Below are 224,301 nucleotides of genomic sequence, written 5' to 3'. Positions count from 1 at the left end.
GGTGACCTACCCCGGTCAGGCCAGCCCGGCGCTGCAGCACGTGTCGCTGCAGCTGGGCGAAGGCGATCTGGTGGTGGCGCTGGGGCCGTCCGGCTGCGGCAAGTCCACACTGCTGGGCGTGCTGGCAGGCTTTATCGCCCCCAGCGAAGGCAGCGTCAGCTTTGACGGCCAACCGGTGCACGCGCCAGGCGTAGAGCGCGCCGTGGTATTCCAGCACGACGCGCTACTGCCGTGGCTGAACGTGGCCGACAACGTGGCCTTCGGCCTGAAGCTGCAAGGCGTGGACAAGGCCCGGCGCGAGCGCGTGGTCGCCGACACACTGCAGCTGGTGGGCCTGGCCGAGGTTGGCCGCAAGCACACCTGGCAGCTGTCCGGCGGCATGCGCCAGCGCGTGGGCATTGCCCGCGCCATCGCCAGCCAGAGCAAGATCTTGCTGATGGACGAGCCATTCGGCGCGCTGGACGCCTTTACCCGCGAGCAGATGCAGCAACTGCTGCTGTCGGTATGGCAGCACGCCGGGCGCGGCATCTTCCTGATTACCCACGACATCGAGGAAGCGCTGTTTCTGGCTACCGAGCTGGTGCTGATGTCGCCCGGCCCCGGCCGCATCGTGCAGCGCTTGCGCCCCGGCTTCAGCCAGCGCTACCGCGACGGCGAGGACGTGCGCGCCATCAAGTCCGACCCGGCCTTTATTGCCCTGCGCGAGCAACTGCTGCGCAGCCTGTTTGCCCAACGCCAAGCGGAGGCCGCCTGATGTCTGCCAACGACCCTGCCCTGATCCGTATCCCCGATACGCTGCCGGCCGCCCAGCGCCCGCGCCGCCCGCTTTCCCCCACGCAATGGAGCCTGATCAGCATCGGCAGCCTCACCTTGCTGTGGTGGGCCATCACCGCCAGTGGCCTGGTGCCGGCGCTATTCCTGCCGCCCCCCGGCGATGTGCTGGCCAAATTCGGCACCCTGGTCAGCAGCGGCTACATGGACGCGACACTGCAGCAACACCTGTGGGCCAGCTTGCAACGCATCGTGCTGGCGCTGTTGGCCGCCGTCGCCGTCGGCATTCCGCTGGGCATTGCCATTGGCACCTACCCGCGCGTACGCCACCTGCTGGACCCGCTGATCGAGTTCTACCGCCCGCTACCGCCCTTGGCCTACCTGCCGCTGATCGTGATCTGGTTCGGTATTGGCGAGCTGTCGAAGGTATTGCTGATTTTCCTGGCCATTCTGGCGCCGGTGCTGATTGCCACCGCCCACGGTGTGGGCAGCGTCAGCACTGTACGCCAGCAGGCGGCGCTGTCGCTGGGTGCCAGCCGCGGCCAACTGCTGCGCTACGTGATTCTGCCCGGTGCCCTGCCCGATATCCTCACCGGCATCCGCATCGGCCTGGGCGCCGGCTGGAGCACGCTGGTGGCCGCCGAACTGATCGCCGCTACCCGTGGCCTGGGTTTCATGATCCAGTCCGCCGCCCAGTTTCTGGTTACCGACGTGGTGGTGCTGGGCATCATCGTCATCGCCCTGGTGGCCTTTGCGCTGGAGCTGGGCCTGCGCCGCCTGCAGCGTCGCCTTACCCCCTGGCACGGCCAGACCCATTAAGGAGTAGTCATGAGCTTGCGCTTTACCCGCCTCAGCCCGGCGCTGGGGGCCATTGTGGAAGGTTTTGACCTTTCGACGCCGTTGAACGATGAGCTACGCCAGCGCATCAGCGATGCCCTGCTGCAGCACCAGGTGCTGTTCTTCCGTGGCCAGGAGGTCAGCCCGCAGCAGCAGCGCGACTTTGCCGCCTGGTTTGGCGACCTGCACATTCACCCGCTGTACCCGAAGATCGACGACACACCGCAGATCATGGTGCTGGACACCGCGCTGAACGACCTGCGCGACAACGCGATCTGGCATACCGACGTTACCTTTATCGACACCCCGCCGCTGGGCTCGGTACTGGTGGCGCGCAAGCTGCCCGAGTACGGCGGCGATACGCTGTGGGCCAGCGGCACCGCCGCCTGGCGCGGGCTGTCGCCCTACTTCCAGCAGCTGCTGGACGGCCTGACCGCCACGCACGATTTCACCAAATCGTTCCCGCTGTCGCGCTTTGGCAATACGCCGGAAGCGCTGGCCAACTACGAGGAAACGCGCCGCAAGACACCGCCGGTGGTGCACCCGGTGATCCGTACCCACCCGGTAACTGGTGAAAAGGCGTTGTTTGTCAGCGACGGCTTTACCACCCACATCAACGAGCTGGAGCCGGCGGAAAGCCAGGCCGTGCTGCAGTTCCTGTTTGCCCACTTTGCCAAGCCGGAATACAGCGTGCGCTGGCGCTGGCAGCCGGGCGACGTGGCGTTCTGGGACAACCGCGTCACCCAGCATTACGCAGTGGACGACTACCGCCCAGCGCACCGCATCATGCACCGCGCCACCATCCTGGGCGACAAACCCTACTGACCCGCTTGGCCTGTCACACCGCTGGCGAGGTTTTGGCCGGCCACGCCAGCCACAAGGCGGCGCCGGCGATCATCAGCCCGCCCAGCCAGCCGCTGGCGGCCAGCGGCTCGCCCAGCCAGCTCACCGCAAATAGCGCGCCCCACAGCGGTTCGCTACCCAGCAGCAGCGCCACCTTGCTGGGGCTGGTGGCTGCCAGCGCGCGGTTCATCGCCCAGAACGCAAACAGCGTGCAGCACAGCGTCAGGAACAGCATCGGCAGCCAGAAGTCCGCCTGCAGCGGCAAAGCCGGCAGCCCGCCCGGCTGCAGCAGGCCCAGCGCCAGCGCGGCGGCGCCCACCAGCAGGCCTTGCACCGCGGTCAGCCCCAGCATGTCGATGCCTTTGCCGGCGGTCAGCCGCGTCGCCAAACAGCTCTGGAAGGCGCGGATCAGCGCCGCCAGCAGCATCAGCGCGTCGCCTTGGTTCAGGCCGCCGCCGGCCATGCCGGTAAGCAACCAGGTGCCCAACAGCGACACGATGGCGGCCAGCCACAGCTTGCCGGCCGGACGCTTGCCCAGCCACAGCCATTCCACCGGCGGTGTCAGCAGCAGGCACAGGCTGACCAGAAACGCCGCCTTGCCGGCGCTGGTATGCGCCACGCCGGCGGTCTCGGCCAGAAAAATGGCCAGCAGGCCGACGCTGGTCGGCAGCGCCACCCGTACCGTGGCGGCGCGTTGTGGCGCCGGCAGCCGCAGCCAGTACGGCAGCAGCAGCGCGGCGGTCAGCAGAAAGCGGATGGCGATGACGCCGGCCACCGGGTAGTAGGCCAGCGCGGTCTTTACCATGCTGTAGCTGCTGCCCCAGATCACGGCAGTCAGCAGCAATAGCAACTCGGGTGGCAGTGGGCGGCGGGTGGGCATGATTTCTCCTTGTCTTGGGTGTGGCCCAGTATGAAACTGCTCATGCAGGCTGATAATCGGCCATTCAGGCAAAGGATTTGTGCGCGATGAGAACAAATGAACTGCTGCCGCTGCTGCCGGACCTGGCCGTGCTGGTGGACGTGGTGGAGGCCGGCTCGTTCAGCGCGGCGGCACGGCTGCAGGGCAGCACGCCGTCGGCGGTCAGCCGGCAGATGGCGCGGCTGGAGGCGGCACTGGGGCTGACGCTGCTGGAGCGCAGCACACGCCGGCTACGGCTGACCAGTGGCGGGCAGGAAGTGGTACGCCACGCGCGCAGCATGCTGGACGCCGCCCGTGCCGCGTGCGACGGCGCCGCCCGGCACGCCAGTACCGTGGCAGGGCGGGTGAGGTTGGCCGCGCCGAAAGCCGCCTTGCGCCAGATCATTCATCCACAGCTACCGGCCTTGTTGCAGACTTATCCACAGTTGGCGCTGGAATTGCAGGTAAGCGACCAGCCGGCCGACCTGATCGCCGACGGCGTGGACATCGCGCTGCGGCTGGGCGACCCGCCCGCCGGCTACGTGGCGCGGCCGTTCATGGTGGTGCGTACCAAGCTGTACGCCGCACCGGCCTATCTTGCGCAGCACGGCACGCCGCAGCACCCGTCCGAGCTGGTGCGCCACAGCTGCCTGCACCTGGCCGAGCAGGCCGGCGACGACGAGTGGTGTGCGGTGCGCGACAACGAACGGGTAGTGGTGAACGTGCGCGGCCGCTACGCCAGCAACCACAGCGAGATGCGGCGCGAGGCCGCCGAGTGGGGCATGGGTATCGCCAGCCTGCCCGACTTTACCGCCCGCCAGGCGCTGGACGACGGCAGCTTGGTGGCGGTGCTGCCGGACTGGCAGCTGCTGGGCCGCTACCAGGGCACCAGCTGGCTGGTGTACCACGCCGATCGTTACCGTTCGGCGCGGGTGCGCGCAGTGGTGGATTTCCTGCTGGGCGTGGCCACGCGGCTGGGCTATGGCACGGCCAGCCTGCCGCCGGGCTGATAAGCCGGTAGCAGCACCAAGCAAAACACCCCGCCGTGGCGGGGTGTGGCAGGGTTGGCCGCAGACCGGCGCTTACTTCTCGACGAAGGCGCGCTCGATGGCGAAGTGGCCCGGTTCGCCCATGCGCGGCGATTCCTTGAAGCCCAGGTCTTCCAGAATGTGGCAGGTGTCTTCCAGCATGGCCGGGCTGCCGCACAGCAGGGCGCGGTCGGTTTCCGGGTTCAGCTGCGGAATGCCCAGGCGCTGTGCCAGTTCGCCGCTCTTGATCAGGTCGGTCAGACGGCCCTGGTTGGCGAACGGTTCGCGGGTAACGGTGGGGTAGTACACCAGCTTCTCGCTGATGATCTCGCCCAGGAACTCGTGTGCCGGCAGCTCTTTGGTGATGTAGTCGTGGTAGCCCAGTTCGCTGACCCAGCGTACGCCGTGGATCAGGAAGATCTTGTCGTACAGGTCGTAGACTTCCGGGTCCTTGATGATGGACATGAACGGGGCCAGGCCGGTACCGGTTGCCAGCAGGAACAGGTGCTTGGCGTTCGGCAGCAGGTTGTCCTGCACCAGGGTGCCGGTGGGCTTGCCGGAGATCACCACCTTGTCACCCGGTTGCAGGTGCTGCAGGCGCGAGGTCAGCGGGCCGTTCTGTACCTTGATGGAGTAGAACTCCAGGTGTTCTTCCCAGTTGGCGCTGGCCACCGAGTAAGCACGGATCAGCGGTTTGCCGTTCACTTCCAGACCGATCATCACGAACTGGCCGTTGATGAAACGCAGACCCGGGTCGCGGGTGCAGGTGAAGCTGAACAGGGTGTCGTTCCAGTGATGGACGGACAGGACGGTTTCGGTCGAAAGAGTAGCCATGTGGATTGTCTTTGGATACAGGCAAAAATCATCAAGTCGCCATTCTACCGCAGCTTGCAAATAACTGCTTGGACGGAAAGGTTCTGTCTTTATTGCGTTTTTTGATGTTGGTCAATTTATATAATGATATAAGTTCTCGATACGCAGTACGTACGCGGCTGTCAGGGTGTCGGACAGCCTGTAGTTGCACGCCTACACGCGGCGCGCTATGTTGCCCTGCAACAACAACACGGAGAGCAGTGATGAAACTGTGCGTGATCGCCGGTGACGGCATTGGCGCCGAGGTGGTGCCGCAGGCAGTACGGGTGCTGCAGCACCTGCTGCCCGCCTTGCAAACGGTCAGCGCCGACGCCGGCTGGGCCACCTTTCAGCAGCAGGGCACGGCGCTGCCGGACGCCACGCTGACGGCGGCACGTGCGTGCGGCGCGGTGCTGTTTGGCGCGGTCAGCTCGCCGGCGCGGGCGGTGGCCGGCTACCGCTCGCCCATTGTGCAGTTGCGGCGCTTGCTGGGCTGCCACGCCAACCTGCGGCCAACCCTCAGCTTGCCTGGCTGCGGCCTGCCGGGGGTGGATTTGTGGGTGGTACGCGAAAACACCGAAGACCTGTACGTGGGCGCGGAGCAAAGCGACGGCGACACCGCCACCGCCATCAAGCGCATTACCCGCGCTGCGTCGCTGCGGGTGGCCGAGAGCGCGTTTGCGCTGGCTGCCGCCGCCGGGCGCCGCCGCGTCACTATCGTGCACAAGGCCAATATCATGCCGCTGAGCGACGGCCTGTTCCGCGACTGTGCACGCGAGGTGGCGGTGCGTTACCCGCAGCTGCAGGTAGACGAAATGCTGGTGGATACCGCCGCGCTGAAACTGGCGCAGGCGCCGCAGGCGTTCGACGTGCTGCTGGCACCCAACCTGTACGGCGACATCCTGTCCGATCTGGCGGCGGCATTTGGCGGCGGCCTGGGTGTGGCGGCGTCGCTGAACCTGGGGCAGGGCGTGGCGATTGCCGAGCCGGTACACGGCAGCGCGCCCGACATTGCCGGCCAGGGCGTGGCCAACCCGGTGGCCAGCCTGCTGTCGCTGGCCATGCTGTTGCGCCACCATTGGCAGCAGCCGCAGGCGGCCCACCGGCTGGAACAGGCCGTCCAGCAGGTGCTGGCCGGTGGCGAGCGCACGCCGGACCTGGGGGGCAGCGCCGGCACAGCGCAGTTCTGCGATGCGGTGATCGCCGCCTTGTAGCCCCCCTGCGGCAAGGTGTCGCATTCCGCCGCCGCCGGCCATGCGCTACATTGCTGCTCAGCAGGGGGGCGCCCCTGCATGCGAACTAGAACAGTTGAGGCCACCCACTGCGAACGGGTGGCTTTCTTTTTTGTGGTCGCGACAAAATGCCGCAGCGCTGCGCCACTATCGATGGCGATGGTAAAGTGCCGCCATGATGCCTACCGTGTTTCCGGCCCTGTTTGCGGCCAACCTCGAACTGGTGCAGCAGCGCCTGCTGCAACTGCGCTGGGCCATGCTGCTGGCCGCGCTATTGCTGATCGTGCTGGGCCAGCTGGTTGGCCTGGTGCTGCCGCTGGTCTTGCTGGGGCAGGCGTGGCTGACGCTGGCGTTGCTGAATCTGCTGACGCCATGGCTGGCGCGGCGCGGCTTGCCGCCGCGCGAGCTGATTTCCATCGGCCTGCTGGCCGATATCGCGGTGCTGACCGAAATGCTGGCGCTGACCGGCGGTGCGGCCAACCCGCTGGCCTCGCTGTATTTGCCGCCGGTGCTGTTTGGCGCCTTGCTGCTGCCGCCGGCGCGGGCCTGGGGGCTGGCCATCGTCAGCCTGATGGCCTACGGCCTGCTGTTTGTCTGGCACCTGCCGTGGCCGCTGGCCGGTGACGATGCCGCCTACGCCTTCCAGCTACACCTGGTGGGGATGTGGATCACCTTTGCGGTGTCGGTGACGCTGCTGACCGGCTTTGTGTCCTACCTCGCCTGGCAACTGGCGCAGCGCGAAGCGGCGCTGGCCGCCGCGCGCGAGGCGCAGCTGCGCGACGAGCAGCTGGTGGCGCTGGGGGTGCAGGCGGCAGGGGCGGCGCACACGTTGTCCACCCCGCTCAATACGCTGACCCTGCTGTGCGAAGACATGCAGGCCAGCTACGCCACGCCACCCGAGCTGGTGCAGGACCTGCAGCTGATGCACGGCCAGCTGGCGGTGTGCCGCGAAGCGCTGGCGCGGCTGAAAGCCGGGGCCGAAAGCCGGCCGGCGCCGCAGCCCTTGTGCGAGGCGCTGGACGAGCGGCTGCAGGGCTGGCATTCCAGCCGCCCGGACGTGAAGCTGCTGCGCCATGGTTTACACCACGGTGGCCCGGCGGTGGCGTTCGACCCGCGCTTCTGGCCGGCCTTTTTCAACCTGCTGAACAACGCGGCCGAAGCCGGCGGCGGCGAAGTGGAGCTGAGCGTGGCCAGCGACGATGGCTGGCTGACGCTGCAGATCCGCAACCGGCGCGGCAGCCTCAGCCCCGCGCAGCTGGCGCGTGCCGGCCTGGCGCCGCTGGACAGCAGCAAACCGGCCGGCCTGGGCCTGGGGGTGATGCTGTCGCACGTGACGCTGTCGCACCTGGGCGGCGAACTGAACCTGGATAACGACCCGCAGGGCGGCGTCTGCGCCACCTTGCGTTTGCCACTGGAAACCCCATGAACGACTTGCTGATCATCGACGACGACGTCGCCTTTGCCACGGTGCTGGCGCGCAGCCTGACGCGACGCGGCTACACCGTGCGCCATGCGGCCAACCCCGAGGCGGCGCTGGTCGAAGTTGCGGCAGCGGTGCCGCCGCACATCATCCTCGACCTCAACCTGGCCGGCGAAAGCGGCCTGCGCCTGCTACCGCTGCTGCTGGAAAAGGCCCCGGCGGCGCGGATTCTGGTCTTGACCGGCTACGCCAGCATCGCCACCGCCGTGGAGGCGGTGAAGCTGGGCGCGGTCAACTACCTGGCCAAACCGGCCGGTGTCGACGACATCCTGAACGCATTGGGTCAGGTGGCGGCCAACCCCGAGCAGGACGTCACCGCGCAGCCGATGTCGCTCAAGCGCGTCAGCTGGGAGCACCTGCAGCGCGTGCTGGCCGAGCACGACGGCAATGTGTCGGCCACCGCCCGGGCGCTGAACATGCACCGTCGCACGCTGCAGCGCATGCTGGCCAAGCGGCCGGTGAAGAACTGAGACAGCCACCGGCCCGGCAGGCTGCTGGCGTGGAGAACACAAGGGCTGCTTGCCATGCAAGCAGCCCTTGTGCTGTTTGACGGATTGCCACTTGCTTGTAATGCAGCAAGGGTCAATGTTGATGGCATTAAAGCAATTTGCTTGGCCTGCTCGCGGACAAAATCACCACGTTCAAGCGGAACTTATTGCCAAGGCCCTGATAAAACAATGGACAATCTAGAGTAATTGCCTTAAATTGTGCAGCGCACTCAAGCCGAAAGGTTTTTGTGGTGTTAGCCCCTCGAAGCATCGTGTCGGCCCTGCCGGCGAGATGTTTCTTCCTCGTGTTGGCCCCTGCGGAGTTTCCCAGGGGATTTTTTTTGTCTGCCGTTTTCTTGCAGTGTCTCCCCCGCCTTCACTCGCGTTATTGCTACGCCTCGCCAGCCTCCTGATCATTGACTGCTGTCTTGTTCGCAGCCTGTAGTGCAGTGATGGTCGCCAGCACGTGTGGCTTGCCGCCTACCTGCAATGGCGACAGGCCGATTTCGCAGGGGAACAGGCTGCCGTCGCGGCGCCGGGCTTGCAGTACTTGGCTACTGACGATGTCGCGGCTTACCGGTGCCTGCATGTAGTGCTGTACGTTTGCACGGTGGTTGTCGCGCACGCTATCGGGCAGCAAAGCCTCAAAGTGCTGACCTAGCAAGGTGGCACGCGGGTAGCCGAACAAGCTTTCCATGCGCTGGTTCACCAGCCGGATGACGCCGTGACTGTCTATCATCAGCAAGCCATCGGGTATGGCTTCCACTACCTGGCGCAACAAGGTCTCGTTCTGCCGCAGCGCGTCTTCGCTGTGTTTACGGGCGCTGATATCGATAGCCGAGGCGATCAGGTGGGTAATCTGTCCGTGCTCGTCGCGTAGTGGTGCCAGCATGAAGTCGATTGGCAGCCGGCTGTCGCCGGCCATGCGGACCACCACGTCGAAGCGTGACACTTCACCGCAGGCGGCTTGCAGCACGGCGTGCTCCAGCCGGGCTTGGACGTGCGGCGCGTAGTTCCACCAGTAGCAATCCCAGAATTTCAGGCCACACACGTCTTCCATGCGGATGCCGGCGGCGTCCAGCGGCGCACGGTTGGCACTTTGCAGCGTACCGTCGGGGCTGAGTACGCCAACAAAGGTAAACAGGTTATCCAGTACGCGGCGGACATGGGCTTCGGTTTCGCGTTGCAGACGTTCGGCTTCGTGTCGCACGGTCACGTCTTCCACCATGGCAATAATGCCGTCAGGCTGACCGTTGCGACCCGGCAGCGGGTGATAGCTGGCTTCCCAATGCCGTAACTGGCCAGAACCCGGGGGCACCTCGGCGCAGGCGGCAAAGCGGGTACGCGCTTGGTTACTGGCGAGTACCGCGTGCATGATGGCCTCCAGGCCAGGGCCGGCGTCGGGCAGTATGTCGCGCGGGCGGCGGCCGATGTGTGCTGCCACCGGCAGCCCGTTGGAGGCAGCCAGCATGGCATTGATGTGAAGGTAACGGCACTCGCTATCGAGTACCGCAATGCCGATCGGGGCCGTCTCCAGCAGGCTGGCAATCAGCAGCTGTGGGTCAGGTTCGGTGGCCATGCGCTTACCTGTCAGTGATGTGTCTACTCCTCAGGATAGCTATTTGTCCTGAAAGCGCAACGCTATTTCAATGGTTAATTATCAGAAGTATGCATCCAAACAATGCTTTATGGCAGACAATGCTAGAGCCAGCGCCCCGGGTTCATCAGGCCTTGCGGGTCGAGTTGCTGCTTGATGCCGCGCATGATGGCGAGGGCTACCGGGTCCTTGTAGCGCTGTAACCAGTGCGCCTTCAGCTGGCCGACGCCGTGTTCGGCGGCCAAGGTGCCGCGGTAGCGGTAGACGTGCTCGTAGACGATGGCGTTCACCGCGTCTTCGTCGGCAAACAGCTCGGCGTTACCGGGGCGGGTATAGCTGATGTTGTAGTGCAGGTTGCCGTCGCCAGCGTGGCCGAAGGCGACGATGCGCACGCCGGGGAAGGCCGCCTCCAGCGCCGCACCGCAGCTGGCCAGAAAAGCCGGGATGGCGGAGCTGGGTACGCCGATATCGTGCTTGATGCTGGGGCCTTCGCGCTTTTGCATGTCGGAGATGTCTTCGCGCAGCTGCCACAGGCTGGCGCGTTCGGCCTCGCTTTGCGCCAGTACGCCATCGCGGAAGTCTTGCTGACCCAGCCACTGTTCGAAGCTGGCTTGCAGCGCGGCCGGCTCGCCGCCATCGGACAGCTCCACCAGCAGCGCCCATGGCGCAAAGAACGGCATGCAGCCGGGCTTGTGGCGCTCGGAGATGCGCTGGCAGGGTTCGGAGATCATCTCGAAGGTGGTAAGGCGGTCGCCAAAGCGTGCCTGCAGCGCGTTCAGCGTGGCAATGGCGGCCTCGGCGCTGTCTACCGCCAGCAGCGCGGTGCTGTAGGCGGTAGGTAGCGCAAACAGTTTCAGCGTGGCGCCGGTAATCAGCCCCAGCTGGCCTTCTGCGCCGATGAACAGCTGCTTCACGTCCAGCCCGGTGGTGTCCTTGCGCAGCGCGGACAGCGCGTCCAGCAGCGTGCCGTCCGGCAGTACCACTTCCAGCCCCAGCGTTAGCTCGCGCATGGTGCCGTAGCGCAGCACCGCCAGGCCGCCGGCGTTGGTGGACAGGTTGCCGCCGATCTGGCAGCTGCCCTCGCTGGCCAACGACAGCGGAAACAGCCGCCCCACGCCGGCAGCCGCTTGCTGTACCTGGGCCAGCGTGCAGCCGGCGTCCACGGTGATCGACAGGTTGGCCGCATCGATATGGCGCACGCGCTGCATGCGGCGCAGGCCGATGATCAGCTGGCGGCCGCTGCCATCCGGCGTGGCGGCGCCGCAGGTAGAGGTGTTGCCGCCTTGCGGCACGATGGCGATGCCTTCGGCCGCGCACAGGCGTACCAAGGCCGAGACCTCATCGCGGCTGGCCGGCAGCGCCATCGCCAGTGGCCGGCCGGTATAGCGGCCGCGCATGTCGGTGACCGCCGGGGCCAGGTCGTGCGGGTCGGTCAGCAGGTTGGCCGCACCCACGATGGCGGCCAGGCGGGCGTGCAGATCAGTCATCTTCGGTTTCCGGTTCGGGGTAGGCCTCGACATAGGCATCGCAGCCGTGGCCAATGGCCAGGTAGCGGCGCGCCAGGCGCAGGAACAGCGGCTGGGCCATCGGCGGCAGCCAGCGCAGGTAGCGGCGCGGCGCTAGCAGCAGGCCGCAGCCGTAGTGGCTATCGGCGGTTTGCCATTGCAGCGCCGGGCACGGGCCGTGGCGATGCGCCAGCAGCAGCCGTGACAGCGGGCAGGGCGCGGCGGCACAGCATACGCCACAGCCGTTGCACGGCGCCCCCGGCGCCGGCTTGGCCGGGGCCTCGCGCTGAAGCCAGATGCGCTGCGGCGGCGCCACGGCAGGGTTTACTCGTGGAAGTCCGGCGCCATCAGCGTGGCGATCGGCTCCCAGCCCGGTTGCGCGGCAATGCGCGCCAGCCAGGCGGCGACATGCGGCCAGGCGTCCAGCGTCAGGCCGGCGTCTTCGATCAGCCACAGGTAGCCGCTGCAGGACAGGTCGGCGATGGTCAGGCCGCTGGGCAGCAGGTAGTCCTGCTTGGCCAGATGGGCGTCCAGCACGTCCAGGTCGCGGCGGGTACGGGCTTCCATCCACGCTTCGGCGCCCGGGTCCAGCGGCGAAAACAGGCGCGAGTAGCGCAGGTTGGGCAGCGAAAACCCGATGCGGTTGGCTTCCCAGCTCAGCCACTCGCGAATGCCCTGGCGCTCGCCGGGCTGGCCGGCCAGCACGCCTTCGCTTTCGGCCAGCCATTGCAGGATGGCGTTGGATTGCACCATCGGCACGCCGTCCACCACCAGGGCCGGAACTTCGTCCCAGCGGCTGGCGGCGCGGAATTCAGGTTCGCGCTCTTCGCGCGGCAAGTGCAGCGACACGTGGCGGTATTCGTGCGACACATCGCCCAGTACCAGGGCCAGGCGGACTTTATAGCTGTGGCCGGACAGACGGTTACCGAACAGGGTGATAGTGCTCATGAGGGGTCCTGTGCCAGAGGCGGATGCGTAAAAGCACGATCATACGCCCAAGGCCTCGGCTTGGCAGCTTTGCCACGCCCTTACAGCCAGCCGGCGGGCAGCCACTGCGCCAACCACAGTACGATCTCGGCCCCCGCCCACCACAGCAGGCCCACGTACAGCCAGGCCAGCACCGTGGTGACGTAGCCGGCTAGCAGCAGGCCGCCGTCGCGCACGCGCAGGCCCCAGGCCAGCAGCGCGATGGCGGCGGCAGGCACCACGTTATCGAACGACACCAGCGGCATCGGTGTCATCATCGATGCGCCGGCCAGCGCCAGCATGCTGCCGTTCAGCCAGCGCCAGCGCGGGCCGCTCAGGGCCAACAGACGGGGCTGGCTGATGCGGCCCAGCACGCCGGCCAGGCGGTGCAGGATGCGGTGTAGCGGACCGTGCAGTGCATCCGGTACCTGGCGGCGGCCCAGCCAGCCTGGTAGGGGGAGCGGTTTGGCTAGCGCCACTGACAGCGCCACCAGCAGGCAGAAGGCACCGACGGTGGTGGCCATGCCCGGAATGGCCACCGGCAGCAGCAAGGGTGCGGCCAACAGGCCCAGCCAGGTCAGCTGCTGGCGCGGGTGGCGGCCGATGACGTCCGCCAGCGTGCCGTGCTGCAATTGCTGCGCGGCCAGCGCGATGCGCAGCCAACTGCTGCGTGGCGAATTTTTAAGAGAGCGGGGGCGGGAAGACAGCATGGTGGCGGCAAGGTGAGGGCAACAGTGCGGTGCGACCACACGCTTGCGCGCCGGTTCATTTCTGCCAGTAGGTTTTGACGTTGACGAACTCGTACAGGCCGAACTCGGACAGCTCGCGGCCGTAGCCGGAAGCCTTCACGCCGCCAAACGGCAGCCGCAGGTCGGAGCTGGTGTAACGGTTGATGAACACGGCGCCGGCTTCGATGTCGCGGCCCAGCTGCCAGGCGCGTTCCACATCGGCACTGAAAATGCTGGCGCCCAGGCCGAACGGCGTGTCGTTGGCCAGCCGCAGCGCGTCGGCCTCGTCGCGGGCGCGCAGGATGGTGGCCACCGGGCCGAACACTTCTTCCTGGTAGACGCGGCAAGCCGGCGTGACGTGGTCCAGCACCGTGGCCGGGTAGAAGAAGCCGGCACCGTGCGGCATCACGCCGCCGGCCAGCAGGCTGGCACCGTGGCTGACCGCGTCCAGCACCTGGGCGTGCAGCGCCTCGCGCAAATCGGCGCGTGCCAGCGGTGCCAGCGTGGTGTGGTCGTCCGCCGGGTGGCCGGGGCGCAGCGCGGCCACGTGTTGCAGAAAGCGCGCCACGAAGGCGTCGGCAATTTCGGGTACCACGATCATGCGCTTGGCGGCGTTGCAGCTCTGGCCGGCGTCGCGGTAGCGCGAGTGGGCGGCTTCTTGCGCCGCGGCGTCGATGTCGGCGTCGGCCAGCACGATGAACGGGTTGCTGCCGCCCAGCTCCAGCACGGTTTTCTTCAGGTGGCGGCCAGCCATGGCCGCTACCTGGCGGCCGGCGCTGGTGGAGCCGGTAAATGCCACCGCGTCGCAGCCCTTGATGGCGTCTTCGGCCAGGTCGTGGTTGATCCAGGCCACGTCCAGTACGTCCAGCCCGGCTTCGCGCACGATATCCAGCAGCAGCGCCGTGCATTGCGGCACCGACGGCGCCGGTTTCACCAGACAGCCGTTGCCGGCCATCAGCGCCGGCACGGCAAAGCGCAGCACCTGCCACACCGGGTAGTTCCACGGCATGATGGCCAGCACCAGGCCCAGCGGCTCGAAGGCCACGCCGCTACGGCTGGCCTGGGTGGGAATGTCTTTGGGCGCCAGCAGCGCCGGCGCCAGCTCGGCGTAGTAGCGGATCAGCTGTGCCGACTTGTCGATCTCGGCCAGACATTCGCGCTCCAGCTTGCCCACTTCCAGCGATACCAGCGCGGCCAGCGCGTGGCGATGGGCGCTGAGAATGTCGGCCAGCCGCAGCAGGCGCGCCGCACGGGTGGCGGTATCGAGGTGGGCCCAGCGGTGTTGGGCGTGGCGCAGGCTGGCCAACTGGCGGGTCAGCTGTTCGCTGCTGCTGACAGGGCGGGTGAACACGACTTCGCCGGAGGCGGGGTTACAGCTGGTAAACGCGGTCATGGCAGGGCGTAGTAAGAGGGTTACATGACGGGTAGTACCGCACTGTAACAAATGCGGCCAACCCTGACCACGCTGCAGCAGCAGGGGCAAGGTTGGCCGCAGGGTGCGCAGCGCTTGCCGTTCAGGCCGGCTGCAAGTCCAGCGGTTTTTCGCCGGTGAGGAAGTAGTGGATGGTTTCGCTGGCGCTGCGGATGGCGTCGCCAAACGGCAGCGGGTCGGCGCCGCGGAAGAACAGCCCCTTGCTGACTTCGCCACGGAAGGCGGCCGCCAGTTTGAGGTCGATGCAGAACTGGCCCACCTTGGCCAGGCCATCACGCAGGCCGCACACGGTCAGGCAGTTCAGCGCCTGCGTGCAGCGTGCCGGGTCGGCCTTGGCGTTGGCCTGCAGCTTGTCCTCGCGCTTGAGGTAGCTTTTCAGGAACGGCGTCAGTACGCCGCGCGCCGGCAGACCGGCTACCGACATGAATTCGGCAATGTCGTCGCGGCTGGCACCGGCCAGTGTGCGCTTGAAGTTGATGTGGGCGTCGCCGTCGCTGGTGACGGCAAACGCGGTGCCGATCTGCACGCCGCTGGCGCCGTAGCCGTTGAGGTAGGTTTGTACTTTTTCGTGGCTATTGACGCCGCCAGCCACGATCAGCGGAATGCGCTCGCGCTCCAAACCTAGCCCTTTGAACAGCTCGAAGGTTTCTTCCAGCACGCGGGCAAAGTCGAACTTGGCATCGCCGACGTCGCCAATACGGGCGGCACCCAGGTGGCCACCGGCGTGGTTGGGGTGCTCGATGACGATAGCGTCCGGCAGACGGCCCTTTTTCATCCAGCGCTTCAGCACAATGCCGATGCCGCGCGACTCGGACAAGATAGGGATCAGCGCCACGTCGGGGTGGTTGGCGGTCATTTCCGGCAGGTCCAGCGGCAGGCCGGCGCCCATCACCACGGCGTGGGCACCCGACTCGCACGCCTGGCGTACCAGCGCGGCGTGGTTGTCCACGGCTTTCATCACGTTGACGGCCACCATGCCGTGGCCTTCGGCACGCGTCAGGGCACCTTTGATTTCGCGGTCCAGCGCGATCAGGTTCAGGCGGTTGATGCCGTCCTGCCCCTGCTGGTTGGCCGCATCGGCCATCAGGTCGTCGTGCAGGTGGCGCAGGTCCACGCTGGCCACGGTACCGACGCCACCGGCGCGGGCCACGGCACCGGCCAGCTGCTTGGCAGAAATGCCGACGCCCATGCCCCCCTGCACGATGGGCAGGAGTTCACGGCCACGGATGACAAGCGGAGAAAAGAGGGAGCGGGACATGCGTGCTTTCGGGGTGGTTAGAGCAGGAGCACGATTCTGACCAGCGCAAAAAAGCCGTGCGTTGACGAACGTCAAGCACGGCCGGATAGGGCAATGTTCTGTCTAGGGACTGTTAACGCTATTTTTGCGGCAGCGGCGCTTGTCAGGCGGTGGCAATGCGCGAAAAACCGGGCGCGGCAGGGCCATCCCTGCCAGCACGGTTTGACAAAGCAGTGCCCCGCATGGCGTGCGCCCTGACGGGCAGGCCCGATAAGCTTCCCACTGCGGCGTTGTCAGGTTTGCGCTGGGCACCACACAGCGCGTCGCCCTCTGCCTGGCATTGGAAAACTTCTCAGGCCTGCGCCGCAGCAAGAAATAGTGTTAACTGGCCCTAATCAGGCCGCCAGGCCTTTCTGGATGCCCAGCACGATGGCGTGGGTGCGGTTGTTGGCTTCCAGTTTGCGGATGATGTTGGCCGCGTGAAATTTCACCGTGCGCTCGCTGATATCGAGGATGGTGGCGATTTCCCAGTTGGTTTTGCCGCGCATCATCCAGTGAAAAATGTCTTTTTCGCGATGGGACAGCGGATTTACCCCGCTTGGGGCTGGCACCAGGCGTTGCAGTGTGGCGTGCAGGTGTGGCAGCAGGCTGCCCAGCATGCGTAGCGTAGCAGCCGCTTCTGCATCGTACGGCTGTACGTACAGCAAGGTGGCAAAGCCATCGCGTTGCAGTGCAAAGCAGGCGGTTGCCGGGCTGGTGTGGGTCAACCAGAAACATGTTGTTGATTGACCGATGTCGTCCGGCAGCCGTTGCCAGTCGTGGCTGTGGCAGGCTGCAGGCAGGCCATAGTTGCGCGGTACGGCCTGCCAGCCTTGCGGTGTCGCCTGGCCATGAGTAATCCATAAGGCAGCTACAGCTGCTTCCCTGCCCAGCATCGGCAGGAACGTGTGCATTTCCTTGTCGTCTGCCATCGAGGGCAGGCCGTGGATCCATTCCAGCAACTGGCTGAGTTGAGCGTGTGTCAGACCCGCGGAGATTGAGCCACAAGCAAAAGGAATACCTTTCGACATGCTGTTCTCCCTGTATGTTTTTGGTATTGAACCAATATCTTAACCAAGGGTCCCATCCAGCCCAAGCTTTATTGTGTTTGCCATGAGTAAAGCTCATGGTAGCTATCTGTCTGTTTATTGCAAGCACGTCAGATATTGCTATGCGGACTACGAGTCATGTTGCAAATACGCATCATCCTGCAAGTTGTCTGAGCACCACGTTACCCACTACCAAACCGCAGGAGTCGCTGTTGGGCGTGGCAGTGACAGGTACTGATTTGACAGGAAAGTGGAAAATATCTTTAAGTGATTCTGATTTTGGCCTATTATTTGTCAGTGAAATTGTCAATTTTGGTGAGCTTTACCGCCGCGCTATTTTCAAATAGCGTATCAGCAGCCCCTTTCATTATGTCATTTGCGAGATAGCCCGATGGATACATTAAAAGCGCTAATGGTCTTCATGACCACTGCCGAGAACGGCAGTTTTTCCGACGCCGCTCGCAAGCTGGGCGTCTCGCCAGCCGCTGTCAGTCAGAGCATTGCCCGTCTGGAGCAGGAACTGGAAGTACGCTTGTTCAACCGCACTACCCGCCAGCTGACGCTGACCGAAGACGGCCGCCGCTTCTACGCGCAGTGCCGCGGCCCGGTCAACAACCTGGACTCGGCCATCAATCAGCTGAAGGCCAGTCGTGACGAGCCTGCCGGCCATCTGCGCATCAGTTTGCCTAATGCTTTCGGTCGACGCTTCATCCTGCCGCTGATGGAAGAATTCTGCCAGCGTTATCCAAAGATCCGAGTGTTCTTTGGTATGGACGATCATTTCAGCGACCTGATCGAAGACGGTTACGACGTCGGCGTGCGCGTCGGCATGATGCCGGACAGCCGCATGGTGGCGCGTCACCTGGCGCACATTCCGCAGTACGTGGTGGCGTCGCCGGCCTACTGGGCCGAACACGGCAAGCCGCGTAGCCCGGAAGAACTGTCGGCGCACGACTGTATCAACTTCCAGTTCCCCACCTCCGGCCGGCTGTACAAGTGGGAATTCGAACGTAACGGCGAGCGCATTCCGCTGGAAGTGACCGGTACCTACACCGTCAATGACGTGGATTCGGTAGTGGAAATGGCCCGCCTGGGCCTGGGCGTGGCGCAATTGCCGGGCCACGAAGTGCTGGCCGACGTTCGCGCCGGCCGCCTGCAGGCAGTGCTGACCGACTACGTGTCGATGGAGCGTTCCATCTACATCTGCTTCCCGCACCGTGACCACATTGCCCCGCGTACCCGCGTGTTCGTGGACTTCGCCGTCGAGAAGCTGCTGGATCACCCGGATATCATTGCCGACCTGCCGGGGGTGGACCTGTCCGCCAAGCGCGAGGCGCTGCGCATGCACCTCACCATGTAAACCTGCTTGGCCCGGCACAGCCGGCAAGCCCAACGTTGGCCGCAAGACTGGCCTGGGGCTTGCCGGCTTTTTTCTTGTGGTGCGCCGGCATCACGCCGGCGATGGCATTTGCGTCATTGGCGTTTAACATATTAGACAAATGGCAAAGGCTTGCGCATAATCAGCCCATAAACCGGCGTCACCTGCACGCCAGTGTTTAAAAAATGGATGACATACATCATGAGCCAGCGCATCGAACACACCCATTCCTATTACGCCCATTCTGCCAACCCCAGCCCGGCACGCCCGGCACTGGCGGGCAGTGTGCGCGCAGACGTCTGCGTCATCGGCGCCGGCTACACCGGCATCTCTACCGCCCTGCACCTGGCTGAAGCCGGTTTCAGCGTGGTGGTGCTGGAAAGCGCCCGCGTTGGCTGGGGCGCGTCCGGTCGCAATGGCGGCCAGATCGTTAACAGCTACAGCCGCGATATGGACGTGATCGAGGCGCGCCACGGCAAGGAGGCGGCCAAACGCCTGGGCGCCATGGCCTTCGAGGGCGGCAAGATCATCCGCGAGCGCATCGCCAAGTACAACATCCAGTGCGACCTGAAAGATGGCAACGTGTTTGCTGCCTTTACCCACAAGCAGCTGGACGAGCTGGACGCCAAGCGCCGGCTGTGGGAAAGCTTCGGCCATACCGGCATCGAGATGGTGGACAAGGCCGGCATGGGCCGCATCGTGCAGTCCGAGCAGTACGTCGGCGCGCTGCTGGACCACTGGGGTGGCCACATCCACCCGCTGAACCTGGCGCTGGGCGAAGCGGCCGCGATCGAATCGCTGGGCGGCCGCATTTACGAACAATCGGCAGTGACCGAGGTGGTACGCGGCGAGCCGGCGGTGGTGAAAACCGCGCAAGGCCAGGTGACGGCCAACTTCGTGGTGGTGGCTGGTAACGCCTACCTGGGTAACCTCATTCCGGTACTGGCCGAGAAGACCCTGCCGTGCGGCACCCAGGTAATTACTACCGAGCCGCTGCCAGCCGACCTGGCGCGCAGCCTGCTGCCGGGCGACAACTGCGTGGAAGATTGCAACTTCCTGCTGGACTACTACCGCCTCACCGGCGACAACCGTCTGCTGTACGGTGGCGGTACTGTGTACGGTGCGCGCGACCCGGGCCAGATCGAAAGCCTGATCCGCCCCAAAATGCTGAAGACTTTCCCGCAACTGAAAGACGTGAAGATCGAATTCGGCTGGACCGGTAACTTCTCGCTAACGCTGACCCGCCTGCCGCAGGCTGGCCGCATTGGCAACAACATTTACTATTCGCAAGGCTGCAGCGGCCACGGCGTCACCTACACCCACCTGGCCGGCCGCATCATGGCCGAAGCCATCCGTGGCCAGAGTGAGCGCTTTGATGCCTTTGCCAGCCTGCCGCACTACCCGTTCCCGGGCGGGCGCCTGTTCCGGGTGCCTATGCTGACGCTGGGTGCCTGGTGGTACGGCATGCGTGACCGTTTGGGTGTGTAAGGCAGGACGTGCTTTTCTCCCATGGCCCCGACATGGTCGGGGCGGATTGTTGTCCATCCTGGGCTGGCCTTGTGCCAGCCGTTTTTTTGTAGCTTAACGTTTGGCGCGCGGGCTGGCCCAGTTGGGGGTGGCTGTTTGTATGCCGGGTAGCTGTTGCAGCTGTGTACTTAGCTCAAGTGCGGCAGTACCCGCGGCTGATGACAGCAGCCAGTAACCCCGTACCGCCGTTGCTTGCAGGCTATGTCCATGTTGTCTGACCCAGTTTTGCAGTGCGGCTTCATCCTGTGTACGCACGACGACGCCACCGACTGGTACCAGCCACGGGCCATTTTTGCCTCGGCGCAGTACTGGCAACATGGCTGGCTGGGCTGCTGCCAGTTCGCGCCGCTGCGCGGTGTCGGTACGATAAAGGCGTAATGCATGTGAGTTAGCGACTAGTGGCAGCGGCAGCTGACGGTTGTCCAGGCTGGCGCGGGTATTGCCATCCACTATCGCCGTGATGGTTTTGCCGTCTTCTTTCCAGCTGAACACGCTGTCAGCAGCCAGTACCATGCCGGATGACAGCAGACCTTGCAGCATCAGCAGCAGCCAGCTGCGGCGCAGTGCAGGCAATATCATGTCAGACTCCTCTCAGGATCAGCTGGGTATTGCTCAGGCGGTCACTGCCGTGCATGCCACTGATCAGCAGCGACCAAGTGCCGGTCGGGTTTTCACCCATGTGGCGAACACTCTGGAAACGCCAACCGCTGTAAGTCACATTACACGCTGTGGCGATGTGGTAGCCAAGCACGTTGCGGCTAAAGCAGTTATGCGGCGTGGCCAGCACACTGCTACGCGACAAGGGGCTGGTAAGGGTAATGGCGGTATTACCGACGTTGCTGGTGGAGGTCAGTACCAGCTCGGCAGTTTCCAGCTGTGTAATGTCGCAGCTGCCGGTATTCACGTTGGCCTGCAGCTCGCCGTTACTGTCGGGCGCCAGCTGCGCGCTGCCGGCAACGATGTCCAGTGTGCAGGTTTTCATTGTTGGCAAGAGCGTATGGCTCTGCGCCATGCTGACTGCGGCCTGTGCGTCGACCAGCCCAAAACCGGTTTTATGGCTGTAACTGCCATGCCCCAGTGCGGCGGTGTCGCTTTCCGGGCTATTGCTGACCGCTTTGGCGGTACTGGCCAGAATCCAGCGCACGTCACGCCAGCTCAGCTGAGGGTTGGCCGCCAGCATCAGTGCTACTACGCCGGCGGCAATGGGCGTGGCACCGGAGGTACCGCCAAAGTCCGGGCGATAATTGGCATAGGCCCAAGCTTGGCCCAGGTAGGCATAGCCCTGGTAACTGCCGCTCAGCGCTGTGGTATAGAGACCGGGCAGGGTGAGGCTGTAGCTATTGGACGGGGCGGATACCAGAATATTGGCGCCTGGCTCGCTGTATTCGGATGGCGTGCCGTCAGCCCTGACGGCACCGATATTGAGCACGAACGGGTGATTATTGTAGGCATCGTAGACCGAGCGCTGCCCGGTCTGCAGCATCGAATAATCCGGTTGTTGCCGTACAGCGCCATTACCGGCAGCAAACAGATAGACAATACCACGACCGCTTCGCCCGCTATTGGCGCCCTGGTCAATGGCGGCGCGTGCGAGCGGGCCGTTGTAACTCAGCTCGTTATCATCGTCACTGCTGCCCCAGCTGTTATTGCTGATGGCCACCACATTTTCTGCGTGCAGCAGGGCAGAGGCTTCCATACTGTCTGACGATGGGGCTGTCAGCAGGTTGGCCGCCAGCAGGCTGGAACGCGGTGCCACGCCACGGCCGCCAGTGCTGTTGCGTGCTGCGGCGATCAAGCCTGCTACAGCGGTACCGTGATCATCGCTGGCATCAACCGGGCTGGGGTCATTGGCCGCCCGACCATTGCTGGCCAGGTTCAGTGACTGGCCGGCCAGTACCCGGTCGGCCAGGTCTTCGTGAACCAGTTCCAGACCATCGTCGATGACGGCAACGGTAATACCCTGGCCTTCATTGCCTTGCTGCCACACGGTCTCGACGTTGATATCGATGCCTGGTAGCGCACTTTCCTGCCCCGTGTTTTTGAGGTGCCATTGTCGGCCATAAAGGGGGTCAAGCCCTGATGACACCGGTGGCACAACCGTATTGCTGCCGGGCGTTGCCAGATTACTGGTGCCGCCCCCACCCCCGCCCCCACCACCGCAGGCACTCAGTACACAACAAAGAAGCAGGGCAGTGCAGACAGCGTGATTCATGGCGAGCAAACCTGTTTGCATAAACAGGCAGGATTGTACCTGATGCAGCAGGCTTTGCCATGGCATGCCTGCCTGACTACGCGGAGGTGAGAGCAAGAAACCGCATCCCCGCGCGTGCCTAGGTTGCCGTTACTGTGAGGGCGTGCTTTAGCGTTTGCCGCGCGCCGTAGCCCAGTTAGGGCTGGCCGTCTCGATACCAGGCAGTTGCTGCACCCGGTTGCTGACTTGCAAGGCTGCTTGCCCAGGCGCCGTTTCCAGTATCCAGTAGCCAGCTACCGGGCTGTTTTTCAGCGCTACACCCTGTTGTGAAGCCCATTGCTTTAATGCAGCTTCATCCTGTGTGCGCACAATCACGCCTCCAGCGGGCAACATCCATGGGCCACGGTTATCTTTGCCTTGGCGCAGTACCGGCAGCAGCGCGGGCTGACTATCGGCAATTTGCCGGCTACGAATCGTGTCCGTGCGGTAGAAACGTACGTTGCGATCCTGGCCATGCAATGCTAGGTGGTTTACCTTGTCCTTACCCATGGCAGCTCGGGTATCCGGGTCGACAACAGCGATGCGTGTTTTACCCGCCTCCTTCCATGTAAACACTTCTGCTGTGGCCCAGGTGTGGGAGGCAGTAGCCAGCAGCAGTAAAATCAGTAGGCTTTTTTTCATGATGTCGGCTTTCTGTTTAGGTTAATGGCCACGTAAAACCAACTGGCTGCCAAGTAGCCGATTGCCGGCTTGCAGGCCGCTGATGCGGAGTTGCCAGTTACCGGCAGGGCTTTCTCCCATATGGCGTACGGAGTGGAAGGTCCAGTCGTCATAGCGGTTGCCGCAGCTGGTCGGACGGTAGATGCGATCTGTAAAAGAGCGGGTGTAGCAACTATGCGGGGTGGCCAGCGTACTAACCCGTCCTAGCGGGCTCGTCAGGGCGATGTCGAGGGGGGCTGCGTCGGTGTCGCTGCTGAGCTGTATCGACAAATCAGCGCTTTCGAGTCGGCTGATGTTGCAGTTAGCTGCGCCTTGGCTAAGGTTGATTGCACCGCCCGCAGGACTGACTGCACTGCTTATTAGGTTGATGGTGCAGCTTTGCATGGCCGGCAGCAGGCTGTGCGTTTTGGCCATGGCAACGGCCGCACTGGCATCAACTAGGCCAAAGCCTGTTCTATGGCTGTAGCTGCCGTGCCCGACTGCGGCAGTACCGTTCTCTGTGCTGTCGTTCACCCTGCGCGCGGTCTGGGCCAGAATCCAGCGTACATCGCGCCAGCCAAGAGAAGGATTGGCGCTCAGCATTAAGGCAACCACGCCTGCTGCGACGGGTGTGGCACCAGACGTACCACCGAAGTCGTTTTTGTAATTAGCGAACAGCCAAGGCTGGCCCATATAGGTAGTGCCGGCGTAGCTGCCGGTGATGGCTGTGGTGTACAGCCACGGCAAGTTGATATCGAAGGTATCGGATGGTGCGCTGACAAGTACATTGGCGCCGGGTTCGCTGTACTCTGATGGCGTGCCATCGGCACGTACGGCAGCGATATTGAGGGCGTAGGCCGTGTTGTTGAAGCCATCGTAGCTGGAGCGCTGTGCGGTAGCCAGCAGGCTGCCGTCAGGCTGTCTGAGTTGGTAACCGTTACCGGCAGCAAACAGAAACACAATGCCCTTGCCCGCACGCTCCGTCAGTGCTCCCTGTTGCACTGCGGCTCTGAACAATGGTCCTGCCGGCCCAAGTTCATTATCGCCATCCGTATTGCCCCAGCTATTGTTGCTGACGGCAACAATGCTTTTGCCGTGTAGTAGCGCTGTAGCGTCGTTAATGTCAGACGTTGCCGCGACTAGGACATTGACCCCTAGCAGTTTGGATTGTGGTGCAACGCCGCGCCCCCCAACCGTATTGCGGGCTGCAGCAATCAGGCCGGCCACGGCGGTGCCGTGGTCGTCGTAGTCGCTGGTGGGGCTGGGGTTGTTGGCCGCAAGACCGTTAGCCGCCATGTTCAATGACTGCCCGGTTAACACATTGGCAGCAAGGTCTTCATGGCCGATCTCCAGGCCATCGTCCACGACGGCTACGGTCACGCCGGCCCCTTCGTTGCCGGCTTGCCAAACCGGCTCGACATTGATGTCGATACCCGGTGTGCCACCTTCCTGTCCGGTATTCTTCAAGTGCCATTGCCGGCTATAGAGCGGGTCGCTACTGCCGGACGGCGTTACCAGCTGGCTGGCACCCCCACCGCCGCCGCCACCGCAGGCGCTGAGCAAAACCGTGCCAAGCAAGGCAATCGAGAGTGTTGTCTTCATATTCAGTCGCTCTGGTCTACTTATCACTCGAGCATTCTATGACATTCAGGATTGGGGTGTGGCGGGCTGCGCTGGCGGCGACGGCTTTACATGGATGACTGCACTATTTTGTTAAATGAAAGGCCACACCAGCTTGGTCTTGGCCACTGCAATCATGTAGAGCGGCATCGCCAGCGCTGCCAGCAGCACCACGGCGCGCCACGGCGAGCCGTGGAGCCGTTTCAGGCCGATGCTGGCCAGCGCGATGTACGCCAGCAGGGCAACCAGCTTGGCCGCCAGCCACGGCTGGTTGTGCGGCGACAGCCCGGCCATCACCGCCAGCGTGATGGCGGCGGCCAGCAGCGCGGTGTCGATCAGGTGCGGGGTGATGCGCAGTGCACGGGTGTGCAGCGCGGCCGGGCGCAGGTAGGACAGCGCGGCGCGCACGGCAAACAGGCTGACCGACAGGTAGGCCAGGCCGGCGTGGGCGTGTTTCAAAGTCTGGTAATCCATCTTGTGTTTCCGGGGTAAAGGTTGGCCGCCATGATAGCGGTTTGAACGGGCAGCGGAATGCTACACTGCCGGCATCGATGCCTTCGCCATAGCTGTGCCATGCCGCTGAACCTGTATCAATCCAACCGCCTGGAAGCCCTGGGCATCCTGTACAGCCACCTCACAGACAGCCCGCTGGACGATCCGTTCGCGCCCGAGCGCATCATCGTGCAAAGCCGGGGCATGGGGCGCTGGCTCACGCTTAGCCTGGCGCGCCAGCGCGGGCTGGCGGCCAACCTCGATTACGTACTGCCGGCCGGTTTTGCCTGGCGGCTGATGAAAACCGTGCTGCCCGAGCTGCCGCCCAAGTCGGCATTTGCGCCGGAGGTGCTGGCCTGGCGGCTGGTAGACGTGCTGCCCACGCTGTCAGGCGAGCCGTTCACCCCGCTGCAGCGCTATCTGGAAGGCGGCCCGCTGGCCTGTTTCGAGCTGGCCGGCAAAGTGGCCGACATCTACGACCAATACTTGGTGTTCCGCCCGGACTGGATTCGCGCCTGGGAAGCCGGCCGCCTGCTGGGGCTGGGTGACGACGAAGCGTGGCAGGCCGCGCTGTGGCAGCAGTTGGCCGCCGACGTGCCCGGCCGCCACCGCGTGATGATGCTGGACGACTTCTTTGCCGGCCTGCGCCGCGAGCACCTGCCGCAGCGAGTGTCGGTATTCGGCATTGCCACGCTGGCGCCGATGTACCTGGCCTTGTTGCAACGCATGGCGCAACTTACCGAGGTCAACGTGTTCCTGCTCAACCCCAGTGAGGCCTACTGGGGCGACCTGCGCGCCCGCGCGCCGCAGGGCGACCTGTTCGGCGACGCCGCTGCGGCCAGCGGCCACCCGCTGCTGGCGTCGCTGGGCCAGCAAGGGCGCGACTTTTTCGACGAGATTGCCGGCGGTGTCGGCGAGCCGGTGTCCGCCTTCATGGCGCCCGACAGCGACAGCCTGCTGGCGCGGCTGCAGCACGACATCCTCACCCTGACGCCGCCGTCGCAGCAGCCGGCACCGTACCAGCCCGGTGACGCCTCCATCGTCTGCCACATCGCGCACAGCCCGATGCGCGAGCTGGAAATCCTGAAGGACCAGCTGCTGGCGATGCTGGCCGCCGACCCGTCGCTGACGCCGGCCGACATCGCCGTGCTCACCCCCGACATCAACGCCTACGCGCCGTATATCGACGCCGTGTTCGGCTACCGCGACGACGCGCCGTCCATCCCGTACAGCATTGCCGACCGCCGCCTGGCGCGCGAAGTGCCGCTGCTGGCTACCTTCGGCAAGGTGCTGCAGCTGGTGGACGGTCGCTTCGAAGCCAGTGAGGTGCTGGCGCTGCTCGATTGCGCCCCGTTGCTGGCGCGCTTCGGCCTGGGCGACGACGACGTCAGCCTGCTCACCGCCTGGGTGCGCCGCGCCGGCATCCGCTGGGGCCGCGACGCCGCGCACAAGGCAGCGCTGGGGCTGCCGGCCGACGCCACCCACACCTGGCGCTGGGGGCTGGACCGCCTGCTGCTGGGCACCATGCTGCCGGCCAGCCTGGCCGGTGACGGTGCGCCGCTGTTTGCCGGCCTGCTGCCGGACAGCGCCGCCCAGGGGCAATTGGCCGACAAGCTGGCCAGCCTGGCCGCGCTGTACGACACGCTGGCAGGGTTGGCCGCCAGCTGGGCGCAGCCGGCCAGCGTGGCCGACTGGGCCGAGCGCCTGCGGTTGGCGGCGCAAGCGCTGTTCAGCGTGGCAGAAGACGACGAAGCCGCGCTGCAGCAGCTGTACGCCATCGCCGACGCGCTGGCCGCCGACGCCGCGCTGGCGCAGTTCCACCGCCCGGTGCCGCTCACCGTCATCCGCGACGCGGTGCTGCGCCAGCTGGAAATGTCGTCCAGCGGCGGCTTCCTCACCGGCGGCCTCACCTTCTGCGCCATGGTGCCGATGCGCTCCATCCCGTTCCGCGTGCTGTGCCTGGTGGGCATGAACGACGGCGCCTACCCGCGCGACGAGCGCCCGGTCAGCTTCGACCTGGTGGCGCGCCACCCGCGCCGTGGCGACCGCTCGCGCCGTTTCGACGACCGCTACCTGTTCCTGGAAGCCATCCTGTCGGCGCGCGACACCCTGTACCTGAGCTGGGTTGGCCGCAGCGTGCGCAGCGACGAACCGCTGCCGCCGTCGCCGCTGGTGGCCGAGCTGCTGGATACGCTAGGCCAGATGTGCGGCGAAGACGTCGCCCCGGCGCTAACCACCCGCCACCCGCTGCAGCCGTTCAGCCGCCATTACTACGACGGCACGCTGCCCAGTTACGAACCGCTGTGGGCGGCCGCGCTGGCGGCGCCCGCCGGCGACGCGCCGCCGTTTGCCACCGCCTTGCCGTACGCCACGCCGCCGGTGGTACTGCTGGCCGACTTCCTGCGCTTCTGGCGCAACCCGGTGCGCGCCTGGCTGGCCGACCGCCTGGGCCTGAAGCTGGCGCGCCACGCCGACGAGCTGCCGGTACGCGAGCCGTTTGCCATCGACCGCGACAGCCGCAGCACGCTGCGCGACACGCTGGTGGGTGCCATGCTGGCCGGCCAGCCGCTGCGCCATGCCGAAGCGCGGCTGGCAGGGCAGGGCTTGCTGCCCGACGCTGCGCTGGGCGAGGCCTGGCTGGGGCTGGAGCGCGCCGCCAGCGCCCGCTTTGCCGCCCGCCTGCCGGACGCGCTGCTGGCCGACACCCTGCCGCCGCAGCCGGTACGGCTGCAACTGGGCGAGGTGATGCTTAGCGGCGAGCTGGCCGGCTTGCGGCCGGAAGGCCTGCTACGGGTAGTGCCGCGCAAGGCCAACGCGCCGGAGCTGATCACCTTGTGGCTGGAGCACCTGGTACGCTTGGCCGCCGGCCTGCCCGGCGTGGCGCCGGACAGCGTGCTGTACGCCGACGACGGCGTGCATCGCTTTGGCGCCTTCGACGCCGACGGCGTGGCGTTGGCCGCCGGCGAGCTGCTGCAGGCGTGGCTGGCGCGTTACCTGCAAGGCCAAAGCCAGCCGCTGCCGTTCTTTGCCCGCACCTCGCTGGCCTACGCCCGCGCCGACAGCGGCAAGGAAATGGGCGCCGCGCAAAACGAATGGGCGCCCGACTTCACCGGCCTCGGCCGCAGCCCGCAGCGCGACGACGCGGCCAACCTGCTGGCCTTCCGCCATCAGGAGCCGTTGTCCGACCCGCTGTTCGTGCAGCTGGCCGAAACCCTGCTGCGGCCGCTGGTGGGCGCGTTGCAGCAGGTGAAGCATTGACGGTTTTTAGCCATGAACCCCACGAAAAGCACGAAAAAAAGCCAGCCTATGGGTGTTTTGGGGCCGTTTTTCGTTTTTGTTCTTGGTTTTGTGGCGGAAGAATGCTTGGTCACGAGCCCTGCGAAAAGTACGAAAGCAGCCAGTGAAAAGCTTGCTATCAGGCAGTTTTTTCGTGTTGGTTCGCGGTTTTCGTGGCAAAAGAATGCTTAGCCACGAACGCCATGAAAAGCACGAAAAAAGTCAGTGCGATGCGTGTTGTCAGGCTGTTTTTCGTGTTGGTTCGTGGTTTTCGTGGCAAAAACAGCCTTTGATTTTCTGACGCTAGCAGTAAACGTTTATTGAACCTCTTTGACGGTCGTACCGCATGCACCCCCTCGACGCCCTGAACTGCCCGCTGTCGGGCATCAATCTGATCGAAGCTTCGGCCGGTACCGGCAAGACCTGGACCATCGCCGCGCTGTACACGCGCCTGCTGCTGGAGGACGCGCCGGACGGCACGCCGCCGCCCACGCTGGACCGCCTGCTGGTGGTGACCTACACCAAGGCCGCCACCGCCGAGCTGCGCGAGCGGCTGCGGCGCCGGCTGGTGGAACTGTGGCAGCTGCTGGACGGCCAGGGCCCGGATCAGGGTCTGGGCGGCGACCCCTTCCTGCAGGCGCTGGCCGAGCGCTTGGCCGCCAGTAACCTGGACCTGGCGCGGCAACGGCTGCGCGACGCCATCACCGGCTTTGACGCCGCCGCCATCTACACCATCCACGGCTTCTGCCAGCGCGTGCTCACCGACGCCGCTTTCGACAGCGGCCAGACCTTTGCCGCCGAGCTGGCCACCGACAACCTGGCCGAGCTGCAGCAGCTGGCCGACGACTTCTGGCGCACCCGCATCGTTGCGCAGCCGGCGCTGGCGCAGATACTGGCCGAAAACGGCGACACGCCGGAAGGCTGGCTGGCCGAGGTGCGACCGTGGCTGTCCAAGCCCTACCTGCGCATGCCCGCCATCGCCAGCGACGCGCTGCTGGCCGCCCGCGAGGCCGCGGCCAAGGCCTGGGCGCAGCTGCAGGCCGACGCGGCCAGCCTGCCGCAGGCGGCCGACCTGCTGTTGGCCGCGCCTGGCCTGAAGCAAACCAGCTACAAGCCGGCGCAGTGCCAGCGTTACCTGCGCCTGCTGCAATTGCTGCTGGCCGACGCCAGCCTGCCGCAGCTGTCGGCGCAGCAGGCGAAAGACCTGGCGCGGCTGGCGCAAAGCCAGCTCGACAAAGGCGTCAATAAAGGCCACAGCGCGCCACAGCACCCGCTGTTTGTGCGGGTGGAAGCCTGGCTGGCGGCGTGGGATGGCTACAGCGCCTTGCTGGCGCAACAGCTGGCCGGCCTGAAGCTGGCGATGATCGTGTGGATCAACGAACAGGCGGTGGCGCAGCGCCGCGCCACGCGCCGTCGCGGCTTTGACGACCTGCTTACCGACCTGGCCGCCGCGCTGAACGACCCGCAGCACGGCGACAGGTTGGCCGCACGCATCGCGGCCGACTTCTCCATTGCGCTGATCGACGAATTCCAGGACACCGACCCGCTGCAATACCGCATCTTCCGCCGCGCCTTCGTGCTGCAGCAGCGGCCGGTGTTCATGGTGGGCGACCCCAAACAGGCGATTTACAGCTTTCGCGGCGCCGACATCTTTGCCTACCTCAGCGCCCGCCGCGACGCGCCGGCCGAACGCCAGTACACGCTGCTGACCAACCGCCGCAGCCAGCCGCCGCTGGTACAGGCGGTGAGCGGCCTGTTTGCGCGGCCGCAGCCGTTCCTGCTGGACGGTATCGATTACCCGCCGGTGGACGCCGCGCCCAGCGGCGGCAGCCGTTTGCAGGTCGACGACGGCGACGCCGCCTTCAACGTGTTGCGCTTTCCGGCCAGCGACAGCGCCAAGGGCGTCAGCAAGGGCGAGGCCACGCAGTACGCCGCCGAAGCCACCGCGCACGAGATTGCCCGCCTGCTGGGCGACGCCCGTGCCGGCCGCGCCGCGCTGGCCAAAGGCGAGCAGACGCGGCCGCTGTGCGGCGGCGACATCGCGGTGCTGGTGGCCACCCACCGCCAGGGCGACGCCGTGCGCGAGGCGCTGGCGGTACGCGGCGTGAAGGCGGTGGCGCTGACGCAGGAAAGCGTGTTCGCCAGCCACGAGGCCGGCGAGCTGCTGGCGCTGCTGCGCGCCTGGGCCGAACCGGCGTCGGAAACGCGGCTGAAAGTGCTGTGCGCCACCACGCTACTGGGGCTGGACGCGGCGCAGCTGCTGGCGTTGAGCGAAGACGAAACGGCGTGGGAAGCACGGCTGGCGGCCAACCAGGACGACCACCGCCGCTGGCTGCAGCGCGGCTTCATGGCGGCCTGGCGCAGCTTCATGGCGCGCGAGGGCGTGGCGGCGCGCCTGCTGCCGTTGCCGGACGGCGAGCGGCGGCTGACCAACCTCGGCCATCTGGCCGAACTGCTGCAGCAGGAGGCCGAACGCATAGCCGGCATGGCGCCGCTGCTGGCCTGGTTCGAGGCGGCGGTGGCCAACCCGCCGGCCGGCGAGGAAGCGCTGCTGCGGCTGGAAAGCGACGCCGAGCTGGTGAAGATCGTCACCATCCACACATCGAAGGGGCTGCAGTACCCGCTGGTGTTCTGCCCCTTCCTGTGGGACGGCGCGCTGGAGCGGCGCGACACCACCTTCTGGCGCTACCGCGACGGCGACGAGGCCTGGCTGGCGCCGGGCGAGCTAGTGGACGCCGCCGCCCGCGACGCGGCGCGCGGCGAGATCCTGGCCGAAAAGCTGCGCCTGCTGTACGTGGCGCTGACCCGCGCCGAGCACCGCCAGTACATCGTATGGGGCCACGTGAAAGACATGCAGACCGCGGCGCTGTCGTGGCTGCTGCACGGCCGCCATGCGGCCAACCTGGCGGCGCTGGAAGACACCGAGCTGTCCGACGCGCTGATCGGTGCCGACCTTGCCGCCTACGCCGCCGGGCAGGGCGGGGCGGTGTGCAGCCGCGAGGTGAACGTGGCGGTGAACACCTTGCCGCCGCCGCCGGCCAGCGTGTTCCAGCCGCAGGTGCAGGCGGTGCACCGCCGCCTGCGCACGCCGTGGTTCATCAGCAGTTTCAGCAGCCTGACGCGCACGCTGCACGGCAGTGCGCCGCAGGCCAGCGAGGCGCCCGACCACGACCATGGCGTGCTGCAGCCGGTGGACCCTACCGAGTTGCGGCCGGACCGTTTTGCCTTCCCGCGTGGTGCGCGTGCCGGTACCTGCCTGCACGATATGTTCGAGCGGGTGGATTTCACCCAGCCGCAGGGTTGGCCGCAGGTGGTGGCCGAGGCCTTGCAGCGTCATGGCTTTGACGCGCTGTGGCAGGACGCGGCGCTGGACATGCTGCACGCCACCATCAACGCCGAACTGGCCCCCGGCGTGCGGCTGGCCACGGTGCCCGCGACGCAGCGGCTGGTGGAAATGGAGTTCACGCTGCCGGCCGACGGCCTGAGCCTGCCGGCGCTGCAAGCGGTGCTGACCGACCCCGGCAACGGCCTGGCGGCACCGCTGCGTGCCGCGGCGGCGCAGCTGGATTTCGACCGCGTGCGCGGCTACCTGAAAGGCTTCATGGACCTGGTGTTCGTGGCCGACGGCGCGCTGTGGCTGGTGGATTACAAGTCCAACCACCTGGGCGACAGCGTGGCTGACTACGGCCACGACGCGCTGGCGGCGTCGATCGCGCGCGAACACTATTACCTGCAGTACCTGATCTACTGCGTAGCGCTGCGCCGCTACCTGGCACAACGCGCGCCGCAGCTGCGGCTGGGCGGCGTGCGTTACCTGTACCTGCGCGGCATCGACGGCAGCGGTGCCGGCGTGTGGTGCGACACGCCCGGCGAGGCGCTGCTGGCGCAGCTGGACGCGCTGTTCGTAGCTGCGTGAAATGGCATTGCCAGTGGGGTCAGCCTGTCTACACTGAACTATCGAAACAGGGACAGAGCGGAGGCAGAGCATGGCAAACCGCTTGCGTGGCCTGCTTGCCGTGCTGGCATTGTGGTCCGGGCTGCTACAGGCCGCCCAGCCCGGCGTGGTGTTTATTCCAAAGGGCGCTAGCCACGTGTTCTGGAAGGAAATGGCGCGTGGTGCCCAGAATGCTGCACTCGGTCTGGACATCAACCTGGTCTGGCGTGGCCCGGCGCTAGAGAAGGATGCCGTATCGCAAGCCAAGTTGATGACTTACTACAACGGCAAAGGCATGGCGGGCATGATCGTGGCGCCCAATGCCGCTGCGCCCTTGCTGCAGCCGTTGCAGAGCGCGCAGAAGGCCGGCAGCAAGCTGGTGATTGTCGACTCGCCGCTGCAGCCGTCGCTGGGTCTGCCTTATGTGGGCACCAATAATCGTACTGCCGGCGAGATGGCGGCCGACTATGCTGCCACGCTGAAACCCCCACCGCGCAAGGTACTACTGCTGCGTTTTTCGTCGCTGCACGACTCCACCCGCGAGCGCGAAAACGCCTTTCGCGACCGCATGCGTCAGCTACTGCCGGCAGTGCAGATCGACGACATTGCCGATACCGGCATCACCGTGGCCGATAGCCGTGACAAGGCTGTAGCAGTACTGGCGCATGCGGGCGATGCCGATCTGATTTTCACGCCTAACGAGTCCACCACCGAAGGTGCTATACAGGCGTTGCAGCAAAGCGGGTTGGCCGGCAAGCTGCGCCATATCGGCTTTGACTATTCGCCGCTGATCGACAAGTCGCTGCGCGCCGGCACCTTGCAGGCAGCCATCACCCAAGACCCGTATCAGATCGGCGTGCGGGCGGTGACCGTGATCAGCGACCTGTTGCAAAAGAAACCGGTAGCGGCCACGTATTACATTCCGGCCACGCTGGTGACGCTGCCCAGCCTGTCGCAACCGGTGATCGACGCCCGCCTGCGGCCCTTCCTCGAATACATGGCGCGTTGAGCAGGCACCGGCATTGCCTGAACAGCGTGCTCTGGCTTTACAATCCTGTCATGCCCGCCGCCGCCGTGCGGCCAACCAGACAGGAAGGACCACCATGTTCGAATCCGCCGAGATCGGCCACGCCATCGACAAGGCCAGCTACAAAGCCGAAGAAGCCCGTCTGCGCGAGGCGCTGCTGGAGGTGCAATACGAGCTGAAGCAGCGCAGCGAGTTTCCGGTGCTGCTGCTGATCCACGGCATGGACGGCGCCGGGCGCGGCGAAATGCTGAACCAGCTGAACGAATGGCTGGACCCGCGCCTGATTCACACCGCCGCCTTCGACACTCCCAACGACGACGCCCGCGAGCGGCCATGGATGTGGCGCTACTGGCGCGAGCTGCCGGCCAAGGGCCGGCTGGGCATGTTCTTCGGGTCGTACTATTCCGACGCGCTGTTCGACCGCGTGGACAGCAAGACCAATCGCGACACCTTCGACAAGCAGCTGTTCGACATCCTGCGCTTCGAGCGCATGCTGGCCAACGACGGCGTGCTGATCATGAAGTTCTGGCTGCATCTCACCGAGGAAAAGCAGAAAAAGCGGCTGAAAGCGCTGGAAAAAGACCCGGCCACCGCCTGGCGCGTGACACCGGCCGACTGGCAGCATCACCAGCAATACAAGCGCATCCGCGACAACGCCGAGCACATGATGCGCCTCACCAATACCGCCTACGCGCCGTGGCTGGTGGTGGACGGCGAAGACGCCAACTACCGCAGCCTGGCGGTGGGTCGCGCCTTGCTGCAGGCGCTGCAGCAGCGGCTGGCGCTAGAGCACGGCTGGCACGCGCGCTCCGACGACGGCGCCATCACCCCGCCGGCCGACAACAAGTTGCTGCTGGATTCGCTGCAGCTGGACCATGCGCTGAGCAAGGACGACTACAAGGTCCAGCTGGAGGCGCTGCAAGGCCGCCTCAACGGCCTGACCCGTCACCCCGGCTTTGCCGAGCATTCGCTGGTGCTGGCGTTTGAAGGCAACGACGCCGCCGGCAAGGGCGGTGCCATCCGCCGCATTACCCAGGCGCTGGATGCCCGCCGCTACCGCGTGGTGCCGGTGGCGGCGCCCAGCGAGGAAGAGCGCGCCATGCCGTGGCTGTGGCGCTTCTGGCGCCACGTGCCGGGCAAGGGCAAGGTCACCATTTTCGACCGCACCTGGTACGGCCGCGTGCTGGTGGAGCGGGTAGAAGGCTTTGCCAGCGCCACCGACTGGATGCGCGGCTACTACGAGATCAACGACTTCGAGCACCAGCTCACCGACAACAAGGCCATCGTGCTGAAGTTCTGGCTGGCCATCAGCGCCGACGAGCAGCTGGCGCGCTTCAAGTCGCGCGAGGAAACCGGTTTCAAGCGCTTCAAGATCACCGAAGAAGACTGGCGTAACCGCGACAAGTGGGACGACTACAAGGTGGCGGTGTGCGACATGATCGACCGCACCAGCACCAGCGCCGTGCCGTGGACGCTGGTGCCGGCCAACAACAAGTACTACGCCCGCATCAAGGTGCTCACCACCATTTGCGAGGCGCTGGAAGCCAGGCTGGGCAAGGCATGAGCATGACAGATACCGCCGACAGCCTGCTGCCGGCGCAGCTGGGCAGTTTGCTGGCGCGGCTGGACCCGCAGCACGGCGCGGCGCTGGCGCCGCTGCTGCAACGCCTGCTGGCGGCGTTGGCCGCCGGCCACGTGTGCCTGGCCGGTGTTGGCCGCGACGAGCTGGCGCTGCTGCGGCGCAGCCCGCTGGCCGGGCGCCCCGGCGACTACGCGCCGCTGATCGTGGACGACGCCGGCCGCCTGTACCTGGCGCGGCAATGGCAGGACGAAACGCGGCTGCTGCACGCGCTGCAGGCACTGGCGGCCGACCCGCAACCGCTGGCCGGCGACGTGGACGGCGTGCTGGGCGGCTTGTTTCCCACCGCCGTGGCTGGCGACTGGCAACGCTTGGCCGCCTGGCTGGCCACCCGCCGCCGCTTCATGGTGATCTCCGGTGGCCCCGGCACCGGCAAAACCACCACCGTGGTGCGCTTGCTGGCGGCACTGGCGGCGCTGTCCGACCGCCCGCTGGTGATGGCGATGGCCGCGCCCACCGGCAAGGCGGCGGCGCGGCTGACCGAGTCGGTACGCAGCGCCCGCGACGCGCTGCCGGTAGCCGACGCCGTGCGCCGCCAGCTACCCGACAAGGCGCAGACGCTGCACCGCCTGCTGGGCCTGGTGCCCGGTACCGCGCAGCCGCGCCACCATGCGGCCAACCCCTTGCCGCTGGACGTGCTGGTGGTGGATGAGGCGTCGATGGTGGACCTCACGCTGATGGCGCAGACGGTGGCAGCGCTACCGCGCCACGCCCGGCTGATTCTGCTGGGCGACCGCTATCAGCTGGCGTCGGTGGAGGCCGGGGCCGTGCTGGGCGATATCTGCAGCCAGCAAGCGTGGACCCCGGCGACCGCGGCCAGCCTGCAAGCCTGCGGCGTGACGCCGCCGGGTGCGGTGGACGGCGACGCGGTGCTGGCTGACAGCGTGGTGGTGCTGGAAAAAAGTCACCGCTTTGGCGAGCACTCCGGCATCGGCCAGCTGGCCCGTGCCGTCAACGCCGGCGACGCTGGCGTGGCGCAAGCGCTGCTGCAGGACGGGCGCGACGATCTGGCCTGGCTGGCGCACAGCCCCGACGCCGCGCATTTGCTGGCGCTGCGCCAGCCGTACTGGCAAGCACTGGACGCGTTAGGCGACAGCGACGACTGGGCCGGCCTGTTTGCCGCCTTCAACCAGTGCATGCTGTTGGCCGCCGAACGCCACACGGTGGACGAGGTCAACGCCGCCATCACCGCCGCCTTGCAACAGTGTGGCCGCAAAGCGGCCGACAGCGACTGGTACCCCGGCCGCCCGGTGATGGTGACGCGCAACGATTACAGTGTGGGCCTGTTCAACGGCGACATCGGCCTCACCGTGCAGCGCGGCGAGCGGCTGCGGGTGATCTTCCCCACTACCGACGGCGGCTGGCGCGAGGTGTCGCCGGCGCGGCTGCCCGAGCACGACACCGTGTACGCGATGACGGTGCACAAATCGCAAGGCTCCGAATTTGGCGAGGTGTGGCTGCTGCTGCCGGCGCAGCCCACCGCCACGCTGACGCGGGCGCTGGTGTACACCGCCATCACCCGTGCGCGGCAGCGCTTTGTGCTGGCCGGCAGCCTGGCCGTGTTGCAAGTCGGCGTGCAGCTGGCGCCGCTGCGGCAATCGGGCCTGGCCGAGCGGCTGTGGCAAGTGGCAAGCGCGGGCTGAGCGGCAGCGCGTGCGGCCAACTGTTGCATTCCTGCCAGCAGGGCTGCGTTATCGATAGGGCAGCAGCGGTCAAAGCTGCACAGCGCGGCGGCATTCTCCGTAAGATGGCGCCTTCTCGAAAGCAGCAGGGAGTGCTCATGCAGGTGCAAGCCGTTGCCGACTGGCTGGAAGACGCCATCCGCTACGATGATTCGGATTTTCTGCCGTTGATGCTGGGTAATCATGCCATCGGTTACGTCAATACCGCCTGGCGCCAGCGCCTGCAGCAAGCGCACAGCGAGTTGTTTGCCGTGCAGGCTGACCGCGTGGCCCTGCTGGCCGAGGGCCTGGATTACGCCGCCTGTTCCGCCAGGCTGCAACAGGCCGCCGAAGCCTGGCGCGACGCCGGCTGGCTGAACGGCTGGCGCAACGAGCGCTTTATTGCCTACCTGCCCGACGGTACGCCCTGTTTCGAGCTGGAACGTGCCGCGTTCCGCCCGCTGGGCCTGACCAGCCGCGCGGTACACCTGAATGGCCTTAGCCGCTTGCCGGATGGCGAAATCCGCATGTGGATCGGCCGCCGCAGCCCGTTCAAGGACGTGGCCCCCAACCGTCTGGACAATCTGATGGGCGGCGGCGTGGCCGCCGGCGAAAGCATTACCGATGCGCTGCTGCGTGAAGGCTGGGAAGAGGCTGGCATGCAGCCGGCGCAACTGCAGCCGTTGCAGCAGCAGGCCTTGTTGCTGGCTACCCGCCCGGTGGCGCGTGGTCTGCATCGTGAGTGGCTGTTCGTGTACGACATCTGGCTGGACCCGGCCACGGCGCCGCAAAACCAGGACGGCGAGGTGGCCGAACACGTGCTGATGCCGCTGGCCGAGGTGGAGCAGCACATCCTCAACGGCCAGTTCATGAGCGACGCCGCGCTGGTGGCGGCCGACTGTCTGGCGCGGCTGGGTTATTGGGGGGGGCAGGCCACTCCCTTGTTGACCTTGCTGGATGGCGTACGTGCTACCGTGGGGCAAAACGTACTAGGCCGATAAGCGTGTTCCTGCCTGCCGCCGGCAGGAGCAAGCCGGTTTTCCCTTTAAAGCTGCTATTTCATGCTACCGTCTACACCTGCCAACGAAGCACCATCCCGCGTCAGTTTCTGGCGGGCTTTCCTGTTCTGGTTGAAGCTTGGCTTCATCAGCTTTGGTGGCCCCGCAGGCCAGATCGCCATCATGTACCAGGAGCTGGTAGAGCGGCGGCGCTGGATCTCCGAGCGCCGCTTTCTGCACGCGCTTAATTACTGCATGGTGTTGCCTGGCCCGGAGGCGCAGCAACTGGCCACATACATTGGCTGGCTGATGCATCGCACCTGGGGCGGCATTGCCGCCGGTGCTTTGTTCATTCTGCCGTCCCTGTTCATGCTGATTGGCCTGTCCTGGATCTATATCGCGTTTGGTGATGTGCCGTGGGTAGCCGGTCTGTTTTTCGGCATCAAGCCTGCGGTGACAGCCATCGTGCTGCAAGCCGCGCACCGTATCGGTTCGCGCACGCTGAAGAATCGCCCCTTATGGGCTATTGCGGCGGCCGCATTCGTAGCGATCTTCGCGCTGGGGCTGCCATTCCCGGTGATTATCCTTGCCGCTGCCCTTATCGGTTATGTGGGCGGGCGTGTGGCGCCGGCGATGTTTCAGCCTGGTGGCGGGCATGGCGCTGGTGGCCAGCAGGTGGCGAGTGCCATGATCGACGATCACACCCCCACGCCACCGCATGCGCTGTTTAGCTGGCCACGCCTGAGCCGCGTGCTGCTGGCGGGGGCGTTGTTGTGGCTGCTGCCGATGGGGCTGCTGACTGCTTGGTATGGTTGGCCGCATACGCTGACTCAGATGGGCTGGTTCTTTACCAAGGCCGCCTTGCTGACGTTTGGTGGCGCCTACGCGGTATTGCCGTATGTATATCAGGGCGCGGTGGGAAGCTATGGCTGGCTCAGCCCCACGCAAATGATGGACGGGCTGGCACTGGGTGAAACCACGCCGGGGCCGCTGATCATGGTGGTGACCTTTGTTGGTTTTGTCGGTGGCTACGTCAAAGCCGTGTTCGGGCCGGATAGCCTGTTCCTGGCCGGCGCGGTAGCGGCCACGCTGGTGACCTGGTTCACTTTTTTGCCATCTTTCATCTTCATCCTGGCGGGCGGGCCGTTCATCGAAACCACCCATGGCCAGCTGAAATTTACCGCACCGCTTACCGCCATTACCGCCGCCGTGGTCGGCGTCATCCTCAACCTGGCGCTGTTCTTTGCATACCATGTTTGGTGGCCAAGCGGGCTGGGTGGGGCATTCGAGTGGCCTGCTGCATTGATGACCTTGCTGGCGGCGCTTGCTTTGTTTCGTTTCAAGGCCAATGTGATCCACGTGATTGCAGCTTGTGCGGTGATCGGCCTGCTAATCAAGACTGTTACGATCTAAACGGAGTGCCCTGCTGACGTTGGGCCAGCTGCTTGCCGATTTTGCCGACCATGCTGTGTGCGATCAGTTTGATGTGATTGTCATGCTGTAACTGCCTGTACCTGGTAGTGACCAAGCAGGCACGGGCGAGGAGGATGGTAAGGGATTGCCTACATGTGTCGCCGCCAGAGCACGGCGGTACCATGCAAGTTTCTTGCAGGAGTACGATTGGAAGGTGCCGTGCGTCAAGACAGCAATGGGGTAACTAAGGAGGTGGGCTGAATTCTGCCTGGCACAGCCAGCTGTGCCCCCTGGCGGGTACCCTGAACAGGCTAGGGGATGGTCTTGCGAGTGGCATCACTGGCAAACTTTTGAATTTGTTGGCGTACCCGACTGGAATCGAACCAGCGACCTTCAGCTTCGGAGGCTGACACTCTATCCAACTGAGCTACGGGTACACTTCAGGCTGCGCAATATAGCCTATGCGCGGCATTTTCGTCCAGCGCCATTGCGTTGGCGCAAACATTATCGAAGCGACATTTTGCCGCGGCAAGGCTTTGCCGTATAATTTCCCTATTCTTCGGATTGTCATTATTAATTCAGGTGAGGCAGGAATGAGCAACGAAACCAAAGCCCCAGGCAAGATCCTGACGGTTCTGCTGGGTGTAGTCGTGCTGTTGGTAATAGCAGTTTATCTGCTGGCCAAGTTGGCCACCGGCGGCTTTGATGTCAATGCGGAAGTAATGACCAAGGAAGCCGTTGCCGCCCGCCTGAAGCCGGTTGGCGAAGCCAAGGCCAGCGACGCGCCTCCGGGCATGAAAACCGGTCAGCAGGTTTATGAAGGCATCTGTATCACCTGTCACGGTGCGGGTCTGGCTGGCGCACCCAAGTTCGGTGATGCCGGTGCCTGGACTGCCCGTATTGGCCAAGGTTGGGATACGCTGGTTAAACACGCCATCGAAGGCTTTAATGCGATGCCGGCCAAGGGTGGCGCTGCCGACCTGACCGACGACGAAGTGAAGCGTGCCGTTGCCTACATGGGTAATGCCGTTGGTGGCAAGTTTACCGAGCCGCCGGTAGGTGGTGCTGCTGCCGCTGCTGGCGGTGACCTTGATCCGGCTACTGTCGGCAAGAAAGTGTACGACAGCGTGTGTGTGGCCTGTCATGCTACCGGCGCCGCCGGTGCGCCGAAGTTCGGCGACAAGACAGCCTGGGCGCCGCGCCTGAGCAAGGGCGATGACGCGCTGCTGGCCTCGGCAACCAAAGGCCTGAACGCCATGCCGGCCAAAGGCGGTTACACCGGTTCGGACGCTGAGTTCAAAGCATCGGTACAGTACCTGCTGAACGCTGCCAAATAAGTTGCGGCGCCCCGCTTGGCGGGCCCGTGATGAAAGCCCCTGCTATAACGGCAGGGGCTTTTTTGTGCGGCAATATTTTTCAACCGCGATGGATACTGCTTGGCGGCATGGGCTGGTACGGTGGCCGCAGCAGGGTGTCAGCCGCCTTTGTCGTCGGTTTTCTGCACCTTGCTGCCCAGCATGGCGCTCAGGTTGGCCAGCCGGCTCTTGCCTTCGGTTTTGCTGACGATGGGTTCGCCGCCCTTGCGGCCGAAGTGGCGCACGTCGTCGCCGCTGATCTCGCTGATGAAGCGCGACGGCTCCACGAACAGCCATTCGCCGGCACGGCGCCGTTTCACGCAGTAGGTGAGGGTGAGGCTGCGCTGGGCGCGGGTAATGCCCACGTACATCAGGCGGCGTTCCTCTTCCACCATGCCGTTATCCACCGATTCGCTGTGCGGCAAGATGCCTTCCTCGCAGCCCACCAGGAACACGTGCGGGTACTCCAGGCCCTTGGACGCATGCAGCGTGGACATGTGTACCGCGTCCACCTCGCCTTCGTCGCGGCCTTCCAGCATGGTGATCAGCGCGATGGTCTGGGTCAGTTCGATCAGGTTCTTGCTGTCGGCCTCGCCCTTGCGCTGCAGCCAGGCCACCAGTTCGAACACGTTCTTCCATTTGCTTTCCGCCGCCTTGGGGCTGTCCTCGCTGTCGTATAGCCAGGCTTCGAAGCCGATCACCTTCAGCATGTCCATCACCAGCTCGCCGGCGGGTTCACGCGTGGCGCGGTATTGCAGGCTGGTGATGAAGCGGCAGAAGTCTTCCAGCGGCTTGAGTTGGGCGTCTTGCACCTGCACGCGGAAGCCCGGCTCGCTGGCGCTGGCAAACAGGCTCTTGTCGAACAGTGCGGCGCTGGCGCCCAGTTTTTCCAGCGTGGTAGCGCCGACGCCGCGTTTGGGCGTGGTGAGCGCACGGATGAAGGCCGGGTCATCGTCGGGGTTGGCGATCAGGCGCAGGTAGGCCAGCACGTCCTTGATTTCCGGTTTGTCGAAAAAGCTTTGCCCGCCGGCCATCTGGTACGGAATGCGCTGATTGCGCAGCGCGGTTTCGAATACGCGCGACTGATAATTGCCGCGGTACAGGATGGCGTAATCCTTGAAGCTGGTGTGGTACTCGAATTTGTGCGCCTGCAGGCGCTGCACCACGATTTCGGCCTCGTGGTCTTCGTCCTTGCACATCACGGCGTGGATGGGTTCACCCAGGCCCAGCTCGCTCCACAGCTGCTTTTCAAACAGCTTGGGGTTGTTGGAGATCACCGAGTTGGCCGCACGCAGGATACGCGCGGTGGAGCGGTAGTTCTGCTCCAGCTTCACGATTTTCAGCGCCGGAAAGTCGTGTTGCAGCAGGCGCAGGTTTTCCATATTGGCGCCGCGCCAGGCGTAGATGCTCTGGTCGTCGTCGCCCACTGCGGTAAACAGGCCGCGTACGCCGGCCAGCAGTTTCACCAGCCGGTACTGGCAGGTGTTGGTGTCCTGGTATTCGTCGATCAGCAGGTAGCGCAGGCGGCCCTGCCACTTGATCAGCACCTCGGGGTGAGTCTGGAACAGCCCCACCGGCAGGCGGATCAGGTCGTCGAAGTCCAGCGCCTGGTAGGCCATCAGCGTGGCCTGGTAGGCGCTGTAGGTGGTGGCGCAGATGCGGTCGAACTCGTTATCGGCGGCCACCAGCGCGGCGTCGGCGTCCACCAGCTCGTTCTTCCACAGCGAGATGCGGCTTTGCACCTTGCGCACCTCGTCCTTGTGCGTGCTTTTCAGGATGTCGGCGATGATCTTGGCGGCGTCGTAGCTGTCGAGGATGGAAAACTGCGTCTTGTAGCCCAGGTGCGGTGCCTCCTGGCGCAGGATGTGCATGCCCAGCGAGTGGAAGGTGGACACGGTAATGCCCTTCAGTTCGCGGCTGTCCATCAGCTTGCCCACCCGCTCCAGCATTTCGCGCGCCGCCTTGTTGGTAAAGGTGATGGCGGCGATGTGCCGGGCCTCGTAGCCGCACTCGCGGATCAGGTGGCAGATCTTCTGGGTAATCACGCGCGTTTTGCCGGAGCCGGCGCCGGCCAGCACCAGCAGCGGGCCGTCCACGTATTTGATGGCGTCGCGTTGCGGGGGGTTCAGTTGCAGCAGGGACATGGGCTGTCGTCAATCCTTCATCGATAGCGGGCATTGTAGCGCAGGGCAGGGCCCGCGCAGCGGCCACGGCTGGCGGCACATCCATTATCATCGGGGCTGCGGCATGCGCTATGGCCAACCCGGCCGCAATCAGCAAGGAAAATACATGGCCACTTACGCGATTGGCGATTTGCAGGGCTGCTTTACGCCCTTTATGGCGCTGTTGCGCCAGATTGATTTCAACCCGGGCCGCGACACGCTGTGGCTCACCGGCGACCTGGTCAACCGCGGCCCCGAGTCGCTGCAGGTGCTGCGCTGGGTGTTCGAGCACCAGGACAGCGTGCAGACGGTGCTGGGCAACCACGACCTGCACCTGCTGGCGGTGTCCGAGGGCTACGGCAAGGTGCACAGCGACGACACCATCCAGCCCATTCTGGACGCCGCCGACAGTAAGGTGCTGCTGGACTGGCTGCGCTGCCAGCCACTGATGATCTACGAGCAAGGCTACGCCATGGTGCACGCTGGCCTGTTGCCGGAGTGGAGCATCAAGAAGGCGCTGCGCCTGGCCGAGGAGGTGGAGGACGAGCTGTCCGGCAAGCACCACCGCCAGTTTCTGGGCAAGCTGTACGGCAACAAGCCGCTGCGCTGGCAAGACGACCTGAAGGGCATGGACCGCCTGCGGCTGATCGTGAACGCCATGACGCGCATGCGTTTCATCAACCAGGACGGCGAGCTGGACCTGTCGTACAAGGGCGAGCTGGACGGTGCACCGCCGCACTTGCTGCCGTGGTTCGAGGCCGCTGCCCGCCGCAGCGTGGATACGCCGATTGTGTGCGGCCACTGGTCGGCGCTGGGCCTGCATCTGGAGGACGACGTGCTGGCCATCGACAGCGGTTGCTTGTGGGGTGGCAGCCTTACGGCGGTGCGGCTGGAAGACCGCGCCGTGTTTTCGCTGCCGTGCCAGGCCTACCGCGAGATCAGCCGCTAGGGTTGGCCGCAGGCTGCGGCCAAGCTTTGGTACAGCACAAGCGGCCAACTTTTGGCGCAGCGCAAGACGCAAAAAAGCCCCGGTGTCCGCACCGGGGCTTTTGCTGACAGCGTGACGTCCTAGCTCAGCTCTTTGGACACTTCGCGTGCCAGGTGCGGGGCTTCAACCGGGGCGCCATGGTTGATCGGCGTCGGGTTGGCCAGCTCGCGCGCCATCTGTTCGGTGTCCAGCGAGTCTTCCCACTTGGCTACCACCACGGTGGCCACGGCGTTGCCGATCAGGTTGGTGATGGCACGGGCTTCGGACATGAAGCGGTCGATACCCAGGATCAGCGCCAGGCCGGCTACCGGGATTTCCGGTACTACTGCCAGCGTGGCGGCCAGGGTGATGAAGCCGGAACCGGTCACGCCAGCCGCACCTTTGGAGGTGAGCAGCAGCACGCCCAGGATAGTCAGCTCTTGCGTCAGCGTCAGGTCGATATTGCAGGCCTGGGCGATGAAGATGGCCGCCATGGTCAGGTAGATCGAGGTGCCGTCCAGGTTGAACGAGTAACCGGTCGGAACCACCAGGCCGACTACCGGCTTGGCGCAACCCAGCTGCTCCAGCTTGGTCATCAGGCGCGGCAGGGCAGATTCGGACGACGAGGTGCCCAGCACGATCAGCAGTTCTTCCTTGATGTACTTGATCAGCTTCCACACGCTAAAGCCGTAGAAGCGGGCGATGCTGCCCAGTACCAGGCCCACGAACAGCACGCAGGTCAGGTAGAAAGTACCCATCAGCGATGCCAGCTGTACCAGGCTGCCGACACCGTATTTGCCGATGGTGAACGCCATGGCGCCAAAGGCACCGATCGGCGCCAGCTTCATGATGAAGCCGATCATGGCGAACAGCACGTGCGACACTTTTTCGAAGAAGCCCAGTACCGGTTTGCCTTGCTCGCCCATCAGCGACAGGCCGGCACCGAACAGGACCGAGAACAGCAGTACTTGCAGGATCTCGCCTTCAGCAAAGGCACCCACCGCGCTTTGCGGGATGATGTGCAGGATGAAGTCTACCGTGCTCTGGCCGGCAGCCTTTTCGGTGTACTTGGCAATGGCGCCGGTATCCAGCGTGGCGGGGTCGACGTTCATGCCGGCACCCGGTTGAACGAAGTTCACCACCAGCAGGCCGATGGCCAGGGCGACGGTGGTTACCACTTCAAAGTACAGCAGGGCCTTGCCGCCGACGCGGCCAACCTTTTTCATGTCTTCCATGCCGGCAATGCCGACCACGATGGTGCAGAAGATGATCGGCGCGATCATCATTTTCACCAGCTTGATGAAACCATCACCCAGCGGCTTGAGCTTGGCGCCCAGCTCCGGCATGAAGTGGCCCAGCATGACGCCCAGGATGATGGCGACGATCACCTGGAAGTACAGCGATTTGTAGAACGGCTTACCCGACATATCGACCTCTCTGATGTGTTTTGGCGGCACGCTGTGCGTACCGTACTATCAGGGACGATCATGCCAGTGCTGTACCAAAGGCAAAATTGGGTATTTCCGCATTGCGGCAATCCCCAATGGCAACCCTTATGGCATGTCTTGGCTGCTCAGTCTGTTATGGGTACTTGCAGGGCGTCGGCAATGCGGCGGCGCGAGATGTCGGATAGCGTAAAGCGGGTCAGGCTGGCGCACTCGGCTTGGGTGATGGCGGCGGTGTAATGCAGTTCTACCACCATGGCGCGGGTACGCAGGATCTGGCAGATACTCTGCCAGAAAGTGGTGTCGCCGGCGTAGGCCGCCGCCTCGCAGAACTGGCCGCCGGGGGTGGTAAAGCGGATGGCCACCGGCTGTACGTTGGCCTCCGCCAGCCGTGCCGCTTCGAACAGCGACGCCTTGAACGGCAGCAGGCCGCGGCCATCCGAGGTGGTGGCTTCGGGGAACACCGCCATGCAGCCGCCGTCGTGCAGCGCCTGCGCCAGCTGCTGGTTGACACGGCTGGCGTCGCGGCGGTTGGCGCGGTCGATAAACAGCGTGCCGGCGTTTTTTACCAGAAAGCCGGCCACCGGCCAGTCGCGCAGCTCTTTCTTGGCCACGAAGCGCGACACGGTAACGCTGTTCAGCGCAAAGATGTCCAGCCACGACACATGGTTGGCCACCACCAGCGTGTTGGGCGGGTACACGCCGGGCGGGTTGCCGCACACCTTTACCTTGATCGCCAGGATGTGCAGCAGCTGGCGCGACCAGCGCTGGGTGATGACGGCGCGCTCGGCCTGGGCTAGGCGCGGGTAAACGGTGGCAACGGTCAGTACGCCGCGCAGCAGGTGCAGGCCAAGGCGTGCCAGGCGCAGCGCGCGAACGGGTAGGGCGGTAGTGTGGTGCACGGAACGTGGGGTCTCACAGGGGTTGGCAATGCGGGCAGAAGCAGCTGCTGCGCTGGCCCTGGCGAAGTTCGCCGATCAGCGCGCCGCAATCATGACAGGTCAGGCCGGCGCGGCCATACACTTTATAGCTTTGCTGGAAGTAACCGGGCTTGCCCTTGGCGTCGGTAAAGTCGCGCAGGCTGCTGCCGCCGGCCTCGATGGCACGTGCCAGCACGCGCTTGATCTCGGTGGCCAGCCGGTCGCAGTCCGCTCGGCCAAGCTGGCGCGACTCGCGCGCCGGGTGGATGCCGGCGTAGAACAGCGATTCGTTGGCGTAGATGTTGCCGACACCCACCACCACATGGTTGTCCATGATGCTGAGCTTGATGGCGCTGCCGCGGCGGCGGGTAGCCTCGAACAGCACGCTGCCGTCGAAGGCGTCCGACAGCGGCTCTGGCCCCAGGTTCGCCAGCAGCGGGTGCGCTTCGGCCGGCCCCTGCTGCCACAGCATGGCGCCGAAACGGCGCGGGTCGCGATAGCGCAGAACCGTTTCGCCCAGTTCGATGTCTATGTGGTCGTGCTTGTCGGGCAGGGTGCCCGGCGGCACAAAGCGCAGGCTGCCGGACATGCCCAGGTGCACGATCAGCGTGCCGTGGTCGAAATCTACCAGCAGGTATTTGGCGCGGCGGCTAACGCCGCGTACCGTGCGTCCGGCCAGCAGGGAGGGCAGCTCGGGCGGCACCGGCCAGCGCAGGCTGGGCTGACGCAGCAGCACACCGCACACGGTGGCGCCTTCTAGCTGCGGGCTGACGCCGCGACGAGTGGTTTCGACTTCTGGCAATTCCGGCATGGGACTGTCCTTGCGCGCTGCATGAATTCATTGAATGGCGTGGTATTCTACCTGCCTGTAAAGAAGTCTGGGCCTAGCATGAACGCACTTTTCAGATTTGCCGTAATACTCGCCCCGCTGGCACTGGCTGCCTGCGCCTCGCCCATGCCACCTGCTTCTGCTGACGCTAGTGCATCTAGCCCTGCTACTGCGGCTACCGCACAGCAAGAGGACGATATCAAGGAAGTGGCCGACGCAGATAACCCGGCGATACCCAAGCAGCAGCTGAAACCGGAATGGCTGTACGGCGTGCTGGCTTCCGAGTTGGCCGCACAGCGTGGCAGTGTGGCCCCGGCTGCCGAAAGCTACCTCGCCTTGGCGCGTACCACCCGCGACCCGCGCATGGCGCGGCGCGCGTCAGAATTTGCGCTGTTTGCCGGCCAGATCAATGTGGCCAGTGCCGCGCTGGGCCTGTGGCTGGAGCTGGACCCGGCTGACGAAATGGCGCGTGAACAGTTTTTTGTCACCCTGCTGCGTAGTGGCAAGCTGGCGGAAAGCCGTGCCCTGCTGGAAACCCTGCTGGAGCGCCAGCCCAAGCGGGCTGCGGCCATCTTTGTGCAGCTGGCGCGGCTGGCGGCTCGCCAAGCCGACAAGGTTGGTGCCGAGCAGTTGGTCAGCGAGTTGGCCGCACGCTACCCAGACCTGCCCGAAGCCCGTTTCGCTCATCTTGCGGTGGCAGCCGAAGCTGGCAAGCAGGATGCAGTAGAGGCCGAATTGGCCCGGCTGGCACAGATCGCCCCGCAGTGGGAGCTGCCGGTAATGTGGCAGCTGGACCGCCTGCGCCGGCAAAATCCGGCGCTGGCTGTAGATTTTCTTACCGTTGAACTGGCACGACGCCCGCAAGCCAGCCTGGAGCTGGGCATGAACTACATTCGCCTGCTAGCGGGCGAAAAACGCTATGCCGAGGCCGACAGCTACGCCCAGCGCCTGCTACAGCGCTACCCGAAGCAGCCGGCCTTGTTGCACCTGGCCGGTTTGCTGGCGTTCCAGAACGGCAAGCTGGAGCCGGCACAGCAGTATTTGCAGGCCGCGCTGGCCAATGGTTTTAATGATCCCAACGAGCTGCGCTTCGTGCTGGGGCAGTTGGCCGAAGAACGCAAACAGCCGCAAGAAGCCCAAGCCTGGTACGCCCAGGTCGACGCGGGTGAAAACCGGCTGCCTGCCCGGGTGCGTGCTGCCCAGTTGCAGGCCGCTGCTGGCCAGTGGCAGCAGGCTATCGACAGTCTGGCTGATCTGGCAGCCGACCCGCAGCACGCTGCACGCATCAGCCAGGTGCAATCGCGTATTGCCAAAGACGCCGGCCAGCCAGAACGCGCAGTGGCGCTGCTGACCCAGGCCTTGCAGTCGCTGCCCGAACAAGCCGATCTGCTGTATGAACGTGCACTATTGCTGGACGGGCTCAAGCGCCCTGACGAAGCAGAGCGCGATCTGCGTACCCTGCTGAAAAATCGCCCTGGCGATACGCAAGCGCTGAATGCACTGGGCTACGTGATGACCAACCAAGGCCGCAATCTGAAAGAAGCGCAAGGTTATATCGAGCAGGCGCTGAAAGCGGAACCTGATAGCGCCATGATTCTGGATAGCATGGGCTGGGTACTCTACCGCCAGGGCTACGCTCAGCAGGCGCTGAAGTATTTGCAGGAGGCTTTTGCCCGCATGCCAGACCCGGAAGTGGCCGCCCACCTTGGCGAAGTGTTGTGGAGCTTGGGCCGTAAAGATGAGGCGCGCAGTGTATGGCAACAGGCTCGCCAGTTGGACCCGAACCACCCGGTACTGACCGAAACCCTTGACCGACTGAAACCATGAAGCCTTACTTTGGCTGGCTAGTGGCCGGCCTGCTGCTGGCCGGTTGTGCCAGTACCCCCGAACTGAATGCCACGCTGGCAACGCCGGCAGCCAGCGTAAAGGACCAAGCGTTTGAAACCGGCGGCCGCCTGGCCGTCAACTATCAGGGCAAGGGCGAAGTGGCCAGCTTTGCGTGGCAGCACACGCCCGAGCGCGACCAGCTGGACGTAAAGACGCCGATCGGCAATACCGTGGCCAGCCTTAGCCGTGATCGCCACGGCGTGACGCTGAAGGCCAACGGCAAAGAGCAGTACGCCGCCGACGTGGAAACGCTGACCGAGGCCACGCTGGGTTGGCCGCTGCCGCTGTCCAATCTGGCCTGGTGGGCACGCGGGCACGCCGCCCCCGGCTGGCCCGCCAGCTACGCCGACGATGGCCGCCTGCAACAGCAAGGCTGGCTGATCCGCAATACCCAGGACGCCGATACCCGCCTGCCGCGCCGGCTGGAGCTGGAGCGTGAAGGCATGAGCATCCGCCTGGTGTTCTCGCGCTGGCAGTGGCAAACCGAACCGCAACCCTGAACATCATGCAAGCACCGATCTTCCATACCTTCCCGGCTCCGGCCAAACTGAACCTGACCCTGCTGATCACCGGCAAGCGTGACGACGGCTACCATTTATTGGATACCGACTTCCGCTTTATCGATCTGTGCGACAGCATCGATATCGCCGTACGCGACGATGGCATCATCGAACTGCTGAACCCGATGCCGGACGTGCCGGCCGACAGCGACCTCACCGTGCGCGCCGCCCGCCTGCTACAGCAGGCGACCGGTAGTCAGCAAGGCGCCACCCTGCGTGTGCACAAGCGCATTCCAATGGGCGGGGGCCTGGGTGGCGGCTCGTCCGACGCGGCCACCGTGCTGTTGGCGCTGAACCAGCTATGGGGTTGCGGGCTGGACCGCCAGGCGCTGATGCAGCTGGGGGTAAAGCTGGGTGCCGACGTGCCGGTGTTCATCTTCGGCCAGAACGCACGTGCTACCGGCATCGGAGAGGAGCTGACACCACTGACCCTGCCGGAAGCGTGGTATGTGGTATGCAAGCCACCTGTTCACGTGCCGACCGGGCCGGTATTCCAAGAATTTTCACAAAAGTTGTTGACAGGGGAGGTTCGCTTCTCCATAATGCGAAGCCTGTCTGGCGCGACGCAGAAACAAAACGATCTGCAAGCGGTAGTCACAGAAAAATATCCAGCGGTAAAACAGGTTCTGAATCGTTTGAGTGAATACGGTTCGCCGCTGATGACAGGTTCGGGAGCATGCGTGTTCCTGGAGCTGGCAAATGAAGATCAAGCAAAACAGGTATTCCAGTCTTTGTCTGACGATATGACCGTTTATGTTGCCAAGGGGTTGGCCGCACATCCGGTTTCAGGCAAGGAATAGCAAGGATACTGGGGAGTCGCCAAGCTGGTTAAGGCACCGGATTTTGATTCCGGCATGCGAAGGTTCGAATCCTTCCTCCTCAGCCACCATCCTGCATAACTAAAGAATACTGGGGAGTCGCCAAGTTGGTTAAGGCACCGGATTTTGATTCCGGCATGCGAAGGTTCGAATCCTTCCTCCTCAGCCAAGCTTCCAGAGTGAAGTGAGAAAAAGAGCGTGTAAGATGACTTACACGCTTTTTCTTTATCTACCGATCCTAAGGCATTCCAGTTATGGCGGCATACGATAGTTTGATGGTCTTCACCGGGACAGCGAACCCGGAACTTGCACAAAACGTGGTGAAACACCTCGACATTTCCCTCGGTCGCGCCGATGTGGGCAAGTTCAGTGATGGTGAAGTGGCAGTGGAATTGCTGGAAAACGTACGCGGTCGCGATGTTTTCATCCTGCAACCCACCTGTGCCCCAACCAACGACAACCTGATGGAAATCCTGACCATGGCCGACGCGCTCAAGCGTGCTTCTGCCGGTCGCATCACCGCGGCGATTCCGTACTTCGGCTATGCCCGTCAGGACCGTCGTCCGCGCTCTGCCCGTGTGCCCATCACCGCCAAGCTGGTGGCCAATATGCTGACCAGTTCCGGTATCGACCGTGTGCTCACCGTCGACCTGCACGCCGACCAGATCCAGGGTTTCTTCGATATGCCGGTGGATAACGTGTACGCCACCCCGGTACTGCTGAAGGACATCCGTGCCCAGCGCATCGACGACCTGATCGTGGTCAGCCCGGACGTGGGCGGTGTAGTGCGTGCCCGTGCCGTGGCCAAGGCGCTGAATACCGATCTGGCCATCATCGACAAGCGTCGTCCGAAGGCCAACGTCGCTGAAGTGATGAACATCATCGGTGAAGTACAAGGCCGTACCTGCCTGATCGTCGACGACATGATCGACACCGCCAATACCCTGTGCAAGGCTGCTTCTGCGCTGAAAGAGCGTGGCGCCGAGCGCGTACTGGCTTACGCTTCCCACGCCGTGTTCTCCGGACAGGCCGTGGATCGCATCAACAATTCGGACATCGACGAAGTGGTGATTACCGACACCATTCCGCTGTCGGCCCAGGCCAAGCAATGCCCGCGCATCCGCGTGGTATCGATTGGCGGCCTGATCGCGGAAACGCTGCGTCGCATCAACAACGAAGAATCGGTGTCCTACCTCTTCAACGAGGATCTGGTTTCGTCGGGCGCCTGCCTGCCGTAACGTTCAGCCCGCTGGTCGCGGCGGGCTGACAATTTAACTTAAGCTGAAAAGCTCACTGGAGTATCAAACATGGCAATCGAAGTTATCGCCTCCAAGCGTGTACAAGAAGGTACTGGTGCGAGCCGCCGCCTGCGTAACGCTGGTCAAACCCCGGCTGTGGTATACGGCGCTGGTAAAGAAGCCGTATCCATCACCCTGGATCACAACACCATGTACTACGCGCTGAAGAACGAAGCGTTCCACAACGAAGTACTGGATCTGGTTATCGACGGCCAGAAAGAGCAAGTAAAAATCGCTGACTTCCAGATGCACCCGTTCAAGCAACTGGTTCTGCACATCGACTTCGCTCGCGTGTAAAAGATTGCGCCGTGCCGCCTGACGGTAACGGTACTGGGCTCGTTGCAGTTAAACCTGCAGCGGGCCTTTTTCATGGAATGCAGCAGATGACCGCCATCCGTCTGGTAGTCGGCCTGGGCAACCCCGGTGCCGAATACGAAAAAACCCGTCACAACGCCGGCTTCTGGCTGGTGGACGAGCTGGCCTGGCAGCACAAGGCCCCATTACGCGCCGAAGGCAAATACAGCGGCGACGTGTCGCGCGCGGTACTGCCCGGTGGCGACCTGTGGCTGCTCAAGCCGATGACCTACATGAACCTGTCCGGCCAGGCCGTGGGGGCGCTGGCGCGCTTCTACAAGATTGCGCCGGAAGAAATCCTGGTGGTGCACGACGAGCTGGACCTGCCCCCCGGCGCGGCCCGCTTCAAGCAGGGCGGTGGCCATGGCGGCCATAACGGTCTGAAAGACATCATCGCCAAGCTGGGCTCGCCCAATTTCTGGCGCCTGCGCATCGGTATCGGCCATCCCGGCGACCGCAACGAAGTGGCCAACTTCGTGCTGAAAAAAGCGCGCGCCGAAGAGCAGCAAGCCATCGACGACGCCATTGCCAAAGCCATGCAGGTGATGCCGCAAGCCATCGCAGGCGACATGGCCGTGGCCATGAAAACGCTGCACACCGCCGCCAAATAAGCAGCAGGGTTGGCCGCAAGCGCCTGATAAGCAAAGAACACGGCACCGGGTGGTACAATCACGCGGTGTATGCCTGCCCAGCGTGGCAGGCCGGATATTTCGAGGAATCACCATGAGTCTGAAATGCGGTATTGTCGGCCTGCCCAACGTTGGCAAGTCCACCCTGTTCAACGCCCTGACCAAGGCCGGCATTGAAGCGGCCAACTACCCGTTCTGCACCATCGAGCCGAACGTGGGCATCGTGGAAGTGCCGGACCCGCGCCTGCAGCAGCTGGCCGCCATCATCAACCCGCAGAAAATCCAGCCCGCCATCGTCGAGTTCGTCGACATCGCCGGCCTGGTAGCGGGCGCCTCCAAGGGCGAAGGCCTGGGTAACAAGTTCCTGGCCAACATCCGCGAAACCGACGCCATCGTGAACGTGGTGCGCTGCTTCGACGACGACAACATCGTGCACGTTGCTGGCAAGGTAGACCCGATTTCCGATATCGAAACCATCGGTACCGAACTGGCGCTGGCCGACCTGGCCTCGGTGGAAAAAGCTATCGCCCGTGACGGCAAGAAAGCCAAGTCCGGCGATAAGGACGCGCAAAAGCTGGTAGCGGTGCTGGAAAAACTGCTGCCGCACCTGAACGAAGGTAAGCCGCTGCGCAGCTTCAAGCTGGACGACGAAGAAAAAGCCCTGCTGAAGCCGCTGTGCCTGCTGACCATCAAGCCGGCGATGTACGTGGCCAACGTGGCCGAAGACGGCTTCCAGAACAATCCGCACCTGGACAAGCTCACCGCGCTGGCAGCCGCTGAAGGCGCGCCGGTAGTGGCCCTGTGTGCCGCCATCGAAAGCGAAATCGCCGACCTGGACGACGCCGACAAAGCCGAGTTCCTGGCCGAAATGGGCCTGGAAGAGCCGGGTCTGGACCGCCTGATCCGCACCGGCTACAAGCTGCTGGGCCTGCAAACCTACTTCACCGCTGGCGTGAAGGAAGTGCGTGCCTGGACTATCCGCGTTGGCGACACCGCCCCGCAAGCGGCCGGCGTGATCCACACCGACTTCGAGCGCGGTTTCATCCGTGCCCAGACCATCGCCTTTGACGACTTCATCAGCCTGGGCGGCGAAGCCAAGGCCAAGGAAGCCGGCAAGATGCGCGCCGAGGGCAAGGAATACGTCGTGCAGGATGGTGACGTACTGAACTTCCTGTTCAACGTCTGAGTCGCCAAGCCGTTTTCCTGATGTTTCATGAAACACCAGGAAAGCATGAAAATCCCAATAAAACCGCGCAGTTGCGCGGTTTTATTGTTTCATAGCGCTGCTTCAAGTTTCCCGAGCAGTCAATGCATGCCTGAGTACGCTAGCGAGTACAGCTCTTGGAGTATGTGCGAATAAGTGAGTATAGTGCCGCTGTCGCCATGACAAGGAGTCAGCCACATGCTTACCGACACGCACTGCCGCAACGCCAAGCCCAGGGAAAAGCTCTACCGCTTGAATGACCAGCGCGGGCTCTACCTCGAAGTCAAGCCCAACGGAGTCAAGGCTTGGCGATACCGCTTCACACTGGATGGCAAGGCCAGCATGTTTGCGCTTGGCGAATACCCTGCTGTTACGCTCTCTGAAGCCAGGGAACGCAGCGAGGCCGCACGCAAACTGGTCAAGCAAGGCATCAATCCCGCCCAGCAAAGGCAGCTCGACCGCATCCGGAAAGCCAGCGAAGCAAAGAACACCTTCGAGATCGTCGCCAAGGAGTGGCTGCAGACAAAGGACTGGGAAGACGTCACCAAGAACCGGCGTCTGGACATGCTGGAGCGCGTGGTGTTCCCCAGTATCGGCAATATGCCGGTTCGCGAAATAACGCCAGCCCATGTTCTGGACATCCTGCAGAAAACAGCAAAGCGTGGCGCACCCACGGTTGCCGCCGAGGCGCGACGCACCATGTCCGCCGTATTCGAGTTCGCCGTCGCCACCTTGCGAGCCGACAGCGACCCGGTTTGGCCGGTGCGCAAGGCGCTACCAGCAAACAAGACCCAGCACAAGCCGGCGCTCAGCAAAGAACAGATCGGCAAACTGCTGAGCGACTTCGCAAACCACCGCTGCAGCTTTCAGGTAAGTCATTGCATGCAACTGATGTGGTGGACCCTGGCGCGACCGACTGAAGTGGCCGAGGCGGCCTGGGATGAGTTTGACCTTGAGAAGGCTGTTTGGCGTATCCCGGCGCAGCGCATGAAAGCACGCAAGGAGCACGTCGTGCCTCTGCCACGACAGGCAGTGGACATGCTCAAAGGACTGCATGCCATTACCGGCAATCGCAAGCACTTGTTTCCTGGCCGGGATGATCGCAACGCCCCTATGTCCGCCGCATCGCTTCGCCAGGCGCTCAAGGTTTTGGGGTGGAGCGGCGCCTATAGCCCACACGCCACGCGGACCAGCGGTAGTACCCGTCTTAACGAGATGGGCTACCGTCCCGATGCCATCGAGGCGCAGCTTGCCCATGCCGACCAGAACAATGTGCGTCGCACCTACAATCACGCCACCTATTTCGATGAGCGTCGCGCCATGATGCAGGAATGGGCGGACAGATTGGACGAATGGAAAGAGCAAGCACAGGCATGACCACAAAGATCATGGCTCCAGATATTCCCAACTCCGATGCCGTCGCCGAGCTGCGCACCAGAGCAGAGGCAACCTGCGACCGATATGGCGTTCAGCGCCGCGAGCAATGTGTAAATGCTTTCCTGCGGCTGGCAGAAAGTTTTCGTTGGCGTACGATGCCGCCCCCTGAAATTGAAGAAGGCACACTTGAGCAACTAAAAAGACTCCGAGATGCGGCGTCCCGGTTAAGCAAGGCGCTTCGAAGCCTGGATGAAGAGTCGGCGGCGCTATTGCCCGAATTTCTGAGGAAGGACCTGCCTACCCATAAGCTGTTCTGCGAGTCGCTACACTCCGTGAGCAGGCAACTGTCAGCGCCCGGAGCAAGCAGAGAACATGAGGCCAAGGAACTGATCGCCAAGCAGTTTATCGTCACCTGCCAGCAATTCAGAATTCCGATCAAGTGGAGCAAGGAGTTCGAGTACCACTCGGTGAACAGCAAGAACGAGCCATCCGCCTATCTCCTCGGCGCCATCTATGCTGCAGGCGGCATGAAGACCGATGCTGAAACCACGCCTGCTCATCGCGCTAATCACTATCTGGGGCGTTTCAGCAAAGGATTTACCGTCGATATCGATGGAGTTGTAGTCCGGGTGCTGCTGAAGAAAACGGTGATAGAGCCCAATCTTTACATGTCTCAGATAATGAAAGCCGTCTCCGAGGGGCGTGAGCTAACCCTGTCCACAAGCAGCATCCTTACGGCATCTTGCCGAGGATACGAGCTCGGATTGTCTCGGCCATTTTTTGAAACATTCGACTGGCACAGCTGAGGCTACTGCTCGACACCGGTTTGCATGCTGGGTGATTTCAGGCCCGGAAATAGGGAGCGCAGGTGACAACCGCACTCCCTGACTTCATGACCAGATCTTTTGCATGATCCGTTCGTGTTTCAACACGTTACGGGGAACAGCATGCAAATCATCAAGACGCAGGATGTCTGCACGAAGATATCAGTCAGCCGGACAACCCTCTGGCGACTTTGCCAGACTGAAGATTTTCCAAAGCCAGTTCGGCTAGGCCCTGGCGGCCGTTCGATTGGCTTTTTTGCCCACGAGATCGACGCATGGCTTGAGACTCAGGCGGCGGAGCGCGAGCACGCCGGTTGTCCGGCTCGCCAGAGGGCGAAGTCATGAGCCGCATCCGCATTGACGACTCCGCCGAATACTGGTGGTCTCTGCCTTGCAGCCTGCTGCGCGATGCGCGGCTGAGCTATGAAGCGCGAGGCGTGGCTTGCCACTTGCTCTCGCTGGGCCGCAACTGGCAGTTGCGCGCTGTCGCACTGCCGCGCGTGTTGCACGATCAGTCACGAGCGAAAGGCCATCTTGGCCGAGACCTTTGCCGCCGCATCCTGCGCGAACTTGAAGATGCCGGCTACCTGGCGCGGAGGAAGTTCCAGGACGAGGAAGGGCTTTGGCGATGGGAGTCCGTGTTGACACCCATTTCGCAAAAGGTGCCACAGACATCCATCGCCGGCTTGGCCGGCGACGGAGAAACCGTGGACGGCACATCCGTCGCCGGTCGGGCCGGCGATATAGGTGTAAGTGAATACAAGGAAGAAGTAGTAGTGAAAAATATAAAACCACTACTACAGACCGGGGCTGTGGATAACTCGCAGAAAATTGGCGAGGCTTCCGCGCCCTTGGACTTGTCGCACCCTTCCCTTCTACCCTACCTGCGCGTCATAGGCGACGTAACCCGCCGCTTCGGGCCCTCGCTCACGGCAGAACAGATACAGCTTGCCGCTGACGAATTGGCTGGCGTGCTATCGGCGGCCGGCAGTGGCAAGCATGCGGGTATCCGCTCCGTCCGCTCATGGTTGCTGGCCGTAATGAATAGCGCTGTCGAGGGGGAATTCATAGCTGAATTCGCGCCGAATATCGCCCGCTGGCGAAAGAACCGACAGGAGGCGATGGAGGCAGCGCAATCGCGCGCCCCTGTGCAACAGTCAGAAGCCGAGCGTCAAAAAACAAAAGCGGAACGCGCAAAGGCCATCGCCGATTTGAAAGCGATGTTTCATGGCCGGAAGCCATGATCGACGCGGATGAGATGCTTGCACTCATCGAATCGTGCCGATGCGAGATGCAAGCCATGCTTCCGGCCGATGAATTTGCCAGCTTGAGCAGCAAGACCAGGCAGGACTATCGCCGGCTTGGCCGAACGCTGTTGCAGCGTGCCCGCTATGCCGAAGGTGGGGTGGCCGAAGTCATGACGGCCACCCAGCGACCGACAACCTTCTACAAACGCGTCGCAGCGCTTCGCTACTGCCTCTACGCCGATCTTGTCGAACACCTGAAAAGCCTGCATTCCGCGCTCTCTGCCCGACCTGTGGACAGGTTGCAAGTCATGGCCATCCAGGCCCAATTGCAACAACAGCGTGCATTTCTGCGCGAGTTCGATATGGCCCGGCAAAGCGGCCATCCCGGCGAGCGCCGCAAGCGTGCCAGCAAGCGGCAAGCCTTGCGCGGCCTCCCCGGCGACTGGCGCGAGCAACTGTATCAGCGCGCTGCGAAAGGCAAGTATGCCGATGCGATTCTGGTCGCCGCGCTGACCGGCTGCCGCCCGGAAGAGCTCCGGCAAGGCGTGCACATTCGCCGGGTGAACAATCCGCGCAGCGGCATGGGCGAGATCAGATTCGAGATCGATGGCGCCAAGGTCAAGGCGCATCAAGGCCAGCCGCACCGCTTGATCGCCTATGGCGCACACGATCCCCATCCATTGCTGGAGGCTCTGCGCATCCGGCTAGCGGGGCGGCGGGAATTGCTCGTTTGCATTGACAGCCCAGTCAACTTCACCGTCGAAGTCCGTCGGCTGGCACACAGCCTCTGGCCGAAGCACAAGCACACCGTCACGGCTTACTGCCTGCGCCACCAATGGGCGGCCGACCTGAAACGGCATGCGGCAGCGGATTCAGTCAGCCAGGGGCTGGGACATGCCAGCGCCAAAACACGGCGTCACTACGGCCAAGCCAATCAGGCCAGCAGCCGGCATGCACTGCAACCCATCGTCATCGAGGCTGAGCGCCCTGTAAAGCCGACCGCCGCTAAGGTGCCGTGTTATCGAGCCGCCTCAAGCACGGAATCTACGCCCTGACGAGAATCGTGGCGAGGTGGAGCAAAATGCAGTACATTTGCGTGACATTACTGACGAGACGCTGCCATGTCACGCCTGAAGGACGAAACCCTATCCATCCGCACCTCCGCTGAGATCAAGCAGCTTTTGCGCTTGGCGGCTGAGCGCGAGCGCCGCTCGGTGGCTTCGATGATCGAAATCCTGGTGCTGGAGTACGCCCGCGCGCACGATCTGCACGCCGATGGCCTCGCGAAAACGCCAGTCAGGAGCACGCCATCCAAATGACGCAAGCAGCTTCGACAATCACACTCAGCCAGCTTGAAAGCCACCTCTGGGAATCCGCCAACATCCTGCGCGGCCCGGTGGATGCGGCTGACTTCAAGACCTACATTTTTCCGCTGTTGTTCTTCAAGCGCATCTGCGACGTCTGGGATGAGGAGTACCAGGAGATTGTTGATGAGACCGGCGACGAGCAACTGGCCTGGTTTCCGGAGTCGCACCGCTTCCAGATCCCGGAAGACTGTCACTGGAACGACGTTCGCACCAAGGCAAGCAATGTCGGGACGGCCCTTCAGCGCGCGATGCGCGAGATTGAGAAAGCCAACCCCGACACCCTGTACGGCGTGTTCGGCGATGCCCAGTGGTCGAACAAGGACCGGCTGTCTGATGCCTTGCTCAAGGACCTGATCGAGCACTTCTCCAAACTGCCGTTCGGCAACAAGAACGTCAATTCGGACCTGCTCGGCGACGCCTACGAATACCTGATCAAGAAGTTCGCCGACGCCACCAACAAGAAGGCCGGCGAGTTCTACACCCCGCGCAGCGTCGTGCGGCTGATGATCGACATGCTCGACCCCAAAGAAGCCGAGACCATCTACGACCCGGCCTGCGGTACCGGCGGCATGTTGCTGGCCGCCGTGCAGCACGTGAAGGATCAGCATGGCGACGTGAAGCGGCTGTGGGGCAAGCTGTACGGACAAGAGAAAAACCTCACCACCTCATCCATCGCGCGGATGAACCTGTTCCTTCACGGCATTGAAGATTTCCAGGTGGTGCGTGGCGACACCCTACGTAACCCGGCCTTCTTTGAGGTTGATCGGCTGGCCACCTTCGACTGCGTGATCGCCAACCCCCCGTTCTCGCTGGAAAAGTGGGGCGAGGACCTGTGGCTGAACGATCCCTTCGGCCGCAACTTTGCCGGCCTGCCGCCCTCATCCAGCGGTGACTTCGCCTGGGTGCAGCACATGGTCAAGTCGATGGCCGATGTCAGCGGCCGCATGGCCGTGGTGCTGCCCCAGGGCGCCCTGTTCCGCAAAGGTGTGGAAGGCAACATCCGCCAGAAACTGCTGGAAATGGATCTGGTCGAGGCCGTGATCGGGCTGGCGCCCAACCTCTTCTACGGCACCGGCCTGGCCGCGTGCATCCTGGTCTTGCGCAAGCGCAAGCCGGCCAAACACAAGAACAAGGTGCTGATCGCCGATGCGTCACGCCTGTTCCGCCGGGGGCGCGCGCAGAACTATCTGGAGCCCGAGCACGCCGCCGAGATCCTCGGCTGGTATCGCGGCTTTGCCGATGTGCAGGACGCGGTCCGCGTGGTCAGTCTCGACGAGATCAAAGCCGAGGATTGGACGCTGAACATCTCGCGCTATGTCCTGCCGCCATTGCAGGAGGACATCCCACCGCTGCCCGATGCCATCGCGGCATTCAAGGACGCGCTCACCCGCTGCCGTGAAGCCGAAGAGCGGCTCGCGCAGGTCATGACGGAAGGGGGATGGCTGAAATGAGTCACCCAAGCAAACGGATCAGCCAACAAGAACTCGAAAGCTACCTGTGGGGCGCCGCCGTGCTGCTGCGCGGCCTCATCGACGCGGGTGACTACAAGCAGTTCATCTTCCCGTTGCTGTTTTACAAGCGGGTGTCGGATGTGTGGGAAGAGGAATACCAAGCGGCCCTGGCCAACTCTAACGGCGACCTCTCCTATGCACAGTTCGCTGAAAACCATCGTTTCCAGATTCCCGCTGGCGCACACTGGAACGATATACGCCAGACCCCGAAGAACGTCGGTGCAGCCATCCAGAAAGCCATGCGCGCCATTGAGACCGCCAACCCGGATCTGCTCGACGGCATCTTCGGCGACGCCCCCTGGACCAACCGCGAGCGCCTGCCCGACGAAACGCTGAAGAACCTGATCGAGCACTTTTCGACCCGGACGCTGTCGGTGGCGAACGTGCCCGAAGACGAATTGGGCAACGCCTATGAATACCTGATCAAGAAGTTCGCGGACGACTCAGGCCACACGGCGGCCGAGTTCTACACCAACCGCACCGTCGTGCACTTGATGACGCAACTTCTTGCACCTCAGGCGGGCGAGTCGATTTACGACCCCACGTGCGGAACCGGCGGCATGCTGATCTCGGCACTGGACGAAGTGAAGCGCTCCGGCGGTGAATACCGCACGCTCAAGCTCTACGGGCAGGAGCGCAACCTCATTACCTCATCCATCGCCCGCATGAACCTGTTCCTGCACGGCGTGGAGGATTTCGAGATCATCCGGGGCGACACGCTGGCCGAGCCGAAGCACATCGAGGGCGACCGCCTTCGCCAGTTCGACGTGATCCTGGCCAACCCGCCGTACTCCATCAAGCAGTGGAACCGCGAGGCCTGGAGCAGCGACAAGTGGGGCCGCAACTCCCTGGGTACGCCGCCGCAGGGGCGCGCCGATTACGCCTTCCAACAGCACATCCTGACCAGCCTCACCGCCAAGGGCCGCTGCGCTGTGCTCTGGCCCCACGGTGTGCTGTTTCGCAACGAAGAACAGGCCATGCGCGCCAAGATGGTCGAGCAGGACTGGGTCGAGGCCGTCATCGGCTTGGGCCCCAACCTGTTCTACAACTCCCCGATGGAGTCGTGCATCGTCATCTGCAACCGCAAGAAGGTCGCCGCTCGTAAGGGCAAGGTGATCTTCATCGACGCGGTGAACGAGGTCACCCGGGAACGGGCGCAGAGCTTTCTGAAGCCCGAGCACCAGCAGCGCATCCTGACCGCTTACAAGACCTTTGCGGATGTGCCCGGTTTCGCCAAGGTCGCCACCCTGGCCGAAATCGGCGCCAATGCGGGCAACCTCTCGATCCCGCTGTACGTGAAGCGCATTGCCGCCGGCATCGCCACCGACAGCAATGGCGACGCGGTATCGCTGCGCTCTACCTGGGACCAATGGCAAACCGATGGCCGTGCCTTCTGGCAACAGATGGACGCGCTGGTGGAAACGCTGGATGGACTGATTACGGAGGACATCGAGCGTGTCTGACAAGAACAATAAAGCCCTGAAGCCCGGCTGGCGTCGGGTGAAATTCGGCGACGTGGTGCGCCTCTCGAAAGCACGCAGCCAAGATCCGCTGGCGGATGGCTTTGATCGCTACGTTGGCCTTGAGCATCTGGAACCGGGCGATTTGCGCATTCGTAGTTGGGGCAATGTAGCTGACGGCGTGACCTTCACCAGCGTGTTTCAACCGGGGCAGGTGCTGTTCGGCAAGCGACGCGCTTACCAGCGCAAGGTGGCTGTGGCGGATTTCTCCGGCGTGTGTTCCGGGGACATCTATGTGTTGGAAACCAAGGACGCGCAGGTTTTGCTGCCGGAGTTGCTGCCCTTCATTTGCCAGACCGACGCCTTCTTCGATCACGCGGTGGGTACGTCGGCAGGCTCCTTGAGCCCCCGCACGAATTGGACGAGTTTGGCGGACTTTGAGTTTGCGCTGCCACCAATCGAAGAGCAGGCAGAACTTGTCGAAGTCTTGCGCGCGACGGAATCAACTATTGAGGCAGAAACAAACGCAGTGGAGATTAGTCGCGTAACAAGATCTGCTCTTGTAGAAGATGCCTTGGCGGCAAACTTTTCTCCTGAAGTTGCAAAACCGTTGGGAACGTACCTGACAGACCTGAGCTACGGTTCCTCATCGCGTTCATCCTACGAGGAAAAGGGCTATCCAATCCTCCGGATTCCGAATGTCTTGAGAGGACGCGTTGACTACTCAGATCTCCAGCACATTGAACTGAACGATACGGAGTACGAGCGCTTGGCTCTCCGCAAGGGCGATGTCCTGCTTGTACGAACCAACGGAAATCCTCAATACGTTGGGCGTTCGGTGGTCATTCATCACCTACATGAAAAGACGGTGTACGCCAGCTACCTGATCCGAATTCGCTGTGACGACAGTACGTTGCGACCCGCTTTCCTCGCTGAGTTCCTGAACGCGCCGACGACAAGACAGCGCCTTCGAGGAGAAGTGAAGTCCAGTGCAGGCAACTACAACATCAATATTGCCGGGATCAGAAAGCAGCCAATTTGTGCACCCAATGTGGTTGATCAGGATGCATTGCTGCTGAAATTGAAAGATCTTGATGGTGCCATTGAGGTGCTGGAGGCGAGAGCCTCTGCGGCCAAAGCAATAAAGAAGCAGCTATTCGCTGAAATGTGGGGGGCATGATGTTTACCGAATCAAATACCGTCGAAGCCTACGTCCGCGATCTGCTCGCCGGCCCAGTCAAGGCTGTCCCGGCCAACACCGCCCAGGAACCTCAAGCCAGCTACGGTCCCAGCCCCAAAGGCATCGGCTGGCGCTACGCTGCTCCGTCTGAGGTGCCGCGCCAGATTCAGGAAGTGCTGGTCGAGCCGTGGCTGCGCGATGCGCTTATTCGCCTTAACCCGGAGATTGCCGCCCAGCCCGACCGGGCCGACGAGGTGCTCTACAAGCTGCGCGCCATTGTGCTGTCGGTGCGATCGGATGGCCTGATCCGCGCCAACGAGGAAATGACCGCCTGGATGCGCGGTGAGCGCTCGATGCCCTTCGGCCCCAACAACGAGCATGTGCCGGTGCAGCTGATCGACCTGGATGATCTGGCGCAGAACCAGTACATCGTCACCCAGCAGTTCATCTACCGCGCAGGCCCCACCGAGCGCCGCGCCGATCTGGTGTTGTTGGTCAACGGGCTGCCGCTGGTACTGATCGAGGCCAAGACGCCAGTCAAGAAGTGCATCAGCTGGGTGGACGGCGCAGTACAGGTGCACGACGACTACGAGGAGTTCGTACCGGAGCTGTTCGTCTGCAACGTGTTCTCGGTGGCCACCGAGGGCAAAGCCTACCGCTACGGCTCTATCGGCCTGCCGGTTAAGGACTGGGGCCCTTGGCATCTGGATGGTGATGGCGACGATGGGCAGCACCACCCGCTCAAATCTCTCAAGCTCTCGGCCGAGAGCATGCTGCGCCCGCATGTGGTGCTGGACATCCTCGGCAGCTTCACGCTGTTTGCCACCAACAAGAAAAAGCAGCGCATCAAGATCATTTGCCGCTACCAGCAGTTTGAAGCGGCCAACAAGATCGTCGAGCGCGTGCTGGCGGGTTACCCCAGGAAAGGGCTGATCTGGCACTTCCAGGGTTCGGGCAAGTCACTGCTGATGGTGTTTGCCGCGCAGAAGCTGCGCATGCATGCCGGCCTGAAAAATCCCACCGTGCTGATCGTGGTGGATCGGATCGATCTCGACAGCCAGATCACGGGCACCTTCACCGGGGCAGACATTCCCAATCTGGAAAGGGCGGACAGCCGCGAGAAGCTGCAGCAGCTGCTTGCGCAGGACGTGCGCAAGATCATCATCACCACGATCTTCAAGTTCGGCGAGGCCACAGGCAGCCTCAACGACCGCAGCAACATCATCGCCCTGGTGGACGAGGCCCACCGCACGCAGGAAGGCGACCTGGGGCGCAAGATGCGCGAGGCCTTGCCCAATGCATTTCTGTTCGGCCTGACCGGTACGCCGATCAACCGTGCCGACCGCAACACCTTCTATGCCTTCGGAGCCGACGAGGATGAGAAGGGCTACATGAGCAGGTACGGCTTCGAGGAGTCGATCCGCGACGGCGCCACGCTGAAGCTGCACTTCGAGCCGCGCTTGATCGATCTGCACATCGACAAGGCCGCGCTGGACGCCGCCTACAAAGACCTGACCGGCGGCCTGTCGGATCTCGACAAGGATAACCTGGCCAAGACCGCCGCCAAGATGGCCGTGCTGGTCAAGACGCCTGAGCGCATCCGCAAGGTCTGTGAGGACATCGTCGAGCACTTCCAGACCAAGGTGGAGCCCAATGGCTTCAAGGGCCAGATCGTCACCTTCGACCGGGAGTCCTGCCTGCTGTTCAAGGCCGAGCTGGACAAGCTGCTGCCGCCCGAGGCTACGGACATCGTCATGTCGGTACAGGCGGCAGACAAGAAGGAGCATCCAGAGTACGCGGCCTATGACCGTTCACGCGATGAGGAAGAACGGCTGCTCGATCGCTTCCGTGACCCGGCCGACCCTCTGAAGCTGATCATCGTCACGGCCAAGCTGCTGACCGGCTTTGATGCGCCGATCTTGCAGGCCATGTACCTGGACAAGCCGCTGCGCGACCACACGCTGTTGCAGGCCATCTGCCGGGTGAACCGCACTTACTCCGAGCAGAAGACCCACGGCCTGATCGTCGACTACCTCGGCATCTTCGATGACGTGGCAGCAGCGCTGGAGTTCGACGACCAGAGCATCAAGCAGGTGGTCGGCAACATCCAGGAGCTGAAGGACAAGCTGCCCGAAGCCATGCAGAAATGTCTGGCCTTCTTCACTGGCTGTGATCGCACTCTGCAAGGTTATGAGGGCCTGATCGCTGCACAACAGTGCCTGCCCAACAATGAGGTGCGAGACAACTTTGCTGCTGAGTACAGCGTGCTCAACAAGATCTGGGAGGCGCTGTCACCGGACACCGTTCTGGGCCCCTTCGAAAAGGACTACAAGTGGTTGTCGCAGGTGTACCAGTCGGTGCAGCCCTCCAGTGGCCACGGCAAGCTGATCTGGCACTCGCTGGGCGCCAAGACCATCGAGCTGATCCACCAGAACGTGCATGTGGACGCCGTGCGGGATGACCTCGACACCCTGGTGCTGGACGCTGATCTGCTGGAAGCGGTGCTGTCGAACCCCGACCCGAAGAAGGCCAAGGAAATCGAGATCAAGCTCAAGCGCCGGCTGCGCGGGCATGGCGGCAACCCCAAGTTCAAGAAGCTGTCGGAGCGACTCGATGCACTGAAGGATCGCTTCGAGTCCGGTCAGATCAACAGTGTCGAATTTCTGAAGCAGCTACTGGAAATCGCCAAGGAGACGCTGCAAGCCGAGAAGGAGGTCCCGCCCGAAGAGGACGAGGATCGCGGCAAGGCGGCGCTCACCGAACTATTCAACGAGGTCAAGACGGCCGAGACGCCCATCATGGTCGAACGCGTGGTCGCGGACATCGACGAGATCGTGCGACTGGTCCGCTTCCCTGGCTGGCAAGGCACGCAGGCCGGTGAGCGTGAGGTCAAGAAGGCCCTGCGCAAGGCCCTCTTCAAATACAAGCTGCATGCGGATGAAGAGCTGTTCGAGAAGGCCTACAGCTACATCCGGCAGTATTACTGAGGGAATGAACATGAGCGTCAACGCAAGCCAACCCTGGCCTTACCCCGGCGCACGCTGGTGGAAGTTCGATTTCCATACCCACACCCCGGCTTCCAAGGATTCGAGCGCCTGGCAGGCCGCCATCGGCACGGCCGATGAGCTGACGCCGCAGACCTGGCTGCTCAAATACATGGCTGCCGAAATCGACTGCGTGGCTGTCACCGACCACAACACAGGCGAGTGGATCGACAGGCTCAAGGTGGCCTATGCGCAGATGAAGCGAGAGGCCGATGCGGGTACGCCGCCGGGCGGCTTCCGCGAGCTCTACCTGTTCCCCGGTGTGGAAATCTCGGTGCAGGGTGGCCTCCATATGCTGGCGATCTTCGACCCGTCCGCCACCAGTCAGACCATCAGCGACCTGCTGGCGCAGGTGGACTACCAAGGCACGCGCGGCGACAGCGATGGCGTCACCCGCATCGGCGCCGCCCAGGTGGTGGAGCGCATTCTGGCGGCGGGGGGCCTTGCTATCCCGGCGCACGTCGACGGCGACAAGGGGTTGTTGCGGGTCGAGCCTAGTACGCGTAAATGCATGATGGATGCCAATACGGTTAAGGCGGTCTTGCAGGAGCCCGGCATCCTGGCGCTGGAGTGGACCGCATCCTCCAGCCCCGTGCCGATGGTGCTGGATGAACTGAAACTGCGCTTTGCCAGCGTGGTGGGCAGCGATTGTCACAGCTTCCAAGGTACGGCTGTTCCCGGTTCGCGCTACACCTGGATCAAGATGGCCCGGCCCAGTCTGGAAGGCTTGCGCCTTGCCTTGCTGGATGGGCAGGAAGTCTCCGTTCGGCGCAGCGATGAGAGCAACGGCTTTGCGCCGTTCAATACGCCCGAGCATTTCATCGAATCGATTGAAATCCGCGACGCACGTTACATGGGGCGCGGCAGGACGCCTGCGAGCTTGCCGCTCAACCCCTACTTCAATGCTTTGATCGGTGGACGTGGGACCGGCAAATCGACCGTCGTGCATGCCCTGCGCCTGGCCTATCGCCGTGAGAAGGAGCTGTCGCTCAGCTCGGAAGCCGGGCAGACCTTCAAGCGTTTCAATCAGGTTGCCAGGAGCCGCAATGACGAAGGCGGCCTGCGGGCAGATACGGCCATCTGCGTGCAAGTGCAGCGCGATGGCATGCCCTATCGCCTGATCTGGCGGCAGGATGGCCAGGGCCACGCGGTGGAGGAATGGAACGCCGCCACGGGCAGTTTCAAGCCTTCGGCCAGTCAGGCCGTCACCGAGCAACGCTTTCCGGTGCGCCTGTTCAGCCAGGGGCAGATCGCCGCGCTGGCCGGAGACAGCCAACAGGCGCTGCTCAAGGTGATTGACGATGCGGCGGGCACGCAATCGCAGCAGGCCGCTTTCGAGGAAGCCAAGCGTGCCTTCCTCGCCGCACGGGCACAAATGCGCGAGCTGGACGGCAAGCTGCAAGGGCGTGAGGCGTTGACGCTGGCCCTGCAAGACATTCAGCGCAAGCTGGCCCGCTTCGAGGGCGCCGATCATGCCGCCCTGCTGAAAAACTATCAGCGCACCAACCGGCAGAGCCGTGAGTTGGAACGCCAGTTCGACGCCTCCGCCGAGCTGGCAACCCGCTTGAAAGCGCTTGCCGACGATCTGTTGGCGGAAGACTTGCCGGAAGGCTTGTTCGATACCGCCGAGGACGGCCCGGCACTGGGCATTGTCCAGGCGCTGCACGCCGCCATCGCCAAGGCGCAGCAGGACGTCGAGCGCGCGGCAAACGTGCTGCAGGAGCGAGGGCAAGTCCTGAGGGGTGAGCTGGAGGCTTCGCCCTGGTTTGCGCGGATCGGCGCGGCCAAGGCGGCTTACGAGCAGCTCAAGGCCGACTTGCAGCAACAAGGCGTCAGCGACCCCAGCGAGTACGGCCGCCTGGTGCAAGAAAAGCAGCGCCTGGAAACCGAGCTGAAGAAGCTGGAAGCCTTGCAGAAGCAGCACGCCGAGTTGCGCGAGAAGGCCCAATCGCTGCTGGAGCAGGTGCAATCGGCCCGCCGCGCCATCAGCGCCCAACGGAGCGCATTTCTGCAGGCCACGCTGCAAGGCAATCCCTTTGTGCGCATCGAGCTGATCCCGTACAGCCGGGACGCACAGAGCATCGAGCGCTCCTTGCGGGAGGTGCTTGGGGCCGCTGAAGGCAAGTACGTGGACGACCTGTATCAAGAGCAAGAGGGGGCATCCCCCAAAGGGCTCGTGGCCGATCTGCTGGGCACGGTTGATCTGGTCGAGCAGCCGGGCGTATGGGATACGGCGGCCTTCGAGCAGGCGCTATTGACGCAGAAGAAACGCATGTCGCAAGCCAGTGGCGGACAGGCGGAGTTTGGCGGCTGGTTCAATAAATTCCTGAAAGCGGAAGCCGACAAGCGCCCGGAATTCATCGATCACATTCTGTGCTGGTTCCCTGAAGACGGTTTGCAGGTGGAATACAGCCGCAAAGGTGACGGGCGGGACTTTCAGTCCATCGGCCAGGCGTCCGCCGGGCAGCGCGCGGCGGCCATGCTGGCCTTCCTGCTGGCGCACGGCAACGAGCCGCTGGTGCTCGACCAGCCAGAAGATGACCTGGATAACCACCTGATCTACGGACTGGTCGTGCAGCAGATCCGCAGCAACAAACTGCGCCGTCAGCTCATCATCGTGACCCACAACCCCAACATCGTGGTCAATGGCGATGCGGAGTTGATCCACGTACTGGACTTCAACCACCAGTGCCATGTGAAGCAAACCGGATCTTTGCAGGATCAGGCCATGCGCCGCGAAGTCTGCCAAGTGATGGAAGGCGGCGAAGAAGCGTTCGAACGGCGTTACCAACGCCTGGGAAGAGAGGTTTGACATGTTCGACCACATCGCCGACCTGATCGACAAGATTCGCTTGGGAGAGGACTCCTATCTGGAGTTGAAGGAAGTCCGCTTTGCCGGTCAAAAGGTGTCAGCCCCCCATAAAGATTCGCTGGCCGATGAGCTGGCCGCCTTCGCCAACAGCCGGGGTGGTGTGTGCGTGCTCGGCGTGGACGACACCCGTGAAGTGCTCGGTATCCCGCTGGAGCGCCTGGATCTGGTGGAGGATTTCGTCCGGCAGATTTGCCTGGACAGCATCACCCCGCCGCTCGCGCCGGTGATCGAGCGTCTGAGCCTACCCAGCACGTCAGGCGAGCCCTTTCCGGTGCTGAAGATCGATATCGCAAGCAGCCTGTTCGTGCATAAAAGCCCGGGCGGCTATCTGCACCGCGTGGGCAGTGCCAAGCGTGAAATGGCTCCGGACTATCTGGCGCGGCTGTTCCAGCAACGCAGCCAGGCGCGCATCATCCGCTTCGACGAGCAGCCGGTGCCTGGCGCCACACTCGACGACCTTGTAGATGATCTGTGGCAACGTTTTGCCAGTCCGCGCGTGCAGGATTCGCGCGAGGTGCTGCTGGACAAACTGGCCATGGCGCGCCCCGATGCCGACGGCGCACTTCGGCCTACCATCGCCGGCGTGCTGATGGCGAGCAGAGACCCTCGCCGCTGGCTGCCAAATGCCTTCATTCAGGCCGTGGCATACCGTGGCACCGAGGTGCTGCCGCAAGGTGACACAGCCTATCAGCTCGACGCCCAGGACATCACGGGGCCGCTGGATGCCCAGGTGCTGGCGGCTTGCCACTTCGTCCGCAAGAACATGCAGGTCTATGCCACCAAGAATGAGGGCCGGCACGACCTGCCGCAGTACGACATGACCGCCGTCTTCGAGGCCCTGGTCAATGCCGTTGCACACCGGGATTACTCGATCCATGGCGCCAAAATCCGCTTGCGGATGTTTGCGGACCGGCTGGAGCTGTATTCGCCAGGCGCCATCCCCAACACCATGACGGTGGAGAGCCTTCCCTACCGCCAGGCCGCGCGAAACGAAGCCGTCACCAGCCTGCTGGCCAAATGTTCCGTGCCCGAAGCGGACAAAGCGATCACGGGCCGCAGCGCCATGATGGACAAGCGTGGTGAAGGGGTTCAGATCATTCTGGATCAGAGCGAACGACTGTCCGGCAAGCGGCCGGTTTACAGGTTAGTGGATGACTCCGAGCTGTTGCTGGTCATCCCCGCTGCCGAACCGCCCGCAGCAGCTGAATGAGATTGAGAAAATAAGGAAGCACCATGGCCAAGGCTGAAGCCAGCGTTGAAGAATTGGTCTCGATGATCGAGCGCGGTGAGCTGCGCTTACCGGAGATGCAACGGCAGTATGTCTGGCGCTCCACGCGCGTGCGCGACTTGCTCGACTCTCTGTATCGGGGCTATCCCTCGGGGGCGATTCTGCTGTGGGAAACCGATGAGGCCGTGCCCCTGCAAAGCTTTGCCGTCAGCCAAAGCAATAACCCTTATCAGAGCACCCGCCTGTTGCTCGATGGACAACAGCGTCTGACCTCGTTGTCTGCCGTCATTCGTGGCGAGCCGGTGTCGGTGCGCGGTCGCCGTCGGCCCATCGATTTGCTGTTCAATCTGGAGCATCCCGACCAACTGGCCGTCGTGACCGAAGTGGATGAGAACGGCGATGACGCCGAAGTCGATGAGGAAGGCGAACTGGGCGGCGACGAGGCCGACGCCAGCGAAGACGAACTGCTGACGCGCTTCAACAAAATGACCTTCGTGGTGGCGACCCGGAAGCTGGAGCAGTTGCCGCAGTGGGTGAAGGTATCCGAAGTCTTCAAGACCGACAGCGATGCGCCTTTCCTCAAACGTGCGGGCATCAGTGGCTTTGATGATCCGCGTTACGAGAAATACAGTCAGCGCCTGGCCCGGCTACGCGGCATTCGCAAGTACGTGTATCGCATGGACGTGCTGGAGCGAACACTGTCCTACGACGAGGTCACGGAAATCTTCGTGCGGGTCAACTCGCTGGGCGCCAAGCTGCGCAGCTCCGATCTGGCTCTGGCGCAGATCACGGCCAAATGGCGGCACTCGCTGCAGACCTTCCTGGACTTCCAGAGTGCTTGCGCCCAGAACGGTTTCGAGCTTGATCTGGGTTTGCACCTGAAGAATTTGATGGCCTTTGCCACCGGGCAATCCCGTTTTCTGACCGTCGGCAGCCTGACCCTGGACATACTGCAGCAAGCGTGGAAAGAAGCCTGCGAGGGAATGGAATTTGCCCTCAATTTCGCACGCAGCAATCTGGGTATCGACAGCCCTGCCTTGCTGTCATCGCCCTTCTTACTGGTGGTACTGGCCTACTTTGGACACCGCCGCGACTATGCCCTCAGCACGGAAGAGGCGCAGCAGTTGCGCTACTGGGCCTTGGCCGCCAATGCCAAAGGCCGTTTCTCGCGGGGTTCCAGTGAGACCATTCTGGATCAGGATTTGGCGACCATCCGCAATGGCGGCGGCGTCAATGAACTGATCGACCGGTTGCGTCTGCAGTTCGGCCGCCTTGACATCACGCCGGAAGAGCTGGAGGGGCGCAACCAGCGCAGTGCGCTGTTCAAGACCATGTTCCTAGCGTTTCGTGCGGCAGGCGCCAAGGATTGGCGCAGCCACCTGGCCATTGCTCTGGACCACTCGGGCAGTCAGCACCGCTTGCAGTTTCATCACATTTTCCCCAAGGCATTGCTGCGCGGCAGCTACAACCCTCGCGAGGCCGACGACATCGCCAACCTGGCTTTCATCGGCGGCAAAACCAATCGCGCGATCAGCGACAAAGCGCCTGTGACCTACCTGTTGCCGCTGGTGGCGCAGCACGGTGCAGCACCATTCGCCGCACAGTGCATCCCGGTGGAGGAGGAACTGCTGGCACTGGATCACTACAAGGCGTTCTTGCAAGAGCGCCGTAAACGCATCGCGGCGGCACTGAATGCTTTCATCCATGCGACCGCTTGAGCTGTCAGCGCCACCTTGTTGCCACACTGTTCCCCACATGTCGCCACAATGCTGCCGACATGTTCAACACAATGTTGCCACGCTGTTCACCACATTGACGCCACCTTGTGCACACAGTGTTGCCACCATGCCTGACACATTCCGGCCGGGACGCAGCCCAAGATTCGCTTGTCCCCAGCACGATGAGCACATTCTTTGTGGTGGCTCGCGAGAGCACAAAGAATGTGGCCGCTGGGCTCGATTTCGCCAGAAATCGGGCGCGGCGGCGTGGGGACAACGAATGGTCAATGCGTCCAGCCTGCACCTTATGAAACCCCGCTGCGGCCATGCGCCGGGTTGCCGCCCTGTGCGGCTGGTGGGTGAGAGCATGCCGCAAAGGGCATGCCTGCTCGGTGGTGGGAGACTGAACTGACATGGCCAACCCTCGCTCGCTGGTCTACGCGCTTTACACCCATTGGGACACCGTAGAGCTTTTGGTGCGGCTGTCGCGCGAGTTTGCCGTGCTGACCAGCGATCAGGTGTTGAACGGTATTGCCAAGGTATTCGGGCAACGGGATGCCGAAACGCAGGGCGCGGTGCTGCGTGCCCTGGTCAATGCGGACATCCTGCAAACCTTGCCGCGCAGCAGCGATCTGCAGCTCAATGCCTATGTGTTGGAGTTCGTGCGCGGTCTCACCCGTGAACATGAGCTGGGCCTAGCTGCCGTACTGCAGGCGCGTGTTGCGGCCATCCGTGAAGCCACCGAAGCACTCAATGAAGGGATGCTCGGGGCCGACATGGATCGCGTGCGCGGAGCCGCCAACAAGCTAGCAGAACTCTTCCGCCAGGTCAGTCTGCAGCTCGATCAGGACCGGCACGCGCTCTTTGAGCTGGCGGAAAACGCCAAAAGCGCCGACAGCAGCATGCCGATCAGCCAGCGCTACCGCGCGGTGCTGGAAGCCTACGATCATTATGTGGAGCCGATGAACCAGATGATGGACAGCGGCTCGCAGGGCACCTTCTATCGCTATCTGGAAGAAGCGGAGCGTGCGCTCGACTTGAGCCTAGAGCAATTGTCGGTACAGGGCGCACTGTACTCACATCGCCTGCAGTTGCGTCAGGTGGCGCACCAGGCCAAGGAGCTGCGGCGCTTTGGCCGACTGGTGGCGCAACAGTGCGCCGATACACTGCTGCCCTTGCGCGAAGAGCTGCGTCAGCACAACGCGCTGACCAGTGCCATCAGCTTGCTGTTGGGGCAGGTGCGCAAACGCGGCCTGCGTCGCGCACTGTCGCGCCCGACGGATAAGACCGCACTCCCCGTCTGGCGCAATGAGCGCGGTTTCAAATTGCAATTGGGCGATGAGGTGCGGGCGATCATGGCTGCCGTGCGCCAATACCAGCCGCAGGCGGTGGCCTTTCCGCAGGATGAACCCGGCGATGACGTTCCGTTGCTGGAGCAGGTGGACGAAGGCGCTATTCGTGCGCATCTGGCCCTCAGCTTGCCGGTGGAAAATCTGCTCGATTGGCTGCACAGCCATTACGCCCACCTGCAGGATGCCACCCTGCTGCGCCTGTTCCATGACCTGCAACATGAGCCTGGCTGGCAGTTCGAGGGCGCCAGCCAGCCTGAAAAAACCACATTGCAGACGATTCGCGTCCTGCATCACCCTCACCGCGTGAGTATCCCGTAATGACGATCCCACAAGCTCTGGCAGCCGCGCTGTCGCAGATGCCGACATTGGCCGAGCTGTTCCGCCTGTTTCTCTCCGGCAAACACCTGAATCGAATAGCCGAGCCCGCGCTGTGGGCGGAGCTGGAACAGCATGAGGCCAGCTATGTCGGCTTGTTTGCCGCGCTGGGGTTCGAGCTGCGCCTGGATGCCAGGGGCTTTGCCTGGTTTCACAACAGCGAGGCCAACAGCAACATCGGCAAGACGAGCCGCCAGCTGGCCTTGCTGTTCATGGTGATCTTCGATGTCCAGGCCAACGCCGGCAAGGCCCTGCAGCGCTTTACCGATTGGCTGATCGACAGCGCCTGGCTGGCCGAGGTCTACAAGCAACAGCAAGACCTGCTGGATGCCGAGGGTCTCAACCTCGATGCCCTGGTGGAGCTGCTGGGCCGCGCCTGCAACCTCGGCTTTGCAGTGCCAGAGCCGGCGGGCTGGCGACTGCTGCCCGCTGTATGCCGTTACCTCGATCATTTCGAGAGCCTGGCGTTGACGGCCAAGACTGATGGCGACGAGCCGAGCGCGCCAACGGAGGAAGACTGGGCTGCGGATGCGCCAGACGACGAGGAGGACACCTGATGCAGTACGGCTTCCAACGTCTGGTCCTGCTGGGGAGTGCCGGCTACTCGCGCGCCGAGTTGCCGCTCGATGGTGCGGTCTCGCTGGTGGCGCCCAACAATACCGGCAAGACCAGCCTGATCAATGCCCTGCAGTTCCTGCTGATCATCGACCGCCGCCGCATGGATTTCGGCGCGCATGACGTAGACAAGAGCCGGCGCTTCTATTTTCCCAACAACAGCGCCTATGTGCTGTTAGAAGTATCGCTGCCGGAGTCCGGCACCGTGGTGCTGGGCTGCGTGGGCAAAGGGGTGAGCTTCGAGTACGAGTATTTCGCCTATGCCGGGCCGCTGAAGGTCGAGGAGTTCTGCCTGCCGGATGGCACCCTGGTGCCCCAACCGCAACTGGCCAGCCATCTGGCGAGCTTTGGGCGCCGGGTGTTCAGCTACAGCAGCAGCGAATTCGCCGACATGGTCTATGGCGGGCGTAGCCGCAAGCTCGCCAGTCAGCAGGATTTCTGCGTTTTCCGGCTGGAGCACGCCAGCGATGCCAGCGTTTTTCAGCGGGTGCTGACCCGCACGCTGCGCCTAGACAAACTGCGCTCCAGCGAGGTGAAAGACTATCTGCTGCAGATTTTCCGGCGCGATCTGCCGGATGCCAGCATCGACTTCAAGGCGGAATGGGACAAGGCATTCGCCGATCTCAACGCCGAACGCAGCCAGTACCTGGCCGCCGTGCGGCTGCAAGCCACCCTTGGCGAACTGGAACGGAAGCAGGAGGCCCGCCTGGTGTTGCGCGGCAAATTGCTGTGCTGGCGCCCCTTGATCGACGCGGCACTGGGGCAGTGGCAACAGCATTACGAGACCCGCCAGCAAACCTTGCAGCATGAGTTGGCGCAGTGCGATGCCGAGCTAACCCGCCTGCGCGAACAGGATATGCAGTCGGCTGGCGAGAAAAAAGAGTGCGAGTTGGAACAAAAGCAGCTCCGCCAGCAAAGCGAACAGTTGCGTGCATTGCAGCAGCGTTTTGCCTTGATCCCCGACCGCGCCCTGCTGGAGGCGCGCCGGCGCGAGCTGCAGGAACAACGGGATGCGCTGGTGGTACGGATCGGCCAGGCCCAGAGCCGCACGCCAGCGGCCATCGAGCGCGAGCTGGCCCGGATCGAACGGGAATCCGCGCAGCTGGCGCAGGAGTTGCGCACCCAGGGGCAGAACCTCTATCAGCAACTGGCCGGTGTCGTATCTACGGAACAACTCAACGCGCTGAACAAGGTGCTGGCCAAGCCGGCACTGACCCTGGGCAGCGAAGATTTCCGTCTTGATGGCAAGGCCCTGCTTGCGGCCTTGGTCGATGCGAATGCCGAGCAATTCAATTTGCCTGGCCTGCAACTGCGGCTGGAAGCCCTGCCGGCACAGTATCAGCAACGGACCCTGGCGGAACTGAGCGAATTGCAGCAGGAGTTGCAGCAACAGCAGGTTCAGCTGCAAGAACAATTGGCCACCGCCCTGGCTCTGGAAAACGTCAAACAGCAACGCCAAGCGCTGGAGCAGCAACTAGCCGAACTGGATGCCGAATTGCGGGACTACGCGCACATGCAGGACTTGCGGCAAAGCGAGGCCGAGCGCGAGGAGCGGCTGCAGACACTGGCGAAAAAGCTCGCCGACCTCGGCGCCAGTCTGGCGCAGTCGGCAGAGCGGCACCGCGCATTGGATCAGCAGCGGCAGCAGCGGCAACAGGATTTGGCGGCCTTGCAGCAGCAACACCGGCAGATCGAGCAACGCCGTCATCAGCGAGTCGACCACGAAGGCCCCTTCGCCTGGCTGGCCGACCTGCCGCACAGCCCTTGGTTGGCCCAGCCCGAGTTCGCGCTGGAGCAACTGGCCGAGCGACTGCAGACCTATCAGGTCGACTGCCGCCAGTTGCTGGAGCTGGATGAGCAGATCCGCCATCTGCTGGGTGAAATCCATAGCGGCGGATTGACCAAGTATCAGTTTGTCGGCGAACCGGAAAGCGAGATTGTTCGTCTCGTTGAGTTCGCCCATCACCTGCCGCAGGAAGCCGAAGCCCTGGAAAAGAAAGTACGCTCGGCGGTGGTGAATGTGGCAGCCTGCCTGCGCGAACTGCGCGACGGCCTGTTTGCTTTCAAGCGCCGGATGCGCGAGTTCAACCGCAAGATCAGCGGCCGGCAACTTTCCGATCTGGCAGTGTTCAAGATCGAACCCGAAGACGAAACCATTCTGGTCGAGGCCATTGAACTGCTGATCAGTACCGCCGCCACTGTGGACAGTGGCGAAACCTTCGAACTGTTCAACCAGCAGAGCGTGCTCGACGATGATCAACTCAATCGCGCCAAGACTCTGCTGATCGAAGAGGGCAACGCCCGCCATGGACTGCGTGTGGCCGACCTGTTTCGCCTCCGCTTCTGGGTCGGCAAGGCAGATCGCGAGCCGGAAGCCTTCGATGACCTCGACAGTGCCGCCTCCAATGGCACCGTGCTGATGGCCAAACTGGTGACGGGGCTGGCGATGCTGCATCTGATGCAGGATCAGCGTCGCCCCATTCAGGGCATCTGCTATCTGGACGAGGCACTGGCCCTGGACGCCCGCAATCAGCGCAGCTTGATCGACACGGCGGCGGAGTTCGGCTTCTCGTTGATTTTTGCCTCGCCCGCGCCGCTGACGACCGTGCGCTACTGCGTGCCGATTCACACGCGCAACGGCAGCAACCAGATCAGCCGCCATAGCTGGCAGGTCATCGAACCGCTGGATGCCTGAGTATGGATCGAACCCTGCGCGCAGCCTTGCTCAAACTGCATGGCCAACAAGCCCTGCCGGCCAGCTATTTCACCGCCGCTCAGCGCAGCGCTCTGGATCGCTTTGCCCGGCAGACAGGAGCGGTAATCTGCCAGCGTCAGGGGCGCGGTGATGTTTACCGTGTCAGCGATCCGCGACTATTCGATATCCATCTGAGCGCACTCTCCCCCCAAGTCGGGATGCTGGCCACGGACGACCTGCCGCTGCGGGCGCAACACATCGCCCACGCGCGCGACAGCAAAGCGCGCAATCATCAGCATGAGTGCTACTACCCCTTGCTCAAGGCCGTTGGCGAAAAGGTTCTCTGGCGGCAAGGCGAACACGGGAGCGAACTGCCACTCAGCCAGCTCACGCACCACTTCGGGGCTACCAGCCTGCGCATTGAAACTGGCGACACCTGGCAAAGCGGGCAGCCGCTCTGGCTGGTGGAGAACCAGGCGCTGTTTGACCGCACGGATTGGCTGCCAGTAGGAACGCAAGCCACCCTGCTGTACTACGGCGGACAGCTTGATGGCCGGCTTCTCGCTTGGCTGGGGCAGCGCCCGCGTGCAAGCCGTGTCGTACTGTTCCCGGACTATGACGGCGTGGGGCTGGCCAATTTCGTGCGACTCTTTGCACAGCTTGGCGACACTTGCGAATGCTGGCTGATGCCCGACTGGCAAAGCAAACTGGCACGCTATGGTAGCCAGCGGCTATGGCAGGATACGCTTCGGGAGTTCACCAGTGCTGTTCTGCAGTTGCCTGATTATCTGGGCCCGTTAACCGAACAAATGCGCCAATCCGGACTGGCGCTCGAACAAGAAGCGGTCTGGCTATCTGTTCTGTAGGTGCCCTTTGAGTAAGCTCGCAATGTCACCTGGGGCCAGGCCAGCCTCTAGGGACCGCCTCAGCGCCTGCTCCAGTTGTTGCCAGCCCTGCGCTGAAGTGACATTACTGCCTAATGTTTCGGTCAGACGGAACATCAGCCCTTCCAGCAGTTCTTCGTCACCCACGTCCGCTGCGGCCTGCTCCGCCAGCGCCAAGAGGACGTTGTGTGCTGATGCCAACGAGTCGATTGGCACCCCGGCCAATGCTGCAGGGGTGCTGATGACACGATCCACCCTGACGACTGTCGCCAAATCAAGGGCTTGATCGACGCCCGGCTCGATCTCCATGCGGATCAGCACATCGCCAGCCAACAGAAAGCGGGTCTTGATAAGCCCCGGCTGCTCATCCTGAAACAACCACACCGACTGCTTGTCGGCCAGCAGCTTGCCTAGCACGAGCTTGCTGTCATCCAGTGCCCCACGATCCTGCCACTGGTGCAACACGTCGGTACGCAGGCGCCCGCCTTCCACACCGAGGTGGTGCAACAGGCCGACTAGTCGTTTGGCGGAGATCACCTGCTCCTTGCCACGTAGCCAGACCGAGAGGTTGGCAGTGCGGATACCGGTGGCTTCAGCGATCCGCCCCAGCGTTTCCCCGCGCAGTCGTATCAAGGCGGCGGCAAAGCCTGGCAATTGTTCGTTGGCAAGGGTTGGCATGTCGAGCCCTGTGAATTCACTGTAAATCACTATAAGACTTATTGGCCGACAAGACGAGAGTGCGGAGTTTGGCGATTCGCGCAAACCGCTGTTATAGTAATTTATAGTTAGACTATTCGGGAGGCCATCATGCGTAAGCCAAAGCAAGCCCGTCCGTTGCGCCTGCGGGAATACGAAGCAGCCATTGCTGCACTCAAGGAGCAGCATCCCTGGCTTGCCCGGCAAATCGTCGAACCCGCGCCGGGGCATTTGGCCGTGGTGGCACATCTGTTTGCCCAGGTGGAATACCTGCTGCCACCCGCGGTGGTCGCACGAAAGGGCTCACTGTCAGTGAGCTGCAACCGGGATCGCTTGGCCATTCATTACCAGCCGCCGCGACGCCACAGCGAACGTGCAGCAGCAGTGTTCGATCTGATTGCCCAGACCAAGCACCTTTCGCTGCAAAAATGCCCCGTTTGCGGTGTACAGGTTGTCGGGGACGGCATCCGTCCGCAACGCTGTCCGCAACACGACGGCATCCAAGGATTGTTTGCCGAAGAAGTGCGCCGCAGCCGCCAGCTCATCGTCGAACAGAGGGTACAGCAGGTGGTGCACGATCTGGGCAAGGTGACGACTGAAGATGTACGCGCCGCCATGGCTGTTGAGGATGAGCCCGTCCCGAGTGAAGCCAAACCGGAACAGGTTCAGGAGCAGCCGACAGAAACCGCTAAATCAATACTCTTGCCGAGCATCGTCTTTCTCGATGAAGCCGGGCTGGAGACGTTCGTGGATCGCCACCGACCGAAAGGCGACGACAAGTTCAAGCGCGCACAGGCGATGGCGGAGCGGATCAAGCGGGCGGGCCATGGTAGCCGCCAACTGGGCCTGCTGCCCCCGGACTGGAAAGCCCTTCTGGATGAGTTCGCGCGGGCCTTTCCAAACTTCCATGAACTGGCCGAGCTGATGCGTGATCACTTCGCCTTGTCCAGTCTGGGCGATGGCCGGGTGTCCTGGCCTGCCGTGTTGCTGGTCGGCCCGGCGGGCATCGGCAAAACCGAGGCGGCACGCTGGCTTGCCGATCAGCTCGTGCTACCGTTCCGGGTCTTCGACATAGCGAGTACGCAATCAAGTTCGCCGCTCGCCGGTTCCGAATCATTTTGGAGCAATTCCGAGCCAGGCCAGCTCTTTGAGCTGTTGGCCTACCAGCCACTGGCCAACCCGGTGGTGGTACTCGATGAACTGGACAAGGCCAGTAACGGCAGACCGCAATACGATCCGCTGGCAGCACTCTATACCTTGCTGGAACCGCGCAGTGCGCGGGATTTCATCGACCTGTCGATCCGCGACTTTGCCATCGACGCCAGTCATGTCAATTGGATGGCGACCGCGAATGAGCTGGAGGCGATTCCGGGGCCGCTACGCTCACGGTTGACGGTGTTGCACATTCAACCGCCCAGGCCGGAGCAGGTCAGAAGCATTGCGCAGTCGATTTACAACCGACTCCGCGACGAGTCGAGCTGGGGCAACGCCTTTGCCGAGAGGCTGGATGATGATGTCCTGTCCCGTCTGCAAGCCTTGCCGCCGCGCAGTGTGCGTCTGGTTCTTCAGCGGGCCTTGGGCTCGGCAGCTCGTGATGGCAGGAGGGTTGTCCAAGTGCGAGACATCAGGCCACTAATTGAGCTCAATCGTCGAGGCGTAGGATTTACTGGGGATGGTTGGGATTGAGCTAGGTAGGATAACTTGTGCCATTAATCATGCAACGTGGCGACTCAACATTCAAATGCTGCTATTTGTGCTAGCTAAAATGCTTGCACGGTGAGATGTTGTTTTTTCACACCGTTTGAACAAAATGACAGAAAAGATGAACCAACCGTGCGCCGTCCTGGTGCGACCACGCATCTACATCGGCGATGGGATCGCCATCGGTCCCGGCAAGATCGACCTGTTGCGGGCAGTCGGCGAGACCCGCTCCATTGCAGCAGCGGCCCGTTCTCTCGGCGTTCCCTACAAGCGCGCCTGGCTGCTGATCGATTCCCTGAATCAAGGGTTTGGGCGTCCGGTTGTCGAAACCGCGACTGGCGGCAAAGGCGGTGGTGGCGCATCCCTGACAACGTTGGGGCAGCAGCTCATCGCGTGTTACGACACGCTGGAAGCCAGTCTCAACGCCAGCGCAGGCAAGGAACTGCAAGCCCTGCGCGAGCTGGCGAACTGATCCACTCTTGATTTCGGTTATGGCTTGGCATGGATGGTGCTGTATGCTTTGCGTTATATCTTTTTTGACCTAACGATGTAGCGAACCCGACAAAGGCATCTTCGACGGGTTCGGTTGCGCCACAACTTGACGAGATGGAACCGCCCATGAAACTCCTGCGCCCCTTGCTGCTCGCCTGTTCGCTGCTGTTCGCGGCGACGGCGCATGCCGAGAAAGTCACCGTCGCGGCGGCGGCCGATCTGAAGTTCGCGATGGGTGAAATCGTCGCCACCTTCAAGAAGGCCCACCCCGCCGACGAGGTGGAAGTCATCTACGGCTCATCTGGCAAGTTCCACACGCAGATTCAGCAGGGTGCGCCCTATGACTTGTATTTCTCGGCCGACATCGCCTTCCCGCGCGAGCTGGCCAAGGCGGGCTTTGCCGCCTCGGAGGTCAAACCCTATGCCTTCGGCCGCATCGTGCTGTGGAGCGCGGGCATGGATGCCAGCAAGATGACGCTGGCCAGCCTGACCGATCCCAAGATCGCCCGCATCGCCATCGCCAACCCCAAGCACGCGCCCTACGGCAAGCGCGCCGAGGAAGCCTTGCGCGCCTCCGGCCTGTGGGAAAAGGTCGAGCCGAAGCTGGTCTATGGCGAGAACATCGCCCACACGGCCCAGTTTGTGCAGACCGGCAATGCCCAGGTCGGCATCATCGCGCTGGCCCTGGCGGTCAATCCCGAGTTGGCCAACAAAGGGGGTTACTGGCTGATTCCCGACAAGCTGCACGAGCCGCTGGAGCAGGGCTTCGTCATCACTAAGCGGGCCGCAGGCAACGCCCTGGCCCGCCGCTTCGCCGACTACATGGGCAGCCAGCCGGCGCGGGCCGTGATGACCAGGTACGGCTTCGTCCTGCCGGGCGAAGCCGCCGGCAAGTAGGGCGCGGCCATGAGCGCGCCCGTCCGCAACGGCCAAGGCTTCGTCGCCGGTTCGTTGATCGGCACCCTAGGCGGCCTGATCGGCCTCGGCGGGGCCGAATTCCGCCTGCCGGTGCTGGTCGGCGTGTTCCGTCTCGGCGCCTTGGAGGCCGTCATCCTCAACAAGGCCATGAGCCTGGTCGTGGTCGCCGCCGCGCTGCTGTTCCGGGGCGGCACGATTGCGCCGGACACGCTGGCCGACCACCTCGACGTGGTGCTGAACCTGCTCGCGGGCAGTCTCGTCGGGGCCTGGTGGGCGGCAGGCCATGCCATCACCTTGGCCCGCCAGTGGCTCAATCGCATCATTCTGGTTCTATTGATCGGCTTGTCCCTGGTCATGCTCTCGGAAGCTTGGGCCGGTGTGCATGAAGGCAGTACGCCATTGTTCGAGGCCGGGCCGCTGCGCCTTATGGCCGGTCTGGTCGCTGGCCTGGGCATCGGCATGGTCGCCGCCTTGCTGGGTGTGGCCGGTGGCGAGCTGCTGATTCCGGTCATCGTGTTGCTCTACGGCCTGGACATCAAGCTCGCGGGCAGTCTGTCGCTGATGGTCAGCCTGCCGACCATGATCGTCGGCTTCGCCCGCTACACCCGCGCCGACGCCTTCCAGGTGCTGCGCGAGGAACGACCGCTGATGGGCTGGATGGTGAGTGGCTCTATCCTGGGCGCAGCCATCGGCGGCCTGCTGCTCGGCCTGGTGCCGACCGGCGCGCTGATGGGCCTGCTCGGCATCGTCCTGCTGGTCTCGGCCATCAAGACCTTCCAGCACGCGCATTGAGCGGGAGGGAACATGCTGACCGATAGCGATCTGCAAGCCCTCTGGCTGACCGTGCGCCTGGCGGGCATCGTCACCCTGATCCTGCTGCTGGTCGGCACGCCCATCGCCTGGTGGCTGGCCCGCACCAAGGCGTGGTGGAAAGGCCCCATCGGTGCGGTGGTGGCCTTGCCCTTGGTGTTGCCACCTTCGGTACTGGGCTTTTACCTCTTGCTGGCGATGGGGCCGAACGGGCCGGTAGGCCAACTCACCCAGGCGCTGGGACTCGGCCCGCTGCCCTTCACCTTCTGGGGGCTGGTCATCGCCTCGGTGTTCTACTCCCTGCCCTTCATGGTGCAACCGCTGCAAACAGCCTTCGAGGCCGTGGGCGACCGGCCGCTGGAGGTGGCCGCCACCCTGCGCGCGTCACCCGTGGATGCCTTCTTCACCGTCGCGGTGCCGCTGGCCGCACCGGGCTTCCTGACGGCCTCGGTCCTGACCTTTGCCCACACGGTGGGCGAGTTCGGCGTCGTGCTGATGATCGGCGGCAACCTGCCGGGCGTCACAAGGGTCGCCTCGGTGCAGATTTACGACCACGTAGAGGCCTTGGAATACATGCAGGCGCACCGCCTCGCGGCGGTGATGCTGATCTTCTCCTTCCTCGTGCTGCTGGCTCTGTACGCCTGGCGACCCAATCCGAAGAAGGGAGGCTGAGATGGCGGGCATCGATGCATGTTTCCGACTCGACTGGCCGGGCTTCTCCCTCGCCGTGGATCTCAGCCTGCCCGGCCGGGGTGTGACCGCCCTGTTCGGGCACTCGGGTTCCGGCAAGACCACGCTGCTGCGCTGCATCGCCGGTCTGGAACGCGCACCGCAAGGGCGGCTCACCGTCGCTGGTCAAGTGTGGCAGGACGCCGGGCACTGGGTGCCAACCCACCAGCGGCCCATCGGCTACGTGTTCCAGGAGGCCAGCCTGTTCGCCCATCTGACGGTGTTGGGTAACCTGCGCTACGGCATGAAGCGCAACGGCGAGGCGCAGCGCGTGAGCCTCGACCGCGCCATCGAGCTGCTGGGCATCGGGCATCTGCTCGACCGCAAGCCGGATCGCCTCTCCGGCGGCGAACGCCAGCGGGTGGGCATCGCCCGCGCCCTGGCGGTCAGCCCGCGTCTGCTGCTGATGGACGAGCCTTTGGCCGCGCTCGACCTGAAGCGCAAGCAGGAAATCCTGCCCTACCTGGAGCGTCTGCACGACGAGCTGGACATTCCAGTGCTTTACGTCAGCCACTCGCCGGACGAGGTGGCACGGCTGGCTGACCACCTGGTGGCGATGGAAGGCGGGAGGGTACTGGCCAGCGGGCCGCTGGCCGAGACGCTGGCCCGCCTCGATCTGCCGATCCGGCTCGGCGAGGATGCCGGGGCAATCCTCGACGGTACGGTGGGCGAAGTGGACGGCAACTGGCACCTGGCGCGTGTCGATTTCGACGGCGGCAGTCTGTGGGCGCGTGACCATGGTCTGACGGTTGGCCGCCGCGTCCGGGTGCGGGTGTTGGCGCGGGATGTGAGCCTGGCCATCGAGCCTGGACAGGGCAGCATTCAGAATGTGTTGCGCGGCGTGGTGGACGCGATGGGCGGTGATGACCATCCTGGTCTCGCGTTGGTGCGGGTCAGGGTGGGTGAGGCGGTGCTGCTGGCACGCTTGACCAAGCGGGCCGTGAGCACGCTGGGCGTGGGCGTTGGCATGCCGATCTGGGTGCAGGTCAAATCGGTGGCGCTGCTGGAATGAACGCAGGTCTTGATTCGGAAAGGTGGACGTGGATCGCCTGATACTCGAACGGCAGCAGGTCTGGATTTACCTGAGCGCCATCCTGGCCGGTCTGCTCGTGGGCAGCCTGTGGCCGAGCACGCACGCGGTGCTCGAAACATTGCTGTGGCCCACTCTGGCACTGCTGCTGTTCGCCACCTTTGTGCAGGTGCCGCTGCTGCATGTGCGCGAGGCCTTCGCGGATCGTCGTTTCGTGACGGCCGTGCTGGCCGGGAACTTCGTCATCCTGCCGTTGCTGGTCTGGGGCATGGTGCAGTTCCTGCCAAACGAGCCGGTGCTGCGGCTGGGCGTGTTGCTGGTTCTGCTGGTGCCCTGCACGGACTGGTTCATCACGTTCAGCCAGCTCGCGGGCGGCAACGTACCGCGCGCCATCGCGGTGACGCCCATCAACCTGCTGTTGCAGTTACTCCTGTTGCCGCTGTACCTGTGGGGGATGATGGGCGATGATTTCTCGAGGGTGGTGCGTCCTGAACAGGTGTGGCCGGCCTTGCTGGTTGTTCTGCTGCCGCTCCTTGCCGCGGTGTCAGCGGAGCGCTGGACCGAAGCCCGCAGCCATCGGTCCAGGGTACGAGAGCACCTCGCCTGGTGGCCCGTGCCCTTGCTGGCCACGGTGGTGTTCCTGATCGCTGCCGCGCAGGTGGGCACCGTTCGGCAGGCGCTGGGCTTGCTGCCGGTGATCGTGCCGCTGTTCGTGGTGTTTCTGGTGCTCGCTGCCATGCTCGCCAAGATCCTGGCCTGGTGGCTGAAGCTGCCCGTCAATCAGGGCCGCACCCTGGCGTTCAGCCTGGGCACGCGCAATTCCTTCGTGGTACTGCCCTTTGCCCTGTCGCTGCCCGCCGGATGGGAAGTGGCGGCGGTGGTGATCGTGGTGCAGTCGCTGGTCGAACTCTTCGGCATGGTGGCCTACCTGTGGTGGGTGCCCCGCAGCCTCTTCAAGTAAGGACCATCATGGAAAAATGGGTTTTCTACGCCTTCGTGTCGATGTTCTTCGCCGGCTTCACGTCGGTGATCGCCAAGATGGGCCTGGCAGGTATTTCGGGCGAACTGGGTCTTACCATCCGCACGCTCTTCGTGTGTGGGTTCGTGCTGATCTTTGCCTGGCTGGCAGTGCCGTTTCAGGAGCTGGCCTTGGTCGGTCAGCGCAATCTGCTGTGGCTGGGGCTGTCCGGCGTAACCACTGCCCTGTCCTGGATTTTTTACTACAAGGCGCTCAAGGTCGGCGACGTGGCCACGGTGGCGCTGATCGACAAGGGCAGCGTGGTCGTCGCCATGCTGCTGGCCTGGCTGCTGCTGCGCGAAGTCATCACCTGGCGCATGGTGGCCGGCGCTGCGCTGATCGTGGCAGGGTTGCTGGTGATCGCCCGCAGATAGCACCGGCTTCAGACATCGCCAGTCATGCCGAACTCGATAGGCGTCTTGACATAGAAAACCCGCACGTTCTCATCCCGCAGGCGCGCAAACAAGCGCTCCGCCTCATCGGCGGTCACCGCCATGGTGACTTCTAGCGGCTGGTCGGCCTGCTCGAAGAAATGTGAGGAATGGATGCGGCCTGCGTGCCCATAGCCCTCGGCGGCCGTCGTCAAGGTCGCACCGCGCAGCCCCAGCCGCCGGGCTTCTTCGAGCAGCCACTCGCCAAGCGGCGTGCATCCATGCCGCCGATCCTGCTGTGTGAAAAACGTCAGTTGGTAGCCTTGCATGCCGGTCTCCTGAATCAGAATCGTTTGAAAGCCGCGACCGTGCCAAGGCCGATTAGGGTCATCAGCAGCGAGCCGCCGACATGAACCGTGATGGCCGTCGCCGCCATGGCAAGTCGCCCCTGCTGGATCAATGTCGTGACTTCAGCAGAAAAGGTCGAGAACGTGGTCAGCCCGCCGAGAAAGCCGGTAATGATCAGCAAACGCCACTCGGGCGCCAGGTTCGGCGCAGCGGCAAAGACCGCCAACGCGACGCCGATGAGGTAGCCCCCGATCAGGTTGGCGGCCACAGTGCCCGGTGGGATCGCGGGAAACAGGGTGTTGAGCGATAAGCCCAGCAGCCACCGCGATACAGCCCCGAGCGAGGCACCGATGCTGATGGCAAGTATGGAATGGAGCATGCCTTGTCCTCATGGTTTCTTGTTGAAACCGGACTGGCGGGCAAACACCTACGCCCCCAGTCCGGGGTCTGCGTAGGCATCATCAGCCGCAGGCGCGGCGGTTGGCGGAGGAATGCCATCTCCGTGAAGCCCTGATATTTTATCCGGGCTGGTGCGATGGCACCAGAGATGGCATTCAGGGGCAACTGTCATCGCAGCAGCAGGGTAGGAATGGTCGATGAGCGAAGTAGCTCGGTTGTCTTGCTGCCGAACAGCAGGCTGCGCAGCGGTGAGTGACCGAACGCACCCATGATCAGCATATCGATGGACTGCGCTTTCACCGTCTTGGCAATGATGCTTTCCGCATCGCCGGGAATCAGCGAGGCGGTCACATCGAAGCCTGCCGCTTCCAAGGTGGTCTTGGCCCAGTCGAGCTGCTTGGGGGCATCCGGACTTTCCTTGCCAGCCATCAGCAGATAGATCGGCAGACCACGGAACAGCGGGCTGCCCGCAACCATCTCGACGCCACGCCGGGTCACGTTGCCGCCATCGAAGGCAATCATCACGCGCTGCGGCTCCTTGAAGCCTTCCGTTACGGTCAGGATCGGCTTGTGCAGGGCGCGCACGACGCGTTCGACGTTTCGGCCAAGGTCGCGTTGGGTGGTCTCTGCGGCTTCGCCACGGCGACCCAAAACCAGCAGGCGCACGCCCTCAGCCTGCTCTGCAAGCGTTTCCTCCAGTTCGCCGTGCCGCTGGCGAACATCGACCAGTGAGGTCCCATAAGCGATGGCCCGCTCACGCAGTCGGTTGAGGAAGAGGCGGCCTTGCTCGCGGGCATGCTTGGTGCGGGCCTCGTCTTCGGAGGAGAGCTTGGTCAGCAGATTTTCCTGGGCGTCGATGCCGATGGCGCCGCTGTGATCCTCGCTCGATCCCAATTCGGGGTGGCGGTCGATGACGTGCAGAAACTCCAGTGGCGCATCCATGCGCCGAGCTGCCCATGCAGCGTAGTCGGCCACGTAGTCGGCGAAGTGGGATTGATCCACGCAGGCCAGCACTTTGTTTTCGTTGTTCATGATCTTGTCTCCTATCAGTGGCCCATCAGCATGTCGTCGGCACCGTCTTTGTCATGCACGGCGAACTTGTCCACCAGTGTGGCGCTGGCTTCGTTCAAACCGATGACCTCCACCTCGGTGGCTTCACGGCGGAACTTGATGACCACCTTATCCAGGGCACTGACGGCGGTGATGTCCCAGAAATGGGCGCGGCTCACGTCGATGCGCACCTTTTCGATGACTTCTTTGTAGTCGAAGGCATTGATGAATCGATCCGCCGAAGCGAAGAACACCTGACCGGTGATGGTGTAGCTGCGCACGCGGCCTTCGTCCTCGGTGCGAGAGGTGACGCGCAGAATCTGGCCGACCTTGTGCGCGAAGAAGAAGCCTGACAGCAGCACGCCGACCAGCACGCCCTTGGCCAAGTCGTGGGTGCCGACCGTCACTACCACGGTGGCCAGCATCACCACGCTGGAGCTTTTGGGGTGCTCGCGCAAATTGCGGATCGAGGCCCAGTTGAAGGTGCCGATGGACACCATGATCATCACGGCGACCAGCGCCGCCATCGGGATGCGGGCTACCCAGTCACCGATAAACACCACCATCAGGAGCAAGAAGACACCTGCGGCCAGGGTGGAGAGTCGGCCACGGCCACCGGACTTCACGTTGATGACCGACTGGCCAATCATGGCGCAGCCTGCCATGCCACCCAAGAAGCCAGTGGCGATATTCGCCACCCCTTGGCCCACGCATTCGCGGTTCTTGTTGCTGTTGGAGTCGGTCAAGTCATCGACGATGGAGGCCGTCATCATGGATTCCAGCAGGCCGACGACCGCCAGGGTGGCCGAGACCGGGAAGATGATCGCTAGCGTTTCGAGGTTCAGTGGCACATCCGGCAGCAGGAACACCGGCAGGCTGTCGGGCAGCTGGCCCATGTCGCCCACGGTGCGAATGTCGAGGCCGAGGAAGATCGCGACGCCGGTCAGTACAACGATGGCAACCAGCGGCGACGGCACCGCCTTGGTGATGTAGGGAAAGCCGTAAATGATGCCGAGGCCCGCCGCCGTCATGGCATAGACGTGCCACGTCACATTGGTCAGCTCAGGCAACTGCGCCATGAAGATCAGGATGGCCAGCGCATTGACGAAGCCGGTGATGACCGAGCGCGAGACGAAACGCATCAAGGCGCCGAGCTTGAGCCAGCCCGCAATGATCTGGAGCACGCCAGTCAGCACCGTGGCGGCCAGCAGATATTGCAAGCCGTGCTCTTTGACGAGCGTGACCATGACCAGCGCCATCGCGCCCGTCGCAGCAGAAATCATTCCAGGGCGACCACCTGCGAAGGCGATGATCGCCGCGATGCTGAACGAGGCGTAGAGGCCGACCTTGGGATCGACGCCAGCGATGATCGAGAAGGCGATGGCTTCGGGGATCAGCGCCAGCGCGACGACGAGGCCCGCTAGCAGGTCGTTTCGGACATTGGATAGCCAGTCCTGGCGTAAGGATTTCATCATTCTTCTATTCCGTGGTGGTTGCCAGCCAGTGGTGGCGGTTGGGGCGAACACAAGCGCGTCTTCCCGACCAGCGGAATAGAGAACAAACCCCGAGTGATCCGGGGCCAGCAAGACGCAGCGAATCGGACGTGCAGCCTCGTGCGAGCGTGGTGTGCGGTTGAAGCTGGCTCGCAGCGAGAAAGAGACTTACACGGGTAGGAACTCCGATAGTGGCTTGCTGGTTCTTTGGGGAAGTATAATTTTATCGCATATGTGGCGGCGCAACAATGCAGTAAGGCTGCGTCATTGTTTGGCGCCCCAGTCGCGACAAGACATCGTAAAAGGTTTCCGAACGATTTGTATCGTGGAATGCGTGATCTCGAAGCGTTCGTGCAACGAATCCTCAATGCGCCTTAAAAACGAGTCGTCCTGCTGCCAAGTCGGCATCACCAAGTGCGCGGTCATGGCGGTTTGTGCCGTGTCAAGCGCCCAAATATGCAGATCGCGCACCGCCCGTACACCTTCCAGGTTGGCCAGATAGTCATGCACTGCCCGTGGGTCGATACCGTCTGGAACACCATCGAAGAGAAGGTGTAAGGACTGCCTGAAGAGGCTCCAGGTACCCCAGACGATGAGTGCTGCGATCAGCAGACTGACCACCGGGTCCAGCCAGATCCAGCCCATCCACAGCGTCAGGGCTCCAGCCACCACCACCCCCGCAGATACCAGCGCATCAGCAGCCATGTGCAGAAAAGCCCCCCGGATATTCAGGTCAGTATCGCGACCGCGCATGAACAGCAGTGCTGTTGCGGCATTGACGAGGATGCCCACACCTGCCACCGCCATAATCGTTGCACCTTCGTGGCCATTCGACACTTCCGGTGACGTCAAGCGTCCGACCGCTTCCCAGCCGAGCGCACCCATGGCCACAAGCAGGAGTAAGGCATTGGCAAATGCCGCGAGGATGCTGCCCTTTTTCCAGCCGTAAGTGTGACGTGGGGTTGCCCGCAGCTTGCCAGCCAGCGCGCCGCCCCACGCGAGCACCAAACCGGCCACATCGGCCAGGTTGTGCCCCGCATCGGCCAGCAAGGCCAAGGAGCCGGACGTCCAGCCATAGAAGGCTTCCACTCCGACGAAGACCAAGTTTAGCGCAATGCCGACGGCAAACGCCTTACTAAATCCGCCGGGTCCATGGCTGTGGTCGTGGCTCATTCAGGCACATCCTTGTGAGACGCGAAGCGCCTGATTGAGTTGATCGACCAGTTCCGCCCAATCGGAGTCCTGTTGCAGGGCTTCACGAAGAAATCTGGATTGCGCAGGAGTCCAATATGGCGCATCGGGCAAGGCGATTGTCCGGCCCGAGCGTCCGATGTGCGGCAATGAAGCGTCCAATGTCGTCCTGGTGATTCGGCAGACCCAACTGTGCGAACAGATCGTGAAAACGGTGGATGGCGGATTCCATTCTCAACTCCTCATAAACGGCGCATTACGCCAGAGAGATCGGTGCTCGGTGCTACCGTATTAAATACCGTGCCGTACTTCTTGATATTGTCATGTAGTAGTTCAATGCGGCGATCGGTTTCGTCGGTATCCACAATGATTTCGTAGCGGATGCTTTCCATCTTGGGTGGCACATCCTGTCGTACGCCATCCACGGTCACCTGCACGCCGCGCAACTCGAACTTGAGGATGGGCACAACACGCTCGATGCCCTTGATCATGCAGGCCGACAGCGCGGCCAGCAGCAGCTCGGCCGGGTTAAAGGCCTGGGAACTGCCAGCCATGTCGGTGTCGAGTGTGATGTGCGCCAATTTACAGCTGGCCTCGCTGCCGTGGGCATCGATTCGGCGTGCATCGACATGAAATCGCATCTTGGCCGGGGTGTCGCTCATGCCGCTACTCCTTTGCCGAAGTTGGGGCGCAGCAGCCTGTTGGCGATGCCACCGGTGCCGGGCCACCACAACACGAAGACGTCGTAGCCGCGGCAGGTGCTTCGTAACGCTTGCCAATGACCGGAAAACCCTTACGCATCCACTTGAGCAGACCACCCTCCATGTTGCTTACGTGAGTAAATCCCCGAAACTGCAGGTAGTACGTGGCCTTGAGGCTACGCTCTCCACTCTCGCAGACCAGCACGAGCTCTCGATCCTTGGGCAGTTCACTCCAGCGCTGTTCCATCTCGAACAGCGGAATGTTCACGATGGCGGGTACATCGAAGGTGATGCTTGCCACTTCGTCGCGTTCGCGAACGTCTACCAGCAAGGCACCTTCTCTCACCAAGCGCTGAGTGGTGGTTGGACAGACCTGCTTGGCATCTCCCAGCGTCTGATGGTCAATCATCTTGCGCTCCTTCAAGCTGTTAGCCATTGTTCGATTTTGTCGCGGCTGGGCACGCCACCGGCGTGCACTACCTTGCCGTCGATCACCACGCCTGGGGTGGACATGACGCCGTAGCCCATGATGTCGCGCAGCTCTTCCACCTTTTGCAAGTTGACCTCGACGTCCTTGGCCTTCGCCACCTGGTCGATTAGCGCGATGGTGCTCTTACAGTTGGCACAGCCAGTGCCGAGAACTTTGATCTCTTTCATCTCAATCTCCTCACAAAACCCAGTTGAAAACAAAACCCACGATCAGGATGCCGCTGGCAACCACACCGACGAAGGTGGCGATCAGCCGGATTTTCAGCACCTTGCGCAGGATCACCATTTCGGGCAGCGACAGCGCGATCACGCTCATCATGAACGCCAGCACCGTGCCCAGCGCTGCACCCTTGGCCAGTAGGGCCTGCACGATGGGAATGACACCCGCTGCATTGGTGTACATGGGCACACCGATCAGAACCGCCAGCGGCACCGACCACCAGGCGTCCTTGCCCATGAAGCTAGCCATGAAGTCCTCGGGCACCCAACCGTGGATGCCAGCGCCAATGGCGATACCGGCCAAAATGTAGGGCCAGACCTTGCCCACGATCTCGCGCACTGAGGCAAACCCCGCCTGCACCCGGTCGGCCAGTGTTGTCTCGGCCGCCTCGTAGCCGACCGACATCTTTGGCATGTCACGCACCCAGTCTTCCAGGTACGCTTCCATTTTCAGGCGGCCAATGATCCAACCTGCCACGATGGCCACTGTCAGGCCCAGCCCCAGGTACAGCGCGGCAATCTTCCAGCCAAACATCCCGAACAGCAGCGCCAGTGCCACTTCGTTGACCATGGGCGCAGAAATCAGGAACGAGAAGGTCACACCCAACGGCACCCCCGCTTGCACGAAGCCGATGAACAGCGGCACCGCCGAGCAGGAGCAGAACGGGGTGACGATGCCCAGCGTGGCGGCCATCACGTTGGCCATGCCTTCGGTGCGTCCAGCCAACAGCGCGCGGGTTCGCTCTGGCGTGAAGTAGCTGTTGACCATACCCATGACGAACACTACGCCGGTGAGCAGCATCAAGACTTTGGGGGTGTCATAGAAGAAGAATTGCAGCGCACTGCCCAGGTGGCTGTCGCGCGCAACCGGTAACGTTGCAACCAGCACTTCAGAGGCTGGGATCAGCGATTGGTACAGGCCCCACCACAGCAGGGCGGCCACAATCAGGAACAGGGTCGGGTTGCGCTGAGTCCAGCGCATGGCGAGGGCGGTCATCGGTCTTCTCCGTTGCGTTGTTCAGCGAGGTGTTGGCCTATGCTGAACGATCTGCAAAGAAGACGAATGATTCAACAAAAGGATTCAGGCAGGAGGACGCGGCGTGTGGCAGCACACCTGCCCGGTGTCATCGAATCTGACTTGACAGTTCACAACCAAGCTGTGCCGGAGCCGCTTTCTGGCTCGCAGCAGGCGTGACTTTGCGGCAGCCAGGGTGAGCTGGTTGGCCTCTGCGTAAGCCCGTACGGTCTGCCCTTGGAGGTCGCAGACTTCGATGATGTGACGGTCTTCGGCATCCAGTGCTGGAAGGTTGCGTTCTACACACACATCGAGTTCATCAACTGGCCCCCGCTCTGAAGCAGGGGGAGCGGCCAATGTTTCGGTCAACTCGCCCGACAGTTCGGCGTGGGGCTTGGCCAAGCGGGCTGCATCGATCAAAGCATTGCGTGCCACCTCGAACAGCCACGCCTTTTGGTTACCCAGTAAACAAAAGCCTTTGCCTTGACGCATGGCCTTGAGGAAGACCTCCTGCAGGAGATCTTCTGCCGCATGACGGTCTGGGGCGCGCAGAATCAAGAAGGCGAGCAACTCCCGTTCGTGCGCATCCCAGGCGCGCAAGACGCATTCGAATGTGTTGCCTTCTACCATTCCTATCGGGCCTCGTACCAGGGTTTTGAGGCATTCACCACGCGCACGACCAGCAGCATCACGGGCACCTCGATCAGCACGCCGACCACGGTCGCCAGAGCCGCACCTGAGTGGAACCCGAACAGGCTGATCGCTGCCGCGACCGCCAGCTCGAAGAAGTTGGATGCGCCAATCAAGGCCGAAGGGCAAGCGACGTTGTGTTTCTCGCCGACCAAGCGGTTGAGCCAGTAGGCCAATGCCGAGTTGAAGAACACCTGAATCAAGATTGGCACAGCCAGCAGTGCGATGACCAGCGGCTGTTTCAGAATGGCCTCGCCTTGAAAGGCGAAAAGCAAGACGAGGGTCGCCAACAGGGCCGTGATCGACCACGGGCCGATTTTCGCCATCGTGGCCTCGAAGGCATCCGGGCCTTTGGCCAAAAGCTGCTTGCGCAAGAGTTGGGCCAAGATGACGGGAATCACGATGTACAGTACGACGGATGTGATCAACGTGTCCCAAGGCACTGTGATGGCCGAGATGCCCAGCAGGAAGCCAACCAGAGGCGCAAAGGCTATCACCATGATGCTGTCGTTCAGCGCGACTTGCGACAACGTGAACAGTGGATCGCCATTGGTCAGCCTGCTCCACACGAACACCATTGCCGTGCATGGTGCGGCGGCAAGGAGAATCAGCCCGGCGATGTAGCTGTCGAGCTGGTCAGCGGGGAGCATGGGCGCAAACAGGTTGCGAATGAAGAACCATCCGAGGAATGCCATCGAGAACGGCTTGACCAGCCAGTTGACGAACAGCGTGACCCCGATCCCCCGGACGTGCTGGCGCACTTCGTGCAGTGCGCCGAAGTCCACCTTGACCAGCATCGGGATGATCATCACCCAGATCAGCAGGCCCACCGGGAGGTTCACCTGCGCGATCTCCATGCGGCCGATGGACTGGAACGCTGCCGGGAAAAACTGTCCGAGGGCAATGCCGATGACGATGCAGAGGAATACCCAGACGGTCAGATAGCGCTCAAAGACGCTCATCGGCAGGCTTGCCGATCCTTTCTGTATGGTTTCACATTGAGCAGACAAAGCATTTCCCCCTTTAAGCGCCACGCTGCTGCCCCAGCTCACGGAGCTTGGTTTGCAGCGACATGCGGTCGATTTTTTCGATAGGTAGGCTCATGAAAAGCCGGATGCGATTGGCGATCTGGAACTGGGCAGTGGCAAATGCCTTGAGCTGCTGTTCATGATCACCTTCGACCTTGGTGGGGTCGGCAAATCCCCAGTGCGCGGTGATAGGTTGGCCGGGCCACGCTGGGCAGGCTTCGCCTGCCGCCTGATCGCACACGGTCATGATGAAGTCCATCTGCGGAGCATCCGGCTCGGCGAACTCCGTCCAGCTCTTGCTGCGCAGCCCACCCAAGTCGTAGCACTGCTTGGACAGCACTTCCAGGGTCATCGGATGAACCTCACCGCGAGGATGGCTTCCCGCGCTGTACGCCTTGAAGCGCTCCCGCCCAAGGTGGTTCATGATGACTTCCGCCATGATGCTGCGGGCGGAGTTCCCGGTGCAGATGAACAGCACGTTGTAGATTTTGTTTTCCATGTCAGGCTTCCTCGGTGATGTGGTGTGCCAAGTCACGCAGTCGATCCACGCCGACCGGCTCGTTCTTCAAGAGGGGGACAACTGCAAAGCGCCTGGCATGGTGCGTGGCTACCGAGTCGATTTCCCTCAGTTCGTTGAAGGCGCGTTGGCGCAGCAGTAAAGAGTCGGGGCGAGCGGCTGCGACGCTGTTGTTGACGATCCATGCCCACGGTTCGATGCCCGCTCGGCGCAGGTCGGATTGCAGGTTTGCAGCTTCCAAGACAGGGGTGGTTTCGGCTAGCGTGGCGATGAGCACCTTGGTCTGTTTCGGGTCTTGCAACTGCATCATCGGCGTCGTGTAGTGCAGGCCTGTGTTGCCCATCTGCCGGGTCACTTCGCGGTGATATGCACCAGTGGCATCCAGCAGCAGCAGCGTGTGCCCGGTGGGCGCGGTATCCATCACCACGAACTTCTTGCCAGCCTCCCGAATGATGCGAGAGAAGGCCTGAAAGACCGCGATCTCCTCGGTGCAAGGGGAGCGCAAGTCCTCTTCCAGTAGTGCGCGCCCTTCGGCATCGAGCTGGGCACCCTTGGTATCCAATACGTGCTTGCGATAGCGCTCTGTTTCCTCGTGAGGGTCAATGCGGCTAACGGTCAGGTTAGACAGAGAGCCTTCCAGCGTCTCTGACAGATGAGCGGCCGGATCGGAGGTCGTTAGATGGACGGGCAATCCTCGGTGAGCCAGCTCCACAGCGACGGCGGCCGCCAAGGTGGTTTTGCCGACACCACCCTTGCCCATGAGCATGACCAAGCCATGCCCATCTGCAGCAATGTCATCAACCAAGGAGGACAGGCTGGGTGCGTCGAGCTGGGCAGGCAGTTCGATGGAGCTTGTGGCGCTCCCGTTGGTGGTAGCCACCAGCAAGTGACGCAAGGCGTCGAGTCCGACCAGGTTGAACGGTTTCAGGTCAATCTGATCCCGAGGCAGCGCCTTGAGCACGTCTGGCATGGCCGTAAGGGCAGCTTGCTCGCGTTGATGGATCGCTGCCGCCAGCTCATCGTGCGCGGCTTCGCTGGCTGGAAGAACGCCATTGACAACGAGGTACTGCTGAGACAGCCCGATGGCGGCCAGCTCTTCGTGTGTGCGTGCCACTTCTCGAAGAGTCGTGCGTTGGGCACGGGCGACCAGAATCAAGCGAGTGCGTTGAGGGTCAGCCAAGGCGTCAACGGCGGCCTTGTACTGGGTACGCTGCTTTTCCAGCCCGGCCAGAGGCCCGAGGCAGGACGCATCACCTTTGCCTTCTTCGAGGAAGCCGCTCCACGCACCGGGCAGCTGGAGCAGCCGGATCGTGTGGCCCGTGGGTGCAGTGTCGAAGATGATGTGTTCGTAGTCCGCGGTCAACGTCGAGTCGATCAGCAGGGCAGTGAACTCGTCGAAGGCCGCGATCTCGGTGGTGCAAGCGCCGGAAAGCTGTTCCTCGATCCCTTTGACAACCGTCTCAGGTAGGACGCCCCGCACTGGGCTGACGATGCGATCTCGATAGGCTTGCGCTGCTGCCTGCGGATCAATTTCGAGCGCCCAGAGGTTGGGCACGGCGGGGATCGCCGTGATGTGATTGCCGATGCTTTCCCCAAACACTTGCCCCACGTTCGATGCAGGGTCGGTGCTGACAAGCAGGACGCGCTTGCCCTCTGATGCGAGTTGTACCGCCGTAGCACAGGCGATGGAGGTCTTGCCGACCCCACCCTTGCCCGTGAAAAAAAGGTAGCGCGGAGGCTGATTGAGGAAGTGCATGGACAATTCCTCCGCTCAGCAGCAGCGGCTGCCGGAGCAGCAACCACCTTGCGGTTGTGTAGCGTTCGCAGTTGCGATGCCTGCCCAGCGAGCCAGCTCGGTGCGGTTGGGGTAGCGGCCAGCCAAGGCGACGTCGCCATCAACCAGAATCAGGGGCAGCGCTTCCTGTCCAGAGCGCTCCAAGAAGGTCTTGACAGTCGCGTTCTCGGCGAAGACGAGCGGCTGTTGAGCCAGATTGAATCGTTCAACCTGTGCGCCGTTTTGTTTGGCCCAGTCCACATCGGCCGCGAAGCTCACCAGCGCTTGGTCAACTTCAACGCCACAGACGCCAGTGCTGCAACACAGTGCAGGGTCAAAAATCTGAATGGTTGCCATCGTTATTCTTTCTTAGTCATGCGTTGGGATATAGCTGCTCAAGCGCCTCGCGCTGGTCAGACTTGATATTGACGACGGGGCGAATCGCCTTGGCATGGGCCTCGGCCTCTTCAAAGGTGCCGCACAGGCCAAGTTCCAACAGGACGCCAGCGGCCACGGTGCCTGTCCGGCCCTTACCGCCACCGCAGTGGAAAGCCACTTTTTTGCCATCGCGGTAGGCTGACACGACCGCTTGAATGGCGTCTTTGAACAATGGCGCTTGTGGCTGGTCGGCGTTGTCGCCGAGCGGGATTTGCTGCCAGATCAGGGTGGGGGTCGACGCCGCGCAACCCGTGGACTCTTCGCGCAAATCCACCACCACGTCGATGTGTTCCACATCGGCGATTTGTTGAATGTCGCCTGCTCCTCCGAAGTAGATGCGGCCTGCGATCAGCTCGTGATATTGCTTTTGCATCGGTAGCTTGCCCCTCTCTCGGTTTCAGGCCAGCAATGTGCCGATGCGATCAAGCTCTGCCTTGAGCTTGGCCTTGTCTTGCTGCAAATCAGCCAGCGGCAGCGCGAGGAAGGCCTCGATGCGCGCGCGCAGGATGCGATAGGCCGTCGTGAAGGCGGCATCGATCTCCTCGTCGGAGCCGGTGGCGTGGGCTGGGTCTTCGACGCCCCAGTGGGTGCGCAGAACTGACCCCAAGTAGGCAGGGCAGGTTTCACCAGCAGCGCTGGAGCAGACCGTGATCACGATGTCCGGGGTCGAGGGCAGGTTGTCCCACGACTTGCTGTGGTAGCCCTCGGTCGAGATGCCTTCGCGTGCCAGCAGTGCCAGCGAGCGAGGATGGACTTGGCCAGTGGGTTGACTGCCTGCGCTCATGGCTTTCCACCCTGCCGGGGCAAGGTGGTTGAAGGTGGCTTCCCCGAGGATCGAGCGGCACGAGTTGCCGGTACACAGAAACAGGATGTTCATTTTTTAAGGGCCTCTGGAGTTGAAGAAAGGGGCGGCAGCACAGTGTCGGAACACTTGGAGGCAGCGCGCATGTCTGCACACTGCTCGGGATGCCCTGAGCAGCACTCTTCGGTCAGGTAGGCGATCAAGTCCAGCATCAGCGGGATGTTGGCCCGGTAACGCTGGAAGCGCCCTTCCGCCTCGACGGTGAGCATCCCGGCCTGCGTCAGCGCCTTGAGGTGGAACGACAGGTTGGTCGGCGGTACATCGAGGGTTGAAGCGATCTCGCCCGCAACCATGCCTTCTGTACCCTTGCGCACGAGAAGCCGGTACACATCCAGCCGCAGGCCGGATGACAGCGATTCAAAGATCGTGGTGGCTGTGTTCTTTTCCATATTTTAATAATACAACGATAGTTGAAATAAAAAAATAAAGTTTTGATGGCGATCTGTCACTCAGAAAATGGGCGGTGATAGCCTATGTGGGTATCGACTGGGGGCACAAGCTGGACGGCAGACTTCAGTGCGACCAACTCCTGACATTTCGTGCGGTCGTCTTCTGAAAATGACGCTGGATCGCCTGCACACCTTCGTCATCAAGTTCATCCGGATTGCCTGCGAGCCGCACGGCATTGAGGTCAACCGCGACAAGGCGCCTGCACAGCATCTTCGGCGAGTACGTCAAGGCGCTGCGTGAAGGTGGTGTGGTACTTGAAGGAGAAGGCTGACGCCGACGACATGAAGATGGCGGTCGTGAGCCTCATTGGCCCGCTGCTGCCCGTGCTCTACAACTGCACGCCGGGCCAGCCGCCCAAGTTTTCGCCCTGATAATTCAGGGAGACTGCCGTTGTAGCGGCGTTTACCTCCCTGGTGCTCGCAATCTTTCACCGCCTCGCTCTGCGAGGCGGCTTTCTTTCTCGCCACGGTGCGCGCGCTCCGTGACCTCGGACGGCAGCATGATATAGGCCGAGGGCGCGGTGGCCACCTTGTTGACGATGATCCAGAAGTCGCCCATCACTTTGTCGAGCGACGTGCCCAGCGGCACCGGGTTGCGCTTGCTCAGGGCCTTCACCTGCACACCCACGAACCGGGAAGCGTCCCGGCTGTAGGCAATGATGTCCACCCCTCGCGCATTGCGTGCCGTAGGCAAGACGTTCCAGCCCATCAGCGAGAGCCGGTAGCAGCAGTAGTACAGACCGACGTTGCCGGTCAGTTGAGGGTCGAGGGTTGGATGCAGGCTCACGAGAATAGCTCGGAGTGCGTTCCACTGCGCACGAAAACGACCAAGCCGCTCAATGGATTGTCCCAGTCCGTTCAGGGAGTCCAGCGCCCCCTGCATGTCGGTTGTGGCGCAGCCCGTCAATACAAGAGGCAGAAGCAGCAAGCTCCGGTAGTGTTTCATCGCAGTTCCTCGCGAGGTTATCCGTTGAAGAGGGCATTGAGCCGGGCACACCAGGTTTCCGCCGCCCGACGGCTCATGGGGAAACTGAGCACTGGTCGTTGCGGATCGGCGGTTTGCAGCTCGATGGCAAAGTCCTTGGCGCGTACGGTGCGCTCGAAGGTCGGCACGCTCATGCCTGTGCGGTTGACCTGACGGCTACCGCCGTTCATCTCAATGCTCTCGACCTCGCGCCAGGTCATCTGCCAGCCGAGCAGCCAAGAGAAGTCGTGGATACGCCAGGCTTCATCCACGACTGAGCAGGCAGCCAGTTTGCGATGCTGCCGGTCAAACACCAGAAAGGCTGGCGCGGGATAACCCAAGAGATGTCCAGCATCGAATGACAGGCCCTGCTGGGCGTTGATCCTGGCGACAAGGGCCTGACAGCGGGCCTGCAAGCGCGCCAGAAAGCGGAAGGACAGCATGAAGATCGCCAGCGAAATCAGCAGATAGAGCATCAGCTCACTGGTCAACAGTCCCCAAAGCGATGTCTGTGACAGGCGCGCAGGCCCCACGCCGAACATCGCCAGTACAAGAATCAGCGTAAGAGCAGTGGCAGCAAGACCTGAAAGCCCAGCCACCGGAACTGCCAGCCCCGCAGCCGCCCCCATCCCAGCAGTCTTCCAGACGCTTGCCATACGTCATCACCTCCATGTTGTTACTCATAGAGGCCATTCTATGGCGCTTGAATTAAATTGTCACTTATAGTGCGGGTACCTATCGGGCGTAGCCCTATAGAGGGGGTACTCATAGAGTCATTTCTCTTTGAGAAGAGAGAAATATGGCCCTTGATCCCCGACTACGCTTCGGCCTGAAGCTGATAGAAATCAGAAAGAGCAGAGGGTGGTCGCAAGAACGCCTGGCACTGGAGAGTGGCTTGGCGCGCAGCTATCTGGGGGGTGTTGAGCGTGGGCAACGCAACATCGCCTTACTCAACATCTTCAAGCTGGCCGAGGCGCTGGGGGTGGAGCCTTCAGTACTGCTGGAGGCGCCGGCTGCTGGACAGGAGCCAACTCCGTAACATCGTAGCGTTACGATGGTCACCGCATGATCGCTCGCGGCAGCTATCGCAGCCATCTGCTTTCAAGAATAAGTAAAGCCCACTACAATGGCGCTTACGCAATTTTTTTCGCGTTAAGGGTCATAAAAGTGACTTTTCATCTCTCGACTCCCGCTGAGATCCTGCACGCGCTGGGTGTTCGTCTGCGCGAGCAGCGGCTTGCCCAATCGCTCACGCAGCGTGAACTGGCGCAAATGGCCGGACTGTCCTTGGGGGCGTTGCGCAAACTCGAAAGCGACGGCCAGTGCTCGCTGGAAACGCTGGTCCGTGTCGCGCAGGCACTTGGCTTGCTGGAGGCGCTGGACGATCTCTTCGTGCTCAAACGGCAATCCATCGCCCAGATGGAGCAGGTGGACCTTGTCAGCCGCCGCCAGCGTGCGCCGCGTAAGAGAACATCATGAAGCTGCTTACCGTGCATTATTGCGGCTGGGGAGAAGACTGGCCGTTGGGACGCTTGGCCGATGACGGTCAATCCCTGCTCTTCGAATATTCTCCCGAAGCCCTGTCTCAGGGCTTGGAACTGTCGCCCTTGCACCTCAAGCTGCGTGCGGATGCCTACGGAAGTTTTCCGACCCATTTGCATCGCCTTCCGGGCCTGATCGCGGACAGTCTGCCTGACGGCTGGGGTTTGCTGTTGATGGATCGCCTGTTCCGTCAACACGGCTTGCGCCATCCCGGGCCTCTGGACCGGCTGGCCTTCATTGGTGGGCGCGCGATGGGCGCGTTACGCTTCGCTCCGGCAAGCGACGCCGGCATCCGGGAGCCCGACTGGTCCTTGCTGGCGCTGGCCGAACAAAGCCGTCTCGCGCTCGCGGGCGAGGCGGGGGCAGCCCTGCGCGAGCTCGCGCTCACCGGCGGCTCGCCGCAAGGGGCACGACCCAAGGCCTTGGTGCAGTACGACGCAATGACCGGGCAGGTCAGCACCCGTCCGGATGCGCCCGGCAGCCCCTGGCTGGTCAAGTTCCCGGCGCAGAACGAACACAAGGAGGTCTGCGTCATCGAGCAGCTCTATGCCGAGTTGGCTCGGGATTGCGGACTGGAAGTGCCCGAAAGTCGCTGGTTCGACCTTGGCCCTGAACTGGCCGCCTTCGGCGTCGTGCGCTTCGACCGGGAAGGTGGGCAACGTGTCCCGGTGCATAGTCTGGCTGGATTGTTGCAGGTGGATTTTCGCCTGCCCGGTGCCACCGACTACACCGCCTTCCTGCGGGCTACCCGTTTCCTGACGCGCGACGAGCGCGAAGTGGAGAAAGCCTACGCGCGAGCCGTCTTCAATGTGCTCTTCCACAATCGTGACGACCATCCCAAGAACTTCGCGTGGCGTCTCGGGCCTGACCGGCGCTGGCGTCTGGCACCGGCATTCGACCTGACCTTCAGTGAAGGCCCGATGGGCCAGCATCACCTGGACGTTTGCGGCGAAGGTGCTGCCATCGAACGCTGGCATTTATTGCGTCTGGCGGAGGAAGGTGGCATCCCAAGGAAACGGGCGGAAGAGGTCATCGAACGGATGTTGCTGCAGGCAAGCTCATTGGGTGAGCGGTTGGAGCGTGCGCCGATCAGGCAGATGCTGGCGCAACAGATAAAATCCACCATTGATGCCTGTCGCCGGCGTCTGGAAAGCTGAATCCGAGCCGGCGCAACGGCGCCAGATCAGGGTTGAACGTACTCAATGCTGAGTTTCTTGAGTACAAACATGAGTATGTTTTTTTAATGGAGCAGCATGGTGAACTGTTCATTCAATGACTTGCAGTCACAATCGCTGTTCAACGTCTAAGCCTGCTGCCTGACGGCAAGACACCACCCCGCCTGTTGCTCAGGCGGGGTTTTTTGCGCCCATCACGCGGGCACAATGCAGGTGCCATACGGTGGCGGCCTGCGTTAGGTAGCCGCTAACGGCGCCCTGCTAACAGGGCTGGGCAAGTAGCAAAAGCGTGCATTTGCTTATCGGAATTTGTTTCAAGCGAAAGCTGGAGTGAAACAGTCGGCTTTGTTATAGTCCGCCTCATTGTATTGGCGCGCCTGCCAATAACTATCAGGAATAAATACCATGAAAAAGACCCTCATCACCCTGTCGCTGCTGGGCTTCGCGGCCAACGTTTACGCCGCTGATTTGCTGGATACCGTGCAACAGCGCGGCACGCTGAAAATCGCACTGGAAGGCACCTACCCGCCGTTCAACTTCAAGGACAAAGAGCAGAAGCTGACCGGTTTTGAAGTGGAGCTGGGCAATGCGCTGGCACAGAAGCTGAAAGTGAAACCGGAGTTCACCACCGGTGAATGGAGCGGTCTGCTGGCCGGCCTGCAGGGTGGCAAGTTCGACGTGGTGCTGAACCAGGTGTCGATCAACGACAAGCGCAAGGAAGTGTTCGACTTCTCGCAGCCGTACACCATCTCCAGCGCCCAGCTGATCGTGCGCAAGAACGAAACCCGCGCTTTCAAGGGCTTGGCTGATCTGGCTGGCAAGAAAATGGGCGTGACCCAGGGCAGCAACTACGCCGAGATGGTGAAGGCGCAGGGCGGTATCGAAGCCAAGTTCTACCCGTCTGCCGCCGAGATCTTCCAGGATCTGGCCCAGGGCCGTATCGACGCAGCCATCAACGACAGCCTGCTGATTCCGTTCGCGCTGAAAGAAGCCAAGCTGCCGCTGAAAGCCGGCGCCCCGGTAGGCGGCACTACCCAGATGGGCATTCCGTTCGCCAAAGGTAACCCCAAGTTCAAGGCGGCCATCGACAATGCGCTGAACGCCCTGCACAAAGACGGTACCTTCAAGAAAATTTCGGTGAAATGGTTCGGTATTGATGTATCGAAAGCACCGGCTGCGCGATAATCCGCCAGCTTGATTGTCACGCCCCTGCCGTGTGCAGGGGCGTTTGTGCTTTGGAGAGTGCAGATGGAATGGTTGACCCTGGCGCAAGACGCGCTGCCGGTGCTGCTGAAAGGCACCGGCCTCACCCTGTTTTTTGCCGTCAGTGCCATGGTGCTGGGCCTGACGCTGGGCTTTGCCGTGGCGTTGGTGCGCCTGGCCAAGGTGCCGCTGCTGGCACCGTTGGCCGCGTTTTACGTCAGCGCCATGCGCGGTACGCCGCTGCTGGTGCAGATTTTCGTTATCTATTACGGTTTGCCGTCGGTGGGCATCGAGTTCGAGCCAGTCACTGCCGGCGTGCTGGCGCTGACGCTGAACGTGGCGGCCTATCTGTCGGAAAGCCTGCGCGGCGCCATCGCCGGCGTCGATAAAGGGCAGTGGGACGCGGCGCAGTCGCTGGGCCTGAGCTGGTGGCAGAGCATGCGCCACATCATCGCGCCACAAGGCGTGCGGCTGGCGGTGCCCAGCCTGGCCAACAGCCTGATCTCGCTGATCAAGGACACCTCGCTGGTGTCGGTGATTACCGTGTCCGAGCTGATGATGGCCACCAAGGACATGATCGCGCAGACCTTCCAGCCGCTGCCGCTGTACCTGATGGCGGCGGCCATCTACTGGGTGCTCAGCGCCGTGTTCGAGCGCGTACAGAAACGCGTCGAGCAGCACTTTGCCAAAGCCTACCAACGCTAGCGGCCGGGTTGGCCGCAAGGGGAGCCGTACGATGAAATTCGCCACCAAAGCCGTTCACGCCGGGTTTGACTACCACCAGCACAACCGCGCGGTAATGCCGCCGATTTACCAGACCTCCGCCTTTGCCCACGACGCGGTGGGTGAGCAGCTGGACTTTGCCTACGCCCGCACCGGCACGCCGACGCGGGCCGCGCTGGAGGCCAACCTGGCGGCGCTGGAAGACGCCCGCCATGGTCTGGCTTTCGCCAGCGGCATGGCGGCCATCGACGCGGTATTGCGCGCCACGCTTCAGCCGGGCGACGAAGTGATTGCGGTGGCCGATCTGTACGGCGGCGCCTACCGTATCCTGGACAAAGTGATGCAGCCCTTGGGCATCAAGGTGACGTTTGCCGACCTCAGCGATGCGGCCAACCTCAGCGCGGCTATCGGCCCGCAAACCCGGCTGGTATGGCTGGAAACGCCAACCAACCCGCTGCTGAACCTGGTGGATGTGGCGGCGCTGTCGGCGATTGCCCACGCTCACGGTGCCAAGGTGGCGGTGGACAATACCTTTGCCACGCCGTACCTGCAGAACCCGCTGCAGCAGGGTGCCGACATCGTGGTGCACTCGGCCACCAAATACCTGGGCGGCCACTCCGATGTGCTGCTGGGCCTGGTGGCGGTGAACGACGAGGCGCTGTTCAAGGCCATCAAGTTCATCCAGAACGCTGCCGGCGCGGTACCCGGCCCGCAGGACTGTTTCCTTACCCTGCGCGGCATCAAGACGCTGGCACTGCGCATGGATCGTCATTGCGATAACGCCGAGCGGGTGGCGGCCTACCTGCTGCAGCACCCGGCGATCGAGAAAGTGTTCTTTCCCGGCCTGCCGGAGCACCCCGGCCACGCGCTGGCCCGCCGCCAGATGCGCCGCTTCGGCGGCATCGTCACCATCTACCTGAAAGATAACAGCCGCGAAGCAGCCAGCCGCGTGGCCAGCCGCCTGCAGCTGTTCATGCTGGCCGAGTCGCTGGGCGGGGTAGAGTCGCTGGTCAACCATAGCTACACCATGTCGCACGGCGGCATGCCGCCGGCACAGAAGGCGGCGCTGGGCATTCGCGAAGGTCAGCTGCGCCTGTCCATCGGTATCGAAGACATCGACGACATTCTGGCCGACCTGGCACAGGCGCTGGCCGACTGAGTTGAAATCAACTGGCAATAAAATAGGCAGTAATTCAATAATGAACTTCTGTTAGTCAGGGGTTTGTGCCGATGAAATGCCTATGGCGAGTTGTAGGGTGGCTGGCGTTGCTGGTGTTACCTGCCCGCGCCGGCAACCTGCCGGCCATGGTGGTGGTCACCGAAGACGCCCGGCCCTTGCACTACTTGTGGCAAGGCCAGCTGCAGGGCGAGGCGCCGCAGTTTATCCGGCAGCTGATGCAGCAGGCCGGTGTTGCCTACAGCCAGCAGGTCTACCCGTGGGCACGCGCCTACATGATGGCCAGTAGTCTGCCTAATGTGCTGATCTACTCGATCGCTCGCACACCAGAGCGCGAGCCCCAGTTTCACTGGATCGGTAAGCTGCTGACCGTGTAGTACGCCATGTATTCGTTACAGTCACGCACTGATATCCGCGCCCGTAACGTGGAAGAATTGCGCCATTACCGTATCGGTGTCACCGCCAATGACGTGCGGGCACACTGGCTGCGCGAGCAGGGGCTGCGCGAGGCGGCGGCAGATAGTCGTGCCGGTCTGGACACCGCCGATAACAGCTTAAGCAATTTGCGCAAGCTGATGCAGGGCAGGGTAGACATGGTACCTGTATCGCACTTGGGCCTGCGTTCGTTCTGCCTGAGTGAAGGAGTGGATTGCACCCGCTTCCGGCGCGTGATGGTGTTGCCGTTCAGTGTGGACCTCTACGTGGCTGCCAGCCTGAAAACCCGGCCAGCCGTTATCCGCGCATTACAAGGCAGTTACGATCGCTTGCAGCGCAGCGGTCGCTACCAGCAGATGCTGGCACCTTATTTGGAGAGCGCCGAACTGGCCCAACTGTCAGGAAAGCCAAGATGAAAACGCTACTGTTCGCGCTCTGCCCGGCGCTTTGCTTGCTGGCGGTGTCTGCACTGGCGGCACCGCCAACCTTTAGAGTGGTAACCGAGGATGCACCGCCCTTCATTACCACGATGGCTGGTGAGGGCGAGGGGCCAGGCAAGCAGTTTGTCAGCAAGCTGATGCAGCAGGCTGGTTTGCCTTACACCCATCATGTCTACCCTTGGGCGCGCAGCATGGCGCTGGCGCAGCGCGAGCGCCACGTGCTGATCTATGCTTTGGCACGTACCCCTGAGCGGGAGGCCAATTTTTACTGGATAGGCGAGCTGCTAGCCAGCCGTATTCACCTGTATGCGTTGAACGGTAGCCGTACGCCAGTAATCAGCTCGCTGGAGCAGGCGCGCCAGTTGCGCCTGGGGGTGGTGAACCGCGATGTCCGGCTAGACTGGCTGCGTGTTAACGGCTTTGCCGATATGCACCCGGGGGACAGCCGTGGCCTGGATCTGTCCGAGAATACCCGCGTCAACATGATGAAGCTGCGTCGTGGCCTGGTAGACGTGGTGCCGATGAGTCGCGGTGCTTTGCAGGCGTACTGTCGCCATAACCGTATCGACTGCGGTCAGTTTCGCCAGGTCTACACGCTGCCGCTTACTATCTCGATGTACCTTGCCGCCAGCCGCAGCACGCCTTACGAGTATGTCAATACCTTGCGTTACCATTACCGCAAGCTGGTACAGGATGGTAGCCATCAGCAAGTATTCGGCGACCTGAATGAGCATTAATGGGCATTGACGCGGGTTGGCCGCAGCGGCAAGTAGGCAAGAAAACGCCCTGCTTGTTACAAGCAGGGCGGGCATACAAGAGCGGTAGTGGCAGGCAGGCTTAGCCGGCCTTGACGCAATCCACGCAGTACACCTTCTGGCCGTCTACCTGGCTGGCCACCAGGCCGTGCACGTCGGTTTCAAAGCCCGGCAGCTGCCGGTTGAAGGCCTGCACGAAGCGCAGGTAGTCAACGATGGTGGTGTTGAACACTTCGCCCGGAATCAGCAGCGGGATGCCCGGCGGGTACGGTGTTAGCAGTACGGCGGTCACGCGGCCTTCCAGCTGGTCTACCGGTACGCGTTCGATCTCGCGGTGTGCCATCTTGGCAAAGGCATCGGCCGGGCGCATCGCCGGCGTCATGTCCGACAGGTAGATTTCGGTGGTGAGGCGGGCAATGTCGTGTTCGCGGTACAGGCTGTGGATCTTCAGGCACAGGTCTTTCAGGCCCACGCGCTCGTACTGCGGGTATTTGGCGACGAATTCCGGCATCACGCGCCACAGCGGCTGGTTCTTGTCGAAGTCGTCCTTGAACTGCTGCAGCAGCGAAATCAGCGTGTTCCAGCGGCCTTTGGTAATGCCGATGGTGAACATGATGAAGAAGCTGTACAGGCCGGTTTTTTCCACCACCACGCCGTGTTCGGTCAGGTACTTGGTGACGATGGCGGCCGGGATGCCCAGTTCTTCGAAGCTGCCATCCAGTGACAGGCCGGGGGTGAGCAGCGTGGCCTTGATCGGGTCCAGCATGTTGAAGCCGTCTTCGATGCCGGCAAAGCCGTGCCAGCTGTCTTCCGGCTTCAGCGTCCAGTCGATCGGGTCGCAGATGCCGTCGTCGGACAGCGCCTCCGGGCCCCACACGCGGAACCACCAGTCGTCGCCGTACTCTTCGTCCACCTTGCGCATGGCGCGGCGGAAGTCCAGTGCCTCTACCAGCGACTCTTCCACCAGTGCCTGGCCACCCGGCTGCTCCATCATGGCCGCGGCCACGTCGCAGCTGGCGATGATGGCGTATTGCGGGCTGGTGGAGGTGTGCATCAGGTAGGCTTCGTTGAAGCTCATGGTGTCCAGCTGGCGGTTCTCCGGGTCCTGCACCAGGATCTGCGAGGCTTGCGAAATGCCGGCCAGCAGCTTGTGGGTGGACTGGGTGGAGAAAATCATCGATTCCTTGCAGCGCGGGCGGCCTTCGCCGATGGCGTGGAAGTCGCCGTAGAAATCGTGGAAGCTGGCGTGCGGCAGCCAGGCTTCGTCGAAGTGCAGGGTGTCCACTTCACCATCCAGGATGCCCTTGATCTCTTCCACGTTGTACAGGATGCCGTCGTAGGTGGACTGGGTGATGGTGAGGATGCGCGGCTTGGCGTTCGGGTTTTTGGCCAGTGCTTCGCGCGCGAACGGGTTGGCCGCAATCTTGGCGCGGATGCTGTCCAGCGAGAACTCGCTTTTCGGAATCGGGCCGATGATGCCGTAGTGGTTGCGCGTAGGCATCAGGAACACCGGAATGGCACCGGTCATCATGATGGCGTGCAGGTTGGATTTGTGGCAGTTGCGGTCTACCAGCACGATGTCGCCGGCGGCCACGGTGCTGTGCCATACGATCTTGTTACTGGTGGAGGTGCCGTTGGTGACGAAGAACAGGTGGTCGCAGCTGAAAATGCGGGCGGCGTTGCGCTCGGAGGCGGCTACCGGGCCGGTATGGTCCAGCAGCTGGCCCAGTTCGTCTACCGCGTTGCACACGTCGGCGCGCAGCATGTTTTCACCGAAGAACTGGTGGAACATCTGGCCCACCGGGCTCTTCAGGAATGCCACGCCGCCGGAGTGGCCCGGGCAGTGCCAGCTGTAGGAGCCGTCGTAGGCGTAGTTCACCAGCGCGCGGAAGAACGGCGGCGCCAGGCTGTCGAGGTAGGATTTGGCCTCGCGGATGATGTGGCGTGCCACGAACTCCGGCGTGTCCTCGTGCATGTGGATGAAGCCGTGCAGCTCGCGCAGGATGTCGTTCGGGATGTGGCGTGCGGTGCGGGTTTCGCCGTACAGGTACACCGGAATGTCCGGGTTGCGGCGGCGGATTTCCGCCACAAAGCCGTACAGGCCGCCCAGCGCGGTTTCGGCCGAGTCGTCGGTGTGGAATTCCTCGTCATCGATGGACAGGATGAAGCCGGCGGCGCGGCTTTGCTGTTGCGCAAACGAGGTGAGGTCGCCGTAGCTGGTGTAGCCGATGACGCTCATGCCCTCCGCTTCGATGGCGGCGGCCAGTTCACGGATGCCGGAACCGCTGGTGTTCTCGGAACGGAAGTCCTCGTCGATGATGACGATGGGGAAGTGAAAACGCATACCTGAGTCCTTGTTGCTGTTAACTCGGACACGTCAGGCTGCCGTGGGGCCGCTTGGGCAGCGCGTGAGCCACGCCGGGTGCATCGGTGTGGTTCTGTGCACCTGTAACGCCAAAGCTGGCCTTCGCGGCAGGGCCGGAAGTGTCACTCGGTGCGCGTTGGGGCACAGTTCTGTACGTACGACGTGATGCCGCCGCCCTGGATGGCTGGCCTTGAGGCGCGATTGTTTATCCGCCATGCCAAGGCACGACGGAACAAAGGGGCGCTTTGCACCGCGGTCCGCACTGGGAGGCACGCCTCCTTCACGTCTGCCGGCTTAGGGTGTTGTCGTCCGGGTGGCCCTGATGAGGTTGGCCGCAACGGAAAACACCTTCGAATAACCCAAGAAAGCGCGCATTGTAGCGGCATTGTGGGCGTTCATGTTGCACGGCAGTATTACAGCCGGAAAAAGTTTTTGCCGCATTGCCCTGGCAGGGGGGATTTGATCAAAAAACCTGCTAAAACAGGCGTTTGTTATGGTGTGTTATCCGGTGGTGAGGCACTGTCACGGCGCCCTTTGCCTCGCCGCCAGAGTCGTGGCCAGGCACGCAGCAGCACGCTGCCTCCGGCCAGCAGCAACCCCAGTGCCAGCGGCAGCGCGACCAGGTAGGGAAACCACAGTACGACTGCTGCCAGCAGCAGAAATACCAGACCGATGCTGGCAAAGGCGCTGGCTTCGCTGTCCTCCACACTGCGCGTACCGCGAATGGCGGTATCCAGCACGTTGCCCAGCCGTGCGGCCTGGCGCGCAGCTGCCGCTGCGCTCACCGCCGCGTGCTGACGCAAGGGCAGGCGCGGGCCTTGCTGGCGTGGTTTGGCCAGCGCCGGCCGCTTGTGCACGCCGCTGAGCACCACTTCGGTGGCGTGGTCGATGTCCTGTAGAAAGCGGGTTTCCATCTCGGCCGCCAGCGCGGCGTCTTCGATGGCGAGGTCCAGTTCGCGGTTGGCCAGCCAGCTGGAGATGTTGAGGTTGGTGGAGCCGATGCGCGCCCAGCGTCCATCAGCCACGGCGGTCTTGGCGTGGATCATCGGCCCGTTCCATTCGAACACGCGCACGCCGGCTTCCAGCAACGGGCGGTACAAGGTACGCGATACGGTGGCGATCCAGCCGATGTCGCTGCTGCGTGGAACCAGCAGGCGCACGTCCACGCCGTCGCGAGCCGCGTTCTGCAGCGCGCTGAGGTAGGCGCTGGTGCCCATGAAGTAGGCGTCGGTCAGCCACAGCCGTTCGCGGGCAAAGCCGGCAATCAGCAAATCCAGCCGCATCAGCTTGGCGGTGGAGGGGGTGGTGGCAATCAGGCGGGCGCTGACGTGGCCGGCCGGCGCCGGGTTGGCCGCCAGCGGGGGCAGGGTGCCGCCACTGGCCTGCCAGCTGTCGGCAAACGCGGCCAGCGCATCGGCAAGCAAGGGGCCGCGCAGGCTGAGCCCGGTATCGCGCCAGCCCTCCCAGCGCGAGCTGACGCACAGGCCGCCGATGAAGGCGATGTCGCCATCCACCACGATCAGCTTGCGGTGATCACGCCCCGGCAGGTTAAGCCCGGTCCGCCAGCCGGGCGCTTGCCAGGCCCGCACCTGGGCGCCGGCCTGCTGTAGGGGCTTGAAGAAGCCGGTGTAGTGCTCGCGCCAGCAGCCCAGCCAGTCGTACAGCAAGTACACCTGCACCCCCTGGGCCAGCTTTTGCAGCAGCAGCGCGCGTAGCTGGCGGCCAAACGGGTCGTCGGCAAACAGGTACATCTCGATCAGGATGTAGTCGCCGGCGTCGGCCAACCGTTGCGTCCAGGCGCTGAAGTTGGCTGCCGCATCGAACAGTAGCGCGACGTCATTGCCGCCTACCAGCGGTGCGCCGGCCGAACGCGCCAGCGCCTGCTCGGCCAGTTGGCGGAACAGTTGGCTATCGGCGGACGAGGGCAGTGGCTTGCTCATTGGCTATTGTCTGACAGTATTAAAAATGCAGTATTTTGTCGGGGTGCTGGCGCAAAAAATGCTGGTCGTATTTATGAATGTTGATGTCTCTAAAATGTAAAGCCGGCTACGGGTTTTCCCCAGCACTGTAGTGTGTAAATAACAGTAAGTGCTTGTTTGTTAAGTGATAATGCGTCGCACAAAAAGCGGTTGCAGGGTCAGCATTCTTGACCTTAGAATCGAAACATTCGCATCACATTATAAGCAGGGACAAAAGATGGACAGACAGCGCTGGCTGGAGGGCACTTTATACAGCCCGGATTTCGAACAAGACAGCTGTGGCTTCGGTTTGATCGCCCAACTGGACGACAAACCTTCCCACTGGCTGGTCAATACCGCCATTTCCTCCTTGGCCAAACTGACCCACCGCGGCGCCGTGGCTGCCGACGGCAAATCGGGTGACGGCTGTGGCTTGCTGTTCCGCAAGCCGGACGGTTTTCTGCGTGAAGTTGCCGCCGAAGCCGGCTTTGCCCTGAAGGCAGTGTATGCCGCGGGCCTGGTGTTTGCCCACCCGGACGCCGCCCAGGGCGAGCGCAGCCGCAACCGCCTGAAAGAATACCTCGAAAGCCAGGGCCTGGAAGTGGCCGGCTTCCGCCAGGTGCCAATCGATATCGGCGCCTGTGGCGAGCAGGCAATGGCATCGTTGCCCAGCTTCTATCAGGTATTCGTCAACTGCCCCTTCGGCATGGACGAGCTGTCGTTCCAACGCCGTCTGTACATGGGTCGTCGCCAGGCTGAAAAAGCCAACAAGGCAGACGACCCTTATTTTTATCTGCCGACCCTGTCGCCGCACACGCTGTCGTACAAGGGCCTGGTAACGCCGGACAACCTGCACAAGTTCTACCTGGACCTGTCCGACCCGCGTTTCGAGTCCAGCTTGGCGGTGTTCCACCAGCGCTTCTCCACCAATACCTGGCCGCAGTGGAAATTGGCGCAGCCGTTCCGCTTCCTGGCACACAACGGCGAGATCAACACCGTGCAGGGCAACCGCAACTGGGCCCGCGCGCGCGAACGCATCATGACCTCGCCGCACATCGACATGGACGCCATCCGACCGATCGTGCAGACCGACGGTTCCGACTCCATGAGCCTGGACAACATGCTGGAAGGCCTGCTGATGGGCGGCATTCCGCTGTTCCGTGCGCTGCGCCTGCTGGTGCCGCCGGCCTGGCAGAACGTGGACTCCACCGATAAAGACCTGCGTGCCTTCTACGAATTCAACTCCATGCACATGGAGCCGTGGGACGGCCCGGCCGGTATCGTGCTGACCGACGGCCGCTACGCCGGCTGTATGCTGGACCGTAACGGCCTGCGCCCGGCGCGCTGGGTGCTGACCAAAGACAACATCCTCACCATCGCGTCCGAAGTAGGCGTGTGGGACTACAAGCCGGAAGACGTGGTGAAGAAGGGCCGAGTGAAGCCGGGTCAGCTGTTTGCGGCCGACCTGCAAACCGGCGAGATCCTGTACCCGGAGGACATCGACGCGCAGCTGAAGTCGGCCAAACCGTACCGTCAGTGGATCAAGGACGCCGGTTCGCGTCTAGAGCTGTCCATCGAAGATGACGCCGGCCTGGAAGCGTGGCCGAAAGACCAGCTGTTGACTTACCAGAAGCTGTACAACATCAGCTTTGAAGAGCGCGACCAGATCCTGCGCGTGCTGGCCGAAGACGGCCAGGAAGCGGTAGGTTCGATGGGTGACGACACCCCGATGGCGGTACTGAGCCAGAAAGTGCGTTCGCCGTTCGACTACCTGCGCCAGCAGTTTGCCCAGGTGACCAACCCGCCGATCGACCCGATTCGCGAAGCCATCGTGATGTCGCTGAATACCGTGTTCGGCCCCGAGCGCAATATGTTCGAGGAAACCGCCGAGCACGCCAAACGGCTGGAAGTGCGCAGCCCGGTGTTGTCGCGCGAGAAATTCATCCGCATTACCACGCGTACCGAGCCGTACCTGAAAGCCACCACCTTCGACCTGTGCTTCGACCCGTCCGAGCGCACCCTGCAGCAGGCCATCGAGCGCCTGGCGGCGCACGTGGTGGAAGCGGTACAGGAAGGCACCGTCATCGTGGTGCTGTCCGACCGCACCATTGCGGCCAACCGTCTGCCGATTCCGGCGCTGTTCGCTGTCGGCGCCGTGCACCACGCGCTGATCGACGCCGGCCTGCGCTGCAAGGCCAACATCATTGCCGAAACCGGTACCGTACGCGATCCGCACCAGATGGCCTGTCTGATCGGCTACGGCGCCACCGCGGTGTACCCGTACCTGGCATACCAGACCATCGTCGATCTGGTGCAGACCGGCGACGTGCAGCTGCGCGTCAACGAAGCGCTGCAGCACTACCGCAAGGGCATCAACAAGGGCCTGATGAAGGTGCTGTCCAAGATGGGTATCTCCACCATCGCCAGCTACCGCGGTGCCCAGCTGTTCGAAGCCATCGGCCTGCATGAAGACCTGGTAACGCTGTGCCTGAAGGGCACCGTATCGCGTATCTCCGGCGCCAGCTTCGAGGACTTCGAGGACGACCAGAAACAACTGTCGCGTCTGGCATTCAACCCGATGCGCCCGGTTACCCACGGTGGCCTGCTGAAGTACGTGCACGGCGAGGAGTACCACGCCTATAACCCGGACGTGGTGCAGACGCTGCAAAAAGCGGTACAGAACACCGACTACGACGCCTACAAGCAGTACGCCGACCTGGTGAACAACCGCCCGGTGGCGATGTTCCGCGACCTGATGCAGCTGCAGCTGGACGGCATCACCCCGATCTCCATCGACGAAGTGGAGCCGGTGGAAAGCATCCTCAAGCGTTTCGACTCCGCCGGCATGTCGCTGGGCGCCCTGTCGCCGGAAGCGCACGAGGCGATGGCTACCGCCATGAACCGCCTGGGCGGCCGCTCCAACTCCGGTGAAGGCGGCGAAGACCCGGCGCGTTACGGCACCGAGAAAATGTCCAAGATCAAGCAGGTGGCGTCCGGCCGTTTCGGCGTGACCCCGCACTACCTGGTGAACGCCGAAGTGCTGCAGATCAAGGTAGCCCAGGGCGCCAAGCCGGGCGAGGGCGGCCAACTGCCGGGCGACAAGGTATCGCCGCTGATCGCCAAGCTGCGCTGCTCCAAGCCGGGTATCAGCCTGATCTCGCCGCCGCCGCACCACGACATCTACTCCATCGAAGACCTGGCGCAGCTGATTTTCGACCTGAAACAGGTGAACCCGAAGGCGCTGGTGTCGGTAAAACTGGTGGCCGAGCCGGGCGTGGGCACCATCGCCGCCGGCGTGGCCAAGGCTTACGCCGACCTGATCACCATCTCCGGTTACGACGGCGGTACCGGTGCCAGCCCGCTGACCAGCGTCAAGTACGCCGGTAGCCCGTGGGAGCTGGGCCTGACCGAAGCGCAGCAAGTGCTGCGTGCCAACGGCTTGCGCGGTCGCGTGCGCGTGCAGACCGACGGCGGCCTGAAAACCGGCCTCGACGTGATCAAGGCCGCCATCATGGGCGCCGAGAGCTTCGGCTTCGGTACTGGCCCGATGGTGGCGCTGGGCTGCAAGTTCCTGCGTATCTGCCACCTGAACAACTGCGCCACCGGCGTGGCCACCCAGGAAGTGAAGCTGCGTTCCAAGTACTTCATCGGCCTGCCGGAAATGGTGATGAACTACTTCCTGTTCATCGCCCAGGAAACCCGCGAGTGGATGGCCAAGCTTGGCGTACGCAATATGGAAGAGCTGATCGGCCGCATGGAACTGCTGGGCCTGGCCGACGGTAACACCGCCAAGCAACAGCGCCTGAACCTGGCGCCGCTGCTGTCGCAAGGTACTGTGCCGGATAGCGTGCCGCGCTTCTGCGTCAGCGATTCCAACCCGTCCTTCGACAAGGGCGAGCTGGCCGAGCAGATCCTGGCCGATGCGCTGCCAGCCATCCACAACAAGCAGATGCTGCAGCTGAGCTACCCGATCGAGAACATCAACCGCTCCATCGGCGCTCGCCTGTCCGGCGAAATCGCCCGCGTACACGGTGCGGCCGGCCTGCCGTTCGGCTGCCTGAAGGTGAAGTTCACCGGTTCCGCCGGCCAGAGCTTCGGCGTCTGGAACGCTCCGGGCCTGCACCTGGAGCTGGAAGGCGACGCCAACGATTACGTAGGCAAGGGCATGGCCGGCGGTCGCGTCACCATCTACCCGCCGAAGGACGCGGCGTACAAGTCGGACGAGTCCATCATCATCGGTAACACCTGCCTGTACGGCGCTACCGGCGGCCAGCTGTTTGCCGCGGGCGTGGCCGGCGAGCGTTTCGCGGTGCGTAACTCCGGTGCGCTGGCCGTGATCGAAGGCGCCGGTGACCACTGCTGCGAATACATGACCGGCGGCAGCGTGATCGTGCTGGGCGAAACCGGCTACAACTTCGGCGCCGGCATGACCGGGGGCTTTGCCTTCGTCTACGACCGTGCCGAGAAGTTTGCCTACCGCTACAACAACGAGCTGGTTGACATCAACCTGATCAACGGCGAAGCGATGGGCATGTACCGTGCCTACCTGCTGGAGAAGATTGCCAAGCACGTGGAGCTTACCGGTTCCGAAACCGGCCGCGCCATGCTGGAAAACTTCGACGACTACGTGGACTACTTCTGGCTGGTGAAGCCCAAGGCGGCCAAGCTGGAAAGCCTGCTGAAAGACTGATAGGGACGGGCGGGTTTGTCCGCCCCTTGATAGCAATGAAAGCACCTTGCGGCCAACGTTGGCCGCAGGGGCAAAGGATCGATGATCATGGGTGACGTTTTCCAGTTCATGAAGCTCTCGCGCAACCCCGGCGACAAGGTAGAAGTCGCGGTGCGCAAGATCGAATTCAAAGAGATTTACACCCCGCTGCACGCGGTAGATGCGGGCGACCAGGCCGGCCGCTGCCTGTCCTGTGGCAACCCCTACTGCGAGTGGGAGTGCCCGGTACACAACTACATCCCCAACTGGCTGAAGCTGGTGAAGGAAGGCAAGCTGTTCGAAGCGGCCGAGATGTCGCACAAGACCAATAGCCTGCCGGAAATCTGCGGCCGCGTTTGCCCGCAGGATCGCCTGTGCGAAGGCGCCTGCACGCTGGAGCAGGGCGGTTTTGGCGCCGTGACCATCGGCAGCGTGGAAAAATTCATTACCGACGAGGCCTACAAGGCCGGTTGGCGCCCGGACATGTCCAAGGTGATCTGGAGCGACAAGAAAGTGGCCATCATCGGTGCCGGCCCGGCGGGCCTGGCCTGTGCCGATGTACTGGTACGCAACGGCGTGCGCCCGGTGGTGTTTGACCGCTACGAAGAAATCGGCGGCCTGCTCACCTTCGGCATCCCCGAGTTCAAGCTGGAAAAGAGCGTGGTGAAGCGTCGCCGCGAGATCATGGAAGGCATGGGCGTCGAGTTCCGCCTCAATACCGAAATCGGCCGCGATGTCGAAATCGAAGCCTTGCTGGCAGAGTACGACGCCGTGTTCATGGGCATGGGCGCTTACAAGTACATGAAAGGCGGCTTCGATGGCGAAGACCTGCCGGGCGTACTGGAAGCGCTGCCGTTCCTGATCAACAACGTGCGCCAGTGCATGGACACGCTGCCGGCAGGCGATGCGCCGGTGTCGATGGCCGGCAAGCGCGTGGTGGTACTGGGTGGTGGCGATACCGCGATGGACTGCAACCGCACCTCCATCCGCCAGGGCGCCAGCAAGGTGATTTGTGCCTACCGTCGTGACGAGGCCAATATGCCGGGTTCCAAGCGCGAAGTGGCCAACGCGCGCGAGGAGGGCGTCGAGTTCCTGTGGAACCGCCAGCCGATGGGCATTGAACAAGCCGCCGACGGCAGCCTGCGCCTGAAACTGGCAGAAACCCGCCTTGGCGCGCCGGATGCCAAGGGCCGTCGCAACGCCGAAATCGTGCCAGGTAGCGAAGAAGTGATCGAGTGCGATCACGTCATCGTGGCGTTCGGTTTCCAGGCCGAAGCCGCCAGCTGGTTCGAGCGCCAGGGCGTTACCGTGGCGGCCAACGGCCGTACGTTGGCCGCGGCCAACGGCAAGTTCAAGTACCAGACCGCCAACGCCAAGATCTTTGCCGGCGGCGACCAGGTACGCGGTGCCGACCTGGTGGTGCGTGCCGTATTCGAAGGCCGTCAGGCTGCCGAGGGCATGCTGGCCTATCTGCAAGTCTGGTAAACCGCGCAGCTGGCCCATGCGGCCAACCTTGCCCCAGCCCGCCGCCCGGCGGGCTTTGTCATTTCCGGCGGCGGCCAACGCTAAAAATCTTGCCTTGCCCCCTCTTGAAAACCGCGTATGCCGTCCCTATGATTAGCACTCGCAAGGGCAGAGTGCTAATGCACCTGTCCAACACCGCTGAATTGATAGGTAATCATCTTTCAACAGCCACTGCTATTAGGAGAGATAAATGGCAATTCGTCCTCTGCACGATCGTGTTGTTATCAAACGCCTCGAGGCTGAAGAAAAAACCGCTTCCGGCATCGTTCTGCCGGGCGCCGCTGCTGAAAAGCCGGACATGGGTGAAGTGGTTGCCGTAGGTAACGGCAAGATCCTCGAAAACGGCGAACGCCGTGCCCTGGAGCTGAAAGTCGGCGACAAGGTTATCTTCGGCAAGTATTCCGGCCAGACCGTCAAGGTTGACGGTAACGAGCTCCTCGTGATGCGCGAGGAAGACGTGATGGGCATCGTCGAGTAATCCGTCCCCATCCCGCTTGTACTAACTGATTCTGGAGAATTTCAAGAATGGCAGCTAAAGACGTACGCTTCGGCGATTCCGCCCGTGCAAAAATGGTAGTGGGTGTCAACATTCTGGCTGACGCCGTTAAAGTAACCCTGGGCCCGAAAGGCCGCAACGTGGTTCTGGACCGCTCTTTCGGCGCGCCGACCATCACCAAGGACGGTGTGTCCGTGGCCAAAGAAATCGAACTGAAAGACAAGTTCGAAAACATGGGCGCCCAGATGGTGAAAGAAGTCGCTTCCAAGACTTCCGACGTTGCCGGTGACGGCACCACCACCGCTACCGTACTGGCTCAGGCTATCGTGCACGAAGGCATGAAGTTCGTGACCGCCGGCATGAACCCGATGGACCTGAAGCGTGGTATCGACAAGGCTGTTGTGGCCCTGGTAGGCGAAATCGCCAAGATCGCCAAGCCGTGCGCCACCACCAAGGAAATCGCCCAGGTTGGCTCCATCTCCGCCAACTCCGACAGCGACATCGGTGAAATCATCGCTACCGCCATGGAAAAAGTGGGCAAGGAAGGCGTGATCACCGTTGAAGACGGCAAATCGCTGCAAAACGAACTGGACGTCGTAGAAGGCATGCAGTTCGACCGCGGCTACCTGTCCCCGTACTTCATCAACAACCAGGAAAAACAGATTGCCGCACTGGACAATCCGTTCATCCTGCTGTTCGACAAGAAAATCTCCAACATCCGCGACCTGCTGCCGGTACTGGAGCAAGTGGCCAAGTCCGGCCGTCCGCTGCTGATCATCGCTGAAGATGTGGAAGGCGAAGCGCTGGCTACCCTGGTAGTGAACACCATCCGCGGCATCCTGAAAGTGGTTGCCGTGAAGGCACCGGGCTTCGGCGACCGTCGCAAAGCCATGCTGCAAGATATCGCCATCCTGACCGGCGGTACCGTGATTGCTGAAGAAGTGGGCCTGACCCTGGACAAAGTGACCCTGGAAATGCTGGGTCAAGCCAAACGCGTTGAAGTGGGCAAGGAAAACTCCACCATCATCGACGGCGCTGGCGATGCTGCCCAGATCCAGGCTCGCGTTGGCGAAATCCGCCAGCAGATCGAAGCCGCCACTTCCGACTACGACCGTGAAAAACTGCAAGAGCGCGTGGCCAAACTGGCTGGCGGTGTTGCCGTGATCAAGGTTGGTGCTGCGACCGAAGTGGAAATGAAAGAGAAGAAAGCCCGCGTGGAAGACGCGCTGCACGCTACCCGTGCGGCAGTGGAAGAAGGCGTGGTACCTGGCGGTGGCGTAGCCCTGCTGCGTGCCCGTTCCACCCTGGCCGATCTGGAAACCGCCAACGCCGACCAGGCTGCTGGTGTGAAGATCGTACTGAAAGCCATCGAAGCTCCGCTGCGCCAGATCGTACAAAACGCCGGCGACGAGCCGTCCGTGGTGGTGAACAAGGTGCTGGAAGGCAAGGCCAACTTCGGTTACAACGCCGCTACCGGCGAGTACGGCGACATGCTGGAAATGGGCGTACTGGACCCGGCCAAAGTGACCCGCTCCGCGCTGCAGCATGCTGCTTCCGTAGCCGGCCTGATGCTGACCACCGACTGCATGGTAGCCGAGCTGCCGGAAGACAAGCCGGCTATGCCTGACATGGGCGGCATGGGCGGTATGGGTGGCATGGGCGGCATGATGTAAGCTGCCTCGCCCTTGCGAAGCCAGAACCCCGCACCCCGGTGCGGGGTTTTTTCATGTGCTGCGGCCAACCTTGCCAGGTTGGCCGCATTGTTTTGCGCGCGCAGTCTGGCACAATGCCGCTTTCTTTGCGGGAGAGTCAGCATGAACCGGAACGAACTGTTACAGGCGCTGGACGGCAAGCTGGAGCCGTGGCGTTTCAAGGACTACGCCCCGAACGGGCTGCAAGTGGAAGGCAGCGACGAGATTCGCCGCATCATTACTGGCGTGACGGCCTCGCAGGCCTTGATCGACGAAGCCATCCGCCTGCAGGCGGACACCATTCTGGTGCACCACGGTTACTTCTGGAAAAGCGAGGCGGCGCCCATCACCGGCATCAAACGCAAGCGTATTGCGGCGTTGCTGCAAAGCAACATCAACCTGATTGCCTACCATCTGCCGCTGGATGCCCATCCGGAACTGGGCAACAACGCCCAGCTGGGGCAGGTGCTGGGCTTTGTCGACGCCGCGCCCAGCCAGAGCGAGCCGCTGTTATGGTGCGGCCAACTGGCGCAGCCGATGGCTGGCGAGGCGCTGCGCCAGCACATCAGCCGCAATCTGGGGCGCGAGGCGCTATTGCTGGGTGATGCGGACAAGACACTAAAGCGTGTGGCCTGGTGTACCGGTGGCGCGCAGGGTTTTTTTGAACAGGCCATCGCTTTGGGCGTGGATGTGTTCATTACTGGCGAAGTGTCTGAGCAAAATCAGCATTTGGCGAATGAAAGCGGCGTAAGCTTCATCGCGGCGGGGCATCACGCCACGGAACGCTATGGCGCCAAGGCCTTGGGGCAGTGGCTGGCGGATGAATTTGCCCTGGATGTGCAATTTATCGATCTCTTTAACCCGGTCTAACAACGATGCCCATGCTGTCAATGAGGCGATTTGTCGCATATGCGCTTCAAGTTCCCTCATGGAATCGGGTAGAATTGTAAGGTTTCAAGTTTATAGCTCGGTTTCCACGTTTGAGGATGACTGTAATGAGTGAACAACACGTTGATGCGGGGCGCCGTCGCTTTCTGACGGTGGCCACCAGCGCGGTTGGTGGTGTGGCGGCGGCCGGTGTGGCTGTGCCGTTTTTGATGAGCTTTGCGCCTTCTGAGCGTGCCAAGGCTGCCGGTGCCCCGGTTGAGGTGGACATCAGCAAGCTGGAAGCCGGCCAGAAGATCAACGTCGAATGGCGTGGCAAACCGGTTTGGGTACTGTCGCGTACGCCGGAGCAGCTGAAGAACCTGGCCACCATCGAAGGTGAGCTGCTGGATCCGAAGTGCGAAGCGCCACAACAGCCGGAGTACTGCAAAAATGCAACCCGCTCCATCAAACCGGAGATCCTGGTTGCCGTGGGCATCTGTACCCACCTGGGCTGTTCGCCGACCCATCGCCCCGACATCGCCCCGGCTGACCTCGGGCCGAAGTGGGTTGGTGGCTTCTACTGTCCGTGCCACGGTTCCAAGTTCGACCTGTCCGCCCGCGTATACAGCGGCGTACCGGCACCGTCGAACATGGAGATCCCGCCGCACAAATATCTGTCCGATACCGTGCTGCTGATCGGCGAAGACAAATAAGCGAGGGGAGAACATATGAGCACTGGCCAAAAAATTCTCAATTGGGTGGATGAGCGTTTCCCGCTGTCCTCGATGATGAAAGAGCACGTCACCGAGTACTACGCCCCCAAAAACTTCAACTTCTGGTACTTCTTTGGTTCGCTGGCCCTGCTGGTGCTGGTCATCCAGATCGTGACCGGTATTTTCCTGACCATGAACTACAAGCCGGACGGCAGCCTGAACGCACAGGGCATTCCGGTGGCTTTTGCTTCGGTTGAGTACATCATGCGCGACGTGGCAGGCGGCTGGATCATCCGCTACATGCACTCCACTGGCGCCTCGATGTTCTTTGTCGTTGTTTACCTGCATATGTTCCGCGGTTTGATCTACGGTTCGTACAAACAGCCGCGCGAGCTGGTATGGGTGTTCGGTACGCTGATCTTCTTGGTACTGATGGCAGAAGCTTTCATGGGCTATCTGTTGCCGTGGGGCCAGATGTCGTTCTGGGGTGCACAGGTGATCGTGAACCTGTTTGCTTCCATTCCGGTGATCGGTCCGGACCTGTCCGTGTTCATCCGTGGTGACTTCGTGGTGGGCGATGCCACGTTGAACCGCTTCTTTGCACTGCACGTGATCGCGGTGCCGCTGATCCTGCTGGCGCTGGTGGTTGCTCACCTGATCGCTCTGCACGAAGTGGGCTCCAATAACCCGGATGGCGTGGAAATCAAGAAACTGAAGGGCGAAGACGGCAAGCCGCTGGACGGCATTCCGTTCCACCCGTACTACACCGTGAAAGATGTGCTCGGCGTAGCCGTGTTCCTGATCGTGTTCTCCAGCATCGTATTCTTTGCCCCGGAAATGGGTGGTTACTTCCTGGAAAAACCGAACTTTGATCAGGCTGACCCGCTGAAGACACCGGCGCATATCGCCCCGGTATGGTACTTCACCCCGTTCTACGCCATCCTGCGTGCCGTACCGTCGTTTGCCGGTACCCAAGTATGGGGCGTACTGGCCATGGGTGCTGCCGTGGTGCTGATCGCCTTCCTGCCTTGGCTGGACAAGTCGCCGGTGAAGTCTATCCGCTACCGTGGTCCGAAGTTCAAGTTCATGCTGGTACTGTTCATCGCTTCCTTTATCGGTCTGGGTATCCTGGGCGCCTTGCCGTCCACCAACCTGCGTACCGTGGTGGCTCAAGTACTGTCCATCATCTACTTCGTGTTCTTCCTGGGCATGCCGTTCTATACCAAGAACGACGTTGGCAGCACGCCGGTTCCGACCCGCGTGACCATGAGCACGCCGGCCCGTCAGGTACGCTTTGTGGTTCTGGTGGTGGTCACGCTGGTATCGGCCATCTTGTTTGCGAAATTCATCTGATAAAGGGGGCAATATGAACAAGACTATCCGTCAACTGCTTGCCGCCGTTGCCCTGATGCTGCCGGCTGCCGGCGCCATTGCCGCCTCGGAAGGCCCGGCGCTGGAAAAGGCGCCCATCAATATTCAGGACACCGAAAGCCTGCAACGTGGTGCGCAGATTTTCGTCAACTACTGTCTGTCTTGTCATTCTGCCAGCGCCATGCGCTACAACCGGCTGACCGACATCGGTCTCACCGAAGAGCAGATCAAGGCCAACCTGATGTTCACCACCGACAAGATTGGTGACCCGATGAACATCGCCATGGACAAGAAGGATGGCAAACAGTGGTTTGGTGCTACTCCGCCGGACCTGTCGCTGATCGCGCGCTCCCGTGGTGCCGATTATCTGTACGGCTACCTGCGTGGCTTCTACCGTGACGAAACCCGTCCTACCGGCTGGAATAACCTGGTATTCGACAAGGTGGGCATGCCGCACATCCTGTGGGAGTGGCAAGGTGAGCAGGTTCTGAAGACCCATAAGGGTGCTGATGGCCATGAAGAGAAGTCTTTGCAGCTGGTGAAAGCCGGTACGCTGACCAAGCTGGAAAACGGCAAGGCCAATACGGCCGAGTTCGACAAGCGTATGGCCGATCTCACCAATTTCCTGGTGTATGTCGGTGAGCCGGTGCAGGTGAAACGTCACCAGGTGGGCTACACCGTGCTGCTGTACCTGTTCCTGCTGCTGCTGCCGTTTGCCTACTTCCTGAAAAAGGAATACTGGAAAGACATCCACTAAAACGGTGTTAGGTAGTCAAGCAAAGCGGCGCTTCGGCGCCGCTTTTTCTTTTTGTATCATGCACTTATGCAACTTTTGTGGAAAGTGTTGCTCCGAAAGTGCTAGAATTGCCTGTTATTTGATCAACAAGCCTGTTCAAGGAATCTACGCCTCATGATGACCCTCTACTCCGGTACCACTTGTCCTTTCAGTCAACGCTGCCGCATCGTGTTGTTCGAAAAGGGCATGGACTTCGAGATCATTGATGTGGACATCCACAACAAGCCTGAAGATCTGGCCGTGATGAACCCGTACAACGAGGTTCCGGTACTGGTTGAGCGCGACCTGATTCTTCACGAATCCAACATCATCAACGAATACATCGATGAGCGCTTTCCACATCCGCAGCTGATGCCAGCCGACCCGGTGATGCGCGCTCGTGCCCGTTTGTTCCTGTTCCGCTTCGAGCAGGAATTGTTCGTGCATGTGAAGACGCTGGAGAACGGTGCCAGCGGCAAGGAAGCCAGCAAGGCACGCGAAGCCATCCGCGATGGCTTGGTTACCATTGCCCCGATCTTTGCCAAGCAGAAGTTCATGCTGGGTGATGACTTTTCCATGATCGACGTGGCGATTGCACCGCTGATGTGGCGTCTGGAACATTACGGTATCGACTTGGGCAAAAATGCGGCGCCTATCCTGAAGTATGCCGAGCGTTTGTTCCAGCGCCAGTCGTTCATCGATTCGCTGACCCCGGCCGAAAAGGCCATGCGCAAATAAGCGTTATCCAACCAGCGAGGAGTTGCCATGACAGTCAGTACCCGCCCTTATTTGATCCGTGCCATTCACCAATGGTGTACTGATCAGGGGCAGGCTCCCTATATGGTGGTTTGGGTCGATGAAAACGTTCAGGTGCCGATGGAGTTCGTGAAGAACAATGAAATCGTGCTCAATGTCGGCTATGGTGCTACCCAAGGCTTGAACATGGACAATGACTGGATTTCGTTTTCGGCCCGCTTTGGCGGGGTTTCGCGCGAGATCTGGATTCCGGTAGGCAATGTATTGTCCATTTTCTCGCGTGATTCTGGTGAGGGGATGGGGTTCGAGTTGGAGAAACTGGAAAAGCCAGTAGCCAAACCGGTATCGCCTGTCAGCCCGGTAGCGCAAGCACCGGCTAGCGATGATGACGCCAAGGGTGCCAAAGTCATCACTTTCCCTGGCCGCCGCAGCTAAACCCCCCGGCTAGCGCAGCTACAAGGCGGCCAAGGCAAAACAACCCCCGTTTGCGGTGCAAGCGGGGGTTGTTTTGTGTACGGCAGTATCGTGCTGTTTGCTGGGCAGCGCATCGGCAATGAAAAACCGGCCACAAGGGCCGGCTTGCCAGGTTGGCCGCACAGCAGCCACTGGTAATGTTATTCCACACGCTCACCGTGCAGAACCACGTCCAGGCCTTCGCGCTCTTCTTCTTCGCTGACGCGCAGACCCATGATCACGTCAATCAGCTTCAGCAGAATGAAGGTGACGATGCCGCAGTAGATGGCAGTGGCCACCACGCCGATGGCTTGAGTCATCAGATCGCCTTCTACACCACCGATTTCCTTCACGGCAAAGATGCCAGTCAGCAGTGCACCGATGATGCCGCCGACACCATGTACACCGAAAGCATCCAGCGAATCGTCGTACTTCAGCATGTGTTTCAGCGAGGTAGCACTCCAGTAGCACAGGGCACCCGAGATCAGGCCGATGGCCAGTGCGCCCTTCGCATCCACGAAACCAGCAGCCGGGGTAATGGCAACCAGACCTGCGATGGCACCGGAAACAATGCCAAGTACCGACGGTTTACCTTTTGCAATCCACTCTGCTGCCATCCACGACAGGGCGGCCATGCCGGTAGCAACCTGGGTGGCAACCATGGCCATGGCTGCGCGGCCGTCAGCGGCTACAGCCGAGCCGGCATTAAAACCGAACCAGCCTACCCATAGCATCGAAGCACCTACCAGCGTCAGCACCAGGTTGTGCGGGGGCATGGCTTCGCGGCCAAAACCGACACGCTTACCCAGTACCAGAGCAGCTACCAGGCCTGCGATACCGGCGTTGATGTGTACGACAGTGCCACCGGCAAAGTCCAGCACGCCATGGTCAAACATCCAGCCGCCCGGCGCCCACACCCAGTGTGCAACTGGTACGTATACGATCAGCGACCACAGCACCATGAATACCAGCATGCTGGAGAATTTCATACGTTCTGCAAAAGCGCCGGTGATCAGTGCCGGGGTAATGATGGCAAACGTCATCTGGAACATCATGAATACCGCTTCCGGGATGGTGCCAGCGAGCGGGTGTACCGTCAGCTTGCCTTCATCCTTAAGAAATACCATGCCATCCAGCAGGACGCGGTCAAGACCCCCGATCAGGCTGTTGCCCGGAGTGAAAGCCAAGCTGTAACCGATAACGGTCCATAGCACGGTGATCAGTGCACAGATGGCGAAACTTTGCATCAAGGTCGCCAGCACGTTCTTTTTACGAACCATGCCAGCGTAGAACAAAGCCAGACCAGGAATGGTCATAAACAGTACCAGCGCGGTAGAGGTCATCATCCAGGCGGTATCACCGGCACTGATGGCACTGGTTGCTACCAGCGTGGGGGCGCCATCAGCAAAAGCAGGTAGGGCGGTTGTTAGTGAGCCAAGTGCGGCCAAGGTCAGGAGTTTCTTGCTCATGTTGATCCCTTTCTTCTTATGTTCAGACCGCGTCGGCACCGGTTTCGCCGGTACGAATACGCACTACCTGTTCCAGGTCGTACACGAAGATCTTGCCGTCGCCGATCTTGCCTGTGCGCGCGGCGGTTTCGATCGCTTCTACCACCTGATCCAGCAGTTCGTTGCTGATGGCGATTTCCAGCTTCACCTTGGGCAGGAAATCCACCACGTATTCAGCTCCACGGTACAGTTCGGTATGGCCCTTTTGGCGACCAAAGCCTTTTACTTCGGTGACGGTAATACCCTGTACGCCCATGGCGGAGAGGGCTTCACGGACTTCGTCAAGCTTGAAGGGCTTGATAATGGCGCTAACCAGTTTCATGACGGCTCCTTGCTGCTCAGTTAGGTAATGAGAGTGTGACAATTTCGCCTATGCATGAACTGTGCCAGAACCATATTTTGTTTTCTTTTCAATGATTTGCCGTCTCAGTGCTGCTTTTATTCGATAAGTAATAATGGAATCTATAAGCCGTTACTGCTATTGCGCCTTCTTGGTGCAAACGCTTGCCTGCAGGTGTCGCGGCTTTTTTGCTAAACTTCCCCTGTTTCTCATGCCAATTACAAGGTTGCATCATGCTTAGCCAAAAACTGTTCGACGAAATCAGCAATAAAATTTCCGAAACCATTGCTGCCAGTCCTGCCAAGGATCTGGAAAAAAACGTGAAGGCCATGATGGCGGCGACTTTTAGCCGCATGGACCTTGTGACCCGTGAGGAGTTTGATATTCAGCAGGAAGTGCTGGCGCAGACCCGTGCCCAACTGGAGGCACTGGAAAAGCGCCTGGCCTTGCTGGAGCCGCAGCCGGCGCCGGTTGAGCCCACCGCACCAGCTACGCCGGCCAGCGGGGAATAATCGCCATGTCACTGGCGGTGTGTGTCAGCCGGGCGCTTGCCGGCGTAAGCGCACCGGAAGTGGCAGTGGAGGTACATCTCGCCAACGGTTTGCCGGCGTTTACCTTGGTGGGGCTGCCGGATACTGAGGTTAAGGAAAGTAAGGAGCGGGTGCGTGCCGCCATCGTGCAGTCCGGCTTTGATTTTCCTGCCAGGCGCATTACGGTCAATCTGGCACCTGCCGATTTACCCAAGGAGTCTGGACGTTTCGATCTGCCGATTGCTATAGCCCTATTGGCTGCAGACGGTCAGCTGCCTGTAGCGGCGCTGGATGCTTACGAATTGGCTGGCGAGTTGGGGCTGGGCGGCGAGTTGCGGCCGGTACGTGGCGCGTTGGCTATGGTTGCCGCCGCGCGTGGCAGCGGTCGCAGTTTTATCCTGCCCCGTTTGAGTGCCAGTGAGGCCGCATTGGTGCAAGGTGTTCAGGTGCTGGCGGCAGATAATTTGCAGGCAGTGTGTGCGCACTTGGCTGGCGTGGTGCGCTTGCCTGTGTTGGAGGCAGACATCCCGCCAATACTGGCCAGTGCGTACCCGGATCTGGCAGAGGTCAAAGGGCAGGGCTTGGCCAGACTGGCGTTGGAAGTAGCCGCAGCCGGGGGGCATAATCTGTTGATGCAGGGGCCGCCTGGTACCGGTAAATCGATGTTGGCCGCACGCTTGCCAGGTATTCTACCGGCGATGAACCAGGATGAAGCGCTAGAAAGTGCTGCTGTGCAGTCATTGGCGAGTAGCGGTTTTGATGCCCGCTCTTGGTGCGTAAGGCCTTTTCGCCATCCGCACCACACTGCTTCAGCCGTAGCGTTGGTTGGCGGTGGCTCTGACCCTCGTCCTGGCGAGATCACATTGGCGCATCATGGCGTGCTGTTTCTTGACGAGTTGCCCGAGTTTGACCGTAAGGTGCTGGAGGTGCTGCGGGAACCTCTGGAAACCGGCGAGATTCATATATCGCGCGCAGCGCGTCAGGTATGCTTTCCTGCCCGTTTCCAGTTGCTGGCTGCCATGAACCCTTGTCCTTGCGGTTACCTTGGGCATCCGCGCCGTGCTTGTCGTTGCACGCCCGAGCAGGTCAGCCGCTATCGCGGTAAACTGTCTGGCCCTTTGCTGGATCGTTTCGACCTGATGGTGGAGGTCGGTGCACTGACGCTAGAAGAGCTGCAAGTCTTGCCTGCTGCGGAAGACAGTGCCGCAGTACGCGCCCGTGTCGATGCCGCGCGCGAGCGGCAGTGGCTGCGGCAGCAAAAATGTAATGCCGCCCTCAGCGTTACCGAATTGACGAGTCATTGCTGTATGCCGATTGAATTGCAGCAACAAGTGCAGGCTATGCTGGAGCGGCTGGACCTGTCGGCGCGCGCGTATTTTCGCGTACTGCGGGTAGCGCGCACGCTGGCAGACTTGGCTGATAGTAGCGATGTGCAGCGGCAGCACCTGTTGCAGGCCATACAGTTTCGCCGTGGGCTGGTGGGCAGCAACAACAAATAAATAACAAGGTTAATACCTTATGAATTCAGTGGGCTTATGAGTAACAGAGATTTGAAGCATGTTTCCCGCGGCAGCAGCCGCAGCAACCCGCCTGCAAAGCGCAGTGGTGGCGGCATGATGACCGGTATCATCGTAGGTCTGATTGTCGGTGTCGGCATTGCAGTCGGCATGACGATGTACCTTAACCGTGCTAGTACTCCGTTCAGCAATCTGGAAAGGTTGCAAGGTAAGCAAGAGGCGTCGTTGCCGGCTGCCGAGTTATTGGAGCCTGGTAGCAAGCTTGCCACCATGACCCCGACGCCGCCGGTGGTTGTGCCGGTAGTGGTACAGGCTGCGCCGGCATCAGCACCGGTGCCTGCCAAGCCGAAGCCGATACCACCGGCACCGGCGGATGCCGATGGGGAACGATTCGACTTCTACAAGATCCTTCCTGGCCAGCAAGAGGCGATACCTCAAGATGCTAAAGCGGCGGATACTGCCCCGGTGGGAGCGCCGCGCTTGTTCCTGCAGGTGGGGGCTTTCCAGTCTGAAAGCGATGCTGACAATATGAAAGCCAAGCTCGCCCTGATGGGGGTAGAAGCCAAGATCCAGTCGCTGTCGCTGCCGGACAAGGGGTTGATGCACCGAGTCCGTATCGGCCCGTTTGAACGCCAAGAAGATGTCGACGCGCTTAAGGCTCGCTTGCGTCAGGACGGCGTTGACGCCTCCGTTGTCAAATTACCTCCCAAATAATACGAAAGTCGACTCATGAAGAAGTGGTTGTTCGCTTTGATGTTTGCTGTTTCCGGCCTGGCCCAAGCGGCCATCGTAGAGGGTAAGGATTATACCGTGCTGTCCAAACCACAGCCGGTAGCCACGCCCGGCAAGGTGGAAGTGATCGAGTTCTTTTCCTACCACTGCGTGCACTGCATGCATCTGGAGCCGGTACTGGCCACTTGGGCCAAAAAATTGCCTGCAGACGTAAGCTTCCGCCGCGAGCAGATCGTGTGGGGCAAGCAGATGGAGCCGCTGGCAAGGCTGTACGCCACCATCAATGCCACACGCACGCTCGACAAACTGCATGCCCCGGCATTGCACGCCATGGTGGAAAAGAAGGTTAATCTCGCCGATGAGGCTACCTTGCGTAGCTGGCTGGCCAGTCAGCCGGGTGTGAACGTGACGTCATTCATGCAGACCTATAAATCGTTTGGTATCAATGCCCAGGTTGCCCGTGCCGACAAAATGACCCGTGACTACGCCATTCAGGGCACGCCTACCATTGTGGTGGCTGGCAAGTACGCTACCATGGCTGCCGAGCCGGCACGGCTGCTGCAGGTAGTGAACGAACTGATCGTCAAGGCACGCGGCAAGTAAGCGTTGCTACTGCTTGCGGGCCGCACTCCGGTGCGGCCTGTCTGTTTGTACTTCATCAAAGGATTACCGTGGATTACCTGCTGTTGGCCAAGGCACTGTTGCTTGGCATTGTCGAGGGGATGACCGAATTCCTGCCGGTATCCAGTACCGGCCACCTGATCGTGGTTGGCGATCTGATCAATTTCCAGAACGATGGCAAGGTGTTCGAGATTGCCATCCAGTTCGGTGCCATCCTGGCGGTATTGTTTCAGTATCGCGATCGTTTCATCGCACTGGCTACCGGTATCGGCCATGACCGTAAGGCACAGCGTTTTGCGGCCAACCTGCTGATTGCCTTTTTACCGGCGGCCATCATGGGCCTGCTGTTCATCAAGCAGATCAAACTCTATCTGTTCAATCCCATCAGTGTGGCCACTGCGCTCATTATTGGTGGTCTCATCATCCTGTACGCAGAGCGTCGCCCGCGTACTGCCCGGGTGCATGATGTGGATGACATTCAGCCGCTGGATGCGCTGAAAGTTGGCTTGGCTCAGGTGGTGGCGATGATTCCCGGAACCTCGCGTTCCGGCGCTACCATTATTGGTGGCATGTTCATTGGTCTGGATCGTAAGGTGGCTGCCGAGTTCTCCTTCTTTCTGGCTGTGCCCACCATGTTTGCCGCCACGGTGTACGACTTGTACAAGCACCGTGATTTATTGTCGCTGGCAGATTTCCCGATGTTTGCTGTCGGCTTCATTGCTGCCTTTCTCAGCGCCTTGCTGGCGGTACGTACGCTGGTGAAGTTTGTGGCCAACCATACTTACGAGATCTTTGCCTGGTATCGGATTGTGTTTGGTCTGGTGATTCTTGCAACATGGTATTTTGGCTGGGTAGCGTGGCACGTATAACACGTATAAAAAGCTTGACACCAGCGGCTGGGTGATCTATTATGCGTTCTCTCTGTCGCGGGATGGAGCAGTCTGGTAGCTCGTCGGGCTCATAACCCGAAGGTCGTAGGTTCGAATCCTGCTCCCGCAACCAAGTTTCGATGAAAAAGCCTCGCTTTCAAGCGAGGCTTTTTTGTTTGCACCATTCTTGTGCACTCGTGTCCACTTTGGTGAGCCCGAAGTCTGTTCAATAAAAAAGCCACCTCGCGGTGGCTTTTTTGTTTGCTAGGGTGCAGGTTCAGATGCGGCGCGCCAGTTCTTCGGCTTTGCCCAGGTAGCTATCCGGGCTCAGGGCCAGCAGGCGTACTTTTTCGGCTTCCGGAATCTCCAGGCCCTTGATGAAGGCGGCCAGGGTCTCGCGGGTTACGCCATCCTTGCCGCGCGTCAGCTCTTTCAGCTGCTCGTACGGGTTGGGCACACCGTAACGGCGCATCACGGTCTGGATGGGCTCGGCCAGCAGTTCCCAGGTAGCGTCCAGATCGCTGGCCAGCATGGCCGGGTTGATTTCCAGCTTGTTCAGGCCTTTCATCAGCGCCTTGAAGCCCAGCAGCGAGTAACCGAAACCCACGCCCATGTTGCGTAGCACGGTGGAGTCGGTCAGGTCGCGCTGCCAGCGGGACACCGGCAGTTTTTCAGCCAGGTGCTGCAGGATGGCGTTGGCCAGGCCGAAGTTGCCTTCCGAGTTTTCGAAGTCGATCGGGTTGACCTTGTGCGGCATGGTGGAGCTGCCCACTTCGTCCTTCTTCACTTTCTGCTTGAAGTAGCCCAGCGAGATGTAACCCCAGATGTCGCGGTCCAGATCAATCAGGATGGTGTTGATGCGGGTCAGTGTCTGGTACAGCTCGGCCATGTAGTCGTGTGGCTCGATCTGGATGGTGTACGGGTTGAAAGTCAGGCCCAGGCCGCTGACAAAACGCCCTGCCAGGCTTTCCCAGTCCACGTTCGGGTAGGCCACGATGTGGGCGTTGTAGTTACCTACCGCGCCGTTGATCTTGCCCAGCAGCTCCTGCTTCACCAGCTGCTCGCGTTGGCGCTTCAGGCGGTACACCACGTTGGCCAGCTCTTTGCCCATGGTGGACGGGGTGGCAGGTTGGCCGTGGGTGCGACACATCATCGGTACGGCCGCCAGTTCGTGCGCCAGCTGGCTCAGTTTGGTGATGACTTCGTCTACCGCTGGCAACATCACGGTGTTGCGTGCGGTTTTCAGCATCAGCGCGTGGCTGAGGTTGTTGATGTCTTCCGAAGTGCAGGCAAAGTGGATGAATTCGCTGGCGGCCATCACTTCCGGGTTGCCGGACAGACGCTCTTTCAGCCAGTACTCGATGGCTTTCACGTCATGGTTGGTGCGCGCTTCGATGGCTTTCACTTCTTCGCCGTGCTGAACGGAGAAATTGGCGATCACGTCGTCGATTTCGCGGATGGTGGCGTCGGAGAACGGCTTCACTTCCTCGATGCCCGGTTCGGCGGCCAGCATTTTCAGCCATTCCAGTTCTACCTTGATACGGGCTTTCATCAGGCCGTATTCGGAGAAGGTGGCGCGCAGCGGTTCGGCCTGGCCGGAGTAGCGGCCATCGAGCGGGGAGAGGGCGGTCAGCGTGGTCAGATTCATCACTCAGTGCTTCCAGGTTGCTGGCCAGCGGGGCTGGCCGGTTGCTTCAAAAAGAAATCGGCGTATTACTCAGGCTTGCAGGCGGCGGGCGATGCCGGCGGCCAACTTGCTGGCTGCTTCCGCTTGGAAGCGGAAAAACAGCTCGGGTTCAATCATTTCCAGTTCCATGATGGCCAGTTGGCCGCGGTTGTCGCGCACCATATCCACCCGGGCATACAGCACGTCGAACGGCACCGCCGCGACGGCGGCTTCGGCAAAGCGGATTTCTTCGGCGCTGGCGTCGTAGCGATGCACGGTGCCGCCATGGTCATCCTGCACGCGGAAGTCGCCGGCTTTGGCGGTTTTGCGGATGGCGTGCGTGTACTGGCCATCAATCACCATCAGCGACAGCTCGCCCTGGCTAAGGATGTCGTGCTGGAACGGCTGCAGCATCAGTGCCTCGCGTTGTACCAGCTCGGCAAACGTGCATTCCAGCGCGGCGGCATCCTCGGCTTGCAAGCGGTAGGTGTGGCGGGCTGCGCCGGAGATCACCGGTTTCAGGATCACGTCGTGCCAGCCACTATCGGCAATGGCCTGGGCGAGGGTGCGACGATCGCCCACTTCGATATAGCAGGTGGGCACGGTATTGATACCGGCTTGTTGCAAATCGGCCAGATAGTGCTTGTCGAGGTTCCAGTGAATCAGTGCGGCTTCGTTGAACAGGCGGGTGCTGTGGCTGACGCGTGCCAGCCATGGGGCGAATTCATCAAAGCGGTGGAAGTAATCCCAGGTGGTGCGGAATACCGCGGCACGACATTGCGACCAGTCGTAACCGGGCTCGGCCCAATCCTTGCGGCCAACCTTCAGCCCGTGCTGCTCCAAGGCGCTTACCACTAGACCATCTTCCAGGTGGACTTGGCGGCTGTACCAGTCTTGCTCGTCCAGGGCGAGCAGGGCGTTGTCGGTAAGAACGACGATATCGAATTGCATCGGTTAGCTTTCTAAGGCGCATGAAAAACGGGCGTACACGACGCCCGTTGCAAGCTTACATTCCAGGCAGCATGCCTTTCATGCCCTTCATCAGTTTCATGATGCCGCCCTTGGAGGAGAACGCCTTCATCATTTTCTGCGTCTGTTCAAACTGGGCCAGCAGGCGGTTCACTTCCTGCACCGAGACGCCGGAGCCGGCAGCAATGCGACGCTTGCGGCTGGCTTTGATCAGCTCGGGCTTGCGACGCTCTTCCATGGTCATCGAGTTGATGATGCCTTCGATGCGTCGCATCGACTTTTCGGCCTCGGCACCCTGTACGCCTTTGGCCAGTTGGCCAATTTCGCCGGGCATTTTTTCCAGCAGGTTGGTCATGCCGCCCATCTTCTTCATTTGCTGCATCTGGGCCTTGAAGTCTTCCAGGTCGAAACCTTTGCCGGACTTCAGCTTCTTGGCCATCTTGGCCGCTTCTTCCTGATCAATGCCCTTCTGCACATCCTCGATCAGCGACAGCACGTCACCCATGCCCAGGATACGGCTAGCCAGACGGTCGGGGTGGAACGGCTCCAGACCGTTGATCTTTTCGCCAACACCGATGAACTTGATCGGCTTGCCGGTGATGTGACGCACCGACAGTGCCGCACCGCCGCGCGAGTCGCCATCCATCTTGGTCAGTACCACGCCGGTCAGTGGCAGCGCCTCGTTGAAGGCCTGCGCGGTGTTGACCGCGTCCTGGCCCTGCATCGCATCCACCACAAACAGGGTTTCTACCGGTTTCAGGAAGGCGTGCAGTGCCTTGATTTCGGCCATCATCGCTTCGTCGATGGCCAGGCGGCCGGCGGTATCCACCATCAGCACGTCAAAGAAATGACGCTTGGCGTAATCCAGCGCAGCTTGGGCAATCTCGAGCGGTTTCTGGTTGCCCTGCGACGGGAACCACTCTACGCCGACCTGTTCGGCCAGCATTTTCAGTTGCTCGATGGCGGCCGGGCGGTACACGTCGGCAGACACCACCAGAATCTTTTTCTTCTGCGTGTCTTTCAGCAGCTTGGACAGCTTGCCGACCGTCGTGGTTTTACCGGCACCTTGCAGGCCGGCCATCAGGATGATGGCCGGCGGCACCGCGGCCAGGTTGAGGGCGTCGTTCTTCTCGCCCATCAGTTTGACCAGCTCTTCGTTGACGACGCCGATCAGGGCCTGGCTAGGGGTAAGGCTGCCCATCACTTCCTGGCCCAGCGCACGCTCTTTGACCTGGCTGATGAAGGTCTTGACGACGGGCAGTGCCACGTCGGCTTCCAGCAAGGCCATGCGTACTTCACGCAGCGCGTCCTGGATATTCGATTCGGTGATCCGTGCCTGACCGCGCAAGGTTTTCAGCGCACTGGTGAGGCGTGAGGTAAGGTTGTCAAGCATGGGGTATCCTTATGGTCTGCCAAGCATCTGCGGCTTGGTGTAGACTTCTGTAATCGTTCATTTTACCACGACCCGGTCCCGGTTCGTTGAGCTCCCACATTCCATGAGCGGATTCCTGTTGATTTTGCTGATCCTGCTGGCCGCCGGTTATGCCGGCCTGTCCTGGCATTTTCTGGCGCATTGGCGCGGTGTGGCATCGTGGCAGCGCCAGGCCTTTCGCGAGCATTCCCTGCTCGGTGTGCTGCTCTTGCTGCACGCCGCTGTATTGACCGTGCCGGTACTGCAGGACGGGGGGGTGCGACTGGGCGTCGGGTCGGTGCTGTCGCTGCTGAGTTGGCTGATGTTGCTGATCTTCTGGACAGGTAGCTACTTTGCCCGCATGGAAGGGCTGCAGATTTTTCTGGTGCCATTGGCCGCAGCGGGTGTCCTGATGGCTGAAGTCTTGCCCATTCCGCACACGCTCTACCCAGTAGACAGCCCCGGCTTCATGCTACATCTGCTGGTGTCGCTGATGGCGTACAGCTTGTTTGCTATCGGTGCCTTGCTGGCCATTCTCATGCTGTGGCAGGAACACGCCTTGCATCAAAAGCGTTTTGCGCTGGCGCGCCGCATGCCGCCACTGCTGGTGCTGGAAAACCTGATGTTCCAGACGCTAGGTACCGGCTTCATCCTGCTAACGCTTAGCTTGATCAGTGGTGTGTTTTTTGCCGAGGAGGTATTCGGCAAGGCCATACCGCTCAGTCACAAGGTAGTCTTCGGTATCTTGTCCTGGCTGGTCTTCGGTAGCTTGCTGGTTGGCCGCAAGCTGCATGGCTGGCGTGGCCGCCTCGCCATACGCTGGACGCTGGCCGGTTTTGCACTGTTACTTTTTGGGTATATCGGTAGCAAGGTTGTACTGGAGTTTGTTTTACACCGCGCCTGAGCATTTGGCATATTGGATTGGCGGCGTGGCATCCCGTGCCGTGTTTTCCTATTTATAAGGAGCGGTTATGAAAAAATGGTTATTTGCCCTGTTCGCCATGCTGGTATCGGTTGCTGCGCTGGCCGCGGTCAACGTCAATACGGCCAGTCAGCAAGAGTTGGAAACCTTGAAAGGCATTGGCCCGGTGAAGGCCAAAGCCATCATCGATTACCGTAGCAAGAATGGCCCGTTCAAATCGCCGGCCGATCTGGTGAATGTGCCGGGCATCGGTGAAAAGACAGTCGAGAAACTGAAGCCTGATCTGGCATTTAGCGGTGCCAGTACCAAGGCGGCGGCCAAGGCTACAGCTGCCACAGCCACTACGCCGGCTGGCGCCCAGCAAGCTGCCAAGCAAGCCAAGGCCGCTGCCAAGCCGGCAACTACGCCGCCAGCAGCCCCCAAGCCCTGATTGCACATCCGTTCACGTTGTCGCCCGGTTCGCCGGGCTTTTTCTTTTCACCGCTGCCACGGCCGGCAGCAAACTGATTTGACAGCCTGCAGCATCACTGCAATCAGTCTTGTTTGCCGAACAAAGCCAGTGCCTGCTGTCGTTGAACGGCGTGGTCTACAATCGGTTCCGGGTAGTTTTGCCCCAGCACGAAACCCGGCGGCAATGTCTTGGCCTGCCAAGGGGCGTGAATGGCCTTGTTGTCCAGGCAGGCCAGCTCGGGCAGATAGCGGCGAATGAAGCGGCCTTCCGGGTCAAATTTCTCCGACTGGGTAACCGGGTTGAAGATGCGGAAGTAGGGCTGGGCATCGCAGCCGGTAGACGCCGCCCATTGCCAGCCGCCATTGTTGGCCGCCAAGTCGAAATCCATCAGCTTGGCAGCAAAGTAAGCTTCGCCACGGCGCCAGTCGATGAGCAGGTCTTTCACCAGAAAGCTGGCCACGATCATCCGCAGCCGGTTGTGCATATAACCGGTCTGGTTCAATTGCCGCATGGCCGCGTCGACGATCGGGTAGCCAGTGCGCCCGTCGCACCAGGCGTCGAACCAGCTATCCAGGCCTGTAAATTGTAGCTGGCGGTATTCGGGTTTGAAGCTTTGCGTTGCCGCCTCCGGAAAGTGCCACAGTAGCTGTTGATAAAACTCGCGCCAGATCAGCTCGTTCAGCCAGCAGTCGGCCCCTTCATTTTGTTGTGATAGTGCCAGTGACATGGCTTCGCGTACCGAAACAGTGCCGAAGCGCAAATGTACCGACAAGCCGGAAACCCCCGGCTCGCCAGGGTAGTCACGCAGCGTCTTATAGTGCGGCAGTTTGCGGGCGAAGCGTTGCAGTAGCTGCAGGCCGGCTTCCCGCCCTGGTTTGGCTGCCGGTGTGATGCTGCTGGCCGGAAAGCCCAGCGCTGCCAGGGGGGGCAAGGCGCGATGCGCTGCCGGCGCAGGCTGCCACTGTGCCGGTGCCGGTTCGCCCAGCGGTGTGGCCAACTGCGGGTGAAAGGCCTTGCGCCAAGCGCGCATATAGGGTGTGAACACCGTATACGGCTTGCCTTGTCCGGTGAGCAACTGGCTGCATTCGAACACCACCTGATCTTTGCACAGCACCAGCTCTGCCCCTTGCCTTTCCAGTGATGCGGCAACCGCGGCGTCGCGCTGGCGCGCGTAGGGTTCGTAATCACGGTTGGCATAGACGCGTTGGCAACCCAGCGCGGTAGCCAGGGCCGGAATGGCGCTGGCTGCCTCGTCATGCAGTATCAGCAAATCTCCGCCTCTGGCCTGCAAGCCGGCTTTCAGCTCCGCCACGGCATGGTGAATGAACGGCAGTCGGGCATCGTCGGCTGGCAGGTGCTGCAGGATGGCGCGATCAAATATGAAGACGGCGAACAGGCGGCCGCCTGCAGCAGCCGCTTCCATCAAGGCAGTGTTATCGAAAAGGCGTAAATCACGCCGAAACCACAGCAGGCTTGCGTTGGTAGTAGTCATGATCGGGTGTGCTCAATTTGCAACAGAGGTAAAGTTGGCTTCAGAAGTGTGGTGTGCTCGCAACTCGTGAGTTTGTGTTTTTTTTCAATAAAAACAGCAACTTGTATTTATCATTGCTGTTGTATACAAACTTCAGAGACCAAAAAAACCGCAGCAAACCTTTGTATTTTTGCAACGGTGCATTTATAGTCCACTCCAGATACCGCCAGTTCCATGGCGGTGCAAGACAGCCCGCCCGGCGTTTAAAACGCGCCGGCTACCTAATCGGGCAGTGTACATGACCTCGAAAGGAACACACATGAAGAAGCTGATCGTTCTGGCTACTCTGGCTGCGCTGCCGGCTGCTGCTATGGCTGACGTTACCATCTCCGGTAACCTGGCTGTTGGTATTGTGAACACCAAGGCAACTGGTGCTGGTTCGCTGACCACTGAGAACCGCACTAACGGCGAAATCAAGTTTGCTGGTTCTGATGATCTGGGCAACGGCCTGAAAGCTGTTTGGCAGATCGCCAGCCGTATCAACCTGGCTGACCAGTCCAACAATGCCCGTGACAACCTGTGGGCCGGTCGCGACTCTTACGTAGGTCTGGACGGCTCTTTTGGTCGTGTTACAGCGGGTAACATCTACCTGATGCCGAATTCCGGCGCTATGGCTATCTTCGAAAACAACAGCGCTACCTTCGAATCTGCCATTTACGACCAGGGTACTCGTTTCAACAACACTGTATCCTACAAGTCGCCTAATCTGGCCGGCTTTACTGCAACCGTTCAGCACTCCTTTGGCTCCAACCAAGCCAACGAAAACGCTAAGTTCTACGCTGATGCTGTAAGCCTTTCCTACGAAGCAGGCAACTTTGCCGTTTCCTACGATACCGCTGCTGAAAAAGAGAACGCTCAGGGTAAGAAACTCAAAATTCATGAGCTGAACGGTTCCGTAACTCTGGACGCTCTGACCCTGCAAGCTGGTTTTGCTAGCGGTAAGAGCGAAGCTTCTAACACTAAAGTTAAAGGCTGGGGTGTAGCTGCTTCCTACGCAATGGGTAACGTTACTCCGAAGTTCGGCTACTGGCGCGAAGGCGATTCCAAAACCAACGGCGTAACTGCTAACGATGGCCACAAAGCTTTCGCAGTTGGCGTTGAATACGCTCTGTCCAAACGCACCCGTACCGGTGTTGAGTTTGCCAAAGCGAACTACGATGCTGCTGGCGAAGGTTCGCTGCGCACCGCTACCGTTTATCTGGGTACCAAGTTCTAATCGTTTCTTGCAAACGGTTTGACTGTAAAAAAGGCTGCTTCGGCAGCCTTTTTTTATTGCCTTGCCTGTATATTCTTTGCATTAAAGTAAGAGATGGCAGCTCATCAAATGGCTGTTTCAGCCGTATAATCGGCTTAACTCACTTTCAAGTATTGATGCGTATGGATGCTGCTTCGATTTCCGGTCTGGGTCGTGCCCTGGTGCAGAGCGAACACCTGCTGGTGCAGGATGCTGAAAGCATTCAGCGGCAGGCGCAGGCGTCCAATATCTCGTTTGTCGAACAGCTGGTGCTGAGCAAGAAGCTCACTCCGCTGCAGATAGCCAGGTTTGCGTCCACCATGTTCGGCTTACCCTTGCTGGACCTGGCGGCCATCAGCCCCGATAGCTTGCCCAAGAATGTCATCGACGAGGAGCTGCTGGTCGGCAAACGTCTATTACCGCTATTCAAACGGGGTAGCAGGTTGTTTGTTGGTACTTCCGACCCCACTCAGTCCGCAGCTTTTCATGCCATCACCTTCAAGACCGGCTTGACGCTGGATGTGGTGGTAGTTGAAGACGACAAACTAGGCAAGCTGGTTGGCCGCTATTCCGAAAATGCGGCTGTGGCGGCATTCAACAGTATGGCTGCCGACGAGTTTGGCGAACTGGAAATCGCCGACCCCGACACGGAGTCGGTGCCAGACGGCATGCCGGACGTCGATGATGCGCCGGTGGTGAAGTTCGTCAACAAGGTATTGCTGGATGCCATCAATGGCGGTGCTTCCGATATCCACTTCGAGCCTTATGAGCGCTTCTATCGCGTACGCTATCGTATTGATGGCAATTTAAAAGAGATTGTGCAGCCGCCGTTGGCGATCAAGGAAAAAATCGCCTCACGCATCAAGGTGGTGTCCAGAATGGATATCTCGGAAAAGCGCGTGCCGCAGGATGGCCGCTTGAAACTCAAGATATCCAGCACCAAAGCCGTGGATTTCCGGGTCAGCACGCTGCCCACGCTGTTTGGCGAGAAAATCGTGATGCGTATTCTCGATGCGTCAGCAGCCACGCTGGATATCGAGCAGCTGGGCTTCGAGCCGGAGCAGAAGGCGCTGCTGTTGCGTGCCATCGCCCGTCCTTACGGCATGGTGTTGGTCACGGGCCCTACCGGTAGCGGTAAGACTGTATCGCTATACACCTGCCTGAATATCCTGAACAAGCCCGATACCAATATCTCTACTGCCGAAGACCCGGTGGAGATTAACTTGCCCGGCATCAACCAGGTTAACGTCAACGAGCGTGCCGGTCTCACCTTTGCCTCCGCCTTGCGCTCCTTCTTGCGTCAGGATCCGGACGTGATCATGGTGGGGGAGATTCGCGACTACGAAACGGCCGACATTTCCATCAAGGCGGCGCAAACCGGCCATATGGTGTTTTCCACCTTGCATACCAATAATGCACCGGCTACCCTGACTCGCTTGCTGAACATGGGAGTGGCGCCGTTCAATATTGCCAGCTCGGTGTTGCTGATCATGGCACAGCGTCTGGCCCGCAAGCTGTGTCCGCATTGCAAGGCACCGGTGGACATCCCGCGCGAGGCGCTGCTTCGTGCCGGCTTTACCGAAGAAGAGCTGGATGGCAGCTGGCAGCCGTACGGTCCGGTAGGGTGTGACGAGTGTCGTGGCTCTGGCTACAAAGGGCGTACCGGCATTTACGAGGTCATGCCCATTACCGATGCCATGGTGCGTTTGATCATGTCAGATGGTAATGCGGTAGACATTGCCGATCTGGCTCGTCGTGAAGGCATGATCGATCTGCGCCACGCCGGGCTGATCAAGGTGAAGCGTGGTCTTACCTCGCTCACCGAAATTGAAGCCGTCACCAATGAATAACAGGAAGCAGGCAGAGCATGGCTGAAGCGTTGAAGAAACCCAGTGCCGCCATCTGGAGCTGGGAAGGCAAGGATAAGACCGGCAAGATGATGCGTGGCGAGATCCGTGCCGAGTCGGAAACCGTTGCCAAGGCGCAGCTGCGGCGTCAGGGCGTTAACGCCACCAAGATCAGCAAAAAGCGGGTTGGTTTTGGCAAGCGCATTACCGAGCGCGACGTTGCCTTGTTTACCCGGCAACTGGCCACCATGATGAAAGCAGGTGTGCCGCTGCTTCAGGCGTTCGATATCAGTGCCAAAGGCCACAGCAATGCCGCTTTTACCAAGATCCTGCTCGATGTGCGTTCCGAGGTAGAGACCGGTAGCAACCTGGCCGATGCTTTCCGCAAATACCCGCTGTATTTCGACAGCCTGTTCTGCAACCTGATTGCTGCCGGTGAGACTGGTGGCGTACTGGATTCGCTGCTGGACAAGTTGGCCACTTACAAAGAAAAGATCATCGCCATCAAGGGCAAGATCAAATCGGCGATGATTTACCCGGCAGCCATCATCGTGACCGCCTTTGTCATTACTGCGGTCATCCTGATTTACGTGATACCGGCGTTCAAAGAGTTGTTCTCCAGCTTTGGTGCCGACCTGCCGGCCCCGACGCAAATGGTGATCTGGCTATCTGACCTGTTTGTCGAGTACTGGTGGATCATTTTTGGTGGCATCGGTGGAGCCATCTGGGGGGTAGCGGCCGCCTACAAGCGTTCACCTTCTATGCAGGTAGGCATGGACCGCTTGTTGTTACGTATGCCAGTCATTGGCGACATCGTCCGCAAAGCGACCATCGCGCGCTGGTCGCGTACCTTGTCGACGCTGTTTACTGCCGGGGTGCCGTTGGTAGAGGCATTGGACTCGGTGGCTGGTGCTGCCGGTAACCAGGTGTACGCCGACGCTACCAAAATCATCCAGGCCGACGTTAGCGCCGGTTCTACGCTGAACTTCTCCATGCAACGCAGCAACCTGTTCCCCAATATGGTGTTGCAAATGACGTCTATCGGCGAAGAGTCCGGTGCGCTGGACGACATGCTGGACAAGGTGGCCGACTTTTACGAAGAAGAGGTAGACAACGCGGTAGCGGCGCTGTCGAGCCTGCTGGAACCGATGATCATGGTGATTCTGGGGGTGCTGATCGGCGGCCTGGTGGTGGCCATGTACATGCCGATTTTCAAGATGGGTCAGGTGGTGGGCTGATGTTGGAAAACCTGCAATTGTTGCCCTTGCTGTGGCAAACCGCCATCGCGGTGCTGCTGGGTTTGCTGTTTGGCAGCTTTCTGAATGTTGTCATTCATCGCTTGCCCTTGATGCTGGAACGACAGTGGCAACAGGAGTGCGCCGTGCTGCAAGGGCAAACGCCCGAGGTGCCAGCCCGTTACGACCTGCTGTACCCGCCTTCTGCCTGCGTACATTGCCAGGCGCCGATCCGCGCCTGGCAGAACATCCCTGTATTCAGTTTCTTGCTGCAGCGTGGCAAGTGCGCCAGCTGTGGCGGTGCCATCGCCTGGCGTTACCCGCTAGTAGAGCTGGTATCCGGCTTGTTGCTGGGCGGGTTTGCCTGGCAGCTGGGCTTGGGGCTGCCGTGGTTGGCCGCCAGTGTGTTTTGTTTGCTGCTGTTGGCAATGGCGCTGATTGACGCCCAGACCCAGCTGCTGCCAGACGACCTGACCTTGCTGCTACTATGGGCCGGCCTGTTTTTTAGTCTGTTAGGTGTGACCGTGCCGCTGGCCGATGCCGTAGCCGGGGCTATGGTGGGCTATTTGTCGCTATGGTCGATCTACTGGCTGTTCAAGCTGGCCACCGGCAAGGAAGGCATGGGCTACGGCGACTTCAAACTGTTGGCCGCATTGGGCGCCTGGCTGGGCTGGAGCTTGCTGCCGCTGGTGATTCTGCTATCGTCGCTGGTAGGTGCCGTATGTGGCGTGACCATGATGGCGCTGCAGCGCCATCGCGCCGGTCAGACCATGCCGTTCGGCCCGTACCTGGCGGCGGCTGGCATGATCGCCTTTGTGTGGGGCAAGCCCATTGTGGCTTGGTATCTGGGTGGCTAGCCCGATTGTTGGCCTGACCGGCGGCATCGGCAGCGGCAAGAGCGCGGTGGCCCGCCTGTTCGCCGGGCATGGCATTCCCTGCATCGATACCGATACCGTCTCGCACCAGCTCACCGCGCCAGACGGCGCTGCCATGCCGGCCATTGTGGCGGCGTTTGGCCCCGCCATGCGCCAGCAAGACGGCGCGCTGGACCGTGCCGCCATGCGCGCGCTGGTGTTTGCGCAGCCCGCCGCACGGCAGCAGCTGGAAGCCATTCTGCACCCGCTTATCCATCAGGAAAGCCTGCGCCAGTTGGCCGCACTGGACGCCCCTTACCGTTTACTGGCGGTACCTTTGCTGTTCGAAAGTGCACGTTACCGCGATCTGGTGGCACGAACGCTGGTGGTAGATTGTCCGACGGAAACCCAGATCGCCAGGGTGATGGCACGCAATGGCCTGCCTGCGCCGCAAGTTAGCGCCATCATTGCGGCGCAGATGCCGCGCGAGCAGCGTTTATTGCTGGCTGACGACGTGATCAGCAACGACGCCGATCTCGATGCATTGGCGCTTCAAGTCGACGCCAAACACCGTTATTATCTAGCCTGCTTTGGCCTTGCCGCGCCGGCATGACATTTCAACCACGGACCGCCGCTGTGACCAGTTTCGAGTTTCCCCTTGTCGAACGTACGCGAACCTTGCTCCGCCTGGAGCAGGTCTACCAGCGTCTGGTGTTTTTCATCGGGCAGGACGAAACCTATGCCCACCATGCGGCACTGATGGCGCTGTTCGAGGTATTGGAGGCTGCGGGCCGTACCGAGCTGAAGTCCGATTTGCTGCAGGAGCTGGAGCGGCAGAAGCTGGGGCTGGAAAGTCTGCGTGACAACCCGGTGGTGCAGCAAGAGGTGCTGGAACAGCAGCTCGATGACATTGAGCGCACTATGGCCAGCCTGCTCGACATTACCGGCAAGTTCGGCCAGCACCTGCGTGAAAACGAATGGCTGATGACCATCAAGCAGCGTGCCGTCATTCCCGGCGGTACCTGCCAGTTTGATTTGCCGTCCTATCACCTGTGGTTGCAGCGGGACAGTGAACAGCGTCGGGCCGACCTGCAACGCTGGGCCGCACCATTGATGCCTACTGCCTCTGCGGCCAACATCCTGCTCAAGCTGCTGCGCGACAGCGGCAAGACCTATCAGTACACCGCCCGCCGAGGTGCGTTTCAGCAGATGTCCGGCGGCAAGGTGGTGCAGCTGATACGCGTCGGTTTCGACAACGCCCTGCAGCTGGTGCCTGAAGTATCGGCCAACAAGTATGCGATCAATGTGCGCTTCATCCACGCGGCCACTGGCGAGGTACGTGCCCGCCAGGTGGACGAAGATGTGGATTTCTCGCTGACCTACTGCAAGTTCTGACCATGACTACGACTCCCCGTATCGTGCCCTGTCCGCAGTGCAAGACTGCGGTACCTTGGGGCACGCAAAGCCCGTACCGCCCGTTCTGCAGCGAACGCTGCCGCCTGATCGACCTTGGCCAGTGGGCCAATGAGGAGTACCGTGTGCCGGTGTCGGGCGACGACCCGATGCGCGAGCTGGATTCTCTCTAGCAGGGTATTGCCCACGAAAAAAGCGCTGCCAGGGCAGCGCTTTTTGTTTGGCCGCAAGGTTGGCCGCAAGCAGGGTCAGGTGCGGGCGATGACCGCACCTTGGGCAAAGTAGCTGCGTACGCCAGCGAGGATGGCCTCGGCCATATCCTGCTGGAACGCCGGGTCGACCAGCTTGCGTTCTTCTTCCGGATGGCTGATGAAGGCCGTTTCCACCAGAATGGACGGAATATCCGGCGCCTTCAGCACGGCAAAGCCAGCTTGTTCTACCTTGGGTTTGTGCAGCTTGTTCAGCTCGCCCATTTTGCCCAGCACCGCCTTGCCCAGTTTCAGGCTGTCGTTAATGGTGGCAGTCTGCGTCAGGTCGAACAGGGTATGCGCCAGATAGCGGTCTTTGCCGGCAATCTTCACGCCGCCAATCATGTCGGCATCGTTTTGCGATTTGGCCAGCATGCGCGCCATGGTACTGGTGGCGCCGTTTTCGGACAGCGCAAACACCGACGAGCCACGAGCGGTACGGTTTTCTACCGCGTCGGCGTGTACCGAAATGAACAGATCGGCGCCGATCTTGCGCGCCTTGGCTACCCGCACGCCTAGCGGCAGGAACACGTCTTCGTCGCGGGTGAGGTAAGCCTTCATGTTCTTTTCGGCATCGATCAGCTTCTTCAGCTGGCGACTAATGCGCAGCACCACGTCTTTCTCGCGCGTGCCGCTGGGGCCGATGGCGCCGGGGTCTTCGCCGCCGTGACCGGGGTCGATCATGATCACCACAGGCCTGCCAGGGTCGGCCTTGCCCTTGTTGCCGCGTGGCGCATTGTTATCCAGCTGGCCCTTGTTGTAATCCTGCAGCAGCGCCAGCAGTGGGTCATCCTGTGGGCCGTTGGCCGGGTACAGGTCCACTACCAGCCGGTGCTGATACTCGGCGACCGGCTTCAGCGAGAAGATCTGCGGTTTTACTTCATTGCGCAGGTCCAGTACCAGGCGCACGGTACTGGCGTTGAACTGGCCGGCGCGCGCGGTGCGGATAAACGGGTCGGCCGACTGGATCTGGCCGCTGACATCCTGCAGCACCCCGGTAAGCTGCACGTCTTCCAGGTCGATTACCAGCCGGTTGGGATTGGCCAGGCTAAAGTGCTTGTAGCGGATTTCGCTGCTGGCCTCGATGGTCAGCCGCGTGTAGGTGGACGACGGCCACACGCGTACTGCCACCACCTGGCTGCCGGCGGCAAGGCCGGCGCGGCTGACGGTCAGCAGAAAGGTAGCCGCTGCGGCGCCGATCAGCTTGCGGCGCAGTGGGTCATGAAGCGGTTGAGACATGCTTGTCCTGTTTCACTGTGGGCATGAAGGCGGTAATTGCGACCATCGCCTGCCACGTCAAGTTCCAGTACCAGATCGGGCGCCGGCAGTACGCCGGTGGCCTTGTTTGGCCATTCGATGATACAGACGGTATCGTCGGCAAAATAATCGGCAAAGCCGGCGTCGTACCATTCTTCCGGGTCGTTGAAGCGGTACAAGTCAAAGTGGTGCACACTGAATATCGGCAGCGGATAGCTTTCCACCAGGGTGTAAGTGGGGCTTTTTACGCGCCCCTGGTGCCCCAGGCCTTGCAGCAGGCCACGGGTAAAGGTGGTCTTACCGGCGCCCAGGTCGCCGTGCAGCTGCAACTGTACGCCGCCGCGCAGTACGCTGGCGATGCGGGAACCCAGTTGCAGGGTGGCGGCTTCGTCGGCCAGGTGGCCGCTTGCGACACTGGTATCATCCATGGCCATGAGTGAAATATCCTGTAAAAACGAGAATTATCGCGATTTGGCAGGCCAAATCAAGCGCTGGGCGCAGGATCTGGGCTTTGCCGAGGCGCGTATCACCCGCGCCGAGCTGCCGCCAGAAGCCGAACAGCAACTGGCAACGTGGTTGGCCGCAGCTTACCACGGCGAGATGGACTACATGGCGCGTCATGGTGCACTGCGGGTGCGCCCGGCGGAGCTGGTGCCCGGCACGCTGCGCGTCATCAGCCTGCGCATGCATTATTGGCCTGAAGCCGCCGCCGACGCCGAGCAGGTGCTGACGCGACCGCAGCAGGCCTACATTTCGCGCTACGCCTTGGGGCGCGACTATCACAAAGTGCTGCGCAACCGGCTGCAGAAGCTGGCGGAGCAGATCAGTGCCGCGGTACCGGGGCACCAGTTCCGCGTGTTTACCGATAGCGCACCGCTGGCCGAGGTGGCGCTGGCGGCGCAAGCCGGGCAGGGCTGGCGCGGCAAGCACACGCTATTGCTGAACAAGAAGCAGGGGTCGCTATTCTTTCTGGGCGAGATCCTCACCAACCTGCCGTTGCCGGAAGACGAGGCCGAAGACGGCCATTGTGGACGCTGCACGCGCTGCATCGAGGCCTGTCCCACCGGCGCCATCGTGGCGCCGTACACGGTAGACGCGCGGCGCTGCATTTCTTACCTCACCATCGAGCTTAAAAGCGCCATCCCCGAACCGATGCGCCCGCTGATCGGCAACCGTATCTACGGTTGCGACGATTGCCAGCTGGTGTGCCCGTGGAACCGTTTCGTGGTGCCCAGCCGCGAGGCCGACTTTGCCGTGCGACACGGCCTGGACGACGTCAGCCTGCTGGCGCTGTTTGCCTGGGGTGAGCAGGACTTCCAGCAGCGCATGGCGGGCAGCCCCATTTATCGCATCGGCTACGCCAAGTGGCTGTCCAATATTGCCATTGCGCTGGGCAATGCACCGTACAGCGCCGAGGTTGTCCAGGCGTTGCAGGGCAGGGCCGACGATACGGCCGACATCGTGCGCGAATCGGTAGCCTGGGCCTTGCAGCAACAGCAACAAAAAGCCTGAAGGTTGGCCGCAGCGGGCCAAGCTTCAGGCGGTGACGGGCCTTGCGGCGCTTACAGCGGCTTGGTGAAGTGAAACGACGTAATGCTGAAGCCCAGGCGGAAGTACAGCTTGTGCGCCTGCGTGCGCCAGGTGCCGGAATCCAGCACGATGAAGCGGCAACCGGCCGTGCGCGCTTGCGCCTCGCACCACGCTAGCAGCTGGCTGCCCACGCCTTGCGAGCGGGCGGCCTCGTCGCTGACCAGGTCGTCCACGTACAGACGCAGGTCCTCGTAGGTATTTTCGTACACCCGGTACAGCGCCATGCCGACCGGCCGCCCGTCACTGTCCAGCGCTGCCACCAGGCGCGCGCCGTAGTGGCAGACACGCTGCATCTTGGCCAGGTAGGCGGCGCCGTTGTCCGGCAGCATCGGTCGCAATTGCCGATGCAGCACACACAAGGCATCGGCCAGGTCGGCGCGCAGGACGTGCCCGCTGTCGTCGCACAGCGGCACGATGTCCAGCGCGGTCATCAGGCCGGGCGCGACGGGGCAATCACCAGCGATTCGCCTTCCAGCACCACTTTGCCTTTTACCAGGCAGGCGGTGGCAAACTTCACGCGCTTTTTGGCCGGGTCCAGCTCGGTGACGGTGACGCGGGCGGTGACGGTTTCGCCGATCTTGACCGGGGCTTTGAATTTGGTGGATTGCGACAGGTAGATGGTGCCATTGCCCGGCAGGCGGGTGCCGACCACGGTGGAGATCAGGCTGGCGGTGAGCATGCCGTGCGCGATGCGGCTCTGGAACATCGAGCTTTCGGCGTATTCCTGGTTGATGTGTACCGGGTTATCGTCGCCGGATACGGCGCTGAACATCAGGATATCGGCTTCGGTAATGGTTTTGGCGTACTCGGCGGAATCGCCGATCTGGATGTCTTCGAAATAGACTGTCATCACAACTCCTTTGCGGAAGGCGGTATGCAACGCCAGCCCAGCGCCGGCGCCACTTTCAAGGTGTTCCTGCCTGTTTTTCTGCTTATGACATGCTCAATGTTGCGCTGCATTCTGACACGCTTTGCCCCAAATGCAAATTGCGGGGAAATGGCGTAATATCTGCACACCCCTGTTGTACTGCATGTTTTTTTTGTGGTCAGTTTACCAATTAAACGCTCGTTTGACTTGGCGGCGCGCTACAATGCAACCGCTGCCCGCTCGGGGCGAGTCGTTGAAACCTGAAGAGTCTGCTGGAGGAATATGAAAGCTCTAGTCGCTGTGAAACGCGTTGTCGATTACAACGTGAAAGTACGCGTCAAGGCCGATGGCACCGACGTGGATGTGGCCAACGTCAAGATGTCGATGAACCCGTTCGACGAGATCGCCGTGGAAGAGGCGGTGCGTCTGAAAGAAGCCGGCAAGATCACCGAGATCGTCGCCGTGTCCATGGGCGTGAAGCAGTGCGAGGAAACCCTGCGCACCGCACTGGCCATGGGTGCCGACCGCGCCATTCTGGTGGAAACCGACGCCGAGCTGCAGCCGCTGGCAGTAGCCAAACTGCTGAAAGCCGTTGCCGACAAAGAGCAGCCGCAGCTGCTGATCGTGGGCAAACAGGCGATCGATGACGACGCCAACCAGACCGGCCAGATGGCTGCCGCGCTGCTGGGCTGGGGTCAGGGCACCTTCGCGTCGAAAGTGGACCTGTCCGCCGAAACCGTGGACGTGACCCGCGAAGTGGACGGCGGTCTGGAAACCGTCAAGCTGCGTCTGCCGGCGGTGGTGACCACCGACCTGCGCCTGAACGAGCCGCGCTACGTCAAGCTGCCGAACATCATGGCCGCCAAGAAAAAGCCGCTGGACAAAACCACCCCGGCCGACCTGGGCGTGGACGTGACCCCGCGTCTGAAAACCCTGAAAGTGGCCGAGCCTGCCAAGCGCTCCGCCGGTATCAAGGTTGCCAATGCCGCCGAGCTGGTAGCCAAACTGAAAAACGACGCAAAGGTGCTGTAAGCCATGGCTATTCTCGTTATCGCTGAACACGACAACCAGAGCCTGAAAGCAGGCACCCTCAATACCGTTACCGCCGCTGCCAAGCTTGGCGAGGTACACGTGCTGGTAGCCGGCCACAACGCCGCTGCCGCTGCCGATGCCGCCAAGGCAGTCGCCGGTGTGGCCAAGGTACTGCTGGCCGACAACGCCGCCTACGCCCACGGCCTGGCCGAAAACCTGGCGCCGCTGGTGGTGGACCTGGCCCGTGGTTACAGCCACGTGCTGGCCCCGGCTACCTCCTACGGCAAGAACCTGCTGCCGCGCGTGGCCGCGCTGCTGGACGTAGCCCAGATCTCCGACATCATCGCTGTCGAGTCTGCTGACACCTTCGTCCGCCCGGTCTACGCCGGTAACGTGCTGGCTACCGTACAGTCCGCCGACGCGATCAAGGTCATCACCGTGCGTACCACCGCTTTCGAAGCGGCGGCACAAGGCGGTGCGGCCAACGTGGAAAGCGTGGCCGCCGCTGCCGACGCCGCGCTGTCTGCTTTCGTGGGCCAGGAACTGACCAAGTCCGACCGTCCGGAACTGGGCGCTGCCAAGATCATCGTGTCCGGTGGTCGCGCGCTGGGCTCCGAAGAACAGTTCAAAGCCGTGATCGAGCCGCTGGCCGACAAGCTGGGCGCGGCCGTGGGTGCCTCGCGCGCTGCGGTTGACGCCGGCTACGCGCCGAACGACTACCAGGTTGGCCAGACCGGCAAAGTGGTGGCCCCGCAGCTGTACGTGGCGGTGGGCATCTCCGGTGCCATCCAGCACCTGGCCGGCATGAAAGACTCCAAGGTGATCGTGGCGATCAACAAGGACGAAGAAGCGCCGATCTTCCAGATCGCCGACTACGGCATTGTGGGTGACCTGTTCACCGTGGTGCCGGAACTGATGGCCGAGCTGTCCAAGTAAGACGCCGTAGCAAGCTGTATCAATAAAACAAGGCGTGGCGCTACGGTGCCACGCCACACAAGAAAACCGGTGTACCGGTTCGTCTGGGGAAATACGCGCTGCTTGCAGCGCGGGCTTGCCATCAGCCGGATCGGTTGCCGGTTTTTTTGCACGATGACGAGTTAATCGAGGAGTAATCTCATGATCTACAAGGCCCCCGCCAAGGAAATCCGTTTTGCCCTGAACGAGCTGGCCGAGCTGCCGGCCGTGTGCAGCCTGCCCGGCTACGAAGACTGCTCGGTCGAGCTGGTCGACGCCATTCTGGAAGAAGGCGCCAAGTTCGCCGAAGGCGTGCTGGCCCCGATCAACAAGCAGGGCGACAAGGGCGCCAAGTGGTCGCCGGACTTTACCGTTACCGCCGCCGAAGGCTTCAAGGAAGCGTGGCAGCAGTACGTGGAAGCCGGCTGGGTGGGTCTGCGTGCCCCGGCCGAATTCGGTGGCCAAGGGCTGCCGGCGCTGGTGGCGTTGGCCGCAGAGGAAATGTGGTGCTCGGCCAACCTGGCGTTTTCGCTGGCGCCGATGCTGACGCTGGGCGCCATCGAGGCCATCAACCATCACGCCTCCGAAGAACTGAAAGCCGTCTACCTGCCGCGCATGTCTACCGGCGAGTGGACCGGCACCATGAACCTGACCGAGCCGCAAGCCGGCTCCGACCTGGCCCAGGTACGCAGCAAGGCCATCCCAGTAGGCGATGGCAGCTACAAGATCAGCGGCCAGAAAATCTTCATTACCTGGGGCGAGCACGACATGGCGGACAACATTGTCCACCTGGTGCTGGCCCGTCTGCCCGACGCCCCGGCGGGCGTGAAAGGCATCTCGCTGTTCATCGTGCCCAAGTTCCTGGTGAATGCCGACGGCAGCCTGGGGGAACGTAACGACGTGCGCTGCGTGTCGCTGGAACACAAACTGGGCATCCACGGCAGCCCCACCGCCGTGATGAGCTTCGGTGACGAAGGCGGCGCCATCGGCTACCTGGTGGGCGAGGCGAACAAGGGTCTGGGCTATATGTTCACCATGATGAACCACGCCCGTCTGGGCGTGGGCATCGAAGGCATGGCGGTGTCCGAACGTGCCTACCAGAAGGCAGTGGAATACGCCCGCGACCGCGTGCAAAGCCGCGCCGTCGGCAGCCCGGACCCGGCCGGTGTGGCCATCATCCGCCACCCGGACGTACGCCGCATGCTGATGACCATGCGCGCCCAGATCGAAGCGCAGCGCGCACTGGCCTTTTACGCTGCCGCCGCGCTCGACCGCGCTGCCCGCCACCCGGTGGCCAGCGAAGCCGCGCGCAACCAGGCGCTGGTGAACTTCCTGATCCCGATCGTCAAAGGCTGGAACACCGAGCAGGCCAACGAAATCACCAGCCTGGGCATGCAGATCCACGGCGGCATGGGCTACATCGAGGAAACCGGCGTAGCGCAGTACTGCCGCGACGCGCGCATTACCGCCATCTACGAAGGCACCACCGGCATCCAGGCGCTGGACCTGATCGGCCGTAAAACCGCCAGTGAAAACGGCGCCACCGCACGCTGGCTGCTGGAAGAAGTACGCAGCACCGTGGCCAAGCTGGCCGCAGCCGGCTTCGACAGCATCGCGGCCAACTTGGAAGCGGCGGCGAAAGACGCCGAGCGTTGCGTTGATTTCATCGTCGGCACCTTCGGCAGCCAGCCCCAGTTGGCCGCTGCGGGTTCGGTACCGTTCCTGAAGCTGATGGGTATCACGCTGGGCGGCTGGATGATGGGCCGTGCCGCGCTGATCGCCAAAGCACAGCAGGGCGAGGAAGACGCCGATACCGATTTCCTGGCCGCCAAGCAAGTGACCGCCCGTTTCTACGCCGAGCACCTGCTGCCGCAAACCGGCGGTCTGGCCGCGGCCATCCTGCATGGCGCCGATAGCGTGCTGGCGCTGGACGAGGCCCTGTTCTAAGCCGCGACAGCCACACCGTCACCAACACCGCCCCGCCGTTTGCCGGCGGGGCTTTTTCATGGTCGATTACTATCGAGCGCACCGGCGTTTTCATCTGCTGGCAATGCGGCCAGTGTAGGATGCTTGCCCATCCATGCCGTCTTCATTACTCTTTCTGTTTTGTTTCCCCTTGCGATTGCCCTGACATGATGCCGATACACAACATTCGCAGTCTTGCGCGGCAGTTGCCTGCCGGCTTGCCGCTACTGGCTGCTGCGCTGGCGAGTTGGTGGCTGGTCGCCACCGCCACCCAGCTGCTGGCACCGTCTGCGCCTGCTTTGCGTACGCTGGACATGCCACAACCGCAGGCCGCTGCTGGCAGCGTGGCACAGCAAGCCTGGTTCGGTAGCAGTCAGCAGGCCGTGGCCCAGGCTGCGCCGCCGTTGCAGGTACTGGGCGTGCTGGGCGGCGGCCACGGCTCGCGGCAGGACTTTGCCATCGTGCTGGAAAACGGCCAGATGCTGCCTTTGCGCATGGGCGAGCAGTCGCCCGGCGGCTGGTGGCTGCGCAAGGTGGATGGCCGCGGCATCGTCATTCAGCAGCAGGGGGGCGGAGAGGTAAGGGTGGCGCTGGAGCGAACCCCTGCCACGGCTGTACCGCAGACGCTGCCTGCTACCAGTAGCAGCATGGTGCCGATATCGCCACCGCAGCAAACTGTGCCGGTGGTCCCCCCTCAGTACCTGCAGGCCGCGCCGGTTGACGGTAGCCAGGCATCACCACCACGCGCCGAACCCATCAACAAGGATTGACTGCGGCGCGAGGGTTTATCGAAACCCCGGCGCGGCGTTAGGCTGGCGCTTCCGCTGGCGCGGTGACTGTTTACCGTACTGACACAACACAAACAACAACGACAACACTCATGATGCAGATAGCACGATTGGCCGGTGCCCTGGCGCTGGTATTTGCTTGCCAAGCCTATGCCGCGCCGGACGAGCCGGTAATGCTGAACTTCGTCAACGTCGACATCGACACCGTGGTGAAGGCTATCGGCGATATCTCCGGTAAAAACTTCGTGCTGGACCCGCGGGTAAAGGGCACGGTCAATATCGTGTCGGCCCGGCCGGTACCGCGCGAGCTGTCTTACCAGATTCTGCTGTCCAGCCTGCGCATGCAGGGCTTTACGGCGGTGGAAGGCGATGGCGTGATCAAGATCGTGCCGGAGGCCGATGCCAAGCTGCACGCCCGGGTGGGCAATGCGCGCCGTGGTGACGGCGACCGCCTGATCACCAAGGTGTTCATCCTGCGCCACGGCAGCGCCAACCAGCTGGTGCCGGTAATCCGCCCCCTCATTTCGCCCAACAACACCGTGGCGGCCATGCCGCAGGCCAACGCCGTGGTGGTGACCGACTACGCCGACAACATCCGCCGCATCGAAGCCATCATCGACAGTATTGAAAGCGCCAGCGCCGCCGATACCGTGGTGCTGCCGGTGAAGTACGCGTCGGCAGTGGAAATGGCCAGCCAGCTGAACAAGCTGATGCAGGAAGCCAGCACCGGTGCGGCCAACGCTGCCGATGGCGGCCGTATCACCATCGTGCCCGACCTGCGCAGCAACAGCCTGCTGGTGCGCGCCGATACCGCCGGGAGGCTCAGCAAGATCCGCAGCCTGCTGACGCTGCTGGACCAGCCCAGCCAGGCCGGCGCCAACGTGCGCGTGGTGTACCTGCGCAACGCCGAAGCCAGCCGCGTGGCGCAGACGCTGCGCAGCCTGCTGTCCAGCGAGGCGGGCAGTAACCAGGCGTCAACTACGCCGGCGGCCAACGCCGGCAACAACACCGCGCAGGCCAGCAAGGCCGCCGACAACAATAGCGGCCCGCTGGGCAATATGATCCAGGCCGACAGCGCCAGCAACGCGCTGATCATGAACGTGCCGGACGCCATGTACCAGAACCTGCGCAACGTCATCGACATGCTGGACCGTCGCCGCGCCCAGGTGTTTGTCGAGGCGCTGGTGATGGAGGTGTCGGCCGAGCGGGCGCAGGAAGTGGGTATCCAGTGGCAGTCGTTGTCCGGCTTGGGTAACGGCGGCACCAGCGTTATCGGCGGCACCAACTTCCCCGGCACCAGCAACCCCGGCATTCTCAACGTGGCTACCGGTGGTACTGCCGGCATCAGCGCGCTGGCCGGCAGCAGCGGCATGACCATCGGCATCAGCAAGGGCACGGTCAATATTCCGGGTGTTGGCCAGGTACTGAACCTGGGCTTGCTGGCGCGGGCACTGGAAAAAGAAGCCGACGGCAACGTGCTGTCCACACCGAACCTGATGACGCTGGACAACGAAGAAGCCAAGATCGTTATCGGCCAGAACGTGCCCTTCCTTACTGGCAGCTATAGCAATACCGGTAACGCTAGCGGTAGCGGTAACAGCAGCGTGTCGTCGCCGTTCCAGACCTACGAACGCAAGGACGTGGGCCTGACGCTGAAGCTGACGCCGCAGATTTCCGAAGGCGGCCTGGTGAAGATGAAGATCCTGCAGGAGGTATCGTCGGTAGAGGAGACCAGCCGCAACAACCCGGCCGGCCTTACCACTAACAAGCGCGCCATTGAAACCACAGTGACGGTAGACGACGGCAGCATCGTCGCCATCGGCGGCCTGATCCAGGAGTCGGTAAGCGACGGCGAAAACAAGGTGCCGCTGCTGGGCGACCTTCCCGTCTTGGGCTGGCTGTTCAAATACCAGCAGAAGCAGCGCAAGAAAACCAACCTGATGGTGTTCCTGAAGCCCACCATCCTGCGCGATGACGCCGCGGCGCGAAACGTGGCCGGCGACCGCTACGACTACGTGATCGGCGAGCGCCAGCGCCAGGACGGCAAGCTGCCGCTGAATGCGGCCGATGCCTACCAGTCCACCCCAGCCGGCGGCCTGCTGCAACAGCTGCAGCAGCGCGGCCAACTGCCGCTGCCGGGCAATAGCGGCACGGTAGCGCCATGAGCGTGGCCCGCCACCCGGTGCTGGGTTTTGCCTTTGCCCGCAGCCAGCGCATCGTGCTGGAAGACGGCCCCGACGGCCGCGTCCTGCTGCTGGACGATGCCACGCCGCCGGCCGCCATCAGCGAGGTGCTGCGCCTGCACGGTGCGCCCGATCTGGTTGAAACGTTGGCCGCCGACGAGCTGGACCGTCGCCTGTCCAGCCTGTACGCCAACCGCAGCGACGGCGCCGCCGGCGTGGTGGACGATATCGGCGACAGCCTGGACCTGAACGCGATGGTGGACTCCCTACCTGAGGTGGAAGACCTGCTGGAGTCCGAAGGCGACGCGCCCATCATCCGCATGATCAACGCGCTGCTGACGCAGGCGCTGCGCGACGGCGCCTCCGACATCCACATCGAAGCCTTCGAAGACCGCAGCCTGGTGCGTTTCCGGCTGGACGGCACGCTGCGCGACGTGGTGACGCCGCACCGCGCGCTGCACGCCGCCATGGTGTCGCGGCTGAAGATCATGGCCAGCATGGACATCGCAGAAAAGCGGCTGCCGCAAGATGGCCGCATCTCGCTGCGGCTGGGCGGGCGCCCGGTGGACGTGCGGGTATCCACGCTGCCCACCAGCCACGGCGAGCGCGTGGTGTTGCGGCTGCTGGATAAAGAAGCGGCGCGGCTGGACCTGGCCACGCTGGGCATGGCCGCCGATACCTTGCAGCAAGTGGACGGCCTGATCCGCCAGCCGCACGGCATCTTGCTGGTGACCGGCCCCACCGGCTCCGGCAAAACCACCACGCTGTACGCCGCGCTATCGCGGCTGGACGCGCGCCACACCAACATCATGACGGTGGAAGACCCGGTGGAATACCACCTGGACGGCGTCGGCCAGACGCAGGTCAACGCCAAGATCGACATGAGTTTTGCCAAGGCGCTGCGCGCCATCCTGCGCCAGGACCCGGACGTGGTGATGATCGGTGAAATCCGCGACCTGGAAACCGCGCAGATCGCCGTGCAGGCCTCGCTCACCGGCCACCTGGTGCTGGCCACGCTGCACACCAACGACGCTGCCAGTGCCATTACGAGGCTGACCGACATGGGCGTGGAGCCCTTCCTGCTGGCGTCCAGCCTGCTGGGCGTGATGGCACAACGGCTGGTGCGCCGCCTGTGCCCGCAGTGCAAGCAGCCGCACCCGCTGCCGCTGGATGGCGAGCCGGGCGTGCGGCATTACCGCCCGGTGGGCTGCCCGGCGTGCAGCAACAGCGGCTATCGCGGCCGTTACGGCGTGTACGAGCTGCTGCAGGTGGACGACACGCTGCAAAAGCTGATTCACGACCGCGCCAGCGAAGCCGAACTGCGCGCCCACGCGCTGTCGTGCGGCATGCGCAGCCTGCGCGACGACGGTCTGCGCTGGGTACGCGGCGGCGAAACCAGCCTCGAAGAAATCCTGCGCGTGACGAGGAGCTGAGTTGGCCGCATTCAAGTACACCGCCCTCGACGCTGCCGGCAAGGAGCACAGCGGCCTGCTGGAGGCCGACTCCGCTCGCGCTGCCCGCGCCCAGCTGCGCGAGCGTGGCCTGTTGCCGCTGGAAATCGACAGCGTGGCTGCCCCGCGCAGTGGCCACTCGCTGCTGGCGCGTGGCCTGCCGCGTGCCGAGCTGGTGATGTTCACCCAGCAGTTGGCCACGCTGCTGGACGCCGGCCTGCCGCTGGAGCGCGCGCTGGCCGCCATCACCGAGCAAAGCGAGCACCCGCGCACCCGTGCCGTGCTGGCTCAGGTGCGCAGCGACATCCTGGAAGGCAAATCGCTGGCGCAGGCGTTGGCCGGGGCGCCGGCCGTGTTCAACAGCCTGTACCGTTCGCTGGTGCAGGGCGGCGAGCAATCCGGCTACTTGGGCGAGGTGATGGCCAGACTGGCGCATTACCTGGACCAGCGCCAGCACACGCAGCAGAAAGTGGCGCTGGCCATGGCTTACCCGGCGGTAGTCACCGTGGTGGCACTGCTGGTGGTGGGCGGGCTGATGGCGTACGTGGTGCCGCAGGTGGTGAGCGTGTTTGCCCAGAGCAAGCAGACGCTACCGCTGCTGACGCGCATGCTGGTGGCCAGCAGCCACTTCCTGCGCGATTGGGGCGTGGTGTTGCTGTTGCTGCTGGTGGCTGCCGCCGCAGGGAGCTGGCGCCTGTTGCAGGTGCCGGCCCTGCGCCGCGCCTGGCACGGCCAACTGTTGCGCCTGCCGGTGATCGGCCGCCTGCTGCAGGCGCTCAACACCGCACGCATGGCCAGCACGCTGTCGATTCTGGTGGGCTCCGGCGTGCCGTTGCTGACTGCGCTGGACACCGCGCGCGGCATTGTCAGCCTGATCCCGATGCAGGACGCACTGACCGACACCATGAACAAAGTCCGCGAGGGCACGGCGCTGTCGCGGGCGCTGGGCAGTACGCGCCAGTTTCCGCCGGTGCTGATCCACCTGATCGGCAGCGGCGAAGCCAGCGGCCGCTTGGCCGACATGCTGGATCGCGCCGCCGTCCAGCAGCAGCAGGAAGTGGAACGCAAGCTGGCCACCTTCACCACGCTGATGGAGCCGCTGCTGATTCTGGTGATGGGCGGGCTGGTGCTGCTGATCGTGATGGCCATCATGATGCCGATCATCGACATGAACCAGATGGTGAGGTAATGCCATGACGCCAATAGATCTTGAACGTACCGGCCGCTTGCTGGCAGAGGAGCAACGGCTGCTGGCCGAGGCGGTATCGCCGCCGGCAAGCCTGACGCTGGCTGCCTTGCTCTGGCCTTTGCTGTTGCAGCTGGCCGCGCTGGCGTGGTTGTACGCGCAGCGCCACAGCGTGGCCGAACCCGTGCTGTGGCTGGCCTTGCTGGCCCTGCCGTTGCCGTTGGCCCTGTCGTTACGGCTGTGGCGCTGGCAGCGCTACGCCCGCCAGCAAACGCAGCTGGCCGTTTGCCGCCGCCAGCTGGCCGAACGGTATACCGGAGCCACGCCATGCTGACCCCCGCCGCTGCCCGCCAGTTGGCCGCCTATAACCGCTGGATGAACGACAAACTGTACCAGGCTGCCGCCATCCTGCCGGACGAGGTATTGCACGCCGAACGTGGTGCGTTTTTCGGTTCGCTGTTCGGCACGCTCAGCCACATCGTGGTGGGCGATACCGTCTGGCTGCGCCGCTTCGCCAGCTTGCCTGTCGGCGCCGACGTGCTGCAGCCGCTGCTGGCGTGGCCGCAGCCGGCGGCACTGGACGCCCGGCCTGCGGCCAACCTTGCCGAGCTGGCCGCGCTACGCCAGCAGCTGGATAGCTATATCGAGCAATGGGCCGCCACGCAGGACGAGCGCGTGCTGGCGCAAGACCTGGCCTACCGTTCGATGCGCGGCGATGCCTGCGTCAAGGCGCTGGGCGGCGTACTGCTGCATTTTTTCAACCACCAGACCCACCATCGTGGCCAGGCCAGCACCCTGCTGAGCCAGGCTGGCGTGGACGTGGGCGTGACCGACTTGCTGGTGTTGCTGCCGGATACGGCGGCGCACCGCAACTGATATCAGGCCGGCCACCGTTGCCGGCCATCCATGCACAAGGGAGCTAACATGAAACGCCTCAAACCCGCCGCCCAGCGCGGCTTTACCCTGATCGAGATCATGGTGGTCATCGTCATCCTCGGCGTGCTGGCCGCGCTGGTGGTACCCAAGGTGATGAGCCGCCCAGACGAGGCGCGCATCGTGGCCGCCAAGCAGGACATCGGCGCCATGATGCAGGCGCTCAAGCTGTACCGGCTCGACAATACCCGCTACCCCACCACCGAGCAGGGCCTGCAAGCGCTGGTGAGCAAGCCGGCCAGCGGCCCGGCGCCGAAAAACTGGAAGCCGGGCGGCTACCTGGAGCGCCTGCCGAACGACCCGTGGGGCAACCCCTACCAGTACGCGTCGCCGGGTAGCCACGGCGAGGTGGATATCCTCAGTCTGGGCGCCGACGGCGAGCCGGGCGGCGAGGGCAACGACGCCGATATCGGCTCCTGGGCGCTGTAAACCGGCATGCTGTGCGCAGGCTGCGGCCAACGTTGGCCGCAAGGCGGCTTCACGCTGATCGAGGTGATGGTGGTGTTGCTCATCATCGGCGTGATGGCGACCACGGTCAGCTTCAGCCTGCGCCCGGACAGCCACCGCCAGCTGGAAGACGAAAGCTACCGGCTGGCCCGCATTCTGGAACAAGCCGTGGACGCCGCCGAAATGGGCGAGGCGCTGGCGCTGGACTGGCAAGCCGACGGCGCGCACTGGCGCGTGGCCGACAGCCAGGGCGGCTGGCAGCCCAGCCGCGACGCCTTCTTTGCCGACCGCCCGTTGCCGGAGGGCTTGCGCGGTGACGGCCTGCTGCTGGACGGCAAACCGGCCAGTGGCGCCATCCTGCTGTGGCAAGACGGGCGCCCGCCGGCGCTGGCTATCCAGCTGCGTGCCGAAAGCGGCGCGCGCAGCATCCAGCTGTCGCCGGTGGGTACCGTCACGGTGGAGGCCGCGCCATGAGGCGGCAGCACGGTTTCACCTTGTTCGAGGTGTTGGTGGCGCTGGCCATCATGGCGGTGGCTTTGTCGGCGCTATTGCGCGCCGGCGGCGTGGCTGCCGACAATAGCGAACAGATGAAGCAGCGCATGATCGCCAGCTGGGAGGCACAAAACCAGCTGGCACTGTTGCAGGCACAGCGCGAATGGCCCGGCCCCGGCCTGCAGCAAGGCGAAACCGACAGCGACGGCCGCCGCCTGCGCTGGGAGCGCGAAGTCAGCGACACCCCTAACGGCAACTTTCGCAAGGTCGTCATCCGCGTGCTGCAGCCCGGCGCCCAGCGCTACGTGCTGGCCGAGATGACCGGCTTTGTGCGCAACCCGGCGGTGCAACCATGAAGCGGCAAGCCGGGCTGACCCTGATCGAGATTCTGGTGGCGATGAGCCTGCTGGCCATCCTCACCGTGATGGGCTACCGCGCCTTCGGCAACCTGCTGAACGCGCGCGAACACATCATGCAGACCGGCGAGCGCTGGATACAGCTGGCGCGGGTGCTGCGCCGCGTCGAGGCCGACCTGCAGCGCCTGCCGCGGCAGCCGGCTTCCGACGACAGCGGCCAACCCCAGGCCGTGCTGCAACTGCAGGGCGATGGTCAGGGCCAGGCGCTGCAGTTGCAGCTGGCGTCGCAGCGCTACCCGGACGGCGAGGAGCGCGTGTGGTACCGCGCCGGCGCCGGTTTGCAGTGGCTGGCCGGCCCGTCCGGCAGTACCCCCGCAACCGGCAGCCTGCCGCTGCTGGCCGGCGATTACCGCATCAGCTGGCGTGTGCTGGCGGCTAACGGCCAGTGGCACACGCAGTGGCCGCCGGCCGTGATCAGCGAGCGGCCGCAGGCGCGGGCGCTGGAAATGCGCGTGGCAATGCCGGGCGACGAAGCGGTGCGCCGCGTCTGGGCCTTGCCATGAAGCGGCAGCAACAGGGCATGGCCATCATCATGGCGCTGCTGATCGTGGCGCTGGCCGCCACTGCTGCGGCAACGGTGCTATGGCAGCAAAGCCTGTGGTGGCGCCAGGCCGACAACGACCGTGCCCGCGCCGATATCCGCCTGATTGCCGATGCCGGTACCGGCTGGGCCGGCGACATCCTGGCCTTCGACGCGCGCAGTAGCGGCGCGGTGGATTACCTTGGCGAGTTGTGGGCGCAGCCGCTGCCGCAAACCGAAGCCGAGCAGACGCGCATCAGCGGCCAACTGTCCGACGCGCAAGGCCGCTTCAACGTGCGAAACCTGATGCAGCAGGACGGCAAGCCGGACGAGCTGCAAGCCCAGCTCTACCGCCGCTTGTTGCAGCAGCTGCAATTGCCGGCAGCGCTGGCCGACACCTTGCTGGACTGGCTGGACGACGATAACGACGCCCGCGCCCAAGGCGCCGAGGCCGACTGGTACGCCGCGCTGCCCGCACCGTACGCCATTCCGCCGCTGGCCAGCCTGCGCCGCGTCGAGCAGCTGCGCTGGGTCAAGGGCTATACGCCGCAGGTGCTGGCTACGCTGGCACCGCACCTGGCGGTGCTGCCGCAGCGCACCGCCATCAACGTCAACACCGCCAGCCTGCCGCTGCTGATGGCCCTGGTGCCGGGCCTGGGGCGCGGTCAGGCGCAGGCGCTGGCGAATCAGCGGCAGAGCAACTATTTCAAGGATCGCGCCGATTTCGGCCTGCGTCTCACCGGCGGGCTGACCCCGCTGGCGGTGGACTACGGCGTGCGCAGCGATTTCTTCCTGCTGGACAGCACCATCCGTCACCCGCGCAGCGTGCTGCGGGTGCAGGCGCTGCTGCAGCGTAACGAACAAGCCAGCAAGGTGTGGTGGCGCGACGAAGGCGTCGTGCCGGCCGCAGCGGCAGGCGCGGGGGAACCATGAGTGTATTGAGACTGTATTGGCGGCCGGGCTGGCCCGATAGCGAGCCCGGCTTGCCGTGGGCCTTGCTGGACCGCCACGGCCAGTGCCGCGAACAGGGCGACGGCCCGCCGTCGGCGTGGCCGCGCAGCGAGCAGCTGGAGCTGGTGTTGCCGGCTGGCCGCACGCTGTTCATCGCCGCCAGCCTGCCGGCCGGGCGCGAGCTGAAGCCGGCCGTGATCGGCTACGCGCTGGAAGAACAGCTGGGCAACGACCCGGCGGCCAACCTGTACGCGCCGGGCGAGCGGCTGCCGGATGGCAAACGGGTGGTGGGGGTGTGCGAGGCGGCGCCGGTGCGCCGCGCGGTGGCCATGCTGCGCCAGCTGGGCCGGCTGGCCGATCGCATCGTGCCGGAAGAACACCTGCTGCCCGTGCCCGCTGCCGACGGCTGGGTGCTGGCGCAGGGCGAGCACGGCTATTTGCTGCGGCAGCCGTACGGCCAGGCCGGCTTCTTGCCGGCGGCCAGCGTCGGCCTACTGCTGCCCCGGTTGGCCGCCGCGCCGGCCCCGGCCAGCATTACGCTGTTGGGCGAGGCGCCGGCCGGTTTGCCGGCGGTCGAGGTGCAAGCGCTGCCGCGCTGGCAGTGGCAGCTCGGGCGCCATCAGGGCGTCAATTTTGCCCAGGGCGAGCTGGCGGCAGACCGCCAGTGGCGTGCGCTGGCACCGCTGCTGCGCCGCAGCGGGTTGATTCTGGGTGCGCTCATCCTGGCGCAGACGGCGCTGGTGTGCGGCCAGTGGGGCTGGTACGCGTGGCAAAAGCGCAGCCTGCAGCAGGACATCCGCCAGCTGGTGCAGCCGTGGGCACCGCAGGCGGTGGCCGGGAGCAGCGCCTTGCCGATGCTGCGCGCAGTCGACCGCCTGCGCCTCAGTCGCGGCCTGCCGGCGCGCGACGATGCAGTGGCGGCCATGGCGCAGCTGGCTGCCGTCAGCGGCGGCCAACTGCAGCTGGCTCAGCTGCGGTATGAGGCTGGCCGCCTGGCGTTCGTGGCGCCGACGCTGGCACCCGAGGTGGCCGCGCGCTGGCGCGAGCAACTGGCGGCGCGGCAGTGGCTGCTGAGCTCGGCGCAAACCGAGCAGGGCCAGCGCGAGTGGATACTGACAAGGAAGCCGTAATGCAGAACCTGATCAATCAAGGCCGACAGCGCTGGCAGCAGCTGTCGCAGCGCGAGCAGCGCCTGTTGCTGCTGATGGCCATCGTGCTGGGCGGGGCGTTGTTCTATGTGGCGCTATGGGAGCCGGCGCATCGCCAGTCGGCCAGGCTGGCCGCCTCGGTCGCCGGCTTGCAGGCCGAGAAACAGCTGGTGGCGACGCTGGCCAGCGAGGCACGCGGGCTGAAGCCGCAAGCCGAAGTGGCGCCGTTGGCCGCCGCCGAGCTCAAGCTGATGCTGCAACCGCTGTTGCAGCAGGCCGGGCTGGGTAACTTGCAGTTGGCGGAAGAGGGCGGTTTTGGCGTGCGCGTCAGCGGCGAGGTGGCGTTTGACGACTGGGTGAAAGCCACCGGTACGCTGGCGGCACAGCAAGTGCGCATACTGCGCTTGCAAGCCGATGCCGCCGGCCCGGGGCGGGTGAAGCTGGACGCGGTGCTGGCGCACGCCGGGGGGGAAGCATGAGGCGTGGTGCGTGGCTGATGCTGCTGCTGGTGGGCAGCGCTTCTTTACTGGCCCATCTGCCGGCCAGCCTGCTGGACGCACGGCTGGCGGCGGCTACTGGCCAGCGTTGGCGGCTGGCGGCGGCCAGTGGCACCGTGTGGCAGGGCGAGGGGCAGTTGATGTACGTGGCGGCGTCGGGCGAGGTGCTGCCGATGTCACGGCTGGCGTGGCGCTGGCAACCCGCCGCCTTGCGGCAGCTGGCACTGGGCTGGCAGATCGATAGCGACGGCACGATAGCCCAGGCGCGGCTGCAGTGGGGCGGTGTGACGGTGGAAAACCTGCAGCTGCAGGTGCCGGTGGCGGCGGTGACCGCCTTTTCGCCACGCTGGCACAGCGCGCGGCTGGGTGGCATGCTGCAGCTGAACGTACCGCAGTGGCAGCTGGCCGGTGGCCAGGTGCAAGGCGTGGCGACGCTGGGCTGGCAGGCGGCCAGCTCGCCGTTGTCGCGACTGCAGCCGTTTGGCAGCTATGCGCTGGACGCGCAAGGGCAGGGCAGCCAGGTACTGCTGACCCTGCGTACCGTGCACGGCCCGCTGCAAATGCAGGGGCAGGGCAGCTATAGTGGTAACGGCCTGCAGTTTGCCGGCACCGCTGCCAGCGAGGCGGCCGATTACGAGGCGCTGAAACCGGTATTGCTGATGCTGGGGCAGCCCAACGGGCCCACCAGCGTGGCCTGGCAGCTGCGTTGACGTTTTCGTCAACTGTGCCTGCCGGACAGGTTGGCCGCAGCAAGTGCCTGTTTTTGTTGATAAGCGAAAAATTGTTCCGCCAAAACCATTGAAAAAACAGAAAATCGGGTTATAATCGAAAAGTTTAACCGAACGGGACAAGCGCTACGGCGTGGTGTCCCGTTTGTTATATAAAGCGATTCAAAAGACCATTATTCAGGAGCCAGCCAGTGACAACCGTACCCGCGATTCTAGCCTTGGCTGACGGCACCCTTTTCAAAGGCGTTGCCATCGGAGCCAGCGGCCACACCGTCGGAGAGGTGGTATTCAATACCGCCATGACCGGTTATCAGGAAATCCTCACCGATCCGTCCTATACCCGGCAAATCGTCACTCTGACCTATCCCCATATTGGAAACGTCGGCGCCAACTCGGAAGATACCGAGTCCGGCGCCGTTTTTGCATCCGGCCTGATCATTCGCGATCTGCCGCTGTTGCACAGCAACTTCCGTTCGGAAGATTCGCTGTCCGATTATCTGGTGAAGAACAACGTTGTCGCCATTGCCGACATCGATACTCGCAAACTCACCCGCATCCTGCGCGAAAAAGGTGCCCAGGCCGGTTGCATCATGGCCGGTGACATCGACGAAGCCCGTGCCGTTGAACTGGCCCGCGGTTTTGGCAGCATGGCAGGCCAGGATCTGGCCAAGGTGGTGAGCTGCAAGGAAAGCTATAGCTGGAACCTGCGCGAGTGGCGCCTGGGCCAGGGCTACACCGAACAGACCGACACCCCGTTCCACGTGGTGGCCTACGACTTCGGCGTCAAGCACAACATCCTGCGCATGCTGGCCGAGCGTGGCTGCAAGCTGACCGTGGTGCCGGCCCAAACCCCGGCCAAGGACGTGCTGGCGCTCAACCCGCACGGCGTGTTCCTGTCCAACGGCCCGGGCGACCCGGAACCGTGTGACTACGCCATCAGCGCCATCCGCGAGATCCTCGACACCAAGCTGCCGGTATTCGGCATTTGCCTGGGTCACCAGCTGCTGGGCCTGGCCAGTGGTGCCAAGACGTCCAAGATGAAGTTCGGCCACCACGGTGCCAACCACCCGGTGCAGGACCTCGACAGCGGCCGCGTGATGATCACCAGCCAGAACCACGGTTTCCAGGTAGACGAATCCAGCCTGCCGGCCAACGTGCGTGTGACGCATCGTTCGCTGTTCGACCAGACCGTGCAGGGCATTGCGCTGACCGACCGTCCGGCGTTCTCGTTCCAGGGCCACCCGGAAGCCAGCCCGGGCCCGGAAGATGTCGCCTACCTGTTTGACCGTTTCATCGCCGCCATGGCCGAACGCGCCTGATCGGGAGACCATCATGCTGGGCATTACCGACCTCACCACTTACATCCTCGGCACCATTTTCATCATCCTGCTGCCGGGGCCCAACTCGATGTACGTGCTGTCCGTCGCGGCCCAGCGTGGTGCGCGCGCCGGCTTTGCCGGTGCCGCCGGGGTGTTTGCCGGCGACCTGATCCTGATGACGCTGGCAGCCACCGGTGCTGCCGGCCTGCTGCAGACCAACCCGGCGCTGTTTGCCATCGTGAAGTACCTGGGTGGCGGCTATCTGGCCTGGATCGGCCTGAACATGCTGAAAGGCGGCTGGCAGGCGTGGCGCCGTGCCGGCGAGCCGCAGGCGACCGCCGAAGCGCGGCAGGTCGATGCGGCCAACCCGTTCCGCAAGGCGCTGCTGATCAGCCTGATGAACCCGAAAGCGATCCTGTTTTTCGTATCGTTCTTCGTGCAGTTCGTCGATCCGGCCTATGCCTACCCGGCGCTGACGTTTGCCGTGCTGGGCGCCATCGTGCAGTGCTTCAGCCTGCTGTACCTGACGATGATCATCCTGGCCGGCAGCCATCTGGCCGATGCCTTCCGCCGCCGCCGCCGCTTGTCGGCCGCCATGGGCGGCTCGGTCGGGGCGATGTTCATCGGCTTTGGCGCCAAGTTGGCCGCAGCCAGTCTGTGAATTGAATAATTGAATTGAATTGAGCGATAACCATGCCGAAACGTACTGATATCAAGAGCATTCTCATCATTGGCGCTGGCCCGATCGTCATCGGCCAGGCCTGCGAGTTTGACTACTCCGGCGCCCAGGCGTGCAAGGCGCTGCGCGAAGAAGGCTACAAGGTCATCCTGGTGAACTCCAACCCGGCCACCATCATGACCGACCCGGACATGGCCGACGTGACCTACATCGAGCCGATTACCTGGCAAGTGGTAGAGAAGATCATCGCCAAGGAGCGCCCGGACGCGATCCTGCCGACCATGGGCGGCCAGACCGCGCTGAACTGCGCGCTGGACCTGGCGCGTAACGGCGTGCTGGAAAAATTCAACGTTGAGCTGATCGGTGCCACCGAAGACGCCATCGACAAAGCCGAAGATCGCGGCCGCTTCAAGGAAGCCATGGCCAAGATCGGCCTGTCCTGCCCGCTGTCTTTCGTGTGCCACACCATGGAAGAATCGCTGGAAGCCCAGGCCAAGGTGGGTTTCCCCACCCTGATCCGCCCGTCGTTCACCATGGGTGGTTCCGGCGGCGGCATCGCCTACAACAAGGAAGAATTCCTGGCCATCTGCGAGCGCGGCTTTGAAGCCTCGCCCACCCACGAGCTGCTGATCGAGCAGTCGGTACTGGGCTGGAAAGAGTACGAGATGGAAGTGGTGCGTGACCGCAACGACAACTGCATCATCATCTGCTCGATCGAAAACTTCGACCCGATGGGCGTGCACACCGGCGACTCCATCACCGTGGCCCCGGCGCAAACGCTGACCGACAAGGAATACCAGATCATGCGTAACGCCAGCCTGGCGGTACTGCGTGAAATCGGTGTGGATACCGGCGGCTCCAACGTGCAGTTTGCGGTGAACCCGGATACCGGCGACATGATCGTCATCGAGATGAACCCGCGTGTGTCGCGTTCGTCCGCGCTGGCGTCCAAGGCTACCGGCTTCCCGATTGCCAAGATCGCCGCCAAGCTGGCCGTGGGCTTCACCCTGGACGAACTGAAGAACGACATCACCGGCGGCGCGACCCCGGCCTCGTTCGAACCGTCCATCGACTACGTCGTGACCAAGATCCCGCGTTTTGCCTTCGAGAAATTCCCGCAGGCTGACGACCGTCTGACCACCCAGATGAAGTCGGTAGGCGAAGTGATGGCCATGGGCCGCACGCTGCAGGAATCGATGCAGAAAGCCCTGCGCGGCCTGGAAACCGGCCTGTCCGGCTTCGACCCGCGCAGCACCGACGAAGCGGCCATCCGCCACGAGCTGGGCTCCCCGGGCCCGGACCGCATCCTGGCCGTGGCCGACGCCTTCCGTATCGGCCTCAGCCGCGACGAAATTTTTGCCATCAGCAAGATCGACCCGTGGTTCCTGGCGCAGATCGAAGACCTGATGGGCGAAGAAAAAGCGCTGGCCGGCCGCAAGGTAGACAGCCTGAGCTACGACGAGCTGCGTCGCCTGAAGCGCAAAGGCTTCTCCGACCGCCGTCTGGGCGAGCTGCTGGGCACCGACCAGGCCGCCGTACGCGCGCACCGCTGGGCGCTGAAACTGCACCCGGTGTACAAGCGCGTGGACACTTGCGCCGCCGAGTTCGCGACCAACACTGCCTACATGTACTCCACCTACGAGGAAGAGTGCGAAGCCCAGCCGACCGATCGCAAGAAGGTGATGGTACTGGGTGGCGGCCCGAACCGTATCGGCCAGGGTATCGAGTTTGACTACTGCTGCGTGCACGCTGCGCTGAGCCTGCGCGAATCCGGTTTCGAGACCATCATGGTCAACTGCAACCCGGAAACCGTGTCTACCGACTACGACACCTCCGACCGCCTGTACTTCGAGCCGCTGACGCTGGAAGACGTGCTGGAAATCTGCCGCATCGAAAAGCCGTTCGGCGTGATCGTGCAGTACGGCGGCCAGACCCCGCTGAAACTGGCGCGCGCGCTGGAAGCCAACGGTGTGCCTATCATCGGTACTAGCCCGGACATGATCGACGCCGCGGAAGACCGCGAGCGCTTCCAGCAGCTGCTGAACGACCTGGGCCTGAAACAGCCGCCGAACCGCACCGCGCGCAACCCGGTGGACGCCATGCGTCTGGCCGAAGAAATCGGCTACCCGCTGGTGGTGCGCCCGTCCTATGTACTGGGCGGCCGCGCGATGGAAATCGTGCACGAGCCGGCCGACCTGGAACGCTACATGCGCGAAGCGGTAAAAGTGTCCAACGACAGCCCGGTACTGCTGGATCGCTTCCTGAACGACGCCATCGAAGTGGACGTGGACTGCCTGTCCGACGGCAGCGACGTAGTGATCGGCGGCATCATGCAGCACATCGAGCAAGCCGGTGTGCACTCTGGTGACTCCGCGTGCTCGCTGCCGCCGTACAGCCTGTCGGCCGAGCTGCAGGACGAGATTCGCCGCCAGACTGAAGCGATGGCGCGTGCGCTGAATGTGGTGGGCCTGATGAACGTGCAGTTCGCCATCCAGGGCACCACCATCTACGTACTGGAAGTGAACCCGCGTGCCTCGCGTACCGTGCCGTTTGTGTCCAAGGTAAGCGGCGCGCCGCTGGCGATGATCGCTGCCCGTGCCATGGCCGGCATCAGCCTGAAAGAGCAGGGCTTCACCAAGGAAGTGGTACCGCCGTACTACGCGGTGAAAGAAGCGGTGTTCCCGTTCATCAAGTTCCCGGGGGTGGATACCATCCTGGGGCCGGAAATGAAGTCTACCGGCGAAGTGATGGGCGTTGGTCGCACCTTCGCGGAAGCCTACGTCAAGGCCCAGCTGGCGGCCGGCGACAAGCTGCCGCGTACCGGCAAGGTGTTCTTGTCGTTGCGTCAGGGCGACAAGGAAGGCGGTATTGAAGTAGCCCGCGAGCTGCAACAGCGCGGCTTCGGCGTGTGTGCTACTCGTGGTACCGCCAAGGCGCTGGCCGATGCCGGCATCGTGGTGCAAGTGGTGCACAAGGTGAACGAAGGCCGTCCGCACATCGTGGACCTGATCAAGAACGGCGAAATCGACGTGGTGGTGAACACCGTGGACGAAAAACGCCAGGCGATCCAGGACAGCCACGCCATCCGCCGCAGCGCGCTGCAGATGCGTGTGCCGCAGTACACCACGCTGGCCGGTGCCAAGGCCGCGTGTGCCGGTCTGGCCCACGTGGACGCCTTCGATGTGTACAGCGTGCAGCAGCTGCACGCCAGCCTGAAGGGTTGATACGGCGTCACGTGCGGCCAACCTTTGAACCGCACGTGAAATCCCGTTACAATTCCGGCTGACACCAACGTCCTGCCAAGCCGCCGTCTCGTACGGCGGCTTACGCTTTTATCATGGGGCCGCCAGAGGCCCCCGGAGAATAGACACATGATCAAAGTCCCGTTGACCGTACGTGGAGCCGAAATGCTCAAGGCCGAGCTGCAACGCCTCAAGAGCGTAGAGCGTCCGTCGGTGATCGAGGCCATCGCCGAGGCACGTGCCCAGGGCGACCTGTCGGAAAACGCCGAGTACGAAGCCGCCAAAGAACGCCAGGCTTTCGTGGAGGGCCGCATCGCCGAGCTGGAAGCCAAGGTTTCCAACGCGCAGATCATCGACCCGACCGAGCTGAACGCTGACGGCCGCGTGGTGTTTGCCGCCACCGTCAAGCTGCTGGATCTGGAAAGCGACGAAGAAGTGACCTACCAGATCGTGGGCGACGACGAAGCCGACATCAAGGAAGGCAAAGTGTCGATCAATTCGCCGATCTCGCGCGCCATGATCGGCAAGGAAGCTGGCGACGTGGCCGAAGTGATGGCCCCGGGCGGCATCCGCGAATACGAAATCCTGGACGTACTGTACATCTGAGCCTGAGGCCGGCCGCGCTGGGTGCGGCCAACCTTGAGCAAGCATGATCAAGGGGAAAGCATGAACGGTTTGCGCGCCATCGCCCGGACTTTCTGGATCGGGGGCATGTGGGTCATCGGCATCATCGTGACGCCGGTGCTGTTTGCCGCACTGGATAAAGTGACCGCCGGCATGGTGGCGGGCAGGCTGTTTGCCGCTATCGCCTGGGTGGGCCTGGTGTGCAGCGTGTTCCTGATGGCGGATTACGTCATGCGTCAGGGCGCGCGCGGCCTGAAACAGGCACCGTTCTGGCTGCTGCTGGGCATGCTGGCCTGCATCGTCATCAATCACTTCGGTGTGACGCCGATGATTGCGGCACTGAAGGCGCAGATGAACCAGGCGGCCGAGGGTTTGTTTGGCGGCGGTTTCGCTACCTGGCACGCCATCTCCAGCCTGATCTATCTGGTACAGAGCCTGATGGGCCTCGCGTACCTGCTACGCAGCGATAACTGACGCGCAAACGAAAAGCGGTGGCATGCCACCGCTTTTTGCTGGGTTACCGGGCCGGCTTACGGGCGGGCCTTCAGCGCTTTCTTGCTCTTGGGCAGATCGATCAGCTTTTTGTCCGACGGGCGGTACAGCACCAGCAGTTTGCCGATGTGTTGCACCGGTGCCGCGCTCAGGTCGTTGCAGATCTGTTCGTACATGGCAACGCGGGCATCGCGGTCGTCGCCGAGCACGCGGACTTTGATCAGCTCGTGGGCGTCCAGGCTGATGGCGATTTCACGGATCACGGAGTCGGTCAGGCCGTTGTTGCCGATCATTACCACCGGGTTCAGCGAATGGGCCAGACCTTTCAGATAAGTACGCTCGACGGCTGTCAGTTCAATTTTCATGTAACGCTTCAAGTTTCAGATTAAAAAACGATTTTACTAAAAAACGGGGTTGGTTCACAGGGTTAAACCGCATTCCCTGCCCCGGCTTGGCCGAGAGTGCCGTTATAGCTGGCATTCGGGCGTATTGTATTTATAGTTCCCGATAGGGAAAGCGACAGAAAACAGGAAACAAGCATGGCGCGCAGCACTTCCAGCAATGTATGGCTACAGGAACACGTCAACGATCACTACGTGCACATGGCCAAGAAAGACGGCTACCGTGCCCGTGCAGCCTACAAGCTGCTGGAGATCAACGAAAAAGATAAATTGATCGGCCCGGGAACCGTGCTGGCCGATCTGGGGTCTGCTCCGGGGAGCTGGTCGCAAGTGGCGGCACGGTTGGTGGGTGACAAGGGTAAGGTGTTTGCACTTGACATCCTGCCAATGGACCCGATTGCCGACGTCTCTTTCATTCAGGGCGATTTCCGTGAGCAAGAGGTACTGGACGAATTTGTTACCTTGCTGGGCGGTCGTCAACTGGACCTTGTAATTTCCGACATGGCCCCCAATATCTCCGGCATGAGCACCATGGATCAGGCTCGCAGCTTTCACCTGACCGAACTGGCGCTGGAGTTTTCCCGTGATCACCTGAAACCCGGCGGCCATTTTCTGGTCAAGGTATTTCAGGGTAGCGAATTCCAGGCTTACCTGAAGTCCATGCGCGAGCTGTTTACCGAAGTGGTAACGCGCAAACCCAAGGCTTCTCGTGATCGCTCCAGTGAAATTTACCTGCTAGGCAAGAGTCGTCGCTGACAGTCGGCCATGCGGGGGTTACAATCAAACCAAATACATCTCTAGCCAGGGCACATAGGAGCACGCTCTTGTGAACAATATCGGTAAAAACATCGCAATCTGGGTCATCATCGGGCTGGTACTGATGACGGTCTTCAAGCAGTTCCAGACCCGTGAGCCGCAAAACGCGCTCGAATACTCGCAATTCATCAGCGACGTAGAAACCGGCAAGGTGCAGGCACTGACCATCGAAGGCAACCCGCTGCGCGGGCAGATCATTCGTGGCAAGCGTACTGACGGCACCCAATTCAGTACCTACGCGCCGCTGGATACCAAGCTGGTAGACGTACTGATCCAGAACAACGTGCGCTTCTCGGCCAAGCCGGAAGAAGAGCCGTCTATGCTGATGAACATCTTCATCAGCTGGTTCCCGATGCTGCTGCTGATCGGCGTATGGTTCTTCTTCATGCGCCAGATGCAGGGTGGCGGTAAAGGTGGTGCCTTCTCGTTCGGCAAGAGCAAGGCGCGCATGCTGGATCAGGATACCAACACCGTCACTTTTGCCGACGTGGCCGGTTGTGACGAGGCCAAGGAAGAAGTGAAGGAGATCGTCGATTACCTGCGCGATCCTACCAAATACCAGAGCCTGGGCGGCCGCATCCCGCGCGGTATCCTGCTGGCAGGCAGCCCGGGTACCGGTAAAACGCTGCTGGCCAAGGCCATTGCCGGCGAAGCCAAGGTGCCGTTCTTCAGCATCTCCGGTTCTGACTTCGTGGAAATGTTTGTCGGTGTCGGCGCCTCCCGCGTTCGCGACATGTTCGAGCAGGCCAAGAAGAATTCACCGTGCATCATCTTCATCGATGAGATCGACGCGGTCGGCCGCCAGCGTGGCGCTGGCCTGGGCGGCGGTAACGATGAGCGCGAACAGACGCTGAACCAGTTGCTGGTGGAAATGGATGGTTTTGAAACCAACCAGACCGTGATCGTGATTGCTGCTACCAACCGTCCGGACGTGCTGGACCCGGCACTGCAACGTCCGGGCCGTTTCGACCGCCAAGTGGTGGTGCCGCTGCCGGATATCCGTGGCCGCGAGCAAATCCTGAACGTGCACATGCGCAAGGTGCCGATTGCTGCCGACGTCAATGCCCAGGTCATCGCCCGTGGTACACCCGGTTTCTCTGGTGCCGATCTGGCCAACCTGGTGAACGAAGCAGCGCTGTTTGCCGCTCGTCGCAACAAGCGCCTGGTAGACATGCCCGATTTCGAAGACGCCAAGGACAAGATCTTCATGGGTCCGGAACGCCGCTCCATGGTGATGTCCGAAGACGAGAAGCGTGCTACCGCTTATCACGAGTCCGGTCATGCCGTGGTGGCCAAGCTGTTGCCGGGTACAGATCCGGTACATAAGGTCACCATCGTCCCCCGTGGCCGTGCGCTGGGTGTTACTTGGCAGCTGCCGGAGCGTGACCGTACCAGCCTGTACAAGGACCAGATGCTGAACCAGCTGTCTATCCTGTTTGGCGGTCGTATCGCGGAAGACCTGTTTGTTGGCCGCATCTCTACCGGTGCTTCCAATGACTTCGAGCGTGCTACCAGTATTGCTCGCGACATGGTGACCCGCTACGGCATGTCCGACAAACTGGGCCCGATGGTGTACGGCGAAAACGAAGGCGAAGTGTTCCTTGGCCGCTCGGTGACTACCCACAAGAACCTGTCGGAAGCCACCATGCAGCAGGTTGACCAGGAAATCCGCCGCGTCATCGACGAGCAGTACGCCTTGGCTTACAAGTTGTTGTCGGAAAACCGCGACATCGTGGAAGCCATGACTGCGGCACTGATGGAGTGGGAAACCATTGATGCTGACCAAGTCAATGACCTGATCGATCGCAAGCCGCCGCGTCCACCGAAACCGGGTGCCGGTTTTGCCCCGCCAGAGCCGAAACCGCCGGCACCGCCGGCACCGGAAGCCAGCGCCACCCCGGCGCAAGAACTCTGATCCGGCAACTATTGCCAGCCACGGAGCCGCAGCTTAAGCTGCGGCTCTTTTGTTTGTGGATGCCTGCCATGTCTGCTTTTGCCTGCGGCCGCTTTACGCTGGATCTGACCCGCCCCCTTGTAATGGGGATTGTCAACGTGACACCGGATTCATTTTCGGATGGTGGGCGTCACGACACAGTCGCTGCTGCTGTGGCTCATGCACGCCAACTGCTAGCCGAAGGCGCAGATATTCTCGATATCGGTGGCGAGTCCACGCGCCCCGGTGCCGCCTATGTCAGCCCGGAGGAGGAGCTGCAGCGTGTGATGCCGGTCTTGCGCGAGCTGGTGGCGCTACAGGTGCCGCTGTCGCTGGATACCCGCCGCACCGTGGTGATGCAGGCGGCGTTAGCCGAAGGTCTGGTGGACTTGATCAACGACGTGTCGGCGCTGGAGGACGAGGGGGCTTTGGCGTTGTTGGCCGTGGCCAACGTTGGTGTGTGCCTGATGCACAAGCAAGGCAACCCGGACACCATGCAACTGCGGCCTGATTACCTTGACGTGGTGGACGAAGTGGGCGATTACCTGTCTCGTCGTGTGCAATTGTGCCTCGATGCCGGCATGGCGCGTGAACGACTGCTGATCGACCCCGGTTTCGGTTTTGGCAAGACTTTGGCGCACAATCTGGCACTATTGCGTGCCTTGCCGCAGCTGATTGCGCGTAGCGGGGTGCCCTTGCTGGCTGGCTTGTCGCGCAAGAGCATGTTGGGTGCCATCACCGGCGAACAGGCTGCCGACCAGCGCCTGGGTGCCAGCGTGGCAGCGGCCACGCTGGCCGCGCAAAATGGTGCACGCATTCTGCGCGTGCACGACGTGCAGCCAACAGTGCAGGCACTGCAAGTACTGGCCGCCCTGGAAAGCGCGGCCTGATTTGCGCCTCATCACGCCATGTCAGGTGCAATAGGGTTAAAATCAGTCATGGTTTTTTTACAGAAGGACGTGCGATGACGCGCAAGTATTTTGGTACCGATGGTGTCCGCGGCGAAGTGGGCAAGTTTCCGATTACGCCGGAGTTCGCGCTGCGTTTGGGTTACGCTGCCGGTAAAGTATTGGTCGATCACGAGCACGAAGAACATCCTACAGTCATTATCGGCAAGGATACGCGCATCTCCGGCTATATGCTGGAAGCTGCCCTGCAAGCCGGTTTCACCGCCGCCGGTGTCAACGTGCTGCTGACCGGCCCGCTGCCGACGCCGGGTATCGCCTACCTTACCCGTGCTTTGCGCCTGTCTGCCGGGGTGATGATTTCTGCCTCGCATAACCCGTTTCAGGATAATGGCATTAAGTTTTTTGCCAAAGGGGGCAAAAAGCTGGACGACGCACTGGAGCTGCAGATCGAAGCCATGCTGGACCAGCCGATGCAGACCAGCACGTCGCGCGATCTGGGGCGTGCCAAACGCATTAATGGTGCCGATCAGCGTTATATCGAATTCTGCAAGAGCACCTTCCCCAACGAGCTGGACCTCAAAGGCCTGAAGCTGGTGGTAGATTGCGCCCACGGCGCTACTTACCACATTGCACCGCAGGTATTTCACGAGCTGGGCGCCGAGGTGATTGCCATCGGTAACCAGCCGAATGGTTTCAACATCAACGACGGCGTCGGTGCCACCCATCCGGAGGCGGTAGCCAAGGCGGTTCGCGAGCACGGTGCCGACTTCGGCATCTCGCTGGACGGCGATGGCGACCGTCTGATGATGGCTGACCGCGACGGTAATTTGTACGACGGCGACCAACTGATCTACGTAGTAGCCAAGGCGCGCGCTGCGCGCGGCCAACTGGCTGGCGGTGTGGTGGGTACCGTGATGACCAATATGGCGATGGAACTGGCGCTGCAGCGCCAGGGGGTGCCGTTTGCTCGCGCCAAGGTGGGTGACCGCTACGTACTTGAGCTGCTGGGGCAGCATGGCTGGCAGGTTGGCGGTGAAGCCTCCGGCCATATCCTGTGCCTGGACAAGCACTCCACCGGTGACGGTATCATCTCTTGTTTGCAAGTACTGGCTGCGGTCAAGGAGCTGGGTTGCGAGGTGGCCGCCATTTGTGCCGACTGGGCGCCATTCCCGCAAAAAATGATCAATGTGCGCCTGAATGGCCAGGACTGGAAAGCCGCCAGTGCCGGCCCGCTGCGAGAGGCTGAAGCGGCCTTGCATGGCCGTGGCCGCGTGGTACTGCGCCCGTCCGGTACCGAGCCGGTAGTACGCGTGATGGTGGAAGCAGACGATGCTGCGTTGGCGAATGACTGGGCAAGCCGTATCGCTGCCGCCATCGAAGCGGCCTGAGCGCTGCCCGTGAGTAAAAAATACCGGCTGCGGCCGGTTTTTTTACGCCTGCGGCCAACCGGGCCGCCAAATAAAAACGCCTTGCCAGCGTGGCAAGGCGTAAAAGGCGGTAGCGTGGCTGCGATTACTTCCACACGTCCTTGTAGATTTTGGCCTGGATTTCCGGGTATTGCTTCACGTCGAATACCGGTTTCTCCTTGCCCGCTTTCAGCTGTTGCTGGTAGTCCTTCAGCAGAACGAATACATACTTGGACAGCAGGACGATAGCAACCAGGTTGATCAGCGCCATTACCCCCATAGCCAGGTCGGCCATGTCCCATACCAGCGGCGAGCTACCGATGGCACCGAATGCCACCATGAACAGCACCAGCAGGCGGAAAGCCAGCATCACAACCTTGTTGTTCTTGATGAACTCGACGTTACCTTCTGCGTAAGCGTAGTTACCGATGATGGAGCTGAAGCAGAACAGGAACAGCGCAACGGCCAGGAAGTGGCCACCCCAGTTACCCAGTGTAGCGTTCAGCGCAGCCTGGGTCAGTTGTACGCCTTTCAGTTCGGCACCCGGTACATAGGCACCAGACAGCAGCACGATAAAGGCGGTGCAGGAGCACACGATGATGGTGTCGATGAATACACCGAACATCTGGATGATGCCCTGGCTAGCCGGGTGAGCGGTGGTTGCCGCCGCCGCTGCGTTCGGTGCCGAGCCCATACCGGCTTCGTTGGAGAACAGGCCGCGCTTGATGCCCATCATCATCGCTTGGCTCACTGCGTAGCCGGCAAAGCCGCCGGCAGCTTGCTCCAGACCGAAGGCGCTCTTCACGATCAGCATGAAGATGGCCGGTACTTCAGACAGATTGGTGAAGATCACGAACAGCGTCATGCCCAGGTAGATGGCAGCCATCACCGGCACCATCCACTCGGCCACCTGGGCCACTTTGCGGATACCGCCAAAGATGATCGGTGCGGTGATCAGGACCAGGCCGACAGCGACCAGGTTTTTGTCCCAGCCCCAGGCGCCTTCGGTAGCGGCCACGATGGAGTTGGCTTGTACTGCATTGAACACCAGGCCGAAAGCGATGATCAGCGAGATGGAGAACGCAATGCCCAGCCAGCGCTGGCCCAGGCCCTTCTGGATGTAGTAAGCCGGGCCACCACGGAAGGTACCATCGTGATGGTTCACCTTGAACAGTTGTGCCAAGCTGGACTCGGCAAAGGCGCTGGCCATACCCAGTAGAGCGGTCATCCACATCCAGAATACGGCACCCGGGCCGCCCAGGGCGATGGCGGTAGCTACGCCGGCGACGTTGCCGGTGCCCACGCGGCTGGCGAGGCCGGTGGCAAATGCCTGGAACGAGGAAATATCAGTACCCTGGCTGTTATGGCTGCGGCCACCCAGCATTTCCTGCCAGCCGCGTTTCAGCAGGCGGATTTGCATGAAACCCATGCGTACGGTAAAGAACGCGCCGACGCCGATCAGGATGTAGATCAGCAGCTGGCCCCAGATCAAATCATTGCCTGCGTTGACCAGGCTATGGAGAGCTTCCATTCGGGACTCCTCAAGAATGAAGGTGTTGTTGAACGCCATTACAATGGTCTTGGTTTTATTCGATAGAGAAACAAGCTCTTTCGAGGGGCGCCATCATAGCTTATTTGTCGATTGTATGCGCTCAAAAATGAAAAAAATGACAGCAAAAGCAACGATTTAACTTAGCATATTACTGATATTGAAATTAATTGTTCGATAATGAAACAGTGGGGTGGCGGTGAATGACTGTGGCGCCAATGTCGACAACGTCTAGTAGCGCCTGTGGTGGAGCGGTGGAGGTATGGCAGTGCGAATGGCAAGCAGCTCAATTGCCGAACAGGCGGGTCACCAGCGCGCGTACGCGCGGTGCGCCGATCAGCACCAGCGGGAAGGCACAGCTCCAGGCCAGCAGCCAGGCGTGTAGCCAGCGGCTGACAAAGCCGTTATCCAGGCCGGTATTGATGGCGGTGAGAATGCCGGACATGAAAAAGGCCATGTAACCGGACATGAACAGGGCGAACAGCAGCGCGTGTTTGCGGGTAGGCATGATGGCGTAACAGTGAGGTAGTGGGGCCAGTATCTTAGCCAGCCCGCAGCGGCAGTGCCAGCGGGCGGCCACCGTGCCGGATCCCCAGACGTAAAAAAACCGGGCTGCAGCCCGGTTTGCCGGCAGCGTCCTCCTTGCTGGAGGGCTGCTGGGTGTCTACCCCGTCGTCCCTGTCGAGATACCAGTCGTCCAGCTCGGCCAGCAGTTGCTTGCGGCCGGCAAAGCGTGCGCTGCTGGCGCTGCGCTGGTGGGCGCCGCCTTTCTTTAGCAGCGGGCTGTGCGCAAACGGGTTGCGCGGTTTGATGGTGGTCATGCTCACTCCGCAAGGTTGGCCGCAGGCGGCCGTGGTGCACGGCAAGCGCATGGCAAGCCGTGCCATAAGCAAGGTTAGGCCTGGGTAATCAGGCTGGCTACCTTGGTGGTAATGATGTCTACCGCCGGGTCGTTGGCGCCGTGCGGCAGGATCACGTCGGCAAAGCGTTTGGTCGGCTCGATGAACTGGTTGTGCATCGGGCGCACCGTGCTCAGGTATTGGTCGATCACGTTGTCGGTGGTGCGGCCACGTTCGGCGATATCGCGCTTCAGGCGGCGGATGAAGCGCACGTCCGGGTCGGTATCGACAAAGATTTTCAGCGACATCATCTCGCGCAGCGCCGCGTCGTACAGCGGGAACAGCCCTTCGATGACGATTACCGGTGCCGGTTGCACGGTGACGGTGGCTTCGCTGCGGGTGTGCTTGGCAAAGTCGTACACCGGCATCTCGATGGCGCGACCGTTACGCAAGTCGTCGATATGTTCGATCAGCAGGGGCCAGTCGAAGGCGTGCGGGTGGTCGTAGTTGGTGGCCAGGCGCTGCTCGAAAGTGAGGTGGCTCTGGTCGCGGTAGTAATAGTCCTGCACGATTACGGCCGCCATCTCGGTGCCGATGGTTTCCAGCACCTTGCGGGTCACCGTGGTTTTGCCGCTGCCGCTGCCGCCAGCGACGCCGATGATGAACGGAGTCGACATAATCCCTTGCCTGTAAAGCGAAAAAACGCGCCATTCTAATGACTTGGCGCGTGTCAGACCACTGTTTTTGTCAACCAGCCCGCAATTTTGCGGCGCACCATGCGGCTGTCGTGCACGATTCGTGCTGCGGCCAACCTTTGGCTGCCGGCAGATGGCAAAACGCCCTGCGGCGGGCAGGGCGTGAGGGCTTATTCGGCTTCGTCGATCCAGGCTTGCTGGATGGCTTCCAGCACCTTTTCGCCGCCGCGGCTGTGGTCGTCGTCGAACTCAGGCAGGTTCACCACCCAGTTGTGCAGGTCGGTGAAGCGCACGGTTTTCGGGTCGACGTCCGGCAGGCTGTCGTACAGTTCGATAGCAATATCGTTGATGTCGGTCCACTTCATGGCCAGGCTCCTCAGTGATGCTCGCGGGCGTGGTTGATGGTGTAGCGCGGAATCTCCACCACCAGGTCTTCGTCGGTGACGATGGCCTGACAGGACAGGCGCGATTGCGCTTCCAGCCCCCAGGCCTTGTCCAGCATGTCGTCTTCCAGCTCGTCGGACGGCGGCAGCGAGTTGAAGCCTTCGCGCACGATGACGTGGCACGTGGTGCAGGCACAGGACATCTCGCAGGCGTGTTCGATTTCGATATCGCAGCCCAGCAGGGCGTCACACACGGTGGTACCGGCAGCGACGTCGTCGATCACGGCGCCTTCCGGGCACAAGTCTGCGTGGGGCAGCACGATGATGCGCGGCATGTTGGTTTCCTTTTCAGTACTTTACAACACGGCGGCCGGGGCCGCCGCGGGGTTACAGGTTGCCGATGTGTTTGCCCTTTAGCGCCTGCTGGATATTGCGGTCCATGCGGCGGGCGGCAAAGGTTTCCGTGGCCTGGCTCAGGCGCTGGGTGGCGGCGTTCACGTCACGCGTGGTCTGCGTGGCGATGGCGGTGTGCAGCGCGGCGATGGCGGCGTCCAGTGCGCTGCGCTCGTCGCTGTCCAGCAGGTCGCCGTCGCTGGAAAGCGCCGCCTCGGTGGCGGCGATCAGGCCTTCGGCGTCCACGATGGCTTCGCGCAGCTTGCGCGCGGCAATGTCTTCCTGCACGTGGGTCAGCGAGTCGGTCAGCATGCGGCTGATCTCGTCGTCGGACAGGCCGTAGCTGGGTTTCACCTCAATGCTGGCCTCCACGCCGGAAGTCTGCTCGCGGGCGGTGACCGACAGCAGGCCGTCGGCGTCCACCTGGTAGGTCACGCGGATACGCGCCGCGCCGGCCACCATTGGCGGAATGCCGCGCAGCACAAACTTGGCCAGGCTGCGACAGTCGCTTACCAGCTCGCGTTCGCCCTGCAGGATGTGTACCGACATCGCGGTCTGGCCGTCCTTGAAGGTGGTGAATTCCTGCGCGCGCGCCACCGGAATGGTGCTGTTGCGCGGAATGATCTTCTCGGTGAGGCCGCCCATGGTTTCGATGCCCAGCGACAGCGGAATCACGTCCAGCAGCAGCCACTCGTCGTCGCCCTTGTTGCCGGCCAGCACATTGGCCTGGATGGCGGCGCCCAGCGCCACCACCTTGTCCGGGTCCAGGTTGGTCAGCGGCGTCTGGCCAAAGAACTGGCCGACCGCTTTCTGTACCTGCGGCATGCGGGTGGCACCACCGACCATCACCACGCCCTTCACGTCTTCGGCGCCGATTTTGGCGTCGCGCAGCGCCTTGCGGACCGGCAGCAGCGTCTTGTCGATCAGTGTTTTGCTGATGTCGTGGAAAGTGGCCTGGCTGAGCACCAGGTCGATGGTCAGGCCGTCGGACAGCAGCGCGGTGATGCGTGTTTCAACGTGTTCGGTCAGCGCTTCCTTGGCTTCGCGGGCGCGGGTCAGCAGCAGGCGGGTATCGCCGGCGCTCAGGCCGTGCAGGCCGGCTTGCTCCAGAATCCAGCAGTAGATGCGGTGGTCGAAGTCGTCGCCGCCCAGCGAAGAATCGCCGCTGGTGGACAGCACTTCAAACACGCCGCGGCTCAGCGCCAGCACCGATACGTCGAAGGTGCCGCCGCCCAGGTCGTACACCACGTAGGTGCCTTCGGCGCCGTTATCGAGGCCGTAAGCGATGGCGGCGGCGGTGGGTTCGTTCAGCAGGCGCAGCACGTTCAGGCCGGCCAGCCGTGCGGCGTCCTTGGTGGCCTGGCGCTGGGCGTCGTCAAAGTAGGCGGGCACCGTGATGACGGCGCCGACCAGTTCGCCCCCCAGGCTGGCTTCGGCGCGGCTGCGCAGCGTGCGCAGGATCTCGGCCGAGACTTCCACCGGGCTTTTGGCACCGGCGCGGGTGACCAGCTGCACCATGCCCGGCGCATCCACAAAGCGGTACGGGCTGCGGCCAACGTCCTGGATGTCGGCCAGGCCCCGGCCCATGAAGCGCTTCACCGACACGATGGTGTTGCTGGGGTCGCGGCTTTGTTCGGCCTGGGCGTCGTAGCCCACCACCACTTCGCCTTCGCCCACGTAACGCACCACGGACGGCAGCAGGCTGCGGCCGTGGTCGTCGGGCAGCACGGTGGCGGAGCCACTCTTGACGGTGGCCACCAGCGAGTTGGTGGTGCCCAGGTCGATGCCGACGGCGAGTCGGTGCTGGTGCGGGGCGGCGAACATGCCGGGTTCGGCAATTTGCAGTAGGGCCATGGCTGCTTGCTTACTCTATGCGTTTACCGGCACGGGCCGGCTGGGTTTTCTAGTACAGCAACGCTTCGATGGCGTCGCCGATTTCCTGATCCAGTTTTTCCAGAAAGCGCAGCTTGCGTACCGCCAGTGCCGCGGCCTGGTGGTCGGCCTGGCTATCCAGTGCGTCGGCCAGCTCGGCTTCCAGCGCCTTCACGTCGGCACGCAGCTGGCGCGACAGGCTTTCCAGCGCGTCCACGTTGGCCGCGGCGCGGGCGTCGCCAATGGCTTCGCGCCATTCCATCTGCGCCATCAGGAAGGCGGCCGGCATGCTGGTATTGGTTTCTTCGGCGGTGTCGACGCCGGCCAGCTGCAGCAGGTAGCGGGCGCGGTCTACCGGCGATTTCAGCGTCTGGTAAGCTTCGTTCACGCGGGTGGCGCGCATCAGGGCTACGCGCTTTTCGGCGTCCTGCGCGCTGACGTAGCGATCGGGGTGCACTTCGGCGGCGGCGGTGCGCCAGGCGCTATCCAGTTGCGCCAAGTCGATGCCGAAGCGGCGCGGCAGGTTGAACAGCGCAAAGTGATCCTGCGTGAAGTCGGTGCTCATGAACGCTTTCTGCAAAAACCGGGTAAGGATGAAACGACAACACCGGCCAGCCCGCACGCTGGCGGGCAGGGCCGGTGGCAGGCAGGGCTCAGACGTTGAAGCTTTCGCCGCAGCCGCACTCGTCTTTCACGTTCGGGTTGTTGAACTTGAAGCCTTCGTTCAAGCCTTCCTTGGTGTAGTCCAGCTCGGTGCCGTCCAGGTAAGCCAGGCTCTTGGCGTCGGTGAACACGGTGACGCCGTGGCTCTGGAAGGTGATGTCGTCATCGGTGGCGACATCGACGAATTCCAGCTTGTAGGCCATGCCGGAGCAACCGGATGTTTTCACCCCCAGGCGGATGCCCAGGCCCTTGCCGCGTTTGGCGATGAAGTTGCTGACGTGTTTTGCTGCGCTTTCAGAGAGCGTGATTGCCATGATGCGTCTGCCTTGTGCTGCTGGCGGGCCACGGCCCGCCGTCTGTTATTGACCGTGCTTTTGCTTGTAGTCGGCCACTGCGGCCTTGATGGCGTCTTCGGCCAGGATGGAGCAGTGGATTTTTACCGGCGGCAGCGCCAGCTCTTCGGCGATGTCGGTGTTCTTGATTGCCAGCGCTTCGTCCAGCGACTTGCCTTTCACCCATTCGGTGATCAGCGAGCTGGAGGCGATGGCAGAGCCACAGCCGTAGGTCTTGAACTTGGCGTCTTCGATCACGCCGTTCTCGCCTACCTTGATCTGCAGTTTCATCACGTCGCCACAGGCCGGTGCGCCGACCATGCCGGTACCTACTGAGTCGTCACCCTTGTCGAAAGCCCCCACGTTGCGCGGGTTTTCGTAGTGGTCCATTACCTTGTCGCTGTATGCCATGATCGGTTCTCCTGCGTGCGGCCAACCCTGGCCGCCTCGTCTAAACGGTGATTAGTGGGCGGCCCACTCGATGGTGTTGAGGTCGATGCCGTCCTTGAACATTTCCCACAGCGGGGACATCTCGCGCAGCTTGCCGATCTTGCCTTGCAGCAGGTTCACGGCGTAGTCGATGTCGGCTTCGGTGGTGAAGCGGCCGATGGAGAAACGGATGGAACTGTGCGCCAGCTCGTCGTTGCGGCCCAGGGCGCGCAGCACGTAGGACGGCTCCAGCGAGGCGGAAGTACAAGCCGAACCGGACGATACCGCCAGGTCGCGGATGGCCATGATCAGGCTCTCGCCTTCGACGAAGTTGAAGCTGACGTTCAGGTTGTGCGGTACGCGCTGCTGCATGTCGCCGTTGAGGTAGGTTTCCTCGATGGTTTGCAGGCCGGCCCACAGGCGGTCACGCAGCGCGGCGATGCGCACGTTTTCGCTGGCCATTTCCTCGCGGGCAATACGGAACGCCTCGCCCATGCCCACGATCTGGTGGGTGGCCAGCGTGCCGGAGCGGAAACCGCGCTCGTGGCCGCCACCGTGCATTTGCGCTTCCAGGCGCACACGCGGCTTGCGGCGGATATACAGCGCGCCAATGCCTTTCGGGCCGTAGGTCTTGTGGGCACTGAAGCTCATCAGGTCCACTTTCAGCGCCGACAGGTCGATGTCGATCTTGCCGGTTGCCTGGGCAGCATCCACATGGAACAGCACGCCGCGGGCACGGCACAGCCCGCCCAGCTCGGCGATCGGTTGTACCACGCCGATTTCGTTGTTTACCGCCATGATGGAGGCGAGAATGGTGTCCGGACGCAGCGCGGCTTCAAAGTCGGCCAGGCTGACCAGACCGTTTTCCTGCACGTCCAGGTAGGTCACTTCAAAGCCCAGGCGCTCCAGCTCGCGCATGGTGTCCAGTACGGCCTTGTGTTCGGTACGCTGGGTCACCAGGTGTTTGCCCTTGCTCTTGTAGAACTGGGCGGCACCCTTGATGGCCAGGTTGTTCGATTCGGTGGCGCCGGAGGTCCACACGATTTCTTTCGGATCGCAGTTCACCAGCTGCGCCACGTTGGCACGGGCGTTCTCTACCGCTTCCTCGGCCGTCCAGCCATAGCTGTGGCTGCGGCTGGCCGGGTTGCCGAACAGCTCGGTCAGGTACGGGATCATGGCCTCGGCCACGCGCGGGTCGATCGGCGTGGTGGCAGAGTAGTCGAGGTAGATCGGTTGCTTCAGCTCGCTCATATCGGGTTCTCCAGGTGTCGCTCAGAGTGCGTTGCCGGCGACAGCCTCGCTACAGGGACTGTTGCGACGCAGGGTTCTTTGATCTTGTACTACGGTGGTTTCTTTGGCGCGCTGCTTGGCGACCAGGCTGGCCAGACTGATCTTGGACAGGTAGTCGAAGATGGTCACGTTCAGGTCGGTCCACAGATCGTGCGTCATGCAGCGGTGGTTGTCGTGGCAGTTCTCGCGGCCGGCGCACTGGGTGGCGTCTACCGGTTCGTCCACGGCAACGATGATGTCGGCCACGGAAATTTCTTCGATGGTGCGGGCCAGCGTGTAGCCGCCGCCGGGGCCACGCACGCTGTCTACCAGCTGGGCGCGGCGCAGTTTACCGAACAGCTGTTCCAGATAGGACAGGGAAATACCCTGGCGTTCGCTGATGCCGGCCAGCGTGACGGGGCCGTTGGCCTCGCGCAGGGCCAGGTCAAGCATGGCGGTAACGGCAAATCTGCCTTTGGTGGTGAGGCGCATCGTGTGGGCTCCCTGGGTGGTTGACCGGATTATAACTCAATCCTGAGTAATTTGGTCAAGTATTGCAGGCGGAAGTTCACGGCGCAGGGCAGGGTGATGGCAGGCACGAGAAGGTGCCAAAAGGTCCAGCAGAATGGCCGGGCATTTTACCGGTATTTACCTAGTTTGACAGGGTTTTTTGCCTTGGCGGCGCCCGGCGTGGCAGGCAAAATGCCTCAGTCTATAAGCCTTGGTGTATGATTCGCGCAAACATTTGTTTGAATTGCGGGCAGGCCCTCTGCCCAGAGGAAGGATGAAGCCATGAAAGACGTGGTGATCAGTGGTACCGGCCTGTTCACGCCGCCGCATGCGGTGAGCAACGAAGCGCTGGTAGTCGCTTTCAATAGTTACGTAAACGCCTTCAACGCGGCCAACCAGGACGCCATTGCTCGTGGCGACATCGCGGCCCTGGCCGAGTCCAGCGCCGAGTTCATCGAAAAGGCGTCCGGTATCAAGCAGCGCTACCTGATGAACGCTGATGGCGTGCTGGACCCGGCACGCATGACGCCGTTTCTGCCGGAGCGCAGCAACGATGAACTGTCGATCCAGGCCGAGATGGCCGTGGCCGCCGCCCGTGACGCGCTGGCCAACGCCGGCAAGTGCGCTGCCGATATCGATATGGTGATTGTGGCCTGCTCCAATATGCAGCGCCCGTACCCGGCGGTGTCCATCGAGGTACAGCAGGCACTGGGTATCAACGGCTACGCCTTCGACATGAACGTGGCCTGCTCGTCGGCAACCTTCGGCATCCAGACTGCCGTCAACGCCATCGCCGCCGGCCAGGCGCGCGCGGTGCTGATGGTGAACCCGGAAATCTGCTCCGCCCACCTGAACTTCCGCGACCGCGACAGCCACTTCATCTTCGGCGATGCCTGCACCGCCGTGGTACTGGAAGCGGCCGATACCGCCACTGCGGCCAACGTGTTCGACGTGCTGGGCTGCAAGCTGGCCACCGTGTTTTCCAATAACATCCGCAACAACTTCGGTTTCCTGAACCGCTGCGACGAAAGTGGTATCGGCCAGCTGGACAAGCTGTTCGTGCAGCAAGGCCGTAAGGTATTCAAAGAAGTGTGCCCGATGGTAGGCGAGCACATTGTGGCGCACCTGCAGGCCAACGGCATCGAGCCGCAAGGCGTGAAGCGCTTCTGGCTGCACCAGGCCAACCTGTCGATGAACCAGCTGATCGCCCGCCGCGTGCTGGGCCGCGACGCCGAAGGCAGCGAAGCCCCGGTGATTCTGGACAGCTACGCCAATACCAGCTCTGCCGGTAGCGTGATTGCACTGCACCTGCACCACGCCGACCTGCAAAGCGGCGATATCGGCGTGCTGTCGTCGTTTGGCGCCGGCTACTCGGTAGGCTCGGTCATCCTGCGCAAGCGTTAAACGTTGGCCGCGGCATGGCCTTGCTGCCAAGTACACCCTGCCGGCTTGTGTTGATCTGCCGATAGCACAGGTTTTGTCTTGTCAGTTATTGTGTATCGGCCAGCCTTTGGGCTGGCTGTTGTCATTTCGGCGCCACTATTCATCACCGCATACCCGTTACTGGCTGTGCTTCTGGCAAGCAAGCATGCCTGCATGCTCTAGGCTGATTTTCAACCACGTTGAACTTCTATCCCCGCAGCGAGCTTCACGCGTTTCCTATGGCTGAAAAATAAGCGCTGTCAATAAAACTCTCCGCATTTGTCGATGTCCGAAGCAAAGGCGAAAAAGCCAGCTGCTTGTGCGCGAAACACAGTTGAATCTGCGAGCGCGCAGTTTTAACCCTAAGGAGAACAAAGCGTGAAAATAAAATACCCATTATTTGGTGCCGTGTTTGCCATGAGTGCCAGCGTGGCCTTGGCTAAAGAGCCGGTAGTTGTTAATCAGGCCATTACCGAGAAAGAAGTGCTTGCTGCGCAGCAGGCTTGGTGCAATGCCTTGATCAATATTAACGCCACGTACGAGAAAGACGGGAAGGCCGCAGCAAAAGCTTTGGCAGAGAAGGTGATTGACTCGGCCTACGCTTACCAGATGGGCGTGGTACTGTTCAAGCCCACCCTGACGGTTAACCCGCAGACATTCCGTACCACGCGTGCAGGGGCTTTGGCCTACTTTGTTGGTGGCGATACTGCTTTCCCGAAAGATACGGGTTTTGCGCTGAAGGGGTGGAAAAAGTGCGAGCCTGTTAATACTGCGCTGTTCCTCGATGGCAATAGCGCGATCAGCATGGGCAAAGTCCACTTTGTGGATAAAAATGGAAAAGCAACAACAGTTGATAAAACATGGGGTTATATTAAAGATGATGCAGGAAATCTGCGCATTAATCTACACCACTCGTCACTAGAGTATCAAGGTAGCTAATTTGTTACGCCCGATTTTAATGCCGCGAGGGTGATATTCACCTTGTGCTTCAAGCCGTGTCTGCTTAATGGTTTGGCTTGATACCGATAACAGGCCCTGTTTGCTTTGCAACCAGGGCTTGTTTTTTAAATGGCAAGTCGATGAATGCAGATAGCGCCAAGGTCCAACTTCGCACTTTTTGCATGATCAGGCTTGCGTCAGTGCCCGGCCCCACGGCACCCGTTCTGGGTCGTTGACCACCCGCAGCGTAGCGAGGCGGAAGTCTTGCAGGATGGCGGAGCGGCTGCCGCTGGACGGGTAGGCGATCACGTATTCGTGCTTGGCCGGGGTCAGGAATGGCCGCGTTACCACCCCCTGGGTAGCCCAGATCTCGCTGGCAAACGGTTCCACGATCGATACCCCAAAGCCGTTGGCTACCATCGCGTAGCGGGTGTGCGAGGCGTGGGTGCGGATGTTGTAGCGCGGGCTGACGCCAGCGTGGCCGAAGTACTTCTGCTCTTGGTTCTGGCTTAGCGGGTAGTTGGGCAGCCAGCCGATGATGGTTTCGTCGGCCAGGTCTTGCGGTGTGATGTAGTCGCGTTCGGCCAGCGGATGGTTGGCCGGTAGCGCACACAGTACGTCGGCTTCCAAGAGCGGTTCCACTTCGATGCCGGCAATGGCCGGAAAGGCCAGGCTGATGGCCACGTCCACTTTCAGATCTTGCAGCTTGACGGTGACTTCGGCGTTGCCGACGGTGTCGATGCGTACCGGTACCTCGGGGCGCAGCTTGAAAAACTCTTTCAGGATCAGCGGCAGCAGGCTGGTAGACAGTACCGGCATGCAGGCGATGGCCAGGCCTTCGTTTTCCTCGTTGCGGATGGTTTCCGCTACTTGGCGCAAGCGCTCCAGGCCAAGAAAGTTTTCTTCCACGGCGCGCTGGAAGCGGATGGCGGCGGTGGTGGGTTCCAGCCGGCCTTTGGCGCGATTGAACAGGCGGAAGCCCAGGTCGTCTTCCAGATCGGCGATCAGCCGGCTGATGGCGGGCTGGGTGATGTGCATGCGGCGGGCGGCGGCCACCGTGGTGCCGCAGCTCATCAGGCAACGAAATGCCTCGATCTGGCGAAAACGAATCATTTTTATCTGTCAACGTGCAAGGTTGGCCGCAAGCGGCAGTGCGCAGCAGCCTATAACAAAATCACATAGAACATCAATTTTACTCAGTGGATGTGATAAGAAAAGCTGTGAAATACTCAGCCGCGATCGGACAGGCACCCTGTCCGACAGCTTGAGCTGCAGTCTGTCTACATCCATTGCAACATAACGTCATAAAAAGGCGTGATCTGCATCAGGAAAGCGCCTAAAACACAACAAGCGCACTGCCTGGCTCATGCTTTGTGGTGAAAAATAACAAGCCGAGCTTGTTGTCGTTCTAGTGCGTTGCATAATGTATACGTCCGGGGCTAACACCGGCACGGCATTTGCATCACGAGACATGCGATGCCCAAGCATCACTTCCATCAAAGTAGAAATAGGGAATAGAGAAACCATGCGAGTTGCCAAACATCTGCTGTTTGCAGCCGGCCTGACCGCCGCTGCCACCGCCGCTCACGCAGCCGGCACACTGATTTACTGCTCCGAAGCCAGCCCGGAAGGCTTCGACTCTGCCCAGTACACCGGTGGTTCTACCTTCGATGCTGCCGGTCACGCCATGTTCAACCGCCTGGTTGAATTCGAAAAAGGCTCCACCAAAACCATCCCGGGTCTGGCCGAGTCCTGGACCGTGTCCCCGGACGGCAAGGAATACACCTTCAAGCTGCGTAAGGGCGTGAAATTCCACACCACCGATTATTTCAAACCCAGCCGTGACTTTACCGCCGACGACGTGGTGTTCACTTTCGGCCGCATGACCGACAAAAACCACCCGTTTAACAAGGCTTACCCGGTTGAATTCCCGTACGCTTCCGATACCGGCCTGGACGCCAACATCATCAAGGTGGAAAAAGTTGACGCCAACACCGTCAAATTCACCCTGAAAGACCCGGACGCCGACCTGCTGGCCAAAATCGCCATGCCGTTCGCGTCCATCCTGTCGGCCGAGTACGCTGACAAGCTGGTGAAAGAAGGCAAGGCTGCCCAGATCAACCAGCAGCCTATCGGTACCGGCCCGTTCATTCTGGTGCGCTACCAGAAAGACGCCCAGATCCGTTATAAGGGCAACAAGGATTACTGGAAAAAAGGCGACGTTAAAGTCGACAACCTGATTTTCGCCATCACCACCGATGCCTCGGTACGCGCCCAGAAACTGAAGGCTGGCGAGTGCCACATCATGTCTTATCCGAAGCCGCAGGACCTGCCGGCGATGAAGACCGATCCGGCCCTGAAAGTCACCACCGCTCCGGGCTTCAACATCGGCTACCTGTCGTACAACACCGAAAAACCGCTGCTGAAGAAACTGGAAGTACGCCAGGCGCTGGACATGGCTATCAACCGCAAGGCCATCATCGACGCCGTTTACCAGGGTCAGGGCCAGGAAGCGGCCAACCCGTTCCCGGCTTCGCTGTGGTCGTACAACAACAAGCTGCGTAACCCGGCAGTAGACGTGGCCAAGGCCAAGGCACTGCTGGCCAAGGCCGGCTACCCGAACGGCTTCGAAATCACCCTGTGGGCGATGCCGGTACAGCGTCCGTACAACCCGAACGCCAAGCTGATGGCTGAAATGATCCAGGCCGACTGGGCCAAGATCGGCGTGAAAGCCAAGATCACCACTTACGAGTGGGGCGAGTACCTGAAGCGCATGAAGAACGGCGAGCACGACACCGGTCTGATCGGCTGGACCGGCGACTACGCCAGCCCGGATAACTTCCTGGGCGTGCTGCTGACCTGCGAAGCAGTGGGTGGCTCCAACTACGCACGCTACTGCAACAAGGACTTCGACGCCGCAGTACTGAAAGCCCGTAAGTCCACTGACGTGAAAGAGCGCACTGCGCTGTACCAGAAAGCCCAGGAGATCTTCAAGAAAGACCTGCCGTGGTCCACGATTGCCCACTCGACTGTAAACCAGCCGATGCGCAAAGAAGTGAACGGCTTCAAGATCAGCCCGTTCGGCGACTACTCGTTCGCGGGTGTCAGCGTTAAGTAAGCTGGTAACACGGGGCTGCGGCCCCCTGTTGGGACAAGGAGGCTGCGGCCTCCTTGTTTGCTCACTGGCTAGCCGTTTATGCAAACGGGAATTTATCGATAGCTGGCAGTGGGGCGAGTTGATCTGTATCAAGGCAGGGCAGGGCCGGCGCGCGTAAAGTGCGTTCTGCCGTGGCGGCCTTGTTGCTGGTATAGGTGGGTGGTTCAGTTACAAGCTGCCCGGCACCCCTCGCTTTCCCCTTCTGCTGTTGTCGCATTTTCCCCGTTTGTCTGCGTTTCTGGCTGTACACGTCATGCCCCACAAGGGCGTGCACGGGAGACTCATTCAACATGTTTTCCTTCATTCTGCGCAGGCTGGGTGTACTGATCCCCACCTTCTTCGGCATTACGCTGATTACGTTCGCACTGATCCGCATGATTCCTGGCGACCCCATCGAGGTCATGGTGGGCGAACGCTCGCTGGACCCGGTCATGCACGCTGCCGCCATGAAGCGACTGGGCCTGGACCAGCCGCTGTACGTGCAGTACTTCGATTACCTGTCCAAGCTGTTCCACGGTGACTTGGGCGCCTCGCTCAAGACCCAGGAAAGCGTGTGGACCGAATTCACCACCCTGTTCCCGGCCACGCTGGAGCTGGCGCTGTGCGCGCTGGTGTTTGCTACCGTGTTCGGGCTGCTGGCCGGGGTGATTGCCGCCATCAAGCGCGGCTCCATCTTCGACCACGGCGTGATGGGCTTGTCTCTCACCGGCTTTTCGATGCCCATCTTCGTGTGGGGCCTGCTGGCGGTGATGTTCTTCTCGGTGTACCTAGGCTGGACGCCGGTATCCGGCCGTATCGACCTGGCCTTTGACGTGGCGCCGCAAACCGGCTTCATGCTGATCGATGCCTGGCGTGCAGAGCTGGCCGACCCGGAGATCAACGCCGGTGCCTTCAAGGACGCGGTGATGCACCTGATTCTGCCCACCATCGTGCTGGGTACCATCCCGCTGGCTACCATCGCGCGGATGACGCGTTCGTCGATGCTGGAAGTGCTGCGCGAAGACTACGTACGTACCGCCCGCGCTAAAGGCCTGTCGCCGGCACGCGTGATCTTCATCCACACCCTGCGCAATGCGCTGATTCCGGTGCTGACCGTGATCGGCCTGCAGGTGGGCACGCTGATGGGGGGGGCGGTGCTGACCGAAACCATCTTCTCGTGGCCCGGTATCGGCAAGTGGTTGATCGAGGCCATCGGCCGCCGCGATTACCCGGTGGTGCAGAACGGCATCCTGATCGTGGCTACGCTGGTGATCCTCACCAACTTCATCGTCGACATCCTGTACGGCATCGCCAACCCGCGTATCCGTCACGCCAAATAAGCAGGTAGCACTATGGCTAATGTGAATGTTTCGCCGCAAGTGGCGGCCAACGAGGATCCGGCGCTGAGCTATCCGTCCCCGCTGAAAGAGTTCTGGCTGAGCTTCCGCCAGAACAAGGGCGCGGTAGCCGGGCTGGTGTTCATGACCATCGTGATCTTCTGTGCGCTGTTTGCGCCGCTGATCTCCCCGCACGACCCGCTGGAACAGTACCGCGACCACCTGCTGACGCCGCCGGCGTGGGTAGCCGGCGGTAGCGCACAGTTCCTGCTGGGCACCGACGAGCTGGGCCGCGACATCATGGCGCGCCTGTTCTACGGCGCGCAGATGTCGCTGCTGATCAGCCTGATCTCGGTGCTGCTGTCGCTGATTCCCGGCGTGGTGCTGGGCCTGTTGGCCGCGTTCTTTCCCAAGGTGATGGGCGGCCTGATCATGCGCCTGATGGACATCATGATGGCGCTGCCGTCGCTGCTGCTGGCCATCGCCATCATGGCCATTCTGGGGCCGGGCCTGGTGAATGCGATGATCGCCATCGCCGTGGTGGGCCTGCCGGGCTACGTGCGCCTGACGCGCGCCTCGGCCATGACCGAGCTGAACCGCGACTACGTGACCGCTGCACGTGTATCCGGCGCCGGCCTGCTGCGCCTGATGTTCGTGACCGTGCTGCCCAACTGCATGGCGCCGCTGATCGTGCACGCCACCATGAGCTTCTCGGCCGCCATTCTGGAAATCTCGGCCCTGGGCTTCCTGGGCATGGGCGTACAGCCGCCAACGCCGGAGTGGGGCACCATGCTGTCCGGCGCCCGCGATTACATGACCAGCGCCTGGTGGGTGGTGCTGATGCCTGGCCTCACCATCCTGCTGGCCGTGCTGTCGATCAACCTGATGGGTGATGGCCTGCGTGACGCGCTGGACCCGAAGATGAAGCGCGCTGCGTAAGGGGAAATCATGAGTCTGCTAGAAATCAAGAACCTGTCGGTCGAGTTCGGCAATGCGGCCAACCCGTTCCGCGCGGTGGAAGGCCTGGACCTCACCGTCAACCAGGGCGAGATCGTCGGCATCGTCGGCGAATCCGGCTCCGGCAAATCCGTCACCATGATGGCAATGATGGGCCTGCTGGAAGGGCAGGGCCGCATCGTGGCCGACAAGCTGCAATTCGACGGTAAAGACCTGCTCACCATCACGCCCAAGGCGCGTCGCCAGATCGTCGGCAAAGATATCGCCATGATCTTCCAGGACCCGATGACCTCGCTGAACCCCAGCTACACCGTGGGTTACCAGATCATGGAGGTACTGAAGGTGCACCAGGGCCTGCGCGGAGCCGAGCTGAAAGCGCGGGCGCTGGAGCTGATGGAACTGGTGGAGATTCCGGCGCCCAAGAGCCGGCTGGAAGCCTACCCGCACCAGCTGTCCGGCGGCATGAGCCAGCGCGTGATGATCGCCGTGGCACTGGCCTGTAACCCCAAGCTGCTGATCGCCGACGAACCCACCACCGCGCTGGACGTCACCATCCAGGCGCAGATCATGGACCTGCTGGTCAACCTGCAAAAAGAGCGCAATATGGCGCTGATCATGATCACCCACGATCTGGCCGTGATTGCCGAAGTGGCGCACCGCGTGGCGGTGATGTACGCCGGCCAGGTAGCCGAGGAGGGCGTGGTGCCGCAGCTGTTCCGTCAGCCGGTGCACCCGTACACCCAGGCGCTGCTGTCGTCCATTCCCGAGCACAGCAAAGGTGCGCACCGCTTGTCCACGCTGCCTGGTATTGTGCCCGGCCAGTACGACCGCCCGAAAGGCTGCCTGCTCAGCCCGCGCTGCCCGCACGTGCAGCAAGCCTGTCGTGACAGCCGCCCGTCCATTACCCCGCATCAGCACGGTGCCGTGCGCTGCTTCTACCCGCTGTTCGACAAGGAGGCCTCATGAGCCAGACCGTCATGCAGGCTCGCGATCTGACCCGTCACTACGAGGTGTCGCAGGGCTTTCTGAAACCCAAGGCCGTGGTGAAGGCGCTGAACGGCGTCTCGTTTGAACTGAAAGCCGGCAAGACGCTGGCTGTGGTGGGCGAATCCGGCTGCGGCAAGTCCACGCTGGCGCGCCAGCTGACGCTGATCGAAGCCCCCACCGCCGGTTCGCTGGTGCTGGACGGCGTCGATATCGCCAAGGCCAGCAAGGCCGAGCTGAAAGCGCTGCGCAGCAAGGTGCAGATGGTGTTCCAGAACCCGTACGCCTCGCTGAACCCGCGCCAGAAAATCGGCGACCAGCTGGGCGAGCCGCTGCTGATCAACACCACCCTCAGCGCCAAGGAACGCGAAGAAAAAGTGCGTGCCATGATGCAGCGCGTCGGCCTGCGCCCGGAGCACTACTACCGCTACCCGCACATGTTCTCCGGCGGCCAGCGCCAGCGTATTGCCATCGCGCGCGCCATGATGCTGCAGCCGCAAATCGTGGTGGCCGACGAGCCGACCTCGGCGCTGGACGTGTCGATCCAGGCGCAGGTGCTGAACCTGTTCATGGACCTGCAGGACGAGTTCCAGACCGCCTACGTGTTCATCTCTCACAACCTGGCGGTGGTGGAGCACGTGGCCGACGACCTGATGGTGATGTACCTGGGCCGCGCGGTGGAAGTGGGCACCAAGGAAGTGATCTACGACAAGCCGCTGCACCCGTACACGCAAGCGCTGCTGTCGGCTACGCCGTCGATTCACGAAGAAGACCGCCGCGTGAAGATCAAGATCCAGGGCGAGCTGCCCAGCCCGCTGAACCCGCCTACCGGCTGCGCCTTCCACAAGCGCTGCCCGTACGCCAGCGAGCGTTGCAGCAAGGACGTGCCCGAGCTGCGCACCGTACTGGGGCGTGAGGTGGCCTGCCACCACGCGGAAACCATCAACGCCTGATGCTGGCTGGTCTAAAATGCGCCGTAGTGGTGAAAAACACCGCTGCGGCGCTTTTTTCTGCACCGCAGCAATAAATGCCTTGTTTCACCGGCTTCAAGCAGGATACATTCCGCCATGCCTCATACCCACAAAGGAAAGCGCCAATTGAAGCGAGCTGTCTACGCCGGTAGTTTCGACCCGGTTACCAACGGTCATCTGTGGATGATCCGCGAAGCGGTCGAGCTGTTCGACGAACTGGTGGTCGCCATCGGCGTCAACCCGGAAAAGCGCTGTACCTTTTCGGTGGACGAGCGTCTGGACATGCTGCGTGCGGTGACGCGCGGTTTTTCCAAGCTGAAGGTAGAAGTGTTCGAAAACCAGTTTCTGGTGAACTACGCGCAAAGCATCGACGCCAACTACATCATTCGCGGCATCCGCACCGCCAGCGATTACGAGTACGAGCGCACCATGCGCTACATCAACTCCGACCTGCACGCCGACATCACCACCATCTTCCTGCTGCCGCCGCGCGAGTACGCCGAAGTGTCGTCCACCATGGTCAAAGGCCTGATGGGCCCCAACGGCTGGGAACAGATGATCCGCCAGTACGTGCCGGAGCCGGTGTACCGCAAGCTGGTAAACTACTACCAGCAACAAGGCTGAGGCCTGCGGCCAACCCTGGCCATTCCGTATTTTGTCGCGCCGGACACGCTCCGGCGCGCTGCATTTCAGAGAGGTAAAACATGGTAGACGTATCGGCCTTTGCCGGCCGCCTGGCCAAGAACTTCAAGCATTACAGCAAGTGGGCGCGTCGCAACGGCCTGGACGCCTGGCGCGTGTACGACCGCGACGTGCCGCAGTTTCCGCTGATCATCGACCTGTACGGCGAACGCATCCACCTGCAGGAATACGATACCGGCTGGCAGATCGAAGACGCCGACTACCAGGCGTGGATGGCCGCCGTACAGCAGGTGATCACCGAGGTTACCGGCGTGCCGCTGTGGCAGATCTCGCTGAAAACCCGCCGCCGCCAGAAAGGCGAAAACCAGTACGAGAAAACCGGCCGCGAAGGCGAAGACTTCATCGTGGAAGAACAAGGCCAGCGCTTCTGGGTCAACCTCGACGCCTACCTCGATACCGGCCTGTTTCTCGACCACCGCAATACCCGCCGCCGCGTGCGCGAAGAAGCCGCCGGCAAGCGTTTTCTGAACCTGTTTGCCTACACCGGCAGCTTTACCTGCTACGCCGCCAGCGGCGGTGCGGTATCCAGCGAGACGGTGGACCTGTCCAACACTTACCAGGCCTGGAGCCGCCGCAACTTCGAGCTCAACGGCCTGGACCTGGCCAAGCATGTGCTGATCCGCGACGACGTGTTCCAGTACCTGGAAGACGCCTGGGTAGCGGGCAAGCAGTTCGACCTGATCGTGATGGACCCGCCCAGCTTTTCCAACAGCAAGAAGATGATGGACGAGCTGGACGTGCAGCGCGACCAGCTGAAGCTGGTAGACGGCGCCATGCGCCTGCTGGCGCCAGACGGCGTGCTGTACTTCAGCAATAACCTGCGCAGCTTCACGCTGGACGAACGCCTGGTGGCCGATTACGCCGTGCGCGACATCAGCGCGCAATCGGTGCCGGAAGACTTCCGCAACAAGAAAATCCACCAGTGCTGGCGCATTACCCACCGCGCCTGACGCTACGCCTAGCTGTCGCGGTAAGGTTGGCCGCAGATGGACCGTTGCGGCCAACTTGATCGGAAGGACGCCGCTCGTAGGATGGGTGCAGCGCAGAGCAACCCATCGTTGTGCGTTGATGGATCGATGGGTGGCGGTGCCTACACCCATCCTACCCGTTGCGGCCAACCTGGCACGTTCATCGTCGCACCACAGCGCCCGCTATCACCTCGATAAAAAAATACCATCCCTTCGCGCTTGTATTCGGCGCCAAAGGTAGCCATCTTGCAGGCTATGGACGGCAGCGCCGTCGTTTAACCGATCAGGAAATCCTCATGAGCCATATCAACCTTACCGCCGATACCTTCAACGACTACGCCGAGCGTGAAGGCATCGTGATGCTGGACTTCTGGGCCGACTGGTGCGGCCCGTGCAAGATGTTCGGCCCGGTGTTCGAGGCGGCAGCGCAGAAGCACCCGGACATCGTGTTCGCCAAGATCGACACCGAAGCCGAGCGCGAACTGGCCGCGCATTTCCAGATCCGTTCCATCCCCACGCTGATGGCGCTGAAAGACGGCATCGTGGTGTTCCACCAGGCGGGCGCCATGATGGCCGGCCAGTTCGAGCAGCTGATCCAGGCCATCCGCGACCTGGACATGGACAAAGTGCGCGCCGAGATCGCCGCGCAGCAAGACTGAGCACCGGTGGCGGCGCGAACCTGCACCGCCGCAGCGGGTCTGAGCCTGATGCGGCCAACGTGGCGCCGTGTCAGCCAGACCCGAAATCAACAAGGACAGTCATATCATGAAGCGAACCCTGTTTGCCCTGCTGTGGGCGGCGCCGCTGGCGGCGGTGGCGGCCTGTCCGCCGTTGCTGAATCACCAGGTGCCGGCACTGATGGGCGGCAAGCTCAACCTGTGCGAGTACAGCGGCAAGGCGGTAGTGGTGGTGAATACCGCCAGCGAATGCGGCTTTACCCCGCAGTACAAGAGCCTGCAAAAGCTGTGGCAGGATTACCGCGCCAAAGGCCTGGTGGTGGTGGGCTTCCCCAGTGACGACTTCAACCAGGAGCTGGACAAAGATGCCGACGTGGCCAGCTTCTGCCAGAGCAATTACGGTGTCAGCTTTCCGATGTCCAGCCGGGTAAAAGTGCGCGGCAGCGACGCTCATCCGTTTTACCAAGCGCTGGCCGAGGCCAGCGGCACCACGCCGAAGTGGAATTTCTATAAATACGTGATTTCGGCCGACGGCACGACCGTCACCGCCTTCAGCTCCTTGACGCGGCCCGATTCGGCCGAGTTCCTGAAGGCCGTCGGCGCTGCCTTGCCGCGCTAGCGGTACAGGGCAGAAGCTGCCACAGTCAGCCAACTGTCATTTGCCTACCTGACCGGCGGTTCAGTACCATCTGAACTTGCCGGTTTTGCCATTGTCAGCCGGCTACCATCCTTACCATGCATTGCGGCGTCGTCGCACCCACATACCACCATGCTCAAGACTTTCCTGCCCCTGTCGGCACTGCTGTTGCTGGCCGCCTGTTCCACCGTGTCGCCACCGTCGGGTTCCTCCGCCAGCAGCAACGTGCGCTATCAGCAAGCCCGTTTCAGCGACCTGCCCGATTGGGGCAACAGCATGGCGTCCCAGAGCCTGGAAGGCCTGCGCATCAGCTGCCGTACCCTGCAGGGCCGCCCGGCGTGGAAAGACATCTGTGCCGAAGCCGCCAGCCTGGACGCGGCCAACCTGCCGGCGGTGACCCGCTTTTACGAAACCCGCTTTACGCCGTGGCAAATCAGCGAGCAGGGCAAGGACAGCGGCCTGATCACCGGTTACTTCGAGCCGCTGCTGGCTGGCGGCGTGCAACAGTCGGCGCAGACGCCGTACCCGGTATACGGCGTGCCGGCCGACTTGCGTGTGCTGGACGCCAGCGCAGCTCAGCTGGGTGCCGAGGTGGTGGTGGCCAAGCCCGCTGGCGGCAACCGCCTGCAAGTGGTGCCGGGCAAGACCCGCGCCGATGCCGGCGAGCTGCTGGTGTACCCGAAAGAATTCGTTATCGATAGCCGCACCCGCGCGCTGAAAGGCCGCATCGAGCAGGGCCGGCTGCGCCCGTACTACACCCGCGCCGAGATCAACGCCGGCAAGGGCGTCAACACCGCGCCGGTACTGGCTTGGGTGGAAAACGATACCGAGCTGTTCTTCCTGCAGGTGCAGGGCTCCGGCCGTATCCAGCTGGAAGACGGCCGCTATCTGCGGGCCGGTTACGCCGAGCAGAACGGCCATGGTTACAAGTCTATTGGCCGCTGGCTGGTGGATAACGGCCAGATGAAGCTGTCGGATGTGTCGATGCAAAGCATCAAGGAGTGGATCGCGGCCAACCCCGGGCGCAAGGACGAACTGTTCAACGCCAACCCCAGCTACGTGTTCTTCAAGACGCTGCCGGCCGACGACAACGGCCCGCTGGGCGCGCTGGGCGTGCCGCTGCTGGGCGGGTACAGCATTGCGGTCGACCCGCGCTACATCCCGCTGGGCGCGCCGGTGTACCTGTCTACTACCTGGCCGCTCGACGGCCCGGCCAAGCCGCTGAACCGCCTGGTGAACGCCCAGGACACCGGCGGCGCCATTCGTGGCGGCGTACGCGCCGACTTTTTCTTCGGCTTCGGCACCGAAGCCGGGCTGTACGCCGGCCGCATGAAACAAAGCGGCCGCTTGTGGCTGCTGTGGCCGCGTGGCCTGCAGCCGCAGGCTAACCCCTGATACCGATTGACTGATGCCGGCGCGGCACAGTTGGCCGCGCCAGACCAAGGACGAACCTGCCATGCATACATTGCATCGCGCCCCGCTGTGGATGGCCTTGCTGGCCGCGACCGCGCTGGGCACTACTGCCTGCAGCAACAAGAATGCTGACGCTGCCGCGTCGGCCAGCAGCCCGGCCGCCGCCGCGCCCAGCCGCGCCCTGGCGCCGGCGGACCTGCTGCTGACCAAGGTGAGCGCGGTGGCCGAGCTGCTGCCGTTCACCGCCACGCTGAACCCGCTCAACAGTGCCGAAGTGGCCGCCGAGGCCGAAGGCCGCGTGCTGGAGGTGCTGGTGCGCGAGGGCGAAACGGTACAGAAAGGCCAGTTGCTGGCGCGTATCGATGGCGAAGCTTTGCGCCAGAACGTGCTGGAAATGCAGGCTCAACTGGCTAATGACGAGGCACGGCTGAAGCTGGCCCGCCTCAAGCGCAACAAGCAGCGCGAGCTGTACCAGCAAGGCTTTATCTCCAAGCTGGCGTTCGATGAAATCGAAAACGACTACCAGATCCGCGAAGGCGAGTTGGCTGCCCGTCGCAGCCAGCTGGCCCGCGCCAGAAAGAGCCTGGGCGAAACCGAAGTGCGCGCGCCGATGGCCGGCACCGTGTACGCCCGCCGCACGCAGCCCGGCGAGCAGGCCAGCAAGAACCAGAAGCTGTTCGCCATTGCCGACCTGTCGGTACTGGAAGGCAGTGCCAGCATTCCGGCGCGGCTGGTGTCGCGTTTGCAGCCCGGCCAGCAGGCCCGTTTCCAGGTGGAAGGTCTGGATGGCGAGTTCCGTGGTGAACTGGTACGCGTTAATCCGGTAGCGGCTAGCGCAACCCGCACTTTCAATGCCTATATCCGGGTACCGAATGCCGACGGCCGCCTGAAAGCCGGCCAGTTTGCCAAGGGCGGCATCGTGCTACGCGAAGTGACCGACGCCATCGCCGTGCCGCAGGCCGCGGTGCAGCAGGCCGACAGCGCCAACCCGTGGCTGCTGCTGGTGCAGAACGGCAAGCTGGTGAAGCAGCCGGTGCAGGTGGTGCTGCGTTCCGATACCGACCGCCGCTTCGCGGTGCAGGGCGTGGCCGCCGGCCAGACCGTGTTGGCCGCGGCCTTGCTGGGCATGAAGCCGGGTGACGCTGTGACCCTGCCCAAGCCTTGAGGAGTAACCCGCTATGTGGCTGACCCGTGTCAGTGTGCAAAACCCGTACTTCGCCGCCGTACTGATGCTGTTGCTGACGGTGCTGGGCCTGTTTGCCTGGCGCAATCTGCCGGTGGAGGAGTTTCCCGATATCCGCTTCCCGGTGGCCGTGGTTTCCACCAGCTATCAGGGCGCGTCGCCCGAGGTGGTGGAAAGTGACGTCACCCGCCCCATCGAAGAAGCGGTGAATACCATCAACGGCGTCAAGCACATCCGCTCCTATTCGTTTGAAGGCAGCTCGGTGGTGGTGGTGGAGTTCGAACTGTCCACCGACGCCGCGCAGGGCTTGCAGGAAGTGCGCGACAAGGTGGGCGCGGTGCAGGGCAGCCTGCGGCGCGAGGTGGATACCCCCACCATTTCGCAGATGAACCCCAACGACGACCCGTTGATGTCGTACACGCTCAGCTCGGCGCAGAGCAGCCAGCGCGAGCTGTCCACCTGGGCCGACAACGTGCTGAAGAAGCGTTTGCAGACGGTGGCCGGCGTGGGCGAGGTGAAGCTGGTGGGTAGCAGCAAGCGCGAGGTGCGCGTCAATCTGGACCCGTACCGGCTGGAGGCGCTGGGGCTGTCGGTAAGCGAGGTATCGGACGCTATTGCGGCGGCCAACCGTGACTACCCGGCGGGCCAGGTCAGCACCCAGAGTAACGAACTGGCGGTGCGCGTGGCCGGCAAGCTCAAGACGATAGATGACTTCCGCAACCTGGTGATCGCCAGCCGCGACGGCCGCGACATCCGCCTGTCTGACCTGGCCACGGTAGAAGACAGTGAAGCTGAGCGCAACAGCGTGACGCTGATCGACGGCAAGCCGGGGGTGGGGCTGGACATCCGCGCCGCGCGTGGCGCCAATGTGGTGAAAGTGGCCGAGGGCGTCAAACGCATCATCGACGAATACCGCAGCCAGGCGCCGGCCGGCACCGAGTTGCGGCTCACCTACGACAAGTCGGAAGACGTGAAGGGTTCGCTGCACGAAGTACAAAAAACGCTGATCGAAGGCGCCGTGCTGACGGTGCTGATCGTGTTCCTGTTCCTGGGCAGCTGGCGCAGTACGGTGATTACCGGGCTGACGCTGCCGATTTCGATGATCGGCACCCTGTTTGCCATCCAGGCGATGGGCTTCACCCTCAACATGATGACGCTGATGGCACTGTCGCTGTCGGTGGGCCTGCTGATCGACGACGCCATCGTGGTGCGCGAGAACATCGTGCGCCACGCCAACCTGGGCAAGACCCACTTCCAGGCGGCGCTGGACGGCACCAACGAGATCGGCCTGGCGGTGCTGGCCACCACGCTGACCATCGTGGCGGTGTTCCTGCCGGTGGGCTTCATGGGCGGCATCATCGGCAAGTTCTTCCACCAGTTCGGCCTGGCGGTGACGGTGGCGGTACTGATCTCGCTGCTGGTGTCGTTTACGCTGGACCCGATGCTGTCGTCGATCTGGCACGACCCGCATCACCACGGCGACAAGCACCGCGGCCCGGTTGGCCGCCTGCTGGACTGGTTCGAGGCGTCGCTGGACCGGCTGGCCGAACGTTACGTGGGCGCCATCCGCTGGGCGCTGGGGCACCGCAAAACGGTGGTGGCCAGCGCACTGGCAATGACGGTGGGCAGCTTCATGCTGGTGCCGGTCATCGGTGGCGAATTCATGCCGGCGGCCGACAAGGGCGAGTTCCGGCTGACCTTCAAGACCGCGGCCGGCTCCTCGCTGGACTACACCGAGGCCAAGGCGCGCGAGGTGGAGGCCCGCATCCGTGCCGTGATGCCGGAAGTGAAAACCATCGACAGCAAGATCGGCGGCGGCAGCTTTGGCGCCGGTCGCAACGAGGCCCGGCTGAGCATCAACGTGGGCGACAAGCAGCAGCGCGAGCGCACGCTGTTCACGCTGATGCCGCTGGGCCGCCAGGCCGCATTGCAGGTAGCCGGCATCGAGGTGGACTCGGTGGAGGAAACCGGCCAGCACGGCCCGCCGGGCAAGCCGGTGAACCTGGGCGTGCGTGGCAGCGACTTGCAGCAGCTGCAGCAGGCGACCGACCAGCTGATGGCCGCGCTGCGCCAGGTGAAAGGCGTCAGCGACGTGGCGTCCAGCCTGAGCGACGCCGACCCGGCGCTGAACGTGCAGCTGCAACGCGATGCTGCGGCCAACCTGGGGGTGGACCTGTCCCGCGTTGGCACTACGCTGTCGGTGCTGCTGGGTGGCAGTACCGCCACCACCTGGGAGGCACCGGACGGCGAAAACTACAGCGTGCGGCTGCAGGTTCCGCGTGACGAACGCGCCGCCGAGCTGCTGGACGTGCTGACGGTACCGGGCAAGCGCGCCGACGGTGGCGAGGCGCAGATGGTGCCGCTGTCGCAGGTGGCGGCGATCAGCCCGGCCACCAGCCCGCGCCAGATCGAGCGCACCGACCTGATGCGCGAGATCAGCATTACCGCCAATATCAGCGGCCGCAGTTCGGGTGAGGTGTTTGCCGACGTGGACAAGCTACTGAAGCAGCTGAAGCTGCCGCCGGGTGTGGTGCTGTCGCAGCAGGGCGAGCGCCAGGACATGCAGGAGTCGCTGGGCTACGCGGTGCAGGCGCTGGCGATGGGGGTGATCTTCATCTACATGATTCTGGCAGCGCAGTTCCGCAGCTTCACCTTGCCGGTCACCATCATGGTGGCGCTGCCGCTGGCCTTTGTCGGCGTGTTTGTGGCGCTGTTGGCGTTCGGCTCCACGCTGAATATGTTCTCGGTGATCGGCATCATCATGCTGATGGGTCTGGCGTCGAAAAACGGCATTCTGCTGGTGGACTTCATCAACCAGAGCCGGCGCGAGGGCATGTCGCGGCTGGACGCCATCGTGGAGGCGGGCCGCGTGCGGCTCCGCCCGATCATGATGACCAGCCTGGCGATGATTTTCGGCATGCTGCCGCTGGCGCTGGCCAGCGGTGCGGGGTCGGAGACGCAGCGGCCGATGGCGCACGCCATCATCGGCGGCATGATTACCTCGACGGTGCTGACGCTGATCGTGGTGCCGGTGGTGTACACCTATATGGACGGGCTGCGCAGCCGTATCCGCCGCTTGCTGGCCAGGCTGAGCGGGCAGCAGGTAGCGCAGGCACAAGACTGAGAACGCAGGGTGCCCGCATGACACAAGGCCCGGCTGCTATCGCAGCCGGGCCTTGTGCTGTGTGCCTGCGGCCAACCCCTGCCGCCAGGGTGCTATCAGTCGTCTTCGGACGAATACTTGCTGGCGTTCTTCAGTAACTGTTGGGTTTGCGCCGGCGCCGACGTGCAGTAGCTGGCGCGGAAGATCTTGCCGTCGTCACCGCTTGGGCGCCACGGGCGGCCCACGGTCTGCACCTGGGTCACGCCAAAACGGGCCAGATCTTCCAGCGTGTAATCGAAACCGTGCGTGTCCGGGTGCGCCTCGCGCAAGGCTTCATGTTGGCCGCACACCGTCAGCAGCGGGTCGACACCGATCATGCGGAAGTAAGCCGCTTCGCGCTGCAGCATCCATTCGTGATCTTCCAGCGCCGCCAGTTTCTCGTCCGGCTTGGCGTAGAGCTTATCGATGCGCGCGTGCCAGTCCGGTTGCAGCATGCCGCCGTGCCACAACAGGCGGCTGTTGGGCAGCAGGAACTTGCGCTTGCCGGCAGGGAAAATGTAATTGGCACACGATGACGCGCACTCGCCAAAAATGCGCACGTCCAGCTGTTGCTTGTATACCAGGGTGCCCAGGCGGATGCCGTCGTACAGGCTGCCGCCCTGGCTGGAGATGTCCAGCGTGTCGGGTTTGGGGTTGGCCGCCTTGTACAGCGCCAGCGCCTCGTCGACGGTGGCCGCCTTGATCTTGCCGTTGTAGATCAGGCGTTTGCCGTCGGCAGACAGCTGCACGCGGGCGCGGTCGGCTTCTTCGCGGGCCTTGTTGCTGGCGCAGCCAGCCAAGCCAAACAGGATGATGAGGGAAAGCGGGAGAAGTGTCGGGTAGCGCATGAGCATGGCAATCAGTTTATTGCCATTTTGCGTGTAAAGCGCTGGCTTGCAAAGCCGGCCTGCTGGGCAGGCCGGCGACTGGGGCTTACTGTTTGACGTAGACCACTTGGGCTGGCATCGGGGCCGGGAAGTCCTGGCTGCCCAGCGTGTCGCGAATGGCCTTGTTGGTGTCGAAGTACACCTGCCAGTAGTGGTCGTTATGGCAGTACGGACGGACGGCCAGTACCGGGCCGACCAGGTTGAACTCGAGGATTTCCACCTCGACACCCGGATTGGCCAGCACATTGGGTACACCGCTGATGTGCGCCTTCAGTGCCGCCACGGCAGCCGGGAAGTCGGCGCTACCGGCCAGCTGGGCTTTCAGCTCCACGCGGCGATGCGGGTTACTGCTGTAGTTCTGGATGGTATCGGACAGGATTTTGCTGTTACCCACCATGGTCAGCACATTGTCCGGGGTATTCAGCGCGGTCGTGAACAGGCCGATCTCGCGCACGGTGCCGGTAACGCCGCCAGCGGTGACGAAATCGCCGGCTTTCATCGGGCGCAGCACGATCAGGAACACGCCGGCGGCAAAGTTGGACAGCAGGCCGGACCACGCCATGCCGATGGCCACGCCAGCCGCGGCAAACAGCGCGGCAAAGGTGGTGGTCTGGATACCGAAGTAGCCCAGAATGCCCACTACCAGCATGATGTTGAGGGTCACGTTGATGACGGTGCCCAGGTAACGCATGATGGTGGCGTCAACGTGCTGGCGGGCCAGTGCACGCTGTACCAGGTTACCGACCACGCCGATCAGCCAGCGGCCCAGTACCCAGAACAGGATGGCAGCCAGCAGCTTGCCCCCTACGTCAAGTGCGTAGGTGCCAAGGATCTGTTGCCACTGCGAAATGTCGCTCTGATTCATGTGCTACTCCTTTAAAGTCTATTTGACAGAATTTACAGCTGTTCCAGTTAAGCACACGGGTCCGGGGCTCACAAGCGGATTAACAATGGCAATAAATCACACCCGTTACCGCGCCGGCTTTTTGCCCACAGCGGGGCGACTTATGTCAAAGCACGGCAAGGAGCGGTCGCGTTATAATGCGGCCAACTTAGCAAACCCATTGACGCCGACATGACACAGCTCAAGAACGACACCTTCCTGCGCGCGCTGCTGAAGCAGCCGGTTGACTACACCCCGATCTGGATGATGCGCCAGGCTGGCCGCTACCTGCCGGAATACCGCGCCACGCGCGCCAAGGCGGGCAGCTTCATGGGCCTGTGTACCAGCCCGGATTACGCCACCGAAGTCACGCTGCAGCCGCTGGATCGCTTTCCGCTGGACGCGGCCATCCTGTTTTCCGACATCCTGACCGTACCCGACGCCATGGGCCTGGGGCTGTACTTTGCCGAAGGCGAAGGCCCCAAGTTTGAACGCACACTGCGTGACGAAGCCGCCATCCAGGCGCTGCAAGTGGCGCCGCTGGAAAAACTGCAGTACGTGTTTGACGCCGTCAGCAGCATCCGCCGCGCGCTGGATGGCCGCGTGCCGCTGATCGGTTTCTCCGGCAGCCCGTTCACGCTGGCCTGCTATATGATCGAAGGCGGTGGCTCGGCCGATTTCCGCCACGTCAAAGCTATGCTGTACGCCCGCCCCGAGCTGCTGCACCGCATCCTGCAGATCACCGCCCAATCGGTCACCGCCTACCTGAATGCGCAGATCGCTGCTGGCGCCCAGGCAGTGCAGATTTTCGATACCTGGGGCGGCGCGCTCAGCCATGCCGCTTACCGCGAGTTCTCGCTGGCTTATATGCAGCAGATCGTGGCCGGCCTCACCCGCGAGGTGGACGGCCGTCGCGTGCCGGTGATCGTGTTCACCAAGGGCGGTGGCCAGTGGCTGGAAGACATCGCTGCCATCGGCGCCGATTGCGTGGGCTTGGACTGGACCACCGACATCCGCCTGGCGCGTGCCCGCGTCGGCCAGCAGGTGGCGCTACAGGGTAACTTCGACCCCAACGCGCTGTTTGGCAGCCCGGCGTCGATCGAGGCGGAAGCCGGCCGCATTCTGGCCGCCTACGGCCACGGCAGCGGCCACGTATTCAACCTGGGCCACGGCATTTCGCAGTTTGCCGACCCGGCGCACGCCGGCGCCCTGGTCGAGGCGGTGCACCGCCTGTCGCGCCAATATCACGCTGCCTGAGCACGCGGTAACATGGCGGCCATCGCTTGCAGCGGTGGCCGTTTTTGTTTGTGAAGCGGAGCTTGCGCAAGGGGCTTGACAGTTTTCCATACAGGCGTTCCATGACTTATTCACACGCTCGATAAGTTTGTGAGCAATCTGTCAAGTGCTGGCGATAAAAAAATAGAATCAAAGATAAGTCATTGAATTTAAATGGTTTATTTTTTAGATTAATTTTTGTGCAATCCAATGGAAATGCCGGTTTGACGGCCTTGGCAGCCGCAAACCGACAGCTTGTTCACAAAGTTATCCACAGCAAATGTGCACAAATGGCGGCAAGCCAGCAACGGCGAGGCTTGGCGCGGAACAGGAGCCTTCTTGGCGCAGCAACAGATGATCAGCGTATGGCTGGATGTACCGATGCGTACCGCCTTCAGCTATCTGCACCCGCAGCCGCTGCCGGATGGCACCCGGGTACGGGTGGCGTTCGGCACGCGCGAGCTGTGTGGCGTGGTGGACAACAGCCAGCAGCCGCCGCAGGTAGCGCCGGACAAGCTGAAGCCCGTCCTGGCGGTACTGGCTGGCCCCACGCTGCCACCGTTGCTGTTGGAGCAGGTGGCGTTTGCCGCCCGCTACTACCTGCACCCGCCGGGGCAGGCGCTGTTTACCGCCTTGCCCACGGCGCTGCGCGAGCCGCGCGACGTGGCTGGGCAGGATCGCCACTGCTACGTGTTGAGCGAACAGGGCCGGCAGGCGCCGCCGCCGCCGCGCAGCAAGGTGAAGCTGCTGCTGTGGCACGCGCTGCAGCAGCCGCAGACGCGTGAGGCCTTGCGCCAGCTGCACGCGCAGGCACACCGCTATCTGGCTGACGGCTTGGCCAGCGGCGACATCGTGGCGCTGCCGTGGCAGGCGCCGCCGCTGCAGGTGTGCGACGCGCTGCCGCTCAACCCGGAGCAGGAAGCGGCGCGGGCTGCGGTTGCCGCCGCCCTGGGCGGCTATGCGGCCTTCCTGCTGCACGGCATTACCGGCAGCGGCAAGACCGAGGTGTATTTGCAGCTGATTGCCGAGGTGTTGGCCGCCGGCCGCCAGGTGCTGGTGATCATTCCCGAAATCAACCTCACACCGCAGCTGATCCACCGCTTTGCCTGCCGTTTCCCGGCCACGCTGATCGCCTGCCTGCACAGCGGCCTGTCCGATGGCGAGCGCCTGCAAGGCTGGCTGGACGCCGAAGCCGGCCGTGCCGGCATCGTCATCGGCACCCGCCTGGCGGTGTTCACGCCGCTGCCGCAGCTGGGGCTGGTGATTGTGGACGAGGAACACGATGGCTCGTTCAAACAGCAGGACGGCCTGCGCTACCACGCGCGCGACCTGGCCGTATGGCGCGCCCACCGCCAGCAGGTGCCGGTACTGCTGGGCAGCGCCACGCCCAGCCTGGAAACCGTCGCCAACGCCGAGGCTGGCCGTTACCGCAAGCTGGTGCTGGCCAGCCGCGCCCACGACGGCGCCACCTTGCCGCAGATCGGCTTGCTGGACGTGCGCCGTCAGCGCCTGGACGACGGCCTCGCCCCCGAGGTGGTGGCCGCGCTACGGCGCCGGCTGGCCCGGCGCGAGATGAGCCTGGTGTTCATCAACCGCCGCGGCTACGCGCCGGTGCTGGCCTGCACCGATTGCGGCTGGACCTCCGCCTGCCGCCATTGCAGCGCGCGCATGGTGCTGCACCTGAGCGCCCGCCAGCTGCGCTGCCACCATTGCGGCGCGGTACAACGCATTCCGGTGCAGTGCCCCGATTGCGGCAACCCCGACATCAAGCCGCTGGGCGAGGGAACACAGCGACTGGAGGCGGCGTTGCAGCGGCTGCTGCCCGAGGCGCGCATCCTGCGCATCGACCGTGACAGCACCAGCACCAAGGCAGCGTGGGACGGCATTTACCAGCGCGTGCACGCCGGCGAGGTGGATATCCTGGTCGGTACCCAGATGCTGGCCAAGGGGCACGATTTTGGCGCGCTGTCGCTGGTGGTGGTACTGGGCAGCGACGGCGCCTTGTACTCGGCCGACTTCCGCGCCGGCGAGCGGCTGTTTGCCCAGCTGATGCAGGTGGCGGGCCGCGCCGGCCGTGCCGGCGTAGCCGGGCAGGTGGTGATCCAGACACAATGGCCGGAGCATCCGCTCTACTTGGCGCTGCAGCAGCACGATTTTGATGGTTATGCGGCCAACCTGCTGGCCGAGCGCCGCGAGGCCGGCTTTCCGCCGGCGGCGTACCAAGTGGTGCTACGCGCCGACGCGCCGGCCTACGCCGACGCCGAGCTGTTCCTGCAACACGCCATGCTGGCGCTGGGCACGCCGCCGGAAGGCGTTAGCCTGTTCGGGCCGGCACCGGCGCTGATGGCGCGGTTGGCCGGGCGCGAGCGTGCGCAGCTTACTATCGAAGCCGTACAACGCGTTATGCTGCACGGCTGGCTGCGCAGCATGCTGCCGCAAATCGAGGCGCTGGCGCGCAAGGCGCCGCGCCAGTTACGTTGGTCGCTGGATGTCGACCCCCTGGAGTAAGACGTGAAAACACTGTTTGCCAGCCTGCTGGCGCTCTGCTGCGGCGTGGCCGCGGCGGCAGCGCCTGCCGGCTTCCGCCCCGACGAAATTGCGCTGTGGGCCGCCCCGGTCGAGCAAGACGCTGTCTTTGACGCCTGGCGCGCCGAGGTGCCGGTGAACCCGGCTTCCACCATGAAGCTGCTGACCAGCTGGGCCGCACTGAACCGCTTGGGCCCCGGCTACCGCTGGAAGACCGAGTTCCGCACCAGCGCGCCGCTGGAAAACGGCGTGCTGCGCGGCGACCTGTACTGGGTAGGCAGCGGCGACCCGCGCCTCGATACCCCGCGCCTGGCCGAAATGCTGCGCCAGCTCCGCCTGCGCGGCGTACAGCGCATCGACGGCCGCCTGCTGCTGGACAAGCACGCCTACAGCAATGCCGGCACTGCCGACGGCTTTGCCGGCGACGCCGACCGCGTGTTTACCGTGCCGCCCGACACCCACCTGCTCAACCTCAAGGTGGCGTGGTTGCGTTACAGCTTTGATGCCGGTCGCCCAAGCGTGCAGCTGGACCCGCCGCTGCCGGGCCTGCAACTGGACAACCAGCTGCAAACCGGCACTGCCGGCAGCTGTGGCGACGTGCGTCAGCACGTGAAAGCCGACATCGACGGTAACCGCATCCGCGTTAGCGGCAAGCTGCCGCCTGCCTGCGATGGCGCGGCCAACTATGTGAACGTCCTGTCGGTTAATGATTTTGCGGTGCAGAGCTTCAGCGCGTTGTGGCAGGGGCTGGGCGGGCAGGGACCGCAAGCCGCCGGCGTGGCCGCTGCGCCTGCCGACAGCCGTTTGCTGCTGCAGGCCGATTCCGACCCGCTGCTGGCCATCCTTGGCGACGTCAACAAGTTCAGCAACAACACCATGGCGCGCAGCGTGCTGCTGGCGCTGGGTATGCAGTATCCGCAACGCGGCGATACGCTGCAGGACGGCGTTGCCCAGGTGCGTGCCCTGCTGCAGGAAAAACAGCTGGCCGCCGATAGCCTGGTACTGGAAAACGGCGCTGGCCTGTCGCGGCGCGAGCGTATCAGCCCGCGGTTGCTGGGCGAGGTGCTGCGCGACGCGGCGCGTGGCCCGTACGGCCCGGAGCTGGCCGCCACGCTGCCGTTGGCTGGCGAGGACGGTACGCTGCGCAAGCGCTTGGGCAGCTTTGCCGGTGGCCTGCGCCTGAAGACCGGCACACTGGACGATACCCGCGCGCTGGCCGGTTACTGGCAGGCGCCGGGCGGGCAGCGGCTGGTGATCGTGGCGGTGGTCAACTCGCCGCGCGCGGCCAACCTTACCCCGGCGCTGGACGCCGCTGTCAGCGACGTGATCCGCCGTTACCAGGCCACCTTGCCGCCGCTGCGGTGAGCGGTGGCTAAGCGCCAGCCGGCGCGCTTATAATCGTGCCATCACCGCTAGGGAAAGCCAGATGAAACCCGTTACCATGTACACCACGGCCGTATGCCCTTACTGCATCCGCGCCAAGCAACTGCTGGCCAGCAAAGGCGTGGCCCAGATCAATGAAATCCGTATCGACCTGGACCCGGCCGAGCGCGAGAAGATGATGAGCATCACCGGCCGCCGCACCGTGCCGCAGATCTTCATCGGCGACACCCATGTCGGCGGCTGTGACGATCTGGTGGCGCTGAACGGCGCCGGCAAGCTGGACGTGCTGCTGGCAGATTGATCTGCATCTCGTCGCTGTCATGCAATCGTGCGATGATGACAGCTGATACCAACCCCGCACCGCACCGGTGCCATAGAGACGTGAACCATGAGCGAACAACAAGAGCTGCAACCGGTATTCTCCATCGAAAAAATCTACGTGAAAGATCTGTCGCTGGAGATCCCGAACGCCCCCGCCATCTTCCTGGAGCAGGAACAGCCGGAAATCGACATGCAGCTGGCTAACGGCGCGCAGCAGCTGGAAGAAGGCTTCTTCGAGTCTTCGATGACCATCACCGTTACCGCCAAAGTCGGCGACAAGACCATGTTCCTGTGCGAAGTCACCCAGGCCGGCATTTTCCAGATACGTAACCTGCCGGCAGAAGACATCGACCCGATCCTGGGCGTGGCTTGCCCGAACATCCTGTTCCCGTACGCCCGCGAAACCGTGTCCAACCTGGTTGGCCGCGCCGGTTTCCCGCCGGTCTTGCTGTCGCCGATCAACTTCGAAGCCCTGTACATGCAGCAACGCGCTGAGCAGGCCGAAGCCGGCAACGCCTGAACCCTATGAAGCGACACGCATTGCTTGCAGCCGTGCTGGCCCTGGTGGCCGGTACGGCTTTTGCACTGGAATTCCGCTCGGTGAAAGAAACCGGCGTCGCCCTGTATGACGCGCCCAACCTGTCGGCCCAGAAACTGTTTGTGGTGAGCCGCTACTTTCCGGTAGAGGTGCTGGCCACGCAGAAAGACTGGTCGCGGGTACGCGACGCTACCGGCGGTATTGCCTGGATTCCTTCTGCCGCGCTGTCTACCCGCCGTACCGTACTGGTAACGGCCGACAAGCTGGCCGTGCGCGAAAGCGCCGACGACAAGGCCCGCGTGCTGTTCTGGGCCGAAAAAGACCTGGTGCTGGACATGGTGGAAGCGCCGCAAAGCAGCTGGGTCAAGCTCAAGCACCGCGACGGCAGCAGCGGTTACGCCCGCATCAATGGCCTGTGGGGCCTGTAAGAGAGGCGTCATGAAGATTACCGTTCTGGGCGCCGGCGCCTGGGGTACCGCGCTGGCGATGGCCTTCAGCCGCCAGCACCACGTCACGCTGTGGGGCCGCGACGCCGCACAAATGATCGACATGCAGGCCAGCCGGCTCAATCGCCGCTACCTGCCCGATTGCCCCTTCCCCGACAACCTGCACCTGTCGGCCGACCTGTCCGAGGCGGTGATGGGCGTCGAGCTGGTGCTGGTGGTGACGCCGATTGCCGGCCTGCGCCCCAGCCTCAAGGAACTGTCACGGCTGAAGGTGGACGCGCCTATCCTGTGGGCGTGCAAGGGCTTCGAAGCCGGCTCCAGCCTGTTGCCGCACCAGGTGGTTGCCGAAGAGTTTCCGGCACTGAAAACCATCGGCGTGTTGTCCGGCCCCAGCTTCGCCAAGGAAGTGGCGCTGGGCCTGCCGGCGGCGGTGACGCTGGCTTCGGAAAACTATGCCTTTGCCCGTGATTTCGCCCGCGAGCTGCACAGCCCGCTGCTGCGCATCTACGCCAATGACGATCTGGTCGGCGTGGAGGTAGGCGGCGCGGTCAAGAACGTGATGGCCATTGCTACCGGCGTGGCCGACGGCCTGGGCTTCGGCATGAACGCCCGGGCGGCGCTGATTACCCGTGGCCTGGCAGAAATCACCCGTCTGGCGGTGGCGCTGGGTGGCAGCCAGCAGAGCATGCTGGGTTTGTCCGGCGTGGGCGATTTGCTGCTGACCTGCACCGGGGCGCTGTCGCGCAACCGTCAGGTGGGCCTCAAGCTGGCCGAAGGCAAGTCGCTGGAGACCATCCTGCAGGAGCTGGGCCACGTGGCCGAAGGCGTGCCGACGGCGCGCGAGGTATTGCGCATGGCCGAGCGCCTGGAGGTAGACATGCCGATCACGGCGGCAGTTTGCGAGCTGCTCTATCATCAGGCCAAGCCGCAAAGCGTGGTAGAGCGTCTGCTGGGACGCACGCCGAAACCGGAGTTCGGCACGCCCTGAGTGCCGCCTGCCGTACACCGAGCACCCCCTTTCCCAGGAAAGGGGGTGTTTTTTTGTGCCGGGCTAGCCGGCGTCGGTGTCAGCCGGGGCGGGCGGCGGGTTGAATACGGCATCCAGTTTCTCGCGCAGGCGCGGCAGGTCGAAGCCTTGATCGTCGGCTTCCAGACGCTGGGCAAAGTGGATGTGATCCTGCTCGTCCACCAGCCACAGCGCAGGGCAGGTGACGCCGGCCAGCGGAATATCCTGCAGCAGGACGCCAAAGTGCTTGTGGAAGTCGCGGCCGCGCAGCGTGGACAGCAGCACCACGTGCGGCAGGCCGTGCTCGCGGCGGGCGCGGGCCAGACTGAACGGGGAGTCCACCGTGATCACGATGAACTGCAGCAGTGGCCACGCTTCCAGCGCGCGGCGCAGGTCTTGCAGCAGGGTGAGGCCGGCTTGCTCGGCGTCGATGGACAGCAAGGTGACCACCAGCTTGACGCGGCCAAGGTAGCGCTCCAGCGAGACGTCGCGTAGCTGTTCGTCCACCAGCATGAAGCTGGGCAGCGTGTGGCCGGCTTCGGGGAAATTGCCGCTGACCTCGAGGGCTTCTTCCTGATAGGTAAAGGGGTGTAGTGCCATGTCTTCCTCCGTTTGTGATACCACTGTGGCTTATCGCGGAGGAAATGCAAGTGTGCAGCGCAGCAGGCCAGGGTTGGCCGCCGCGCTGGCAGACGGGTATTACGGGTAGTAGAAGTGCAGGCTGTAGCCCAGCGCCTTGCCTTGCGCCATGGCCATGCGCAGCTGGATCTTCAGCTCGCTGTTGCTGTTGAACTGGCCCAGTTTGTAATCGCTGGCGCTCAGGTATTCTTGCGGCTGAAACGCCTTGCGTACTACCACCTTGTCTTCGGCATCTTTCAGCGTCAGCTCCATTACCGGAAAGGCTTGCGGGTATTTGGCCAGGTTCTTCAGCGTGGCATTCAGCTGGATCAGGTGGTCGTTTTGCGGTACGAACGACAGCTCGGACCATTCGGTACGGATCAGTTGGCGATCGGTCGGCAGCGGCACGCTGCAGCCCAGGCTGGCGCACAGGCTTTCGAAGGCCGGGCGCAGTTCGGGCACTTCAGCGCCGACGCGGGTGCGGTTGATAAACAACAACTGGCCCAGCAAGGCAACCGCCAGCAAGGTACCCAGCACCGCATACAGCCCGGTTTTCACCATGCTGCCAGTGCTGGCGGCCGGCACGGCTTCGTCGTGTTCGGCTTCGGCTTCCGTTTCGGCCACGAAGGCGGGCGCGGCGGGCGGCGGCTCATCAAAATCGGGGGTGCTCAGCGCCGGTTCCTGGCGACGGCTGGTGTCTGGTGCCGGGGCCGCTTCCGTGTCGTCGTCTTCCGGCTGTACGTAGGCAGACAGCTTGCGGTTATTGCCGCTGCTGGCAGGGCTACGCAGCGCTTCGGCCAGCGCCTGCTGGAAGGCGTCCATTTCCGGTTGGCTGCTGCTGGCGGCTTCGGCCTCAGCCTGTGCGGCAGCGGCGCGGAAGTCGGACACGATAGGCTGGCTGGGTGGTTGCGGCGCAGGCGTGGCGCGCTGGCGCTCCATCAGGTCGAAGTCGGGCAGGTCGAAGTCGGTGTCGGGCAGCGGGCTGTCGGGCAGGATGTCGTCGAACGGGCTGGGTGTAGGCTGGCGCTGCGGCGCGGGCGGCGGCGCAGGGTTGGCCGCAGGGGCGAGTTCGAAATCGGGCAGTTCCAGCTCGAAGTCGTCGTCTTCGGCCGGACGCGGGGCAGGGGCCACCGGTGCGGGTGTGGCTTGCTGTACCGGCGGCGGTGTCAGTGCCGCGTCGGCGGCACTGTCGAAATGACTGGGCGCATGAAAAACATGGCTACAGCGCCCGCAGCGTACCATGCCGCCGGCGAGGGCGAGATGGGCGTCAGAGACTTTGAACTTGGTCTGGCAGCTGGGGCACTGTGTGGTGTAGCTCATGGTTTACGGGCGCTTGGTTCCGGATAGTCGGGTCCAGCCCTCGTCGAACACGGCGGCGTCCATATCGAACCATTTGGCGTAAATGGCGGACAGTTCTTCGGCCTGCTCGGCAAGAATGCCGGAAAGCACGATTTTACCACCGGTTTTCACGTGGCTTGCCAGCAATTCGCCCAGCATGCGCAGCGGGTTGGCCAGGATGTTGGCGACTACCACGTCGTACTGGCCGGCTTTCAGCGTGTCCGGCAGGCCGAACTCGGCGCTGACGCCGTTTTGTTGCGCGTTATCCAGGCTGGCACGTACCGCCTGGGCATCGATGTCGATACCACGGGTGGGGCCGGCGCCCAGTTTCAGCGCGGCGATGGCCAGGATGCCGGAACCGCAACCGTAGTCCAGCACCGTTTCGCCACCGCGGATTTCCTGATCCAGCCATTGCAGGCACAGGCGGGTGGTGGGGTGGCTGCCTGTCCCGAAGGCCAGGCCCGGGTCCAGTTGCAGGTTGATGGCGTCCGGGTCCGGCGACTCGTGCCAGGTGGGGGTAATCCACAGGCGGTCGGAGATGCGGATCGGGTCGAACTGGCTTTGCGTCAGGCGCACCCAGTCCTGCTCTTCCACGCGGCCAACGGTGTAGCTGGGCACGTCGATGCGGCACTGGTTGGCCGCGGCCACGATCAGCAGGTCCACGTCGGCATCTTCGGCAAACAGGGTGTTGATCAGGCTGTGCTGCCACAGCTGGTCTACGGGCTCACCCGGCTCGCCGAAGATCGGCTGCTCGTCATCGGTACCCGCCAGCGCATCTTCGATGGTGGCGGACAGGGCGCCAACGTCCATCAGGACGTCGGCCAGTTTCTCGGCCACGGCCGAGTCTGCTTGAATGGTGGCTTGCAGCCATGCCATGGAATTAACTGCCTTTCTTCAGCTGCGCCAGACGCTCTTCCAGGTAATGGATACTGGTGCCGCCTTGGCGGAAGGCACTATCCAGGAAGAGTTCCTGATGCAGCGGGATATTGGTTTTGATGCCGGTGATGGCCATTTCGGACAGCGCCACGCGCATGCGCGCCATCGCCTGTTCGCGGGTATCACCATAAGCGATCAGTTTACCAATCATCGAGTCGTAGTGGGGCGGAACCGTGTAACCCTGGTAGATGTGCGAGTCGATGCGGATGCCAGGGCCACCGGCCGGGTGGTAGCTCTCGATCTTGCCCGGCGACGGGATGAAGGTGAACGGGTCTTCCGCGTTGATGCGGCACTCCATCGCGTGGCCCTTGAACACGATCTGGTCCTGGGTGAAGCGCAGTTTTTCGCCGTAAGCGATGCGGATCTGCTCCTGCACGATGTCGATGCCGGTAATCAGCTCGGAAACCGGGTGTTCCACCTGCACGCGGGTGTTCATCTCGATGAAGTAGAACTCGCCGTTTTCGTACAGGAATTCAAAAGTACCGGCGCCGCGGTAGCCGATGCGGCGGCAGGCTTCGGCGCAGGCCTCGCCGATGCGCTGGCGCTGTTCGGCGGTAATGCCCGGTGCCGGCGCTTCTTCGATGATCTTCTGGTGACGGCGCTGCATCGAGCAATCGCGCTCGCCCAGGAACACGGCGTTGCCGTGCTGGTCGGCCAGCACCTGGATCTCGATGTGGCGCGGCTGTTCCAGGAATTTTTCCATGTACACGGTGGGGTTGCCAAAGGCAGCGCCGGCTTCGGTACGGGTCATGTTCACTGAGTTGATCAGCGCCGCTTCGGTGTGTACCACGCGCATGCCGCGACCGCCGCCACCACCGGCAGCCTTGATGATCACCGGGAAGCCGATCTTGCGGGCAATCTTGGTGATTTCCACCGGGTCGTCCGGCAGCGCGCCGGCAACGCCAGGCACGGTCGGCACGCCGGCTTCGATCATGGCCTGCTTGGCGGACACCTTGTCACCCATCAGGCGGATGGTTTCGGCGCGCGGGCCGATGAAGGCAAAGCCGGATTGCTCCACGCGCTCGGCGAAGTCGGCGTTTTCCGACAGGAAGCCGTAACCCGGGTGGATGGCCTGGGCGTCGGTTACTTCGGCGGCGGCAATCAGCGCCGGTACATTCAGGTAGCTCTGGGCAGAGGATGCCGGGCCGATGCACACCGATTCGTCGGCCAGCTTCACGTACTTGGCTTCGCGGTCGGCTTCGGAATGCACCACCACGGTCTTGATGCCCATCTCGCGGCAGGCACGCTGGATACGCAGGGCAATTTCACCACGGTTGGCGATCAGGATCTTTTCAAACATGTCGGTATCTCCGCAGCCCGGTGGCCTCGCTTGGGCACCGGGCCGGGCTGTAGGCAGCCCTTTTAATCACGTAATCACGCGAAAACGACAGGGCACGCTGGCGTGCCCTGTCATTTGGAATTCACGGCAGATCGCTGCTGTTATTCGATGATGAACAGCGGCTCGCCGAATTCAACCGGCTGGCCTTCCTCGATCAGCACGGCTTTCACCACACCGGCGCGCTCGGCTTCGATTTCGTTCATCAGCTTCATCGCTTCGATGATGCACAGGGTGTCGCCCACGTTCACTTGCTGGCCCACTTCCACGAACGGCTTGGCGTCCGGGCTCGGGCGGCGGTAGAAGGTACCAACCATCGGCGATTTCACGGCATTGGCGCTGTCGGCAGCCGGGGCAGCGGCCGGGGCGGCGGCAACCGGTGCGGCAGCCGGGGCCGCAGCCATCGGCGCGGCGTGCGGCAGCTGAACGTGCATCGGCTGGGCAAAGTTGACGGCAGCGTTGGCGGATACGCGGGTAATGCGGACTTTTTCTTCGCCTTCGGTCACTTCGAGTTCAGCAATGCCGGATTCCTCGACGAGATCGATCAGCTTCTTCAGTTTGCGCAGGTCCATGGTATTCCTTCGGTAGTATTCGGGTGTTTAAGCCACTGTGGCCAGGCGTTTCATCGCATGGGACAGGGCCATGGCGTAGCCATCGGCGCCCAGGCCGCAAATGACGCCGACCGCCAGGTCCGAAAAATAGGAGTGGTGGCGGAAGGGTTCGCGGGCGTGGACGTTGGACAGATGTACTTCGATATAAGGCAGCTTCACGCCGGCCAGTGCGTCGCGCAGCGCCACGCTGGTATGGGTAAAGGCCGCCGGGTTGATGATGACAAAAGCCGTGCCGTCGGTGAGGCAAGCGTGTACGCGGTCGATCAGGACATGCTCGGCATTGCTTTGCAATATGTCCAGCTCGAAACCGGCGTCAGTGGCTTGTGCACGCAGGCGCTGGTTGATGTCGTCCAGGGTGTCCCGGCCGTAGTGCTGTGGCTCGCGCAGTCCGAGTAGGTTCAGATTGGGGCCGTGCAGCACGAGGATTTTTCGGGTCAAGGTGGTGGTCCCTGTTTTGATATGGGCGCGAGTTTGCAGTAATTGCCGGCAAGTTGTCCAGCAATTGCCGCATTTCAAACGCATGTTTAAGTTGCAGAGTTGTTGGTAAAATGTTGCTGCTTCGAGTGAAAGCACTAACAAATCGGCCCGCTGTCACGCGGCTGAAACTGTAGCGTGGCCAGTTTTTGGCTTGTTGATCTGGCACAAGCAAGCTGCATACCGGGAACGCTGCCACGGGAAGTCGCTCGAAAGGTATAATCCCGCAGTTTTCCAGAAGATAGCCGCACCATGCACGTATCCGATTTCGACTACCACCTGCCCGAGCACCTGATCGCCCAGCACCCGCCCGCCGTGCGCGGCAGCAGCCGCCTGCTGCTGGTAGCAGGAGACACGCTGCGCGACGCGCAGTTCGACGATTTTGCCGACGCCCTGCAAGCCGGCGACGTGATGGTGTTCAACGACACCCGCGTCATCAAGGCACGGCTGTTTGGCGAGAAAGCCAGCGGCGGCAAGGTGGAGGCGCTGGTTGAGCGCGTGCTGAACGAGCATGAAGTGCTGGCCCATGTGCGCGCCAGCAAGTCGCCGAAGCCGGGCAGCCGCATTGTGTTTGCCGAGCGCTGGGAAGCCGAAATGGTTGGCCGCGACCACGCGCTGTTCCATTTGCGCTTTCTGGACGAGGCCAACGTGTTCGATATCCTGGACGCTTCCGGCAAGCTGCCGCTACCACCGTATATCGAACGCGATACCGACGCCGACGACGACGAGCGCTACCAGACCGTGTATGCACGGGAAAAGGGCGCGGTGGCCGCGCCGACGGCCGGCCTGCACTTTACCGATGCCATGCTGCAGCGCCTGCGCGACAAGGGCGTGCAGCTGTGCAACGTGACGTTGCACGTGGGTGCCGGTACCTTCCAGCCGGTGCGCGTGGACAACATCGCCGAACACAAGATGCACAGCGAAATCTACGACGTGCCGCAAGCCACCGTGGACGCCATCCACGCCGCGCACGCCGCCGGCCGCCAGGTGCTGGCGGTGGGCACCACCAGCATGCGCGCGCTGGAGTCTGCCGCACGCGGCGACGGCGTGCTGAAGGCGGGCCGCGGCGAGACCGACATCTTCATTACCCCGGGTTACCGCTTCAACGTGGTAGACCGGCTGCTGACCAACTTCCACCTGCCCAAATCCACGCTGCTGATGCTGGTGTCGGCGTTTGCCGGCTACCCGGAAATGCGCGCCGCCTACGCGCACGCCGTGGCGCAGGAATACCGTTTCTTCAGCTATGGCGACGCCATGCTGCTGACGCGCAAGGACTGACACCATGAGCGGACTCTCCCACGATAGCGCCCTGCCGGAAGACATCATCCTGCACGCCGTGTCGCGGCAACTGGAAATCGGCTTCGACGACGGCGCCCGTTTCACGCTGGACGCCGAATACCTGCGCGTGCATTCGCCGTCGGCCGAAGTGCGCGGCCACGGCGTGGGCAACGAGGTGCTGCAGACCGGCAAGAAGCAGGTAGCCATCACCGCGCTGGAGCCGGTGGGCCACTACGCGCTGAAAATCGTGTTCGACGACGGCCACGACAGCGGCCTCTATAGCTGGGCTTACTTATACGAGCTGGGCGCCAAGCGCGACCAGTACTGGCAGGATTATCTGAATCGCCTCGCCGCCGCTGGCGCGAGCAGGGAGTAAACATGGACAACCAGACGCATTTTGGCTTTAAAACCGTCGATGAAAGCGAAAAAGCCGGCAAGGTGGCCGAGGTGTTCCACTCGGTGGCGCAGAAGTACGACGTGATGAACGACCTGATGTCGGGCGGCCTGCACCGCGTGTGGAAGCACTTCACCCTCACCACTTCCGGCGTGCGTGCCGGCGACAAGGTGCTGGACATCGCCGGCGGTACCGGCGACCTGGCGCGTGGCTGGGCCAAGCGCGTGGGCAAGAGCGGTGAAGTGTGGCTTACCGACATCAACAGCTCGATGCTGACCGTTGGCCGCGACCGCCTGCTGGACGAAGGCCTGATCCTGCCGGTATCGCTGGCCGACGCCGAAAAGCTGCCGTTCCCCGACAACTACTTCAACGCGGTGTCGGTGGCCTTCGGCCTGCGCAACATGACGCATAAAGATGCCGCGCTGAAAGAGATGTTCCGCGTGCTGAAGCCGGGCGGCAAACTGTTCGTGCTGGAGTTTTCCAAGGTCTGGAAGCCGCTGTCGCCGTTCTACGATTTCTACTCGTTCAAGGCGCTGCCGGTGATGGGCAAGCTGGTGGCCAATGACGCCGACAGCTACCAGTACCTGGCCGAGTCCATCCGCATGCACCCGGATCAGGAAACCCTGAAGCAGATGATGCTGGACGCCGGCTTTGGCCGCGTCGATTACCACAACATGACCGGTGGCGTGGTGGCGCTGCACAAGGGCGTGAAGTTCTGATGGACGACGCCATTGCCGCCCGCCTGGCCGAACTGGGCATCACGGCGGCAAGGTTGGCCGCACGCGGCCTGCAACCGTACGCAGAAGCCGCCGCCGGGCAGCTGGTGCTGGCCGACGTTAACGACGCCGGGCGCGAGTTCCACCTGCTGCCCGGTGCCGCTGCCGCGTGGCAGGCCATGCGCGATGCCGCCGCTGCCGATGGTGTGACGCTGTTTCTGGTGTCCGCCTTCCGCAGCGTGGCGCGGCAGCACGAGATCGTGGCCGCCAAACTGGCGCGTGGCCAGAGCCTGGACACCATTCTGGCCGTGAGCGCCGCCCCCGGCTTCAGCGAGCACCATACCGGCCGTGCCATCGATATCGGCACCCCCGGTTCGCCGGTGCTGGAACAACACTTTGAAACCACCCCGGCCTTTGCCTGGCTGCAGCAACGTGCGGCCAACCATGGCTTTGCCATGAGCTTTGGCCCGGACAACGCCAGCGGCTACTTGTACGAGCCCTGGCACTGGTGCTGGCAAGACCCTGCCGCCCAGCCCACATCGAAAGGACTAACCGCATGAAACACCTCTCCAAACTCGGCATCGTGACCGTGGTTTCCGCTGCCCTGCTGGCCAGTGGTTGCGCCTCGGTAGACCTCGACCAATACACCAACACCCAGAAGGGTGCCGTGCTGGGCACTATCGGTGGCGCCGTACTGGGCGCAGCGGTAGCCGGCAAGGGCAACCGCAATAAGGGTGCCGTGATCGGCGCTATCGGCGGCGGCCTGGCCGGTGCCGGCGTGGGCGCGTACATGGACAAGCAGGCGCAGGACTTCGAAAAGCAGCTGGCCCCGCAAATCCAGTCTGGCGCCATCGAACTGAAGAAAAACGCCGACCACAGCCTGACCGTTACCATGACCTCGGCCACCGCGTTTGACAGCAACTCGGCCAGCCTGAAGCAAGCCTTCCTGCCGACGCTGGCCACCATCGGCAGCATCGTCAAGCGCTACGGCAAGACCACGCTGGATATCGAAGGCCATACCGACGCCAGTGGTAACGACAAGATCAACCAGCCGCTGTCCGAACAGCGCGCTGCCGCAGTAGAACGCCAGTTGGCCAGCCTGGGCGTACAGCCGGAGCGCATGAGCGCCGCCGGTTACGGCGCCAGCCGCCCGCGTGCCGACAACAAGACCGAAGCCGGCAAGCAGCTGAACCGCCGTGTGGAAATCCAGATCGTGCCGGTGGTGCAGTAAGGCATGAACGCCTGGCTGCTGCTGGCCGGAGCCATTGCTGCCGAGGTGGTGGCCACCTCGTCGCTGAAGCTGGCGGCCGGTTTTACCCGGCCGCTGCCCTCGCTGGTGGTGGTGGCCGGCTACGTACTGGCGTTCTGGCTGCTGTCGCAAGTGGTGCAGCGGCTGGACCTGGGTGTGGTGTACGCCATCTGGTGCGGTGTCGGCATGGCGGTGGTGGCGGCCGTGGGCGTGTTTTACTACGGCGAGGGCATGCCGCCGCTGAAGCTGGCAGGCATCGTGGCCATCATCATTGGTACCGTTTTATTGAGTCTGGCCAGCAAGGGGCATTGATATGGGCTTGCGTATTGCCGCATTTAATCATCTGTTGAACCAGCACCCGGCGGTGCGTGCCGAGCTGGCGCAGCACGCCGGGCGCCGCATTGGCATCAGCCTGCCGCCGTTCGATCTGGCGGGTGTGGTCACCAGCGACGGCTGGCTGGCGGCGTGTGAAGGCGAGCCGGAAGCGCGCCTGCGGCTGAAGCACGGCGTGGCGCTGGCGCAGCTGTCCGGCCGCGAGCCGGCTATGGCCGACATCGTGCTGGAAGGCGATACCGAGCTGGCGGCCAGCGTTGGCCGCATCGTGCGCCAGCTGCAGTGGGACGCCACCGAAGACCTGTCGCGCGTGGTGGGCGACGTGGCGGCGCACCGCGTGCAAGGCTGGGTGCGCGGCCTGTTCGGCATCAAGGGCGAGATCGGCGGCCGCCTGCTGGAAGCCTGGGTCGAGCACCTGCGCGAAGAAGCGCCGCTGCTGGCCAAAAAGACCGACGTCGAGGCGTTTGTCAGCGCGGTGGATACGCTGCGCGAGGATGCCGACCGTTTCGAAAAACGCCTGGCGCTGCTGGAAGCGCGTGCGGCCAACCTTCGCCAACCATAACAACAAAGCCCCATCATGCGTATTGCGCGTCTGCTCAAGATTGTTTCCGTGTTCTACCGCTTCGGCCTGGACGATTTCCTGGCCGGCCGCCCCAAGGTGGGGCTGATCGCCACGTTGTTCCGTCTGCTGCCGCTGCCGCGCGATACCGATGCGCCGTTGCCGCAGCGCGTGCGGCTGGCGCTGGAACACCTGGGGCCGATCTTCATCAAGTTCGGCCAGGTGCTGTCCACCCGCCGCGACTTGCTGCCGCCCGATTACGCCGACGAGCTGGCGCGCCTGCAAGACCGCGTGCCGCCGTTCGACAGCGCCATCGCGCGTGAGGTGATCGAGCGCAGTTTCGGCCAGCGCGTGGCCGACATCTATGCCGAATTCGACGACGTGCCGGTAGCCAGCGCCTCGGTGGCGCAGGTGCACCGCGCTCGCCTGCATGGCAGCAACGGCCAACCGGGCAAGGCGGTGGCCGTCAAAGTGCTGCGCCCGGGCATCTTGCCGGTGATCGAGCAGGATCTGGCGCTGATGGCGGTGCTGGCTGGGCTGGTAGAGCGCTTCCTGCCCGACGGAAAGCGGCTGAAACCACGCGAGGTGGTGGCCGAGTTCGACCGTCACCTGCACGACGAGCTGGACCTCATGCATGAAGCCGGCAACGCCAGCCAGCTGCACCGCAATTTCATCGGCAGCGACATGCTGATCGTGCCGGAGGTGTACTACGACTACACCCGGCGCGAGGTAATGACCATGCAGTGGATGGACGGCATCCCGGTGGGGCAGATCGACCGCCTGCGCGACGCCGGCATCGACCTGAAAAAGCTCAGCCGCTTTGGCGTGGAAATCTTCTTTACCCAGGTGTTCCGGCACGGCTTTTTTCATGCCGACATGCACCCGGGCAACATCCTGGTGGCTGCCGATGGCCGCTACATCGCGCTGGACTTCGGCATCGTCGGCAGCCTCACCGAGACCGACAAGCACTATCTGGCGGTGAATTTCCTGGCCTTTTTCAACCGCGACTACCACCGCGTCGCCACCGCGCATATCGAGTCTGGCTGGGTGCCGCGCGATACCCGCGCCGAAGAGCTGGAAGCGGCGATCCGTACCGTGTGCGAGCCCATCTTCAACAAGCCGCTGTCGCAGATCAGCTTCGGCATGGTGCTGCTGCGCCTGTTCGAAACCAGCCGCCGTTTCAATGTGGAAATCCAGCCGCAGCTGGTGTTGCTGCAGAAGACGCTGCTGAATATCGAAGGCCTCGGTCGCCAGCTGGACCCGGACCTGGACCTGTGGGACACCGCCAAACCGTTCCTTACCAAGTGGATGAACGAACAGATTGGCTGGCGCGGCCTGTTGCGCACGCTGAAGCACGAAGTACCGCAGTGGGCCACCACCTTGCCCACCATTCCGCGCAAGCTGGGCGAGGCGCTGTCGGGCCAGACCACCGAACTTGTGCTGCAAGGCTATATCCAACTGATGCGCGAGCAGAAAACGCAGAATTTCATGTTGAAACTGATCGCGCTGCTGTTGCTGGCGCTGCTGGTGATCCTGCTGACGCGCGGCGTGCCTGGCTGACAGGCTGCTGGCGGACAAGCACACGGCTGGGCTGGCGCGCGATGCGTTACCCCAGCCGTTTTGTTTGGAGGCAGGCGGCTGCGGTAACGCATTCTGATCCAAAGGAGTTGTCATGCTGAGTCGTTCTGCCGATTTACCGCGCATTGTCATCGTTGGTGGCGGCGCCGGGGGCCTGGAGCTGGCCACCCGCCTGGGCCGCCAGCTGGGCCTGCGCCACCGTGCCCGTATCGTGCTGGTGGACGGGTCGCCCACCCACATCTGGAAACCCTTGCTGCACGAAGTGGCCACCGGCGTGCTCAATAGCGGCGAGGACGAGGTGAACTACTTCGCCCACGGTTACCACAACGGTTATGACTTCGAGTTCGGTTACATGCAGGGGCTGGACCGCCAGCAGCGGCTGATCCGCCTGGGCGCCATTCACGGTAGTGACGGCCAGCAGCTGAGCCCGCCACGCGACATCGGCTACGACTGGCTGGTGCTGGCGGTGGGGGCGCAGAGCAATGATTTCGGCACCCCCGGCGTGGCCGAGCACGCCTTGCAGCTGAACACGCCGCAGGACGCCGAGCGCCTGCGCCACCGCCTGCTGGAGCTGGCCTTCCGTTGCAGCAGCGGCCAGCAGCCGGGGCTGGATATCGCCATCGTTGGCGGCGGTGCCACCGGGGTGGAGCTGGCAGCCGAGCTGAACCACACGGTGCGCGAAATGCACGTCTACGGTGCCCGGTTGCAGCCGGCGCAGGTACACATCAGCGTGATCGAAGGCGCCGAGCGCATCCTGGCGGCCGCGCCGCCGTCGCTGTCGGCCTACGCCGAAGAACAGTTGGCCGCACGCCATGTGCGCGTGCTTACTCGTAGCCGGGTGGCGGCGGTGACCGCCGACGGTGTACAGCTGCAGGACGGCAGTACGGTGGCGGCCGACATGACGGTATGGGCGGCCGGGGTGAAGGCGCCTGCCTGGCTGGCGCAGCTGGATGGCCTGGCGGTGAACGGGTTGAACCAGTTGCAGGTAGACGCCCAGCTGCGCTGCGTAGCGGGCGAAAACATTGTGGCAATGGGCGATTGCGCGGCGTGCGCGGGGCCGGATGGCCGCCCGTTGCCGGCCACCGCGCAAGTGGCGCACCAGCAGGCGCAGTGGCTGGCCGGAGCGCTGCAGGCCTGGCTACAGCAGCAGGCGGTGCCGGATTTTGCTTTCAAGCCGCAAGGCATGATGGTGTCGCTGGGCAAGCACACCGCGGTGGGCAGCCTGGCGGCCATTGTTGGCCCCAAGCGCGATTACTACGTGGAAGGGCGCGGCGCCAAGCTGATCTACGCCTCGCTGTACCGCATGCACCAGGCAGCGGTGCACGGCTGGTGGCTGGCCGGGCTGCTGTGGGTGGGGGATCGTTTACGCCGCGTGGCGCGGCCGGCGCTGAAGCTGCACTGAGCGGCTAGCCGTACAGAACAAGGCCGCCAATGGGCTAATGCCAGTCAGTTAACGCTGACTGGCATTTTTCGTTGGATATTTGTGTGCCCTGTTCTTCACCACTCGCGGGCAATGTCGGTCTGGTCTGCGGGGTGGTAGGACAAACAGACTCGACT

At 62.5% G+C, this 224,301-nt stretch carries 217 protein-coding genes, 4 tRNA genes and 1 riboswitch (1 of these 222 only partly in view); of the genes, 145 read left to right on the top strand and 76 right to left on the bottom strand.

Annotation, left to right across the window (positions count from 1 at the left end; all coding sequences use genetic code 11):
• The 3 genes in view from tauB to tauD are tightly spaced (at most 9 nt apart) and all read left to right on the top strand, a layout consistent with a single transcriptional unit that may run on beyond the window.
• Window positions 1-754: the 3' portion of a taurine ABC transporter ATP-binding subunit gene (gene tauB / locus ACK4FZ_RS05540; protein ID WP_409818665.1), read on the top strand. 29 nt of this gene lie to the left of the window's left edge; the window shows 754 of its 783 coding nt (coding positions 30-783); its start codon lies beyond the left edge, outside the window; its stop codon occupies window positions 752-754.
• A complete protein-coding gene (gene tauC / locus ACK4FZ_RS05535; RefSeq protein WP_409818664.1) occupies window positions 754-1,590 on the top strand; it encodes a taurine ABC transporter permease TauC in 837 nt (278 codons plus the stop codon). Before tauB ends, tauC begins: the two co-directional genes overlap by 1 nt.
• 9 nt (window positions 1,591-1,599) lie before the next feature.
• Window positions 1,600-2,433, top strand: coding sequence for a taurine dioxygenase (tauD, locus tag ACK4FZ_RS05530; protein WP_409818663.1), 834 nt, complete (start codon window positions 1,600-1,602; stop codon window positions 2,431-2,433).
• A gap of 13 nt (window positions 2,434-2,446) precedes the next feature.
• Here tauD and ACK4FZ_RS05525 read toward each other — a convergent pair whose 3' ends face one another.
• Window positions 2,447-3,331, bottom strand: coding sequence for a DMT family transporter (locus ACK4FZ_RS05525; protein WP_409818662.1), 885 nt, complete (start codon window positions 3,329-3,331; stop codon window positions 2,447-2,449).
• Between the two features lie 86 nt (window positions 3,332-3,417).
• On the opposite strand from ACK4FZ_RS05525, the gene ACK4FZ_RS05520 reads away from it, so the two are divergent.
• A complete protein-coding gene (locus tag ACK4FZ_RS05520; protein WP_409818661.1) occupies window positions 3,418-4,359 on the top strand; it encodes a LysR family transcriptional regulator in 942 nt (313 codons plus the stop codon).
• 72 nt (window positions 4,360-4,431) lie between these two features.
• Here the strand turns inward: ACK4FZ_RS05520 and ACK4FZ_RS05515 are convergent, their stop codons facing one another.
• Entirely contained in the window at window positions 4,432-5,211 is a 780-nt protein-coding gene (locus ACK4FZ_RS05515; RefSeq protein ID WP_409818660.1) for a ferredoxin--NADP reductase, read from the bottom strand.
• A gap of 242 nt (window positions 5,212-5,453) precedes the next feature.
• Here ACK4FZ_RS05515 and ACK4FZ_RS05510 point away from each other — a divergent pair, with 242 nt between their 5' ends.
• The 3 genes from ACK4FZ_RS05510 (at window position 5,454) to ACK4FZ_RS05500 (ending at window position 8,411) form a co-directional block, all read left to right on the top strand.
• Window positions 5,454-6,443 carry an isocitrate/isopropylmalate dehydrogenase family protein gene (locus ACK4FZ_RS05510; protein WP_409818658.1) on the top strand — a complete coding sequence of 330 codons (990 nt, stop codon included), beginning with the start codon at window positions 5,454-5,456 and terminating at the stop codon, window positions 6,441-6,443.
• Window positions 6,444-6,636: 193 nt separating this feature from the next.
• Window positions 6,637-7,887: an ATP-binding protein gene (locus tag ACK4FZ_RS05505; protein WP_409818657.1), complete on the top strand. Its 1,251-nt coding sequence runs from the start codon at window positions 6,637-6,639 to the stop codon at window positions 7,885-7,887.
• On the top strand, window positions 7,884-8,411 hold the full coding sequence (locus ACK4FZ_RS05500; RefSeq protein ID WP_409818655.1) for a response regulator transcription factor: 528 nt from the start codon (window positions 7,884-7,886) through the stop codon (window positions 8,409-8,411). The genes ACK4FZ_RS05505 and ACK4FZ_RS05500 overlap by 4 nt, the downstream gene beginning before the upstream one ends.
• Window positions 8,412-8,820: 409 nt before the next feature.
• Here ACK4FZ_RS05500 and ACK4FZ_RS05495 read toward each other — a convergent pair whose 3' ends face one another.
• The 8 genes from ACK4FZ_RS05495 to ACK4FZ_RS05460 all read right to left on the bottom strand — a co-directional run bounded on the left by ACK4FZ_RS05495 (window position 8,821) and on the right by ACK4FZ_RS05460 (window position 16,964).
• Complete coding sequence (locus ACK4FZ_RS05495; protein ID WP_409818654.1) at window positions 8,821-10,008, bottom strand: PAS domain-containing protein; 1,188 nt, start codon at window positions 10,006-10,008, stop codon at window positions 8,821-8,823.
• 122 nt (window positions 10,009-10,130) lie between these two features.
• Window positions 10,131-11,513 (bottom strand): FAD-binding oxidoreductase, encoded by a 1,383-nt coding sequence (locus ACK4FZ_RS05490; protein ID WP_409818652.1) that lies wholly within the window; start codon window positions 11,511-11,513, stop codon window positions 10,131-10,133.
• Window positions 11,506-11,847 (bottom strand): hypothetical protein, encoded by a 342-nt coding sequence (locus tag ACK4FZ_RS05485; RefSeq protein WP_409818650.1) that lies wholly within the window; start codon window positions 11,845-11,847, stop codon window positions 11,506-11,508. The genes ACK4FZ_RS05490 and ACK4FZ_RS05485 overlap by 8 nt, the downstream gene beginning before the upstream one ends.
• 8 nt (window positions 11,848-11,855) lie before the next feature.
• Window positions 11,856-12,479: a glutathione S-transferase family protein gene (locus ACK4FZ_RS05480; RefSeq protein WP_409818649.1), complete on the bottom strand. Its 624-nt coding sequence runs from the start codon at window positions 12,477-12,479 to the stop codon at window positions 11,856-11,858.
• An 80-nt stretch (window positions 12,480-12,559) separates the two neighbouring features.
• Window positions 12,560-13,207, bottom strand: a complete 648-nt coding sequence (locus ACK4FZ_RS05475; protein WP_409818648.1) for an exopolysaccharide biosynthesis protein — start codon at window positions 13,205-13,207, stop codon at window positions 12,560-12,562.
• 55 nt (window positions 13,208-13,262) lie between these two features.
• Window positions 13,263-14,618 carry an aldehyde dehydrogenase family protein gene (locus tag ACK4FZ_RS05470; RefSeq protein WP_409818647.1) on the bottom strand — a complete coding sequence of 452 codons (1,356 nt, stop codon included), beginning with the start codon at window positions 14,616-14,618 and terminating at the stop codon, window positions 13,263-13,265.
• 121 nt (window positions 14,619-14,739) lie between these two features.
• On the bottom strand, window positions 14,740-15,915 hold the full coding sequence (locus ACK4FZ_RS05465; RefSeq protein WP_409818646.1) for an NAD(P)H-dependent flavin oxidoreductase: 1,176 nt from the start codon (window positions 15,913-15,915) through the stop codon (window positions 14,740-14,742).
• Between the two features lie 374 nt (window positions 15,916-16,289).
• A complete protein-coding gene (locus ACK4FZ_RS05460; RefSeq protein ID WP_409818645.1) occupies window positions 16,290-16,964 on the bottom strand; it encodes a helix-turn-helix domain-containing protein in 675 nt (224 codons plus the stop codon).
• Between the two features lie 95 nt (window positions 16,965-17,059).
• Here ACK4FZ_RS05460 and ACK4FZ_RS05455 point away from each other — a divergent pair, with 95 nt between their 5' ends.
• From ACK4FZ_RS05455 to ACK4FZ_RS05445, 3 genes are all read left to right on the top strand, one after another.
• Window positions 17,060-17,329, top strand: a complete 270-nt coding sequence (locus ACK4FZ_RS05455) for a hypothetical protein (protein WP_409818644.1) — start codon at window positions 17,060-17,062, stop codon at window positions 17,327-17,329.
• Between the two features lie 44 nt (window positions 17,330-17,373).
• Window positions 17,374-18,342: a LysR family transcriptional regulator gene (locus ACK4FZ_RS05450; protein WP_144373302.1), complete on the top strand. Its 969-nt coding sequence runs from the start codon at window positions 17,374-17,376 to the stop codon at window positions 18,340-18,342.
• A 219-nt stretch (window positions 18,343-18,561) separates the two neighbouring features.
• Entirely contained in the window at window positions 18,562-19,848 is a 1,287-nt protein-coding gene (locus tag ACK4FZ_RS05445) for an NAD(P)/FAD-dependent oxidoreductase (protein WP_409818643.1), read from the top strand.
• A 93-nt stretch (window positions 19,849-19,941) separates the two neighbouring features.
• Here ACK4FZ_RS05445 and ACK4FZ_RS05440 read toward each other — a convergent pair whose 3' ends face one another.
• The 5 genes from ACK4FZ_RS05440 to ACK4FZ_RS05420 form a co-directional block, all read right to left on the bottom strand.
• A complete protein-coding gene (locus ACK4FZ_RS05440) occupies window positions 19,942-20,466 on the bottom strand; it encodes a hypothetical protein (protein WP_409818642.1) in 525 nt (174 codons plus the stop codon).
• 1 nt (window position 20,467) lies between these two features.
• Window positions 20,468-21,973, bottom strand: coding sequence for a S8 family serine peptidase (locus tag ACK4FZ_RS05435; RefSeq protein WP_409818641.1), 1,506 nt, complete (start codon window positions 21,971-21,973; stop codon window positions 20,468-20,470).
• Window positions 21,974-22,246: 273 nt separating this feature from the next.
• The gene (locus tag ACK4FZ_RS05430) at window positions 22,247-22,759 is read right to left on the bottom strand and encodes a hypothetical protein (RefSeq protein ID WP_409818640.1); all 513 of its coding nucleotides are present in this window, start codon (window positions 22,757-22,759) and stop codon (window positions 22,247-22,249) included.
• Between the two features lie 21 nt (window positions 22,760-22,780).
• Window positions 22,781-24,244, bottom strand: coding sequence for a S8 family serine peptidase (locus ACK4FZ_RS05425; protein WP_409818638.1), 1,464 nt, complete (start codon window positions 24,242-24,244; stop codon window positions 22,781-22,783).
• Window positions 24,245-24,490: 246 nt separating this feature from the next.
• Window positions 24,491-24,871 carry a SirB2 family protein gene (locus tag ACK4FZ_RS05420; RefSeq protein WP_409818637.1) on the bottom strand — a complete coding sequence of 127 codons (381 nt, stop codon included), beginning with the start codon at window positions 24,869-24,871 and terminating at the stop codon, window positions 24,491-24,493.
• A 99-nt stretch (window positions 24,872-24,970) separates the two neighbouring features.
• On the opposite strand from ACK4FZ_RS05420, the gene recC reads away from it, so the two are divergent.
• The 7 genes from recC (at window position 24,971) to chrA (ending at window position 38,837) form a co-directional block, all read left to right on the top strand.
• Window positions 24,971-28,147 carry an exodeoxyribonuclease V subunit gamma gene (recC, locus tag ACK4FZ_RS05415; protein WP_409818636.1) on the top strand — a complete coding sequence of 1,059 codons (3,177 nt, stop codon included), beginning with the start codon at window positions 24,971-24,973 and terminating at the stop codon, window positions 28,145-28,147.
• 364 nt (window positions 28,148-28,511) lie between these two features.
• Entirely contained in the window at window positions 28,512-32,081 is a 3,570-nt protein-coding gene (recB, locus tag ACK4FZ_RS05410; RefSeq protein ID WP_409818635.1) for an exodeoxyribonuclease V subunit beta, read from the top strand.
• A 70-nt stretch (window positions 32,082-32,151) separates the two neighbouring features.
• Complete coding sequence (locus ACK4FZ_RS05405; protein WP_409818634.1) at window positions 32,152-33,108, top strand: substrate-binding domain-containing protein; 957 nt, start codon at window positions 32,152-32,154, stop codon at window positions 33,106-33,108.
• A gap of 94 nt (window positions 33,109-33,202) precedes the next feature.
• Window positions 33,203-34,690, top strand: a complete 1,488-nt coding sequence (gene pap / locus ACK4FZ_RS05400; RefSeq protein ID WP_409818633.1) for a polyphosphate:AMP phosphotransferase — start codon at window positions 33,203-33,205, stop codon at window positions 34,688-34,690.
• Window positions 34,691-34,692: 2 nt separating this feature from the next.
• Window positions 34,693-36,408, top strand: coding sequence for an exodeoxyribonuclease V subunit alpha (gene recD, locus ACK4FZ_RS05395; protein WP_409818631.1), 1,716 nt, complete (start codon window positions 34,693-34,695; stop codon window positions 36,406-36,408).
• A gap of 137 nt (window positions 36,409-36,545) precedes the next feature.
• On the top strand, window positions 36,546-37,427 hold the full coding sequence (locus tag ACK4FZ_RS05390) for a DUF4743 domain-containing protein (protein WP_409818629.1): 882 nt from the start codon (window positions 36,546-36,548) through the stop codon (window positions 37,425-37,427).
• Window positions 37,428-37,487: 60 nt separating this feature from the next.
• Window positions 37,488-38,837, top strand: a complete 1,350-nt coding sequence (chrA, locus tag ACK4FZ_RS05385) for a chromate efflux transporter (RefSeq protein ID WP_409818627.1) — start codon at window positions 37,488-37,490, stop codon at window positions 38,835-38,837.
• A 360-nt stretch (window positions 38,838-39,197) separates the two neighbouring features.
• Here the strand turns inward: chrA and ACK4FZ_RS05380 are convergent.
• A tRNA-Arg gene (locus ACK4FZ_RS05380) sits at window positions 39,198-39,274 on the bottom strand.
• Between the two features lie 156 nt (window positions 39,275-39,430).
• On the opposite strand from ACK4FZ_RS05380, the gene ACK4FZ_RS05375 reads away from it, so the two are divergent.
• Complete coding sequence (locus ACK4FZ_RS05375) at window positions 39,431-40,174, top strand: c-type cytochrome (protein ID WP_409818626.1); 744 nt, start codon at window positions 39,431-39,433, stop codon at window positions 40,172-40,174.
• Window positions 40,175-40,311: 137 nt separating this feature from the next.
• Here the strand turns inward: ACK4FZ_RS05375 and ACK4FZ_RS05370 are convergent, their stop codons facing one another.
• Window positions 40,312-42,336 (bottom strand): UvrD-helicase domain-containing protein, encoded by a 2,025-nt coding sequence (locus ACK4FZ_RS05370; protein WP_409818624.1) that lies wholly within the window; start codon window positions 42,334-42,336, stop codon window positions 40,312-40,314.
• A 145-nt stretch (window positions 42,337-42,481) separates the two neighbouring features.
• Here ACK4FZ_RS05370 and ACK4FZ_RS05365 point away from each other — a divergent pair, with 145 nt between their 5' ends.
• The gene (locus ACK4FZ_RS05365; RefSeq protein WP_409818622.1) at window positions 42,482-43,303 is read left to right on the top strand and encodes a symmetrical bis(5'-nucleosyl)-tetraphosphatase; all 822 of its coding nucleotides are present in this window, start codon (window positions 42,482-42,484) and stop codon (window positions 43,301-43,303) included.
• Window positions 43,304-43,422: 119 nt separating this feature from the next.
• Here the strand turns inward: ACK4FZ_RS05365 and ACK4FZ_RS05360 are convergent, their stop codons facing one another.
• The 3 genes from ACK4FZ_RS05360 to mutM form a co-directional block, all read right to left on the bottom strand.
• Window positions 43,423-44,748, bottom strand: a complete 1,326-nt coding sequence (locus ACK4FZ_RS05360) for a dicarboxylate/amino acid:cation symporter (RefSeq protein ID WP_144373317.1) — start codon at window positions 44,746-44,748, stop codon at window positions 43,423-43,425.
• 146 nt (window positions 44,749-44,894) lie between these two features.
• Window positions 44,895-45,668: a lysophospholipid acyltransferase family protein gene (locus ACK4FZ_RS05355; protein ID WP_409818621.1), complete on the bottom strand. Its 774-nt coding sequence runs from the start codon at window positions 45,666-45,668 to the stop codon at window positions 44,895-44,897.
• Window positions 45,669-45,681: 13 nt separating this feature from the next.
• Window positions 45,682-46,497, bottom strand: coding sequence for a bifunctional DNA-formamidopyrimidine glycosylase/DNA-(apurinic or apyrimidinic site) lyase (gene mutM / locus ACK4FZ_RS05350; protein ID WP_409818619.1), 816 nt, complete (start codon window positions 46,495-46,497; stop codon window positions 45,682-45,684).
• A 78-nt stretch (window positions 46,498-46,575) separates the two neighbouring features.
• Between mutM and ACK4FZ_RS05345 the strand changes: the two genes are divergently transcribed.
• From ACK4FZ_RS05345 to ACK4FZ_RS05220, 26 genes are all read left to right on the top strand, one after another.
• Window positions 46,576-48,342 (top strand): tetratricopeptide repeat protein, encoded by a 1,767-nt coding sequence (locus ACK4FZ_RS05345; protein ID WP_409818618.1) that lies wholly within the window; start codon window positions 46,576-46,578, stop codon window positions 48,340-48,342.
• Entirely contained in the window at window positions 48,339-48,902 is a 564-nt protein-coding gene (gene lolB / locus ACK4FZ_RS05340; RefSeq protein WP_409818617.1) for a lipoprotein insertase outer membrane protein LolB, read from the top strand. Before ACK4FZ_RS05345 ends, lolB begins: the two co-directional genes overlap by 4 nt.
• A 5-nt stretch (window positions 48,903-48,907) precedes the next feature.
• A complete protein-coding gene (ispE, locus tag ACK4FZ_RS05335) occupies window positions 48,908-49,762 on the top strand; it encodes a 4-(cytidine 5'-diphospho)-2-C-methyl-D-erythritol kinase (protein WP_409818616.1) in 855 nt (284 codons plus the stop codon).
• A 9-nt stretch (window positions 49,763-49,771) separates the two neighbouring features.
• Window positions 49,772-49,848, top strand: a tRNA-Gln gene (locus ACK4FZ_RS05330).
• Between the two features lie 24 nt (window positions 49,849-49,872).
• Window positions 49,873-49,949: transfer RNA gene (locus tag ACK4FZ_RS05325), tRNA-Gln, on the top strand.
• Window positions 49,950-50,034: 85 nt separating this feature from the next.
• Complete coding sequence (locus tag ACK4FZ_RS05320) at window positions 50,035-51,018, top strand: ribose-phosphate pyrophosphokinase (protein ID WP_409818615.1); 984 nt, start codon at window positions 50,035-50,037, stop codon at window positions 51,016-51,018.
• A gap of 69 nt (window positions 51,019-51,087) precedes the next feature.
• Complete coding sequence (gene rplY, locus ACK4FZ_RS05315; protein ID WP_144373324.1) at window positions 51,088-51,375, top strand: 50S ribosomal protein L25; 288 nt, start codon at window positions 51,088-51,090, stop codon at window positions 51,373-51,375.
• A gap of 86 nt (window positions 51,376-51,461) precedes the next feature.
• Window positions 51,462-52,043 carry an aminoacyl-tRNA hydrolase gene (gene pth / locus ACK4FZ_RS05310; RefSeq protein ID WP_144373325.1) on the top strand — a complete coding sequence of 194 codons (582 nt, stop codon included), beginning with the start codon at window positions 51,462-51,464 and terminating at the stop codon, window positions 52,041-52,043.
• A gap of 112 nt (window positions 52,044-52,155) precedes the next feature.
• On the top strand, window positions 52,156-53,247 hold the full coding sequence (gene ychF, locus ACK4FZ_RS05305; RefSeq protein WP_144373326.1) for a redox-regulated ATPase YchF: 1,092 nt from the start codon (window positions 52,156-52,158) through the stop codon (window positions 53,245-53,247).
• A 216-nt stretch (window positions 53,248-53,463) separates the two neighbouring features.
• A complete protein-coding gene (locus ACK4FZ_RS05300) occupies window positions 53,464-54,642 on the top strand; it encodes a tyrosine-type recombinase/integrase (protein WP_409818614.1) in 1,179 nt (392 codons plus the stop codon).
• Window positions 54,639-55,448 carry a hypothetical protein gene (locus ACK4FZ_RS05295; protein WP_409818613.1) on the top strand — a complete coding sequence of 270 codons (810 nt, stop codon included), beginning with the start codon at window positions 54,639-54,641 and terminating at the stop codon, window positions 55,446-55,448. Before ACK4FZ_RS05300 ends, ACK4FZ_RS05295 begins: the two co-directional genes overlap by 4 nt.
• A 141-nt stretch (window positions 55,449-55,589) precedes the next feature.
• The gene (locus tag ACK4FZ_RS05290) at window positions 55,590-55,811 is read left to right on the top strand and encodes a helix-turn-helix transcriptional regulator (RefSeq protein ID WP_224109529.1); all 222 of its coding nucleotides are present in this window, start codon (window positions 55,590-55,592) and stop codon (window positions 55,809-55,811) included.
• Window positions 55,808-56,710 carry a hypothetical protein gene (locus ACK4FZ_RS05285; RefSeq protein ID WP_409818612.1) on the top strand — a complete coding sequence of 301 codons (903 nt, stop codon included), beginning with the start codon at window positions 55,808-55,810 and terminating at the stop codon, window positions 56,708-56,710. The genes ACK4FZ_RS05290 and ACK4FZ_RS05285 overlap by 4 nt, the downstream gene beginning before the upstream one ends.
• The gene (locus ACK4FZ_RS05280; protein ID WP_409818611.1) at window positions 56,707-57,768 is read left to right on the top strand and encodes a hypothetical protein; all 1,062 of its coding nucleotides are present in this window, start codon (window positions 56,707-56,709) and stop codon (window positions 57,766-57,768) included. Before ACK4FZ_RS05285 ends, ACK4FZ_RS05280 begins: the two co-directional genes overlap by 4 nt.
• Before the next feature lie 66 nt (window positions 57,769-57,834).
• Complete coding sequence (locus ACK4FZ_RS05275) at window positions 57,835-58,032, top strand: hypothetical protein (protein WP_021250014.1); 198 nt, start codon at window positions 57,835-57,837, stop codon at window positions 58,030-58,032.
• Window positions 58,029-59,531 (top strand): N-6 DNA methylase, encoded by a 1,503-nt coding sequence (locus tag ACK4FZ_RS05270; protein WP_409818610.1) that lies wholly within the window; start codon window positions 58,029-58,031, stop codon window positions 59,529-59,531. The genes ACK4FZ_RS05275 and ACK4FZ_RS05270 overlap by 4 nt, the downstream gene beginning before the upstream one ends.
• A complete protein-coding gene (locus ACK4FZ_RS05265; protein WP_409818609.1) occupies window positions 59,519-61,054 on the top strand; it encodes an N-6 DNA methylase in 1,536 nt (511 codons plus the stop codon). Before ACK4FZ_RS05270 ends, ACK4FZ_RS05265 begins: the two co-directional genes overlap by 13 nt.
• Window positions 61,047-62,231, top strand: coding sequence for a restriction endonuclease subunit S (locus ACK4FZ_RS05260; protein WP_409818608.1), 1,185 nt, complete (start codon window positions 61,047-61,049; stop codon window positions 62,229-62,231). Before ACK4FZ_RS05265 ends, ACK4FZ_RS05260 begins: the two co-directional genes overlap by 8 nt.
• Window positions 62,228-65,218, top strand: coding sequence for a type I restriction endonuclease subunit R (locus tag ACK4FZ_RS05255; protein ID WP_409818607.1), 2,991 nt, complete (start codon window positions 62,228-62,230; stop codon window positions 65,216-65,218). The genes ACK4FZ_RS05260 and ACK4FZ_RS05255 overlap by 4 nt, the downstream gene beginning before the upstream one ends.
• A gap of 10 nt (window positions 65,219-65,228) precedes the next feature.
• A complete protein-coding gene (locus ACK4FZ_RS05250; protein WP_409818606.1) occupies window positions 65,229-68,087 on the top strand; it encodes a TrlF family AAA-like ATPase in 2,859 nt (952 codons plus the stop codon).
• Between the two features lies 1 nt (window position 68,088).
• Window positions 68,089-69,357, top strand: a complete 1,269-nt coding sequence (locus ACK4FZ_RS05245; protein WP_409818605.1) for an ATP-binding protein — start codon at window positions 68,089-68,091, stop codon at window positions 69,355-69,357.
• A 23-nt stretch (window positions 69,358-69,380) separates the two neighbouring features.
• Window positions 69,381-71,093 carry a DUF262 domain-containing protein gene (locus ACK4FZ_RS05240; protein WP_409818604.1) on the top strand — a complete coding sequence of 571 codons (1,713 nt, stop codon included), beginning with the start codon at window positions 69,381-69,383 and terminating at the stop codon, window positions 71,091-71,093.
• 413 nt (window positions 71,094-71,506) lie between these two features.
• Complete coding sequence (locus tag ACK4FZ_RS05235; RefSeq protein ID WP_409818603.1) at window positions 71,507-72,763, top strand: hypothetical protein; 1,257 nt, start codon at window positions 71,507-71,509, stop codon at window positions 72,761-72,763.
• Window positions 72,763-73,377, top strand: a complete 615-nt coding sequence (locus tag ACK4FZ_RS05230) for a condensin complex protein MksE (protein ID WP_409818602.1) — start codon at window positions 72,763-72,765, stop codon at window positions 73,375-73,377. Before ACK4FZ_RS05235 ends, ACK4FZ_RS05230 begins: the two co-directional genes overlap by 1 nt.
• Window positions 73,377-76,130 carry a hypothetical protein gene (locus ACK4FZ_RS05225; protein ID WP_409818601.1) on the top strand — a complete coding sequence of 918 codons (2,754 nt, stop codon included), beginning with the start codon at window positions 73,377-73,379 and terminating at the stop codon, window positions 76,128-76,130. Before ACK4FZ_RS05230 ends, ACK4FZ_RS05225 begins: the two co-directional genes overlap by 1 nt.
• A gap of 2 nt (window positions 76,131-76,132) precedes the next feature.
• Window positions 76,133-76,996: a hypothetical protein gene (locus ACK4FZ_RS05220; protein ID WP_409818599.1), complete on the top strand. Its 864-nt coding sequence runs from the start codon at window positions 76,133-76,135 to the stop codon at window positions 76,994-76,996.
• On the opposite strand, the gene ACK4FZ_RS05215 is transcribed toward ACK4FZ_RS05220, so the two are convergent.
• Window positions 76,982-77,692: a hypothetical protein gene (locus ACK4FZ_RS05215; protein ID WP_298398327.1), complete on the bottom strand. Its 711-nt coding sequence runs from the start codon at window positions 77,690-77,692 to the stop codon at window positions 76,982-76,984. The two genes, ACK4FZ_RS05220 and ACK4FZ_RS05215, sit on opposite strands and share 15 nt — an antisense overlap.
• A gap of 129 nt (window positions 77,693-77,821) precedes the next feature.
• Between ACK4FZ_RS05215 and ACK4FZ_RS05210 the strand changes: the two genes are divergently transcribed.
• The 8 genes from ACK4FZ_RS05210 to ACK4FZ_RS05175 all read left to right on the top strand — a co-directional run bounded on the left by ACK4FZ_RS05210 (window position 77,822) and on the right by ACK4FZ_RS05175 (window position 84,782).
• Entirely contained in the window at window positions 77,822-79,396 is a 1,575-nt protein-coding gene (locus ACK4FZ_RS05210) for an AAA family ATPase (protein ID WP_409818598.1), read from the top strand.
• A 136-nt stretch (window positions 79,397-79,532) separates the two neighbouring features.
• Complete coding sequence (locus tag ACK4FZ_RS05205; protein WP_409818596.1) at window positions 79,533-79,883, top strand: winged helix-turn-helix domain-containing protein; 351 nt, start codon at window positions 79,533-79,535, stop codon at window positions 79,881-79,883.
• A 146-nt stretch (window positions 79,884-80,029) separates the two neighbouring features.
• Entirely contained in the window at window positions 80,030-80,800 is a 771-nt protein-coding gene (gene modA, locus ACK4FZ_RS05200; protein ID WP_409818595.1) for a molybdate ABC transporter substrate-binding protein, read from the top strand.
• A 9-nt stretch (window positions 80,801-80,809) separates the two neighbouring features.
• A complete protein-coding gene (locus ACK4FZ_RS05195; RefSeq protein ID WP_409818593.1) occupies window positions 80,810-81,613 on the top strand; it encodes a sulfite exporter TauE/SafE family protein in 804 nt (267 codons plus the stop codon).
• Window positions 81,614-81,625: 12 nt separating this feature from the next.
• A complete protein-coding gene (gene modB / locus ACK4FZ_RS05190; protein WP_409818591.1) occupies window positions 81,626-82,303 on the top strand; it encodes a molybdate ABC transporter permease subunit in 678 nt (225 codons plus the stop codon).
• Between the two features lies 1 nt (window position 82,304).
• Window positions 82,305-83,372 (top strand): molybdenum ABC transporter ATP-binding protein, encoded by a 1,068-nt coding sequence (modC, locus tag ACK4FZ_RS05185; protein ID WP_409818589.1) that lies wholly within the window; start codon window positions 82,305-82,307, stop codon window positions 83,370-83,372.
• Window positions 83,373-83,400: 28 nt separating this feature from the next.
• Entirely contained in the window at window positions 83,401-84,351 is a 951-nt protein-coding gene (locus ACK4FZ_RS05180) for an arsenic resistance protein (protein ID WP_409818587.1), read from the top strand.
• 8 nt (window positions 84,352-84,359) lie between these two features.
• Complete coding sequence (locus ACK4FZ_RS05175) at window positions 84,360-84,782, top strand: EamA family transporter (protein WP_409818586.1); 423 nt, start codon at window positions 84,360-84,362, stop codon at window positions 84,780-84,782.
• 8 nt (window positions 84,783-84,790) lie between these two features.
• Here the strand turns inward: ACK4FZ_RS05175 and ACK4FZ_RS05170 are convergent, their stop codons facing one another.
• The 19 genes from ACK4FZ_RS05170 to ACK4FZ_RS05080 all read right to left on the bottom strand — a co-directional run bounded on the left by ACK4FZ_RS05170 (window position 84,791) and on the right by ACK4FZ_RS05080 (window position 97,382).
• Window positions 84,791-85,108, bottom strand: coding sequence for a DUF190 domain-containing protein (locus ACK4FZ_RS05170; RefSeq protein WP_409818585.1), 318 nt, complete (start codon window positions 85,106-85,108; stop codon window positions 84,791-84,793).
• Window positions 85,109-85,122: 14 nt separating this feature from the next.
• The gene (gene crcB / locus ACK4FZ_RS05165) at window positions 85,123-85,506 is read right to left on the bottom strand and encodes a fluoride efflux transporter CrcB (protein WP_409818584.1); all 384 of its coding nucleotides are present in this window, start codon (window positions 85,504-85,506) and stop codon (window positions 85,123-85,125) included.
• A gap of 66 nt (window positions 85,507-85,572) precedes the next feature.
• Window positions 85,573-85,638, bottom strand: a riboswitch (Fluoride riboswitch).
• 56 nt (window positions 85,639-85,694) lie between these two features.
• A complete protein-coding gene (locus ACK4FZ_RS05160) occupies window positions 85,695-86,558 on the bottom strand; it encodes a universal stress protein (RefSeq protein ID WP_409818583.1) in 864 nt (287 codons plus the stop codon).
• A gap of 14 nt (window positions 86,559-86,572) precedes the next feature.
• Window positions 86,573-88,051: a SulP family inorganic anion transporter gene (locus ACK4FZ_RS05155; RefSeq protein ID WP_409818582.1), complete on the bottom strand. Its 1,479-nt coding sequence runs from the start codon at window positions 88,049-88,051 to the stop codon at window positions 86,573-86,575.
• Window positions 88,052-88,333: 282 nt separating this feature from the next.
• Complete coding sequence (locus ACK4FZ_RS05150; RefSeq protein WP_409818581.1) at window positions 88,334-89,242, bottom strand: cation diffusion facilitator family transporter; 909 nt, start codon at window positions 89,240-89,242, stop codon at window positions 88,334-88,336.
• Window positions 89,243-89,374: a DUF2789 family protein gene (locus tag ACK4FZ_RS05145; protein ID WP_409818580.1), complete on the bottom strand. Its 132-nt coding sequence runs from the start codon at window positions 89,372-89,374 to the stop codon at window positions 89,243-89,245. It lies immediately after the preceding gene.
• A complete protein-coding gene (locus ACK4FZ_RS05140; protein ID WP_409818579.1) occupies window positions 89,325-89,492 on the bottom strand; it encodes a DUF2789 family protein in 168 nt (55 codons plus the stop codon). The genes ACK4FZ_RS05145 and ACK4FZ_RS05140 overlap by 50 nt, the downstream gene beginning before the upstream one ends.
• A 10-nt stretch (window positions 89,493-89,502) precedes the next feature.
• The gene (locus tag ACK4FZ_RS05135; protein WP_409818578.1) at window positions 89,503-89,922 is read right to left on the bottom strand and encodes an OsmC family protein; all 420 of its coding nucleotides are present in this window, start codon (window positions 89,920-89,922) and stop codon (window positions 89,503-89,505) included.
• Between the two features lie 4 nt (window positions 89,923-89,926).
• Window positions 89,927-90,370 (bottom strand): rhodanese-like domain-containing protein, encoded by a 444-nt coding sequence (locus ACK4FZ_RS05130; protein ID WP_409818577.1) that lies wholly within the window; start codon window positions 90,368-90,370, stop codon window positions 89,927-89,929.
• A gap of 11 nt (window positions 90,371-90,381) precedes the next feature.
• Complete coding sequence (locus ACK4FZ_RS05125) at window positions 90,382-90,618, bottom strand: thioredoxin family protein (protein WP_281982765.1); 237 nt, start codon at window positions 90,616-90,618, stop codon at window positions 90,382-90,384.
• Window positions 90,619-90,628: 10 nt separating this feature from the next.
• Window positions 90,629-91,666 (bottom strand): permease, encoded by a 1,038-nt coding sequence (locus ACK4FZ_RS05120; protein WP_409818576.1) that lies wholly within the window; start codon window positions 91,664-91,666, stop codon window positions 90,629-90,631.
• 84 nt (window positions 91,667-91,750) lie between these two features.
• On the bottom strand, window positions 91,751-92,314 hold the full coding sequence (locus ACK4FZ_RS05115) for a sigma-70 family RNA polymerase sigma factor (protein ID WP_409818575.1): 564 nt from the start codon (window positions 92,312-92,314) through the stop codon (window positions 91,751-91,753).
• Window positions 92,315-92,316: 2 nt separating this feature from the next.
• Entirely contained in the window at window positions 92,317-93,336 is a 1,020-nt protein-coding gene (gene arsB / locus ACK4FZ_RS05110; protein ID WP_011911474.1) for an ACR3 family arsenite efflux transporter, read from the bottom strand.
• 61 nt (window positions 93,337-93,397) lie between these two features.
• A complete protein-coding gene (locus tag ACK4FZ_RS05105) occupies window positions 93,398-93,901 on the bottom strand; it encodes an arsenate reductase ArsC (protein ID WP_409818574.1) in 504 nt (167 codons plus the stop codon).
• A 1-nt stretch (window position 93,902) separates the two neighbouring features.
• Window positions 93,903-95,675: an arsenical pump-driving ATPase gene (arsA, locus tag ACK4FZ_RS05100; protein WP_409818572.1), complete on the bottom strand. Its 1,773-nt coding sequence runs from the start codon at window positions 95,673-95,675 to the stop codon at window positions 93,903-93,905.
• A gap of 15 nt (window positions 95,676-95,690) precedes the next feature.
• Entirely contained in the window at window positions 95,691-96,050 is a 360-nt protein-coding gene (gene arsD, locus ACK4FZ_RS05095; protein ID WP_409818570.1) for an arsenite efflux transporter metallochaperone ArsD, read from the bottom strand.
• A 16-nt stretch (window positions 96,051-96,066) separates the two neighbouring features.
• Entirely contained in the window at window positions 96,067-96,504 is a 438-nt protein-coding gene (locus ACK4FZ_RS05090; RefSeq protein WP_409818569.1) for a dual specificity protein phosphatase family protein, read from the bottom strand.
• A gap of 24 nt (window positions 96,505-96,528) precedes the next feature.
• Entirely contained in the window at window positions 96,529-97,008 is a 480-nt protein-coding gene (locus ACK4FZ_RS05085) for an arsenate reductase ArsC (RefSeq protein WP_409818568.1), read from the bottom strand.
• The gene (locus tag ACK4FZ_RS05080; protein ID WP_409818567.1) at window positions 97,005-97,382 is read right to left on the bottom strand and encodes an ArsR/SmtB family transcription factor; all 378 of its coding nucleotides are present in this window, start codon (window positions 97,380-97,382) and stop codon (window positions 97,005-97,007) included. The genes ACK4FZ_RS05085 and ACK4FZ_RS05080 overlap by 4 nt, the downstream gene beginning before the upstream one ends.
• 169 nt (window positions 97,383-97,551) lie before the next feature.
• On the opposite strand from ACK4FZ_RS05080, the gene ACK4FZ_RS05075 reads away from it, so the two are divergent.
• Entirely contained in the window at window positions 97,552-97,683 is a 132-nt protein-coding gene (locus tag ACK4FZ_RS05075; RefSeq protein ID WP_409818565.1) for a hypothetical protein, read from the top strand.
• A gap of 162 nt (window positions 97,684-97,845) precedes the next feature.
• Here ACK4FZ_RS05075 and ACK4FZ_RS05070 read toward each other — a convergent pair whose 3' ends face one another.
• Together ACK4FZ_RS05070 and ACK4FZ_RS05065 are read right to left on the bottom strand one after the other, a co-directional pair.
• Window positions 97,846-98,388, bottom strand: a complete 543-nt coding sequence (locus tag ACK4FZ_RS05070) for a hypothetical protein (protein ID WP_409818564.1) — start codon at window positions 98,386-98,388, stop codon at window positions 97,846-97,848.
• A gap of 17 nt (window positions 98,389-98,405) precedes the next feature.
• Complete coding sequence (locus tag ACK4FZ_RS05065) at window positions 98,406-99,062, bottom strand: hypothetical protein (RefSeq protein ID WP_409818563.1); 657 nt, start codon at window positions 99,060-99,062, stop codon at window positions 98,406-98,408.
• A 143-nt stretch (window positions 99,063-99,205) separates the two neighbouring features.
• Between ACK4FZ_RS05065 and ACK4FZ_RS05060 the strand changes: the two genes are divergently transcribed.
• The 9 genes from ACK4FZ_RS05060 to ACK4FZ_RS05020 all read left to right on the top strand — a co-directional run bounded on the left by ACK4FZ_RS05060 (window position 99,206) and on the right by ACK4FZ_RS05020 (window position 105,838).
• On the top strand, window positions 99,206-99,445 hold the full coding sequence (locus ACK4FZ_RS05060) for a helix-turn-helix domain-containing protein (protein WP_281982734.1): 240 nt from the start codon (window positions 99,206-99,208) through the stop codon (window positions 99,443-99,445).
• A gap of 26 nt (window positions 99,446-99,471) precedes the next feature.
• Window positions 99,472-99,885, top strand: coding sequence for a helix-turn-helix domain-containing protein (locus tag ACK4FZ_RS05055; protein WP_409818562.1), 414 nt, complete (start codon window positions 99,472-99,474; stop codon window positions 99,883-99,885).
• Entirely contained in the window at window positions 99,882-101,105 is a 1,224-nt protein-coding gene (locus ACK4FZ_RS05050) for a type II toxin-antitoxin system HipA family toxin (RefSeq protein ID WP_409818561.1), read from the top strand. The genes ACK4FZ_RS05055 and ACK4FZ_RS05050 overlap by 4 nt, the downstream gene beginning before the upstream one ends.
• Window positions 101,106-101,528: 423 nt before the next feature.
• Window positions 101,529-102,308, top strand: a complete 780-nt coding sequence (locus tag ACK4FZ_RS05045) for a transporter substrate-binding domain-containing protein (protein ID WP_409818560.1) — start codon at window positions 101,529-101,531, stop codon at window positions 102,306-102,308.
• Window positions 102,309-102,371: 63 nt separating this feature from the next.
• Entirely contained in the window at window positions 102,372-103,031 is a 660-nt protein-coding gene (locus tag ACK4FZ_RS05040) for an amino acid ABC transporter permease (RefSeq protein ID WP_409818558.1), read from the top strand.
• Between the two features lie 31 nt (window positions 103,032-103,062).
• Complete coding sequence (locus ACK4FZ_RS05035; RefSeq protein WP_409818557.1) at window positions 103,063-104,208, top strand: cystathionine gamma-synthase; 1,146 nt, start codon at window positions 103,063-103,065, stop codon at window positions 104,206-104,208.
• 71 nt (window positions 104,209-104,279) lie between these two features.
• The gene (locus ACK4FZ_RS05030) at window positions 104,280-104,603 is read left to right on the top strand and encodes a hypothetical protein (protein WP_409818556.1); all 324 of its coding nucleotides are present in this window, start codon (window positions 104,280-104,282) and stop codon (window positions 104,601-104,603) included.
• A 6-nt stretch (window positions 104,604-104,609) separates the two neighbouring features.
• The gene (locus ACK4FZ_RS05025) at window positions 104,610-105,077 is read left to right on the top strand and encodes a hypothetical protein (protein ID WP_409818555.1); all 468 of its coding nucleotides are present in this window, start codon (window positions 104,610-104,612) and stop codon (window positions 105,075-105,077) included.
• The gene (locus ACK4FZ_RS05020) at window positions 105,074-105,838 is read left to right on the top strand and encodes a substrate-binding periplasmic protein (RefSeq protein ID WP_409818553.1); all 765 of its coding nucleotides are present in this window, start codon (window positions 105,074-105,076) and stop codon (window positions 105,836-105,838) included. Before ACK4FZ_RS05025 ends, ACK4FZ_RS05020 begins: the two co-directional genes overlap by 4 nt.
• A gap of 100 nt (window positions 105,839-105,938) precedes the next feature.
• Here ACK4FZ_RS05020 and ACK4FZ_RS05015 read toward each other — a convergent pair whose 3' ends face one another.
• On the bottom strand, window positions 105,939-108,200 hold the full coding sequence (locus tag ACK4FZ_RS05015) for an Orn/Lys/Arg decarboxylase N-terminal domain-containing protein (RefSeq protein ID WP_409818552.1): 2,262 nt from the start codon (window positions 108,198-108,200) through the stop codon (window positions 105,939-105,941).
• Between the two features lie 512 nt (window positions 108,201-108,712).
• The gene (locus ACK4FZ_RS05010; RefSeq protein ID WP_409818551.1) at window positions 108,713-110,161 is read right to left on the bottom strand and encodes a phospholipase D-like domain-containing protein; all 1,449 of its coding nucleotides are present in this window, start codon (window positions 110,159-110,161) and stop codon (window positions 108,713-108,715) included.
• A gap of 256 nt (window positions 110,162-110,417) precedes the next feature.
• Here ACK4FZ_RS05010 and gltB point away from each other — a divergent pair, with 256 nt between their 5' ends.
• The 10 genes from gltB to ACK4FZ_RS04960 all read left to right on the top strand — a co-directional run bounded on the left by gltB (window position 110,418) and on the right by ACK4FZ_RS04960 (window position 123,515).
• Window positions 110,418-114,869, top strand: a complete 4,452-nt coding sequence (gene gltB / locus ACK4FZ_RS05005; protein ID WP_409818550.1) for a glutamate synthase large subunit — start codon at window positions 110,418-110,420, stop codon at window positions 114,867-114,869.
• Between the two features lie 87 nt (window positions 114,870-114,956).
• Window positions 114,957-116,372: an FAD-dependent oxidoreductase gene (locus ACK4FZ_RS05000; RefSeq protein WP_409818548.1), complete on the top strand. Its 1,416-nt coding sequence runs from the start codon at window positions 114,957-114,959 to the stop codon at window positions 116,370-116,372.
• Window positions 116,373-116,601: 229 nt separating this feature from the next.
• Entirely contained in the window at window positions 116,602-116,889 is a 288-nt protein-coding gene (groES, locus tag ACK4FZ_RS04995) for a co-chaperone GroES (RefSeq protein ID WP_144373019.1), read from the top strand.
• A gap of 47 nt (window positions 116,890-116,936) precedes the next feature.
• A complete protein-coding gene (gene groL, locus ACK4FZ_RS04990; RefSeq protein WP_144373018.1) occupies window positions 116,937-118,580 on the top strand; it encodes a chaperonin GroEL in 1,644 nt (547 codons plus the stop codon).
• A gap of 141 nt (window positions 118,581-118,721) precedes the next feature.
• Window positions 118,722-119,468 carry a Nif3-like dinuclear metal center hexameric protein gene (locus tag ACK4FZ_RS04985; protein WP_144373017.1) on the top strand — a complete coding sequence of 249 codons (747 nt, stop codon included), beginning with the start codon at window positions 118,722-118,724 and terminating at the stop codon, window positions 119,466-119,468.
• A gap of 125 nt (window positions 119,469-119,593) precedes the next feature.
• Window positions 119,594-120,178, top strand: a complete 585-nt coding sequence (gene petA / locus ACK4FZ_RS04980; RefSeq protein WP_409818547.1) for a ubiquinol-cytochrome c reductase iron-sulfur subunit — start codon at window positions 119,594-119,596, stop codon at window positions 120,176-120,178.
• 15 nt (window positions 120,179-120,193) lie between these two features.
• Window positions 120,194-121,531 carry a cytochrome b gene (locus tag ACK4FZ_RS04975; protein ID WP_409818546.1) on the top strand — a complete coding sequence of 446 codons (1,338 nt, stop codon included), beginning with the start codon at window positions 120,194-120,196 and terminating at the stop codon, window positions 121,529-121,531.
• Window positions 121,532-121,544: 13 nt separating this feature from the next.
• On the top strand, window positions 121,545-122,306 hold the full coding sequence (locus ACK4FZ_RS04970) for a cytochrome c1 (RefSeq protein ID WP_409818545.1): 762 nt from the start codon (window positions 121,545-121,547) through the stop codon (window positions 122,304-122,306).
• Window positions 122,307-122,459: 153 nt separating this feature from the next.
• A complete protein-coding gene (locus tag ACK4FZ_RS04965) occupies window positions 122,460-123,062 on the top strand; it encodes a glutathione S-transferase N-terminal domain-containing protein (RefSeq protein ID WP_409818543.1) in 603 nt (200 codons plus the stop codon).
• Between the two features lie 27 nt (window positions 123,063-123,089).
• Window positions 123,090-123,515, top strand: a complete 426-nt coding sequence (locus ACK4FZ_RS04960; RefSeq protein ID WP_409818541.1) for a ClpXP protease specificity-enhancing factor — start codon at window positions 123,090-123,092, stop codon at window positions 123,513-123,515.
• A 179-nt stretch (window positions 123,516-123,694) separates the two neighbouring features.
• On the opposite strand, the gene ACK4FZ_RS04955 is transcribed toward ACK4FZ_RS04960, so the two are convergent.
• Window positions 123,695-125,002, bottom strand: a complete 1,308-nt coding sequence (locus tag ACK4FZ_RS04955) for an ammonium transporter (protein WP_409818539.1) — start codon at window positions 125,000-125,002, stop codon at window positions 123,695-123,697.
• Between the two features lie 22 nt (window positions 125,003-125,024).
• Window positions 125,025-125,363: a P-II family nitrogen regulator gene (gene glnK, locus ACK4FZ_RS04950; RefSeq protein ID WP_409818537.1), complete on the bottom strand. Its 339-nt coding sequence runs from the start codon at window positions 125,361-125,363 to the stop codon at window positions 125,025-125,027.
• 251 nt (window positions 125,364-125,614) lie between these two features.
• On the opposite strand from glnK, the gene ACK4FZ_RS04945 reads away from it, so the two are divergent.
• From ACK4FZ_RS04945 to ACK4FZ_RS04920, 6 genes are all read left to right on the top strand, one after another.
• Complete coding sequence (locus tag ACK4FZ_RS04945) at window positions 125,615-125,893, top strand: accessory factor UbiK family protein (protein ID WP_409818536.1); 279 nt, start codon at window positions 125,615-125,617, stop codon at window positions 125,891-125,893.
• Between the two features lie 5 nt (window positions 125,894-125,898).
• Complete coding sequence (locus ACK4FZ_RS04940; RefSeq protein ID WP_409818535.1) at window positions 125,899-127,410, top strand: YifB family Mg chelatase-like AAA ATPase; 1,512 nt, start codon at window positions 125,899-125,901, stop codon at window positions 127,408-127,410.
• A 114-nt stretch (window positions 127,411-127,524) separates the two neighbouring features.
• Window positions 127,525-128,142, top strand: a complete 618-nt coding sequence (locus tag ACK4FZ_RS04935; RefSeq protein WP_409818534.1) for an SPOR domain-containing protein — start codon at window positions 127,525-127,527, stop codon at window positions 128,140-128,142.
• Window positions 128,143-128,157: 15 nt separating this feature from the next.
• The gene (locus ACK4FZ_RS04930) at window positions 128,158-128,763 is read left to right on the top strand and encodes a thiol:disulfide interchange protein DsbA/DsbL (RefSeq protein WP_409818533.1); all 606 of its coding nucleotides are present in this window, start codon (window positions 128,158-128,160) and stop codon (window positions 128,761-128,763) included.
• A gap of 68 nt (window positions 128,764-128,831) precedes the next feature.
• Entirely contained in the window at window positions 128,832-129,650 is an 819-nt protein-coding gene (locus tag ACK4FZ_RS04925; protein ID WP_409818532.1) for an undecaprenyl-diphosphate phosphatase, read from the top strand.
• 56 nt (window positions 129,651-129,706) lie between these two features.
• Window positions 129,707-129,783 (top strand) — tRNA-Met (locus ACK4FZ_RS04920).
• A gap of 144 nt (window positions 129,784-129,927) precedes the next feature.
• Here the strand turns inward: ACK4FZ_RS04920 and purB are convergent.
• The 3 genes from purB to ffh form a co-directional block, all read right to left on the bottom strand.
• Entirely contained in the window at window positions 129,928-131,298 is a 1,371-nt protein-coding gene (gene purB, locus ACK4FZ_RS04915; protein WP_144373031.1) for an adenylosuccinate lyase, read from the bottom strand.
• Between the two features lie 69 nt (window positions 131,299-131,367).
• Entirely contained in the window at window positions 131,368-132,267 is a 900-nt protein-coding gene (locus ACK4FZ_RS04910; protein ID WP_409818531.1) for a RimK family alpha-L-glutamate ligase, read from the bottom strand.
• Between the two features lie 55 nt (window positions 132,268-132,322).
• On the bottom strand, window positions 132,323-133,678 hold the full coding sequence (ffh, locus tag ACK4FZ_RS04905) for a signal recognition particle protein (protein ID WP_409818530.1): 1,356 nt from the start codon (window positions 133,676-133,678) through the stop codon (window positions 132,323-132,325).
• Between the two features lie 103 nt (window positions 133,679-133,781).
• Here ffh and ACK4FZ_RS04900 point away from each other — a divergent pair, with 103 nt between their 5' ends.
• Together ACK4FZ_RS04900 and ACK4FZ_RS04895 are read left to right on the top strand one after the other, a co-directional pair.
• Window positions 133,782-134,600, top strand: a complete 819-nt coding sequence (locus tag ACK4FZ_RS04900) for an inner membrane protein YpjD (RefSeq protein WP_409818528.1) — start codon at window positions 133,782-133,784, stop codon at window positions 134,598-134,600.
• A gap of 67 nt (window positions 134,601-134,667) precedes the next feature.
• Window positions 134,668-135,048, top strand: a complete 381-nt coding sequence (locus ACK4FZ_RS04895; RefSeq protein ID WP_409818527.1) for a ComEA family DNA-binding protein — start codon at window positions 134,668-134,670, stop codon at window positions 135,046-135,048.
• A 103-nt stretch (window positions 135,049-135,151) separates the two neighbouring features.
• Here the strand turns inward: ACK4FZ_RS04895 and ACK4FZ_RS04890 are convergent, their stop codons facing one another.
• A complete protein-coding gene (locus ACK4FZ_RS04890; protein ID WP_409818525.1) occupies window positions 135,152-136,561 on the bottom strand; it encodes a cryptochrome/photolyase family protein in 1,410 nt (469 codons plus the stop codon).
• 298 nt (window positions 136,562-136,859) lie between these two features.
• Here ACK4FZ_RS04890 and ACK4FZ_RS04885 point away from each other — a divergent pair, with 298 nt between their 5' ends.
• From ACK4FZ_RS04885 to yacG, 7 genes are all read left to right on the top strand, one after another.
• A complete protein-coding gene (locus ACK4FZ_RS04885; protein WP_409818524.1) occupies window positions 136,860-137,816 on the top strand; it encodes a porin in 957 nt (318 codons plus the stop codon).
• Between the two features lie 155 nt (window positions 137,817-137,971).
• Entirely contained in the window at window positions 137,972-139,684 is a 1,713-nt protein-coding gene (pilB, locus tag ACK4FZ_RS04880; RefSeq protein ID WP_409818523.1) for a type IV-A pilus assembly ATPase PilB, read from the top strand.
• 17 nt (window positions 139,685-139,701) lie between these two features.
• Complete coding sequence (locus tag ACK4FZ_RS04875; RefSeq protein WP_409818522.1) at window positions 139,702-140,919, top strand: type II secretion system F family protein; 1,218 nt, start codon at window positions 139,702-139,704, stop codon at window positions 140,917-140,919.
• Window positions 140,919-141,773 carry a prepilin peptidase gene (locus ACK4FZ_RS04870; RefSeq protein WP_409818521.1) on the top strand — a complete coding sequence of 285 codons (855 nt, stop codon included), beginning with the start codon at window positions 140,919-140,921 and terminating at the stop codon, window positions 141,771-141,773. Before ACK4FZ_RS04875 ends, ACK4FZ_RS04870 begins: the two co-directional genes overlap by 1 nt.
• Window positions 141,766-142,383, top strand: coding sequence for a dephospho-CoA kinase (coaE, locus tag ACK4FZ_RS04865; protein WP_409818520.1), 618 nt, complete (start codon window positions 141,766-141,768; stop codon window positions 142,381-142,383). Before ACK4FZ_RS04870 ends, coaE begins: the two co-directional genes overlap by 8 nt.
• 65 nt (window positions 142,384-142,448) lie before the next feature.
• Window positions 142,449-143,165: a cell division protein ZapD gene (gene zapD / locus ACK4FZ_RS04860; RefSeq protein WP_409818519.1), complete on the top strand. Its 717-nt coding sequence runs from the start codon at window positions 142,449-142,451 to the stop codon at window positions 143,163-143,165.
• Window positions 143,166-143,167: 2 nt separating this feature from the next.
• Window positions 143,168-143,356, top strand: a complete 189-nt coding sequence (gene yacG, locus ACK4FZ_RS04855) for a DNA gyrase inhibitor YacG (RefSeq protein WP_409818518.1) — start codon at window positions 143,168-143,170, stop codon at window positions 143,354-143,356.
• A gap of 75 nt (window positions 143,357-143,431) precedes the next feature.
• Here the strand turns inward: yacG and ACK4FZ_RS04850 are convergent, their stop codons facing one another.
• Both ACK4FZ_RS04850 and tsaE read right to left on the bottom strand, forming a co-directional pair.
• Complete coding sequence (locus ACK4FZ_RS04850) at window positions 143,432-144,670, bottom strand: N-acetylmuramoyl-L-alanine amidase (protein ID WP_409818517.1); 1,239 nt, start codon at window positions 144,668-144,670, stop codon at window positions 143,432-143,434.
• The gene (gene tsaE, locus ACK4FZ_RS04845) at window positions 144,631-145,116 is read right to left on the bottom strand and encodes a tRNA (adenosine(37)-N6)-threonylcarbamoyltransferase complex ATPase subunit type 1 TsaE (protein WP_409818877.1); all 486 of its coding nucleotides are present in this window, start codon (window positions 145,114-145,116) and stop codon (window positions 144,631-144,633) included. The genes ACK4FZ_RS04850 and tsaE overlap by 40 nt, the downstream gene beginning before the upstream one ends.
• A 43-nt stretch (window positions 145,117-145,159) precedes the next feature.
• On the opposite strand from tsaE, the gene queG reads away from it, so the two are divergent.
• Window positions 145,160-146,200 carry a tRNA epoxyqueuosine(34) reductase QueG gene (gene queG, locus ACK4FZ_RS04840; protein ID WP_409818516.1) on the top strand — a complete coding sequence of 347 codons (1,041 nt, stop codon included), beginning with the start codon at window positions 145,160-145,162 and terminating at the stop codon, window positions 146,198-146,200.
• 50 nt (window positions 146,201-146,250) lie between these two features.
• Here queG and ACK4FZ_RS04835 read toward each other — a convergent pair whose 3' ends face one another.
• Window positions 146,251-146,709, bottom strand: a complete 459-nt coding sequence (locus ACK4FZ_RS04835; protein ID WP_409818515.1) for a GNAT family N-acetyltransferase — start codon at window positions 146,707-146,709, stop codon at window positions 146,251-146,253.
• Window positions 146,709-147,128: a MaoC family dehydratase gene (locus ACK4FZ_RS04830; protein ID WP_409818513.1), complete on the bottom strand. Its 420-nt coding sequence runs from the start codon at window positions 147,126-147,128 to the stop codon at window positions 146,709-146,711. The genes ACK4FZ_RS04835 and ACK4FZ_RS04830 overlap by 1 nt, the downstream gene beginning before the upstream one ends.
• Window positions 147,129-147,428: 300 nt before the next feature.
• Between ACK4FZ_RS04830 and ACK4FZ_RS04825 the strand changes: the two genes are divergently transcribed.
• From ACK4FZ_RS04825 to ACK4FZ_RS04720, 22 genes are all read left to right on the top strand, one after another.
• On the top strand, window positions 147,429-148,178 hold the full coding sequence (locus tag ACK4FZ_RS04825; RefSeq protein ID WP_144372975.1) for an electron transfer flavoprotein subunit beta/FixA family protein: 750 nt from the start codon (window positions 147,429-147,431) through the stop codon (window positions 148,176-148,178).
• Between the two features lie 3 nt (window positions 148,179-148,181).
• Complete coding sequence (locus ACK4FZ_RS04820) at window positions 148,182-149,114, top strand: electron transfer flavoprotein subunit alpha/FixB family protein (protein ID WP_144372974.1); 933 nt, start codon at window positions 148,182-148,184, stop codon at window positions 149,112-149,114.
• Window positions 149,115-149,294: 180 nt separating this feature from the next.
• Entirely contained in the window at window positions 149,295-151,079 is a 1,785-nt protein-coding gene (locus tag ACK4FZ_RS04815) for an acyl-CoA dehydrogenase C-terminal domain-containing protein (protein WP_409818512.1), read from the top strand.
• A gap of 185 nt (window positions 151,080-151,264) precedes the next feature.
• Window positions 151,265-151,867, top strand: a complete 603-nt coding sequence (locus ACK4FZ_RS04810; protein WP_409818510.1) for a hypothetical protein — start codon at window positions 151,265-151,267, stop codon at window positions 151,865-151,867.
• 110 nt (window positions 151,868-151,977) lie between these two features.
• Window positions 151,978-154,050: a type II secretion system secretin GspD gene (gene gspD / locus ACK4FZ_RS04805; RefSeq protein WP_409818509.1), complete on the top strand. Its 2,073-nt coding sequence runs from the start codon at window positions 151,978-151,980 to the stop codon at window positions 154,048-154,050.
• A complete protein-coding gene (gspE, locus tag ACK4FZ_RS04800; protein WP_409818508.1) occupies window positions 154,047-155,501 on the top strand; it encodes a type II secretion system ATPase GspE in 1,455 nt (484 codons plus the stop codon). The genes gspD and gspE overlap by 4 nt, the downstream gene beginning before the upstream one ends.
• A 1-nt stretch (window position 155,502) precedes the next feature.
• Window positions 155,503-156,708, top strand: coding sequence for a type II secretion system inner membrane protein GspF (gspF, locus tag ACK4FZ_RS04795; protein WP_409818507.1), 1,206 nt, complete (start codon window positions 155,503-155,505; stop codon window positions 156,706-156,708).
• Between the two features lie 4 nt (window positions 156,709-156,712).
• Complete coding sequence (locus tag ACK4FZ_RS04790; RefSeq protein ID WP_409818505.1) at window positions 156,713-157,039, top strand: hypothetical protein; 327 nt, start codon at window positions 156,713-156,715, stop codon at window positions 157,037-157,039.
• The gene (locus tag ACK4FZ_RS04785; RefSeq protein WP_409818504.1) at window positions 157,033-157,581 is read left to right on the top strand and encodes a DinB family protein; all 549 of its coding nucleotides are present in this window, start codon (window positions 157,033-157,035) and stop codon (window positions 157,579-157,581) included. Before ACK4FZ_RS04790 ends, ACK4FZ_RS04785 begins: the two co-directional genes overlap by 7 nt.
• A gap of 48 nt (window positions 157,582-157,629) precedes the next feature.
• On the top strand, window positions 157,630-158,067 hold the full coding sequence (gene gspG / locus ACK4FZ_RS04780) for a type II secretion system major pseudopilin GspG (protein WP_170252294.1): 438 nt from the start codon (window positions 157,630-157,632) through the stop codon (window positions 158,065-158,067).
• Between the two features lie 6 nt (window positions 158,068-158,073).
• Window positions 158,074-158,559, top strand: a complete 486-nt coding sequence (locus ACK4FZ_RS04775; RefSeq protein ID WP_409818502.1) for a type II secretion system protein — start codon at window positions 158,074-158,076, stop codon at window positions 158,557-158,559.
• Window positions 158,556-158,933: a type II secretion system minor pseudopilin GspI gene (gspI, locus tag ACK4FZ_RS04770; protein WP_409818500.1), complete on the top strand. Its 378-nt coding sequence runs from the start codon at window positions 158,556-158,558 to the stop codon at window positions 158,931-158,933. Before ACK4FZ_RS04775 ends, gspI begins: the two co-directional genes overlap by 4 nt.
• Entirely contained in the window at window positions 158,930-159,496 is a 567-nt protein-coding gene (locus tag ACK4FZ_RS04765; protein ID WP_409818499.1) for a type II secretion system protein GspJ, read from the top strand. The genes gspI and ACK4FZ_RS04765 overlap by 4 nt, the downstream gene beginning before the upstream one ends.
• Window positions 159,493-160,446: a type II secretion system minor pseudopilin GspK gene (gene gspK / locus ACK4FZ_RS04760; RefSeq protein WP_409818497.1), complete on the top strand. Its 954-nt coding sequence runs from the start codon at window positions 159,493-159,495 to the stop codon at window positions 160,444-160,446. The genes ACK4FZ_RS04765 and gspK overlap by 4 nt, the downstream gene beginning before the upstream one ends.
• Window positions 160,443-161,594 carry a type II secretion system protein GspL gene (gspL, locus tag ACK4FZ_RS04755; RefSeq protein ID WP_144372957.1) on the top strand — a complete coding sequence of 384 codons (1,152 nt, stop codon included), beginning with the start codon at window positions 160,443-160,445 and terminating at the stop codon, window positions 161,592-161,594. Before gspK ends, gspL begins: the two co-directional genes overlap by 4 nt.
• Complete coding sequence (gene gspM / locus ACK4FZ_RS04750) at window positions 161,594-162,091, top strand: type II secretion system protein GspM (RefSeq protein WP_144372956.1); 498 nt, start codon at window positions 161,594-161,596, stop codon at window positions 162,089-162,091. The genes gspL and gspM overlap by 1 nt, the downstream gene beginning before the upstream one ends.
• Entirely contained in the window at window positions 162,088-162,819 is a 732-nt protein-coding gene (gspN, locus tag ACK4FZ_RS04745) for a type II secretion system protein N (protein WP_409818495.1), read from the top strand. The genes gspM and gspN overlap by 4 nt, the downstream gene beginning before the upstream one ends.
• A gap of 209 nt (window positions 162,820-163,028) precedes the next feature.
• Window positions 163,029-164,156, top strand: coding sequence for a glutamine-hydrolyzing carbamoyl-phosphate synthase small subunit (carA, locus tag ACK4FZ_RS04740; protein ID WP_409818493.1), 1,128 nt, complete (start codon window positions 163,029-163,031; stop codon window positions 164,154-164,156).
• 13 nt (window positions 164,157-164,169) lie between these two features.
• Window positions 164,170-164,817: a leucine efflux protein LeuE gene (leuE, locus tag ACK4FZ_RS04735; RefSeq protein WP_409818492.1), complete on the top strand. Its 648-nt coding sequence runs from the start codon at window positions 164,170-164,172 to the stop codon at window positions 164,815-164,817.
• A 32-nt stretch (window positions 164,818-164,849) separates the two neighbouring features.
• Entirely contained in the window at window positions 164,850-168,059 is a 3,210-nt protein-coding gene (gene carB, locus ACK4FZ_RS04730) for a carbamoyl-phosphate synthase large subunit (RefSeq protein WP_409818491.1), read from the top strand.
• A 147-nt stretch (window positions 168,060-168,206) separates the two neighbouring features.
• Window positions 168,207-168,683: a transcription elongation factor GreA gene (gene greA, locus ACK4FZ_RS04725; protein WP_144372948.1), complete on the top strand. Its 477-nt coding sequence runs from the start codon at window positions 168,207-168,209 to the stop codon at window positions 168,681-168,683.
• Between the two features lie 60 nt (window positions 168,684-168,743).
• Entirely contained in the window at window positions 168,744-169,175 is a 432-nt protein-coding gene (locus tag ACK4FZ_RS04720) for a DUF4149 domain-containing protein (protein WP_144372947.1), read from the top strand.
• A 56-nt stretch (window positions 169,176-169,231) separates the two neighbouring features.
• Here ACK4FZ_RS04720 and yhbY read toward each other — a convergent pair whose 3' ends face one another.
• Window positions 169,232-169,558, bottom strand: coding sequence for a ribosome assembly RNA-binding protein YhbY (gene yhbY, locus ACK4FZ_RS04715; protein WP_144372944.1), 327 nt, complete (start codon window positions 169,556-169,558; stop codon window positions 169,232-169,234).
• Between the two features lie 174 nt (window positions 169,559-169,732).
• On the opposite strand from yhbY, the gene ACK4FZ_RS04710 reads away from it, so the two are divergent.
• The 4 genes from ACK4FZ_RS04710 (at window position 169,733) to glmM (ending at window position 174,639) form a co-directional block, all read left to right on the top strand.
• Entirely contained in the window at window positions 169,733-170,350 is a 618-nt protein-coding gene (locus tag ACK4FZ_RS04710; RefSeq protein WP_409818490.1) for an RlmE family RNA methyltransferase, read from the top strand.
• A 70-nt stretch (window positions 170,351-170,420) separates the two neighbouring features.
• Entirely contained in the window at window positions 170,421-172,325 is a 1,905-nt protein-coding gene (ftsH, locus tag ACK4FZ_RS04705; protein ID WP_409818489.1) for an ATP-dependent zinc metalloprotease FtsH, read from the top strand.
• Between the two features lie 68 nt (window positions 172,326-172,393).
• Window positions 172,394-173,233: a dihydropteroate synthase gene (folP, locus tag ACK4FZ_RS04700; RefSeq protein WP_409818487.1), complete on the top strand. Its 840-nt coding sequence runs from the start codon at window positions 172,394-172,396 to the stop codon at window positions 173,231-173,233.
• A 74-nt stretch (window positions 173,234-173,307) separates the two neighbouring features.
• Window positions 173,308-174,639 (top strand): phosphoglucosamine mutase, encoded by a 1,332-nt coding sequence (glmM, locus tag ACK4FZ_RS04695; RefSeq protein WP_409818486.1) that lies wholly within the window; start codon window positions 173,308-173,310, stop codon window positions 174,637-174,639.
• Between the two features lie 124 nt (window positions 174,640-174,763).
• On the opposite strand, the gene ACK4FZ_RS04690 is transcribed toward glmM, so the two are convergent.
• The 12 genes from ACK4FZ_RS04690 to iscR form a co-directional block, all read right to left on the bottom strand.
• Window positions 174,764-176,188 (bottom strand): alanine/glycine:cation symporter family protein, encoded by a 1,425-nt coding sequence (locus ACK4FZ_RS04690; protein WP_409818484.1) that lies wholly within the window; start codon window positions 176,186-176,188, stop codon window positions 174,764-174,766.
• Window positions 176,189-176,492: 304 nt separating this feature from the next.
• On the bottom strand, window positions 176,493-176,714 hold the full coding sequence (locus ACK4FZ_RS04685; protein ID WP_144372935.1) for a DUF2798 domain-containing protein: 222 nt from the start codon (window positions 176,712-176,714) through the stop codon (window positions 176,493-176,495).
• Between the two features lie 34 nt (window positions 176,715-176,748).
• Window positions 176,749-177,027 (bottom strand): hypothetical protein, encoded by a 279-nt coding sequence (locus ACK4FZ_RS04680; protein WP_409818482.1) that lies wholly within the window; start codon window positions 177,025-177,027, stop codon window positions 176,749-176,751.
• A 74-nt stretch (window positions 177,028-177,101) separates the two neighbouring features.
• Window positions 177,102-177,722 carry a uridine kinase gene (gene udk / locus ACK4FZ_RS04675; RefSeq protein ID WP_409818481.1) on the bottom strand — a complete coding sequence of 207 codons (621 nt, stop codon included), beginning with the start codon at window positions 177,720-177,722 and terminating at the stop codon, window positions 177,102-177,104.
• Window positions 177,723-177,910: 188 nt separating this feature from the next.
• Window positions 177,911-178,105, bottom strand: coding sequence for a Fe-S cluster assembly protein IscX (gene iscX, locus ACK4FZ_RS04670; protein ID WP_409818480.1), 195 nt, complete (start codon window positions 178,103-178,105; stop codon window positions 177,911-177,913).
• Window positions 178,106-178,116: 11 nt separating this feature from the next.
• Complete coding sequence (gene fdx, locus ACK4FZ_RS04665) at window positions 178,117-178,458, bottom strand: ISC system 2Fe-2S type ferredoxin (RefSeq protein WP_144372927.1); 342 nt, start codon at window positions 178,456-178,458, stop codon at window positions 178,117-178,119.
• Window positions 178,459-178,510: 52 nt separating this feature from the next.
• Window positions 178,511-180,370, bottom strand: coding sequence for a Fe-S protein assembly chaperone HscA (hscA, locus tag ACK4FZ_RS04660; RefSeq protein ID WP_409818479.1), 1,860 nt, complete (start codon window positions 180,368-180,370; stop codon window positions 178,511-178,513).
• A 49-nt stretch (window positions 180,371-180,419) separates the two neighbouring features.
• Complete coding sequence (hscB, locus tag ACK4FZ_RS04655; RefSeq protein WP_409818478.1) at window positions 180,420-180,953, bottom strand: Fe-S protein assembly co-chaperone HscB; 534 nt, start codon at window positions 180,951-180,953, stop codon at window positions 180,420-180,422.
• Between the two features lie 88 nt (window positions 180,954-181,041).
• Window positions 181,042-181,365: an iron-sulfur cluster assembly protein IscA gene (gene iscA / locus ACK4FZ_RS04650; protein WP_144372921.1), complete on the bottom strand. Its 324-nt coding sequence runs from the start codon at window positions 181,363-181,365 to the stop codon at window positions 181,042-181,044.
• A gap of 45 nt (window positions 181,366-181,410) precedes the next feature.
• On the bottom strand, window positions 181,411-181,794 hold the full coding sequence (gene iscU / locus ACK4FZ_RS04645) for a Fe-S cluster assembly scaffold IscU (RefSeq protein WP_144372919.1): 384 nt from the start codon (window positions 181,792-181,794) through the stop codon (window positions 181,411-181,413).
• A gap of 51 nt (window positions 181,795-181,845) precedes the next feature.
• A complete protein-coding gene (locus tag ACK4FZ_RS04640) occupies window positions 181,846-183,063 on the bottom strand; it encodes an IscS subfamily cysteine desulfurase (protein WP_409818477.1) in 1,218 nt (405 codons plus the stop codon).
• 21 nt (window positions 183,064-183,084) lie between these two features.
• A complete protein-coding gene (iscR, locus tag ACK4FZ_RS04635) occupies window positions 183,085-183,573 on the bottom strand; it encodes a Fe-S cluster assembly transcriptional regulator IscR (RefSeq protein ID WP_144372915.1) in 489 nt (162 codons plus the stop codon).
• A 300-nt stretch (window positions 183,574-183,873) separates the two neighbouring features.
• On the opposite strand from iscR, the gene ACK4FZ_RS04630 reads away from it, so the two are divergent.
• The gene (locus ACK4FZ_RS04630) at window positions 183,874-184,995 is read left to right on the top strand and encodes a beta-ketoacyl-ACP synthase III (protein WP_409818476.1); all 1,122 of its coding nucleotides are present in this window, start codon (window positions 183,874-183,876) and stop codon (window positions 184,993-184,995) included.
• 396 nt (window positions 184,996-185,391) lie between these two features.
• Entirely contained in the window at window positions 185,392-185,952 is a 561-nt protein-coding gene (locus tag ACK4FZ_RS04625; RefSeq protein ID WP_409818475.1) for a hypothetical protein, read from the top strand.
• A 186-nt stretch (window positions 185,953-186,138) separates the two neighbouring features.
• Here the strand turns inward: ACK4FZ_RS04625 and ACK4FZ_RS04620 are convergent, their stop codons facing one another.
• Window positions 186,139-187,065 (bottom strand): LysR substrate-binding domain-containing protein, encoded by a 927-nt coding sequence (locus ACK4FZ_RS04620; protein ID WP_409818474.1) that lies wholly within the window; start codon window positions 187,063-187,065, stop codon window positions 186,139-186,141.
• Window positions 187,066-187,477: 412 nt separating this feature from the next.
• Here ACK4FZ_RS04620 and ACK4FZ_RS04615 point away from each other — a divergent pair, with 412 nt between their 5' ends.
• From ACK4FZ_RS04615 to ACK4FZ_RS04560, 12 genes are all read left to right on the top strand, one after another.
• Complete coding sequence (locus ACK4FZ_RS04615) at window positions 187,478-189,070, top strand: ABC transporter substrate-binding protein (RefSeq protein ID WP_409818473.1); 1,593 nt, start codon at window positions 187,478-187,480, stop codon at window positions 189,068-189,070.
• 329 nt (window positions 189,071-189,399) lie between these two features.
• A complete protein-coding gene (locus ACK4FZ_RS04610) occupies window positions 189,400-190,428 on the top strand; it encodes an ABC transporter permease subunit (protein WP_409818472.1) in 1,029 nt (342 codons plus the stop codon).
• Window positions 190,429-190,440: 12 nt separating this feature from the next.
• On the top strand, window positions 190,441-191,364 hold the full coding sequence (locus tag ACK4FZ_RS04605; protein WP_409818471.1) for an ABC transporter permease subunit: 924 nt from the start codon (window positions 190,441-190,443) through the stop codon (window positions 191,362-191,364).
• A gap of 9 nt (window positions 191,365-191,373) precedes the next feature.
• Window positions 191,374-192,348, top strand: a complete 975-nt coding sequence (locus ACK4FZ_RS04600) for an ABC transporter ATP-binding protein (protein WP_144372903.1) — start codon at window positions 191,374-191,376, stop codon at window positions 192,346-192,348.
• Window positions 192,345-193,319 (top strand): peptide ABC transporter ATP-binding protein, encoded by a 975-nt coding sequence (locus tag ACK4FZ_RS04595; protein WP_409818470.1) that lies wholly within the window; start codon window positions 192,345-192,347, stop codon window positions 193,317-193,319. Before ACK4FZ_RS04600 ends, ACK4FZ_RS04595 begins: the two co-directional genes overlap by 4 nt.
• Window positions 193,320-193,433: 114 nt before the next feature.
• A complete protein-coding gene (gene coaD, locus ACK4FZ_RS04590) occupies window positions 193,434-193,961 on the top strand; it encodes a pantetheine-phosphate adenylyltransferase (protein ID WP_144372899.1) in 528 nt (175 codons plus the stop codon).
• A gap of 80 nt (window positions 193,962-194,041) precedes the next feature.
• Entirely contained in the window at window positions 194,042-194,989 is a 948-nt protein-coding gene (locus ACK4FZ_RS04585; RefSeq protein ID WP_409818469.1) for a class I SAM-dependent methyltransferase, read from the top strand.
• 314 nt (window positions 194,990-195,303) lie between these two features.
• Entirely contained in the window at window positions 195,304-195,666 is a 363-nt protein-coding gene (gene trxA / locus ACK4FZ_RS04580) for a thioredoxin (protein WP_144372897.1), read from the top strand.
• Window positions 195,667-195,772: 106 nt separating this feature from the next.
• Window positions 195,773-196,303 (top strand): glutathione peroxidase, encoded by a 531-nt coding sequence (locus ACK4FZ_RS04575; RefSeq protein ID WP_409818468.1) that lies wholly within the window; start codon window positions 195,773-195,775, stop codon window positions 196,301-196,303.
• Between the two features lie 150 nt (window positions 196,304-196,453).
• Entirely contained in the window at window positions 196,454-197,716 is a 1,263-nt protein-coding gene (locus tag ACK4FZ_RS04570; RefSeq protein WP_409818467.1) for a murein transglycosylase A, read from the top strand.
• A 61-nt stretch (window positions 197,717-197,777) separates the two neighbouring features.
• Window positions 197,778-198,899 (top strand): efflux RND transporter periplasmic adaptor subunit, encoded by a 1,122-nt coding sequence (locus ACK4FZ_RS04565; protein WP_409818466.1) that lies wholly within the window; start codon window positions 197,778-197,780, stop codon window positions 198,897-198,899.
• A gap of 13 nt (window positions 198,900-198,912) precedes the next feature.
• Window positions 198,913-202,041, top strand: a complete 3,129-nt coding sequence (locus ACK4FZ_RS04560) for an efflux RND transporter permease subunit (protein ID WP_409818465.1) — start codon at window positions 198,913-198,915, stop codon at window positions 202,039-202,041.
• A gap of 95 nt (window positions 202,042-202,136) precedes the next feature.
• Here the strand turns inward: ACK4FZ_RS04560 and ACK4FZ_RS04555 are convergent, their stop codons facing one another.
• Entirely contained in the window at window positions 202,137-202,913 is a 777-nt protein-coding gene (locus ACK4FZ_RS04555) for a hypothetical protein (protein ID WP_409818464.1), read from the bottom strand.
• Between the two features lie 79 nt (window positions 202,914-202,992).
• A complete protein-coding gene (locus ACK4FZ_RS04550; protein ID WP_409818463.1) occupies window positions 202,993-203,811 on the bottom strand; it encodes a mechanosensitive ion channel family protein in 819 nt (272 codons plus the stop codon).
• Window positions 203,812-204,021: 210 nt separating this feature from the next.
• Between ACK4FZ_RS04550 and hemE the strand changes: the two genes are divergently transcribed.
• The 7 genes from hemE (at window position 204,022) to ACK4FZ_RS04515 (ending at window position 211,306) form a co-directional block, all read left to right on the top strand.
• Window positions 204,022-205,086, top strand: coding sequence for a uroporphyrinogen decarboxylase (gene hemE / locus ACK4FZ_RS04545; protein WP_409818462.1), 1,065 nt, complete (start codon window positions 204,022-204,024; stop codon window positions 205,084-205,086).
• A gap of 357 nt (window positions 205,087-205,443) precedes the next feature.
• Window positions 205,444-207,612 carry a primosomal protein N' gene (locus ACK4FZ_RS04540; protein ID WP_409818461.1) on the top strand — a complete coding sequence of 723 codons (2,169 nt, stop codon included), beginning with the start codon at window positions 205,444-205,446 and terminating at the stop codon, window positions 207,610-207,612.
• Between the two features lie 3 nt (window positions 207,613-207,615).
• Complete coding sequence (dacB, locus tag ACK4FZ_RS04535) at window positions 207,616-208,995, top strand: D-alanyl-D-alanine carboxypeptidase/D-alanyl-D-alanine-endopeptidase (protein WP_409818460.1); 1,380 nt, start codon at window positions 207,616-207,618, stop codon at window positions 208,993-208,995.
• Between the two features lie 61 nt (window positions 208,996-209,056).
• Window positions 209,057-209,314 (top strand): glutaredoxin 3, encoded by a 258-nt coding sequence (gene grxC / locus ACK4FZ_RS04530; protein ID WP_144373178.1) that lies wholly within the window; start codon window positions 209,057-209,059, stop codon window positions 209,312-209,314.
• An 87-nt stretch (window positions 209,315-209,401) separates the two neighbouring features.
• The gene (secB, locus tag ACK4FZ_RS04525; RefSeq protein ID WP_144373177.1) at window positions 209,402-209,854 is read left to right on the top strand and encodes a protein-export chaperone SecB; all 453 of its coding nucleotides are present in this window, start codon (window positions 209,402-209,404) and stop codon (window positions 209,852-209,854) included.
• A gap of 5 nt (window positions 209,855-209,859) precedes the next feature.
• Window positions 209,860-210,300: an SH3 domain-containing protein gene (locus ACK4FZ_RS04520; protein WP_144373176.1), complete on the top strand. Its 441-nt coding sequence runs from the start codon at window positions 209,860-209,862 to the stop codon at window positions 210,298-210,300.
• Between the two features lie 10 nt (window positions 210,301-210,310).
• Window positions 210,311-211,306, top strand: coding sequence for an NAD(P)H-dependent glycerol-3-phosphate dehydrogenase (locus ACK4FZ_RS04515; protein WP_144373175.1), 996 nt, complete (start codon window positions 210,311-210,313; stop codon window positions 211,304-211,306).
• Between the two features lie 63 nt (window positions 211,307-211,369).
• Here the strand turns inward: ACK4FZ_RS04515 and ACK4FZ_RS04510 are convergent, their stop codons facing one another.
• From ACK4FZ_RS04510 to aroQ, 6 genes are all read right to left on the bottom strand, one after another.
• The gene (locus ACK4FZ_RS04510; RefSeq protein ID WP_409818459.1) at window positions 211,370-211,924 is read right to left on the bottom strand and encodes a redoxin family protein; all 555 of its coding nucleotides are present in this window, start codon (window positions 211,922-211,924) and stop codon (window positions 211,370-211,372) included.
• A 99-nt stretch (window positions 211,925-212,023) separates the two neighbouring features.
• The gene (locus ACK4FZ_RS04505; RefSeq protein WP_409818458.1) at window positions 212,024-213,262 is read right to left on the bottom strand and encodes a DUF3426 domain-containing protein; all 1,239 of its coding nucleotides are present in this window, start codon (window positions 213,260-213,262) and stop codon (window positions 212,024-212,026) included.
• A 3-nt stretch (window positions 213,263-213,265) separates the two neighbouring features.
• Window positions 213,266-214,156: a 50S ribosomal protein L11 methyltransferase gene (gene prmA, locus ACK4FZ_RS04500; RefSeq protein ID WP_144373173.1), complete on the bottom strand. Its 891-nt coding sequence runs from the start codon at window positions 214,154-214,156 to the stop codon at window positions 213,266-213,268.
• 4 nt (window positions 214,157-214,160) lie between these two features.
• Complete coding sequence (accC, locus tag ACK4FZ_RS04495; protein ID WP_409818457.1) at window positions 214,161-215,516, bottom strand: acetyl-CoA carboxylase biotin carboxylase subunit; 1,356 nt, start codon at window positions 215,514-215,516, stop codon at window positions 214,161-214,163.
• A 140-nt stretch (window positions 215,517-215,656) separates the two neighbouring features.
• Window positions 215,657-216,124, bottom strand: coding sequence for an acetyl-CoA carboxylase biotin carboxyl carrier protein (gene accB, locus ACK4FZ_RS04490; protein WP_144373171.1), 468 nt, complete (start codon window positions 216,122-216,124; stop codon window positions 215,657-215,659).
• A gap of 27 nt (window positions 216,125-216,151) precedes the next feature.
• The gene (aroQ, locus tag ACK4FZ_RS04485) at window positions 216,152-216,601 is read right to left on the bottom strand and encodes a type II 3-dehydroquinate dehydratase (protein WP_144373170.1); all 450 of its coding nucleotides are present in this window, start codon (window positions 216,599-216,601) and stop codon (window positions 216,152-216,154) included.
• A 288-nt stretch (window positions 216,602-216,889) separates the two neighbouring features.
• Between aroQ and queA the strand changes: the two genes are divergently transcribed.
• The 9 genes from queA to ACK4FZ_RS04440 all read left to right on the top strand — a co-directional run bounded on the left by queA (window position 216,890) and on the right by ACK4FZ_RS04440 (window position 224,146).
• Window positions 216,890-217,915 (top strand): tRNA preQ1(34) S-adenosylmethionine ribosyltransferase-isomerase QueA, encoded by a 1,026-nt coding sequence (gene queA, locus ACK4FZ_RS04480; protein WP_409818456.1) that lies wholly within the window; start codon window positions 216,890-216,892, stop codon window positions 217,913-217,915.
• A 4-nt stretch (window positions 217,916-217,919) separates the two neighbouring features.
• Window positions 217,920-218,291 carry a gamma-butyrobetaine hydroxylase-like domain-containing protein gene (locus tag ACK4FZ_RS04475; protein ID WP_144373168.1) on the top strand — a complete coding sequence of 124 codons (372 nt, stop codon included), beginning with the start codon at window positions 217,920-217,922 and terminating at the stop codon, window positions 218,289-218,291.
• A 2-nt stretch (window positions 218,292-218,293) separates the two neighbouring features.
• Window positions 218,294-219,028: a bifunctional demethylmenaquinone methyltransferase/2-methoxy-6-polyprenyl-1,4-benzoquinol methylase UbiE gene (ubiE, locus tag ACK4FZ_RS04470; protein WP_144373167.1), complete on the top strand. Its 735-nt coding sequence runs from the start codon at window positions 218,294-218,296 to the stop codon at window positions 219,026-219,028.
• A complete protein-coding gene (locus ACK4FZ_RS04465) occupies window positions 219,028-219,585 on the top strand; it encodes a M15 family metallopeptidase (RefSeq protein WP_409818453.1) in 558 nt (185 codons plus the stop codon). Before ubiE ends, ACK4FZ_RS04465 begins: the two co-directional genes overlap by 1 nt.
• A complete protein-coding gene (locus ACK4FZ_RS04460; RefSeq protein WP_144373165.1) occupies window positions 219,582-220,256 on the top strand; it encodes an OmpA family protein in 675 nt (224 codons plus the stop codon). Before ACK4FZ_RS04465 ends, ACK4FZ_RS04460 begins: the two co-directional genes overlap by 4 nt.
• Before the next feature lie 3 nt (window positions 220,257-220,259).
• Window positions 220,260-220,586 (top strand): DMT family transporter, encoded by a 327-nt coding sequence (locus tag ACK4FZ_RS04455; RefSeq protein ID WP_409818451.1) that lies wholly within the window; start codon window positions 220,260-220,262, stop codon window positions 220,584-220,586.
• Between the two features lies 1 nt (window position 220,587).
• A complete protein-coding gene (locus tag ACK4FZ_RS04450) occupies window positions 220,588-221,169 on the top strand; it encodes an SCP2 domain-containing protein (protein ID WP_409818449.1) in 582 nt (193 codons plus the stop codon).
• A gap of 15 nt (window positions 221,170-221,184) precedes the next feature.
• On the top strand, window positions 221,185-222,726 hold the full coding sequence (gene ubiB / locus ACK4FZ_RS04445) for a ubiquinone biosynthesis regulatory protein kinase UbiB (RefSeq protein WP_144373162.1): 1,542 nt from the start codon (window positions 221,185-221,187) through the stop codon (window positions 222,724-222,726).
• A gap of 112 nt (window positions 222,727-222,838) precedes the next feature.
• Window positions 222,839-224,146 carry an NAD(P)/FAD-dependent oxidoreductase gene (locus tag ACK4FZ_RS04440; protein WP_409818448.1) on the top strand — a complete coding sequence of 436 codons (1,308 nt, stop codon included), beginning with the start codon at window positions 222,839-222,841 and terminating at the stop codon, window positions 224,144-224,146.
• The last annotated feature ends 155 nt before the right edge of the window (window positions 224,147-224,301 follow it).

Origin of the sequence: Vogesella sp. (genome assembly GCF_046297735.1) — a bacterium.
In the GTDB taxonomy this organism is placed as follows: domain Bacteria; phylum Pseudomonadota; class Gammaproteobacteria; order Burkholderiales; family Chromobacteriaceae; genus Vogesella; species Vogesella urethralis.
This window is presented reverse-complemented; position numbering and strand designations above follow the sequence as displayed.

What these genes read in the sequence shown, in the direction of transcription:
- tauC (WP_409818664.1), top strand. Translation starts at nt 754, where the DNA reads ATGTCTGCCAACGACCCTGCCCTGATCCGTATCCCCGATACGCTGCCG.
- tauD (WP_409818663.1), top strand. Translation starts at nt 1,600, where the DNA reads ATGAGCTTGCGCTTTACCCGCCTCAGCCCGGCGCTGGGGGCCATTGTG.
- ACK4FZ_RS05525 (WP_409818662.1), bottom strand. Translation starts at nt 3,331, where the DNA reads ATGCCCACCCGCCGCCCACTGCCACCCGAGTTGCTATTGCTGCTGACT.
- ACK4FZ_RS05520 (WP_409818661.1), top strand. Translation starts at nt 3,418, where the DNA reads ATGAGAACAAATGAACTGCTGCCGCTGCTGCCGGACCTGGCCGTGCTG.
- ACK4FZ_RS05515 (WP_409818660.1), bottom strand. Translation starts at nt 5,211, where the DNA reads ATGGCTACTCTTTCGACCGAAACCGTCCTGTCCGTCCATCACTGGAAC.
- ACK4FZ_RS05510 (WP_409818658.1), top strand. Translation starts at nt 5,454, where the DNA reads ATGAAACTGTGCGTGATCGCCGGTGACGGCATTGGCGCCGAGGTGGTG.
- ACK4FZ_RS05505 (WP_409818657.1), top strand. Translation starts at nt 6,637, where the DNA reads ATGATGCCTACCGTGTTTCCGGCCCTGTTTGCGGCCAACCTCGAACTG.
- ACK4FZ_RS05500 (WP_409818655.1), top strand. Translation starts at nt 7,884, where the DNA reads ATGAACGACTTGCTGATCATCGACGACGACGTCGCCTTTGCCACGGTG.
- ACK4FZ_RS05495 (WP_409818654.1), bottom strand. Translation starts at nt 10,008, where the DNA reads ATGGCCACCGAACCTGACCCACAGCTGCTGATTGCCAGCCTGCTGGAG.
- ACK4FZ_RS05490 (WP_409818652.1), bottom strand. Translation starts at nt 11,513, where the DNA reads ATGACTGATCTGCACGCCCGCCTGGCCGCCATCGTGGGTGCGGCCAAC.
- ACK4FZ_RS05480 (WP_409818649.1), bottom strand. Translation starts at nt 12,479, where the DNA reads ATGAGCACTATCACCCTGTTCGGTAACCGTCTGTCCGGCCACAGCTAT.
- ACK4FZ_RS05475 (WP_409818648.1), bottom strand. Translation starts at nt 13,207, where the DNA reads ATGCTGTCTTCCCGCCCCCGCTCTCTTAAAAATTCGCCACGCAGCAGT.
- ACK4FZ_RS05470 (WP_409818647.1), bottom strand. Translation starts at nt 14,618, where the DNA reads ATGACCGCGTTTACCAGCTGTAACCCCGCCTCCGGCGAAGTCGTGTTC.
- ACK4FZ_RS05465 (WP_409818646.1), bottom strand. Translation starts at nt 15,915, where the DNA reads ATGTCCCGCTCCCTCTTTTCTCCGCTTGTCATCCGTGGCCGTGAACTC.
- ACK4FZ_RS05460 (WP_409818645.1), bottom strand. Translation starts at nt 16,964, where the DNA reads ATGTCGAAAGGTATTCCTTTTGCTTGTGGCTCAATCTCCGCGGGTCTG.
- ACK4FZ_RS05455 (WP_409818644.1), top strand. Translation starts at nt 17,060, where the DNA reads ATGGTAGCTATCTGTCTGTTTATTGCAAGCACGTCAGATATTGCTATG.
- ACK4FZ_RS05450 (WP_144373302.1), top strand. Translation starts at nt 17,374, where the DNA reads ATGGATACATTAAAAGCGCTAATGGTCTTCATGACCACTGCCGAGAAC.
- ACK4FZ_RS05445 (WP_409818643.1), top strand. Translation starts at nt 18,562, where the DNA reads ATGAGCCAGCGCATCGAACACACCCATTCCTATTACGCCCATTCTGCC.
- ACK4FZ_RS05440 (WP_409818642.1), bottom strand. Translation starts at nt 20,466, where the DNA reads ATGATATTGCCTGCACTGCGCCGCAGCTGGCTGCTGCTGATGCTGCAA.
- ACK4FZ_RS05430 (WP_409818640.1), bottom strand. Translation starts at nt 22,759, where the DNA reads ATGAAAAAAAGCCTACTGATTTTACTGCTGCTGGCTACTGCCTCCCAC.
- ACK4FZ_RS05420 (WP_409818637.1), bottom strand. Translation starts at nt 24,871, where the DNA reads ATGGATTACCAGACTTTGAAACACGCCCACGCCGGCCTGGCCTACCTG.
- recC (WP_409818636.1), top strand. Translation starts at nt 24,971, where the DNA reads ATGCCGCTGAACCTGTATCAATCCAACCGCCTGGAAGCCCTGGGCATC.
- recB (WP_409818635.1), top strand. Translation starts at nt 28,512, where the DNA reads ATGCACCCCCTCGACGCCCTGAACTGCCCGCTGTCGGGCATCAATCTG.
- ACK4FZ_RS05405 (WP_409818634.1), top strand. Translation starts at nt 32,152, where the DNA reads ATGGCAAACCGCTTGCGTGGCCTGCTTGCCGTGCTGGCATTGTGGTCC.
- pap (WP_409818633.1), top strand. Translation starts at nt 33,203, where the DNA reads ATGTTCGAATCCGCCGAGATCGGCCACGCCATCGACAAGGCCAGCTAC.
- recD (WP_409818631.1), top strand. Translation starts at nt 34,693, where the DNA reads ATGACAGATACCGCCGACAGCCTGCTGCCGGCGCAGCTGGGCAGTTTG.
- ACK4FZ_RS05390 (WP_409818629.1), top strand. Translation starts at nt 36,546, where the DNA reads ATGCAGGTGCAAGCCGTTGCCGACTGGCTGGAAGACGCCATCCGCTAC.
- chrA (WP_409818627.1), top strand. Translation starts at nt 37,488, where the DNA reads ATGCTACCGTCTACACCTGCCAACGAAGCACCATCCCGCGTCAGTTTC.
- ACK4FZ_RS05375 (WP_409818626.1), top strand. Translation starts at nt 39,431, where the DNA reads ATGAGCAACGAAACCAAAGCCCCAGGCAAGATCCTGACGGTTCTGCTG.
- ACK4FZ_RS05370 (WP_409818624.1), bottom strand. Translation starts at nt 42,336, where the DNA reads ATGTCCCTGCTGCAACTGAACCCCCCGCAACGCGACGCCATCAAATAC.
- ACK4FZ_RS05365 (WP_409818622.1), top strand. Translation starts at nt 42,482, where the DNA reads ATGGCCACTTACGCGATTGGCGATTTGCAGGGCTGCTTTACGCCCTTT.
- ACK4FZ_RS05360 (WP_144373317.1), bottom strand. Translation starts at nt 44,748, where the DNA reads ATGTCGGGTAAGCCGTTCTACAAATCGCTGTACTTCCAGGTGATCGTC.
- mutM (WP_409818619.1), bottom strand. Translation starts at nt 46,497, where the DNA reads ATGCCGGAATTGCCAGAAGTCGAAACCACTCGTCGCGGCGTCAGCCCG.
- ACK4FZ_RS05345 (WP_409818618.1), top strand. Translation starts at nt 46,576, where the DNA reads ATGAACGCACTTTTCAGATTTGCCGTAATACTCGCCCCGCTGGCACTG.
- lolB (WP_409818617.1), top strand. Translation starts at nt 48,339, where the DNA reads ATGAAGCCTTACTTTGGCTGGCTAGTGGCCGGCCTGCTGCTGGCCGGT.
- ispE (WP_409818616.1), top strand. Translation starts at nt 48,908, where the DNA reads ATGCAAGCACCGATCTTCCATACCTTCCCGGCTCCGGCCAAACTGAAC.
- ACK4FZ_RS05320 (WP_409818615.1), top strand. Translation starts at nt 50,035, where the DNA reads ATGGCGGCATACGATAGTTTGATGGTCTTCACCGGGACAGCGAACCCG.
- rplY (WP_144373324.1), top strand. Translation starts at nt 51,088, where the DNA reads ATGGCAATCGAAGTTATCGCCTCCAAGCGTGTACAAGAAGGTACTGGT.
- pth (WP_144373325.1), top strand. Translation starts at nt 51,462, where the DNA reads ATGACCGCCATCCGTCTGGTAGTCGGCCTGGGCAACCCCGGTGCCGAA.
- ychF (WP_144373326.1), top strand. Translation starts at nt 52,156, where the DNA reads ATGAGTCTGAAATGCGGTATTGTCGGCCTGCCCAACGTTGGCAAGTCC.
- ACK4FZ_RS05300 (WP_409818614.1), top strand. Translation starts at nt 53,464, where the DNA reads ATGCTTACCGACACGCACTGCCGCAACGCCAAGCCCAGGGAAAAGCTC.
- ACK4FZ_RS05295 (WP_409818613.1), top strand. Translation starts at nt 54,639, where the DNA reads ATGACCACAAAGATCATGGCTCCAGATATTCCCAACTCCGATGCCGTC.
- ACK4FZ_RS05290 (WP_224109529.1), top strand. Translation starts at nt 55,590, where the DNA reads ATGCAAATCATCAAGACGCAGGATGTCTGCACGAAGATATCAGTCAGC.
- ACK4FZ_RS05285 (WP_409818612.1), top strand. Translation starts at nt 55,808, where the DNA reads ATGAGCCGCATCCGCATTGACGACTCCGCCGAATACTGGTGGTCTCTG.
- ACK4FZ_RS05280 (WP_409818611.1), top strand. Translation starts at nt 56,707, where the DNA reads ATGATCGACGCGGATGAGATGCTTGCACTCATCGAATCGTGCCGATGC.
- ACK4FZ_RS05275 (WP_021250014.1), top strand. Translation starts at nt 57,835, where the DNA reads ATGTCACGCCTGAAGGACGAAACCCTATCCATCCGCACCTCCGCTGAG.
- ACK4FZ_RS05270 (WP_409818610.1), top strand. Translation starts at nt 58,029, where the DNA reads ATGACGCAAGCAGCTTCGACAATCACACTCAGCCAGCTTGAAAGCCAC.
- ACK4FZ_RS05265 (WP_409818609.1), top strand. Translation starts at nt 59,519, where the DNA reads ATGGCTGAAATGAGTCACCCAAGCAAACGGATCAGCCAACAAGAACTC.
- ACK4FZ_RS05255 (WP_409818607.1), top strand. Translation starts at nt 62,228, where the DNA reads ATGATGTTTACCGAATCAAATACCGTCGAAGCCTACGTCCGCGATCTG.
- ACK4FZ_RS05250 (WP_409818606.1), top strand. Translation starts at nt 65,229, where the DNA reads ATGAGCGTCAACGCAAGCCAACCCTGGCCTTACCCCGGCGCACGCTGG.
- ACK4FZ_RS05245 (WP_409818605.1), top strand. Translation starts at nt 68,089, where the DNA reads ATGTTCGACCACATCGCCGACCTGATCGACAAGATTCGCTTGGGAGAG.
- ACK4FZ_RS05240 (WP_409818604.1), top strand. Translation starts at nt 69,381, where the DNA reads ATGGCCAAGGCTGAAGCCAGCGTTGAAGAATTGGTCTCGATGATCGAG.
- ACK4FZ_RS05235 (WP_409818603.1), top strand. Translation starts at nt 71,507, where the DNA reads ATGGCCAACCCTCGCTCGCTGGTCTACGCGCTTTACACCCATTGGGAC.
- ACK4FZ_RS05230 (WP_409818602.1), top strand. Translation starts at nt 72,763, where the DNA reads ATGACGATCCCACAAGCTCTGGCAGCCGCGCTGTCGCAGATGCCGACA.
- ACK4FZ_RS05225 (WP_409818601.1), top strand. Translation starts at nt 73,377, where the DNA reads ATGCAGTACGGCTTCCAACGTCTGGTCCTGCTGGGGAGTGCCGGCTAC.
- ACK4FZ_RS05220 (WP_409818599.1), top strand. Translation starts at nt 76,133, where the DNA reads ATGGATCGAACCCTGCGCGCAGCCTTGCTCAAACTGCATGGCCAACAA.
- ACK4FZ_RS05215 (WP_298398327.1), bottom strand. Translation starts at nt 77,692, where the DNA reads ATGCCAACCCTTGCCAACGAACAATTGCCAGGCTTTGCCGCCGCCTTG.
- ACK4FZ_RS05210 (WP_409818598.1), top strand. Translation starts at nt 77,822, where the DNA reads ATGCGTAAGCCAAAGCAAGCCCGTCCGTTGCGCCTGCGGGAATACGAA.
- ACK4FZ_RS05205 (WP_409818596.1), top strand. Translation starts at nt 79,533, where the DNA reads ATGAACCAACCGTGCGCCGTCCTGGTGCGACCACGCATCTACATCGGC.
- modA (WP_409818595.1), top strand. Translation starts at nt 80,030, where the DNA reads ATGAAACTCCTGCGCCCCTTGCTGCTCGCCTGTTCGCTGCTGTTCGCG.
- ACK4FZ_RS05195 (WP_409818593.1), top strand. Translation starts at nt 80,810, where the DNA reads ATGAGCGCGCCCGTCCGCAACGGCCAAGGCTTCGTCGCCGGTTCGTTG.
- modB (WP_409818591.1), top strand. Translation starts at nt 81,626, where the DNA reads ATGCTGACCGATAGCGATCTGCAAGCCCTCTGGCTGACCGTGCGCCTG.
- modC (WP_409818589.1), top strand. Translation starts at nt 82,305, where the DNA reads ATGGCGGGCATCGATGCATGTTTCCGACTCGACTGGCCGGGCTTCTCC.
- ACK4FZ_RS05175 (WP_409818586.1), top strand. Translation starts at nt 84,360, where the DNA reads ATGGAAAAATGGGTTTTCTACGCCTTCGTGTCGATGTTCTTCGCCGGC.
- ACK4FZ_RS05170 (WP_409818585.1), bottom strand. Translation starts at nt 85,108, where the DNA reads ATGCAAGGCTACCAACTGACGTTTTTCACACAGCAGGATCGGCGGCAT.
- crcB (WP_409818584.1), bottom strand. Translation starts at nt 85,506, where the DNA reads ATGCTCCATTCCATACTTGCCATCAGCATCGGTGCCTCGCTCGGGGCT.
- ACK4FZ_RS05160 (WP_409818583.1), bottom strand. Translation starts at nt 86,558, where the DNA reads ATGAACAACGAAAACAAAGTGCTGGCCTGCGTGGATCAATCCCACTTC.
- ACK4FZ_RS05155 (WP_409818582.1), bottom strand. Translation starts at nt 88,051, where the DNA reads ATGATGAAATCCTTACGCCAGGACTGGCTATCCAATGTCCGAAACGAC.
- ACK4FZ_RS05150 (WP_409818581.1), bottom strand. Translation starts at nt 89,242, where the DNA reads ATGAGCCACGACCACAGCCATGGACCCGGCGGATTTAGTAAGGCGTTT.
- ACK4FZ_RS05140 (WP_409818579.1), bottom strand. Translation starts at nt 89,492, where the DNA reads ATGGAATCCGCCATCCACCGTTTTCACGATCTGTTCGCACAGTTGGGT.
- ACK4FZ_RS05135 (WP_409818578.1), bottom strand. Translation starts at nt 89,922, where the DNA reads ATGAGCGACACCCCGGCCAAGATGCGATTTCATGTCGATGCACGCCGA.
- ACK4FZ_RS05130 (WP_409818577.1), bottom strand. Translation starts at nt 90,370, where the DNA reads ATGATTGACCATCAGACGCTGGGAGATGCCAAGCAGGTCTGTCCAACC.
- ACK4FZ_RS05125 (WP_281982765.1), bottom strand. Translation starts at nt 90,618, where the DNA reads ATGAAAGAGATCAAAGTTCTCGGCACTGGCTGTGCCAACTGTAAGAGC.
- ACK4FZ_RS05120 (WP_409818576.1), bottom strand. Translation starts at nt 91,666, where the DNA reads ATGACCGCCCTCGCCATGCGCTGGACTCAGCGCAACCCGACCCTGTTC.
- ACK4FZ_RS05115 (WP_409818575.1), bottom strand. Translation starts at nt 92,314, where the DNA reads ATGGTAGAAGGCAACACATTCGAATGCGTCTTGCGCGCCTGGGATGCG.
- arsB (WP_011911474.1), bottom strand. Translation starts at nt 93,336, where the DNA reads ATGAGCGTCTTTGAGCGCTATCTGACCGTCTGGGTATTCCTCTGCATC.
- ACK4FZ_RS05105 (WP_409818574.1), bottom strand. Translation starts at nt 93,901, where the DNA reads ATGGAAAACAAAATCTACAACGTGCTGTTCATCTGCACCGGGAACTCC.
- arsA (WP_409818572.1), bottom strand. Translation starts at nt 95,675, where the DNA reads ATGCACTTCCTCAATCAGCCTCCGCGCTACCTTTTTTTCACGGGCAAG.
- arsD (WP_409818570.1), bottom strand. Translation starts at nt 96,050, where the DNA reads ATGGCAACCATTCAGATTTTTGACCCTGCACTGTGTTGCAGCACTGGC.
- ACK4FZ_RS05090 (WP_409818569.1), bottom strand. Translation starts at nt 96,504, where the DNA reads ATGCAAAAGCAATATCACGAGCTGATCGCAGGCCGCATCTACTTCGGA.
- ACK4FZ_RS05085 (WP_409818568.1), bottom strand. Translation starts at nt 97,008, where the DNA reads ATGAACATCCTGTTTCTGTGTACCGGCAACTCGTGCCGCTCGATCCTC.
- ACK4FZ_RS05080 (WP_409818567.1), bottom strand. Translation starts at nt 97,382, where the DNA reads ATGGAAAAGAACACAGCCACCACGATCTTTGAATCGCTGTCATCCGGC.
- ACK4FZ_RS05075 (WP_409818565.1), top strand. Translation starts at nt 97,552, where the DNA reads ATGACGCTGGATCGCCTGCACACCTTCGTCATCAAGTTCATCCGGATT.
- ACK4FZ_RS05070 (WP_409818564.1), bottom strand. Translation starts at nt 98,388, where the DNA reads ATGAAACACTACCGGAGCTTGCTGCTTCTGCCTCTTGTATTGACGGGC.
- ACK4FZ_RS05065 (WP_409818563.1), bottom strand. Translation starts at nt 99,062, where the DNA reads ATGGCAAGCGTCTGGAAGACTGCTGGGATGGGGGCGGCTGCGGGGCTG.
- ACK4FZ_RS05060 (WP_281982734.1), top strand. Translation starts at nt 99,206, where the DNA reads ATGGCCCTTGATCCCCGACTACGCTTCGGCCTGAAGCTGATAGAAATC.
- ACK4FZ_RS05055 (WP_409818562.1), top strand. Translation starts at nt 99,472, where the DNA reads ATGATCGCTCGCGGCAGCTATCGCAGCCATCTGCTTTCAAGAATAAGT.
- ACK4FZ_RS05050 (WP_409818561.1), top strand. Translation starts at nt 99,882, where the DNA reads ATGAAGCTGCTTACCGTGCATTATTGCGGCTGGGGAGAAGACTGGCCG.
- ACK4FZ_RS05045 (WP_409818560.1), top strand. Translation starts at nt 101,529, where the DNA reads ATGAAAAAGACCCTCATCACCCTGTCGCTGCTGGGCTTCGCGGCCAAC.
- ACK4FZ_RS05040 (WP_409818558.1), top strand. Translation starts at nt 102,372, where the DNA reads ATGGAATGGTTGACCCTGGCGCAAGACGCGCTGCCGGTGCTGCTGAAA.
- ACK4FZ_RS05035 (WP_409818557.1), top strand. Translation starts at nt 103,063, where the DNA reads ATGAAATTCGCCACCAAAGCCGTTCACGCCGGGTTTGACTACCACCAG.
- ACK4FZ_RS05030 (WP_409818556.1), top strand. Translation starts at nt 104,280, where the DNA reads ATGAAATGCCTATGGCGAGTTGTAGGGTGGCTGGCGTTGCTGGTGTTA.
- ACK4FZ_RS05025 (WP_409818555.1), top strand. Translation starts at nt 104,610, where the DNA reads ATGTATTCGTTACAGTCACGCACTGATATCCGCGCCCGTAACGTGGAA.
- ACK4FZ_RS05020 (WP_409818553.1), top strand. Translation starts at nt 105,074, where the DNA reads ATGAAAACGCTACTGTTCGCGCTCTGCCCGGCGCTTTGCTTGCTGGCG.
- ACK4FZ_RS05015 (WP_409818552.1), bottom strand. Translation starts at nt 108,200, where the DNA reads ATGCGTTTTCACTTCCCCATCGTCATCATCGACGAGGACTTCCGTTCC.
- ACK4FZ_RS05010 (WP_409818551.1), bottom strand. Translation starts at nt 110,161, where the DNA reads ATGAGCAAGCCACTGCCCTCGTCCGCCGATAGCCAACTGTTCCGCCAA.
- gltB (WP_409818550.1), top strand. Translation starts at nt 110,418, where the DNA reads ATGGACAGACAGCGCTGGCTGGAGGGCACTTTATACAGCCCGGATTTC.
- ACK4FZ_RS05000 (WP_409818548.1), top strand. Translation starts at nt 114,957, where the DNA reads ATGGGTGACGTTTTCCAGTTCATGAAGCTCTCGCGCAACCCCGGCGAC.
- groES (WP_144373019.1), top strand. Translation starts at nt 116,602, where the DNA reads ATGGCAATTCGTCCTCTGCACGATCGTGTTGTTATCAAACGCCTCGAG.
- groL (WP_144373018.1), top strand. Translation starts at nt 116,937, where the DNA reads ATGGCAGCTAAAGACGTACGCTTCGGCGATTCCGCCCGTGCAAAAATG.
- ACK4FZ_RS04985 (WP_144373017.1), top strand. Translation starts at nt 118,722, where the DNA reads ATGAACCGGAACGAACTGTTACAGGCGCTGGACGGCAAGCTGGAGCCG.
- petA (WP_409818547.1), top strand. Translation starts at nt 119,594, where the DNA reads ATGAGTGAACAACACGTTGATGCGGGGCGCCGTCGCTTTCTGACGGTG.
- ACK4FZ_RS04975 (WP_409818546.1), top strand. Translation starts at nt 120,194, where the DNA reads ATGAGCACTGGCCAAAAAATTCTCAATTGGGTGGATGAGCGTTTCCCG.
- ACK4FZ_RS04970 (WP_409818545.1), top strand. Translation starts at nt 121,545, where the DNA reads ATGAACAAGACTATCCGTCAACTGCTTGCCGCCGTTGCCCTGATGCTG.
- ACK4FZ_RS04965 (WP_409818543.1), top strand. Translation starts at nt 122,460, where the DNA reads ATGATGACCCTCTACTCCGGTACCACTTGTCCTTTCAGTCAACGCTGC.
- ACK4FZ_RS04960 (WP_409818541.1), top strand. Translation starts at nt 123,090, where the DNA reads ATGACAGTCAGTACCCGCCCTTATTTGATCCGTGCCATTCACCAATGG.
- ACK4FZ_RS04955 (WP_409818539.1), bottom strand. Translation starts at nt 125,002, where the DNA reads ATGAGCAAGAAACTCCTGACCTTGGCCGCACTTGGCTCACTAACAACC.
- glnK (WP_409818537.1), bottom strand. Translation starts at nt 125,363, where the DNA reads ATGAAACTGGTTAGCGCCATTATCAAGCCCTTCAAGCTTGACGAAGTC.
- ACK4FZ_RS04945 (WP_409818536.1), top strand. Translation starts at nt 125,615, where the DNA reads ATGCTTAGCCAAAAACTGTTCGACGAAATCAGCAATAAAATTTCCGAA.
- ACK4FZ_RS04940 (WP_409818535.1), top strand. Translation starts at nt 125,899, where the DNA reads ATGTCACTGGCGGTGTGTGTCAGCCGGGCGCTTGCCGGCGTAAGCGCA.
- ACK4FZ_RS04935 (WP_409818534.1), top strand. Translation starts at nt 127,525, where the DNA reads ATGATGACCGGTATCATCGTAGGTCTGATTGTCGGTGTCGGCATTGCA.
- ACK4FZ_RS04930 (WP_409818533.1), top strand. Translation starts at nt 128,158, where the DNA reads ATGAAGAAGTGGTTGTTCGCTTTGATGTTTGCTGTTTCCGGCCTGGCC.
- purB (WP_144373031.1), bottom strand. Translation starts at nt 131,298, where the DNA reads ATGAATCTGACCACGCTGACCGCCCTCTCCCCGCTCGATGGCCGCTAC.
- ACK4FZ_RS04910 (WP_409818531.1), bottom strand. Translation starts at nt 132,267, where the DNA reads ATGCAATTCGATATCGTCGTTCTTACCGACAACGCCCTGCTCGCCCTG.
- ffh (WP_409818530.1), bottom strand. Translation starts at nt 133,678, where the DNA reads ATGCTTGACAACCTTACCTCACGCCTCACCAGTGCGCTGAAAACCTTG.
- ACK4FZ_RS04900 (WP_409818528.1), top strand. Translation starts at nt 133,782, where the DNA reads ATGAGCGGATTCCTGTTGATTTTGCTGATCCTGCTGGCCGCCGGTTAT.
- ACK4FZ_RS04895 (WP_409818527.1), top strand. Translation starts at nt 134,668, where the DNA reads ATGAAAAAATGGTTATTTGCCCTGTTCGCCATGCTGGTATCGGTTGCT.
- ACK4FZ_RS04890 (WP_409818525.1), bottom strand. Translation starts at nt 136,561, where the DNA reads ATGACTACTACCAACGCAAGCCTGCTGTGGTTTCGGCGTGATTTACGC.
- ACK4FZ_RS04885 (WP_409818524.1), top strand. Translation starts at nt 136,860, where the DNA reads ATGAAGAAGCTGATCGTTCTGGCTACTCTGGCTGCGCTGCCGGCTGCT.
- pilB (WP_409818523.1), top strand. Translation starts at nt 137,972, where the DNA reads ATGCGTATGGATGCTGCTTCGATTTCCGGTCTGGGTCGTGCCCTGGTG.
- ACK4FZ_RS04875 (WP_409818522.1), top strand. Translation starts at nt 139,702, where the DNA reads ATGGCTGAAGCGTTGAAGAAACCCAGTGCCGCCATCTGGAGCTGGGAA.
- ACK4FZ_RS04870 (WP_409818521.1), top strand. Translation starts at nt 140,919, where the DNA reads ATGTTGGAAAACCTGCAATTGTTGCCCTTGCTGTGGCAAACCGCCATC.
- yacG (WP_409818518.1), top strand. Translation starts at nt 143,168, where the DNA reads ATGACTACGACTCCCCGTATCGTGCCCTGTCCGCAGTGCAAGACTGCG.
- ACK4FZ_RS04850 (WP_409818517.1), bottom strand. Translation starts at nt 144,670, where the DNA reads ATGTCTCAACCGCTTCATGACCCACTGCGCCGCAAGCTGATCGGCGCC.
- tsaE (WP_409818877.1), bottom strand. Translation starts at nt 145,116, where the DNA reads ATGGATGATACCAGTGTCGCAAGCGGCCACCTGGCCGACGAAGCCGCC.
- ACK4FZ_RS04835 (WP_409818515.1), bottom strand. Translation starts at nt 146,709, where the DNA reads ATGACCGCGCTGGACATCGTGCCGCTGTGCGACGACAGCGGGCACGTC.
- ACK4FZ_RS04830 (WP_409818513.1), bottom strand. Translation starts at nt 147,128, where the DNA reads ATGACAGTCTATTTCGAAGACATCCAGATCGGCGATTCCGCCGAGTAC.
- ACK4FZ_RS04825 (WP_144372975.1), top strand. Translation starts at nt 147,429, where the DNA reads ATGAAAGCTCTAGTCGCTGTGAAACGCGTTGTCGATTACAACGTGAAA.
- ACK4FZ_RS04820 (WP_144372974.1), top strand. Translation starts at nt 148,182, where the DNA reads ATGGCTATTCTCGTTATCGCTGAACACGACAACCAGAGCCTGAAAGCA.
- ACK4FZ_RS04815 (WP_409818512.1), top strand. Translation starts at nt 149,295, where the DNA reads ATGATCTACAAGGCCCCCGCCAAGGAAATCCGTTTTGCCCTGAACGAG.
- ACK4FZ_RS04810 (WP_409818510.1), top strand. Translation starts at nt 151,265, where the DNA reads ATGATGCCGATACACAACATTCGCAGTCTTGCGCGGCAGTTGCCTGCC.
- gspD (WP_409818509.1), top strand. Translation starts at nt 151,978, where the DNA reads ATGATGCAGATAGCACGATTGGCCGGTGCCCTGGCGCTGGTATTTGCT.
- gspE (WP_409818508.1), top strand. Translation starts at nt 154,047, where the DNA reads ATGAGCGTGGCCCGCCACCCGGTGCTGGGTTTTGCCTTTGCCCGCAGC.
- ACK4FZ_RS04790 (WP_409818505.1), top strand. Translation starts at nt 156,713, where the DNA reads ATGACGCCAATAGATCTTGAACGTACCGGCCGCTTGCTGGCAGAGGAG.
- ACK4FZ_RS04785 (WP_409818504.1), top strand. Translation starts at nt 157,033, where the DNA reads ATGCTGACCCCCGCCGCTGCCCGCCAGTTGGCCGCCTATAACCGCTGG.
- gspG (WP_170252294.1), top strand. Translation starts at nt 157,630, where the DNA reads ATGAAACGCCTCAAACCCGCCGCCCAGCGCGGCTTTACCCTGATCGAG.
- ACK4FZ_RS04775 (WP_409818502.1), top strand. Translation starts at nt 158,074, where the DNA reads ATGCTGTGCGCAGGCTGCGGCCAACGTTGGCCGCAAGGCGGCTTCACG.
- gspI (WP_409818500.1), top strand. Translation starts at nt 158,556, where the DNA reads ATGAGGCGGCAGCACGGTTTCACCTTGTTCGAGGTGTTGGTGGCGCTG.
- ACK4FZ_RS04765 (WP_409818499.1), top strand. Translation starts at nt 158,930, where the DNA reads ATGAAGCGGCAAGCCGGGCTGACCCTGATCGAGATTCTGGTGGCGATG.
- gspK (WP_409818497.1), top strand. Translation starts at nt 159,493, where the DNA reads ATGAAGCGGCAGCAACAGGGCATGGCCATCATCATGGCGCTGCTGATC.
- gspL (WP_144372957.1), top strand. Translation starts at nt 160,443, where the DNA reads ATGAGTGTATTGAGACTGTATTGGCGGCCGGGCTGGCCCGATAGCGAG.
- gspM (WP_144372956.1), top strand. Translation starts at nt 161,594, where the DNA reads ATGCAGAACCTGATCAATCAAGGCCGACAGCGCTGGCAGCAGCTGTCG.
- gspN (WP_409818495.1), top strand. Translation starts at nt 162,088, where the DNA reads ATGAGGCGTGGTGCGTGGCTGATGCTGCTGCTGGTGGGCAGCGCTTCT.
- leuE (WP_409818492.1), top strand. Translation starts at nt 164,170, where the DNA reads ATGCTGGGCATTACCGACCTCACCACTTACATCCTCGGCACCATTTTC.
- carB (WP_409818491.1), top strand. Translation starts at nt 164,850, where the DNA reads ATGCCGAAACGTACTGATATCAAGAGCATTCTCATCATTGGCGCTGGC.
- greA (WP_144372948.1), top strand. Translation starts at nt 168,207, where the DNA reads ATGATCAAAGTCCCGTTGACCGTACGTGGAGCCGAAATGCTCAAGGCC.
- ACK4FZ_RS04720 (WP_144372947.1), top strand. Translation starts at nt 168,744, where the DNA reads ATGAACGGTTTGCGCGCCATCGCCCGGACTTTCTGGATCGGGGGCATG.
- yhbY (WP_144372944.1), bottom strand. Translation starts at nt 169,558, where the DNA reads ATGAAAATTGAACTGACAGCCGTCGAGCGTACTTATCTGAAAGGTCTG.
- ACK4FZ_RS04710 (WP_409818490.1), top strand. Translation starts at nt 169,733, where the DNA reads ATGGCGCGCAGCACTTCCAGCAATGTATGGCTACAGGAACACGTCAAC.
- folP (WP_409818487.1), top strand. Translation starts at nt 172,394, where the DNA reads ATGTCTGCTTTTGCCTGCGGCCGCTTTACGCTGGATCTGACCCGCCCC.
- glmM (WP_409818486.1), top strand. Translation starts at nt 173,308, where the DNA reads ATGACGCGCAAGTATTTTGGTACCGATGGTGTCCGCGGCGAAGTGGGC.
- ACK4FZ_RS04690 (WP_409818484.1), bottom strand. Translation starts at nt 176,188, where the DNA reads ATGGAAGCTCTCCATAGCCTGGTCAACGCAGGCAATGATTTGATCTGG.
- ACK4FZ_RS04685 (WP_144372935.1), bottom strand. Translation starts at nt 176,714, where the DNA reads ATGCCTACCCGCAAACACGCGCTGCTGTTCGCCCTGTTCATGTCCGGT.
- ACK4FZ_RS04680 (WP_409818482.1), bottom strand. Translation starts at nt 177,027, where the DNA reads ATGACCACCATCAAACCGCGCAACCCGTTTGCGCACAGCCCGCTGCTA.
- udk (WP_409818481.1), bottom strand. Translation starts at nt 177,722, where the DNA reads ATGTCGACTCCGTTCATCATCGGCGTCGCTGGCGGCAGCGGCAGCGGC.
- iscX (WP_409818480.1), bottom strand. Translation starts at nt 178,105, where the DNA reads ATGAAGTGGACCGACATCAACGATATTGCTATCGAACTGTACGACAGC.
- fdx (WP_144372927.1), bottom strand. Translation starts at nt 178,458, where the DNA reads ATGCCGCGCATCATCGTGCTGCCCCACGCAGACTTGTGCCCGGAAGGC.
- hscA (WP_409818479.1), bottom strand. Translation starts at nt 180,370, where the DNA reads ATGGCCCTACTGCAAATTGCCGAACCCGGCATGTTCGCCGCCCCGCAC.
- hscB (WP_409818478.1), bottom strand. Translation starts at nt 180,953, where the DNA reads ATGAGCACCGACTTCACGCAGGATCACTTTGCGCTGTTCAACCTGCCG.
- iscA (WP_144372921.1), bottom strand. Translation starts at nt 181,365, where the DNA reads ATGGCAATCACGCTCTCTGAAAGCGCAGCAAAACACGTCAGCAACTTC.
- iscU (WP_144372919.1), bottom strand. Translation starts at nt 181,794, where the DNA reads ATGGCATACAGCGACAAGGTAATGGACCACTACGAAAACCCGCGCAAC.
- ACK4FZ_RS04640 (WP_409818477.1), bottom strand. Translation starts at nt 183,063, where the DNA reads ATGAGCGAGCTGAAGCAACCGATCTACCTCGACTACTCTGCCACCACG.
- iscR (WP_144372915.1), bottom strand. Translation starts at nt 183,573, where the DNA reads ATGCGCCTCACCACCAAAGGCAGATTTGCCGTTACCGCCATGCTTGAC.
- ACK4FZ_RS04630 (WP_409818476.1), top strand. Translation starts at nt 183,874, where the DNA reads ATGAAAGACGTGGTGATCAGTGGTACCGGCCTGTTCACGCCGCCGCAT.
- ACK4FZ_RS04620 (WP_409818474.1), bottom strand. Translation starts at nt 187,065, where the DNA reads ATGATTCGTTTTCGCCAGATCGAGGCATTTCGTTGCCTGATGAGCTGC.
- ACK4FZ_RS04615 (WP_409818473.1), top strand. Translation starts at nt 187,478, where the DNA reads ATGCGAGTTGCCAAACATCTGCTGTTTGCAGCCGGCCTGACCGCCGCT.
- ACK4FZ_RS04610 (WP_409818472.1), top strand. Translation starts at nt 189,400, where the DNA reads ATGTTTTCCTTCATTCTGCGCAGGCTGGGTGTACTGATCCCCACCTTC.
- ACK4FZ_RS04605 (WP_409818471.1), top strand. Translation starts at nt 190,441, where the DNA reads ATGGCTAATGTGAATGTTTCGCCGCAAGTGGCGGCCAACGAGGATCCG.
- ACK4FZ_RS04600 (WP_144372903.1), top strand. Translation starts at nt 191,374, where the DNA reads ATGAGTCTGCTAGAAATCAAGAACCTGTCGGTCGAGTTCGGCAATGCG.
- ACK4FZ_RS04595 (WP_409818470.1), top strand. Translation starts at nt 192,345, where the DNA reads ATGAGCCAGACCGTCATGCAGGCTCGCGATCTGACCCGTCACTACGAG.
- coaD (WP_144372899.1), top strand. Translation starts at nt 193,434, where the DNA reads ATGCCTCATACCCACAAAGGAAAGCGCCAATTGAAGCGAGCTGTCTAC.
- ACK4FZ_RS04585 (WP_409818469.1), top strand. Translation starts at nt 194,042, where the DNA reads ATGGTAGACGTATCGGCCTTTGCCGGCCGCCTGGCCAAGAACTTCAAG.
- trxA (WP_144372897.1), top strand. Translation starts at nt 195,304, where the DNA reads ATGAGCCATATCAACCTTACCGCCGATACCTTCAACGACTACGCCGAG.
- ACK4FZ_RS04575 (WP_409818468.1), top strand. Translation starts at nt 195,773, where the DNA reads ATGAAGCGAACCCTGTTTGCCCTGCTGTGGGCGGCGCCGCTGGCGGCG.
- ACK4FZ_RS04570 (WP_409818467.1), top strand. Translation starts at nt 196,454, where the DNA reads ATGCTCAAGACTTTCCTGCCCCTGTCGGCACTGCTGTTGCTGGCCGCC.
- ACK4FZ_RS04565 (WP_409818466.1), top strand. Translation starts at nt 197,778, where the DNA reads ATGCATACATTGCATCGCGCCCCGCTGTGGATGGCCTTGCTGGCCGCG.
- ACK4FZ_RS04560 (WP_409818465.1), top strand. Translation starts at nt 198,913, where the DNA reads ATGTGGCTGACCCGTGTCAGTGTGCAAAACCCGTACTTCGCCGCCGTA.
- ACK4FZ_RS04555 (WP_409818464.1), bottom strand. Translation starts at nt 202,913, where the DNA reads ATGCTCATGCGCTACCCGACACTTCTCCCGCTTTCCCTCATCATCCTG.
- ACK4FZ_RS04550 (WP_409818463.1), bottom strand. Translation starts at nt 203,811, where the DNA reads ATGAATCAGAGCGACATTTCGCAGTGGCAACAGATCCTTGGCACCTAC.
- hemE (WP_409818462.1), top strand. Translation starts at nt 204,022, where the DNA reads ATGACACAGCTCAAGAACGACACCTTCCTGCGCGCGCTGCTGAAGCAG.
- grxC (WP_144373178.1), top strand. Translation starts at nt 209,057, where the DNA reads ATGAAACCCGTTACCATGTACACCACGGCCGTATGCCCTTACTGCATC.
- secB (WP_144373177.1), top strand. Translation starts at nt 209,402, where the DNA reads ATGAGCGAACAACAAGAGCTGCAACCGGTATTCTCCATCGAAAAAATC.
- ACK4FZ_RS04520 (WP_144373176.1), top strand. Translation starts at nt 209,860, where the DNA reads ATGAAGCGACACGCATTGCTTGCAGCCGTGCTGGCCCTGGTGGCCGGT.
- ACK4FZ_RS04515 (WP_144373175.1), top strand. Translation starts at nt 210,311, where the DNA reads ATGAAGATTACCGTTCTGGGCGCCGGCGCCTGGGGTACCGCGCTGGCG.
- ACK4FZ_RS04510 (WP_409818459.1), bottom strand. Translation starts at nt 211,924, where the DNA reads ATGGCACTACACCCCTTTACCTATCAGGAAGAAGCCCTCGAGGTCAGC.
- ACK4FZ_RS04505 (WP_409818458.1), bottom strand. Translation starts at nt 213,262, where the DNA reads ATGAGCTACACCACACAGTGCCCCAGCTGCCAGACCAAGTTCAAAGTC.
- prmA (WP_144373173.1), bottom strand. Translation starts at nt 214,156, where the DNA reads ATGGCATGGCTGCAAGCCACCATTCAAGCAGACTCGGCCGTGGCCGAG.
- accC (WP_409818457.1), bottom strand. Translation starts at nt 215,516, where the DNA reads ATGTTTGAAAAGATCCTGATCGCCAACCGTGGTGAAATTGCCCTGCGT.
- accB (WP_144373171.1), bottom strand. Translation starts at nt 216,124, where the DNA reads ATGGACCTGCGCAAACTGAAGAAGCTGATCGATCTCGTCGAGGAATCC.
- queA (WP_409818456.1), top strand. Translation starts at nt 216,890, where the DNA reads ATGCACGTATCCGATTTCGACTACCACCTGCCCGAGCACCTGATCGCC.
- ACK4FZ_RS04475 (WP_144373168.1), top strand. Translation starts at nt 217,920, where the DNA reads ATGAGCGGACTCTCCCACGATAGCGCCCTGCCGGAAGACATCATCCTG.
- ubiE (WP_144373167.1), top strand. Translation starts at nt 218,294, where the DNA reads ATGGACAACCAGACGCATTTTGGCTTTAAAACCGTCGATGAAAGCGAA.
- ACK4FZ_RS04465 (WP_409818453.1), top strand. Translation starts at nt 219,028, where the DNA reads ATGGACGACGCCATTGCCGCCCGCCTGGCCGAACTGGGCATCACGGCG.
- ACK4FZ_RS04460 (WP_144373165.1), top strand. Translation starts at nt 219,582, where the DNA reads ATGAAACACCTCTCCAAACTCGGCATCGTGACCGTGGTTTCCGCTGCC.
- ACK4FZ_RS04455 (WP_409818451.1), top strand. Translation starts at nt 220,260, where the DNA reads ATGAACGCCTGGCTGCTGCTGGCCGGAGCCATTGCTGCCGAGGTGGTG.
- ACK4FZ_RS04450 (WP_409818449.1), top strand. Translation starts at nt 220,588, where the DNA reads ATGGGCTTGCGTATTGCCGCATTTAATCATCTGTTGAACCAGCACCCG.
- ubiB (WP_144373162.1), top strand. Translation starts at nt 221,185, where the DNA reads ATGCGTATTGCGCGTCTGCTCAAGATTGTTTCCGTGTTCTACCGCTTC.
- ACK4FZ_RS04440 (WP_409818448.1), top strand. Translation starts at nt 222,839, where the DNA reads ATGCTGAGTCGTTCTGCCGATTTACCGCGCATTGTCATCGTTGGTGGC.